A 230,686-nucleotide genomic window follows, 5' to 3' on the forward strand; every position below is an offset into this window, starting at 1 on the left:
GCGGAGGGACGGCGCGGGGAATGGCGGGGCACGGCCGAGGGTTGGGCCTGCCGTGACCGCAGACCCAGCCACCCCGTCCGCGACCGTCAAGGTCGACATCTGGTCCGACATCGCCTGCCCGTGGTGCTTCATCGGCAAGCGCAAGTTCGAGGAGGCCGTGCGACGTTTCGACGGCCCCGTCGAGGTCGAGTACCACTCGTTCGAGCTCTCGCCCGACACCCCGGTCGACTTCGAGGGCGACGAGGTCGACTTCCTCTCGAAGCACAAGGGCATGCCCGCCGACCAGGTCCGCGGCATGCTCGACACCGTCGCCGGCATCGCGTCCGAGGTCGGCCTCGCCTACGACTTCGAGCACCTGCAGCACACCAACACGGTCAAGGCGCACGAGCTGCTCCACTTCGCCAAGGCGAACGGGCGTCAGGCCGAGATGAAGGAACGCCTCCTCCACGCCTACTTCGAGGAGGGCCGCCACGTGGGCCGCGTCGACGATCTCGTCACGTTGGCCGCCGAGGTCGGCCTCGACGAGCAGGAGGCGCGCGAAGCTCTCGAGACCGGGCGTCACCTCGACGACGTGCGGTCCGACCAGGCCCAGGCGCAGGCCTTCGGCATCACCGGCGTCCCGTTCTTCGTCCTCGACGGCAAGTACGGCATCTCGGGCGCCCAGGCTCCCGAGACGTTCGTCCAGGCCCTCGAGCAGGTCGCCTCCGAGGTGGCCCGATGAGCGATTCCCGCGAGGCCGGGGCCGGGTCGGGGGCCGGGCTCGCGACGCCGTCCGCGCCGTTGACCATGCTCGGTGCACCGGACGCCGTCGCCTGTGAGGGGGACTCCTGTCTGGTCGTCCCCCCGGTCGCCGAGGGCACGTCCGCGGTCGGGTCCCCGGCCGCCGAGCCCGGGAGGCGCGGCGTCAGTCGCTGACGTCGGCCACGGTCGCGTCGTACGCGGCGACGAGGTCGTCGGCCTCGACGAAGGCGCTGAAGCCGTGGGCTCCGGCACCCAGGGCGACGCGCCTCCCCACGATTCGGGAGTCCGCGACCACGGGCCACGCGGTCGAGCTGCCCAGGGGGGTGATGGTGCCCCGCTCGTATCCGGTGACCTCGAGGGCGACGTCGGCGCTCGGCATCGACAGCTTGTTGACGCCCACGACGGCTCGGAGCTTCGCCCACGAGATCTGTCGGTCGCCCGGCACGAGCGCGAACAGGAACGAGCCGTCGTGTCGCTTGACCACCAGGCTCTTCAGGATGTCGGACGGTTGCAGCCCGAGCAGAGCGGCAGCGGCCTCGAGCGAGTCGGCCGCGGGGCGCGCGACGATCTCGACCGCGAGACCGCGCGCAGCGGCGTCCGCCCGCACCCGGTCCGCGCCGTCGAGTCGACCCTGGTCGCCCCCGACGTCCGCGTCGTCCACACCACTCGTCAGCCCGCCGTCGCTCATGGGAGAATCGTAACGATGTCCACCACCACCCTGCCCTCGCGCGGCCTCTCGATCGGACCGATCGACGTGGCCTCGCCCGTCGTGCTCGCCCCCATGGCCGGAATCACCAACACGGCGTACCGCCGCCTCTGTCGCGAGTACGGCGCCGGCCTCTACGTGAGCGAGATGATCACGAGTCGGGCGCTGGTCGAGCGCACGCCCGAGTCGATGCGCCTCATCCAGCACCACGAGTCCGAGACGCCGCGCAGCATCCAGCTCTACGGCGTCGAGCCGAACACGGTGGCCGAGGCGGTCACCATGCTCGTCGCCGAGGACCGCGCCGACCACATCGACCTCAACTTCGGCTGCCCGGTGCCCAAGGTCACGCGCAAGGGCGGTGGCTCGGCCCTCCCCTGGAAGATCGGCCTCTTCCGCGAGATCGTCGAGGGTGCCGTCAAGGCCGCCGGCGACATCCCGTTGACCGTCAAGATGCGCAAGGGCATCGACGACGACCACCTCACCTATCTCGAGGCCGGTCGAGCCGCCCAGGGGGCCGGGGTCGCGAGCATCGCGCTGCACGCCCGCACGGCCGCCGACTTCTACTCGGGCACCGCCGACTGGTCCGCCATCGCCACCCTGAAGCAGACCGTGACCGACGTGCCGGTCCTCGGCAACGGCGACATCTGGTCGGCGGCCGACGCCCTGCGCATGGTCGACGAGACCGGGTGTGACGGCGTCGTCGTGGGTCGCGGCTGCCTCGGTCGGCCGTGGCTGTTCGGCGACCTCGCCGCGGCCTTCCGCGGCGAAGACCTGAAGGCCGAGCCGACGCTCGGCGAGGTGGGACGGGCCTTCCGGCGCCACGCCGAACTCATGGTCGAGTTCTGGTCGGGCGACGAGGGCCGCGCCTGCCGCGACATGCGCAAGCACGTCGCGTGGTACTTCAAGGGCTACCCCGTGGGCGGTGAGGTCCGGGCGGCTCTCGCCCTGGCCGACTCGTTGCAGCAGATCGACGACCTGCTCGCCACGATGGACCCCCACGAGCAGTACCCCGGCGAGGCGGCCGAGGGGCCGCGTGGCCGTGCGGGCAGCCCGAAGCGGCCCGCCCTGCCCGATCGGTGGCTCGAGAGCCGCGAGCTCGACGAGGCCTTCAAGGCCGAGCTCGCCGCGGCCGAGCTGCACCACAGCGGCGGCTAGGCACCCCCTCCCGAGATCCCTTCCCGTCCCGACCGAGAGGCCCCGGTGTCCACCGAAGCCCTGCCGAGCGCCACCCCCGGGTACGACCCCGCCGACTCCGAGCGCTGGGCGCCCGAGCAGCACTCCAACCGGCGAAGCGACTTCGCCCGCGACCGGGCCCGGTTGCTGCACTCCAGCGCGCTCCGGCGCCTGGCGGCCAAGACGCAGGTGCTGAGCCCCACGGCCGGCCTCGACTTCGCGCGTAACCGGCTGACGCACTCGCTCGAGGTGGCGCAGGTCGGTCGCGAGCTCGCCACGAGCCTCGGCCTCGATCCCGACGTCGTCGACACGGCCTGCCTCGCGCACGACCTCGGCCACCCGCCGTTCGGGCACAACGGCGAGCGGGCGCTGAACGACTGGTCGACCGACATCGGCGGCTTCGAGGGCAACGCGCAGACCCTGCGTCTGCTGACCCGCATCGAGCCGAAGGTCATCGACGCGACGGGACGCAGCTTCGGGCTGAACCTCACCCGTGCCAGCCTCGACGCCAGCTGCAAGTACCCGTGGCCCGCGGCCCAGGGCATCCCCGACCCGGGCGGTCGCATGAAGTTCGGTTTCTACGACGACGACACGGCCGCCTTCGAGTGGCTGCGTCGGGGTGCCCCGCGTCGCCGGCGGTGCGTCGAGGCCCAGGTCATGGACCTCAGCGACGACATCGCGTACTCGGTCCACGACTTCGAGGACGCCGTGGTCAACGGCTACGTCGACGTGGCCGCCCTCGGGGCGCGGGTCGACCACGACTCGCTCGTGACGGCCATGCACGAGTGGGTCGGCGGAGAGCTCAGTCGCGACGAGTTGACCGAGGCCTTCGACCGGTTGCAGGCGCTGCCGTTCTGGCTCGAGTCGTACGACGGCAGCCGGTTCGCGCAGGCCCGTCTCAAGAACCTCACGAGCCAGCTGATCGGGCGCTTCGCCGGTTCGGCCACCCAGGCGACGCGTGAGTCCTATCCCGGTGACGCCCTGATGCGCTTCGGCGCGTCGGTGGTCGTCGCCCCGGACGTGATCGGCGAGATCGCCGTGCTCAAGGGCATCGTCGCGGCCTTCGTCATGACGCGGGACAACCGGCAGCCCATCTACCTGCGCCAGCGCGAGGTCCTGACGAGCCTCGCCGACGCCCTGTGGCAGGCGGGCCCGTCAGAACTCGACCGTGGCTTCGCCGCCGACTGGGCCTCGGCGGACGACGACGCCGCGAGGCGCCGGGTCGTCGTCGACCAGGTCGCCTCGCTGACCGACCAGAGCGCCATGGCGTGGCACGACCGGCTCACCGCCGGCCGCTGACGGCGAGTCGCCGAGGAGGCGCGGGTCCCGACCGGCCGCACCGCGCCTCCTCGTCCTCCCGCGGCCGACCTCCCGGGTCGGCGTGGTCGGTGGCTCGACCTACAATCGACACGTGCCCGGCCTGATCAAACGCAACGACATCGACGAGGTCCGGTCGCGCACCAACATCGCCGACATCGTCGGCGACCACGTCACGCTCAAGGGGGCGGGCGTGGGGTCGCTCAAGGGGCTCTGCCCGTTCCACGACGAGCGCAGTCCGAGCTTCCACGTGCGGCCCCAGGTGGGGCGGTACCACTGCTTCGGCTGCGGTGAGGACGGCGACGTCTTCAGCTTCGTCATGAAGACCGACCACACGACCTTCCAAGAAGCGGTCGAACGCATGGCGGCGCGCATCGGTTTCGAGCTGCACTACGAGGACGGCGGGCAGGCCAGCGACCACGGCAACAGGGCGCGTCTGATCTCGGCGAACGAGGCCGCGCGCGAGTTCTTCGTGGACCACCTCACGGCCGCCGACGCCGAGCCCGCCCGGCGCTTCCTCGGCGAGCGGGGGTTCGACCCGGCCGCGGCCGAGCGGTTCGGCGTGGGGTTCGCCCCCAAGTCGTTCGACGCCCTGCGGTCGCACCTCAAGGGGCTCGGTTACCGCGACGACGAGCTCGTCACCGCGGGGTTGCTGAGCCAGGGCGACCGCAGCCCCTACGACCGCTTCCGCGGGCGGCTGGTGTGGCCGATCCGCGACGTCACGGGGTCGACCATCGGGTTCGGCGCGCGTCGGTTGCTCGAGGACGACAAGGGCCCGAAGTACCTCAACACCCCCGAGACGCCGATCTACCACAAGTCCCAGGTGCTCTACGGGCTCGACCTGGCCCGTCGGGACATCTCGAAGGGCAAGCAGGTCGTCATCGTCGAGGGCTACACCGACGTGATGGCGTGCCACCTGGCCGGGGTCACGACGGCCGTCGCGACCTGCGGCACGTCGTTCGGCGTGGACCACATCAAGGTGCTGCGACCCATGCTCGGCGACGTCAGCGGGGCCGACACCTCGACCGGCGGCGAGGTCGTCTTCACCTTCGACCCCGACGAGGCGGGCCAGAAGGCGGCGTCGCGCGCGTTCGCCGAAGAGCAGCGGTTCGCCGCACAGACCTTCGTCGCCGTGGCCCCCGACGGGCTCGACCCGTGCGACCTCAGGCTGAACCGCGGCGACGACGCCGTGCGCCGCCTCATCTCGACCAAGCGTCCGATGTTCGAGTTCATGATCCGCCGGCTCATCGACGGGCACGACCTCGAGACGGTCGAGGGTCGCGTGTCGGCGCTCCGGGCGGCCTCGCCGGTGGTGGCGGGCATCCGGGACCGCTCGATGACCCAGGGCTACGTGCGGTCGCTGGCCGGGTGGCTGGGGCTCGACCCGGCCGACGTCGCTCGGTCCGTCGACGACGCGGGTCGCGCCTCCTCGGCGCAGAACGCGCTCGAGCGGTCGCAGCCCAAGAGCGCCACCGACGGCCGACAGTCGATCACGAGCCTGCCGCCGGTGCCCGACGAGCCGGCCGGGCCGAGCCTGCTGACGCTCCCGGGCGACCTGACCACCCGCACCGAGCGCGACGCGCTCATGGCGATGCTGCAGCACCCGGCGACGGTCGGCTTCGAACTCATGCAGCGGGCGGCACGGGCACGCATCGAGAACGGTGCGCTGGCCGTCGTCCGCGACGCGATCGGCGCGAGCCTCGACCGGTTCGACTCGGCCGACTGGCTCGACGTCGTCCTCGGCCAGACCCCGTCGCCGTTCGACGCCCTGGCGAAGGAGCTCGCCGTCGCCCCCATCCCCGAACGCGAGGGACGCGAGATCACGACCTACTGTCGCGGCATCGTCGTCTCGATCGTCGAGCGCGACCTGATCCGCGAGAAGTCCGAACTGCTCGGGCAGTCGTTCCGCACCGACATGAAGACCGAACCCGAACGCTGGCGTGAGATCCAGGTGCGGATCGCCGCCGTCGAGGCCGAGCGTCGGTCCATCCGCCAAGAGTGAGGTCGGGGGCCGCCATGTGGCACTCGGGCCTGAACGCGCATACATCGCGAGGACGCTCCGCCGGCCTCGAGGCGACCAGTTGGCAAGGGTTCGTTGCGGGCCTGTAAACAGTTGCGCGATGAGCCCGTCTCGCGCTCACGTGTGTGTTACCAATGGACGTTCCCTGAAACGGCCGCGTCCACAGCACGGCCCGGGGCCCCTTGCACACAGAGAAAGAGGTAACCGGATATGACATCCGACTCCACGCTCGCCCGACGCGCCCTCGCCGTCGTCGGTGGCGCCGCTGCCACCGCACTCGTCCTCTCGGGCTGCGCCTCCGGTGGTGACGCGACCGACGCCCTCGACGGTCTCAGCATCGGCACGACCGACGTCATCACGTCGCTCGACCCGGCCGGTTCGTACGACAACGGCTCGTTCGCCGTCCAGAACCAGGTGTTCGGCTTCCTGACGAACGCCCCGTACGGCAGCCCCGACGTCGAGCCCGACCTGGCCGAGTCCGCCGACTTCACCAGCCCGACCGAGTACACGGTCAAGCTCAAGGACGGACTGACCTTCGCGAACGGCAACGCGCTCACCTCGAGCGACGTCAAGTTCAGCTTCGACCGCCAGCTGGCCATCGCCGACCCCAACGGCCCGTCGTCGTTGCTCGGCAACCTGGCCAGCACCGACGCGCCCGACGACACGACCGTCGTCTTCACGCTCAAGTCGGCCGACCAGACCTGGCCCCAGGTGCTCTCGAGCCCCGCCGGCCCGATCGTCGACGAGGACGTCTTCTCGGCGACCGGGCTCACCGACGCCGACGACATCGTCAAGGGCAACGCCTTCTCGGGTCAGTACACGATCACCGACTACTCGCAGAACGAGACGATCGCCTACGAGGCGAACGACGCCTACGACGGCGTGCTCGGTGCCCCGAAGACCGACTCGGTCACGGCGACCTACTACACCGAAGAGACCGACCTCAAGCTCGCCGTCCAGAACGGCGACGTCGACGTCGCGAACCGCAGCCTGAGCCCGACCGACCTGGCCGACCTGGCCAAGGACGACGCGCTCACCGTGCACAACGGCCCCGGCGGCGAGATCCGCTACCTGGTGTTCAACTTCAACACCATGCCCTACGGTGCCACGCAGCCCGACGCCGACCCGGCCAAGGCCCTGGCCGTGCGTCAGTCCGTGGCCGACACGGTCGACCGTGCCGCCCTGGCCAAGGACGTCTACAACGACACCTACACGCCGCTCTACTCGGTCGTCCCCGACGGCCTGACCGGTGCGACGACGCCCCTCGAGGGCCTCTACGGCGACGGCCAGGGGGGCCCCGACGTCGACAAGGCCGCCGCGGCCCTGTCGGCCGCCGGCGTGAGCACCCCGGTGTCGATCGACCTGCAGTACAGCCCCGACCACTACGGTGCGTCGAGCGACGAGGAGTACGCGCTGATCAAGTCGCAGCTCGAGGCGAGCGGCCTGTTCACCGTCAACCTCCAGTCGACCCTGTGGGACACCTACAGCACCGAGCGCCGCGAGGACGCCTACCCCGTCTACCAGCTGGGTTGGTTCCCCGACTTCTCGGACGCCGACAACTACCTGACGCCGTTCTTCAGCGCGGACAACTTCGTCGGCAACCACTACGACAGCCCGACCGTCCAGGGTCTGCTGACGAAGGAGATCGGCGAGCAGGACGCCTCGGCTCGTGAGGCGACCATCGGGGACATCCAGGACGCCGTCGCGGCCGACCTGCCGACCCTGCCGCTGCTGCAGGGCACGCAGGTCGTCGTCTCGCAGTCCGACGTGAAGGGCGTGGACGACACGCTCGACGCGTCGTTCAAGTTCCGTTACGGTGCGCTGAGCCGCTGACGCGCCTCCCCGTCCCCTGAGTCCCGCCGGTCCGCCGGTCGGCCTCGGGGGACGGGGGACTCCGCACCACGGCCGTACGCCGAGGGGGCGACCCGCGACACCGCGGGGCGCCCCCTCCGGTCTGCGACCGGCACCACACCATCGAAAGGCCCAACGACGTGACCCTGATCACCGACGGTTCCCTCACGGCACCGCCCACCTCCAGTCCCGGGAAGTCCCGGAGTTCCGGCGGCGGCGGCCTCGGACGCTACATCGTGATCCGCGCGATCCTCATCGTGCCCACCGTGTTCATCCTCGTCACGCTCGTGTTCTTCCTGATGCGCGTGGTCGGCAACCCGATCACCGCCTCCGTCGGCGGGCGACTCACCGAGGCCCAGCTGCAGGAGCGTCTCGCCGCCGCCGGCTACGACCGCCCAGTGATCGTGCAGTACCTCGAGTACCTCGGCCAGATCGTCCGAGGCGACTTCGGCACCACCGCGACCGACAACCGCGAGATCAGCGGCATCCTGCTGCAGTACGGCAGCGCCACGATCGAGCTGGTCTTCTACGCGCTGATCGTCGCGCTCGTGCTGGGCATCCCGCTCGGCATGCTCGCCGCGTACGTGCGCGACCGTTGGCCCGACGCGATCCTGCGCGTGTTGGCGATCCTCGCCTATGCGACCCCGGTCTTCTTCGCGGGCCTGTTGCTCAAGCTCACCTTCTCGGTCTGGCTCGGCTGGCTCCCGCTCGGCGGTCGTGCCAGCACGCGGGTCGCCATCGCCCTGGGGCGCATCGACAACCCCACGGGCATCTACATCGTCGACGCCCTGCGGACCGGCAACTCGACGATCATCGTCGACGTCCTCTCGCACGCCGTGCTGCCCGCCCTCGCGCTCGGCGTGCTGACCGCCGGCATCTTCCTGCGCCTGGTGCGCACGAACGTCATCGGCACGCTCGGTTCCGAGTACGTCGACGCGGCGCGGTCGCGGGGCGTCAGCGAGTTCCGGCTCGTCCGGGCCCATGCGCTCAAGCCCGCCCTGATCCCGATCATCACCGTCATGGGGCTGCAGATCGCGATGCTGCTCGGCGGCTCGGTGCTGACCGAGACCACCTTCGGCTGGCGGGGGCTGGGCTTCCAGCTGCAGCAGTACCTGTCGGCCCGCGACTTCATCGCCGTGCAGGGCATCGTCGCCGTGCTCGCCGTCATCGTCGCCGTGACCAACTTCGTGGTCGACGTGATCGCCGCCCTGATCGACCCCCGCGTGAGGTACTGACCATGACCGATTCGACCGTCGCGGCCGACCGCCGCGAACCCCTCTACAAGCGCCTCCCCGTCGTCGCCCAGATCCGCCGTTCGGTGGGGCTGCAGCGCGGCATGCTGCTGACCGGCGTCGTCATCGTCGCCGTGTTCGTGCTGCTGGCGATCTTCGCCCCCCTCATCGCGCCCTACGGCTTCGGCCAGCTGCGCGGTGCCACCGAGGCCTTCCCGCGCCAGGCGCCACCGTCGGCCGAGCACCTCTGGGGGACGACTGTCGGCGGCTACGACGTGTTCAGCCGCGTCATGTGGGGCACCCGGACCGCCGTGGCCGTCGTCATCGTGGCCGTGGTGCTGTCGATCACGATCGGCGTGACGCTCGGCCTGATCTCGGGCTACCTCGGCGGGTGGCTCGACCGCGTGCTCGTCGTCGTCGCCGACGCGGTCTACGCGTTCCCCTCGCTGCTGCTCGCCATCGTCGTCTCGATCGTCATCAGCGGGGGCCAGTCGAGCCTCTGGGGCGGCATCGTCTCGGCGGGCATCTCGATCACCGTGGTGTACGTCCCGCAGTACTTCCGCGTCGTCCGCGCCGAGGCAACGAGGCTCAAGGCCGAGGCGTTCGTCGAGTCGGCCAAGGTGAACGGCAGCAGCACGGGCCGCATCATGTTCAAGCACGTCCTCCGCAACGCCACGCGGAGCCTGCCCCTGATCCTCACGCTCAACGCGTCCGAGGCGATCCTGACCCTGGCGGCCCTCGGCTTCCTGGGGTTCGGCATCGGCCCGACCGCGGCGGCCGAGTGGGGTTACGACCTGAACCGCGCGCTCTCCGACACCGCCAGCGGCATCTGGTGGACCGGCGTCTTCCCCGGTGCGGCGATCGTGCTGATGGTGCTCGGCATCACGCTGATGGGCGAGAGCCTGAACGACCTGGCCGACCCGCGCCTCCGGACCCGCCGTCGCGCGAAGCGCAAGACCAAGGGCACCCGCCGCACCGAGCAGGCCCCGACCACGACCCACGACGAGGTGACCGCATGACCGCCGACACGACCACGACCGGCCGACCCGCGACGCCGCGCGACGAGCGCCCCGTCGCCGTCGGCATCACCGACCTCGAGGTGACCTTCGCGACCGACGGCGGCGACGTCGCGGCCGTCCAGGGCGTGACGCTCGACGTCCGCGCCGGCGAGGTGCTGGCGATCGTCGGCGAGTCGGGGAGCGGCAAGACCGTCACGGCGAAGACGATCCTCGGCCTCTTGCCCGAGACCGCGGTCGCCACCGGTGCCGTGCTGCTCTCGGGGCAGAACGTCCTCGAGGTCGGCCCGAAGAAGGTGCGCGAGCTCCGCGGCACCGACGTCGCCATGGTCTTCCAAGAGCCGTCGACCGCGCTCAACCCCGTCTACACGGTGGGCTGGCAGATCGCCGAGGGCCTGCGGGCCCACGGCAAGGTCGGACGCAAGGAGGCGCGGGTCAAGGCGATCGACATCCTGCGTCGCGTGGGCATCCCCGACCCCGAGACCCGCGTCGACTACTACCCGCACCAGTTCTCGGGCGGGCAGAAGCAGCGCGTGGTCATCGCGATGGCGCTCGTGCTCGACCCGTCGGTGATCGTCGCGGACGAGCCGACCACGGCCCTCGACGTGACCGTGCAGGCCGAGATCCTCGACCTGTTGCGCCGCTGCCGGGACGAGTTCGGCACGGCAATCGTGCTGATCACCCACAACATGGGCGTCGTCGCCGACCTCGCCGACCGCGTCGCCGTCATGTACCTCGGCAAGGTCGTCGAGCAGGCCCCGGCCGTCGAGCTGTTCGCGAACCCGCAGGACGACTACACGAAGCGCCTGCTCGGCTCGGTGCCGAAGCTCGAGGCCCGCGGCCACACGCAGCAGGAGCAGCCCGCCGACAGCGAGGTCGTCGTACGTGCCCGGGGTCTCGAGATCGAGTACCCCGGTCGCCTCGGCCGCGGCGGCTTCCGGGCCGTCAAGGGCGTCGACTTCACCATCGCCCGCGGCGAGGTCCTCGGCCTCGTCGGCGAGAGCGGTTCCGGCAAGACGACGATCGGACGGGCCATCGCCGGGCTGACGAAGGTCACCGGGGGGTCGCTCGAGGTGCTGGGCATCGAGATGAACGGGGTGCACGAGCGTGACTTCAAGCCGAAGCGCGCCGACATCGGCTTCGTCTTCCAGGACCCCGCGTCGAGCTTCAACCCGTTGCTGACGATCGCCGAGTGCGTGGCCGAGCCGCTCATCGTGCACGGTCGTGCGAAGGACGCCCGGGCCGCCCGTCCGCGCGTCGACGAACTCCTCGAGGCGGTCCAGCTGCCCAAGTCGTTCGCCGACCGGTACCCCCACGAGCTCAGCGGCGGGCAGCGTCAGCGGGCGAGCCTCGCCCGGTCGCTCGCCCTCGACCCGACGCTGTTGATCGCGGACGAGCCCACCAGCGCGTTGGACGTCTCCGTGCAGGCCCGGGTGCTCGAGCTGTTCACCGAGTTGCAGTCGCAGCTGGGCTTCGCCGCCCTGTTCATCAGCCACGACCTCGCGGTCGTCAACATGCTGGCCGACCGGATCGGCGTGCTGTTCCACGGCGACCTGATCGAGAGCGGACCGAACGACCAGGTCCTCGGCGCGCCCGAGCATCCCTACACGCAGCGCCTGCTGGCGTCGCTGCCGGTGCCCGATCCGATCGAGCAGGCGTCCCGCCGCGAGCGGTTGGCCGAACTCGACCGCCGGGCGGCGGGCGACCCGGAGCGCGGAACCGACACCGTCGGGGCGGCCTGACGGTGCCGGGTCGCGAGCTCGACCTCGACCAGCCGGTCGTCACCGACGACCTGTCGCTGCTCTACCCCGCCCGGGCGGGCCATCCGGCCGTGCGCGCCGTCGACGGGGTCACCCTGCGGGTCGAGCCGGGCGAGATCGTCGCCGTGCTCGGCGAGAGCGGTTCGGGCAAGTCGACGCTCGCGATGGCCCTCGCCGGACTGACCGGCACGGGCCGCGTCGACGAGGGGCGCCCGCGTCTGGTCGGTGGGACCGCACGGGTCTTCGGCCAGGACGTCGGCAAGCTCTCGGGCCGGCGCCGGGACCGGCTCTCGGCCATGGTCGGCTACCTGGCGCAGGACGACGGCGAGCGGCTGAGTCCCGACCTGACCGTCGGCGAGGCCATCGCCGAGCCGATCTACCAGCGCGACCGCAAGTTCGACCGCACCGAGGCCGGGCGCATCGTCGCGACGCTCGTCGACGGCGTGCACCTGCCGCTCGGCACCATGCTCAAGCAGACCTGGGAGCTCAGTTCCGGTCAGCGACAACGCGTCGCCCTGGCCCGCAGCCTCGTCCTCGAGCCCCCGCTGCTGATCGCCGACGAGCCCGCCCGGGGGGTGGACGTGCTCGTCCGCCAGGCCGTCCTCGACGTCATCGGGAACCTGCACGAGGGGCGTCAGTTCTCGGCGCTCGTCGTCACCTCCTCGGTGGCCGAGGCCCGAGCGATCACCGACCGCGTCGCCGTCATGCGCGGTGGCCGTCTGGTCGGACTGGGCGACATCGACGAGGTCCTGCGGACCGGCATCGACCCCTACGTCAAGGTGCTCTCGCAGACGACCCCGATCGACATCATCCGCCCGGAGGAGCGCGAGGCCGGGCGACCGCTCGACCCCGACGCCGGCCTCCGCGGAGACCGGCCCTCGTGACCGCCGAGCCGGCCACGGGCCCGACCACCTCGGACGCCGCAAGGGCGACGAGCCCGGGAGGCGCGCGCGGCCACCGCGCGGTCGTCACCGCGGGCCCCGTCCTCGCCCCGGGGCGACGCCCGACCCCGGGTGCCGTCTCGGTGGCCACGTCCGCTCCCCCGCCCCACCCCGGTCTTCGTCGACGCCGTGAGGGCCGGGGGAGCGGACGTCGTCCCCCTGGGCCCGGAGACCCGTGGCCTGGTCTGGCTCTCGTACCGCGACCCCGACGGCCTGGCCCGCGCGCTGGACGAGAACCCGGGCATCGAGTGGATCCAGCTGCCCTACGCCGGGGTCGACGCCTTCTCCGAGGTCATCACGGCCCGTGCCGACCGCGCGCTGCCGCTCTGGACGAGCGCCAAGGGGGCGTTCGCCGAACCCGTCGCCGAGCACGCCCTCATGCTCGTGCTGTCGCTGCTGAGGGTCGTTCCCCAGCGCGTGCGCGCCACCTCCTGGGCCACCGAACAACAGGGCCGGTCGCTCTACGGACGGCACGTCGTCATCGTCGGGGCGGGGGGCATCGCGATCGAGCTGATGCGCCTCCTGGCCCCGTTCGACGTCCGGGTGACCATCGTGCGCCGGTCGAGCGAACCCGTGCCCGGGGCCGACCGGACCGTCCCCGTCGAGCGACTCGACGAGGTGTTGCCCGAGGCCGACGTCCTCGTCCTCGCCGCCGCCGCGACGCCCGGCACGGCAGGCCTCCTCGACGCGCGTCGGCTCGCCCTGCTGCCGGCGACGGCCGTGCTCGTCAACGTCGCGCGGGGCAGCCTGGTCGACACGGACGCCCTCGTCGAGGCGGTCAGGGCGGAGCGACTCTGGGGCGCGGGGGTCGACGTCACCACGCCCGAGCCGCTCCCCGACGGGCACCCGCTCTTCGGCGAGCCGCGTGTCGTCGTCACGCCGCACCAGGCGGACACCCCCGAGATGACGGCCCCGCTGCTGGCCGAGCGCATCCGGCTCAACGTGCGGGCCTTCCTCGGCGACGGGGAGTTCGTCGGCGTGGTCGACCCGCACGACGGGTACTGACGCGGCGCTCGGAGCCGTGCGACGCGCCGCGTCGTCGGCGTGGTCCCTCGGGGGCTCAGATCTTTGCTAGTGTTGTCTCCGCTGTCACGGACGAAAGTCCGGGGCGGTTGCCATTCCTCGATAGCTCAATTGGCAGAGCAGCCGGCTGTTAACCGGCAGGTTGTTGGTTCGAGTCCAACTCGGGGAGCGAAGGCCCAGAGGCTCCACCCTCTGGGCCTTTTCTCTTGCCCGGTCCGTCCTCGGCCTCTCTCGCCGTTCCGTTACGTTCCGTTCCGTGCCCGAACGAGAAGGAGGCGCGTCCTGCGGTTCGCAGGACGCGCCTCCTCGGTCGCGGGGTCGGCCGGGGCCGGCCGTCAGTCCTCGAGGTGGTCGACGCCCGGCAGCCAGGTGCTGCCCGGTTGTCCCCAGCCCTTCTTGCGGACCGCCTTCGCGGCCGCCTTGTGGAAGGGATGCTCGAGCCGGTCCGCGTACAGGATGCCGTCGAGGTGGTCGTACTCGTGCTGGAAGACGCGGGCGAGCCAGCCCCAGGCCTCGATCTCGACCGCGTCGCCGTCGAGGTCGGTGGCCCGCAGCACGACGCCGTCGGCACGCCGCAACGGGAACCTCTCGCCGGGCACCGAGAGGCAGCCCTCGGACTCGGAGTCGTCGTCGAGCGGCTCGATCGAGAGCGGACTCTGCCAGAGCGTCGGGTTGATGGCCACGCCGCGCCACAGCTCGCCGTCGTCGTCGGTCCACGAGTAGACGAACAGGCGCTTGCCCACGCCCACCTGCGGGCCCGCCAGACCGACGCCCGGGGCGGCGTCCATCGTCTCGAACATGTCGGCGACGAGGGTGCGCAGGTCGTCGTCGACGACGGTCACCTCGGAGGCGGGGGAGTGGAGCACGGGGTCACCCGTGATGGAAATGGGTCGAACGGCCATTCGTCCAGACTATCCAGCGCCACGGCGCTAGCGTGGACGCCGTGACGACGGACATCGGGGAGCTCACCCAGCAGGTATCCCTGACCCCCTATCAGGCGCTCGGCATCCCGATCGCGCTGATCGGAGCGGTGTTCCTCTCGATCGGCGCCCAGCTCCAGCACCAGGGCGTCGCCAAGGTCGAGCGACGGATCGGTGCGGCGAAGAGCGGCATGAACGTCCGCCAGGTGCTCGCCCTCGTGGGCCGCCCCTCGTGGGTGCTGGGCACGCTGATGCTCGGCCTCGCGATCCTCTTCCAGCTGACCAGTCTGCGCATCGCCCCGCTCCTCGTGGTGCAGCCGCTCGGGGCGGTCGCCCTCGTCATCACGGCGGTCCTCAACTCCCGTTCGACGGGTCGACGACTCGACCGGCGCGCCAAGCGGGCCATCCTCTTCTGCGTCGGCGGCGTCGGGCTCTTCGTCACCGTGGCGGCCTTCACGGCCATCGAGCCCGAGATCACCACGCGGCAGCTCGTCACGGTCCTCGTGATCCTCGCCGTCGTCGGCTCCGTGCTGGGTGTCGCCTTCGCCCTGTTGCGCCGCCGTCGCAGCGCGCTGTTCTACATCATCGCGGCGGGCGTGCTCTACGGCTTCGTCGCGACCCTCGCCAAGGTCGTCCTCAACCGGGTCTTCGCCGGCAACTTCGACTGGTTGACGATCGTGTGCATCGTGTTCCTGCTCGCGGCAGGCCTGCTCGGCGGGTACTTCGTGCAGAACGCCTACTCGTCCGGCCCACCCGACCTCGTCATCGCCGGTCTCACGGTCGTCGATCCGCTCATCGCGGTCGGCATCGGCATCGTCGTCCTGGGCGAGGCGCAGAACGCCCCCGCGATCGCCGGCGTCTTCTTCGTCGTCGCGGCCGCCATCGCGGTCTACGGCGTGTTCCAACTCGCCAAATACCATCCCCAGACCCGAGCCTGAGCTAGCGTGGGGTCGTCTCGCCCGCCGGTCGACGATCGTCCGGGCACGATGCGCCGCACACCCCACCGAGCACGAGAAGGACGCCACGACCCGTGACACCTGCCCCGACGCCCTCGGAACCCGGCCGACCCGACGACGCGACGTCGGCTGACGTCGCGACCCGCGCCTCCTCGGGGTCGTCCGACCGCCTGACCGTCCTGATCGCGGGCGACACCTTCCCGCCCGACGTCAACGGCGCCGCCAACTTCACGGAGCGGCTCGCCGTGGGGCTCGCCCAGCGCGGCCACGACGTGCACCTCATGGTGCCCGCGGCCAGCCGGCACCACGGCACCTTCCTCGAGCAGCACGGCGGCGTGACGTTGACCGTCCACCGGCTGTACTCGACGCGGTGGCCGCTGCACGACTGGCTGCGCTTCGCCACCCCGTGGCGCGTGCAGGAGCACGCCGAGGCGATCTTCGACGAGATCCACCCCGACGTCGTCCACATCCAGTCGCACATCGTGATGGGCCGGGGCGTCGCGCAGGTCGCCGAACGCCGGGGCGTGCGGATCGTCGCCACGAACCACTTCATGCCCGAGAACCTGCTCGAGCACACCGGTCTGCCCAAGGGGCTGCGCGCCAAGGCGACCCAGATGGCCTGGAACGACGCGAGCAAGACGTTCCACAAGGCCGCGGCGATCACGACCCCCACGCAGAAGGCGGCCACGTTCCTCGAGAAGTCGGTCGCGGTCACGGGCGTGCTCGCCGTCTCCTGCGGGATCGAGGCCGGGCACTACACCGCCCTCGACACCCGTCCGGCCGAGAACCGCATCGTGTTCGTCGGCCGGGTCACGGCCGAGAAGCAGATCGACGTGCTGCTCAAGGCGATGACCCTGCTCGACCCGACCCTCGGCGCGACGCTCACGATCGTGGGCGGCGGAGACCTCTTCAAGCAGCTCCAGACGACCAGCCGCGACCTCGGCCTCGCCGACGTCGTCACCTTCGCCGGGTACCTGTCCGACGACGAGTTGCGACGCACGCTGACCGAGTCGACGGTCTTCGCCATGCCGTCGATCGCCGAACTCCAGAGCATCGCCAGCCTCGAGGCGATGGCGTCGGGGCTGCCCATCGTCGTGGCCGACGCCATGGCCCTGCCGCACCTGGTCGACGAGGGCCAGAACGGCTACCTCTTCCGCCCGGGCGACAGCCGCGACCTCGCCGACAAGCTCACGACCGTGTTGACCGCCCCCGACGACGAGTACCTCGCGATGCGCCGGGCCAGCCTGAAGATGATCGAGGGGCACGACATCGAGCGAACGCTCAGCGTGTTCGAGAGCCTGTATCGTGGTCAGCCGGTGGTCCCCTCCACCGACGCGGCGTCCGACCGCGCGCACTGACGGTCGACCGCGGCACCGCCCCGGCCGGCCACGGCTCGCACCGGTGGGCCGACGCGAGGGGCGGTAGCTCAGCCGGTTAGAGCAGTCGACTCATAATCGATCGGTCACGGGTTCAAGTCCCGTCCGCCCTACTCGTGGTGTCCGGTGGCGCCTGCCCCGGTTCCGGTCGGTTCGCGGCCTCCGGGCCTGCTGTGAGCGCGGCCGCGTCGTCGCCCGGCGTCCGTCGTGCGTGGCACGATGTCGTCCATGTTCACCAAGCGGCCCCGACAGCCGGAGCCCGACCCCGACGCCTGGGGCGGCGCCTCCTCCGACGACGCCGGGCGATCCGGCCCGGCGCGCATGGGCGTGGGGGCCCAGGTGTACGTCCTCGACTCGGACGAGGACCCTTCTACGCCGTTCCCGTACGGCCCGACGGGCATCGTGGTCCGGGCCGGGGGCAGCGCCTGGCAGGGGGTGTCGGCCATCGGCGGCTCGGCCCGCACCTGGTGGGTCGAGTTCGACTCGCCCCAGATCGACCGTGACGGCGACGGGCCCGTCTCGCAGGCGCAGGTCGCGGAGCGCTGGCTGCGCCTCGCCCCCCTCGCCTGACCGCCGCCGCAACCGCCCGCGCGCCACCGTCCGGCCCGACCCCAGTCCGTACCGCCTCGACCCCATCGCGTGGTCGGCAACTCCTGACTCCCGTCGTACCGGCCGGCGTCCGTCCCGTGACTCCGGGCCCGGGTCTCGGAGCTGCGACACCGGTCCTGAGTTGCCGACGCGTGCCGGCAACTCCTGCCCCCTGCGGCGCCGATCGGCGAGGGTCGCGTGCTTCCGGGCCCGGGCTTCCTCGACGCGGCACCGATCCGGAATTGCCGACACGTCCCACGTCGCGCACGGGGGTCGAGGTCGAGGCCAGGTCGTCCGCTGCGCGTTCCCGACGGCCGTCGCACGCCCCGGGAATGCCACGCCCCACCCCGAGGTTCACCGAAGTGCATGCAAACGCATGCAGATGTTCTAAGGTGGAGCAATGCAGTTCGGAATCTTCAGCGTCGGCGACATCACGACCGACCCCACCACCGGTGCCACCCCGACCGAGGGCGAGCGCCTCCAGGCGATGGTCACCATCGCGAAGAAGGCCGAGGAGGTCGGTCTCGACGTCTACGCCGCAGGCGAGCACCACAACCCGCCCTTCGTGAACTCGAGCCCGACGACCCTCCTCGCCTACATCGCCGCGCAGACCGAGCGCATCGTGCTCAGCACGGCGACGACGCTCATCACGACGAACGACCCGGTCAAGATCGCCGAGGACTTCGCGATGCTCCAGCACCTCGCCGGTGGCCGGGTCGACCTGACGCTCGGTCGCGGCAACACGGGCCCGGTCTACCCCTGGTTCGGCAAGGACATCCGTCAGGGCATCAACCTGGCGATCGAGAACTACGCCCTGTTGCACCGTCTCTGGCGCGAGGACGTCGTCGACTGGAAGGGCCACTTCCGCACCCCGCTGCAGGGCTTCACGGCGACCCCGCGTCCCCTCGACGGCGTCGCGCCCTTCGTCTGGCACGGGTCGATCCGCAGTCCCGAGATCGCCGAGCAGGCCGCTTACTACGGCGACGGCTTCTTCGCCAACCACATCTTCTGGCCCGCCTCGCACACGAAGCAGATGGTCGAGCTCTACCGCAGCCGCTTCGAGCACCACGGGCACGGGCGTGCCGACCAGGCGATCGTCGGTCTCGGCGGTCAGGTCTTCCTGGCGAAGAACTCGCAGGACGCCAAGCGCACCTTCCGTCCCTACTTCGACAACGCCCCGGTCTATGGCCACGGCCCCTCGATGGAGGACTTCACGAGCCAGACCCCGCTCACCGTCGGCAGCCCCCAGGAGGTCATCGACCGCACCCTCGGCTTCCGCGACTACGTCGGCGACTACCAGCGCCAGCTCTTCCTCATGGACCACGCCGGCCTGCCCCTGAAGACGGTCCTCGAGCAGCTCGACATCCTCGGCAGCGAGGTCGTGCCGGTCCTCCGTCGCGAGTTCGCCGCGAACCGTCCGGCCGACGTGCCCGACGCCCCCACGCACGCTTCGCTCGTCGAGGCCGCGGCCCGGGCGTCGCGGTCCACGGCCACACCCACCGCGCACGACGCGCTCACCGCGTCGTCCGCCCGCTGAGACACGGAGGAGGCGCGCCATGAGCACCAAGAGGATCATCGCCCTGTCCGCGGGGCTGGGCCAGCCGTCCTCCACCCGTCTGTTGGCCGACCGGCTGGTGGAGGCCACCACGCGTGACCTCGTCGGCCGCGGCTCGTTCGTCGAGGTCGAGGTCGTCGAGCTGCGCGACCTCGCGCACGAGGTGACGGACGCGATGCTGACCGGCTTCGCGCCTCCCGCCCTCGCCGAGGCGCTCGAGAAGGTGACGAGCGCCGACGGCGTGATCGCGGTCACGCCCGTCTTCTCGTCCTCGTACAGCGGCCTGTTCAAGTCGTTCGTCGACGTGATGGACCACAAGGCGCTGACCGGCACGCCCGTGCTGATCGGGGCGACCGGCGGCACGGCCCGCCACTCGTTGGCCCTCGAGTACGCGGTGCGACCCCTGTTCGCCTACCTCCAGGCCGTCGTCGTGCCCACCTCCGTGTTCGCGGCGTCCGAGGACTGGGGCGAGGGCGACGGCACCTCCACGACGCTGCCCGAGCGGGTCACGCGCGCCGCGGGGGAGTTCGCCGAGCTCGTGGCGCGGCACGAGGGCGCGCTCGACGACCCGTTCGCCGCGGTCGTCCCGTTCGACGAGCAGCTCCGGCGCCTCGCCGTGGGCGGCGACGACCTGCACGACTGAGACGACGGACGAGGAGGCGCGGTGCCGGTCCCGACCACGTCCCGTCCGTCGGGGCATGAACCGCGCCTCCCCGGCGTTGCCCCTCGTCAGACCCCAGGAGGACCGATGACCGACAGCACCGCCGACACCACCCGCCCGTCCGAGCACGCGGCCGCGCAGGCCGAGCTCGACCGCTTCCACGTCCTGCGCCGCACCCGCGCGGTGTCGCCGCAGGGTCCGCTCGCCCTGACCGGCACGCAGTGGGTCGACCACGAGCAGACCGTCTGGGGCGTGCCGGGCCGCTGGGCGCCGACCCCGCAGGGCGTGTCGGGACTGGCGCTGACGGCCGCCGCGGCGGACGGCATCCACGTGGACGGCGACCTGGTCGACGGCACCGTCGTCGTGGCGGGTGACGACGCGATGGTCCCGAGCAGCCTCCGGTTCTCGGAGACCACGACCGGCACGGTGATCGCGAACGACGACCACACCGGGTACGCCCTGCGCGTCTGGGACTCCGCGTCGGACGCCGTGACGGGCTTCGGGTCGATCGACGCCTTCCCGTTCGACCCGGACTGGGTCGTCACGGCCGACTTCGTGCCGACCGCGCCCGACACCCAGGTCGACATCCGTCACCAGGCGGACCTCGAGCTCAGTCGGCCCAAGCCGTTGCCCGGGCTCATCCGCTTCACCCGCGACGGGGTCGACCACGAGCTCGCGGCGTTCCCGTCGGGTGACGGCGACCGGTTGCAGCTCGTCTTCGGCGACGCGACCAACGGCGACAGCACGTACTCGGTCGGGCGGTTCCTCTTCCCGACCCCGAACGGCGACGGCACCATCACGCTCGACTTCAACCGGGCCGTCCTGCCGCCCTGCGCCTTCTCGTACGCCTTCAACTGCCCGATCCCGCCGGCCCAGAACCGCTTCGTGTCGCCGATCGAGGCGGGCGAGAAGAACGTCCTCGACGCCGCCGGTCAGCCGCTGCACTGAGAACGGGCCGTCGGTGTCGGCGCCGGGTGGGATGATCAGGCGGTGTTCTTCCTGCTGCGTCGACTGCCCGACGGCGACGTCGAGCTGACGCGGTACGAGCGCGGCGCGTCGGGGTTGCTCGAGGCGGTCGGCGTGGAGACCATCCCCGCGGCCGACCTGCCGGCGCGCGTGGCCGGCCTCGAGCGCGAGGCCTCGCCCCGCTGGGTCTGGGACGACACCCCGCGGTGGTACCCGCGCCTCCTCGACGCGGGGGTCACGCTGGCGCGCTGCGTCGACCTCCGGCTCGTGCACGCGATCCTGCGACGGTCGACGGCGGCGCCGGCCTTCCCCCTCGGAGGTGCGGCTCCCGGGCCGTGGGACGTCGCCCAGGCGTCGCCGGGCGAGTCCGACGGACTCTTCGAGGTCCTCCCCGAGTCGCTGCCCGACCCGGCGGCCGAGTTCCTCGCCCAGCGCGGGGCGGTCGAGGCGTCGCCCGCCCGGGGTCGGCTCGAGCTGCTCGTCGCCGCCGAGTCCACCGGTGCGTTGATCGCGGCCGAGATGCGCCACCGGGGCATCCCGTGGTCGCGCCGGGTGCACGACGAACTGCTGACCGCCGCCCTCGGGCCGAGGCCCGCCCCGGGGGAGCGACCGGCCCGCATGCGCGACGCCCTCGACGAGGTGCGGCAGGCGCTCGACGCGCCCGACCTCAACCCCGATTCGCCCGCCGAGCTGATCAGGGCCCTCAACCGTGCGGGCGTGCTCGTGCAGTCGACGCGGCAGTGGGAACTGCAACGGCACGAGCACCCCGCGATCGAGCCGTTGCTCCGCTACAAGAAGATGCAGCGGCTGCTCGTCGCCAACGGCTGGGCCTGGCTGGACGCCTGGGTGCACGGTGGGCGCTTCCGCCCCGACTACGTGCCGGGCGGCGTCGTGACCGGCCGGTGGGCCACGAGCGGAGGAGGCGCGCTGCAGCTTCCCCGGGCGGTCCGCGGGGCCGTCGTGGCCGACCCGGGCTGGAAGCTCGTGGTCGCCGACGCCTCGCAACTCGAGCCGCGCATCCTGACCGGCCTGTCCGGCGACCGCTCGATGGCCCGGGCCGGGTCGGGCGACCTCTACGAGGGCATCGTCGCCAGCGGAGCCGTCGCCACGCGGGCCGAGGCCAAGGTCGCGATGCTCGGCGCGATGTACGGCGCGACCCAGGGCGAGAGCGGCCGTCTCGTGCCCCGCCTGGCGCGGCGGTTCCCCGACGCCATGGCGCTCGTCGAGACGGCGGCGCGCACGGGCGAGGCCGGGGGAGTCGTCGACACCCTGCTCGGCCGCAGTTCACCGCGGCCGTCCGACGACCCGGACGCCTCCGGGGGCGCCGGGGCGGGCGCGCTGCCTCCCGAGATGGGCGTGCGGCCGGCCGATCGCGACGCACGCTCGTGGGGTCGGTTCACGCGCAACTTCGTCGTGCAGGGCACCGCCGCGGAGTGGGCCCTCTGCTGGATGGGTGCCCTGCGCCGTCGTCTGCACGCGCGCTGGGGGACCGGCGTCCCGGCACCCCACTTCGTGTTCTTCCTGCACGACGAGGTGGTGGTGCACGCCCCCGCGGCCGCCGCCGACGAGGTCGCGGCGATGGTCGCCGACAGCGCGGTCGAGGCCGGCCGGCTGCTCTTCGGCGACGCCCCGGTGGCCTTCCCGGTCACGGTCGCGGTCGTGGACGACTACTCGCAGGCCAAGTGAGCCGGCCGGCCGTGCGAGACGCCGCACCATTCGCAGGTGTTACACAGTTGTGATTTCTCAGGCGGGTCGGTCATAATTCACAGAACGGGGCACCGTCCCGCGCATCACCGGGTCCCGGCCCGCACAATCGAAGAACGCACACGAATCACGTCTGACAGGTCGATGGGGAAGTCGCACCTGAACCAGATGGAGGAATCGTGGCTGCTGCAACCGCTCGGGGAGTGCTCTACGTGCACTCGTCCCCTCGTGCACTGTGCCCACACGTCGAGTGGGCCGTCGGTCGTGCCCTCGGGCACGGCGTGAACTTCGCCTGGGTCGACCAACCCGTGCTGCCCGGCGCCCAGCGCACCGAGTTCTCGTGGCAGGGCGACGAAGGCTCCGGCGCGCGCATCGCCTCTGCTCTGCGGGGCTGGGAGCACCTCCGCTACGAGGTGACCGAAGACCCCGGCGAGACCCACGACGGGGGTCGCTGGATGCACTCTCCCGACCTGGGCGTGTTCTTCGCCCAGACCGACACCGCCGGCAACACGGTCATCCCCGAGGACCGCATCCGCTACGCGATGGAGATCGCCGGGTCGAACACCCTCGAGTTGCACCGCGAGCTGCGTCTCGCCCTCGGCCAGGCCTGGGACGACGAACTCGAACCGTTCCGCTACAGCGGCGAAGGCAACCCCGTCGTCTGGCTGCACAAGGTCAGCTGACCCGGCCCTGCCCGGGGAGGGGCGTCCCGGGCGCACCGGGTGACGACGCAGGAGGCGCGGGTGGCGTGATCACGCCACCCGCGCCTCCTGCGTCGGTCGCCTCGGTCAGACCGAGCGGAACCCGACGACGGCGTTGTGGCCGCCGAAGCCGAACGAGTTGCTGATGGCCACGATCTCGCCCTCGGGCAGGGGGCGCGGTTCTCCGACGACGACGTCCATGTCGATCTCGTCGTCCATCTGCGTGACGTTGATCGTCTGCGGTGCCACGCGCTCGTGCAGCGCCTTGACCGTGAACAGCGCCTCGATGCCGCCCGCGCCGCCGAGCAGGTGGCCCGTGGCCGCCTTGGTCGCCGAGACGATCAGCTTCGAGGTGTGGTCGCCGAAGACGCGCTTGATGGCGTGGTACTCGGCGATGTCGCCGACCGGGGTGCTCGTCGCGTGGGCGTTGACGTGGACGACCTGGTCGCGGTCGACCCCCGCGTTCTCGAGCGTCGCGATGACGGCCCGGGCGGCGCCGGTGCCCTCGGGGTCGGGAGCGGTGATGTGGTACGAGTCGCTGGTGACCGCACCACCGATGAGCTCGGCGTAGATGCGGGCCCCGCGGGCCAGGGCGTGCTCCTCGGTCTCGAGGACGAGCGCCGCGCCTCCTTCGGCGAGGACGAAGCCGTCGCGCGTGACGTCGTAGGGACGCGAGGCGGTGGCGGGGTCGTCGTTGCGCTTCGAGAGGGCCTGCATGGCCGCGAAGGAGGCCAGGGGCATCGGGTGGATGGCCGCCTCGGAACCGCCGGCGACGGCGATGTCGGCGAGGCCGGACTGCAGGTGCTCGTAGGCCATGGCGATCGACTCGGTGCTGGAGGCGCAGGCCGACACGACCGTGCGGGCTCCGGCGCGCGCACCCAGGCTCATCGAGATGGCGGCGGCGGGACCGTTCGGCATGAGCATGGGGACGGTCATCGGCAGGACGCGTCGCGGGCCCTTCTCGCGCAGGGTGTCCCACCCGTCGAGCAGCGTCCAGACACCGCCGATCCCGGTGGCCCAGTCGACGATGAAGCGTTCGGGGACGACCTCGGGCGAGCCGGCGTCGGCCCAGGCCTCGCGGGCCGCGGTGAGCGCGAACTGGCTCGACGGGTCGAGGCGCTTGATCTCGCGGCGGTCGAGCACGTCGGCCGAGGGGGTGCGTGCCTGGCCGGCGAAGGTGACGGGCAGCTCGTACTTGGCGACCCAGTCCTGTTCGAGCGTGGTGATGCCCGACTGGCCGGCGAGCAGGTTCTGCCAGCTCTCGGTGGCGGTGCCACCGAGCGGGCTCGTGGCGCCGAGGCCGGTGACGACGATCTTCTTGGTCATTGACGTTCCTTCTGGGAGGGCCGGTCGGTGGGCTGTGCCGATGTACGACGACGCCGTGACCCGGGCTGCAGCCGAGGCTGGTGGCGTGGGGTCGACGGCGTCGAGGGCACAGCGGCGGGGCCCGGTCGCCGTGAAGGCGACCGGGCAGCCGACGTCTTAGTTCTGCGCCTTGTGGATGTACGTGACGGCGTCGCCGACGGTCTTGAGGTTCTTGACCTCTTCGTCGGGGATCTTGACGTCGAACTTCTCTTCGGCGTTGACGACGATGGTCATCATGGAGATCGAGTCGATGTCGAGGTCGTCGGTGAACGACTTGTCCATCTCGACGGTGTCGGTGGCGATCCCGGTCTCGTCGTTGACGAGCTCGGCGAGGCCGGCGAGGACTTCTTCGGTGGACAGTGCCATGGTGTTGTCTCCTTGAGGGGGTGTCGTTGTGACCGGGGTAAAGCCTATACAGCGCCCCGCGGTCGGGTGGGCAGCGGCGCGCTAGGGCAGCACGACCACCTGGGCGCCGAACACGAGTCCGGCACCGAAACCGATCTGCAGCGCGAGACCGCCACTGAGTTCGGGGTGTTCGTCGAGCAGTCGGTGGGTCGCGAGCGGGATGCTGGCGGCCGAGGTGTTGCCGGTGGTCGCGATGTCGCGACCGATCACGACGGACTCGGGCAGGCCGAGCTGCTTCGCGAACTCGTCGATGATGCGCATGTTGGCCTGGTGGGGCACGAAGGCCGACAGCTGGTCGGCGGTCACGCCGGCGCGTTCGAGGGCCTCCTTGGCGACCTTGGCCATCTCCCAGACGGCCCAGCGGAAGACCGTCTGACCTTCTTGGCGGAGGGTCGGCCAGGGGATCTCGCCGGCACCCTCGCGGTACTCGGTCATGGTGTTGGTCATGCCGATGGCGTCCCACTTCGAGCCGTCCGAGCCCCAGACCGTCGGGCCGATGCCCGCGGTGTCGGACGGGCCGACGATGGCCGCACCCGCTCCGTCGGCGAGCAGGAACGAGATCGTGCGGTCGGTCGGGTCGATGACGTCGCTGAGCTTCTCGGCACCCACGACGAGGACGTACTCGGCGAGGCCCGACTTGACGAACGAGTCGGCCTGCGCGATGCCGTACGTGAAGCCGGCGCAGGCGGCCGAGATGTCGTAGGCGGCGGCCGGGTTCGCACCGACGCGCTCGGCGAGCAGCGAGGCGACCGACGGGGTCACGACGCCGGCACCGATGGTCGACACGAGGACGGCGCCGATCTGGTCGGGGCGGATGCCCGACTTGGCGATGGCCTCATTGGCGGCGGTCTCGGCGAGGTCGACGACCTTGACGTCCTTGCCTGCCCGTCGGCGGGTGATCACACCGGTGCGCTGCTGGATCCACTCGTCGCTGGAGTTGATCGGTTCGATGATGTCGGCGTTCGGGACCACGTTCTCACCGCGGGCGGCGCCGAGTGCGTAGATCCGGGTGAACTGCGCACCGGTGGTCTGGTTGAGCTGGGGGGTGGTCATGCTGCTCCCTCGATGAGGTCGACGGCGGCCTGCAGGTCGTCGGGTGTCTTGACGGCGACCGAGGGGACACCCCTCAGCGCGCGCTTGGCCAGGCCGGTCAGGGCTCCGGCCGGGGCGAGTTCGACGATGCCCGTCACACCGGCGTCGGCGAACGACCGCATCGTCGCATCCCATCGGACGGGAGACGAGACCTGCCCGACGAGCAGCTCGACGAAGCGCGCGCCCGAGTCGACGGTGCTGCCGTCGTGGTTGGTCCAGAGCGTCGTCGAGGGGTCGGCGGCCGTGACCGAGGCGGCGGCGGAGCGGAGGCGCTCGACGGCGGGCTGCATGTATCGCGTGTGGAAGGCGCCGGCGACCTGGAGGGGCACGACGCGGCTCTTGGCCGGCGGGTCGGCCGCCAGCTCGGCGAGTGCGGCGGTCTCGCCGGCGACGACGATCTGGCCGCCACCGTTGTAGTTGGCGGGGAAGAGCCCGAGGGCGTCGAGACGGGCGAGCAGTTCGTCTTCGTCACCGCCGAGCACGGCGCTCATGCCGGTCTCGACGAGTGCGGCGGCGTCGGCCATGGCCCGGCCCCGTTCGGCGACGAGCGTGACGGCGTCGAGGTCGCTCAGCACGCCGCTGACGGCCGCGGCGGTGAACTCGCCGACCGAGTGGCCCGCGACGCCGGCGACGGCGGAGCGCTCGACACGGCCGAAGAGGGCACGGGCGGTCAGGATGCCGGCCGCGACGATGAGGGGCTGGGCCACGGCGGTGTCGCGGATCGTGTCGGCGTCGGACGTGGTGCCGTGGGCGACGAGATCGAGGCCGGCCGCGTCGGAGAGCGACGTCAGCAGCTCACGCTGGTCGGGGTCTGCCAGCCAGGGGTCGAGGAAACCGGGAGTTTGGGAGCCCTGACCGGGCGCTACGACAACGATCACTGGTCCATCATGCCAACGAGTCGGGGGTCTGCGGTGTAGCAACTCGACCAAAGATGAGCGAGAACGTTGTCGAAGCGCACAGACGTCCTCGCGGGCAGCCCGACGGTCACTTGCGTCGGACCCCTGACCCCTCGGGGTCGGCGATCGATCCGAGCACGAGCGCCGACTGGAGGATCAGCGCCTCACGGGCGCCGGTGGCATCCCAGCCGATCACGTCCGTGACGCGCTTCAGGCGATACCGCACGGTGTTCGGGTGCACGAAGAGTTCGCGTGCCGTGGCCTCGAGCGAGCGCCCGTTGTCGAGGTAGCACCACAAGGTCGTCAGCAACTCGGTCGAGTGCGTCTTGAGGGGCTTGTAGATGCGGTTGACGAGGGTCGACCGTGCGACCGGGTCTCCGGCGAGGGCGCGCTCGGGCAGGAGGTCGTCGGCGAGGACGGGGCGGGGCGCGTTGCGCCAGGCCCGTGCGACCGCGAAACCGGCGAGGGCGGCCTTGGCGCTCTTCGAGGCGTCGACGAGGCTCGGCACCTCGTGGCCGAGCACGAGGTGCCCGTCGCCGAAGCCGGGTTCGAGCGCGCGCGCGATCTCGGTGAAGCTGGGGTGGGTCGAGGAGGCGCTGCCCTCGTCGAGCGGATCGGCCCGCCCGATGACGAGCACCAGTCGGCTACCCTGCACGCCGATGAGCACGTCGGCCTCCCGGTGCCGGGCCGTGCGTCGGAGCATGTCGACGTCGAGCATCCGCGGAGCCGTGCCGACGAGGACGGCGACCTCACCGTGCCCGTGCCATCCGAGCGCGGCGATGCGGCTGGGCAACTCGTCGTCGTACTCGCCGCTCAGGATCGAGTCGACGACCAGGGCCTCGAGTCGGGCGTCCCAGAGGCCTCGGGCTTCGGCGGCCCGGGCGTAGACGTCCGCCGAGGCGAACGCGATCTCGCGCGAGTACAGGAGGATCGCTTCGCGCAGCGAGTCGTCGCCGTCCTTGACGCGTTCTTCCACGACCTCGACGGTGATGCGGATGAGCTGCAGGGTCTGCGTGAGGCTGACCGAGCGGAGAAGTTCGCGGGGGGCCGAACCGAAGACGTCGGCTGCGATCCACGGGGTGGATCGCGGGTCGGCGAACCAGCTGATGAACGAGGTGATGCCGGCCTGGGCGACGAGCCCGACCGCCGAGCGGCGCCCGGGGGGCATGTCCCCGTACCAGGGCAGCGTCTCTTCGAGGCGCTTGATGGTCGCGGTGGACAGCTCACCCGAGACCGTCCGCAGCCACGCGAGCGTGCGCTCTTTCGTGGCCGCGGACGGCTGCAGGGGCGATCCGGGCACCCGCTCGGCGCTCACGGGGTCGTCAGGCCTCCCCGCCGGCGGTGCCGCTGGTGCCGGCCGTGACGTCGTGCAGCTGGTAACGATCGATCGCCTGCTGGACCACAGCGGGGTCGACCTCGCCGCGACGGGCCAGGGCCTGCAGGGTGCGGACGACGACCGACGGTCCGTCGATCTTGAAGAACCGGCGGGCGGCGGCCCGGGTGTCGCTGAAACCGAAGCCGTCGGCCCCGAGGGTCAGGTAGTCGCCGGGCACGTACTCGCGGATCTGGTCGGGCACGGCGGCCATGAAGTCGCTCGTGGCGATGACGGGGCCCTCGGAGTCCTTCAGCTTCTCGGTGACGTAGGGCGTCTTCGGCTCGTCGTTCGGGTGCAGGAAGTTGTGCTCATCGGCGGCCAGGCCGTCGCGGCGCAGTTCGTTCCAGCTCGTGACGCTCCAGACGTCGGCCGCGACGTTCCAGTCGTCGGCGAGCAGCTGCTGCGCCTCGAGAGCCCACGGCACACCGACGCCGGACGCCAGGAGCTGGGCGCGGGGACCCAGGTTCTCGGCGTCCTTGAGCTTGTAGATGCCGCGCACCACGCCGTCCACGTCGAGGCCCTCGGGTTCGACGGGCTGGGCCATCGGCTCGTTGTACACGGTGATGTAGTACATGACGTTCGGGTCGGAGTGCGACGCGTTGCCGTGCTCGTCCGTGCCGTACATGCGGTCCATGCCCGACTTGACGATGTGCCCGAGCTCGTAGCCGAACGCCGGGTCGTACGAGACGACCGCGGGGTTCGTCGACGCCAGCAGCAGGGAGTGGCCGTCGGCGTGCTGGAGGCCCTCGCCGGTCAGCGTCGTGCGACCCGCGGTGGCACCGATGATGAAGCCGCGCGCCATCTGGTCGCCGGCGGCCCACATGGCGTCGCCGGTGCGCTGGAACCCGAACATCGAGTAGAAGACGTAGACCGGGATGAGCGGTTCGCCCTGCGTCGAGTACGAGGTGCCGACGGCGGTGAAGGCCGCGAACGCGCCGGCCTCGTTGATGCCGACGTGGATGATCTGGCCCTGCGGGCTCTCCTTGTAGGCGAGCAGAAGTTCGCGGTCGACCGAGGTGTAGTGCTGACCGTTCGGGTTGTAGATCTTGGACGTCGGGAAGTACGCGTCCATGCCGAAGGTGCGGGCCTCGTCGGGGATGATCGGCACGATGCGGTGGCCGAAGTCGGGCGAGCGCAGCAGGTCCTTCAGGAGGCGCGCGAAGGCCATCGTGGTGGCGACCTCCTGCTTGCCCGACCCCTTCTTGACGACGTCGTAGGTCTTCGCCTCGGGGACCGCGATCTGGGTGTACTTGGTCCGGCGCTCGGGCACGTAGCCGCCGAGCGCACGACGACGCTCCTGCATGTACTGGATCGCGTCGTCGTCCTGACCGGGGTGGTAGTACGGCGGCAGGTACGGGTTCTCGTCGAGCTGGGCGTCGCTGATCGGGATGCGGAGCTCGTCACGGAACTGCTTGAGGTTGTCGAGCGTGAGCTTCTTCATCTGGTGGGTCGCGTTGCGCCCCTCGAAGGACGGCCCCAGGCCGTAGCCCTTGACCGTCTTGGCGAGGATGACCGTGGGCTGGCCCTTGTGCTCGGTCGCGGCCTTGAAGGCGGCGTAGACCTTGCGGTAGTCGTGGCCACCGCGCTTGAGGTTCCAGATGTCGTCGTCCGAGTAGTCCGAGACGAGTTCGAGGGCGCGTGGGTCGCGACCGAAGAAGTTGTCGCGGACGTAGCCGCCGCTCTCGGCCTTGTAGGTCTGGAAGTCGCCGTCGGGCGTGGTGTTCATGAGGTTGAGCAGTGCGCCGCTCGAGTCGTTCGCGAGCAGGGTGTCCCACTCGCGACCCCAGACGACCTTGATGACGTTCCAGCCGGCGCCGCGGAAGAACGACTCGAGTTCTTGGATGATCTTGCCGTTGCCGCGGACCGGACCGTCGAGGCGCTGCAGGTTGCAGTTGATGACGAAGTTCAGGTTGTCGAGGCCCTCGTTGGCCGCCACCTGCAGCTGACCGCGGCTCTCGACCTCGTCCATCTCGCCGTCGCCGAGGAACGCCCAGACCTGCTGGTCGCTGGCGTCCTTGATGCCACGGTTGGTGAGGTACTTGGCGACCTGCGCCTGGTAGATCGCGTTGATCGGACCGAGGCCCATCGACACGGTCGGGAACTGCCAGAAGTCGGGCATGAGGCGCGGGTGCGGATACGAGCTGAGTCCGCCCGAGGCGTGCGACTTCTCTTGGCGGAAGCCGTCGAGCTGGTCCGTGCCCAGCCGGCCCTCGAGGTAGGCGCGGGCGTACATGCCGGGGGAGGCGTGGCCCTGGAAGAACACCTGGTCGCCGCCACCGGAGTGGTCCTGACCGCGGAAGAAGTGGTTGTTGCCGACCTCGTACAGGGCGGCCGACGAGGCGTACGTCGAGATGTGGCCACCCACCGAGACGCCGGGGCGCTGGGCGCGGTGCACCGTGATGGCGGCGTTCCAGCGGACCCACTTGCGGTAGCGGCGCTCGAGGTCTTCGTCGCCGGGGAACTCGGGCTCGTCCTCGGGGGCGATGGTGTTGACGTAGTCCGTCTTCGGCACCATCGGCACGCCCAGGTGCAGCTCGCTCGACCGGGTGAGCAGGCTCTTCATGATCTCGCGGGCACGTTCGTGACCCTGCGCCTTCACGAGAGCGTCGAGCGACTCACGCCACTCGGCGGTCTCTTCGGGATCGCGATCGGCCTTGTCGACCGTGTACGGGTCCTGATCGTTAACCGTCACCCTTGACCTCAATCATCTGTGTGGAGCAGCCGTCTCTTGGAGGGCCACCGCGTGGAGTGGACAAACAGATGTCAGGCCCGTCGTGCCCGGGTTCCGAGACGCACTCCGCCTGACCAGCCCACTCTAGTTGCCCGGACCGGGACAGGCTCGGCACGCGCTGGGAACGTCCGGCCACGCCACCGTGTGGAAACCGACGAGTGAGGCGTAGGATCGGCGATCGTGTCAGTCGCCGACCGCCCGGGTCGACGCGAAAGGAACGCACCCATGGCTTTGGAGAACGCCATCCAGGCTCCCGACTTCGACCTGCCGAACCAGTTCGGCGAGCGAGTCCGGTTGAGCGACTTCCGGGGCGTCAAGCCCGTCGCGCTGGTGTTCTTCCCCCTGGCGTTCAGCAGCACCTGCACGAAAGAGCTCTGCACCCTCCGCGACAACCTCGCGATGTTCCAGGACCACCGCGTCGAGTTGCTCGTCGTCTCCGTCGACTCCAAGGCCACGCTGCGCGCCTTCGCCGAGGAGAAGGGCTACGAATTCACCCTGCTGGCGGACTTCTGGCCGCACGGCGAGGTCTCGAAGGAGTACGGCGTCTTCCTCGAGAACAAGGGTTTCGCGACCCGCACCACCTTCCTGATCGACGTCGACGGGGTGATCCGCGAACACTTCGGCACGGAGCCCGGCCAGGAGCGCTCGCTCGCCGACTACCGCGCCGCGCTCGACCTCCTCGTCCCCGTCTCGGCCTGACGACCGCGATCACGACCGCAGGAGGCGCGGGTCCGTTCGTCCACCCGCTAACCTGTAGTCGCTCGCCCGGCTCGTCCCGGTGCGAGGGCCTTTAGCTCAGTTGGTAGAGCGCCACGTTTACACCGTGGATGTCATCGGTTCGAGCCCGGTAGGGCCCACCTCACGAACGGTGGTCGGACGACCGCGGTTCTCCTCGGTCGCACGGCCCGTCGGGGCACGGACGCCCTGTCGGGCCGCGCCTGCGGGCGTCGTCGTCGGCGCGTGGCTGGCGACGGTCCGACGGCAGCACCCGGAGGAGAAAGCAAGCCCCTTGTCGCCGCGCAGTCGGTGACGTAGGACTGCCTCGTGGCGATTCCCGTCGAGGAGGGTGACCAGGTGAGCGATCAGCAGGACGACGACGCCGGATCGACGCGGGGTATGCGCGCCGTCTTCTGGCTGTGGATGAGCGTGATCGTCGCAGGACTCGTCGTGATGATCGCCGTCCCGTTGACGGCTCGGTGACGAGGATGCGTCGAGCCATCCGAGACCAGGGGCTCAGCACGGCCTTCCTCGTGATCTTCGTCGCCGCCCTCGTGGGCCAGTCGTTCGCCGGGCTCGCCGCCACCAACGAGGAACTCGCGGTGCACGGTCTTCCGCCCCTCGCCTACTGGGACTTCGTGTCGTCCTCGAGTTTCCTGGTGGACGTGGCCGAGAACTGGCAGTCCGAGTTCTTGCAGTTCTTCTTGTTCATCGCCGCGACGATCTGGCTGGTGCAACGCGGGTCGCCCGAGTCGAAGCGACCGGGGGACGAGGGCGTCGGCAGCGACGAGGCACAATCGGTCGGAGACCACGCGCGGCCGGGGTCGCCCGCGTGGGCGCGCCGGGGCGGATGGGCATCCATCGTGTACTCGAACTCGCTCCTGTTGGTGATGGGCGCCCTCTTCGTGTCGTCCTGGCTCGCACAGTCCCTCGGCGGGACCGTGGTCGCGAACGAGGAGAACGCGGAACACGGCGCACCACCCGAGACCTGGCTCCAGTACGTCACGTCCCCGGATTTCTGGAACAGGACCCTGCAGAACTGGCAGTCGGAGTTCCTGGCGGTCGGAGCGATGATCGTGTTCTCGATCTTCCTCCGCCAGCGTGGCTCGAGTGAGTCCAAGCCCGTCGGGGCACCGCACACCACGAGCGCGGAGGAGTCCGCCTGAGCACGAGGTCGTCGTTCCGTCCTGCGGGCAGTGGATGCCGCCGGCAGGACGATGCCCTCGGGGCGGCCGTCCGCGGCCGCCCCGACCGGGACCGGGTTCAGCGGCGAGCGGCGCCGCGGCGACCCGAGACGGCGACCCAGACGACCAGCACGACGATCGCGCCGATGATCGAGCCGATGATGCCGGCGGGCTGGAAGAACCCGTCCGTGGGGTCGTGCTGGAACAGCAGGAAGCCGAGGAACCCTCCGACGAACGAACCGATGATGCCCAGCAGGATCGTCATGGCGATCGAGAGGCTCTGGCGACCCGGGACGACCGCGCGGGCGATGAACCCTGCGATGAGGCCGACGACGAGCAAGCTGATGATGAGACCGATCATGGTGTTCTCCTTCCGGGAGAGATGGGCGACCGGCACCGTCGGTGCCGTGGTGTCGCAGGACCCAGCAGACCACCCCTGGAGGTGTGGCGGCACACCCCTCGGGGTGGGATGGTGTCCTCATGCCCCTCGCTCCGACCCGGTCGATCACCGTCGCACTCGTCGACGACTACGACGTCGTGCTCGCCGGTCTCGCCCACATGTTCGACCGCTACCGCGACCGGGTCGTCGTCGCCGAGATCGACGCCACGACGTCCCTGTCCGACCGGGTCGACGTCGTTCTCTACGACTCGTTCGCCCAGCCGGAGTCCGACCATCACGAGCTCGCCGAGCTGGTCGCCAACCCGGCGGCCGGCAAGGTCGTCGTCTACACCTGGAACTTCCACCCCGAGCTCGTCGAGTCGGCTCTGGCGCAGGGCGTGCACGGGTACCTGTCGAAGACCCTCGGTGCCCGCGAGCTGGTCGAGGCGCTCGAGGCGGTCCACCGGGGCGAGCGCGTCGTCAGCGAGGTGCGGGGGCGGGCGCCGAGTGCACCGGGCCTCGACTGGCCCGGCCGCCGCGAGGGCATCACCGACCGCGAGTCCGAGATCCTGGCCCTCATCACCCAGGGGAAGAGCAACGCCGAGGTCGCGGCACTGACCTACCTGAGTCCGAACACGGTCAAGTCGTACATCCGGTCGGTCTACCGGCGGATCGGCGCGACCAGTCGGACGCAGGCGGTGCTGTGGGGCGTCCAGAACGGCTTCCGGCCGGACCACCATCGGATCGACCACTGGCTCGGCGGCCCCTAGGAGGCGCTGCTGCGCCGTCGACGGACGCGCGCGTCAGTGCGCCAGGGGTTCGCCGTCCCACGAGAGGGCGACCCAGCCGGCCTCGGTCGAGCCCTCGAGGACGACCGACCCCGTGTTGCGGAGTCCGTGGGTGCGACTGAACGCGGCGTCGAGGTTGCGGGCGGTGTCGGCCGCCCAGACGCAGATGGCGGCTTCGTGCGAGACGAGCACCGCGGTCGAGTCGCCCGGTGTCGACGCCACGACCCGATCGACCGCTCCGCGGAACCGGGCCGTGAACTCGGTGCCGCTCTCGCCACCGGGGATGCGCGCCTCCGGGTCGGTCCACCACTGCTGCATGGTGCCGGCGTACCGGGGCAGGGCCTCGGCGTAGGGCAGACCCTCCAGGTCGCCGGCGTCGATCTCGTGGGCACCATCGACCTCGTGGTGGGGGAGGCCGAGACCCTCGGCGACGATCGCGGCGGTCTCACCGGCCCGGCGCAGGCGCGAGGAGTGCACGGCGACGATCGCTTCGCCCGCCAGAGCCGTCCCGAGGTCGGCGGCCTGTTCGCGGCCGAGCGGGGACAGCGGCGGGCCCGGGGGGCGCGAGCCGATGGTGCGGGCGACGTTGTCGGCGGTCTCGCCGTGGCGGATCAGGAGGAGGCGCATCGTGGCTTTCGGTCGGGGTAGAGCGTCCATCGTGTCACGGCGCCCGCCGACTCCTAGCGCGCGGTGCGATCCGCCAGCACGGCCCGGGCCGCCATCCCGATCACCGCGCTGTAGGTGGGGTAGGCGAAGCGCACCTCCGCCAGGGTGGCGACGTCGACACCGCCGGCCATGGCGGTGGTGACCGCCTGGACCACCTCGACGGCGTTCTCACCGACGGCATGGGCACCGAGCACGAGCTCACGACGGCGGTCGGCGATCAGCTTGAGGAACCCCGTCTCGCGGTCGTCGATCACGGCCCGGTCCACGGTCGAGTACGGGATCGTGACGACCACGCACGACTCGTCCGCTTCGCGGGCCTCGTCCTCGGTGAGGCCGACGCCGGCGTAGTCCGGGTCGGTGAACCCACCGGCGGGCAGGAGGTGGTGCGGCGTGCGGCGGTTGGCGCCGAGGACGGCGTTCTCGGCGGCGGCCTCCCCCTCGAACTGGGCGGCCTGGACGAGCATGTCGCGGCCGTTGGCGTCGCCCACGGCTAAGACGTGCGGGACGACGGTCCGGAAGTACCGGTCGACGGGGACGGACGAGCGCTCCACCTCGATCCCGGCGTTCTCCAGGCCGAGGTCCGCGACGTCCGCCGGCCACCCCGTGGCCATGACGACCACGTCGAAGTCGGCCCGGACGCTCGCGTTTTTCTGCCGCCAGGTCAGGGTGATCGAGCCGTCGTCGGCTCGGGCGAGGCTCTCGACGCCGTCGATCCCGGTGCGCACGTCGATGCCCTGCTCGGTGAACGCGACGGAGACCGCCTCCGAGATCGACGCGTCCGACGTCATCAGCACCCGCGGGGCGACGTCGAGGAGCGTCACGTCGCTGCCGAACGCGTCGAACACCGTCACGAGTTGCGCGCCCGTGTTGCCCGCGCCGATCACGGCCACCCGGTGGGGGAGGGACGGCAGGTCGAGGACGTGCTCGGGCACCGTCGCCAACTCGCCGCCCGGGATCGGCAGTCGGCGCGAGTGGCCGCCGACGCAGATCAGGATCGACGCCGCCGAGATCGTGCGCCCGCTGTCGAGGACGAGGGTCGAGTCGTCGACGAACCGGGCCCTGCCCTCGTGGACCAGCTCGACGCCCGCGGCCTCGAACCGCTCGGGCTCCCGCTTGATCGACCGCACCGCGTCGACGCGCTCCCGGACGCGCGCGACGGTCGTCGCCCAGTCGATGGTCGGCGGAGCGACGCCGACGCCGTAGACGTCCGCGTGCCGGGTCTCGCGGATCAGCCGGGCCGTCTTCGCCAGCACCCTGGTGGGCACGCATCCGGTGTTCACGCAGGTGCCTCCCTCGCGCCCTGCCTCCAGGACGACGACGCGGGCCCCGAGTTCGGCTGCACGCAGGGCCGCCGCGGTGCCCGCCGGACCGGCGCCGATGACGGCGACGTCGTAGTCCTTCTCCGAGATGCCCATGTGCTGCCTGCCCCTTCGTCGAGTCGGTCGTCAGGTCGAACTCAACCAGCTGCGGATGGGCGGACGCCCGTGCAGGCAAGTCGAGGCGGACGAGCAGACAGGTCCGTCCCGACTCGCTAGCATCACCACGTGACCATCGACCTGAAGACGACCCGGCCCGACGGCACGCCCCGTACGTTGCCGCTCACGGACGACGACGTCGCTCGGGGGCGGGTGCTCGTCCGGTGGATGCGCGTGGCCCTCGTCGTCGGCATCGTCGTCTCGCTCGGCCTGGTCGTCTTCGTCTGGACCCAGGTCCCGGTGTGGACGACCACGCCGTATCGGCGACACGGCGTCGAACACTCCTTGCCGACGTTCGCGCTGTTGCTCTTCCCCGGCCTCGGGGTCGGGATGCTCGCGTCGACCCTGCGGAAGTCGAGTGCCTACGTCCCGCCCCGCGAGAGGACGTTCCTGCTGGTCGCGATGCCGATCTTCGTCGTCTTCATCGTGGGCGCGACGGCCTACCTCGCGTCCACGTACCTGGCAGCGGGGGCGTCGTCCTGATCGGTCGATCGATCGCTCACCGGCCCGCGACGATCTCGTCGGCGTTGTCGAGGATCCAGTCCATGAGCGGCACGAGGCGGGCGGCCAGGTCGGTGCCGCGCTCGGTCAGCGAGTAGTCGACCCGCGGCGGGATCGTCGGCTGGGCGGCGCGATGGACGATGCCGTCGGCCTCGAGGGTCTTCAGGGTCGAGGCGAGCATCTTCTCGCTGACGCCCTCGATCTCGCGTCGCAACTCGCCCCACCGCATCGGCCCGCGTTCGAGCGCCAGCAGGATCAGCACTCCCCACCGACTCGTCACGTGGGTCAGCACCACGCGGCTCGGGCACTCCGCCGGGAAACGACCCGAGGGTGCAGGGCGGGCAGGGTTCACTATTCCGACGTCCACGTCAGTAGCTTACGAAAAGGTGCGTACCTGCAGATGGGAAGTCCCGGTGGATCGTCGTCGTTGTCCCGGGCACGCAACCGAAAGGAACACCATGTCCACGATCGTCACCGCCGCCTCCGGCCAGCTCGGCCGCCTCGTCGTCGAGGCCCTCCTCGCCCGCGGCGCCGCCCCCGAGAGCGTCGTCGCCACGTCGCGCGACGTCTCGAAGCTGGCCGACCTCGCCGAGCGCGGCGTCCGCACCGCCGAGCTCGACTACACCCGACCCGACACGATCGCGGCCGTCATCGGCGCGGGCGACGTCGTCGTCCTCATCTCGAGCGACGCGGTGGGCCAGCGGGTCCCGCAGCACGCCGCCGTGATCGACGCCGCGAAGGCCGCCGGTGCCGCCCGCATCGTCTACACGAGCGTCCTCGCGGCCTCGACCTCGCCCCTGATCCTCGCGCCCGAGCACAAGGCGACCGAGGAGCACCTCGCCGCCTCCGGGGTGCCCACGACGCTGCTGCGCAACGGCTGGTACACCGAGAACTACGTCGGCGAGATCGCCACCGCCCGCGACTCCGGCGTGGTCGCCGCGAGCGTGGGGGCCGGCCGTCTCGCCAGCGCCAGCCGTCGGGACTACGCCGAGGCCGCCGCGGTCGCGGCCCTCGACGAGTCGACCGCCGGTCGCACCTTCGAGCTGTCCGGCGACCACGCCTGGGACTTCGACGAGTTCGCCGAGGCGCTCACGACCGTCACGGGCCGACCCGTCCGCTACGAGTCGCTCACGCCCGAGCAGCACGCCGAGCGCCTGCGCGGCTTCGGCCTGGACGAGGGCACGGTCGGCTTCGTCGTCGCGCTCGACGGGAACATCCGCGACGGGCTGCTCGCCGACACGAGCGGCGACCTCGCCCGCCTGATCGGTCGTCCGACGACCCCGCTCGTCGAGGCCCTCACCGCCGCCACCGCGTAGTTCCGCCGAGACGCCGGGGCGGCAGCCCGCAGGAGGCGCGGTTCCGGTCGTCCGGGCACCGCGCCTCCTCGTCGGCCCCTCCCCGGCGCCGAGCGGCCGGCGTCCGGCGTCGACGGCGGGTCCCGGTGTCTAGGCTCGACGCATGGCCACCCTCGTCCTCGTCCGACACGGACGCACCACCGCCAACGCGAGCGGCGTGCTCGCCGGACGGACGGCCGGCGTCCGGCTCGACGACGTCGGACGCGAGCAGGCGCGGCGGACCGCCGACCGGCTCGCCGTCGTGCCGCTCGTCGGCGTCGTGTCGAGTCCTCTCGAACGCTGCCGTCAGACGTCCCGGGCGATCCTCGACCGTCAGACCGGGACGCCGGCGACGCCCGTCGAGCGGGGCATCACCGAATGCGACTACGGCGACTGGCAGGGTCGGCCGCTCAAGGACCTGGCCGGCGAGGCCCTCTGGTCCGTCGTGCAGAACCAACCGTCCGCCGCGGTCTTCCCGGGCGGCGAGTCGCTGCAGACCATGCAGTCCCGGGCGGTCGCCGCGGTCCGCCGGCACGACGCCGCGTTCGAGGCCGAACACGGTCCGGGCGCCGTGTGGGTCGCCGTCAGTCACGGTGACATCATCAAGTCGATCCTCGCCGACGCCTACGGCATGCACCTCGACCTGTTCCAGCGCATCAGCGTCGGCCCGGCCTCGGTGTCGATCGTGCGCTACGGGCCGAACCGGCCCGACGTCGTCGCGACGAACACGGACTCGGGCGACCTCTCGTGGCTGCGGCAGGCGGCTCCCGCCGCCGACGCCGCCGTCGGGGGAGGCGCGGGTCCGGCGGGCGGCGACGCCGCCGGCGACGAGCCTCCCGCGACCTGAGCGTCGGCGGCGGGGCGCTCGTAGACTCGCGGCATGCCCTCCATCGTCCACACCTTCGACTGGCCGGATCGGGTCGTCGTCGGGACCATCGGCCGTCCCGGCTCCCGCGCGTTCTACCTCCAGGCCCGTGACGGGTCGCGGGTCACGAGCGTCGGCCTCGAGAAGATGCAGTCGGCCGCACTCGCCGAGAAGATCGACGAGATCCTCGACCAGGTGATGGCCGCCGACGGCAACCCGGTCAGCGTGCCCACCGGCATCCCGGTCGAGCTCGTCGACAACGAGCCGCTCGACCAACCCGTCGAACCCGAGTTCCGGGCCGGAGCGCTCAGCCTCGGCTGGGACCCGTCCACCGCCCAGGTCGTCATCGAGGCGTTCCCGCTTGTCGAGGTGGCGGACGGCGCCGACGTCGACGAGGCCGAGCTCGAGCCCGACGAGGTCCTGGTCGTCCGCATCCCCGTCGGCACGGCGAGGGCGTTCGCGGCTCGGACCCTCGAGATCGTCGGGGCCGGTCGGCCCCTCTGCCCCTTCTGTGGCCAACCGATCGACCCCGAGGGCCACGTCTGCATCCTGTCCGGCGAGGCCTGATGTCCTCGGCGTCGACCGAGGACGCGCCGGCCGACGTGCCCGACGCGGTTCCGTCCGACGACGTCGAGCTCGAGCTCACCGGTCGCATCCGCACGGCGTCCAATGCGTCCTTCCTGGCCCGCCTCGGTGACGTGTCGGTCATCTACAAGCCCGTCGCCGGTGAACGGCCGCTCTGGGACTTCCCGGACGGGAGGCTCGCCGATCGTGAGGTCGCGGCCTACCTCGTCTCCGAGGCCATGGGCTGGGACGTCGTGCCGCGCACCTGGCTCCGTGACGGTCCGCTCGGCGAAGGCATGGTCCAGCTCTGGCAGGACGTCGACCCGGAGCAGGACGCGGTGGACCTCGTGCCGGCCCACGACCTGCCCGACGACGGATGGCGTCTCGTCCTCGAGGGGGACGGCGACGACGGACCGGTCGCCCTGATCCACGAGGACACCGATGCCCTCCGCCGCATGGCCGTGTTCGACGTCGTGGTCAACAACGCCGACCGCAAGGGTGCCCACGTGCTCGCCCTGCCCGACGGACGACGGCACGGCGTGGACCACGGACTCACCTTCCACGCCGAGCACAAACTGCGCACCGTGCTCTGGGGCTGGATCGGCGATCCGCTCACCACCGACGAACTCGCCGGGGTCGAGCGCGTCCGGGCCGGTCTGTCCGGTGGCCTGGGGACGGCCCTCGCGCCGCTCGTGACGTCGGACGAACTCGAGGCGCTCGACGACCGCTGCGCCCGCCTGCTCGCGTCCTCCGTCTTCCCCGAGCCGCACGGCCCTATGCCGGCGGTTCCGTGGCCCGTGTTCTGACGTACGACCCGACGACGGCCGCTCCGAGGTCGTCCAGGTCGGGGGCGGTCACCGTGCCGTCGACCCGCCGCGCCATCCCGTCGACGAAGCGGGCGAGCCCCGGGTCGTCGCCGAGCCGGAAGAACGTCGTGCGCGCGCCCAGGCGGCGGGCCACGTCGAGTTGCTCCACGGCGCGCAGGATCGTCACGGGGTGCGGCGGGTAGTCGAAGAAAACCTCGCCGCCGGGCTCGAGGTGGGAGGTCGGCTCACCGTCGGTGACGATCAGCAGCACGGGCTGCGCGGTCGGGTGCTTGCGGAAGTGCCGGTTCGCCAGCAGAAGGGCGTGGTGGAGGTTCGTCCCCTTGTCCCACTTCGCGTCGAGGGCGACGAGCTGCTCGATCGGCATGACCTCGGCGTGCCGGCCGAACCCGATGAGCTGCAGGTCGTCGCCGCGGAAGCGCGACGTGATCAGGGTGTGCAGGGCGAGGGCCGTGCGCTTCATCGGCACCCAGCGGTCCTCCATCGCCATCGAGAACGACGTGTCGACGAGCAGGGCGACGCAGGCCTGCGTCCGGGCGTCGGTCTCGTGCACCTCGACGTCGCCGATCTCGATCCGCACCCCGCCGTCGGTCCGGCCGCCCCCGGCGGCGGTCCGCGTGATCGCGTTCGTGATCGTCCGGGTGACGTCCCACGGCTCGGTGTCGCCGAACGCCCATTCGCGACTCGCGCCGGAGCGGTCGCCGAGGCCTCCCGCGGACCGCAACTCGCGCCTCCCCGCTCGTCCCGACATCTTCGCCGCGACGTCGCGCAGCAGGTCCTTGCCGAGCTGCCTCATGGCCCGGGGCGTCAGGGCCAGCGTGCCGTCGGCCCGACGGCGGAGGGCACCCGAGTCGCGGAGGGCCTTCTCGAGCCGCCGCAGGGCCGCGGCGTCGACGGCGGCCTGCTCGCCCAGTTGCCGGCGCAGGGCGTCGAGGTCGACGTCGTCGAGCGACGATCCGTGCGACTGCTGGGCGAGCTGTTCCGCGAGCGAGTCGAGGTCCGCGAGGTCCTGGAAGACCCCCGTGCCGTCCCCGAGCCCGAGGCCCTGTTCGCCGTCCATGCCCTCGGAGCCGCTCCAGTCCTGCCCCGGTCTCAGGGCACGCAGGGTGCCGTCGAGCCGTTCGAGGGACTGCATCAGGTCGGGGGAGCCGAAGGCCTGCTGGGCCAGGGCGTCCAGCTCGGCCCGTTGCTCGGCCGTCATCGAGTTGCGGAGACGCTGGGCGGCGGCCGCACGAGCGGCCAGGGCGTCGATCAACGCGTCGACGTCGCCCGGTTGCTCGGGGAACGACGCCCCGTGCTTCGCCATGAAGTCGTCGAACTGCTCCGGGGTGTCGTCACCACGGGCGTGGGCGGCGAGCAGGTCGTCGAGGTCGCGCAGCATCTCGGCCACGGCCTCGCGGTCGGCGTCCGAGGCGTTCTCGAGGGCGGTCTTCATCCCCGCGAAGCGCTGGTCGAGCATCTCGCGACCGAGCAGGTCCTTGATCTCGTCGTAGGCGTCCTGGGCCTCCCGGCTCTGCCACCGGTACTCCGTCAGCTCGGCGACGGCGCCGGCCGGGGACGGCGGAAGGCTGTCGAGCTGGAGCTCGGCGAGCGCGCGGTCGCCGTCGTCGAGGTCGACGTCCCGGGCGAGCTGGGCGCGCTCGGCCCGCAGGGCCCGGTCGAGGAGTTCACGGACCTCGTGGAGCGTGCCGTCGAGGTGGTGGTCGCGGGTCAGGGCCCGCCGACGTTCCGCGACCCGGCGGGCGAGGTCGTCGAGACCGGTCTGGTCGCGACCACCGCGCCGGAGGAACTCGCGGAGCGCCGCCTCGGCGCTCGTGCCCGCCATGACGTCCCGTCCGACGGCGTCGAGTGCTTCGGAGAGATCGGCAGGAGGCGCGAGCGGGTCGGGCCCGTCGGCGTACCTTTGGTAGCGGGCGGCCCGGTGCAGGCGACGGTTCGCCCTAGCCACGTCGCACCTCAGAACCCGTAGGCCGCTTCACCGTCGCCGCTCTCCTTGCTCACGCGTCGGGCCAGGAAGAGGCCCTCGAGCGCCAACTCGACGGCGCCGGCCCGACCGCCGTCGGTCGTCGCGCCGAGCCGTTCGGCGACGCGGTCGTAGAGGTCGTCCTCGCCGAGCGAGGGCAGACCGGCCAGGAACTCCCGGGCGGTGACCTGCTCACCGGTGGTCACCATGACGCCCGACTCGAGGGCGTCGACGAGCCCGTCGAAGTCGAGCCCGCGGAAGTGGGCACGGACGGTCTCGGCGGTGGACGTCCGCAGCAGGTGCTCGAGGACCTCCTCGGCACGGTCCTCTTCTCCGGACTCGAACTCGATCTTGCCGCCGAGCACGTCGACGGCCGTCTCGAGGTCGATCGGTCGTGCCACGGCCTCGTCCTCGCCCTGTCGGGTCGCGCGGTGCAGGGCGGCGGCCGCGATGGTCTCGGCTCCGGCGATCGCGAAGCGGGCGCTGACGCCGCTGCGCTGGTCCACCGAGGGGGACTCGCGGAGCGCGCGCGTGAAGCGCGCCAGGATCTCGACGAGGTGGTCCGGCACCTCGGCGACGAGGTCGGCCTCCTGACGGACGACCGCGACCTCGTCGGCGAGCTCGGCCGGGTAGTGCGTCCGGATCTCGGCACCGAAGCGGTCCTTGAGGGGCGTGATGATCCTCCCGCGGTTGGTGTAGTCCTCGGGGTTGGCGCTGGCCACGACGAGCACGTCGAGCGGGAGGCGGAGGACGTAACCGCGGATCTGGATGTCGCGCTCCTCCATCACGTTGAGCATCGCCACCTGGATGCGCTCGGCGAGGTCGGGCAACTCGTTGACCGCGACGATGCCGCGGTGGCCCCGGGGGATGAGCCCGAAGTGGATCGTCTCGGGATCGCCGAGGCTGCGTCCCTCGGCCACCCGCATCGGATCGACGTCGCCGATCAGGTCGGCGACGCTCGTGTCGGGCGTCGCCAGCTTCTCGACGTAGCGCTCGTCGCGTCCCCGCCAGGCGACGGGCAGGTCGTCGCCGAGCTCGGCGGCGCGACGGCGGCTCTCGCTCGTGATCGGCTCGAATGGGTGCTCGCCCAGCTCGGACCCCTCGATCACGGGGGACCACTCGTCGAGCAGACCGGCGAGCGTCCTGAGCAGGCGGGTCTTGCCCTGACCCCGCTCTCCCAGCAAGACGATGTCGTGGCCCGCGATCAAGGCCCGTTCCAGCTGCGGGATGACCGTGGACCGGAAGCCGTGGAGTCCTGGCCAGGGATCACGTCCCTCGCGCAGGGCGTCGAGCAGGTTGTCTCGGATCTCGGTGCGGAGGGGCTTGGGGACGTGCCCCGAGCGCCTGAGTTCGCCGACGGTTCTCGCGGAGGGAGGCATCACCCCGGTGACGCTACGCTCCCGGCCCGGACCTGGCGAGGGGCGCCTCCTGCGAGCTTGCCGAGACGTCACGATTCGACGACATCCGTCGCGCGACGGTGGTCGCCTCTCGTCGGAGCCGGTTGACTGGCCGACATGGCTGCCGACGACGACGTCCTCCGGACACCCGACCTCACGACCCCCGTCTCGACGAAGAGATGGCGCGTCATCGGCCCCGGGCTGGTGGTCGCGGCCACCGGCATCGGGGCGGGAGACCTCGTCGCCACCCTCGTCGCGGGCTCCCGCTTCGGCTACGCCCTCGCCTGGACCGTGGTCGTGGGCGTCGTCGTCAAGATCGCCCTCGTCGAGGGTGCCGGGCGCTGGTCGCTGGCCACGGGGCGGTCGATCTTCGAGGGGTGGCGATCGCTCGGGCGCTGGACGAGCGTGTACTTCGGCGTCTACGTCGTCGTCTGGGGCTTCGTCTACGGGGCCGCCGCGATGAGCTCGACCGCGCTGCCGTTGCAGGCGCTCTTCCCGGGGGTCGACCTCAAGGTGTTCGCGATCGGCGCCGGCGTGCTCGGCGGCGTCATGGTGTGGTTCGGCAAGTACTCGTTCTTCGAGAAGGTCATCGCCTTCTTCGTCGGCCTCATGTTCGTCACGGTGGTCGGCTCGGCGATCGTCACCCTGCCGAACCTCGGCGAACTCGCGGCCGGTCTCGTGCCGACCATCCCCGAGAACGGGCTGGTCGTCGCGCTCAGCGTCACCGGCGGGGTCGGTGGCACCATCACGCTCGCCGCCTATGGCTACTGGTTGCGCGAGAAGGGCTGGCACAGTCCGGGCTGGATGAAGGTCATGCGACTCGACAACGGCGTCGCCTACGTCGTGAGCGGCGTCTTCGTCCTCGCGATGCTCGTGGTCGGGGCCGAGCTCCTGTACTCCGGCGGCATCGCGTTGGCCGACGGCGAAGGGGGGCTGGTCCAGCTCGCGGCCGTCCTCGGCGAGCGCTACGGCACCTTCATGACCTGGTTCTTCCTGATCGGGTTCTTCGCGACCTCGTTCTCGTCGATCCTCGGCGTGTGGAACGGCGTGTCCCTCATGTTCGCCGATTTCGTGGGCACCCTTCGCGGTCTCGACGCGGACGACCCCCGACGCCGGATCGGCGGCCTCTACTACCGGGTCTTCGTCGTCTGGCTCACGGTTCCTCCGATGGCGATCCTCTTCCTGGACCGGCCGATCGGCTTGATCGTGCTCTACGGGGTGCTCGGGGCGCTCTTCATGCCGTTCCTCGCGATCACCCTGCTCTGGCTGCTGAACTCGTCACGCACGCCGGCCGAGTGGCGCAGCCGGTGGGTGAGCAACTCGCTCATGGGGATCTGCGCCGTGCTCTTCGTCGTGCTGGGTGCGCAGCAGCTCGCGACCGAGGTCGGCAAGCTGTTCGCCTGACCCGCGCGTCGGCAACTCCTGGTCCCTGCGGCGGTACGTGCCGCCCGCGGGGCGGTCAGGCCGGTCTCGCGCCGGGAGGCAGGAATTGCCGACGTCACGGGTCAGGCGCGCGCGGGCCCGTGGCGGACGGTGGCGCGGGGCGCTCAGTGACCTGCGGCGCGGGCGGCGGCCTCGACGCGGTCGTGGTGTCGTCGCCATCCGTCGGCATCGCGGTCCGGCACGTTCGGGTCGGCGGGGCCGTTGCCGAGGCCGCCGTCGATCAACTCGCGGACGACGTCGGCGTGGCCGGCGTGCCGGGCGGTCTCGACGGTCAGGTGCACGAGGATCTGGTGCAGCGTGACGGCACGGCGGTCGGGTCCCCACCAAGAGACGTCACCGGGCGCGTCGAGCGGCAACGCCCGGACGGTCTCGTCGGCGTGGGCGTTCGACCGCTGCAGGAGGTCGACGACGAAGCCGCGGCTCTCGTCCGGAGTCGCCCACAGGTCGGCCTCGGGTTCGCTCTCGTCGGTCAACCACGGCGTCTCGATGCCGCTCGGTCGCCCGAAGACGTCGCCGAGGTAGCCGAGCTGCACGGTGGCGACGTGCTTGACCAGCCCGAGCAGGTTGGTGCCGCTCGGCACCAGCGGGCGACGGACGTCGTACTCCGACAGTCCGTCGAGCTTGCGCACCAGGTCGTCGCGCGAACGGGTCAGGTACCGGCTGAGGTGTTCCTTCTGGTCCATGCCGACACTCTGCCCCTCAGGGCGTCGACCGTCCACCGGCCGACCACCCCTGGCCGGGCCGCCCGGAGACGGCGGACCTATTGCACCGCCGCCGTGAGGCGCGCGACGTTGTCGAGCACCTGCAGGGGAGCGGGCCTCGTCAGCCAGCTCGCCAGGGTGATCTCGTGCGACTTCGCGCGGTAGTCCGCCTCGACCTCGCGGACCTGGTCGACGAAGCCCGCTCCGCGCACCATGAGCGACACCTCGAAGTTGAGGCTGAACGACCGCATGTCCATGTTGCTCGAGCCGATCACCGCCACGTCGTCGTCCACCGTGAAGTGCTTCGAGTGCAGGACGATCGGCTTCTCGTAGAGGAAGATCCGCACCCCCGCCCGCAGCAGCGTCTCGTAGTACGAGCGCTGCGCGTGGTAGACGAGGAACTGGTCGGCGACCTCGCAGGCGAAGAGTTGCACGTCCACCCCGCGCTCCGCCGCGGTGGTGATGGCGTAGAGCATCGACTCGTCGGGCACGAAGTAGGGGCTCGCGATGATGAGGCGTTCCTGCGCGCCGTAGACCAGGGCGTTGAACAACCGGAGGTTGTTCTCGCCGTCGAACCCGGGTCCGCTCGGCACGACCTGGCACTCGTAGGCGTCGTCGCCCCCGCGTCGTTCGACGGGCGGCTCGGCCCCGGCGTCCGTGGGCAACTCGTCCGTCTCGCTGTACCAGTCGGTGATGAAGAGTGCGTTGAGGCCGATGGCGGCGGGACCGTCGAGACGCACCATGAGGTCCTTCCACTGCAGGCCGCGTCGGATGTTGCCGCGCTTGTTGTAGCTGGGGTCGGTCATGTTCTGCGAGCCGGTGAACGCCACGTCGCCGTCGACGACGACGATCTTGCGGTGGTTGCGCAGGTCAGGTCGGCGCCACATGCCCTTCGTGGGGTGGAACGGCAGCATCTCTTCGAAACGGATGCCGGAATCGCGGAGCCAGGTGCGCGTCACCCGGCCCTGGGGGTTGCGGATCGTGGCCCAGTGGTCGTAGAGCACCCGCACCTTGACGCCACGGTCGTGGGCACGCTTCAGCGCGTCGAAGAAGAGGAAGGTCGACTCGTCGCGCGTGAAGATGTAGAACTCGACGTGCACGTATCGTTCGGCCGCGTCGACGGCCTCGGTCATGGCCGCGATCGATCCGGCGTAGTCCGGCAGCAGCCGCGTCGTGTTGCCCGGGATGAGGGGCATGGCACCGAGCGTGCGGTTCAGCTGGACCACCGTCCCGAACCACGGCGGCTGGGTGTCGGTCGGCACGCGGTTGTCGAGACCCTGCGTGTTCTCGAGAATGAGCGAGTTGATCTCGCGCTGTTTGTCCCGCCGGTCCTTCGGCAGCTTGGTGCTGCCGAGGAGACCGTAGAGGACGCTGCCCGGGATGGGGGCGACGAAGATCGCCAGCAGCCACGCCATGGCCGAACTCGGTCGCCGGTTGCGCGGCACGACCGCCACCGACACGATCCTGATGAGGATGTCGACCACCAGGATCACGGTGGGGAACGCCTTGAGGAGCTTGCGCCAGGTCATCCGCCGATCATCGCAGGTCGACGGGGGACGGGGCCGCCCCGTTCGTTTCGCCGGTTCGACCCCGCCCCGCAGGTCAGCGCCCGCTGCCCGCCCCGCAGGTCAGCGCCCGCTGCCCGCCAGGCTGGCCGACTCGCCCTCGGGTGCGGTCGCGAGGTAGCAGGTGACCTCGCGGTCGCCGGTGGCCCAGGTGTCCTCGGTCGGCGTGAACCAGCCGTAGTCGAGGGCCGAGTCCTCCCAGGCGGACCCGACGTAGTCGTCGAAGACCTCGAAGCACGCGTCGTCGCCGAGCTGCCCGACCTCGTCGTCGCCGGGGAACGCCTCGTCGTCCAGGACCGGTTCGGCGAACACCTCGAAGTGGTGCACCTCGCCGCAGGCGGTCACGTCGACGAACGTCTGGTACTCGTCGTCGATCCCCTCCGTCATGTCGAAGCAGTCCCCGGTGGTGAGCTCGCTCACGAGCTCGGAACCGGTCTCGATCACGCCTCCCTCGCCCCCGTTCGCCTGGTAGAGGGCGAAGCAGATCCCGCCGAAGGCGAGGACGCCCACCGCACCCAGCACGCCGAGGAGCACGCCCCGCCGTCGCCTCGGTGCCGGGGCACCCGCGACGGCACCGGACGCGAACGCCTGCGGTGCGGGCCAGGCCGTGCCCAGACGGGACGCGGGCGGGACCAGGGCGGCCCACCGTCGCACCATGGACGAGGCCGCGTCGAGCACCACGGACGTCTCCTCGCCCACCCCGACGCCGAGGGGGTCCCGGCGCCGCTGCTCGAGGGGCGTGGGCCCCGAGGCGTCGATGCGCAGGGGCACCGCGAACCAGTGCGATCCGTCGTGCCCCAGGTCGACGAACTCGGTGGCGCCGAGCCGGACGCGCAGCATCTCGGGGTGGCCGGCTCCCGGGACCCCGACGGCGCCGGCGGGGTAGTCGCTCGGCAGGACGCGCATCTCGAGCGGTCCGAACCGCTGCACGAGTCCTTCGGCCACGACGGACACGGGGGTCGCGTCCGAGGCCCCCTCGGTCGTCGTCCGGTCGTCTGGTCGGTCCACGAGTTCCCCCTGCTGCTGCGCGAGCCGCGCCCCGTGGCGGCCGTCGAGGGATGTTACCGGCACGCGGCCCGGCCACAGCAGCCCCCGTCGGCGGGCCAGGGGACGGGCGTGCCACGGGGCGTGAGCCGGGGGCGCGGCCGCACCGCGCCTCCTATGCTCGGGGGATGTCGTCCGGTCAGCCGAGTCCGTCCCGCGTCGACGTCGACCTGGTCGTGGTCGGCGGCGGCGCCATGGGCCTCGCGACGGCCTGGCAGGCCGCGTCGCGCGGACACGAGGTCGTGCTCGTCGAGCGCTTCGAGCAGGGGCACCACCGGGGTGCCTCCCACGGCGCGACCCGGAACCTCAACGTCGCCTACGACGACGCCGACTACGTCGCCCTCGTGCAGGAGGCGCGGCGGCGGTGGGACGCGCTGGCCGACGAGACCGGCACCCCGCTGCTCGACCTCGTCGGGGTGGTCAACCACGGTCGCCCGGCGATGCTCCGTCGGATGCGGGCCCTGCACGTCGACGCAGGCGTCCCCAGCGAGCTGGTCGACGCCGCCGAGGCGGGGGAGCGGTGGCGGGGCATCCGCTTCGAGACCGAGGTGCTGCACGTGCCGGGCAGCGGACGCATCCGGGCCGCCGAGGCCCTGACGGTCCTCGCCCGGGCGGCCGAGGCCCACGGGGCGCGACTGCGCTGGTCGACGCCGGTCACGGGCCTGCACGTCGAGGGGCCGGAGCGCGTCCGGGTCGTCACGGCCGACGACGAGATCGTCGCCCGGCGGGTCGTGGTGACGGCGGGCGCCTGGACCGAGGACGTCGTCGGGGGCCTCGTCCGCCTCCCTCGCCTCACCGTGACCCAGGAGCAACCGGCGCACTTCGCCGTGACCGACGCCGAGGCCGTGTGGCCGAGCGTCAACCACCGTCCCGACCCCGACCGGCCCGCCGAGTCGTGGTGGCCGGGCGTCGTCTACGGCATGCTGACCCCGGGCGAGGGCGTGAAGGCGGGCTGGCACGGAGCCGGACCCGTCGTGCACCCCGACCGCCGGTCCTTCGAACCCGATCCCGTGCAGCTCGAGCAACTGCGGCGGTACGCCCGTGAGTGGTTGCCCGGCGTCGACGCCGAGACCGCCGACCCGATCAGCTGCACGTACACGACCACCGACGACGAGGACTTCGTGCTCGACCGGGTCGGCCCCGTCGTGGTGGGGGCGGGGTTCTCCGGGCACGGCTTCAAGTTCACGCCTCTCGTGGGGTCGATCCTCGTCGACCTCGTCGAGGGCGGCGACGCCCCCGCGCGGTTCCGGCGGCTGGGCCGGCCGTGAGCCCCCGGAGCGCGACGACCAGGGGCACCGTGGCGGGCCTGCCCTTCGTGCGCCGGGGGAGCGGCGTCCCGACGATCCTGCTGCCCGGGGTCGGCCCGGGTCGCCACCACCCCTCGACCTGGGACCGGACCCTGCTGCGGCTCGAGACGGCGCCGCTCGTCCGGCGGCTCGACCTGTGGACGCTCGGTCGACGCCGCGGGTTGCCCGAGGGCACGACGGTGGAGGACCTCGCCGACGACGTGGCCCGGGCCGCGGCCGAGATCGCGGACGGCCCGATCGACGTGGTCGGCACCTCGACGGGCGGCAGCATCGCGCTCCGACTGGCCGTCGACCACCCCGAGCTCGTCCGTCGACTGGTCCTCGTGTCCTCCGCCCACCGGCTGGGGGAGGCCGGGCGCGAGGCCCAGCGGCGCACGGCCGAGCGCCTCCGGGCCGGTGACGCGAGAGGTGCCTCGGCCGCGATGCTCGGTCAGACGACCACCGGCGTCCCGTCCTCGAACGCCCTGCGGCGCCTCGGACGGGTGGCACACCACTTCGTCGTCGGCGACCGACACGACGACCTGGTCGTGACGCTGGACGCCGAGGACTCGTTCGACGTGGGCGACCGCCTGGGCGAGGTCACGGCCCCGACGCTCGTCGTGGCCGGTGGCGCCGACGGTTTCTACCCCCTCGACCTGGTGGCGCGGACCGTCGCCGGCCTGCCGGACGCGACGCTCGCCGTGCACCCCCGGTCGGGCCACCTCGGCCTGGGCTCGCGAGGAGTGTCCCGCGAGGTGCTCGCCCACCTGACCCGCGCCTCCTGACGCCCGGGGCGTCGCGGACGCCCCGGGGTCGCCCGGGGGTCGGCCAGGGGACCCCGGACGACGAATGTGCCGGTCGGACCGGCGAGTCCGCCCGTCGCGGGGCCGTTCGTCACCTACCATCCGAGCATGGCCGACAACGTGCAGACCGCGAGCGTCGGGGGCATCGCACCCCTCGACGACGACGTCACGTTCCACCGGCGCCGTGTGACGTTCGTCGCACCCCTCGACGACACCGTCCCCGAGCCCTCCGCTCGCCCGGACCAGCAGGAGCACCACCCCGTGAACCAGACCCTCGCCCCCGAGACCTCCGAGGCCGCCGAGGCCCCCGTCGACCGGCTCGACGACACGACCGAGGACCGTCAGGCCGAGACGCGTCAGGCCGAGACGCGCCACACCGAGGCCCGCCCCGTCGATGCCGCCACTCCCGTGGCGCCCCGTCCCGTCTCGATCCCCTCGCACCGCGCCGACGTCGTCCTCGACGACGTCGTGCCCACGGACGCCTTCGAGGCCCGTCCGGCGAGCGTGGCCCGCCACTCGGTCGACACCTCGGCGATCACCCTGCCGGTGCTCGCCGTGTCGGTGCCCGACGACCTGCCCCAGCCCCCGGAGCGCATGACGCTCGACGACGAGGTGCTCGCGCGCCTGGTCGAGAAGCGCCTCGAGGACACCGCGACCATCGACCTGATGGCCGTCGTCCAGGCCCAGCTGGCCCTGCGCGAGGTCGAGGCCGCGCGCTTCGCGTCCTGGGAGGACGAGATCACCCGCGTCGGCACGGACGAGGCGGCTCGCGCCCTCGAGGCCACGCGCCTCCGGTTCACCGGGGTCCTGCCCGTCGTGACGCCCGGGGCGATCCGTCAGGCCAGGCCTGTCGTCGAGGCGGGCCACGCGCCGGACGCCGACCGCGACGCGCGCCCGGCCGCCGCCACCCCGACCTCGGCTCCCGTCGTCGTCCCGTCGACCGGCCCCCGTCCCCTCGCGCTCGACGCCGCCGACTCCGCCGACGCCCCGGACGCCCGGGCGGCAGCCGATCAGGAGGCGCTGGTCGCGCCGACCCGGTCGGCCTCCGACGTGCAGACGGTCGCCTCCGCCCCCGTCCCGCCCCTGCTGCGTCGTCCCCTCGCGCTCGTGGTCGCCGCCACGGCCGCGCTGATCGTCGTCGCGGCCGTCGTGCTGGCCTTCGTCCCCGCCCTGGCCGTGGCCTCGGCCGTCCTCGCCACCGTCGCCGTCCCCGTCGCGACCGGCCTCGTCGGCCTGACCGCGCTCGCCTCGGTCTCGACCCGCCCCGACGACGCCACCCGCGTCGCCCGCCGCGGTCCGGTGGGCGTCGTCGCCGGCGTCGTGGTCGGCACCGTCGTCGGCTTCGGTCTGCTCCTGAGCGACCTCGGTTCGTTCGCCTGGCAGGGATTCGTCGTCCGGGCCGTGGGCCTCACCGGCCTGTCGACGTCCGTCTCGGTGGTCGTCGCCCTGCTCGGCGCCTCGGTCGTCGCGTTCATCGTCGCGGTCATGATCACGGGGTTCCGCTCGACGGCTCGCGACTAGGCTGTCGGGGTGTCCACACTCGCCTCGGTCAACTCCGTCATCGAACGTCTCTGGCCTCTCGCGGGCGCGTCGTCGTGGGATTCTCCGGGTCTCGTCGTCGGTGACCCCGACCGGCCCGTGACCCACGTGCACCTGGCCGTCGACGCCGTGCTCGACACCGTCGACGAAGCCGTCGGCATGGGGGCCGACCTGTTGCTGGTCCACCATCCGCTGCTGTTCCACGGCGTCTCGACGGTGTCGGAGGACACCACCAAGGGTGCGGTCGTCGCACGGCTCGTCCGTGCCGGGTGCGGCCTCGTCGCCGCCCACACCAACGCCGACGTCGTCGAGACCGGCACGTCCCGCGTGCTCGCGCACCAGCTCGGCATCGTCGACCAGCGCCCGATCACCCCGGGCGCCACCGACGACACGGGACTCGGCATCGTCGGGCGCCTGCCGCACGCCATGACGCTCGTGGCCCTCGCCCGCCAGCTCGGCGACGTGCTGCCCCCGACCGCGTCCGGCATCCGTGTGGCAGGTGACGCCGACCGCGTCGTCGAGACCGTCGCCCTCTGCGCCGGTGCCGGCGACTCGCTGCTGGCCGACCCGGCGGTGCTCGCCGCCGACGTGTACGTCACCAGCGACCTGCGCCACCACCCCGCCTCCGACGCGCGCGAACTCATGAGGCTCGGCCGCGGCCCCGCCCTGGTCGACGTGTCGCACTGGGCGGCCGAGTGGCTCTGGCTCGACACGGCGGCCGCGCAGCTCCGCCGCGAGCTGCACGACGTCGAGGTCACCCTCAGCGACCTGCGCACGGACCCGTGGGACTTCGCCGTCGTGCAGTGAGCACGCCGAGCCGCCCGTCGCGACGTCGCCGGGTCGTGAGCCGCGAGACCTCGCGGCCCGCGCCTCCTCGTCGCCCCGTCCCTGCCTCCCCCCGACCCCGAGAAGCGCCCCCCGACCCCGAGAAGAGTCCCCATGCCCCTGATGAAAGCCAGCTACGAGCACCAGGCCCTGCTGCTCGACCTGCAGCAACTCGACACCGCACTCCGCCAGATCGCGCACAAGGGGGCGAACCTCCCCGAGATCGCCGTCCTCGCGTCGCTCGAGGGCGACGGCTCTCGCCTCCGCAGCCGCCTCGCGACCGAGCAGGGCGCCTGGGAGGACGCGCAGAGCGAGCTCAAGCGCATCGAGTCCGACGTCGCCGTCGTCGAGGCGCGCGTCGTCCGTGACGAACAGCGCATCGCGTCGTCGTCGTCCTCGAAGGACGTGGCCGCCCTCGAGGGTGAGCTCGCCGCCCTCGCCAAGCGTCGCTCCGACCTGGAGGACCTCCAGCTCGAGGTGATGGAACGCGTCGAGAGCCTGGGTGCCGTCGCGGCGGTGACGCGGGGCGAGCTCGACCAGCTCGACACCCGCCGCGTCGACGCCGAGACCGGGCGCGACGCGAAGCTCGCCGAGCTCGAGGCCGAGCGGGCCGAGGTCGTCGCCAACCGCGAGACCATCGCCGCCACGGTGCCCGCCGATCTGCTGGCCCTCTACGAGCGTCAGCGGGACCGCTACGGCGTGGGTGCCTCGTTGTTGCGTGGTGGCGTGTCGAGCGCGAGTGGCGTGGCCCTGACGGGCAGCGACCTCGCGGCCGTGCGTGCCGCCGCCGAGGACGACGTCGTGCTCTGCCCCGACAGCAACGCGGTCCTCGTCCGCACCTACGAATCAGGCCTCTGACCAGGGGCGGGGCCCCCGCACGAGCCGTGGCACACGGAGGGGCGTCGCACCGCTAGGCTCGGGGTCGCGAATGGGTCGACAAGACGGTCGCGTCGGCGGGCGAGAGCCCGTCGCCGAGGAACGTCCGGGCTCCACAGAGCAGGGCGGTGGGTAACACCCACCCGGGGCAACCCGCGAGAAAGTGCAACAGAGAGCAGACCGCCACGTGTCGCACCTCCGGGTGCGACACGGGGTAAGGGTGAAACGGCGGTGTAAGAGACCACCAGCGGCTCGGGTGACCGGCCGGCTATGTAAACCTCGCCCGGAGCAAGGTCAAAGAGGGGACGACGAGGCTGCTCGCCGAGTCCCCGGGTAGACCGCTAGAGAGCTGCGGCAACGTAGTTCCGAGAGAGATGGCCGTCCATGGTGCCTCGGCACCGGGACAGAACCCGGCGTAGCAGTCGGCCCATTCGCCTCACGCGAGACGACCCCGGCCCAGGAGGCGCGCCTCCTCGGCCGGGGTCGTCTCGCGTCGGTCGCGCCTCGCCTCAGAACGCCGGGTTCGAGTCGGCGGCCAGGGCGGCGGCACCCATGATGCCGGCGTTGTTGCGGAGTTTCGCCGGGACGATCTCGGCCCGCAGGTCGAGCAGCGGCAAGAACTCGTCGTGGTGCTTCGAGACGCCGCCGCCGACGATGATCAGGCGCGGGTAGAGCAGGGCCTCGAGGTGCGAGTAGTACTTCTGCAGGCGCTTCGCCCAGTGCTTCCAACTGAGGTCGTCGCGCTCCTTCGCCGCGAACGAGGCCTTGGTCTCGTAGTCCTTGCCACCGATCTCGAGGTGCCCGAGCTCGGCGTTGACGATGAGCACGCCGTCGTTGATCAGGGCGGTGCCGATGCCCGTGCCGAGCGTCGTCATGACGACGAGGCCCTTCACGTCCTTCGCGGCCCCGAAACGGGTCTCGGCGTAGCCTGCGGCGTCGGCGTCGTTGACGAAGTGGATGTCGCGGCCGAGTGTGGTCTCGAAGAGCTTCTCGGCCTCGAAGCCGATCCACTTCTTCGACACGTTGGCGGCCGAGAGGGTCTTGCCGTCCATGATGGCGGCCGGGAAACAGACGCCGACCGGCACCGAGGCGTCGTCGAGGCCGAGTTCGTCGACGATCTGCCGGACGACCGCGACGATGGCGTCGGGTTCGCCGCCCTCGGGAGTGCTCTTCTTGATGCGGTCCGAGAGGAGCTCGCCGCTGTCGAGGTCGACGATCGCCCCCTTGATGCCTGTGCCGCCGATGTCGATTCCCACTGCGGTGCGTGCCATGGGTGGTCCTTTCTCAGGAGAGCGTGAGGATGTCGGCACCGCGTTCGGTGACGACCAGGGTGTGCTCAAACTGGGCCGTGAGGCTCTTGTCGCGGGTGGTGACGGTCCAGTCGTCGTCCCAGACGTCGGCCTCGATGCCACCGAGGGTCAACATGGGCTCGATGGTGAACACCATCCCGACCTCGATGACGTCGTCGTACTGCGGCGCGTCGTAGTGGGGGATGATCAGGCCGGAGTGGAAGGCGCGTCCGACGCCGTGGCCGGTGTAGTCGCGCACGACGCCCAGGCCGAAGCGCTTGGCGTACGACTCGATCGCCCGACCGATCACGTTCACCTGACGCCCCGGAGCGACGGCCTTGATGCCGCGCCTCAGCGCCTCACGGGTGCGGTCGACCAGGTCGACGGTCTCGGGGGCGGCCTCGCCGACGACGAAGGTGCGGTTCAGGTCGCCGTGGACGCCGTTCTTGAACGCCGTGATGTCGACGTTGATCAGGTCGCCGTCGACCAGGACGGTGTCGTCGGGGATGCCGTGGCAGATGACCTCGTTCACCGAGGTGCAGACCGACTTGGGGTACCCGCGGTACCCCAGGGTCGACGGGTAGGCGTCGTGGGCGACGACGAACTCGTGGGCGATGCGGTCGAGTTCTTCGGTCGTCACGCCGGGGCGGAGGGCGGCCTCGACGGCGTCGATGGCCTGCGAGGCGATGCGGCCGCTCTCGCGGATCAGCTCGACGGTCTCGGCGTCGTAGACGTCGCCGTCGGTGTACTCGGCCGGAGCGGCCTTGCCGACGTACTCGGGTCGGGCGATCGACGGGGGGACCGGACGCTGCGCTGAGATCCGGCCCGGGGTCAAGAATCCGTGGGAGTCCCGGGGCATACGATCAAGCTTAGGGGGAGCGCGACGGGCTCGCGTTCTCGACAGCCGCACCGAGAGGACGACACCATGGCCGAGTTCTGGTTCAACACGAAGACGCACGAGGTCGAGGAGGGCAAGGTCTCTCCGGCCGTCGACCGCGCCGGGCCCTACGCCACCCGCGACGAGGCGGCCCGGGCGATCGAGACGATCAAGGCCCGCAACGCCGCCCTCGACGCCGAAGAGGCCGCGAACGACTGACCGGTCCGGTCGTCCGGTCGGCGCGTCGCCGTCGGGACGACCGGTCGCCGACGGGCCGATCGGGCGTCAGACCGTCGTCGGCCGGTAGGTGATCGGCAGACGGCGGTCCCGGCCGAAGGCCATGCCCGAGATCTTCGGGCCGATCGCCCCCTGGCGGCGCTTCCACTCGGAGCGGTCGACCAGCTTCGTGATCTCGGCCACCGTGTCCGCGTCGTAGCCGAGCGCCACGACGTCGGCCGCCCCGAGCGCGTTCGTGATGTACCCCTCGAGGATGCCGTCGAGCACCTCGTAGGGCGGCAACGAGTCCTCGTCCTTCTGGTCCGGCCGCAGCTCGGCCGACGGCGGCTTCGTGATCGAGTTCTCGGGGATGGGCGCGGTCTCGCCGATCGACTCGGCGTGGGCGTTGCGCCACCGGGCGAGCTCCCAGACCATCGTCTTGGGGACGTCCTTGATCGGGGCGAACCCACCGACCGAGTCGCCGTAGATCGTCGAGTAGCCGACGGCGAGCTCGGTCTTGTTGCCCGTGGTCAGCACGAGGTGGCCGTGCAGGTTTGACAACCCCATCAGCACGAGCGCCCGGGCGCGGGCCTGGACGTTCTCGGCGGCGAGGCCGGTGAGGTGCAACTGGTCCTCGAACGGTGCGACGAGGCCGGCGATCGGTTCGGTCGAGTACCGCACGCCGATCCGCTCGGCGACGTCGTCGGCGTCGCTGCGGCTGTGCTCGCTCGACCACTGGCTGGGCATCGAGACGCCGTACACGGCGTCGGCCCCGATGGCGTCGGCGGCGATCGCCGCGCACACGGCCGAGTCGATGCCGCCCGAGAGTCCGAGGATCACGCTGCGGAACCCGTTCTTCCGCACGTAGTCGCGAGTGCCCAGCACCAGGGCGTTCCAGAGCTGCTGGCGGTCGTCGGGCAGGTCGGCGACGTCGCGCTCGACCGGGGACGAGGAGGCGCGCCCGGCGTGCGGCCCGGAGCCACCGGCACCGACGACGGTCGCGTCGGAAGCCGGGTCGAGCTCGACGCGGCGGATGCCCTCGGGCAGCTCGGTGTCCGTGGCCGGCTCGGGGTCGAGGTCGACGACGAGCAGGTGCTCGTCGAACTGCGGGGCCCGGGCCAGGATCGTGCCGCTGCCGTCGACGACCACGCTGTCGCCGTCGAAGACGAGGTCGTCCTGACCGCCGACGATGTTGACGTAGGCCACCAGGGTGTCGTTCTCGACGGCCCGGCGGGTGACGAGGGGGAGGCGCACCTCGTCCTTGTCGCGGACGAACGGGCTCGCGTTGATCACGACGAGCAGGCCCGCGTCGGCGTGCAGCACGCGCTCGACGGGGCCGCCGTCGCGCCAGAGGTCCTCGCAGATCACGAGGGCGACGTCGACGCCCGCCACGCGGACGACGAGCAACTCGTCGCCGGGGATGAACACGCGGTACTCGTCGAAGACCGAGTAGTTCGGCAGGTGGTACTTGGCGGTGGTCGTCACGACGCGACCGCCCTGCAGGACGCTGGCGCAGTTCTTCGCGATGGCGGTCGGGGCGTTGCTCGTGCCCAGGAGGCGCGGCTCGAAGGGCCCGTCGGCGTGGCCGACCACCACGGGGAGGTCGCCCAGGCCCTCGGCCTCGAGGGTCTCGGCCAGCACCTCGACGGCGTGCCGACTGGCCTGGAGGAAGCTCGGCCGGCTGGCCAGGTCCTCGATCGGGTACCCCGTGACGCTCATCTCGCCCGCGGCGAGGAGGTCGGCGCCGGCGGCGTGCGCCCGGCGGGCCGCCTCGACGATCTGGGCGGAGTTGCCGGCGAGGTCGCCGACGACGGGGTTGGTCTGCGCGAGCGCCAAGCGGAGTCGGGGCATGTCCACTACCGTAGTGGCGGAGCAGAAAGGCCGTGGCATGGACAAACAGAGGGACTTCGTCCTCCGCACGATCGAAGAGCGCGGCATCAAGTTCATCCGCCTCTGGTTCACCGACGTGATCGGCACCCTCAAGTCCGTCGCCATCGCCCCGGCCGAGGTCGAGGGGGCGTTCGCCGAGGGCATCGGCTTCGACGGTTCGGCCATCGAGGGCCTGACGCGCTCGTACGAGGCCGACGTCCTCGCGCAGCCCGACCCGACGACCTTCCAGATCCTGCCCTGGCGGGGCGAGATCGATCCGACCGCCCGCATGTTCTGCGACATCACGACGCCCGACGGCCAGCCCGCCGTGGCGGATCCGCGCAACGTCCTGAAGCGCACCCTGGCTCGGGCCGGCGAGCGCGGCTTCACCTTCTACACGCACCCCGAGGTCGAGTTCTACCTGCTCAAGAGCGCGCAGCTCGGCGCCGACGGCCCCCAGCCGGTCGACTCGGCCGGCTACTTCGACAACGTCCCCGGCGGGACCGCCCACGACTTCCGTCGCCGCTCCGTCCGCATGCTCGAAGACCTCGGCATCTCGGTCGAGTTCAGCCACCACGAGGCGGGGCCCGGTCAGAACGAGATCGACCTGCGCTACGCCGACGCGCTGACGACGGCCGACAACATCATGACCTTCCGGACGGTCATCAAAGAGGTCGCCATCGAACAGGGCGTCTTCGCCTCGTTCATGCCGAAGCCGTTCAGCCAGCACCCCGGTTCGGGCATGCACACGCACATGTCGCTCTTCGAGGGCGACTCCAACGCCTTCTACGAGGCGGGCGCCGAGTACCAGCTGTCGACCATCGGTCGTCAGTTCATCGCGGGCCTGCTCAAGCACGCCCCCGAGATCACGGCCGTGACGAACCAGTTCGTCAACAGCTACAAGCGCCTCTGGGGCGGCGACGAGGCGCCGAGCTTCGTGACCTGGGGCCACAACAACCGCTCGGCGCTCGTGCGCGTCCCGCTCTACAAGCCGAACAAGGGCAACTCGAGCCGGGTCGAGTACCGTGCCATCGACTCCGCGGCGAACCCGTACCTGGCCTTCTCGCTGATGCTGGCGGCGGGGCTCAAGGGCATCGAAGAGGGCTACGAGCTGCCCGCCGAGGCCGAGGACAACGTCTGGGGCCTGAGCGACGCCGAGCGTCGTGCCCTGGGTTACCGTCAGCTGCCCGCCAGCCTCGACCACGCCCTGTCGATCATGGAGAACAGCGAGCTCGTCGCCGAGACGTTGGGCGAGCAGGTCTTCAACTACGTGCTCCTCAACAAGCGACAAGAGTGGAAAGAGTACCGGGCACAGGTCACGCCGTTCGAGCTGCGCTCGAACCTCGAGATCCTCTAGTCGACCGGCCACCCCGCCCTCATGCCCCGATCCGCGACCGGTCTCTCCGAGCTGGCGCGGCTCGGGTTCTCCGACCTCGGTGCCGGGCGTGACCGGCTCGACCGCCTCGTCGCCGAGGTGCCCCAGGTGCGCGACCTGGTCCCGTGGTTCGCCACGGTGGCCGACCCGGACGCGGCCCTGGCGCACCTCGAGCGATCGGTCGAGCGGGATCGTGCCGGCGTGGTCGAGTTGCTCGACGGCGAGGCCGGCCCGCGCCTCCTGAGGGTCCTCGGTGCCTCCGAGGGCCTTGCCGAGTTCGTCGCGCGTCGCCCGGCCGAGGCGGGCGTCCTGCTCGAACCGCTGGACGAACCACCGCCGGCCGCGACGTACCGTGACGACGTCCGTCGGGCGGCGACCGGGCTGACCGGCGACGAGGCGCGCGTCGCGCTCCGGGTCCGGTACCGGCGTCACCTGCTCCAGCTGGCGTCCTTCGACCTCGAGGCCGACGACCCCGTCGAGGTCCTGCCCCGCGTGGCCGCCGCCCTCGCCGACCTCGCGGGCGCCGCCCTCGACGCCGCCGTCGACGTGGCCCGACGCGAGGTCCCGTTCCCCGCCGCCGACGTCGAGCGCACCCGGCTCGCCGTCATCGGCATGGGCAAGGCCGGGGCCCGCGAGCTGAACTACCTCAGCGACGTCGACGTGGTCTACGTCGCCGAGGGCGTCGACGGGCTCGAGAACGGTCGGGCCGTCGAGATCGGCAGCCGTCTGGCGATGCACGCGGCTCGGGCGATCTCGGACCTCGCCGTCGAACCCGACCTCTGGGAGGTCGACGCGAACCTGCGGCCGGAGGGCAAGGACGGCGCCCTCGTCCGCACGCTCGAGTCGCACGTCGCTTACTACGAGCGCTGGGCCAAGGGGTGGGAGTTCCAGGCCCTGTTGAAGGCGCGGCCCCTCGCGGGCGACGTCGACCTCGGCGAGCGCTACGTCGCGGCCGTCGCGCCGTTCGTCTGGTCGGCCGCCTCACGCGAGAACTTCGTCGAGTCGGTCCAGGCCATGCGCGAACGGGTCACGGCCCTGATCCCGGCGGGCGAGGTCGACCAGCAGCTCAAACTCGGTCCCGGCGGACTGCGCGACATCGAGTTCACCATCCAGCTGCTGCAGCTCGTCCACGGGCAGGCCGACGAACGCGTGCACCAGCGCTCGACGCTCGACGCGTTGGGCGCCCTGGCCGCGCGGGGCTACGTCGGACGAGCCGAGGCCGCGGAGTTCGACCGCGACTACCGCGTGCTGCGCCTGCTGGAGCACCGCATCCAGCTGACGCGACTGCGGCGCACGCACCTCATGCCGACGGACGAGAACGCCCTCCGGGTCCTCGCCCGCGGCACCGGTCTCGCGCCGGGTGCCGCCCAACTCGTCGACCTGTGGCAAGGGGTGAAGCGTCGGGTCCGTACGTTGCACGTGCGGCTGTTCTACCGCCCGCTCCTGTCGGCCGTCGCGGCGCGACCCGAAGAAGACCTGGCGCTCAGCTCCGACCAGGCGTCGGCGCGGCTCGCGGCCATCGGATTCGCCGACCCGAAGGGCGCGCTCGGTCACATCGCCGCCCTGACGGCCGGCGTCTCCCGCCGGGCGAGCATCCAGCGCCACCTGCTGCCGGCCATGCTGCAGTGGTTCGCCGACGGCACCGACCCCGACCTCGGTCTGCTCGCGTTCCGGCGATTGAGCGACGGCCTCGGCGAGTCGTACTGGTTCCTCCGCATGCTGCGGGACTCGTCGGGGGCCGCCCACCGACTGACGACCGTCCTGTCGTCGTCGACCTTCGCCGCCGACCTGCTGGAGCGCATCCCCGAGGCCGCGGCGTGGCTCGAGAACGACGCGGAGCTCAAGGCCCGCTCCCTCTCGAGCCTCCTCGACGAGACGGCCGCCACCCTGGCGCGGCACCGTTCGCCCGACGCGGCGGCGACGGTCCTGCGGCAGGCGCGGCGCCGCGAGATCCTGCGGCTCGCCGTGGGCGGCATCCTGGGCATCCTCGACATCGGCACCCTGGCCCGGGGCCTGACCGCGGTGACGACGGCCTCGGTGACCGGGGCGTTGGCCCTCGCCCGCCGGGACGCCGGCGACCTCGAGTTCGCCGTGATCGCCATGGGCCGGTACGGGGGAGAAGAACTCGGGTTCGGCTCCGACGCCGACGTGCTCTACGTCTACCGCGCTCCCGAGGGCGACGAGACGGCCCATCGGCGTGCCCTCACGGTGGCCGCCGAGATGAGCCGACTCACGTCCGACGCCCTCGTGCCGTTCGACCTCGACACCGGCCTGCGCCCCGAGGGGAAGAACGGGCCGGTGGTCCGATCGCTGTCCTCGTACCGGGCCTACTACGCTCGCTGGTCGCTCACCTGGGAGGCCCAGTCGTTGTTGCGCGCCCGGCCCGTGGCCGGTGACGAGACGCTCCTCGACGACTTCATGGCCGTCGCCGACGCGGTGCGGTACCCCGCCGAGCTGACCGAGCAGCAGATCCGCGAGGTCAAGCGCATCAAGGCCAGGGTCGAGTCCGAGCGTCTGCCCAAGGGCGCCGAGCCCTCGCGTCACCTCAAGCTCGGTCGGGGCTCGCTGAGCGACGTCGAGTGGTTCGTCCAACTGCTCCAGCTGCAGCACGGGGTGGACGTGCCCGGCCTCCGGACCCCGTCGACGCTCGACGCCCTCGCCGCGGCGGTGGACGCCGGCCTGGTGGCCGACGAGGACGCCCGGCGGCTGCACGACGCCTGGATCATGGCCTCCCGGGCGCGCTCGGCGGTCACCCTCTGGACCTCCCGGACGCAGGACGTCCTGCCACGGGACCGTCGGCAGCTGGAAGGCGTGGCGCGCCTGATGGAGTACCCGCCGGGCTCCGCCACGACCCTCGAAGAGGACTACCTCGCGGCCACCCGTCGGTCACGCGCCGTCTTCGAGCGCGAGTTCTACGGCATCGACGAGGCACCCGAGCCGCTCGGCTGACCCGTCCGGGACGTGCGACACGCCCGGGCTGCGCCGGAGGCGGTCGATCCGCTCGGGTCGACGTCGGGCCATTTCGCTGTACCCCGTTTGGCGGTGTTGTACCCCTGTGCACGTGTCCATCGGATTTCGGGCAGATGACCCACGGGTGGGGGGTGGTCGTCGACGGCGGCGTCGAGGCCCATCGCTGCCCATTGGGCAACGCCCGTGCCGGGCGCTGATTCCGGGCTCGTGACCAGGCTTTTCGTTCGGCGTCGGATCACGGCTGCCCGTCCCACCTGCGGACCGATCGAACGGTTCCGTTCGGACGTCGAGCCCTCACTGACGTGTCAGCACTTCTGTCGACAGCACCTTGCCCGACCCGACGTACCCCGACCGGCGCGCCCGGCCACCCGCGGTCGGGGGGTGGTTGTGAGCCGCCCGTGAGTGACTGAGAATTCCCTCAACCCGATAGACCAATTCCCCAGCGTTGCGGAAGCCGATCCCTTCTCACACCTCAGGTGGCCATCGTGTTGACCTTCATCCTGCAGATCCGATCCATGGCGGGCGGATACCCCGAGATCTACCTCTTCGCCGCCTACAGCGCCCTCATCTGGGTGCTCTGGATCATCAAGGTCCTGCTCTCCCGCCGCTACCGCCCCTTCACGGGCGAGTTCCGCGGCACGACCAGCGTCGTCGTCCCCGTCGTGGACGAACCGCTCGACCTCTTCCGGGACGTCATCGGCCGCATGGTCGAACAGGGTCCCGGCGAGATCATCGTCGTCATCAACGGCAAGCCCAACCCCGAGCTCGCCGCCGTCTGCGAGGAGTTCGGGCCGCTCGTCCGGTGGGTGCACACGCCGATCCCGGGCAAGCGCAACGCCGTCATGATCGGCACCGAGCTCAGCCGGGGAGACATCACCGTCCTGGTCGACTCCGACACGGTCTGGACGCCGGGCACCCTCTCCGAGCTGCTCCGTCCGTTCGCCCAGGAGAACGTCGGGGGAGTCACCACCCGCCAGCGCATCCTCGAGCCCGAGCGCAGCTGGATCACGCGGTGGGCCGACTGGCTCGAGAACTCCCGTGCCCTCTACTCGATGCCGGCGCAGAGCGTGCTGGGGCAGATCGGCTGCCTGCCGGGCCGCACCATCGCCTTCCGCCGCGAGATCCTCGTCCGGGTCATGGACAGGTTCATGACGGAGAAGTTCATGGGCGTGTTCCTCGAGGTCAGTGACGACCGCACCCTGACGAACCTCACGCTCAAGGAGGGCTACCGCACCGTCTACCAGCACACCAGCCTCGTCTACACGGACGCCCCGCTCCAGGTCAAGAAGCTCTACAAGCAGCAGCTGCGCTGGGCTCGCGGGAGCCAGTACAACACCCTCCGCATGATGCCGTGGATGGTCGGGCACGCCCCGCTCCTCGCGTTCTTCTTCGCCATGGACATCGTGCTGCCCTTCATGCTCATGGGCGTCATCGGCGGCTGGATCTACCGGGGGATCACCGGCCAGGGCGTGAACCTGTACCGCGGCATCCTCGAGGAGTACGGCGTGCAGACCGGTCTCATCAGCATCGTCGTCCTCATGGTGGTCTCGTCCGTGCTCAGCATGTCGATCCGTCAGATGCGCCACCTGGCCGAGAAGCCCTCGGACTTCTTCCGCCTCCCGGTGTTCATCATCGTGTCGACGTTCTTCCTCATGCCCATCCGGGTCATCGGGTTCTTCCGCATGGGTCACGCCAGCGGTTGGGGCACCCGGGCCGGGGCCTACGCAGGAGGCGCGGCCAACGACGAGATGCAGGGTGCGCTCGACGAGGTGGCCGAGGAGGCCCCCATCGACGCCCTCGAACGGCAGTTCCGCGACGGCGTCGACCCGGGGGTCGACACGCTCTTCGACTTCGGCTCGACTGCCGACGAGACGGACGAACAGGGTGCGGTCCTCGTCCGGAGCCGCAAGGCGGCCCTGGCCGCCGAGGCCGACGGCGCGACCACGCCGGCACCGGTGGCCGCCGTGGCCACCGCCACCGCGCCTCCTCGTCGTCGCCTCAACCCCAAAGCCGGGTTCCCGTACCTGATCGGCGCCGCCATCATCGCCCTGGAGGTCTTCTTCATTGTCTGACTCGACGCAGGACTTCGTCACCCCCGTCCACATGCATTCCGGCGCCTGGTGGGCCACCTCGCACGGCAACGCCCGGCGCACGGCGCTCGGCGCCACCGCCGTGGTGGTGTTGCTCGCGATGATCTCGTGGCTCATCTGGGTCTCGCCGTCCGACAACATCGTCCGCAGTGCCGTCACCGAGGTCACGGGCGTCGACCCGTCCATCAACGTCTCGTCGCTCAAGGCGGACCGGTCCGCTTTGCTCGACCAGTTGGTCTCCGCGAAGAAGCAGCTCGCCGAGAGCAAGGCCGCCCTGGCCGACGTGCAGCAGCAGGCCTGGACGTCCGAGGGACAGCTGACCGCGGCGCAGGCGAAGCTCGCCTCCGCCGAGTCGGCACTGGCCCAGGCACAGTCCGCCGCGGACTCGGGGGGCACCGGTACCGGGTCGGGCGCCGCAGGCACCGCCGGCGGGCGGGGGACCGGCGCGTCGACCGGCTCCGGGTCGGGTGGCACGGGGTCGAACGGATCGACCGGAGGCGGTGCCACGGGCCCCGTCACGGTCGAGACGCCGTCCCTCGCCTCGATCATCGACCCCGACTCGCGGTACTTCGGGCTCTTCACGGACCAGGCACCGTTCAACTGGGCGACCTACGACGCGCAGGAGGCGGCGGTCGGTTCCGAGGCCAACATGGTCGGCTACTTCCAGGGCTTCGACCAGGAGTTCCGTGCCGACGCCGTCCGCTCGTCCTGGTCGCGGGGCAAGCTGCCCGTCCTGACGTGGGAGTCGCAGCCGATCAAGGCCGGCAACAACGAGCCCGAACAGCCCGACTACAGCCTGACGAAGATCATCGACGGCAGCTTCGACTCGTACCTGACCACCTACGCCGACGACATCGTGGCCAACGGCATGCCGCTGGCCCTGCGGTTCGACCACGAGATGAACGGCACCTGGTATCCCTGGAGCACCGACTACGGCAACAGCAAGGGCGCCGTCAACGGCAACGGACCCGGGGACTACGTCAAGGCCTGGCAGCACGTCCACGACCTCTTCGAGCGGCAGGGTGCGAACGACCTGGTCGCCTGGATCTGGGCGCCCACGCGGGTCGACCGTCTGGCCACGGGCAAGACGGGCGGGAGCAACCACACCACGGAGGACTTCCTGGCGACCCTCTACCCGGGCCCCGAGTACGTCGACATCGTGGGCATGTCGGGCTACTACCGCCCGCCGTACGACGACAAGTCCCAGCCGACCTTCGACAGCACCTTCGGCGCCACCCTGAAGCAGCTCCGGGCCATCGCACCGGGCAAGAACATCCTGCTCGCCGAGATCGGCGCCAGCGAGACGGGCGGCTCGTCGGATCCGACGGCCACGAGCGAGAAGGCGCAGTGGTTCAACTCGCTGTTCGCCGCGCTGGCCGATCCGGCGAACGCGGACATCATCGGCTTCTCGTACTTCGACCTCGTCGCCACCACGGTCGTGGACGGGGTGCGGTCGACCAACGACTGGCGCCTCACGTCCCGGTCCGACAGCCTCGCCGCCTTCACCGCGGGGATCACCCGACGCGACGTCGGTTACGACCTGCAGCCGTCGCCGTGACGACAGCCACCACCTTCCCCTTCTCCCGCCTCTTCCCCATCCCCAGGAGCGCATCATGAAGAAAGACGCCACCACCCCCGAGTCCGCCGTCGCCGCGACGGGGGCCGACGCCACCTCGGTGAAGCCCCGAATCAGCGTCATCGGCACCGGCTACCTCGGCGCCACGCACGCGGCGGCCATGGCCGAGATGGGCTTCGACGTCATCGGGGTCGACACCGACCCCGCCAAGGTCGCCGCCCTGGCCGAGGGGCGCGTGCCGTTCTTCGAGCCCGGCCTGCCCGAACTCATCCTCGAGCACGTGGGTACCGGTCGACTCTCCTTCACCACCGACCTCGCCGAGGCCGTGGCCCTGTCGGACGTGCACTTCATCTGCGTCGGCACGCCGCAGCGCCGGGGGAGTCACGCCGCGAACCTCTCGTACGTCGAGGAGGCGACCCGCAACGTCGCCGCCGCCCTGAGCCACGACGGCCTCATCGTCGGCAAGTCGACCGTCCCGGTCGGTACGGCGGCACACCTGCGCGAGATCGTGGCGGGCGTCGTCCCCGCCGGTGTCTCGGCCGACCTCGTCTGGAACCCCGAGTTCCTCCGCGAGGGCCATGCCGTCGAGGACACGCTGCGTCCCGACCGCATCGTCTTCGGCGGCACCGACGTCCGCACCGAGGCCCTGATGCGTGAGGTCTACGCCCTGCCGATCGCCACGGGCACGCCCGTCATCTCGTGCGACCTGCCGACCGCCGAACTCGTCAAGGTCAGCGCCAACGCGTTCCTCGCGACGAAGATCTCGTTCATCAACGCCATCAGCGAGTTGTGCGAGGCGGCCGGTGCCAACGTCTCGACTCTCGCCGACGCGCTGGGCTTCGACGACCGCATCGGACGCAAGTTCCTGAACGCGGGGCTCGGCTTCGGCGGCGGGTGCCTGCCGAAGGACATCCGTGCCCTGATGTTCCGGGCCAACGAGCTGTCCGCCCACCGCGTCGTCGGGCTCATGCAACAGGTCGACGAGATCAACATGGCCCAGCGCCAGCGGGTCATCGACCAGGCGATCGACGCCTGCGGCGGCTCCGTGCTCAACCGGCGCATCGCGGTGCTCGGGGCGGCCTTCAAGCCGCACACCGACGACGTGCGCGACTCGCCGGCCCTCAACGTCGCGGCGGCCCTGCACCTCCGGGGCGCCCAGGTGCTCGTCGTCGACCCCGAGGCCACGCAGACGGCCCAGCGGAGCTTCCCGACGCTGTCGTTCGCGGACTCGGCCGCCGAGGCCGTGACGGACGCCGACGCGGTGCTGCTTCTCACCGAGTGGCCCGAGTTCGTCGGGGCGGACGCGGCCGGGCTCGCCGAGCTCGCCGCCAACCCCGTGGTGATCGACGCGCGCAACGTGCTCGACGCCGAGGTCTGGTCGGCCGCCGGCTGGGAGGTCCGTCCGCTGGGCGGCCGTCGCACGCCGGCCCAGCGTCGCGTGCTGACGCCGACCGCCGTACCCGCCTGACCGGATCGTCGGGCACGGGCTGACGGGCCGCCTCCCTCGGGAGGCGGCCCGTCCTGCGTGCGCCCCCGCGCCTCCTGGTCCGGGGTGACCCAGAGGAGGCGCGGGTCGTCACCCCGAGGCCCGCTGGGGCAGCGACGCGAGAGGCCCGCACCCCCTCGGGGATGCGGGCCTCTCGTGGTGCGACGGCGTCAGACGCCGAAGTACAGCTCGAACTCGAAGGGGTGAGGACGCTGCGCCATGGGCAGGATCTCCTTCTCGCGCTTGTAGGCGATCCAGGTCTCGATGAGGTCCTCGGTGAACACGTTGCCCTTGGTCAGGAACTCGTGGTCGGCCTCGAGCGCGTCGAGCGCACCCTCGAGCGACGCGGGCACCTGCGGGATGTTCTTCGCCTCCTCGGGCGGCAGCTCGTAGAGGTCCTTGTCGACCGGCTCGTGCGGCTCGATGCGGTTCTGGATGCCGTCGAGGCCGGCCATCAGCTGCGCGGCGAACGCCAGGTACGGGTTCGAGGCGGCGTCGGGGACGCGGAACTCGATGCGCTTGGCCTTCGGGTTCGTGCCGGTGATCGGGATGCGGATGGCCGCCGAACGGTTGCCGGCCGAGTACACCAGGTTCACGGGGGCCTCGAAGCCCGGGATCAGACGGTGGTACGAGTTGATCGACGGGTTCGTGAAGGCGAGGACGGCGGGAGCGTGCTTGAGCAGGCCACCGATGTACCAGCGGGCGAGGTCGGACAGGCCGCCGTAGCCGTTCTCGTCGTAGAACAGCGGCTTGCCGTCGTTCCAGAGCGACTGGTGGGTGTGCATGCCCGAGCCGTTGTCGCCGAAGAGGGGCTTCGGCATGAAGGTCGCGACCTTGCCCCACTGCTCGGCGGTGTTCTTGACGATGTACTTGAACTTGAGGATGTCGTCCGCGGCGTGGACCATCGTGTCGAACTTGTAGTTGATCTCCTGCTGGCCGCCGGTGCCCACCTCGTGGTGCGCACGCTCGAGCTCCAGACCCGAGTCGATCAGCTTGAGGCTGATGTCGTCGCGCAGGTCGGCCGTCTTGTCGACGGGGCTGACGGGGAAGTAGCCGCCCTTGTACGCCGTCTTGTTGGCGAGGTTGCCGCCCTCTTCGACGCGGCCGGTGTTCCAGGCGCCCTCTTCGGAGTCGACGCTGTAGAAGCTGGCGTTCTGCTTCACTTCGTAGCGGACGTCGTCGAAGATGTAGAACTCCGCCTCGGGGGCGAAGAACGCGGTGTCGGCGATGCCGGTCGACGCGAGGTACTTCTCGGCCTTCTTGGCGACCTGGCGCGGGTCACGGCTGTACAGCTCGCCGTTGCGCGGGTTGAAGATGTCGAAGACGAGGACGAGCGTGCGCTCGGCGCGGAACGGGTCGACGTACCCGGTCGTGACGTCGGGGATGAGCTGCATGTCCGACTCGTGGATCGAGGCGAAGCCCCGGATGGAGGACCCGTCGAAGAGCTGTCCGACGGAGAAGAACTCCTCGTCGACCGTGGAGGCGGGGATGTTGAAGTGCTGCTGGACACCGGGAAGATCGGTGAAGCGGATGTCAAGGAACTTGACGTCGGTGTCCTTAATGAACTTCAGCACCTCGGAAGAATCAGTGAACATCTAGATGTCTCTCCAATGGGCTTGGAACGGATCGGATGCGGGACGCAGCCTCCGTCGAGGCTACGGAGGGGCCGTTTCGCTGCGGTGTCCCTGATGTTTCGGGCATGTTACGGCTCGGCCCCTCGGTAGGCTCGATGCATGCCCGATCGCACCGCGCCTCCTTCTCGTCCCGCCTCCGTGGGCGGCCCCGACGACGGCGCGCAACGCTGGCCGGGCGAGCGTCTCGGGCTGCCCGAGAAGGGGCCGCGCTCCGTGGCCCGACTCGGACGGCGCGTGGCGGGGCTCGCCGTCGACTGGGCGATCGCCTACGCCGTCGCCGCACTCTTCTTCGGCGGTGAGGGCCTGGCCATCACCGGGGTCTTCCTGCTGATGCAGATCCTGTTCCTGGTGCTCTTCGGCGGCACCCTGGGGCACCTCGCCCTGGGCATGCGCCTCGTGCCGATGGCGGGCGGTCGCATCGGCGTCGGCCGGCCGGTCCTGCGGTCGGTGCTGCTCGTGCTCGTCATCCCGGCCGTCGTCTGGGACCTCGACCAGCGCGGGCTGCACGATCGCGTCGCCGGGACGCTGCTCGTCCGCGTCTGAGGCACCCGTCCCGCACGCACGACGGCGCCCCTCCTGGTCGGAGGGGCGCCGTCGTCACGTCACGTCGAGGCGGGGGTCGCCGGGTCAGCGCGGACGGCCCGACCGCACCTTGAAGGGGTCGACACCCTTGGGGATGGGCAGACCGTTCTGGCCGAGGGACTGGAGGCGGTTGCTGACGGCCAGCACCTCGTTGCGGTTGATGGACGACTTGAGCTTGTTCATGCGTCCGGCGAGCTTGTGGAGGGGCACGGAGTCGGCATCGGGGCCGACGTTCAGCACGTGGACCGGCACGTTCGGCAGGATGCGCGTGACCTTGCGACGCTCTTCGTCGACGAGTCGGCGGGTCTGGCCGGCGCCGCCCTCGGCGATGAGCACCACGCCCGGCCGGCCGACCGCGCGGTACACCGCGGCCTGACTGCGCCCCTGGACGGCGACGGGCATCTCGGCGGCACGCCACGCACGACGCAGGCCGCTCTTCATGACGGCACCGACGGCACCCGGCTGCCCCTCGATCTGCGAGTAGGCCGCGCGCTCGGCCTTACGACCCAGCACGATCAGCAGCAGCAGGAACCCGAGCATGACGCCGACGACGATGTAGAGCACCAGCGCGAGCACGTTGCCACCCGTGAGCAGCAGCGCCGCGGCCACGCCGAGCAGCACGGGCACGAAGAACGCCAGCAGCATCATCGGCAGCGCCGTCTTGTCGACGCGGCGGGTCATCTGGAAGACCTGCCACATCTGCTTGAAACGGCCGGGTTCCTTCGGCGGTTTCGGGGACGTGTTCTCGGGAGACGTGCGTCGAGCCATGTGCACCAGGATACGGGGTCGGCGGTCCCGACGAATCCTCCCCAGGGACTCCGGTCCGTCGCCGGTCGACAGGGCTCCCCGGCGCGAGGGCGCCGACGACCACCGGACGACACCATCGCCTCATGACGAACGAGTCGATCGGCCCCTACCGCGTGCTCTCTCGGCGCCTCGACGGCGGGGTGGAGCGCATCCTCGCCGAGGCACCCGACGGCTCACGCGTCGTGCTCAGGAGGCGGGGGTCGCGTCCGACCGGGCGCTCTCCCGTCGCCGAGGCGGTCGCCTTCTCCCGGGCGGACCACGCCCACGTCGCCACCCTCGTCGACGTGGTGACGGACCCGTCCGGCGAGGTCGTGCTCGTCTTCGCGGACGTCGGCGGCGACCCACTCGCCTCGTGGCTGGCCGCCCGCGGTCGACCCGAGACCGGGGAGGTCATCACCCTCGTCGTCCCCGTGCTCGGTGCAGTCCAGCACTTGGCCCGTCGGGGCACGGCCGTCCGTGCCCTGGACGTCGACGACGTCGAGATCGACGCCCGCGGGGCACCCGTCCTGGTCGGCGTCCGTCCTGTGGACGCGGGGTCGGATGCGGGGCCGGACGCCGAGCGCACGTCGCTGCCCGTGGCGGCCGAGTTCGCCCGGGCCCTGGTCGAGCGGGCGGTGCGACCGGCCTCGCGATCCTCGGCGCCGGTCCTGGATTCGACGAGCTTCGAGTCCTTGGTCGAATCGGTCTTCGACCTCGGCGAAGCGGTCCCGCTCTCGAGTGTCGACGCCGTGGTCGAGGGTGACGAGGTCCCCCGGGGCGATCGCGTCGAGTCGGTCGCCGAGGACGAACCCGTCATGCCGGGCTGGCTCGCACTCCTGCCCGAGTCGGAGGCGATCGACCGGGTGATCGCGGGCGTGGCCGACCTCCGCCCACGGCGGCTGGTCGACGCCCTGCGAGCCGTCCGTCGGCGATACCGACTGCTCGCGGCCGCAGGCGTCGTCGTCGCCGGGGTGGCTCTCGTCCTCGGAGCGGCCGCCTCGACACGTGATGACGGTCCACGTCAGGACCGACCGGCCGACGGGGTGGGTCCGGTCGCGCCCGGGTCCGAGTCGTCGGCGCCGGTGAGCCCGTCCGGCGACTCCGCCGACACCCGCACGCCTGCACCCGCTCGGACGGGCGGGGCGGTGACGCCCGGTCAGGTCGAAGCCCTGGTGGGGGGTGACGATGCCGGTGCAGCCGCCGAGGTGCTCCTGCAGGCACGGCTGACGTGCCTGCGCGACGTCACGCCGAGTTGTCTCGACGCCGTCGATCAACCCGGTTCGCCGATCGCCCTCCGGGACGCCGACGTGCTCGACGACCCCTCGCTCGCCGCGGCGGCGATGGTCCCTCTCGAGCTCACGGGACGAGTGTCCCGAACCGGGGGGACGGCGTTGCTCGAGGCGACGGGCCCGCACGGCGAAACGGCCTCGGTCCTCGTGATGAGGACCGAGGCCGGTTGGCGGCTTCGCGACGTGATCGTCGATCGGTGAGGCCGCTCGGGCCTCACGCGGGGGACATCAGATGCCGAGCTTGGACGTGAAGTCCCCGCCCTCGAGGCGCTCCTTGACGGCGACCAGGAAGCGCGCCGCGTCGGCGCCGTCGACGATGCGGTGGTCGTACGACAGGGCCAGGTAGACCATCGACCGGATGGCGATGGACTCCGAACCGTCTGCCTTGATGACCACGGGGCGCTTGACGACGATGCCGGTGCCGAGGATGGCCACCTGCGGAAGGAAGACCACGGGGGTGTCGAACAGGGCGCCGCGCGATCCCGTGTTGGTGACGGTGAAGGTACCACCGGCCAGCTCGTCGGGCTTCAGCTTGTTGTCACGCGTGCGCTGCGCGAGGTCGGCGATCTGGCCGGCGATGCCCGCGAGGTCGAGGTCCGAGGCGTCCTTGATGACCGGCGTCAGCAGGCCGCGCTCCGTGTCGACCGCCATGGCAACGTGCTCGTGGTCGGGGTAGACGATCGAGTCACCGTCGACGGTGGCGTTCAGCTTCGGGTGCGCCTTGAGCGCCTCGGCGGCCGCCAGGGTGAAGAACGGCAGGAAGGACAGCTTGTTGCCGGTCTTCTCGAGGAAGGCACCCTTGTTGGCGTCGCGGAAGGCCGCGACCTTGGTGACGTCGACCTCGACCACGCTGGTGAGTTGGGCCATGGCCTGCATCGACTGGACCGCACGCTCGGCGACGACCTTGCGGAGGCGCGACATCGGAACGGTCGTGCCGCGCAACGGCGACACCTCGATCGGGGCGGGACCGGAGGAGGCCGGCGCCGAGGTCGTCGAGGTCGCGGCCGCTTCGGCGGCGGCGAGGACGTCCTCCTTGCGGATGCGACCGCCGACGCCACTGCCGGACAGGGTCGAGATGTCGACACCCTTCTCGTTCGCCAGCTTGCGGACGAGCGGGGTGACGTAACCGACCGGCGCACCGCTGCTCGGGGCCGGCGTGGCGGGTACCGACGTCTCGGACGAGCCCGTGGCGGGCGACGGCGTCGGTGCCGACGGGGCCGGCTGCTCGCTGCTGGGCCGGGCGGCCTGGGGCTGTGCGGCGGCCGGCTGCTGACCGGCGGCGTCCTGCTGTGCGTCGTCCTGCTGTGCGGCGGGCGCGGGGTCCACCGCGGGGGCGGGCTCGGGCGCGCTGGCGGCTGAGTCCTCACCCGGGGCAGGGGCCGCGGACGACGGGAGCTCGGGCGCCTCGGCCTCCGGCTCGGCGGGTGCCGAGGGTGCCTGCTCCGGCTCTGCGGCGGCTTCCGGTTCGTCCGCCGGCGACTCCGAGGCGCTGCCGTCTCCGATGCGGACGAGGGCCGTGCCCACCTCGACGGTCTCGTCCTCGGCGACGAGGATCTCCTCGATCACGCCGGCGACGGGCGAAGGGATCTCGGTGTCGACCTTGTCGGTCGAGACCTCGAGCAGCGGCTCGTCGACCTCGACGCGGTCACCGACGTTCTTCAACCAGCGGGTGACCGTACCCTCGGTGACACTCTCTCCGAGTGCCGGGAGGTTGACGGATTCGCTCATCTGTGGGGCTCCTTTGACGACATGTGTGTCTGTGGTTGCTGTGGTGGTGGTGCGGGCCCCTGCTGAGCAGGAGCGATGGTGCCAGGGATCTACATCGCGTGCAGCGGTTTGCCCGCGAGGGCCAGCATGGCTTCGCCGAGGGCTTCGTTCTGCGTGGGGTGCGCGTGGATCAGGGGAGCGACGTCCTCCGGGTAGGCCTCCCAGTTGACGGCGAGCTGTGCCTCACCGATCAGTTCGCCGACACGGGCGCCGATCATGTGCACGCCCACGACGGGACCGTCGACGACGCGGACCACCTTGACCGAGCCGCTGGTCCCGATGATGTGGCTCTTGCCGTTGCCCGCGAGGTTGTAGTCGTAGCTGGTGACCTTGTCGGCGCCGTACTGGTCGGCGGCCTTGACCTCGGTCAGGCCGACCGAAGCGACTTCGGGGTCGGAGTAGGTGACCTTGGGGATGTTCACGTCGGAGATCACCTGCGGCTTGAGGCCGGCGATCTCTTCCGCGACGAAGATGCCGTGCTGGAAGCTGCGGTGCGCGAGCTGCAGGCCGGGCACGATGTCGCCCAGGGCGTAGACGCCGGGCACATTCGTCGCGAGACGTTCGTTCGTCAGGACGAAACCGCGGTCCATCGTGATGCCGACCTCTTCGTAGCCGAGACCGGCGGTCGACGGGCCACGGCCGACGGCGACGAGCATGAGGTCGGCGTCGAACGTCTTGCCGTCCTCGAGGGTGACGACGACGCCGTCGTCGTTCTGCTCGACTCCCTGGAACCGGACGCCCAGCGAGAAGGCGATGCCGCGCTTGCGGAACGCGCGCTCGAACTGCTTCGAGATCGACTCCTCCTCGTTGGGGACGAGGTGCGGCAGTGCCTCGACGATGGTCACGTCGACGCCGAAGCTCTTCCAGACGCTGGCGAACTCGACGCCGATGACGCCACCGCCGAGGATGACGACCTTGTTCGGCACGTGGTCGAGCGCGAGGGCGTGCTCGCTGGTGATGACCTTGCCGCCGATCTCGAGACCGGGGAGGCTCCGCGAGTACGAACCCGTCGCGAGCACGACGTTCTTGGCCTTGAGCGTGGTCTCGCCGACCTGGACGGTCGAGGGCGACGTGAGCTTGCCCTCACCCTCGACGGTCGTGATGCCGCGGGCCTTGACGAGCCCCTGGAGACCCTTGTACTTGCTGGCGACGATGCCCTCGCGGTACGAGGTCACGGCGGCGATGTCGATGCCGTGGAAATCGGTGTTGACGCCGTACTTGGCGGATTCGCGCGACACGTCGGCCACCTCGGCCGAGTGCAACAGCGCCTTGGTGGGGATGCAGCCTCGGTGGAGGCACGTGCCCCCGACCTTGTCCTTCTCGACGAGTGCGACGCTCAGGCCCAACTCGCTCGCTCGCAGCGCTGCGGCGTATCCGCCGCTCCCGCCACCGAGCACCACCAGGTCAAAATTCTGTTCCGACACCCAGCAACTCCCTCGTGCGTCCGCGGTGCCCCGACGCCGAGGCGGGGCCGTCGCGGTGGCGACGACGCCCGTCCCCGAACCGACCGCACCGTTCGGCGGCGTCGTCGTGACGCTCGTCGGAGGATGCTCTCGGGGGACCGATCTCAGCGGGTTTCTCCCGCCCCCTCGACCCTACTACGCAGCAGAAAACTTGTCGGCCAGCTCGATCAGGGTACGGACGGTCACGCCCGTCGAGCCCTTGGCCGTGTAGCCGTATCCGCCGCCCTTGTTGTTGGACGGACCGGCGATGTCGAGGTGGGCCCAGGGGATCGGCGTCGTCGTGCCCTCCCGCGAGCCGACGAACTCGTTGAGGAAGACGCCGGCGAGCAGCATGCCTGCGGCCGTGTTGCCCGGGGTCGCGTTCACGAGGTCGGCCACGTCGGAGTTCAGGCGCGCGCGGAGCTCGGAGGCCAGCGGCATGCGCCAGAAGGTCTCTCCGGCCGCGTCGGCGAGCGACACGATCTCGGACGCGAGGTCGTCGTTGCCCATGACGCCGACGTAGCGCATGCCCAGGGCGACGACCTGGGCACCCGTGAGGGTGGCCACGTCGACGATGGCGTCGGGCTGCTCGTCGCTCGCCGCGACCAACCCGTCCGCCATGACCAGGCGGCCCTCGGCGTCGGTGTTCGTCACCTCGACGGTCGTGCCGCCCTTGATGGTGAGGACGTCGTCGGGTCGGATCGCCGTGCCGCTCGGCATGTTCTCGGCGATGCAGAGCCAGGCGGTCAGCCGCACGGGGAGCCGCAGCTTGGCCACGGCCACCGTCACGGCGAGCACCGTGGCGGCCCCGGTCATGTCGTCCTTCATGCCGAGCATGCTCGCGGCGGGCTTGAGGGACAACCCACCCGTGTCGTACGTGATGCCCTTGCCGACCAGGGCGAGGTGCTTGGCGGCTCCGGCGGGGGAGTACTCGACCTTGACGAGTCGGGGACCACGGCTCGAGCCCTGACCGACGCCGAGGATGCCGCCGTACCCGCCGTCACGGAGGCCCTCCTCGTCGAGCACGGTCACCGAGAGGGCGTCGTCCGACGCGTGCGCGACGGCGAAGTCGGCGAGTGCCTGGGGGTACATCTGCTGCGGGGGAGTCGTGGCGAGGTCACGGACGGTGTGCACCGCCTCGGCCACCACGGCGGCACGGTCGAGGACGGATTCCTGGACCTCCGTGGCCGTCGCGAGGGCGATGTCGCGAGCGTGTCGACGGGTGTCGGACGCCGAGGAGTGCCGGAACGCGTCGAACTCGTACGAGGCGATCGCGGCGCCCTCGAGGACGGCCAGTGCGTCGGCGGCGTCGCCCACGGGCAGGGCCAGGACGACCCGGTCGACGGCCGTGAGCTGACGGACGGCCGAGCCGGCGGCGTAGCGGAGGCTCTCGGTCGTGACGGTGTCGCCCAAGCCGACCAGCGCCACGAGGGTGGCGGTGACGCCGGACGCGGGGACCTTGACGAGTTCGTCCCGGGCGCCCGTGACACCGAGGGCGGCGAAGGACTCGGCGAGCCCCGGGACCTCGAGGGTCGGCTCGGGACCGTCGGCCCCCTTCACCACTCCGACGACGAGGACGTCGGCCTCGGCGGTGATCGGATCGGACGGCAGGACGGAGAGGGTGGCGACGGTCATCCATCCATCGTATCCACCGTGGTGTTCGCTCTCGGCACGTGGTCGCGCGCCCTCCTGGCGACGACCGGTGCCTAGCATGGAGACCATGCACGACCCCGCAGCTCTCTACGACTTCACCCCCGACGCCGACGGCGTGCCCGAGGGCCTCCCGCTCGTCGCCGGACTCACCGGGTTCGCCGACGCGGGTTCGGCGGTGAGCCAGCTCGCGGAGTACGTCCTCGACACCCTCGACCACACCCTCGTGGCGACGTTCGACGCCGACGAGCTCCTCGACTACCGGGCCCGTCGCCCGACCTTCACGTTCGACCAGGACCACATCTCCGAGATCGAGCCGTCGACCCTCTCCCTCTACCTCGTCCACGACGACCTGGGTCAGCGGTTCCTCCTCCTGGCGGGCTTCGAACCCGACTTCCAGTGGCAGCGCTTCACCGCGGCCGTCGTGCAGCTCGTCGAGCGCTACCGCGTCTCGACCACGACCTGGGTGCACTCGATCCCGATGCCCGTGCCCCACACCCGTCCCATCGGCGTGACGGTCAGCGGCAACCGGTCCGACCTGGTCGAGGCGATGTCCGTCTGGAAGCCCGTGACCCAGGCCCCCGCCAACGCTCTGCACCTCGTCGAACACCGGCTCGGCGAGACGGGTCACCCCACGGCGGGCTTCGTCCTGCTCGTCCCGCACTACCTGGCCGACACCGAGTTCCCCGACGCCGCCGTGGCGGCACTGTCGAGCATCAGTGCCGCGACGGGTCTGATCTTCCCGACCGACCGCCTCCGCGAAGAGGGTCGTGACTTCATGGTCAAGGTCGACGAGCAGGTCGCCGGCAACCACGAGCTCTCGCGCCTGGTCGCCACGCTCGAGGAACGTCACGACACCTACATGCAGGGAAACCCGCTGCCGTCGCCGTTGACCGACCAGGACGGCCAGGTGCCCACGGCCGACGCACTGGCGGCCGAACTCGAGAAGTTCCTCGCCACCCGGCGGGTCGACGGCGAGGGCGACGACCGCGCCTGACCGGCACCGCACCTCCCGGGTCCGTTCCGATCCGCGGACGCAGGAGGCGCGGGCCGGCGTCCGGCGCCCGGTCGGCTAGGGTCACGGGGTGAACTCCGCACGCGCCTGGCTCGTCTGGGGCGCCGCCGTCTTCGCCTACGTCGTCGCCGTCCTGCAGCGGTCGTCACTTGGCGTCTCGGGCGTCGAGGCCCAGCAGCTCTTCGGCGTCTCCGCCTCCACCCTGTCGACCCTGGCCGTCGTCCAACTCGTCGTCTACGCCGGGCTGCAGATCCCGGTCGGCGTCCTGCTCGACCGGGTGGGGCCCAAGAGGCTCATCGTCGCAGGGGCCGTCATGCTGGCAGCGGGCCAGCTGGTCGTGGCGCTCTCGCCCCCGACGATCGGCGTGGCCGTCGTGGGCCGCGTGCTCGTCGGCGCCGGCGACGCGATGACCTTCATCTCGGTGATCCGTCTGCTGCCCTCGTGGTTCCGTGGTCCGATCCTGCCGCAGGTGTCGCAGTGGACCGGCAACGTCGGACAACTGGGTCAGGTGCTGTCGGCCGTGCCGCTGTCGATCGTCCTGCACGGGGCGGGGTGGGGCCCCGCCTTCCTCAGCGCGGGGGCGTTGTCGGTCGTGGCCGCCGTGGTGGTGCTCATGGTCGTCAAGGAGTCGCCGACCGGTCGCGTCCGCTCCGAGACGGTCGTCAGTTGGGCCGACGCGGGGCGACAGCTCGGACAGAGCGTCCGGCGTCCCGGGACCCGGCTGGGGTTCTGGTCGCACTTCGTGACGCAGTCGTCGGGCACGGTCTTCAGCCTGCTGTGGGGCGTCCCCCTGTTGGTGGGCGGTCTGGGCTTCACGACCGCCGAGGCCTCGGGCATGCTCTCCCTCCTCGTGCTGTCCGGTGTCGTGGCGGGGCCGGTCCTCGGGGTGCTGGTCGCCCGGTACCCGATGCGACGCTCCAACCTGGTCCTCGGCATCGTCACGGTGCTGGCCGTGGTCTGGACGACGCTGCTCGCGTGGCCGGGGATACCCCCGCACTGGCTCGCCTACGTGCTCGTGGTCGTGCTCGGAGTGGGCGGGCCCGGTTCCCTGATCGGCTTCGACTTCGCGCGGACCTTCAACCCGCTTCGCAGCCTCGGCGTGGCCAACGGGGTGGTCAACGTCGGTGGCTTCCTGGCGAGCTTCGTGATGATGTTCCTCATCGGCGTCGTGCTCGATCGACTCGATGCCGCCCGCATCGCCTCGGGCCAGCCGAGCGACCTCTTCGCGTTCGAGTCGTTCCGCATCGCGCTGCTCGTGCAGTACGTGGTGATCGGCGGTGGCGTGGTGGCTCTGCTCGTCGAGCGTCGGCGCACCCGCCGGGGCCTGCGGCTGGAGGAAGGAATAGAGGTGGCGCCGCTCTGGGTTGCCCTCAACAAGAGATGGCATGCCGCACGCACCCGGGCCCGGAGGGGACCGACCGCCTGAGGTCGCCCTTGTCGCTCGGCACCGGTCGGACGTGCAATAATGGGATACGGACCCGTTCATGTCCATCGATCGAGTTACCGCGTCGACGTCGTCGACGCGCATTCGATCGAGGACTTGACATGGGTCCTAGTACTGCCCGAATTCGGCCGACGCCCAGTGCCGGTCGACGTCCCCACCGGCGCACGTGAACGCGACGATCGCGTCCGGTCCGGAACGTACCGAGAACTGAAAGGTGTTCGCATGGCTACACGAAGCAAGGCGACCACGGCCCCCGACGAGGCCGTGACCGACGACACGGCCGTCGAGGCCGAGACCATGGCTCCTCCCGCCAAGAAGGCGCCGGCCAAGAGGGCTCCCGCCAAGAAGGCGGCGACGAAGGCTCCGGCCAAGACCGCCGCGGCCAAGAAGGCCGCCGCAGCCGAACCCGCCGACGACGAGGTCGACGCCGAGGCCGCGGTCGACCCGGCTGCCGCCGACGACGCGGACGGCGAGGGCGCCAAGCCCGTCCCCGAGATCCTCCCCACCGGCGCGCTCGTCATCTCGCAGGACGACGACGACGAGATGCCCGTCTACTCGACGACGATCACGGGTGCGACGGCCGACCCCGTCAAGGACTACCTGAAGCAGATCGGCAAGGTCGCCCTGTTGAACGCGGCCGAAGAGGTCGAGCTCGCCATGCGGATCGAGGCGGGTCTCTTCGCCGACGACAAGCTCGCGAACAGCACCGGCCTGAGCCGCGAGCTCGAGCGTGAGCTGCGCTGGGTGTCGCGCGACGGTCAGCGGGCCAAGAGCCACCTGCTCGGTGCCAACCTCCGACTCGTGGTCAGCCTCGCCAAGCGTTACACGGGCCGTGGCATGCAGTTCCTCGACCTGATCCAAGAGGGAAACCTCGGCCTGATCCGCGCCGTCGAAAAGTTCGACTACACCAAGGGCTTCAAGTTCTCCACCTACGCCACCTGGTGGATCCGTCAGGCCATCACGCGGGCCATGGCGGACCAGGCTCGCACCATCCGCATCCCGGTGCACATGGTCGAGGTCATCAACAAGCTCGCCCGTGTCCAGCGTCAGATGCTGCAAGACCTGGGACGCGAGCCCACGCCCGAAGAGCTCTCGCGTGAACTCGACATGACGCCCGAGAAGGTCGTCGAGGTCCAGAAGTACGGCCGCGAGCCCATCTCGCTCCACACGCCCCTGGGTGAGGACGGCGACAGCGAGTTCGGCGACCTCATCGAGGACACCGAGGCCGTCGTGCCAGCCGACGCCGTCGGGTTCACGATGCTGCAGAAACAGCTCGAATCGCTGCTCGACAGCCTGTCCGAGCGCGAGGCCGGTGTCATCCGCATGCGCTTCGGGCTCGGTGACGGCATGCCGAAGACCCTCGACCAGATCGGTGACACGTTCGGCGTGACGCGCGAGCGCATCCGCCAGATCGAGTCCAAGACGATGGCGAAGCTCCGCCACCCGTCGCGTTCACAGTCGCTCCGCGACTACCTCGAGTAGGCCCGTGCGTTACCTGGTCCCCGTGCTGGCCGGCCGTCTCGTCCGGGCGGTCGCCCGGTTGCGTGGTGGCGGGTCGGCGTACCCGGGGCAGACGGTCCTGAAGCTCGCGCCCGACTTCCTCACCCATGTGTCGTCCCAGTTCGATCGCGGCGTCGTGTTCGTGCTCGGGTCGAACGGCAAGTCGACGACCACGATGATGCTCACCGAGACGCTTCGTGCCCACGGATTGAAGGTGTTCACGAACCCCACGGGTGCCAACCTCCCGCAGGGCATCGCGTCGGCCTTTCTCCGTGAGGTGACGCCCTTCGGTCGCGTCCGTGACGACATCGGGGTGATCGAGGTCGACGAGGCCTTCGCGGTCGAGTTGACGAAGTCCCTGCACCCCTCCACGGTGCTCATGCTCAACGTGCAGGTCGACCAGTTGTACCGGTTCTTCGAGACCGAGCGGGTCGGCACGATGATGACCGACACCGCCGCCGAGGCGACGGTCGCGGTCGTCACGAACCGCGACGACCAGCACCTCGGCCCCTACCAGCCGGTCGGTCGCCAGACGGTGACCCGGTTCGGCGCTTCCTCCGAGGTCGTCTCCGCGTCACCCAACGGCCTGCAGAACGCGCACGACTTCAGCCGTGAGGCCGACTCCTCGTTGACCGCGGAGACCGAGGTGACCGCGCTCACGGGCACAGGTGCCACCATCACGGTCTCGGGCACTCCGATCGACGTCCGGCTGCCGGCCCGTGGTCTCCACTACGCGGTCGACGCGGCAGCGGCGCTCCAGACGGCCTCGGTCGTCCTGGGGCACCCGGTCGACCCGGCCGCCGTCCGGCGGGCGTTCGCGAGCATGAAGCCGGCCTACGGTCGTGGTGAGCGCATGTCCCTCGGCGCCGACGAAGCCGAGTTCATCATGTTCAAGAACGCGGCGAGCCTCCAGATGAACCTCGACGCACTCCCGCAGGGCGTCGAGCAGGTCATGTTGGCCATCGACGAGGGCACGCCCGACATCTCGTGGATCTACGACATCGACTTCTCGCACCTCGACCACGTCGACGTCCTCGCCGGCGCGAAGGCGTGGCAGTTGGCCTTGAGGCTCGAGCACGAGGGCATCCCGGTCCACGTGATCGAAGAAGACATCTCGAAGGCCATCCGTCTGATGCGAGCGCTTCCGTCCCCGAGCGACAAGACCAAGCACTTCGTGACGAACTACGAGCAGATGATGCTGGCCCGTCGCATCCTCGGCCACCCCGACCTGGAGAAGACCGCGTGAGCGACGACGTCCTCCGAATCGTCCACCTCTACCCGGAAGAGCTCGGCGTGAGCGGCGATCGGGGCAACGTGACGTCGCTCTCGGTGCGCGCGCGGCGAGCCGGGGTCGACAGCCGCGTGTTCGAGTACCGCGTGGGCGACGACGTGCCGACCGTGGCCGACGTGGTCGTCGTGGGGCACGGCCCCCTGTCCGGCGTGCGAGCCGTCGCCGCCGATGCTCGCCGCCTCGCGCCGGCGCTCGAGTCGTTCGCGGCGTCCGGTGTGCCGGTCGTGGCGGTGGGGGGCGGTCTCGAGCTCCTCAGCCGCGGCGTCGAGGACGTCGACGGGGCGACGGTCGAGGGTGTCGGCTTCTTCGACGCAGTGGTCCGCCGCGGGGCTCCGCGACGGACGAACTACCTGCAGGTGAGCACTGACTACCAGGGCGACGAGGTCACCCTCTTCGGTTTCGAGGACCACGCCGCTCATCTCGAACTCGGGGCGGAGGCGGAGCCCTTCGGGACCGTCGTCCACGGAGGCGGCAACGGAGACGGTCGCGAGGGCGTCCGACGCGGGGTCTCCTTCGGCACGCAGCTGAAGGGCCCGGTCCTGCCGCTCAACCCCGTCCTCACCGACCGGGTGCTCCGCGTCGCCCTGAGCCGCCGGATGATCTCCTACTCGGCAGGCCCCGGGCACGCGAAGCTCGACGAGTACGCCGCCGCGTCGCAGAAGGTCATCGCCGACAACCTCGAGCGTTCGTTCAAGGCCATGTGACGACGTCGGTCCGCAGACACGACGAAGGCCCCGCATCGATCGGATGCGGGGCCTTCGTCGTACCGCCGGCCCGGGCTGTGGTCCGGGGAGGCGCGGCGTCTCAGTGGGCGAGGAGCTTCGAACTCTCGTCGAGCCACTCGATGGCGGTGGGCTGCAGCTTCTCCTTGAACTTCGCGCCGTGGTGGGCGCAGAAGAGCAGTTCGCCGGTGGCCATGGTCGCGCGGATGTAGGCCTGGGCTCCGCAGCTGTCGCAGCGGTCCGCGGCGCTCAACTGGTAACGGGAGCCGAGCTCGTCGACGGCGGTCTGGTCGGTGGCCATCTGAGTCATGTGATGCTCCTCCTGACGGTGGTGCGGTGGGTGAGACACTCATCAAAACACGCCGACGTCGGTATCGCGTGCCATCGGCACCGGATTTCGCTCATCGCGTAGCGGCGAGGGGCCGGTCGAGTGTCGGGACTGCCGTGTCGGCGGCCCTCGGTAGGCTGTAACGCGGTCACCGCCTCCCCGCATTCCCGTCGTCGAGAGATGGCGGCGGGCCCCTCAGGAGAACAATGCCCCCCACCTCGTCCGCCCCCGCCTCCGACTACTCGGCCCGGCACCTCTCGGTGCTCGAAGGCCTCGAGGCCGTGCGCAAACGCCCCGGCATGTACATCGGGTCGACCGACTCCCGGGGCCTGATGCACTGTCTGTGGGAGATCATCGACAACTCGGTCGACGAGGCGCTGGGCGGGCACGGCGACACCATCGACGTCGTTCTGCACCCCGACGACAGCGTCGAGGTCCGCGACAGCGGACGCGGGGTGCCCGTCGACATCGAACCCAAGACGGGTCTGAGCGGTGTCGAGGTCGTGTTCACGAAGCTCCACGCCGGCGGGAAGTTCGGCGGCGGGTCCTACACGTCGTCCGGCGGCCTCCACGGCGTCGGTGCCTCCGTCGTCAACGCACTGTCCGAGAGGCTCGACGTCGAGGTCGACCGGGGCGGCAAGACGTACGCCATGTCGTTCCGACGCGGTGAACCCGGCACCTTCGAGGACGTCGACGAACCCACCCCCGATTCACCGTTCACCCCCTTCGTGTCCGGCAGCGTGCTCCGAGAAGTGGGCAAGACCAAGCGTGGCGTCACCGGCACCCGGGTGCGTTACTGGGCCGATCGCCAGATCTTCACCCGAGGGGCCTCGTTCCAGACGGATGAGCTGTCGGCCAGGGCCCGGCAGACGGCCTTCCTCATCCCGGGGCTGACGTTGACCCTGCGCGACGAACGCGTGGGTTCCCTCACGGACGGCGGCTTCCCGCTCGAGAGCACCTTCCGCTTCGACGGGGGCATCAGCGAATACGTCGAGTTCCTCGCCCCCGACACCGCCGTGACCGACACGTGGCGTCTGACCGGGTCGGGCACCTACACCGAGACGGTGCCCGTGCTCACCGACGGTGGTGCCATGATCGCCACCGAACTCGAACGCCAGTGCGACGTCGACATCGCCCTGCGCTGGGGCGGGGGGTACGAGACGGTCTTCCGCAGCTACGTCAACATCATCGCGACGCCGAAGGGCGGATCGCACCAGACCGGTTTCGAGGCCGGGCTGCTGAAGTTCGTGCGGCAGCAGGTCGAAGCCAACGCCCGTCGCCTCAAGGTGGGCACCGACAAGATCGAGAAGGACGACGTCCTGGCCGGTCTGACGGCGGTCCTCACGGTGCGCCTGCCCGAGCCACAATTCGAGGGCCAGACGAAAGAGATCCTGGGCACGCCGGCCGTCCGCGCGATCGTCGCGAACGTCGTGGCGAACGAGCTGGGCGCGTTGTTCACGTCGACCCGGCGAGAAGACAAGGCGCAGACCGCCCTCGTGCTCGACAAGGTCGTCGCCGAGATGAAGACCCGCATCGCCGCACGGGCGCACAAAGAGACCCAGCGTCGCAAGAACGCCCTGGAGAACTCGACCCTGCCGGCCAAACTGGTCGACTGCCGGTCGAACGACGTGGCGAACAGCGAGCTGTTCATCGTCGAAGGGGACTCCGCGCTGGGGACGGCCAAGGTCGCCCGGAACAGCGAGTTCCAGGCACTCCTGCCCATTCGCGGCAAGATCCTCAACGTGCAGAAGGCCTCGGTCAGCGACATGCTCTCGAACCTCGAGTGCGCCTCCATCATCCAGGTGCTGGGAGCCGGGTCAGGACGGTCCTTCGATCTCGAGGCGGCCCGCTACGGCAAGGTCATCATCATGAGCGACGCCGACGTGGACGGTGCTCACATCCGGACGCTGCTGCTGACGCTGTTCTTCCGGTACATGAGACCGATGATCGAAGCCGGTCGCGTCTTCGCGGCCGTCCCCCCTCTGCACCGAGTGGTCGTGATGCACCCCGGCAGCAAGCCGAACGAGACGATCTACACGTACTCCGAGAAAGAGCTGCACGGTGTCCTCGCAGGGCTCAAACGCACGAACAAGAAGTTCCAGGACCCCATCCAGCGGTACAAGGGACTCGGCGAGATGGACGCCGAACAGCTCCGCACCACGACGATGGAACGCCAGAACCGCATGCTGCGGCGCGTCAAGGTCGACGACGCCGAGAACGCCGCCCGCGTCTTCGAACTGCTGATGGGCAACGACGTGGCTCCTCGCAAGGAGTTCATCATCGACGGCGCCGGTCTCAGCCGGGACCGCATCGACGTCTGAGTCCTGAGCAGGCCGTCACCGAGAACGAGGACGCCCTGTCTCGACGTCGAGGACGCCGCCTCGGTCGCTCCGTCGAGGAGTCACTCGTCCGGTTCGGCACCTGCCTCGAGGCCGGTGGCCGAATCGGCGATGTGCGCCACCGAGGCGCCGACCGAGCCCACGGGCGCGTCCAGGGGCGTGCCCGATCCGTCACGGCGTGAGAGCTCGGCGGGCAGAGTGCGGACCGAACCGTCCGGCCCGACCGCCTGAGCGGGAGCCGGGCCGACCCAGGCCAGCGACAGGGCGTCCTCGCCCTTCAGCAACGAGTGGGACCGGACGCCGCCCGTGGCACGCCCCTTGCCCGGGTACTCGTCGAACGCGCTGAGCTTGGCACGTCCGGGGTCGGTGCCGGCGATCGTCGAGTTGCTCGACGAGACCGTCGCGACGACGGCCTCGCGACCCGCGGGCACGGCACCGAAGAAGATCACGGTCGCGTCGTCCGGAAGGTTGATGCCGGCCACCCCGCCACCCGCGGGCCCCTGCGGCCGGACGGCGGAGGCGGTGAACCGGAGCAACTGCGTGGCGGACGTGACGAAGACGAGTTCGTCCTCGTCGACCCCTTGGGCGACGCCGACGACCTGGTCGCCCTTCTTCAGCGTGATGACCGGGAAGTCGGGTCGGGCGGGGTACTGGCCGGTCGCGACCCGTTTGACGACCCCGCGGGCCGTGCCGAGCGCGATGCTCCGGTCGGCGGTGAGCGAGACGAGCCCGAGCACGCGCTCCTTCTTGTCGACCACGCCGATGTAGTCCCGGATGGGCACCCCCGCACCCAGCTGGACGGACGTGGGCGGCACGGACGGGAGGTCGACGGGGGTGAACCGGACGAGGCGGCCGAGGTTCGTCACGGCGCCGATCTCGGTCCGCGTCGTCGTGTCGATCGACGAGAGGACGGCATCGTGCTTCGTGCGTCGGGTCGGGGGAGTGGGGGCAGCGGAGTCGGGGTCGAGGTGGTCCACCCGCAGGACGCGGCCCGTCGTCGAAAGGAACACCCGGGTCGGGGTGTCGGCGATCTCGAGCACCGGGGCCGACCTGCTGCCGCGACCGGTCGTCGCGACGCTCGCCTTGGCCTCCGTGAGCAGGGTCCGACGCGGCGTGCCGAACTGCTCGGCGATCTCGCCGAGCTCGCTGGACACGAGGGCCCTGAGGCGGGCGGGGTCGGCCAGCAGGTCCTTGAGGTCGGCGATGGCCGCGAGCAGCTCGTCGCGTTCGGCTTCGAGTTCGATGCGGCTGAACTTGGTGAGACGGCGCAGCTGCAGGTCGAGGATGTACTCGGCCTGGATCTCGCTGAGGTCGAAGACCTCGCGCAGGCGTGCCCGGGCGGCAGGCGTGTCGTCGCTCGTCCGGATCACCTGGATGACCTCGTCGATGTCGAGGATGGCGACGAGGAGGCCCTCGACGAGATGGAGGCGGTCTTCTTTCTTGGCCAGCCGGTAGCGGCTGCGACGCGTGACGACCGAGAGGCGGTGCGCGACGTAGACCTCGAGCATCTCCTTCAGGCCGAGGGTCCGCGGCTGCCCCTCGACCAGGGCGACGTTGTTGATGCTGAAGCCGTCTTCGAGCGGGGTGTAGCGATAGAGCTGCTCGAGGACCGCCTCGGGGCTGAAACCCGTCTTGATGCCGATCACGAGACGGAGACCGTGCTTGTGGTCGGTCAGGTCGGTGACGTCCGTGATGCCGGTGAGCTTCTTCGCCTGCACCCCGTCCTTGATCTTCTCGATCACCTTCTCGGGCCCCACGAGGTACGGCAGCTCGGTGACCACGAGGCCGTTCTTCCGTGCGGTGATGCTCTCGACGCCGACCCGCGCCCGGGTCTTGAAGCTGCCCCGACCCGTGGCGTAGGCGTCGCGGACCCCGGCCAGCCCGGCGATCGTGCCGCCGGTCGGCAGGTCGGGACCCGGCACGAAAGCCATCAGGTCGTCCAGGCTGGCGTCGGGGTGGTCGATCAGGTGCCGGGCGGCACCGACGACCTCGACGAGGTTGTGGGGCGCCATGTTGGTCGCCATGCCCACCGCGATGCCGCTCGCACCGTTCACGAGCAGGTTCGGGAAGGCCGCCGGAAGCACCTCGGGCTGCATCAACTGGTTGTCGTAGTTGGGGACGAAGTCGACGACGTCCTCGCCGAGTCCCTGGGTCATGGCCAACGACGCCTCGGCGAGACGAGCCTCGGTGTACCGCGGTGCGGCGGGCCCGTCGTCGAGCGAGCCGAAGTTGCCGTGCCCGTCGATGAGCGGCACCCGCATGGTGAAGGGTTGCGCCTGACGGACCATGGCGTCGTAGATCGCGGTGTCGCCGTGCGGGTGGAGTTTGCCCATGACCTCACCGACGACGCGCGCGCTCTTGACGTGGCCCCTGTCGGGCCGGAGGCCCATCTCCGACATCTGGTAGAGGATGCGACGCTGGACGGGCTTGAGGCCGTCCCGGGCGTCGGGCAGCGCTCGGGAGTAGATGACCGAGTACGCGTACTCGAGGAACGACCCCTGCATCTCGAGCGAGACGTCGATGTCCTCGATGCGTTCGCCGTGGTCGGAGCTGCTCGTGTTCTCGGTGGTGGTCATGCACTTCTCACGGATCGGGGTGGACGGGGCACCCGATCGTCGCTGTGCCAGACTGGGGCCGGTGTCCTCCATCGTACCGGCGCGCCCCCGTGGGGCCGTGAGCCTGGCCGACGTGGTGCCCTCGACTCTCGCGTCCCTGCGGGGCGAACCGAACGCGCTCCGCCTGCCCGCCGCGCGGGCCGCGGTGGTCGTCCTGGTGGACGGTCTCGGCCAGGCGGCCCTCGGCGCCCGTCGGGGCCACGCCCGGACGTTGTCGGGGGTGAAGGGCAGCCTGTGGTCCGGGTGGCCCACGACCACCGCCGCGGCGCTCACGACGCTGACGACCGGGGCACTCCCCGGCGAGCACGGCCTCGTCGGCTACTCGGCTCTCGACCCCGAGAACGATCGAGTGGTGAAGCAGCTCTCGGGGTGGGACGATCGCATGCGGCCCGACGAGTGGCAGCGGCGTCCCACGCTGTTCGAGACGGCCACCGACGTGGAGTCCCACGCCGTCGGCCCCAAGCGCTACCGCTCGTCCGGCCTGACCGAGGCCATCCTCCGGGGCGCCACCTACGACGTGGCGGAGAGCGTGGCCGACCGCTTCGAGACCGCGGCGATGCTCGTCGACTCGACCCGCGCCTCCTTGGTGTACCTCTACGTCCCCGAGCTCGACATGATCGCTCACCGTGCCGGCTGGGAATCGGACGAATGGATCGATGCCCTCGAAGGCGTCGACGGCGAGGTCCGGAGGCTGGAGGCCTCGGTCGCGCCCGACGTCGGGGTGATCGTCACGGCCGACCACGGCATCGTCGACGTGGCCGAACGGAGGCGCATCGTCTTCGGGGGCATGCCCGCCCTGGTCGACGGGGTGAGGCACGTGGCGGGGGAGCCCCGCTGCCTGCAACTGCACCTCGAGCCCGATGCCGACGAGGGCCGCCGGGATGCGGTGCTCGACGCGTGGCGAGCAGCCGAAGGCGACCGAGCCTGGGTGTTGTCCCGGTCGGAGGCCGTCGACGCCGGTTGGTTCGGGGCCGTGGACCCGGCGGTCCTGCCCCGCATCGGCGACGTGATCGTCGCCGCCCGGCGGGGCGTCGCCTACTACGACGGACGAGATCGCGGTGGTGCTCCGGGAACCATGGTCGGTCACCACGGATCGTGGTCCGACGACGAGACGCTCGTGCCCCTGAGGACGTTCGGCGCCTACCGGCGGTGATCGTGGCCGCCGGGGCGGGCCGGGAAGGTCAGGCGGGGTCGTCGTCCGTGCGCGCTCCGAAGACGATCTCGTCCCAGCTCGGCATCGAGGTGCGCCCCCGCGCCTTCTTCGTCGACTGGGCCGCGCTGGGCATCTCGCGTCGGCCAGCACGTCCCCGGCTGCCCCGGATGCCCGTGGGTTGGACCGGTGCGTCACCCGCCGGGGCGTCACCTCGGGTCGACCGGTCGGGCAGCACGGGTGTGGGTTTGGTGGCCCCTTCGGGCAGGCCGAAGTCGTCCAGGGGGACGTCGATCACGCGGATCGCCCCGGTGGCCTGGTGGTCCGGGCGCCCGTCGTCGTCGGAGAACCGGGCGGCCTCGCGTTCTCCGCGTCGGCGTCTCAGCGCCTCGAGGAGGTCCGCGGTCTGGTCGTGCCCGCTCTCGTCGTCGGGTGACCGGTTGGCGGCGGCGAAGGAGGCGGTGCTACGGACGCCGGGACGCAACCGGTCGGTCGCGGTCTCGGCCGGCAGTTCGACCGCGTCGGCCTGCTCGACCAGGAAGGCGCCGCTGTCGAAACGGCCCGAGGTGTCGTCGTGGCGCGGCTCACGGGAGACGGCGCGGAGACGAGGGACGAGTGGACCGACGTCCTCGCCGTGCTGCGAGAGGCGGTGGGCGTCGCCGCCGAGGGGGGCGAGGACCGACTTCTTCGGATCGAAGCGCCACGTCGCGTCGCGCTCGACCTCGTGCGTGACGAAGGCCAGGTGGACCACCCAGCCGTGCTCGGCGTCCTTGTAGGCGCTCCAGTCGCGCTGGGAGGTCTCGGCACCGTCCAGTCGCTCGTCGATGACGGCTCCGAATGTGGTCGCCTGCACACCGGACGCCGCGTCGTCGTCGACGGACACCGGGACGGCCCTGGCGCTCTCGAGCACGAAGGCGCGCTCGGCGAGGACCGGCCCTTCGAACCGGTGCACGTAGTCGAGGTCGGCGCCGGTCAGGTCGGACACCTGCTGAGGGGTCTTGCCCGCCCGGACCAGGGCCTGGATCTCACGGGGCGGTGCCTTGCGTTCGACCGGGGCGTCACCGGGGCTGGCCGCCCTCAGCTGGGAGTGGAGGGTGTGGGTGACGGGAAGGCGGTACTCGCCACCGGCGTCGGTGGCGACGAGCAGAGCTCCGCTCTGGACGCCTATGACCCTGAGATCCTGCATTTTCCACGCCTTTCACCGTCGTGATCCGGTGCCAAGAGTCGCACGTCGGCGGCCGTTCTCACGGGAATACGACGGGCGTGCCGTCAGTTCTTCCGAGGCGGCTGAAAGGCCGTGGGAACTGGTTTGCTATTCGACAACGAGTGATGCAAACTGCACCCGCCGAATCGGGCACACGAATCACCGAAGAACTGGATGGGCATGGCCACCGACTACGACGCACCTCGCAAGAACGACGACGACGGCTCGGAGTCGATCGAGGGGCTCAAAGAAAGGGTCCCCGACAAGATGACCGGCGTCGTCGACGACGACGCCGACAACCCGGGCTCGTTCGAGCTCGCCGGGCAGGACCTCTCGGACCTCGACCTCGACGTCGTCGTCCTCCCCCCGCAGGTCGACGAGTTCACCTGTGTCGAGTGCTTCCTGGTCAAGCACCGTTCGCAGCTCGACCACGAGACCAAGCTGGGCGCTATCTGCCGGGAGTGCGCCGCCTGATCGCCTCCAACCGTCGCACGACCTCGTCGGGTCGACGGGTCGACACCAACCAATAGGGCGCCGGGTCGTCGAGGTCCGTCAACGAGATCTTGACCACCGGTCGCACCCACCCCCGGAAGAGGGTCCAGGCTCGCGCGTCGAGCCGGGGCCCTCTTTCTCGTGTCGCGTCGGCGCCGGTGAAGCCCTCGGCGTCACCGATCTCGTGGGCGAACAGACGGGCCCGCCCCGCGGTGAAGCCATCGTCGTCGATCGTCAGCACGGGCGAGGTCAGGACGAGCAGGACGACGGCGGCCGCGTAGAACACGACGGCCATCACCACGCCGACCGTCGAGTTGATCGGCAGGAAGACCAGGAGGGTGGCGGGGACGAGGAGCGCGCAGGCCACGAAGACGGAGAGCGGCGGGAGCAGGCGCTCACGGTAGGGGTTCATGACGTCCATTCGACCAGACTTCTGCACTACCCTCGACACGTGATCCAGACCCTCGACGTCCTCATCGCCGCCGAGGCGATGTCGGTGCCCGTGTATTCCCACCCGGGCGACGCCGGCGCCGACCTGGTCTCGACCGAGGACCTCGTGCTGAGGCCCGGCCACCGCGCCCTGGTCGGCACGGGCGTCTCCATCGCCCTTCCCGAGGGTTTCGCCGCGTTCGTCATGCCCCGCAGCGGCCTCGCCGCCAAGCACGGCATCACCGTCGTGAACGCCCCGGGCACCGTCGACGCGGGGTACCGCGGAGAGATCAAGGTCTCGCTGCTCAACACCGACCTCGAGGCCGAGCACCACGTCGCCGTCGGTGACAAGATCGCCCAGCTCGTCATCATGCCGGTCGTCCGCGCGACCTTCGTCCCCGTCGCGACGCTCCCCGAGAGCGTCCGAGGGGTCGACGGTCACGGATCCACCGGATACGCACACAACCCAGGAGGCACCGCGTGAGGAAGTCCAAACGCCGCGAGCAAGAACTGGCCGCAGTCGAGATCGACGTCGAGTCGGCCGACGTCGCCGACGTCGAGATCGACATCGAGTCCCTCGACGACGCCGAGGTCGAGGTGTTCGACGACTCCAAGTCGGCACCCGCGGACCGCTCCGAGGTGGGCCCGCTGGACGAGACCGAGGCCAACCCCGTCCGCCCGTACGTCGATCTCGGTGGCGTCAAGATCCTGCCCCGCGAAGGGCTCCACCTCCGACTCGAAGTCGAAGAGGGAAGCAAGAGGGTCGTCGCCGTCGGCCTCGACTTCGCCAAGTCGACGCTGCAGGTGCAGCCGTTCGCGGCGCCCCGCACGACGGGACTCTGGAACGAGATCCGAGGTCAGATCAGCGAGCAGATCGAGAAGCAGGGCGGCACGACGGCCGAGGTCGAGGGGCCCTTCGGTCCCGAGGTCCGCGCCGAGATCCCGGTGATGGGCGGTGACCCCGGCACGACCCGGCGAGCACGCTTCATCGGCGTCGACGGGCCCCGCTGGTTCCTCCGCGGCGTGATCGCGGGCGACGCGGCTCACGAAGGCGACGCTGCCGAGAAGATCGAAGAACTCTTCCGCAGCATCGTCGTGGTCCGCGGGACGACCCCGATGCCTCCGCGCGAGCTGATCCCGCTGTCGATGCCGAAGGCCGGCCCGACCGACGCCCCGGGCACCACGCCCTCGGTCGTCTGACCCGACGTGTCCGCGTCCGACGACCGGCCCGATCCGGCTGATCCGTCGCCGCTCGACGACCCCCGGGTGTCGCTCGCGGCCCAGTTGCAAGCCGCCGCCCGACGGGCCGGCATCGGCCAGGTCGCCCCCGGCGAGGTCCCGACGGCGTCGGCGCTGCTCACCGCCATCGGCGGGGTGCGGGGGCTCGTCGAGTCCATCGTCCCCGGGCTCGGCTTCGTGGTCGTCTACACGATCACGCAGGACGTCGTCCCGTCGGTCCTCATCCCGCTGGTCCTGGCCGTGGCGTTCGTCGTCGCACGCGCGGTCCAGCGCGGTCCGGTCGCCCAGGCCCTCGCGGGTGTCTTCGGCATCGCCCTCTCCGCGGGGATCGCCTTGCTCTCCGGCCGTGCCGAGAACAACTTCGTGCCCGGCCTCCTGATCAACGCCGCGTCGCTCGCCGCGATGCTCGTCAGCATCGCCGTGCGCTGGCCGCTCATCGGCATCGTGGTCGGACTCCTCACGAACGACGGCACGGGCTGGCGGGGGGACCGGGCGAAACGACGCGTCCTCGTCCTGGCCACCTGGTTGTGGGCCGGACTGTTCGCCGCCCGCCTCGCCGTCCAGGTGCCGCTGTGGCTGGCCGGGGACGTCGCTCTCCTCGGGACGCTCAAGCTCGTCATGGGCGTGCCCCTCTACGCGGGGTTGCTCTGGGTGACCTGGCTCCTCGTGCGGACGGTCTACCGCGGACGCGAGGCGGCGGACGACGCGCGGGGCCCCTCGGCCTGACCCGCGCCTCCTGGTGCTATGTTTTGTCTCGACATCGAGACAAATCGCTGGGATCGGCCCCGGGGACACCCCGCGGACTTAGGCTGACCTCGCTGGTGGGCGTCGCGCGCACCGGCCAAGATGAGGGCGTAGTCAGCAAGGGAGACGGCACGTGTCTGCAATCAACAGTTTCGGCTCGAAGAACACCCTCACGGTCGGGTCCACCGACTACGAGGTCTACCGCATCGACGCGGTCGAGGGTTCTTCGACGCTTCCGTTCAGCCTCAAGGTCCTGCTCGAGAACCTGCTCCGCACCGAGGACGGTGCGAACGTCACGGGTGACCAGATCCGGGCCCTCGGCTCGTGGCAGCCCACCGCCGAGCCCGACACCGAGATCCAGTTCACGCCGGCGCGCGTGGTCATGCAGGACTTCACGGGGGTGCCCTGCATCGTCGACCTCGCCACCATGCGAGAGGCCGTCGCCGAGCTCGGCGGAGACCCGACCAAGATCAACCCGCTGGCACCGGCCGAGCTCGTCATCGACCACTCGGTCATCGCGGACCTCTTCGGCTCCGAGAACGCGCTCGAACGCAACGTCGAGATCGAGTACGAGCGCAACGGCGAGCGGTACCAGTTCCTCCGCTGGGGACAGACGGCCTTCGACGACTTCAAGGTCGTCCCGCCGGGCACCGGCATCGTCCACCAGGTCAACATCGAGTACCTGGCGCGCGTCACCTACAGCCGCGAGGTCGGCGGAGTGCTGCAGGCGTACCCCGACACCCTCGTCGGCACCGACTCGCACACGACGATGGTCAACGGCCTGGGCGTGCTCGGCTGGGGCGTCGGGGGCATCGAGGCCGAGGCCGCGATGCTCGGTCAGCCCGTGTCGATGTTGATCCCCAAGGTCGTCGGCTTCAAGCTCTCCGGCTCGATTCCGACCGGCGTGACGGCGACCGACGTGGTGCTCACCATCACGCAGCAGCTGCGCCGGCACGGCGTCGTCGGCAAGTTCGTCGAGTTCTACGGCGAAGGCGTCGCCGAGGTGCCCCTGGCCAACCGGGCGACCATCGGCAACATGAGCCCCGAGTTCGGTTCGACGGCGGCGATCTTCCCGATCGACGACGTGACCCTCGACTACCTGCGTCTGACCGGGCGCTCCGAGGAGCAGATCGACCTCGTCGAGCAGTACTCCAAGCTGCAGGGACTGTGGCACGACCCCTCGACCGAACCCGTGTTCAGCGAGTACCTCGAGCTCGACCTCGGGACGGTCGTCCCGTCCATCGCCGGGCCGAAGCGTCCGCAGGACCGCATCGAACTCACCGAGGCCAAGTCGCAGTTCGAGGTCGACCTCGAGAACTACGCCACGACGGACCACTCGCACGTCGACGCCGCGGTCGAGGGCACGTTCCCGGCCTCCGACCCGATCGGCTTCACGGCCGAGGACGACGACGACGCCCAGCCGCACTCGATCTCGCACACGTCGCACGCACCGGCCAAGGTCTCCAAGCCCACCTCCGTGGCACTCGGCGACGGCTCGACGTTCACGCTCGACCACGGCGCCGTGGCCATCGCTGCCATCACGTCGTGCACGAACACGTCGAACCCCTCCGTCATGCTCGCCGCGGGCCTGCTCGCCCGCAACGCCAGCAAGAAGGGGCTCAAGGCCAAGCCGTGGGTCAAGACGACCCTCGCGCCCGGGTCGAAGGTCGTCACGGACTACTACGAGAAGGCCGGCCTGACCACCTATCTCGAGGACCTCGGTTTCTACACCGTCGGCTACGGCTGCACGACCTGCATCGGCAACTCGGGCCCGCTGCTCGACGAGATCTCGACGGCGGTGCAGGACAACGACCTCGCCGTCACGGCCGTCCTGTCGGGCAACCGCAACTTCGAGGGTCGCATCAACCCCGACGTCAAGATGAACTACCTCGCCAGCCCGCCGCTCGTCATCGCGTACGCCCTCGCCGGGTCGATGAACTTCGACTTCGAGAACGACGCCCTGGGCACCGCCGACGACGGCTCCGACGTCTACCTCCGCGACATCTGGCCCGACGCGGCCGAGGTGCAGCAGACGATCGACTCGTCCATCGACACGGGGATGTTCACCCACGAGTACGCCGGGGTGTTCGACGGCGACGAGCGCTGGCGCTCCCTGCCGACCCCGACGGGCGCCACCTTCGAGTGGGACTCCGAGTCGACCTACGTGCGCAAACCTCCGTACTTCGAGGGCATGACGATCGAGACCACGCCGGTGACCGACATCCAGGGCGCCCGCGTGCTGGCCAAGCTCGGCGACTCGGTCACGACCGACCACATCAGCCCCGCCGGGTCGATCAAGGTCGACAGCCCGGCCGGCCACTACCTCGACGAGCACGGCGTGGACCGCAAGGACTTCAACTCGTACGGGTCCCGTCGAGGCAACCACGAGGTCATGATCCGGGGCACGTTCGCGAACATCCGCCTCAAGAACCAGTTGCTGGACGGGGTCGAGGGTGGCTACACCCGCGACTTCACCCAGGCCGAGGGGCCGCAGTCGTTCATCTACGACGCCAGTGCCCGCTACCAGGAGCAGGGCACGCCCTTGGTCATCCTGGGCGGCAAGGAGTACGGCTCGGGCTCGTCCCGGGACTGGGCCGCGAAGGGCACGAGCCTGCTCGGGGTCAAGGCGGTCATCACCGAGAGCTTCGAACGCATTCACCGATCGAACCTGATCGGCATGGGAGTGGTTCCCCTGCAGTTCCCGCAGGGCGAGAGCTGGGAGTCGCTCGGTCTCGACGGCACGGAGCAGATCGACATCGTCGGCATCGAGCAGCTCAACGAGGGCACGACGCCGAAGACGGTCCACGTCACGGCGACCCCCACCACCCATTCGCCCGCGGGCAAGCAGCCGGTCGAGTTCGACGCCGTCGTACGCATCGACACCCCCGGCGAGGCCGACTACTACCGCAACGGTGGCATCCTGCAGTACGTCCTGCGCAGCCTGGTCTGAGCGACGGACCCCGCAGTGACCAGGCCCCCGGACGATCGCCCGCGTCGTCCGGGGGTCGCACGGCGTTCTCGCCGGTCGCGTGCCTAGACTGGCGGGATGCCCGAGAGGGCCGAGAGGGAAGGCCAGCATGAGCCTGCTGCAGACGATCACGGGGCCTCGTGACCTCGACCGCCTGACGAACGAACAGATGGTCGAACTGGCCGCCGACATCCGCCGGTTCCTCGTGACCGAAGTGTCGAAGACCGGGGGCCACCTCGGGCCGAACCTCGGCGTCGTCGAGTTGACGTTGGCCATGCACCGGGTGTTCCACTCGCCGCACGACGCCTTCGTCTTCGACACCGGCCACCAGTCGTACGTCCACAAGCTCCTCACCGGTCGCCAGGACTTCTCGGGGCTCCGGCTCCGGGGCGGTCTCGCCGGATACCCGCAGCGGTCCGAGTCCGAGCACGACATCGTCGAGAGCTCACACGCCTCGAGTTCGCTCTCGTGGGCCGACGGCATCTCCCGGGCCTTCCAACTGACGGGCCGGGACGATCGGCACGTGGTCGCCGTCGTGGGCGACGGCGCGTTGACCGGGGGCATGACGTGGGAAGCCCTGAACAACATCAGCGACGACAACGACCGTCGCCTCACCATCGTGGTCAACGACAACGGCCGGTCCTACGCCCCGACCATCGGAGGAATGGCCCGTTTCCTCAACACGGTCCGCACCCGCCAGGCCTACCGCGAGCTCCACGTCGGCAGCAGGGCCGTCTTCGACCGACTCGGACATCCGGGTCGTGCGGTCTACCGCGGCGTCCGGGGTGGCCTGCACGGCTTCCTGAGCCGGTTCACGAACAACGAGGCCCTCTACTCGAACCTGGACATCAAGTACATCGGGCCGGTCGACGGTCACGACCAGGTCGCCATGGAAGAAGCGCTGCTCCAGGCGAAGAACTACGGGGCGCCCGTGATCGTGCACGCCATCACCGAGAAGGGCCGGGGATTCGATCCGGCGCGCGCCGACGTCGCCGACCAGTTCCACGCGGTCGGGCAGATCGACCCCGAGACGGGCGAACCCCTCGAGGCGGCCACCTCGCCGTCGTGGACGTCGGTCTTCGCCGACGAGATCGTCGACATCGCCGAGCACGACGAGAAGGTCGTCGGCATCACGGCGGCGATGCTGCGTCCCGTGGGCCTGCACAAGCTCGCCGAACGGTTCCCGAAGCGGGTCTTCGACGTCGGCATCGCCGAACAGCACGCGGTCACGAGTGCCGCGGGTCTCGCGTTCGGTGGACTGCACCCCGTCGTCGCGCTGTACGCCACCTTCGTGAACCGAGCCTTCGACCAGGTGCTGATGGACGTCGCCCTCCACCGGGCCGGTGTCACCTTCGTCCTGGACCGCGCCGGTGTGACCGGACCGGACGGCCCGAGCCACCACGGAATGTGGGACCTCGCCCTCCTGCAGATCGTGCCGCACATCCGTCTGGCCGCCCCTCGTGACGCGACGCGACTCCGCGAAGAGCTCCGGGAGGCCGTGGCGGTCGACGACGCTCCCACCGTCATCCGGTTCTCGAAAGGCGCCGTCGGCGTCGAGCACGACGCCGTCGAACGACTCGAGGACGGTGTCGAGGTGCTGCGACGCACCGGCCGTGACGACGTCCTCATCGTCTGCGTCGGCCCGATGGCCGGCATCGGACTCGAGGTCGCCGAACGACTGGAGGCCCAGGGCATCGGTGCCACGGTCGTCGATCCTCGATGGGTCGTCCCCGTCCCGGCCAGCATCATCGAGCTGGCCGCGGCCCACCGGCTCGTCATCACGATCGAGGACGGCGTGCGGGTGGGCGGGATCGGCACCCGTGTGCGACAGGACCTCCGTGGCGCAGGCATCGACACGGCCGTGACCGAGTTGGGACTGCCCGACGAGTTCCTCGAACACGGGTCCCGGGCCGAGATCCTCGACGAGGCCGGCCTCACGCCGCAGCACATCGCTCGCGACGTCGTCGCCCAGGTGCTCGGCAGCCGGATCCCGGTGGCGAGGCCACTGGACGAGACCGCTGCCGCATCCCGGCACGAGGACGCCCGGCACGACTGAGCCCCGGTGCGGTGTCACGCCGCACGACAGACGTCGAACGCCCCGTCCCTCTCGAGACGGGGCGTTTGGCGTGGGTGGTCTACTCGACGCCGCGGACCGCCGGATCGTGGAAGTCGCGACCCCGCACCCGGCGTGAGGCACCGACCCGGTCGAGGTACGGCGTGACCCCGCCCATCTGGAACGGGTACCCGGCGCCGAGGATCAGGCAGAGGTCGATGTCCTCGGCCGCGGCCACGACGTGGTCGTCGAGCATGCGCCCGACCTCGTCGGCGAGACCGTCCTCGATGCGGATGCGCAACTCGTCGTCGGTCAGGGCCGTTCCCGGTCCGGCGGCGAGGGCGACGGCCTTCTTGTCGAATCCCTTGCGACGGCCCTTCGAGTCGCGTTCGAAGATCGTGCCGTGCTCGGCCAGGCGGTGCAGTCCGTCACTGGCGAAGAACCGGTCGGGGAAGGCGGCATGGTGGGTGTCGAGGACGTGCGCCCCGACGGTCAGTCCCACCAGCTCGAGCAACTCGAACGGCGTCATCGGGAGGCCGAACGGCGCCGTCGCCCGATCGACGACCTCGAACGGCGTCCCCGTCTCGACGGCGTGCATGGCCTCGCCCAGCAGCTTGGCCAGGATCCGGTTGACCACGAACCCCGGGGTGTCGGCCGTGATGACGGCGTTCTTCCGCAGGGCCTTCGCCGTCACCATCGCCGTGCTCAGCGTCTCGTCGTCGGTCGCCGGGGTCTTGACGACCTCGACGAGGGGCATCACCGCGACCGGGTTGAAGAAGTGGAATCCGACCAGTCGCTCGGGATGAGCGAGGCGCGCCCCGATCTGCTCGACACTGAGCGACGACGTGTTGGTCGCCAGCACCGTGGTGTCCGAGACGACGGCCTCGACGTTCGCGAACACCTCCTGCTTGACCGACAACTCTTCGAACACGGCCTCGATGACCCAGTCGGCGTCGGCGAAGTCGGCGAGATCGGTCGTGCCCGTGATGAGCGCCTTGAGGCGGTTGGACTCGTCCCGCGAGATCCTCCCCCCGCCCTGCAACTCGTCGATCTCGCCTCTGATGCGGGCGAGTGCCGCGTCGACCCGAGCCTGGTCGAGGTCGGTGATGACGACCGGGACGCGCAGACGGCGCACGAAGAGCAGCGCGAACTGGCTCGCCATGAGTCCGGCCCCGACGATGCCCACCTTGCCGATCTTCCGGGCGAGGTCGGGGGAGGGCGCACCGGCGGGCTTCTTGGCCCGCTTCTGGACGAGATCGAAGGCGTACATGCTGGCGTGGAACTGGTCGCCTGCCACGAGGTCGGCCAGCGCTTCGTCCTCGGCCGCGAAGCCGGTCGTCCGGTCGGTGTTCTTCGCGGCCTTCAGCAGGTCAAGGGCGGCGTAGGGCGACTTCGCGACGGTGCCGATCTTCGACTCGAGCGACTTGCGCGCCACCGAGATCGCGACGTCCCACTTGACGGCACGCTCGAGCCTGCCCGGCACGTTCGGCCGCTTGACGCTGACGCGGCCGGTCAGCACCCCGTCGGCCCACCGGATGCTGTCCTCGAGGAACGACGCGGGGCCGAACATCGCGTCGACGATGCCGATTTCGAGCGCCTGGGCGGGCTTCAGGGTGCGGTTGTTCTTCAAGGGGTTCTCGATGACGACCTTGATGGCGTTCTCGATGCCGATCAGGTTCGGCAACAACCAGGCGCCACCCCACCCGGGGATGATGCCGAGGAAGACCTCCGGCAGGGCGATGGCGGCGGCCGACGAGTCGACCGTCCGGTAGTCGGCGTGCAGCCCGATCTCGACGCCACCGCCCAGGGCGAGCCCGTTGACGAAGACGAACGTCGGTACCGGGGCGTCGTGCAGCTTGCCGAGCACGGCGTGGCCGAGTCGGGCGAGCTCGCGGGCGACGTCACGGCTGGGGATGGCGCTCACCTTGCTGAGGTCGGCACCCGCCGCCAGGAAGTACGGCTTGCCCGTGACGGCGATCGCCGCGATCTCACCCGAGGAGGCGCGGCTGCGGACGGCGTCGAGGGTCGCGCCGAACTCGTGCAGCGTCGCGGGCCCCAGCGTGCTCGGCCGGGTGTGGTCGCGGCCGTTGTCGAGGGTGATGAGTGCCAGGACGCCGCCGGAGGGCAACGGCACGTCGCGGACGTAGGAATGCGTGACAACCTCGTCGGCCGACAGCTCGGTCAGTTGTTCGGTCGCCGTGCTCATGCGCGTGCCGCCTTCTTCGAGTAGTGGGGGTTCTCCCAGATGACGCTGCCGCCCTGGCCGAGGCCGATGCACATGGCCGTGAGGCCGTACCGCACCTCGGGGTGCTGCTCGAACTGGCGGGCGAGCTGGATCATCAGCCTCACGCCCGAGGACGCGAGGGGGTGACCGACGGCGATGGCCCCGCCCCAGGGGTTCACGCGCGGGTCGTCGTCGTCGATGCCGAAGTGGTCGAGCAGGGAGAGGACCTGCACCGCGAACGCCTCGTTCAGTTCGAAGAGGCCGATGTCGTCGATCGACAGCCCGGCCTTGCGGAGGGCCTTCTCGGTGGACGGCACGGGACCGATGCCCATGATCTCGGGCTCGACGCCGGCGAAGGCGAAGCTGACGAGGCGCATCTTGGGGGTGAGCCCGAGTTCCTTCGCCGCGGCACCCGACGCCATCAGGCTGACCGTCGCCCCGTCGTTGAGACCCGACGAGTTGCCCGCCGTGACGCGGCCGTGCGGCCGGAAGGGCGTGCGCAGCCCGGCGAGACCCTCCAACGTGGTCTCGGGTCGAGGCGCCTCGTCACGGGTGGCGAGCCCCCAGCCCTGGTCCGTCTTGATGGCCACCGGGACGAGGTCGGGTTGGATCTGGCCGGCGTCGTAGGCCGCTGCGAGTTTTTGTTGCGATCGCAGGGCGTACCGGTCGGAGCGCTCCTTCGTGAGCTGGGGGAACCGGTCGTGGATGCGCTCCGCGGTGTTGCCCATGTTCAGGGCCTCGCCGCTGACGAGCTTCTCGGCGGCGAAGCGCGGATTGGGGTCGGCGGCGAACCCCATGGGGTGACGCCCCATGTGCTCGACCCCGCCGGCGAGGGCGACGTCGTACGCGCCGAAGGCGATGCCGCCGGCGACGCTCGTCACGCTCGTCATGGCGCCGGCGCACATCCGGTCGATGGCGTACCCGGGCACGGACTGGGGGAGACCAGCGAGGAGCGCCGTCGTGCGTCCGAGGGTGAGGCCTTGATCGCCCTGTTGCGTGGTCGCCGCGATGGCGACGTCGTCGATGCGTTCGGGCGGTAGGGACGGGTTTCGCTCGAGCAGACCCTTCATCGCCTTGACGACCAGGTCGTCGGCGCGGGTCTGCCAGTACATGCCTTTGTCGCCGGCCCGACCGAACGGGGTGCGTACCCCGTCGACGAACACGACATCGTTGCTCTCGGCCACAGTGCCTCCAGTGTCAGGATCTGGTCCTGATCTTAGGGACGACGCCGGGGGCCCGAGAATCGTTCGAGCAATCCTACGAAGCGCCGTCGCCCGTCGCCTCGGGCTCTTGGTGGGCGTCGACAAAGGCCTCGGCGACCGCCTCGGCCACGGCCTCGACCTGCCAGGTCCGCGCACCGAGCTCGACCAGGGCGGCCGCGATGGTCGGTGCGTCGAAGGGGATGGGCGGGTCCCAGGCCAGCCGGCGCAGGGTCTCGGGTGTGAGCAGGTTCTCGACCGGCAGGTCGAGCCCCTCGGCGATCTCGGTCACCTTGGGGCGGACGGCCTTGTAGCGCGCGTCGGCCAGCGGGTTCTTGTCCGCCCACGATCGGGGCGGGGGGAGGGTGTCGCTCGCGGGCCCCCGGTGCGAGGGCAGGTCCGTCGTCTCACGGCCGCGTTCGATCGCCGCGAACCAACGGTCCAGCTCACTGCGACTGGCGCGGCCGACGAACTCCTTGATGCCGGCGAGGGACCGTTTGTCGGTGGGCATCGCCTTCGTGGCGGCCAGGAGCGAGGAGTCCGGGACGAGACGGCCCGGGGCCGTGTCGATCTCGCGCGCGTAGTCGTCCCGCGCCTGCCAGAGTTCACGAGCCACGGCGAGGGACCGGGACCCGCGCAGGCTGTGCAGCCCGGTCAGTCGACGCCACGGGTCGACCTTCGCGGGCTTGGCCTCCCGCCTCAGGGTCGCGTCGAACTCCTGGCGCGCGATCTCGAGCTTGCCCGCGTCCGCGAGGACCGCCTCCATGGCGTCCCGGAGGTCGACGAGCAGCTCGACGTCGAGAGCCGCGTAGACGAGCCAGCTCTGCGGCAACGGTCGCGTCGACCAGTCGGCGGCACTGTGTTCTTTCGCGAGGTGGACGCCCAGGAGCTGCTCGACGACGGCACCGAGCCCGACCTTGGGGAGCCCGGCGAGGCGCGCACCCAGTTCGGTGTCGAAGATGCGGCTCGGATCGAGGCCGACCTCGCGCAGGCACGCGAGGTCCTGGCTGGCGGCGTGGAGCACCCACTCCTCGTCGCCGATGACGGCTTGCAGTTCGGCGAACGAGCCGATGGCGGGTGGGTCGAGGAGGAACACCCCCGAGCCGCGTCGGAACACCTGGATGAGGTAGGCCCGCTGCGAGTAGCGATAGCCGGAGGCGCGCTCGGCGTCGATCGAGACCGGCCCGGTCCCGGCGCGGATCGCCTCGACGGCGGCGAGGTACCCCTCGCGGTCGTCGATGACGGTCACCTCGCCGTGCTGCGAGTCGGCGGTCTCGACGACGGGTCGGACGGAGACCCGGGGACGGGTGTCGCGCGGCTCGGAGCCGTGGGGTGCTGCCGCGTCGGCCGCCGCCGCGTCTGGTGCGGCCTCGTCTGGTGTCGCTGTGGTCATGTCTCCGCTGTTCTCTCCGGGGGCGCTGTTCTGTTCCGGTGGTTCAGTCTCGTCCGACCCGCCTCGAGGCGAGGAGGGTGACGCCCTCGACCGTCGGGGGCAGGCCGGCGAGCGTGCAGATCAGCTCGCTCCAGGCCTCGATGTGCGGGGCCAGGTCGGTGGTGGCGGGGCTCCAGGACGCCCGGAGTTCGAGCTGGGCCCCGTCACCGTGGCTGGCCAGCTCACCGTATCCGGTCGAGAGGATCTTGGTGGCGGTGCCCGATGCCTGGTCGTAGACGGCACCGCGGGCGTCGAGGCTGTCGACGAGCCAGGACCACGCGACGTCGGCCACGAACGGATCGAGGGCGATCTCGGTCTCGAGGGGCGCCTGCGCGAAGCTGACGACCCGGAAGGGTCCGCCCCACGCCTCGGGTTCGTCGTCGTCGTAGAGCAGCACGAAGCGTCCGGTGCCGAGGTCGGGGTCCGGGCGACCCGACGCGCCGATGACGTCCCCGGCGAGGGCCAGGGCGTGGGGCGCGAGGCCGTTCGGAGCGGGGATCTCGGTCACGGTGAGGGCGTCCCGCGCGGCGGCACGGTGGACGGACTCGACGGCCGCGGCGAACGCGGGCGGGCGGGTCGACGTCGGGGGGATCTCGGACACCCTGGAAGACTAGGGTCGATCCCGAGGGCGACCCCCGCGGCACGCCGCGCCCGGCTCAGCAGATCCACAGGTCTCCCCGCTCCATCTCACGCCGTCCGAGGAGCCGCCCGTGAACCGCCCCGCATCCACCGGTCGACGGGGCGTCGGCCCGCTCGCCGTCGTCTTGATCGCGGTCGGGGGCACCGTGGTGGTGTCGTCCACAGCCATCGTCTCGGGGATCGTCGCCATGGCCCGGAAGATCGTCACCCCTGCCCGGAGGCGACGCGACGACGTGCGCATCGAGGCCCACGACGCCGTGGCCGGGACGATCACCCTGCGTTCGACGCCCGACACGCGCCTCCCCGGTCGCTACAGCTTCTGGTACGACCGGGGCCGAGGGCACGCCCGCATCGGCGAGGTGGTGCACGACGACGGCCGGTACGTCGAACGTCGGGTCGAACACGAGGACGGCGTCGGGGGCGTCGAAGGAGTCGAGGCATCCGGCCTGCGGCGCGCCCACCGGGGTCGCATCGGCGGCTGGCTGTACCCGACGCCGCACGACGCGGGCCTCACGGCCGACGAGGTCGTGGTCGACACCGAGGTCGGTCCGGCGCCCGCCTGGCTGGTCCCCGCCGAGGGCGGGCTCGACGGCCCGTGGATGATCGGGGTTCACGGTCGCGGGGTGACGCGCGCCGAGACGATCCGTGCGGCACCGGTCTTCCGGCGAGAGGGCTTCACCTCGCTCCTCGTGTCGTACCGCAACGACGGCGAGGCGCCCCGTTCGCCCGACGGCCGTTACGCGCTGGGCGACTCCGAGTGGCGCGACGTCGAGGCGGCGATCCGGTTCGCCCTCGACCACGGGGCGAGGTCCGTCGTGCTGATGGGCTGGTCCATGGGTGGAGCGCTGGTGCTGCAGGCCGCCACCCGCTCCACCCTGCGCGGCGCCGTCTCGGGTCTCGTGCTCGAGTCGCCCGTCGTCGACTGGCGGACGACGCTCGCCTACCAGGGCGCGGCCATGCGGGTGCCGGGGGTCGTCCAGGGTCTGGTGCTGCGCCTCCTGGGGTCGCCCCTGCTCTGCCGGCTGGCCGGCAGCGCCGAGCCCATCGACTTCGACCGGCTCGACCTCGTCTCGCGCGCGGGCGAGCTCGACCTCCCGGTGCTGGTGCTGCACAGCGACGACGACGGCTTCGTGCCGTCCACCGCGTCACACGCGCTGGCCGAGGCGCGGCCCGACATCGTGACCTTCGAGGTGTTCGACGTCGCCCGGCACACCAAGCTCTGGAACCTCGACCCCGAGCGGTTCGAGGGGGCGATCGGTCGATGGCTCGACCGTCAGCGACTCGCGGGTCCACCGTCCACCGACCACCGCGCGTAGAGCGTGCTCTGCTCGTCGACCAGCAATTGGCCGAGGACGAGCGACGCCGGGTCGAAACGTTCGCGACCGAAGACGGGCAGGCCGCTGCCGATCACGACCGGCGAAGTCGACAGGCACAGCTCGTCGACGAGGCCGTCCCGGAGGAACTGCCCGGCGAGCGAGGGGCCGCCCTCGCAGACGAGCGAACGGAGGCGCTGCTCGCGCAGGCACCGGAGGATCGCGGCGGGCTCCAACCGGCCGCCGTCGTCGGTTGCCGTCAACACGCGGGCGGTCGCCCAGATCGCCTCACCGAGGGTCTCGCGGACCCGTGCCCGCGCGGATTCGGGGCAGACCACGACGACCCGCTCGGCTTCGGCCGGGTCCATCCGGTGGCCGGAGAGGTCGCCCGACGCCGTGACGACGACGAGTCGCGAGGACTTCGGCACCCGGTAGCCCTCGGCGCGCACGCTCGCCGCACCGACGAGGACACCGTCGGCGAGCGAGCGGATGGCGGCCAGGATCGTGCGGTCGGTGGCGTTGCTCAGCGTCTCGGAGGTGCCGTCGGACCCCGCGGCGTCACCGCTGACCGCCGCGATCAGGTTGAGTCGCAGCCACGTCTCGCTCGGCGGGGCGTACAGCTCGCGGATCCGGGCGGGGGTCGAGTCCTCGTCGATCTCGAGCTCGAGCCCGACGTCGCCGGGACGTCCGAGGGCGTGCAGCACCCGGAGCGTCACGCGACGGCGGTCCGTTCGCGGATCTGACGCTTGGCGCGGCCGAGCAGCGCGGTCATGCCGCGGATGCGCAGCGGGCTCACGGCCTCGGTCAGGCCGATCGTCTGCGGGTAGTCGTCGGGGACGTCGTCGAGCACCTGCTCGACGGTCAGTCCGTCGAGCCCCTGGGCGAGGATCGAGGCGAAGCCCCGGGTCGTCGGCGCCTCGCGCGGTGCCGTCGCGTGCAGGTGCACCCGACCGTCGGTGACCTCGACGAACAGGAACACGGGGGACTGGCACTCGACCACCCGTTCGAGCAGGTCGGGATGGTCGGCGTACCGGGCGGGCAGCTCGGGCAGCTCGTTCGAGAACTCGAGCAACAACTGAAGACGGTTCCGCACGTCGAGGGCGAGGAACTCCTCGCGGATCTCGACGAGCGCCTCGGGCAGGGCCGCGTCGGTCACCGGGCCGGCACCTCGCCCGGCTCGGTGCCCTGCACGATGGGGACCCGCACGGCGCTGCCCCACTCGGTCCAGGAGCCGTCGTAGTTGCGCACGTCCTCGAAGCCCATCAGGTGCGTCAGGACGAACCAGGTGTGGCTCGACCGCTCACCGATGCGGCAGTAGGCGACGACCTCGTCGCCGTCGGAGAGGCCCGCCCCGTCGCGGTAGATGGCGTCGAGTTCGGCGAGCGGCCGGAAGGTGCCGTCGTCGGCCGCGGCCTTGCCCCACGGCACGTTCTGGGCGCTCGGGATGTGACCGGCCCGCAGAGCGCCCTCGTCGGGGTAGGCCGGGGCCGTGGTGCGCTGGCCGGAGAACTCCTCGGGCGAGCGCACGTCGATCAGGGGCTTGCCGAGGTGCGCCAGCACGTCGTCCTTGTAGGCGCGGATGACGCTGTCGTCCCGCTCGACGACGGGGTAGTCGGTGGCCTCGACCTCGGGCGCCTCGGTCGTGTAGTCGCGTCCCTCGGCCTCCCACTTCGCGCGGCCGCCGTCGAGCAGACGGACGTCCTCGTGCCCGAAGAGCGAGAAGACCCACAGCGCGTACGCGGCCCACCAGTTGTTCTTATCGCCGTAGATGACGACCGTGCTGTCGCGCGTGATGCCGCTGCGGCTCATCAGCGCGGCGAAGCCCTCGCCGTCGACGTAGTCGCGCTGCACCGGGTCGTTGAGGTCGAGGTGCCAGTCGATCTTGACGGCGCCGACGATGTGGCCGGTCTCGTACAGGAGGACGTCCTCGTCGGACTCGACGACGACGAGCCCGGGGGTGCCGAGGTGCTGCTGCAGCCACTCGGTGCCGACGAGACGCTCGGGATGGGCGTACTCGCCGAAGCGGGCGGACGTGTCGTGCTCGACGGCCATGGTGTCTCCTTGTGCGGGGGTCGGGGTGGAGCCGACGCCGGGCGACGCGTGGTGCCCGGCGGCGTAGGATCGCCTCTGGTCGGCCCCGTCGAGGTTACGCATGCCGCGTGACCGTCGCCCGGGAACCGTACGACTCTGACACAGATCCCCGCCCACCCCACCGCGAGGCCGCGCCCATGCCCCCCGAATCCGTCAGCACCCTCGTCTCGCTGAGCGACCGCACCCCGACGATCACGGGGGCCGAGATCGTGACGCAACTCGTGCCTCCTCGTCAGTTCGCGGAGGCCTCGCTCGAGAACTACCGTCCCGACCCGGCCTTCGCCTCCCAGGCCGAGGCGGTGGCCGCCGTGACGGCGTTCGGAGGCGCGGGTCCCGACGCGCCGCGGAGGGGCCTGTTCCGCAAGAAGCCGGCTGCCCCGGCCGTGCGTCCCGGCCTGTACCTCGACGGCGGCTTCGGCGTGGGCAAGACCCACCTGCTCGCCGCCCTCTGGAACCGCACGCCCGGCCGGCGGTACTTCGGCACGTTCATCGAGTACACCGCGTTGGTCGGCGCCGTCGGCTACGCCGGGGCCGCGTCGCAGCTGAAGGGCGCCGCCCTCGTCTGCATCGACGAGTTCGAGCTCGACGACCCGGGCGACACGATGATGATGACCCGACTGCTCGGCGACCTGGCCGACGACGGCACGCGCATCGCCGCCACCTCGAACACGCCGCCCAACGCCCTCGGTGAGGGCCGGTTCGCCGCCGCCGACTTCCTCCGCGAGATCCAGGGGCTGAGCGACAAGTTCCTCACCCTGCGCATCGACGGGGACGACTACCGACGTCGCGAGGTCGAGGCCCGGGCGCACGTGGTCGACGACGTCGACGCGGCGGCGGCCGGCCTCGGCGGGACCGTGTCGCTCGACGACTTCGACGGGGTGGTCGCCCACCTCGCGACGGTCCACCCCAGCAAGTACGTGAAGCTCGTCGACGACCTCGACGCGGTGGGGCTGCGTGACGTCCACGTCCTCACGAGCCAGGTGGACGCCCTGCGCCTCGTGGCCTTCGTGGACCGCCTGTACGACGCGCAGATCCGGGTGGTCGCCTCGGGCACGCCCCTCGACCACGTCTTCTCGGACGAGATGCTCGCCGGCGGCTACCGCAAGAAGTACCTGCGCGCCGTGTCGCGCCTGGTGGCCCTGACCTCGCTCTGACGAGATCCCCACCCCGCACCGGGCATCCGGTAACACGTTGTTTACCTGCGCCCGAATCGTGTTACATCGGGGAAACAATCCCGCACACGGCCCGAAACCTCTCCCCGCGACACTGGGGGCCGCACCGGACGAGAGCGTTCGTCACCACAGCCCGTGAACCCACACGGTCGACCTCGACGTCGGTGCCTCCCCGGCTCCGAAACTCGAGAGGTGACCCACCCATGGACCAAGGCAACACCGCCTTCATGTTGATCTGCGCGGCACTCGTGCTGCTCATGACCCCCGGCCTGGCCTTCTTCTACGGCGGCCTCGTCAAGGCCAAGAGCGTCATCAGCATGATGATGCTCAGCTTCGGCGCGATGGGCCTCATCGGCGTCCTGTGGGTGCTCTTCGGCTACGCGATCGCCTTCGGCAACCCGACCTCGATCCCCGGTGGGAGCGAGAGCTTCGTGGGCATCCAGGGCCTGATCGGCCTCGACGTCGCGAACCTCGGCCTCGGCGCCGCCTTCGAGGACAGCCTGGACCCGACCGGCGCCTACCCCACGATCGCCTTCGCCGCCTTCCAGGCCACCTTCGCGATCATCACGGTGGCCCTCATCTCGGGCGCCATCGCCGACCGGGCCAAGTTCGGGGCGTGGATGATCTTCGCCGGCGTCTGGGCCACGGTCGTCTACTTCCCGGTCGCCAGCTGGGTCTTCAACTTCACGAAGGACGCCGACGGCAACACCGTCGGTGGCTGGATCGCCGCCATGGGCGTCATCGACTTCGCCGGCGGCACGGCCGTCCACATCAACGCCGGTGCCGCGGCCCTCGCCCTGGCACTCGTCCTCGGCAAGCGCGTCGGCTTCGCCAAGGGTGCCGACAAGCCGCACAACCCGCCCTTCGTCCTGCTGGGTGCCGGGCTGCTCTGGTTCGGCTGGTTCGGCTTCAACGCCGGCTCCGAGCTCGCGGCCGACGGCGTGGCCGCCCTGGCGTTCCTGAACACCATCGCCGCACCGGCCGCCGCCGTGCTCGGCTGGCTGGTCGTCGAGAAGCTCAAGGACGGCAAGGCCACCTCGGTCGGCGCCGCCTCGGGTGCCGTCGCCGGCCTCGTCGCCATCACCCCGGCCTGCGCCGCCCTCACCCCGGGGTGGGCCGTCGTCCTCGGCGTCGTCGCGGGTGCCGTCTGCGCCCTCGCCATCGACCTCAAGTTCAAGCTCGGGTTCGACGACTCCCTCGACGTCGTGGGCATCCACCTCGTCGGTGGCCTCATCGGGACGCTGTACCTCGGCATCTTCGCGAACGACACCGGCCTCATCTTCTCGGGCACCTTCACGCAGCTCGGCATCCAGGCCCTCTCGGCCCTGGCCGTCATGCTCTACTCGTTCGTCCTGGCCTTCGTCATCGGCTTCGTCATCGAGAAGACCATCGGCTTCCGCGTGAAGAACGAGGACGAGGTGGCCGGCATCGACCTCGCCCTGCACGGTGAAGAGGGCTACGTCCTCGAGAACTCGCGCGCCTGACCCACGTCGCACGACGAACGGCCCCGGTCCTCGGACTGGGGCCGTTCCGCGTCCAGGCCGCGGCAGAAGGCAGGAGGCGCGGTGCGCGACCGCGTCGCACCGCGCCTCCTGCGGGTGGTCGCCCGGTCGGACCGGGCCCGGGTCTCAGGTCAGCGAGAACCAGACCGTGGTCTCGCCCGGCACCTCGGTGACGCCGGCGAGCGTGTCGTGCAACGGTTCGCTGGAGGCCAGGACGCGTGCTCCGGTCGGCAGGTCGACCGGGCCGCCACCGAAGTTCGTCAGCGAGTGCCACCCCTCGTGGCGGGAGAAGTGCACGACGTCCTCTGAGGTGCCGTCTGCCCAGAGGAACGCCTCACCCCTCTGCAGCTCGCGGCGGAGGGCGAGGGCGCGCCGGTAGATCGACAACGTGGACTCGTCCTCGTCGTCCTGCACCGAGACGGCGAGGTCCTCGAACCACTCGGGTTGCGGCAGGTGCGGGGCGTGGTCCCCGAAGCCCAGGGCGGGCTCGCTCGTGTCCCAGGGCAGCGGCACCCGGCTGCCGTCCCGACCCTTGCGCCGGTGGCCCGTGCGGACCCAGACCGGGTCCTGCAGGTCGTCGGGACGCAGGTCGGCCACCTCGAAGAGGCCCAGTTCTTCTCCTTGGTAGACGTAGGCCGAACCCGGGAGGGCGAGCATGAGCAGCGTCGCCGCACGGGCCCGACGGAGGCCCGCATCGGGGTCGAGAGTGGGTCGGCGACCGTCGCTCAGCACGAAGGCGTCCAGGTCCTGCCCCTTCGGCAGGCCGTAGCGCGTGGCGTGACGGACGACGTCGTGGTTCGAGAGCACCCACGTGCTCGTCGCCCCGCTGACGGCCGCCTGCTCGAGGGTCGACGCGATGATGGTCCGGTACTGGTCGGCGTCGAAGTCGGCGCGCGTCAGGGCGAAGCTGAAGGCCTGGCCGAGCTCGGTGGGGCGGGCGTAGAGCGGCACCCGCTCGGGCTGCACCCAGGCCTCGGCCACGGCGCTCCGGGGCGGGTCGTACTCGTCGAGGACCCGGCGCCACCCCTCGAAGATCGTGTGCACCTCGTCACGGTCGTAGAGCGGATCGCTGCCGTCGACCGGCAGGACCTGACGTTCGGCCGCGTCGCGGAGGGGCTCGGTGAGGTCCTTCGCGAGCCCGTGGGCGACGTCGACCCGGAATCCGTCGACGCCACGGTCCGACCAGAACCGCAGCGTGCGTTCGAAGTCGGTGCGGACCTCGGGGTTGCTCCAGTCGAGGTCGGGTTGCTCGGGGGCGAACAGGTGCAGGTACCACTGTTCGGGCGTGCCGTCGGGGCGCTGCAGGCGGGTCCAGGCGCCACCGCCGAAGTTCGAGACCCAGGTCGACGGGGGAGTGTCTCCTCCCTCGCCGAGGCCGTCCCGGAACACGTACCGGCCACGGGCGGCGCTGCCGGGCTCGGACGCCACCGCCTCACGGAACCACTCGTGGTCGCTCGAGGTGTGGTTCGGGACGATGTCGACGACGACCCTCAGCCCGGCCGAGTGGAGGGCGGCGACCATCTCGTCGAAGTCGTCGAGGGTGCCGAGGCGGGGGTCGACGTCGCGGTAGTCGGCGACGTCGTACCCGCCGTCGGCGAGCGGGGACGGATAGAAGGGGCTCAGCCAGACGGCGTCGACCCCGAGCCGCTGCAGGTACGGCACGCGCGAGGTCACGCCGGCCAGGTCACCGATGCCGTCGTCGTTCGCGTCGGCGAAGCTGCGCGGATACACCTGGTACACCACAGCCTGCCGCCACCAGTCGGCGTCGGGGACGGGCGTCGGGCGGGTCGCGGCGGCGCGGGAGGTGGGGGAGTCGGTCATGGGGCGAGGATGCCACGTCTCGGCAGCGGGCGGCGTCGATGCCCCGACCGCGGCACCGGGCCGGGGATCGCGGGCCAGGAACGACGAAAGGCCCTGCAGGAGCAGGGCCTCTCGATGATGATCGTGGGCGATACCGGGCTCGAACCGATGACCTCTTCCGTGTGAAGGAAGCGCGCTACCAACTGCGCCAATCGCCCGTGTGGGACTCGACGATGCTAGTGCATCGCGGTGCTCGAACGCCATTCGGCCGGTCGTCGAGGGCACCGTCGTGAGCTGCCCCGTGATCGATCAAGACACGAACTTCCCTCGATTTGGTTTCTGCCCCGGGGTGTGGGTATTGTTCTTTTGCACGCAGAAATGCAAAGCGAAATGCGGATGTGGCGCAGCGGTAGCGCATCACCTTGCCAAGGTGAGGGTCGCGAGTTCGAATCTCGTCATCCGCTCGAGTGTAATGCTCACCAGAGGGTGGTCCACCGACTGGTGGCCTCCCTCTGGGGGGCTACTCGTATGGTGGAGTGGCCGAGAGGCGAGGCACCGGCCTGCAAAGCCGTTCACGCGGGTTCAAATCCCGTCTCCACCTCCATTCGATCTAGACCTAGGTCTAGACTCGATGTTGCAATTGAATAGTGCGGTTCGAGGGAAGATTCTCGGATCGTTGAGACATGAGCGATTGGCGCAGCGGTAGCGCGCTTCCCTGACACGGAAGAGGTCGCTGGTTCGATCCCAGTATCGCTCACACACAGAAAGCCCCGGCCTCGGCCGGGGCTTTCGTCATGTCCGGGCTTCTTCTCTCACGGGTGGCCCGCCTCTCCTGCCGAGAGGCCACGACCTGTCGCCCACCTCACGATGCGAGCGACGGGTCGTGACGTCCCGCGGCATCCGCCTAGGGGGTGTCGGTCCCCGTCCCGAGACCGACCCCGTTGCCCCGGCCGTTCCCGTTCCCGTTGGTACCCGGGCCGCCGTTGCCGCTGTTGCCGGGCCCGCTGTTCCCTCCGGGGACGTCGACGCCAGGGACGTCGACCGTCGGGGGCGTCACGGGGTCGACGGTCGGCTGCGTCGTCGGCTCGACCGGCGCCTCCTGGGTGGGGCTCACCTCGTCAGAGGGAGCCGGGTCCGCCGGTGAGTCGTCGGTGGAGTCGTCGGACGGTGACGGCGAGTCGACGTCCGACGACTCGGACGGCGTCGTCGAGGGATCCGTCTCGACGCTCGGACTCGTGCTCTCCGTCGGGTCGACCGTCCCACCGTCGCGGGTGGCGGCCCAACCGATGCCCGCCGCCAGCAGCCCGGCGACGACGATCGCCGCCAGCACGAGGGGCCAACGCCGACGCTTCCGGGTCCCGTCGTCCGCCGTGACGTCGGCGACCAGGTCCGTGGCGTCGGCGCGGGAGGCCGCCCCGGCCCCGAACACCGGCGTGCGGGCATCGTCCCGGGGCAGGACGCGAGTGGGGGAGTCGCCGCCGGGCAGGGCAGCCGTCGGCACGTCGGGAGCGGCCATGACGCGCGTGACGGCATCGGTCGACCCGGCGCCCTCGACGGCCAGCGTGCGGGCCGCTCGGGCGACCTCGGCGGCGGCCGGACGGTCGTCGGGTGCTCGCGCGGTCATGCGCGTCAACAGTTCCGCCCACCCCGAGCCGATCGAGGCCGGGATCTCGGGGTCGCGGGTGAGACGGGCCATGACCGACTCGACGACCGACCCCGTGAAGACGCGCCGCCCGGTCAGCGCCTCGACCAGCACCAACCCGAGCGAATAGACGTCGGACGCGGGGGCCGGCGGACGCCCCTCGGCCTGCTCCGGGCTGACGAAGGCGGCGGTGCCCATCAGGGTTCCCGTGGCCGTCACCCGCGTCGAGTCGATCAGGTAGGCGATGCCGAAGTCGGCGAGCTTGGCCCGTCGGGGGTCGCCCTCGTGGTGCGGCGCGGCGAGCAGGATGTTCGCGGGCTTGACGTCCCGGTGGACGACGCCGGCGCGGTGCACCGCCGCCAGGCCGTCCGCGACGTCGCCGAGCAACGCCGCGGCCTCGGCGTGCGACAACGGACCGTCGGCGAGCACGGTCTGCAGGGTGGGGCCGTCGACGTACTCCATCACGAGGTAGGCGTCGTCGTCGTGGCCGTCGCCCTCGACCCGGGCGTCGTAGAGCGTGACGAGCCCCGGGTGGTTGAGGGAGGCGAGGAGGCGCACCTCGCTGACCTGGCGGCTGAGGTCGTGGACGTCGTGCCCGTCCGAGGAGAAGAGCTTGACGGCGACGACCCGGCCGAGCTCGAGGTCGCTCGCCCGGTAGACGGCCCCCATGCCTCCGCGCCCGACGATCGCGTCGAGGCGGTAGCGACCGCCGACGGTCGTGCCGAGGCGGGGATCGGCCTGCTCGCGGGGGCTCATGCGCCCGCTCCCGTCGACGCGCCGGGGAGCACGGGAGGAGTGCCGCCACCCGACCCCCGACTCGCGACCCGACGGGACACCACGGCGTCGAGCACCGTCTCGGCCACGGCGGTCTTCGACCCCTCGGCCTCGGACACCACGTCACCGTCGGCGTCGATCACGACGACGGCCGTGTCGTCGCTGCCGAAGCCGGTCGTCCAGCCCACCGTGTTGAGGACGAGCAGGTCCGCTCCCTTCCGCCGCTGCTTGGCGCGCCCGAGCGAGAGCAGTTCGTCCCGGTCGGCGGCCGTCTCGGCCGCGAAGCCGACGACCACCTGCCCCACGGCCCGACGAGCGACGAGCCCGGCCAGGACGTCCGGGGTCCGGACGAGACGGACGGTCAGCTCGTCGCCCGAGTCGTCCTTCCGGATCTTCCCGTCGGCCACCGACGACGGCCGGTAGTCCGCCACCGCGGCCGCCATGATCACGACGTCCGCCGCCGGGGCGTGCTCGCCCATCGCGGCGTCGAGCTCGAGGGCGGTGCCGACCTCGACGACGTCGATCGTCCCCTCCGTCTCGAGCGTCTGCCGCACGGCTCCGTCGAGTGCGGCCGCGACGACGGTGACGTGGGCACCGCGGCGGGCCGCCCCGAGGGCGAGCGCCGCCCCCTGCGTACCGCTCGACCGGTTGCCGACGAACCGCACGGGGTCCAGGGGCTCACGGGTGCCGCCGGCCGAGACGACCAACCGGAGGCCGTCCAGGTCACCGACCCGCGCCTCCTGGTCCCCAGCCCCCGGGACGGCGGCGGGTGGGGCGTCGAGGGAGCCCGGGCCGGTCACGAGGGCGAGTGCCGCCGCGACGATCTCGTCGGGTTCGCTCAGCCGGCCGGGCCCCACGTCGCCCCCGGTCAGCGGCCCGTCGTCCGGCCCGACGACGGTCACCCCGCGCGACCTCAGCAGGTCGACGTTCGCGACCGTCGCCGGGTTCCGCCACATCTCGGTGTGCATGGCGGGCGCGACGACGAGCGGCGCGGTGCTCGCGAGGATCGTCGTGCCGAGCAGGTCGTCGGACAGCCCGTGGGCGATCTTCGCCAGGGTGTGCGCGGTCGCGGGGGCCACGACGATGAGGTCGGCGCGCTGCCCCAGGGCCACGTGCCGCACCTCCGCGACGTCGTCGAAGACGGACGTGTGCACGGGGTTGCGGCTCGTGGCCTCCCAGGTGGGCGCCCCGACGAAGCGCAGGGCGGCCTCGGTCGGCACGACGTGGACGTCGTGCCCCCGCAGCACGAGGCCGCGGACGACCCCCACGGCCTTGTACGCCGCGATGCCGCCCGACACGCCGACGACGACGGACAGGCGACGCGGGGCGCCGGCGGGGGAGGAGCGGGGGTGGTCGTGCGTCACGGTGGGCCTCGTCGATCGATGCGTCGGTCGGCCGACCCGGTGCCGGGTCGGTAGCGTTGCCCCCCACGATGCCGCATCCCGCGGTCGAGCGTCGGCACCCGCCCCGACGAGCCCCCACCCTGAGGACCCCATGTGCACCGTCGTCGTCGCCGTCCAGCCGGGCACGCCCTGGCCCGTCGTCTTCCTCGGGCTCCGGGACGAGTCGCCCGACCGCCCCTGGGACGAGCCGGGCGCCTGGTGGCCCGACCTCGGTGAGCGGGTGACCGGGGTGCACGACCGCGAGGCGGGCGGGGCCTGGTTGGCGACCGCCCGGGGCCCGAGCCGGGCGAGCGTCGTGCTCAACCGTCACGAGGCGCCCGCGTCGCCGCCCGGGGGATGGACCACCCGCGGTGCCCTGCCCCTCCGGGCGGCCGCCGACGGCGTCCTTCCCGACGGGCCGCAGACGACCCGCACCTTCAACCTGCTCACCGCCGACGCAGGAGGCGCGGTGCACTCCGTCTGGGACGGCACCGCCACCGAGACGGCCCGCCTCGCCCCCGGGGTGCACCTGCTCACGCACGCCGCCCCCGACGACCGGTCCGTGCCGCGCGTCGACCGCTGGCTGCCTCGGTTCCGTGACGTCGCGCCTCCGACCGGTCCGCTGCCGACGGCGGAAGAAGGCGAGGGCAGCTGGACACCGTGGCTCGACCTGCTGCGCGAGAGCAGCGCACTGCCGACCGACGACGACGACGCGCTCGTGCGGGCCGACCTGGTCGACGGACGCCTCTTCCACTCGCTGTCGCTGAGCACCGTCGCCGTCTCGGCCGACGACGTGGCCCACCGGCACGTGCGGCTCGACGGCGCCCCCTCGGTGGCGGAGGCGATCGCGCGACGCTGACGGGCGCGTGGCGACGCCGACGGGTGCGCGACGACGCCCGGCCTCCGTGGCCGCCAGGTCATGCGGAGTCATCGGGAATCACGCCCGCCCCCGCGGCGTTAGTGTCGGGAGGCTCGTCCGACCCCCGAGCCGCAGCAAAGGAACCCTCGTGAAGATCACCGCCGTCCGCACCGTCCGTCGCCTCGCCTCCGTCGGCGTCGTCGCCGCCGCCGCCATCGCGCTGGCCGCCTGCGCGCCCGCCTCCACCGACGGGGTCGTCCAGTCCACCGGCAGCGCGACCGCCGACACGAGCGCGGCGAAGAGCCTGTCCGACATCCAGGCCGCCGGCGAGCTCGTCATCGGCACCGAGGGCACCTACCAGCCGTTCACTTACCACGAGGGCGGGGCCGGCGCACTGACCGGCTACGACGTCGACGTCGCCACGGCCGTCGCCGAGAAGCTCGGCGTCACGCCGACCTTCGAGGAGACGCAGTTCGACGCCCTGCTCGCCGGACTCACCGCCGGCCGCTTCGACCTCGTGGCCAACCAGATCTCGATCACCGACGAGCGTGAGGCCACGTACGACTTCTCGACGCCCTACACGGTCAGCCGCGGTGTCGTGATCACGGCCGCCGACAACACCGACATCACCTCGCTCTCCGACCTCGAGGGCAAGACGACGGCCCAGTCGCAGTCGAGCAACTTCTACACGACCGCCAAGGACGCGGGCGCCGACGTGCAGGTCGTCGACGGCTGGGCCCAGTCGGTCGCGCTCCTCGAGCAGGGTCGCATCGACGCGACCGTCAACGACGAACTGACCTTCCTCGACTACGTGAAGACCAACCCCGACCAGGCCGCCGGCATCAAGATCGCGGCGACCACGGACGACGTCTCGCGCTCGGCCCTGGTCACCACGAAGGGCAGCGACGACCTCGTGTCCACGATCGACGACGCCCTCGCCGAGCTCGGGGCCGACGGGACGCTGTCGTCGATCAGCGAGAAGTACTTCGGCCAGGACGTCAGCGAGTAGGCGTGCAGTCCTCCCTCGACCTCTTCTGGCGGTCGCTCTGGCCGATCGTGTCGGGGGCGCTCGTCGCGTCGATCCCGCTCGCCTTCGCGTCGATGGCGATCGGGCTGGTCATCGCCGTCGTCATCGCGCTGATGCGCCTGTCGGGCCAGACGGTCCTCGCGGGCATCGCCCGGGTCTACATCTCGATCATCCGGGGCACGCCGCTGCTCGTGCAGCTCTTCGTCGTGTTCTACGGCCTCCCGTCGATCGGCGTCAAGCTCGATCCCTGGCCCAGCGCCATCATCGCGTTCTCCTTGAACGTCGGTGGGTACGCGGCCGAGGTCATCCGCGCGGCCATCCTCTCGGTGCCCAAGGGCCAGTGGGAGGCCGCCCACACCATCGGCATGTCGCGGGGGCTCGCCCTCCGGCGGATCATCCTGCCGCAGGCGGCGCGCGTCTCGGTGCCCCCGCTGTCGAACACCTTCATCAGCCTGGTCAAGGACACCTCGTTGGCGAGCGTCATCCTCGTCGTCGAGCTGTTCCGTCAGGCCGAGCAGATCGCCACCGTCTCGAACCAGTTCCTGCTGATCTACCTCGAGGCCGCCCTGGTCTACTGGGTGATCTGCCTGATCCTGTCGTTCGGGCAGGACGCCCTCGAGAAGAGATTGGACCGCCACGTTGCCCGCTGACGTCACCCCGCCCCGGCCGGCCGACGAGACCGGTGCCCCCGTGCTGACCGTCCGGGGGCTGCACAAGGCGTTCGGCACGAACGAGGTGCTGCGCGGCATCGACCTCGAGGTGCGCCGCGGACGCGTCGTCGCCATCATCGGGCCCTCGGGCTCGGGCAAGACGACCGTGCTGCGGTCGCTCAACAGCCTCGAGGTGCCCGACGGGGGAGTCGTCACGCTCTCCGACGGCCGCTCGATCGACTTCGGCACCACGGTCGGCAAGCGCGACCTGCTGGCCCTCCGCGACCGCTCGTCGATGGTGTTCCAGCACTTCAACCTGTTCCCGCACCTCACGGTGCTGCAGAACGTCGTCGAGGGACCGGTGCGCGTCCAGGGACGCGATCCGAAGGAGGCGCGGGCCGAGGCCGAGGCACTCCTCGCGCGCGTGGGCCTCGCCGAGAAGGCCGACGCCTACCCGGCCGAGCTCTCGGGCGGCCAGCAGCAGCGCGTGGGCATCGTGCGCGCGCTCGCCCTGCGGCCCGAACTCCTGCTCTTCGACGAGCCGACCTCGGCCCTCGACCCCGAACTGGTCGGTGACGTGCTCACCGTCGTGAAGGAACTCGCCGACGAGGGCTGGACGATGATCGTCGTCACCCACGAGCTCGAGTTCGCCCGACGCGTGGCCGACGAGCTGCTCTTCATGGACGCCGGCGTCGTCGTCGAGCGGGGCCGTCCCGCCGACGTGCTGTCCCGCCCCCGCGAGGCCCGCACGCAGCAGTTCCTGCAACGGGTGCTCAAGCCGCTCGACGACTGACGGGACGTCCGCGCGACGAGCGACCCGCGCCTCCTCGATCGGGGACCAGGAGGCGCGGGTCGACGCGGTCCGGGACGCTCAGCCGAACAGGCGGTGCGAGGCGATGCGCGCGCCCTCGCCGAGCGAGGCCAGCTTGGCCACCGCGATCTGCGGGTGGATGCGACCGCCCAGGCCGCAGTCGGTCGAGGCGACGACGTTCTCGGGGCCGACCAGCGAGGCGAACCGTTCGATGCGGTCGGCCACGAGTTCGGGGTGTTCGACCACGTTCGTGGCGTGGCTGACGACACCGGGCACGATCGTCTTGCCGGTCGGCAGCTCGACGTCGCGCCAGAGCTTCCACTCGTGCTCGTGACGGACGTTGGCCGCCTCGAACGAGTACGAGCCGGCGTCGATCTCGAGCATGAGGTCGACGATGTGACGGAACTCGACGTCGGTCGTGTGGGGACCGTGCCACGAGCCCCAACAGAGGTGGAAGCGCACCTGCTCCGGCGGCAGGCCGCTGAGGGCGTGGTTGAGCGCCTCGACGCGGATTCGGGTGAACGCCCGGTAGTCCTCGACGCTCGGCTCCGGGTTGATCTGGTCCCAGTTCTCGGCGATCGAGGGGTCGTCGATCTGGACGGTCAGGCCGGCCTCGACGATCGCCGTGTACTCCTCGCGCAGCACCTCGGCCCAGGCCCAGATGTGCTCCTCCTCGGTGGCGTAGAAGTCGTTGGCGATGCGGGCACCGCTGCCCGGGGACAACGACGTGAGGAAGCCCGAGGTCGAACCGCTCGCCTCGAGCCCGGCCTTCAGGTTGGCGATGTCCGAGGCGATGGCGGCGTGTCCGACGTAGGCCAGGGGTCCCGTCGTGCTCGGGAACGGCGTGGCACCCGAGCCCGTGCCGATGCCCGAGGTCGGGTCGGTGTAGGCGTCGTGGAAGGCCCGCCAGTCCCGGCGGTCGGGGAACGACGTCAGTCGTACGTCGCCGGGCGAGGACCGCACGGCCGGCTGGCTGAAGATGTCCGACCCGGTCAGCGACAGCCCGCCGACCCTCTGGAACGAGTACGACCACCAGGCGCCGTAGTCGACCGCGCTCGTCATGGCCTTCCCGTACTCGCCGTCGCCGACGATGGTGATGCCGAGATCGCTCTGGCGCCGGACGAGATCGACGACGGCGTCGGTCAGCAGGGCGTCGAACTCGGGGGTGCGCTCGAGGGTGAAGCCGTCCTCGCCGAGGGCGCGTGCGTCGTTCGCGGCGATCAGCTCGGGCGTGCGCGGCAGGCTTCCCGCGTGGGTGGTCTCGATGCGGCCGGGGGTGGTCGTCATGGGGTGCTCCGTTCGTCGCCACCACTCTGGCCCCGACCCCGGACGAGTGCGATGGGCACGACACGGGACGTCACAGCCGTGCGCTCGGGAACATCGGGCGGCCGTCGGCCGTTGCGACCCGTGTCGGCCGGAGCCGGGCCCCTCGGGGGGCCTCGGTACGATCGACGGGAAGGGACACCGTGACCACCACCTCCTCCGCACCATCCACCCACCGTCCGGGGCTGTCCGACGACGACGCCCGCCGTCTGCGCGCCGACTTCCCGCTCCTCGGGCAGGACGTCAACGGCGAGCCGCTCGCTTACCTCGACTCGGGGACGACCGCCCAACGGCCGGCGTCCGTGCTCGACGCCGAGCGGCGCTTCCTCGAGACGACGAACTCGGCCGTGCACCGGGGCGCCCACACGCTCGCCGCCCTGTCGACCGAGGCCTACGAAGAGGCGCGCGAGACGGTCGCCCGCTTCGTCGGTGCCGACGTCGACGAGATCGTCTGGACCTCCAACGCCACCGACGCCCTCAACCTCGTCGCGTACGGCGTCGCGAACGCGACGCACGGGCGGGGTGGTGAGGCCGCGCGACGCTTCGCCCTCGCGCCCGGCGACGAGATCGTCGTCACCGAGGCCGAACACCACGCGAACCTCGTCCCGTGGCAAGAACTCGCCGCGACGACCGGTGCCAGCCTGCGATTCGTGCCGGTCCGCGACGACGGCACCTGGACCACCGCCGACGCGGCCGCCGTGATCGGACCCCGCACGCGCCTCCTCGCCTTCGCCCACGTCTCGAACGTCACCGGCCTCGTCGCGCCCGTCGCCGAGCTGGTGGCGCTGGCGCACGACGTCGGCGCCCTCGTCGTCCTCGACGCCTGCCAGTCGGTCCCGCACCGCCCCGTCGACCTCCACGACCTCGACGTCGACTTCGCCGCATTCTCGGGCCATAAGATGCTGGGGCCCACGGGCATCGGCGTCCTCTACGGCCGGGCCGAGCTGCTGAACGCCCTGCCGCCGTTCCGGACCGGCGGCTCGATGATCACGACGGTGACGATGGAGGGCTCCGAGTACCTCCCCGCTCCGCAGCGCTTCGAGGCCGGCACGCAGCCCGTGTCCCAGGCCGTCGCCCTGGCCGAGGCCGTGCGCTACCTCGACGCCGTCGGCATGGACCGGGTGCGCGCCCACGAGGAGGCCCTCGCCGACCTGCTCGTCCGCGGCCTCGAGGCCGTCGACGGCGTCACGGTCGTGGGTCCGCCGGCCGGTGTGCCGCGATCGGGACTCGCCAGCTTCGTCGTCGACGGGGTGCACGCCCACGACGTCGGCCAGTTCCTCGACGCGCGCGGCGTCGCCGTGCGGGTCGGCCACCACTGCGCCCAGCCACTGCACCGTCGTCTCGGGGTGACGGCCACGACGCGGGCCAGCACCTACCTGTACTCGTCGAGCGACGAGGTCGACCGGCTGGTCGCCGGGGTCGCCGAGGTCCGCGGCTACTTCGGCGTCGTCGGCCCGGAGCCCGTCGACGAGAAGGCCGAGGAGGCGCGGTGAGCGCCGCCCTCGACGGCCTGTACCAGCAGGTCATCCTCGACCACGCCAAGGCGCGCCACGGCGACGGCGAGCTGCCCGGGGCCGACGCGCAGCACCACGAACGCAACCCGACCTGCGGTGACGAGATCACCGTCCGCGTCGCCCTCGAGCCCGGGACCGACCGCATCGCCGACCTCCGCTGGCAGGGCGCCGGCTGCAGCATCTCGATGGCCTCCGCCTCGGTGCTGGCGCAGCTGGCTCCGGGTCGCACGCTGACCGAGCTCGACGCACTCGTCGGAGAGTTCCGCGAGATGATGCGGTCCCGGGGCGCCGGGGAGCCCGACGACGAGGTCCTCGGCGACGCGGTCGTGTTCCACGGTGTCTCGAAGTTCGTCATGAGGGTGAAGTGCGGCATGCTCGCGTGGGTCGCGGCGGAGGCCTGTTCGACCGAACTGCGCGCCGTCTGAGCCGACCCGGGCCTCGTCGCCCGTCGAGGCCCTGGTCGGCCTGTCGGCGGTCGGTCGGCGACTAAAGTGGTCCCCGCCCCTCGACGATAGGAACCACCGCCGTGTCCGACCAGACCGACATCGACCCGACCGCCTCCTCAGCCGCGCCCGGCCTCTCGGCCGTCGAGGCCACCGCGACGACGACCGGCTCCGAGCTGTTCACCGACAAGTCGGTCGTGGCCGTCCGCGTGTCCGGCGAACTCCGCGACCTCGCGACCGAACTGCACGCGGGCGACGTGGCCGAGCCGATCACGATCGACTCGCCCGACGGCCTGGCCATCCTCCGGCACTCGGCTGCGCACGTGATGGCCCAGGCGGTGCAGCAGATCAACCCCGAGGCCAGGCTCGGCATCGGACCGCCCGTCACCGACGGCTTCTACTACGACTTCGACGTCGCGGAGCCCTTCACCCCCGACGACCTCAAGGCCATCGAGAAGGGCATGGAGCGCATCATCCGTCAGGGCCAGCGCTTCCGTCGTCGCGTCGTGACCGACGACGAGGCCCGCGAGCTGCTCGCCCACGAACCGTTCAAGCTCGAGCTCATCGGGCTCAAGGGCGGGTCGGCCGACGAGCTCGGCGCCGACGGCGAGTCGGTCGAGGTGGGCGGGGCCGAGCTCACGGTCTACGACAACCTCGACCCGAAGACCGGCGAGGTCGTCTGGTTCGACCTCTGCCGCGGTCCCCACGTGCCCAGCACGCGCCTCCTCGGCAACGCCACGAAGCTGATGCGCGTGGCGGCCGCCTACTGGCGCGGGTCCGAGAAGAACCCCCAGCTGCAACGCATCTACGGCACGGCGTGGCCCACCAAGGACGACCTGCGCGCCTACCAGGCCCGACTCGAGGAGGCCGCCAAGCGCGACCACCGCAAGCTCGGCGCCGAGCTCGACCTCTTCTCGTTCCCCGACGAGATCGGCTCGGGTCTCGCGATCTTCCACCCGAAGGGCGGCATCATCCGTCGCCAGATGGAGGACTACTCGCGCGAACGCCACGAGAAGGCCGGGTACGAGTTCGTCTACACGCCGCACATCACCAAGGCGGCCCTGTTCGAGACCTCGGGCCACCTGGGGTGGTACAAGGACGGCATGTTCCCGGCGATGCACCTCGACGAGGCACGCAACGACGAGGGCGAGATCACCCGTCAGGGTGCGGACTACTACCTCAAGCCGATGAACTGCCCGATGCACATCCTGGCGTACCGTTCGTCGGCCAAGTCCTACCGTGACCTGCCACAGCGCCTGTTCGAGTTCGGCACCGTGTACCGCAACGAGAAGTCCGGCGTCATCCACGGGCTCACCCGCGTGCGCGGCATGACCCAGGACGACGCGCACATCTTCACCACCCGTGACGACATGGCGGCCGAGCTCAAGGGCACGCTCGACTTCGTCCTCAGCCTGCTGCGCGACTACGGCCTCGACGACTTCTACCTCGAGCTGTCCACCAAGGACCCCGAGAAGTACGTGGGCGACGACGCCACCTGGGACGAGGCGACGGCGACGCTGAGGCAGGTCGCAGAAGAGACCGGCCTCGAACTCGTACCCGACCCGGCCGGCGCGGCGTTCTACGGGCCGAAGATCTCGGTCCAGGCACGCGACGCGATCGGACGCACCTGGCAGATGTCGACGGTGCAGCTCGACTTCAACCTGCCCGAGCGCTTCGACCTCGAGTACACGGCGGCCGACGGCTCGCGTCAGCGTCCGGTCATGATCCACCGGGCGTTGTTCGGTTCGATCGAGCGCTTCTTCGGCGTGCTCACCGAGCACTACGCCGGGGCCTTCCCGGTCTGGCTGGCGCCCGTCCAGGTCGTGGCGATCCCCGTCGCCGACGAGTACGGCGACTACCTCGACGGCGTCGTGGCACGTCTGCGCGAGGTCGGCGTCCGGGCGCAGGTCGACCACAGCGACGACCGCATGCCGAAGAAGATCCGCACGCACACCAAGGCCAAGGTGCCGTTCCAGTTGATCGCCGGCGAGGACGACCGCGCGGCCGGGGCCGTCAGCTTCCGCTACCGGGACGGCTCACAGGAGAACGGCGTGCCGCTCGACGAGGCGATCGCCAAGATCGTCGCCGCCATCGAGACCAAGGCCCAGGTCTGAGCGTGGTCGCCGACGGGTCCGCGGCCGAGTCCTCCGCCGACTTCGCCGCGGTCCCCGACGCGTTCCAGCGACTCTGGACGCCGCACCGCGCCGTCTACGTCGAGGCGGGCCAGGGCGCCCACGACGACTCCTGCCCGTTCTGCAGCGCCCCCTCGAGGTCGGACGACGACGCGCTCATCGTGGCCCGGGGCGAACACGCCTACGTGTTGCTCAACCTCTACCCCTACAACCCGGGGCACCTGCTGGTCTGCCCGTACCGGCACGTCTCCACCTACGACCTCGCCACCTCCGACGAGGTGGCCGAGATCGCGTCCCTGACCCAGACCGCCATGCGGGTCCTCACACAGGTGTCCCACGCGCAGGGCTTCAACATCGGCATGAACCAGGGGCAGGTCGGCGGAGCCGGCATCGCGGCCCACCTGCACCAACACGTGGTGCCGCGCTACGGCGGCGACTCGAACTTCTTCCCGATCATCGCTCAGACGAAGGCCGTCACGCAGCTGCTCGGCGACGTCCGCGTCGCGGTCTCCGAGGCCTGGCCGAGGGACGGCGACGGCACGACGCCGACGGCGGCGTCGGCGGTCTGATCGGGCCTAAGATAGGGGCCATCATGAGCGACACGACCCCTGCCTCCCACCAGTCCTCCACCACCGGTTCGAGCCGCGTCAAGCGCGGTCTCGCCGAGATGCTCAAGGGCGGCGTCATCATGGACGTCGTCAACGTCGAGCAGGCGAAGATCGCCGAAGACGCCGGGGCCGTGGCCGTCATGGCCCTCGAGCGCGTTCCCGCCGACATCCGGTCCCAGGGCGGTGTCGCCCGCATGAGCGACCCCGACATGATCGACGAGATCGTGGCGGCGGTCTCGATCCCCGTCATGGCGAAGGCCCGCATCGGCCACTTCGTCGAGGCCCAGATCCTCCAGACCCTCGGCGTGGACTACATCGACGAGTCCGAGGTGCTGAGCCCGGCCGACTACGTCAACCACATCGACAAGTGGAACTTCACCGTCCCCTTCGTCTGCGGGGCCACCAACCTGGGCGAGGCGCTGCGTCGCATCACCGAGGGCGCGGCCATGATCCGCTCCAAGGGCGAGGCCGGCACCGGTGACGTGTCCGAGGCCACCAAGCACATCCGCACGATCTCGAAAGAGATCGCCCAGCTCCGTGGGCTCAAGTCCGACGAGCTCTACGTCGCCGCGAAAGAACTGCAGGCTCCCTTCGAGCTCGTGAAAGAGATCGCCGAGACCGGCAAGCTCCCCGTCGTCCTCTTCACTGCGGGCGGCGTCGCGACACCCGCCGACGCGGCGCTCATGATGCAGCTCGGTGCCGACGGCGTCTTCGTCGGTTCGGGCATCTTCAAGTCGGGCAACCCGGCCGACCGTGCCAAGGCGATCGTCAAGGCCACCACCTTCTTCGACGACCCCCAGGTCGTGGCCGACGCGTCGCGCGGTCTCGGCGAGGCGATGGTCGGCATCAACGTGCCCGACCTCCCCGCACCGCACCGCCTCGCCGAGCGCGGCTGGTGACCTCGGCGGTCGATCGTCGGTGATGCCCGACCGAACGCCCCGGGTCGGCGTCCTGGCCCTGCAAGGCGATTTCCGTGAACACCTGGCCGTCCTGACCTCGCTGGGGGCCGAGGCCGTCCCCGTACGCCGAGCCTCCGAGCTCGACGAGATCGACGGTCTCGTGATCCCGGGCGGCGAGTCCAGCGTCATGGACAAGCTGTCGCGGATGTTCGACCTGGACGGGCCGCTCCGACGGGCGATCGGCTCGGGGATGCCCGTCTACGGGACCTGCGCCGGCCTCATCATGCTCGCGGACCGCATCGTCGACGGCATCCCCGGCCAGCAGAGCATCGGGGGCCTCGACGTCTCGGTCCGGCGCAACGCGTTCGGCTCGCAGACCGACTCGTTCGAGACCGACGTCCACGTCCCCGTGCTCGACGGTCCACCCGTGCACGCGGTCTTCATCCGTGCCCCGGTGGTCGACGCGGTCGGGCCGGCCGCGACGGCGATCGGCGTCCTCGAGGACGGCCGGGTCGTCGCCGTCGAGCAGGGTCCTCTGATGGGCACCTCGTTCCACCCGGAGGTCACCGACGACCTGCGGTTCCACTCGCGGTTCCTCGACAAGGCCCGCGCGCGGGCGTCGCGGTAGACTCGTCGCGATCCACGTCAGCAGTCTGAAGGAGCACCGTGTCCGGGCATTCCAAGTGGGCAACGACCAAGCACAAGAAGGCCGTCATCGACAGTCGACGTGCCAAGTCGTTCGCCAAGCTCATCAAGAACATCGAGGTCGCGGCCAAGCAGGGCGGGGCCGACATGTCCGGCAACCCCACGCTGGTCGACGCCGTCCAGAAGGCCAAGAAGACCTCGGTCCCCAACGACAACATCGACCGGGCCGTCAAGCGCGGTGCCGGTCTCAGCGGCGAGAGCGTCGACTACCAGACGATCATGTACGAGGGGTACGGCCCCAACGGCGTCGCGTTGTTGATCGAGTGCCTCACCGACAACAAGAACCGCGCGGCCGCCAACGTCCGCACGGTGATGTCGCGCAACGGCGGCACCATGGCCGACCCCGGCAGCGTGGCCTACAACTTCAGCCGCAAGGGCGTCATCGCCGTCATGAAGACGGACGACCTCACCGAAGACGACGTCCTCGCCGCCGTCCTCGACGCCGGAGCCGAAGAGGTCACCGATCGTGGTGAAGGCTTCGAGATCGTCACCGAGGCCTCCGACCTGGTCCCGGCCCGTTCGGCCCTCCAGGACGCCGGCATCGACTACGACTCGGCCGACATCGAGTTCGTGCCCGGGCTCAAGATCGAGGTCGACCTCGAGACGGCACGCAAGGTCTTCCGACTCATCGACGCCCTCGACGACGACGACGACGTGCAGAACGTCTACGCGAACCACGACGTCCCCGCCGACGTGCAGGCCGCGCTCGACGACGAAGAATAGGCCGCCGCGGTGACGCTCCGGGTGCTCGGCATCGACCCCGGGCTCACCCGATGCGGGGTCGGCGTGGTCGAGGTCGACGCCCAGCGGCGTGCGACCCTGGTCGACGTGCAGGTCATCCGCACCGCCCCCGACCTCGCCCTCGAGTTGCGTCTCCTCGCCCTGGGTCGCGGTCTCGAGGCGCTCATCGACAAGCACCGGCCGGACGCCATGGCGATCGAGCGGGTCTTCGCCCAACAGAACGTCCGCAGCGTCATGGGGGTGGCACAGGTCAGCGGCCTCGCCCTGCGTGCCGCTGCCGAACGCGAGATCCCCGTCACGCTGCACACGCCGTCCGAGGTGAAGGCGGCCGTGACCGGCTACGGGTCGGCCGACAAGAAGCAGGTCGGGACGATGGTCGCCCGGTTGCTCGGGCTCGCCGAGGCGCCCCGGCCGGCGGACGCCGCCGACGCCCTGGCCCTGGCCATCTGCCATGCCTGGCGGGGTGCGCCCGTCGCCGCCCGCGCCTCCTCGGGTTCCCTCACGCCGGCCCAGCGAGCGTGGCGCGACGCCGAGAAGTCGGTGCGCACTCCTAGGCTGGGGGCATGATCTCGAGTGTCCGCGGTACCGTCCTGTCCGCGTCCGGCACATCGGTCGTGGTCGAGGTCGGCGGCGTGGGCCTCCGTGTCTCGGTCACCCCACAACTCGCACTGACGGTCCGCGTCGGCGAGCAGGCGCTCGTCCACACGGCGTTGATCGTCCGAGAAGACGACCTCTCGCTCTTCGGCTTCGCCGACCGCGAAGAACTCGAGGTCTTCGACCTGCTCCGCAGCGTCACCGGCGTCGGTCCGAAGTCGGCCCAGGGCGTCCTGTCGACGCTCACGCCCCATCAGGTCGCCACCGCCGTCGCCGCCGACGATGACGCCGCGTTCCGACGCGTCTCGGGCATCGGGCCGAAGACGGCCAAGCTCATCGTCCTCTCGCTGACCGGCAAGCTCGACGTGGCACCGACCGCGCCGACCGTCACGGCGGCGTCGACGACGGCTGCCGACGTGCTCGTCGCGTTGGTCGGGCTCGGGTGGTCCGACCGTGAGGCGCAGGCCGCCATCGACGCCGTCGTGGCGGACCGGGGCGACGCCGTCGCGGTGGCCGTGCCGCAGTTGCTGCGTGCCGCACTCGGTCACCTCGGTCCGCAGAAGTCCGCCGGGGCCCGAGCGTGAGCGACGACGACCTGACCCGCCCCACGCTCGAGTCCGAGGCCGAGCTGGCCTTCGAAGGGGCGCTGCGGCCCACCTCGCTCGGCGAGTTCGTCGGGCAGTCCAAGGTGCGGGGCCAGCTCGAGCTGCTGCTCAAGGCCGCGACGATGCAGGGCCGCACCCCCGACCACATCCTGCTCGCCGGACCGCCCGGGCTCGGCAAGACGACCCTGGCCATGATCGTGGCCCACGAAGGGGCTCGGCCGTTGCGCATGTCGTCGGGTCCCGCGATCCAGCACGCGGGCGACCTGGCCGCCGTCCTCTCCGCTCTCGTGCCGGGGGAGGTGCTCTTCATCGACGAGATCCATCGCATGGCGCGGCCGGCCGAAGAGATGCTGTACCTCGCGATGGAGGACTACCGGATCGACATCATGGTGGGCAAGGGGGCAGGAGCGACCAGCATCCCCCTCGAGTTGTCGCCCTTCACGCTCGTCGGTGCGACCACCCGCAGCGGACTGCTGCCCAACCCCCTACGCGACCGGTTCGGCTTCACGGCGCACCTCGAGTTCTACGACGAGGCCGAGCTGACCGAGGTCCTCCGCCGGGCGGCGTCCCTCCTCGGCATCGTCATCGACGGTGCCGCCCTGGCCGAGATCGCCGGACGGTGCCGGGGCACGCCTCGCATCGCGAACCGCCTGCTCCGACGCGTCCGCGACTACGCGCTCGTCCACGGGCGGGATGCCGACCTGACGACCGTGCGCGAAGCGCTCGATCTCTACGACGTCGATTCGCTGGGGCTCGACCGGCTCGACCGTGAGGTCGTCCGCACGGTGCTGACCCGGTTCGGCGGCGGACCCGTCGGCCTCAACACCCTCGCGGTCTCGGTGGGAGAAGAGGCCGACACGATCGAGTCGGTCGTCGAGCCGTTCCTCGTCCGGGTGGGCCTGCTCACCCGCACGCCGCGGGGACGCATCGCCACTCCCGAGGCCTGGCGGCACTTCGGTCTGGCGCACGCCTCAGGGGCGCTCTTCGGCGATGACCTATAATTCCTGCAGGTCCGAGGCCTTCGCTCGCTGAAGCGAGTCCCGCTCGGCCCACACCCCCAACAGCGAAAGGGAGTTCCGCATGGATCCCGCAACCCTCATCATGGTCCTCCTCCTGGTGGTCCTCGTCGTCTTCATGTTCCGCAACAAGAAGAAGCGCGACCGTCAGCAGGCCGAACTGCAGAACAAGCTCGTCCCCGGCGTCGAGGTCATGCTCTCGTTCGGCGTCTACGGCACCGTCGTCTCCATCGACGACGAGAACAACGTCGCCGAGGTCGAGGTCTCGCCCGGCACCGTCCTCAAGGTCCACCGTCAGACCCTGGGTCGCGTCGTCGAACCGGTCATCGACGAGCCCGTCGCCGACGACGCCGACTCGCTGGCCGACGGCTCCACCGAGCACGACCGCGTCATCGACGACGCTCCCGAGTTCGGTGAACGCGCCACGTCCGCACCGGTCGATTCGACGGTCGCCAAGGACTCCGACACCAAGGCCTGACCCGACGACCGCCTCGGCCGCCTGGCGCGGCCGGGTCCGATCCACGGCGCGCGCTCCACGTGAGCGCGCGCTCCCATGAGAAAGCAGAGTTCCTCCGTGGCACGCTCGACGCCGGTGAAGAAAGCAATACGATCCCTGACCTGGTTGTTGGTCATCATCGCCGGCCTCACGGCCCTGAACGGCACGGCCACGTTCCTGAACGACTCCGGTCGTGACGGGTGGTGGAACGGAGCGAGTTGGGTGCCCGAACTGGCCCTCGACCTGCAGGGCGGCACGCAGATCACCCTGGCGGCCCAGCTCCAGAGCGGCGAGACGGTGTCGTCGGAGCAGCTGGACCAGGCGGTCACGATCATCCGGCAGCGCATCGACTCGGCCGGCGTCTCGGAATCCGAGATCACCAAGCAGGGCACGCAGAACATCGTCGTGTCCATCCCCGGACGACCCGACAACGCGACCCTCGAACGCATCGAGGCGTCGGCCAAGCTGACCTTCCGCCCCGTGCTCTACACCGAGGCGGTCTCGAACGCCGCGGTCGGCGGAGAAGGCGACGGCGCCACTGCCAGCCCGAGCGCCACGCCCTACACCCCCAACCCCGAGCTCGAGAGCACGCCGACCGCGTCCCCGACGAACGCGTCCGACCTGGCGTGGATCACCCCCCAACTCGCCGACCTCTACCAGAACTACGACTGCGCGGCCGAGAACGACCTGGCCACGGCCCGTGACGACGAGCCACTGGTCACCTGCTCCACCGACGGCACGGCCAAGTACATCCTCGGCCCGGTCGAGGTGCAGGGTTCCGACATCAGCGACGCCACGAACGGCCTCGCCGCCGACTCGCAGGGCAACTCGACGAACACCTGGGCCGTGAACCTCGAGTTCAACGGCCAGGGCACCGACCGGTTCTCCCAGGTCACCTCGCGCCTCGTCTCGTTGCAGGCGCCGCAGAACCAGTTCGCCGTGACCCTCGACAACCAGGTCATCACGGCGCCGTCCGCGAACGCCGCCATCACCGACGGCCGGGCCCAGATCACGGGCCAGTTCACGCAGGACTCCTCGAAAACCCTCGCCGACCAGCTGAAGTTCGGTGCCCTCCCGCTCAGCTTCTCGGTCCAGAGCAACGAGACGATCACCGCGACCCTCGGACAGACCCAGCTGATCAGCGGCCTGATCGCCGGCCTCATCGGCCTGATCCTGGTGGTCATCTACTCGCTGATCCAGTACCGGGCCCTCGCCTTCGTGACCGTCCTGTCGCTGGTCATCGCCGCCGTGCTCACCTACCTCGTGATCGCCATCCTGTCCTGGCGAGAGGGCTACCGCCTCTCGCTGGCGGGGGTGACCGGTCTGATCGTGGCCATCGGCATCACGGCCGACTCATTCATCGTCTACTTCGAACGCATCCGGGACGAACTCCGCGACGGTCGCATCCTCGAGAGCGCCGTCGAATCGGGCTGGAAGCGCGCCATCCGCACGATCATCGCGTCCGACACGGTGAACTTCCTGGCGGCCATCACGCTCTTCATCCTCGCGGTCGGCAACGTCAAGGGCTTCGCGCTCACCTTGGGCATCACCACGGTGATCGACCTGATCGTGGTCTCGCTGTTCACCCACCCCATGCTCCAGCTCATCGCCCGGACGCGGTTCTTCGGCGAAGGCCACTCGTTCAGCGGGCTCAACCCACGCGCCCTCGGCGCGGTCTACCGGGGGCGGGCGCAGTTCCGAACCCCGGCCGTCGTCGGCCGCAAGCAAGCGGGCGGTCGCGAGGCCGTCAAGCGTCAGACCATCGCCGAGCGCAAAGCCGCCGAGAAGAACACCGAGCGCGTCGACTCGTCGACCGCCGGTGAAGGGAAGAAGGACTCCTGATGGCCAGTTTCTCGAAATTCGGCAACGACCTCTACACGGGTGCCCGGTCGTACGACATCGTCGGCCACCGCCGCCGCTGGTACTGGATCGCCGCCCTGGTCATCCTCATCTCGGTCACCGTCCCGTTCCTCCGCGGCGGCTTCCACTTCGGCATCGAGTTCACGGGTGGGTCGGAGTTCCAGGTCGCCCAGCCGGCCGAACTCGACCAGGACGTCGCCACGACGACCGTCGACGAGGTCGTACCCGGTTCGAACCCGCGGGTCACCCAGGTCGGCACCGACACGATCCGCGTGCAGACCTCGCAGCTGGAAGCCGCTCAGACGAACGACGTGGCGGCGGCGTTGGCCACCGCGTACGACGTCCCCGACGATCGAGTGACCTCGTCCTTCATCGGTGCCTCATGGGGTGCCGACATCACGAGCCAGGCCATCAAGGGTCTCGTGATCTTCCTGATCCTCGCCGCGATCGGCATGACGCTGTACTTCCGAACCTGGAAGATGTCGTTGGCCGCCATGGCAGCCCTGCTGCACGACCTCGTGCTGACCGCGGGCATCTACGGCATCGTCGGCTTCGAGGTCACCCCGGCGGCGGTCATCGGCTTCCTGACGATCCTCGGCTACTCGCTCTACGACACCGTGGTGGTGTTCGACAAGATCCGCGAGAACACCGCCGACGACGGCGAGGGCTCACGACGCACGTTCGGACAGTCCGTGAACCTGGCCGTCAACCAGACGTTGGTCCGGTCGATCAACACGTCGGTCGTGGCGCTCCTCCCCGTCGCGGCGATCCTCTTCATCGGGGCATTCGTCCTGGGAGCGGGCACCCTCCGCGACATCTCCCTGGCGCTCTTCATCGGCATCCTGGTCGGTACCTACTCGACGATCTTCATCGCCTCACCGCTCTACGCCACGCTCCGCCTCCGTGAGCCGGACATCGCGAAACGCGATGCCCGCAAGCTCGAGGCACAGAAGACCGAGCCCCTCACCGTCGACGAGACGGTGGGCGCATGATCGGCGACCACCGTCGACCCGAGATCGGGGCCGACGCCGCCATCGACGCCCTGTCCGACGGCACCTACGTGCTCGACGTCCGAGAACCGCACGAATGGGATGAAGGTCATGCGCCCGGCGCGACGTCCATCCCACTGTCCGAGCTGAACGAACGGGTCGGGGAGGTCCCCACCGACCGCCCCGTCCTCGTCGTCTGCCACTCCGGCATGCGGTCGGCCCGCGCAACGGACGCCCTCCGAGGCGTCGGCGTGGACGCCCGCAACGTCGTCGGTGGGATGCTCGCCTGGCGGGACGCGGGGGGCACGGTCGTGGCAGACGACGGCCACCCCGGGGCGTCGGTCGACTGACGGCCGACGGGTACCCTTGACCCCACGGAGTCCACGTCCGACCACGACGGCCGGCGGTGGCGCTCCGACCCGAGAGAACGAGGTGCAGCCGTGACCGAGATCACCACACGGAACAACTCCGCACCGCCCGAGACGCCCGGCGGTCAGAACACGGCCTCGTTGCGGACGCTCCTGCCTCGACTCTTCTCGCGCAGCCAACCGGCGGGCGCCGTCGACCGCTTGATCAAGACCGTGCGCATGCACCATCCCAAGGCCGACATCGTCATCATCGAGCGGGCCTACTCGGTGGCCGAGAAGGCGCACACGGGGCAACTGCGCAAGAGCGGCGAACCGTACATCACCCATCCCGTCGCGGTGGCGCAGATCCTCGCCGACCTGGGCATCGGCGCCAAGACCGTCGCGGCTGCACTGCTGCACGACACCGTCGAGGACACCGACTACACGCTGGCGATGCTGCAGCGCGACTTCGGGGACGAGATCGCGATGCTCGTCGACGGGGTCACCAAGCTCGACAAGCTGAAGTACGGCGACAGCGCTCAGGCCGAGACCGTCCGGAAGATGGTCGTGGCCATGTCGAAAGACATCCGGGTCCTCGTCATCAAGCTCGCCGACCGGCTGCACAACGCTCGGACCTGGGGTTTCGTCGAGTCGGCGTCAGCGACCCGCAAGGCCACCGAGACCCTCGAGATCTACGCCCCCCTGGCGCACCGGCTCGGCATCCAGACCATCAAATGGGAGCTCGAGGACCTCTCGTTCGCGGTGCTCCACCCCAAGCTCTACGTCGAGATCGACAACCTGGTCAAACAGCGCACGCCGCAACGCGAGCAGTTCGTGCAGAACGTCATCAACGCCGTCAAGTCCGACCTCAAGTCGACGAAGATCCGCGGCGACGTCATGGGTCGGCCCAAGCAGTACTACTCGATCTACCAGAAGATGATCGTCCGGGGTCGGGAGTTCGACGAGATCTACGACCTCGTCGGCATCCGCATCCTCGTCAACTCGCTCCGCGACTGCTACGCGGTGTTGGGCTCGATCCACGCCCGGTGGAACCCGATCCCCGGCCGCTTCAAGGACTACATCGCCACGCCGAAGTTCAACCTGTACCAGTCGCTGCACACGACCGTGATCGGTCCCAAGGGGCGACCCGTCGAGATCCAGATCCGCACGCACGAGATGCACCAGCGGGCCGAGTTCGGCGTGGCCGCCCACTGGAAGTACAAGCAGCGCATGAACGGCGGGCGCGACGACCAGGGCGGAGCGAAGACCGAGACCGACATGGCCTGGCTCGCCCACATCTCGGACTGGCAGGCCGAGACGGCGGACCCCAGTGAGTTCCTGGACAGCCTCCGTTTCGAGATCGGCGCGAAGGAGGTCTACGTCTTCACGCCCCAGGGCAAGGTCATCGGCTTGCCGTCGGGAGCGACCCCGGTCGACTTCGCCTACGCCGTGCACACCGAGGTCGGACACCGCACGATGGGCGCCAAGGTCAACGGTCGCCTCGTGCCCCTCGAGAGCGTCCTGTCGAGTGGCGACGTCGTCGAGGTCTTCACCTCGAAGAACCCCGACTCGGGGCCGAGCCAGGACTGGCTCGCCTTCGTCAAGAGCCCCCGCGCCCGGAACAAGATCAGGCAGTGGTTCACGAAAGAACGCCGCGACGAGGCCATGGAGCAGGGCAAGGACGCCATCGCCCGTGCCATGCGGAAGCAGAACCTGCCGCTCCAGAAGCTGATGACACAGGACAGCATCGCCGAAGTCGCCGCCACCATGCGGTACGACGACGTGTCGAGTCTCTACGCGGCCGTCGGCGAGGGCCACATCTCGACCCAGTCCGTCATCGAGAAGATCCTCGCCGCGGTCCACACGCAGACCGAGGTCGACGAAGGCGAGTTCGAGTTCCCCAGCCAAGGTCGAGCACGGCCGTTGCGCAACAGCGACTCGGGCGTGCTGGTCCGAGGGGCCCCGGACATCCTGGTGAAACTCGCCAAGTGCTGCACTCCCGTGCCGGGCGACCAGATCGTCGGATTCGTGACCCGAGGCCAGGGCGTCAGCGTCCACCAGGCGAACTGCCACAACGTCCAGGGCCTGTTGAAAGAGCCCGAGCGGATGATCGAGGTCGAATGGGCTCCCTCGTCCAAGAGCGTGTTCATGGTGCAGATCCAGATCGAGGCCCTCGATCGCAGCGGATTGCTGTCGGACGTCACCCGGGTCCTGAGCGAGCACCACGTCAACATCCTGTCGGCGAGCGTCTCGACCTCTGACGAACGCCTGGCCCTCAGCCGCTTCGTGTTCGAGATGGGGGACACCACCCACCTCGATCGCGTCCTGAACGCGGTCCGACGCATCGACGCCGTGTACGACGTCTACCGGGTCAGCGCCGGCTGAGACGCTGCCTCCGCCGACCGACCGGGTGGGCCTGCGTCTCGTCGCACCTCGTCATCGGCGCGGGCCGCGTCGGCGACGACTGGACAGACTCGATCGAGTCGCTCCACGGTCCGCGTTCGGTGGGGGAGCCGTCCACGTCGATCGAGGACGGCGATCGCGTCGGCGTACGTCACGCCCTGCTGAGACGCGACGTCCCGCGCGGCCGTCTCGTCCTCAGACGCCCAGCCCTCACAGCGAGCGAGGTCGACGACGGTCCGGGCCGGTGTGGTGACGGCCACACCATGGACGGTGACGATCTCGCCCTCGTCGATGACGACCTGTCGGACGATCGAACCCCGACCACGATGCTTCACCCGCGCCGGCGACACCACCAGACCCGAGTGGGGGAGTGGTGCCGGGCCTCGGGCACCCCAGACCCAGGCGGCACTCCGTTCGGCCGCGACGACTCCGGCGCCGAGGGCGATCCCGATCGCGATCGCCCGGCCCCCGGCGTCGTCGATCTCGGCGACGCTGCGCCACGAGCCACCGACCGCGTAGACCTGCCCGTCCAGTGCAGCCGCACGCAGTTCGGGTTCGGGCAGGTCGTCGTGGGTCAGGACCAGGGGGAGACGAGCAGGCATGCACCCAGCCTGGCCGACCCTGCCGACGACGACGAACCGCCCGGCCCTCCCTGTGGAGAATCGGACGGTTCGCGACGTCGGTGGGCGGTCGGCCCCTGACGGTCAGCCCAGGGCGTCGAGCCAGACCTTCCGGGCGTCCAGAGCTTCACGAGCCTCTCTGACACGACGAGCGTCGCCGCTGGCCTCGGCCGTCGCGAGTTCGTCCTCGAGCTTGCTGATGGCGTCGTGCAGTTGGCTCGCGAGCCCCTGGGACCGTGCCTGGCGTTCGGGGTTGTTCTTCTCCCAGAACTGCTCGTCGAGCTGACGCACGTGGGACTCGACCTTGCGGAGGCGATCCTCGACCACCCGGACCTGCTCGCGAGGAACGCGACCGATCTCGTCCCATCGCAGCTGGATCGAGGTGAGGGCCTCGCGCGCCGGGACCCGGTCCGTGACCGTCAGGATCTTCTCGGCCTCGGTGAGCAGCTCGAGTTTCTGTTCGAGGTTGCCCTCGTACTCGGCGGTGTCCTGCGCGACGACCTCGGACTTGGCTGCGTAGAGGACGTCGCCTGCACGCTTGAACTTCGCCCAGAGGGCGTCGTCGTGCTTCTTCCCGGCACGGCCGGCGCGCTTCCAGTCGTCGAGCAGCCCCCGGTAGGCCGAGATGCCGTCGACACCCTTCGGCGCCAGGGCCTCGGCCGATTCGACGAGGGCTTGCTTGCGCTGACGAGCGTCACGGTGGGTCGCGTCGAGTTCGGCGTAGAAGGCCTTGCGGTGCTGGTCGATGGTGGTGCGCGCAGCACGGAATCGTTTCCAGAGGTCGTTGCCCTCGCCCTTCGGGATGCGAGGACCGTCCTGTTGATGCTTCTGCCACCGGGCGAAGATGTCGTCGAGGGTGGCCGTGACCTGCTTCCACTGGACGCGGGCGGGGTCCTGGGCCGCCAGGGCCTCGGCCTCCGTGACGAGAGCGGTGCGGTAGGCGACCGCTTCGGTGAGGGCCTTCTGTGCCTCGGCGCTCTGCTGTTGCGTCAGCTCGTCGACCGTGGAGTCGAGTGCCGACACCCGAAGGCGCAGGGCCTCGAGATCCCCGACCGCGCTCGGTTCGACGAGCTGCTCGCGCAGGTGGGTGACCGTCTTGACGACGTCGCCCGCCGATGCGCCGCGCTTGATGCGCTGCTCGAGCAACGTCACCTGCCCGGCGAGTTCGATGAACTTGCGTTCGTAGTACGCGAGAGCCTCGGCGGGCGTCGCGTCGGGGTACTGCCCCACGGCGCGTTCGCCGTCGCCCTCGCGGACGTAGACCGTGCCGTCGTCGGCGACGCGGCCCCAGGGTGCCTGATCGTCAGTAGCCACTTTTATCCCTTGCTGAACGTGCTCGTCGCGGGACCAGGACAGGCCACCACGATGGGTGCTCAGCCTATTGCACAGCGGACCGCGGCGGACTACTCGATGGTCGCGCCCGTGATCGTCGTCGGCACGACGGGAGCGCCGTCGGTCTCGCTCGTACCGGGAGTCAGGCCCGCGTCCGTGATCTGCGCCTCGAGCTGGTCGAGTCCGCTCGTGACGCGTCCGACCACGGTGTAACCACCCGTCGAGCCGTCGAGGGTGGTGTCGCCGTAGGTGATGAAGAACTGCGTCGACTGCGAGTACGGGTCGGTGCTCCGAGCCATGGCGATCGTCCCCGTCGGGTACACGCCGTCCGACGGGACGTTCTCGAGTGGGCCGAAGGTGAAACCGGCGTCGCCCGTCCCGTCGCCGTTGGCGGACCCGCACTGGATGAACTTCGCCGTCGCGGCGTCGCTCATGCGATGGCAGGTCGTCCCCGTGTAGAAGCCCATCTGGATGAGGTCGATGACGACGCTCGACGCCTGCGGGGCCTTCGCCCCGTCCAGTTCGATCCCGAGCTCGACGCCGTCGTTGAGCGTGAGGCCGCCCGTCCAGGAGCGGCCGTCGGCGATCGCCTCGCTGGGCACGTCCCCGACGTTCTCGCCGGCGGCGGGCGTCGAGGAGGCGCTGGGCGCGTCAGACGGAGCCGCCGCGGGGGCACCGGGACCGCTGGTCGACCAGAACACCTGGGACACGGCCGCGACTCCGACCACGACCACGACGGCGGTCACGGCGAGGACGTTGTCCCGACGGCGTCGGGCGACCTGCGTCGCGTGCACCTGCTGACGAGCGGTGTACCTGCGGAGCCGGTCCCGGCTCTCACGGTCCGGGTTCTTGCTCGGTGCCACGGGTCCTCCAGCTCGGTGATGTCCAGCCTGCACTGTATCGGAGGGCCGGTCTAGCATGGGTCACCATGAGCCCGCTCCCGCAGAGCTCGACCCCTCTCGCGGTCCGCATGCGTCCCACCACCCTCGACGAGGTCGCCGGTCAACGGCACCTCTTGCGGCCCGGCTCGCCTCTGGTCACCCTGGCGTCCGACACGGGTGCCGACCAGGGGGCCGTCTCCGTCATCCTCTGGGGTCCGCCGGGTACGGGGAAGACCACCCTCGCCCAGGCCATCGCCCGCAGCTCCGGCCGACAGTTCATCGAGCTGTCAGCCGTGACCGCGGGAGTCAAGGACGTCCGACAGGTGATGGAGAAGGCCCTGTCGAACCGTGACCTCTACGGCACGACGACCGTGCTCTTCCTCGACGAGATCCATCGCTTCACCAAGGCGCAGCAGGACGCCCTGCTGCCCGGCGTCGAGAACGGCTGGGTCATCCTCATCGCCGCCACCACCGAGAACCCGTCCTTCTCGGTCATCACGCCCCTGCTGTCCCGTTCGCTCCTGCTGACGCTCGAACAGCTCAGCGACGACGACCTGGCCCAGTTGGTCCAGCGGGCGGTCGGCGACCCCCGCGGTCTCGACGGATCCGTGCGCCTCGACGACGAAGCCCTGGCCACCATCGTCCGACTGGCCTCCGGTGACGCCCGACGTGCGCTCACGGCCCTCGAGGCGTCCGCCCAGTCGGCGTGGGCCACGAAGCTCGAGGCCGACGCGGTGCCGACGGCCTCGGCCGACGACGCGTCCGACGCCGACTTCGACCCCGACGCCGAGTACGACGAGAACGATCCCGACGACGACCGTCCGACGATCACGTCCGAGATCGTCGCCCAGTCGGTCGACCGGGCGTTGCTGCGGTACGACCGCAACGGCGACGAGCACTACGACGTCATCAGCGCCTTCATCAAGTCCATCCGGGGGTCCGACGTCGACGCGTCGCTCCATTACCTCGCCCGCATGATCGAGGCGGGTGAGGACCCCCGCTTCATCTGCCGTCGGATCATCGTGTCGGCCGGTGAGGACATCGGCATGGCCGATCCGAACGCACTCACCGTCGCGGTCTCGGCCGCGACCGCCGTGCAGATGATCGGCATGCCCGAGGGACGCATCCCGATGGCCGAGGCCGTCGTCTACCTGGCGACCGCACCCAAGTCGAACCGGTCCTACTCCGCCCTCGACGCCGCGATCGCGGACGTCCGGGCCGGCAAGGCGGGCCGCGTGCCCAAGCACCTGCGCGACGCCCATTACCCCGGGGCACGACGCCTCGGCCACGGGAAGGGCTACCGCTACGCCCACGACTCCGAGTTCGGGGTGGTCGAGCAGCAGTACCTCCCCGACGAACTCGTCGGCCACGAGTACTACGATCCCACCGCCAACGGCAACGAACGCGACGTGGCGGCCCGTCTCGAGAAGCTGCGCCGGATCACCCGGGGGCACTGACGCCACGACCGCCGGCTGCTCGCATCGGCGCCCGGGCTCCTGTATGCTCGGGGGGTTGCCTGTTCTCGGGCGTCGACGCGCGGCTGCTGACGACGACCCGATCAAGGTGCGACGACCTGTAGCCGGTCGCCACCGCGGCACTCACCCCTCTTGTTACGCCGCCCGGCGCTCGCGCGCTGGGGCGGTCCCTGACGAACCACCGACAAGAAAAAGGAACAAGTGTCCACCAAGTCACGTACCCGCAGCAAGACCCGTCTCTCGCGTGCCCTCGGCATCGCCCTGACCCCGAAGGCTGCTCGTTACCTCGAGAAGCGCCCCTACGCTCCCGGCGAGCACGGCCGCACCAAGCGCAAGACCGACAGCGACTACGCCGTCCGTCTGCGTGAGAAGCAGCGCCTGCGCGCCCAGTACGGCATCCGCGAGGCCCAGCTCAAGATCGTCTTCAACGAGGCCCGCAAGGCTTCGGGCCTGACCGGTGAGAACCTGGTCGAGCTCCTCGAGACCCGTCTCGACGCCCTCGTCCTCCGTGCCGGCTTCGCCCGCACGACGGCCCAGGCCCGTCAGATGGTCGTCCACCGCCACATCCTGGTGGACGGCAAGCTCGTCGACCGCCCCTCGTTCCGCGTCAAGCCGGGTCAGATGATCCACGTCAAGGAGCGCAGCGAGAAGACCGAGCCCTTCCAGGTCGCCGCGGCCGGCGGTCACGTCGACCTGCTGCCCAAGGTGCCCGGTTACCTCGAGGTCGAGATCGACAAGCTGCAGGCCCGCCTCGTGCGTCGCCCGAAGCGCGTCGAGGTCCCGGTGACCTGCGAGGTCCAGCTCGTCGTCGAGTACTACGCCGCGCGCTAGAACTCGTCACCCCGTCAGGAGCGGGCCACGGTCGTGGCCCGCTCCTTTCGCGTTCCCGGGGCCGGGTAAGCTGTCGAGTCGTCGCGCTCGCACGTCGCGGCACCAGCCCCAAGAGGAGTCCCCGTGAAGAGCCTGTTCCTGCTCGCCGTCGGTGTCGTCGGCGGCTTCGCCGTCGCCCACCAGTTCAACAAGACATCTCGGGGTCAGCAGTTCTTCGGCGACCTCGACGGCAACGTGAAGTCGTTCCGTGCCGCCGTGGTAGACGGTTACAAGGCCCGCGAAGCCGAACTGCGTTCCGACCGCGACGAGTCCTGAGTGCGCCGCCGCGCCTCCTCGTCCTGACACACGACCAACCCACCCTCGGGAGAACCATGCAGACCGCCGAAATCCGCCGCCGTTGGCTCGACTACTTCGGCGATCGGGGCCACACCGTCGTCCCGTCCGCGTCCCTGGTCAGTGACGACCCCAGCCTGCTCTTCACGGTCGCGGGCATGGTCCCGTTCATCCCGTACCTCACGGGGCTCGTCCCGACGCCGTACCCGCGTGCCACCAGCGTCCAGAAGTGCATCCGCACCAACGACATCGAAGAGGTCGGCAAGACGCCGCGGCACGGCACGTTCTTCCAGATGAACGGCAACTTCTCGTTCGGCGACTACTTCAAGGAAGAGGCGATCGGCTACGCCTGGGAGCTCCTGACCTCGAGCGAGGCCGACGGAGGACTCGCGTTCTCGCCCGACGACCTCTGGGTGACGGTGTACGAAGAGGACGACGAGGCCATCGCCCTCTGGAAGAAGGTCGCCGGTCTGCCCGACGAGCGCATCCAGCGACTCGGCAAGGACTCCAACTACTGGCACACCGGCCAGCCGGGGCCCGCAGGTCCGTGCTCGGAGATCTTCTTCGACCGTGGTCCCGCCTACGGTGCCGACGGTGGCCCGGCGACGGACGACGACCGTTACGTCGAGATCTGGAACCTCGTGTTCATGCAGTACCAGATCGAGAACGTGCGCTCGAAGGTCGACTTCGACATCGTCCGCGAGCTGCCGAACAAGAACATCGACACCGGCATGGGTCTCGAGCGCGTGGCGTTCCTCAAGCAGGGCGTCGACAACATGTACGAGATCGACCAGGTGCGCCCCGTCCTCGACAAGGCCGCCGAGCTGTCGGGACGGCGCTACGGAGCCGTCCACGACGACGACGTGCGGATGCGGGTCATCGCCGACCACGTCCGCAGCTCGCTCATGTTGATGTCCGACGGGGTCCGCCCGTCCAACGAGGGTCGGGGCTACATCCTCCGCCGCCTCCTGCGCCGCACGGTCCGGTCGATGCGCTTGCTCGGCGTCGACGGCCCCACGTTCCCCTCGCTCTTCCCCGAGTCCCGCGACGCGATGAAGGCCGCCTACCCCGAGGTCGAGACCGACTACGAACGCATCTCGCGCCTGGCCTACGCCGAGGAGGAGACCTTCCTCCGCACCCTGGCCGCCGGGACGAACATCCTCGACATCGCCGTCGACGACACGAAGCAGCGTGCCTCGGCGGGCACGACCCCGCAGCTGCAGGGCGACACGGCGTTCCTCCTGCACGACACCTTCGGGTTCCCCATCGACCTGACGCTCGAGATCGCGGAGGAGAGCGGTCTGACGGTCGATCGCGAGGCATTCGACCGACTCATGTCCGAGCAGCGTGCCCGGGCGAAGGCCGATGCCAAGTCCCGGAAGGTGGCCCTGGCCGACCTGAGCGTCTACAGCGCGTTCCGGGCCCAGGGCGAGACGGTCTTCACCGGCTACGACGAGCTCGACACCGAGACGCGCGTGCTGGGCCTGATCGTCGACGGGGCCGACGTCGACCGGGCCGTGGCGGGTGACATCGCCGAGGTGATCCTCGCCGAGACCTCCCTGTACGCCGAGTCCGGCGGTCAGGAAGCCGACTCGGGCCGCATCGTCGGCGTGGGCTTCGACCTCGAGGTCCTCGACGTGCAGAAGCCCGTCAAGGGGCTGATCAGCCACCGCGTCCAGGTGACGTCCGGCGAGGTGGGGGTCGGCGACACGGCGACCAGCGTGGTCGACCCGGCCTACCGCCGCGGCGCGACGCAGGCGCATTCGGCGACGCACCTGATCCACGCCGCCCTCCGGGAGGTGCTCGGCCCGGAGGCGCACCAGGCGGGGTCGTACAACAAGGCCGGATACATGCGGCTCGACTTCAACTGGAACCAGGCGCTGAGCCCGCAGACACGCTCCGAGATCGAGGAGATCGCGAACAACGCCATCCGCGACGACCTGCAGGTCGTCACCCGCGAGATGCCCCTCGACGACGCCCGCGCGCTGGGCGCCATGGCGCTGTTCGGTGAGAAGTACGGCGAGACGGTCCGCATGGTCGACATCGGTGGTCCCTGGTCGCGCGAGCTCTGCGCGGGCACCCATGTCTCGACCAGCTCGCAGGTCGGCCTCATCAACCTCGTCAGCGAGAGCTCGGTGGGGTCGACCAACCGCCGCGTCGAGTCCCTCGTCGGCATGGACGCATTCCGTGACTTCGCCGCCGAGCGGGCTCTCGTGTCCCAACTGACCTCGTCGCTCAAGACTCCCCGTGATCAGCTGGCCGACCGCATCGGCGACCTGGTCACGAGCCTCCGGACGGCAGAGAAGAAGATCGCCGAGTTCGAGTCCGCCCGCCTCGCCACCCGCGTCCCGGCGCTGGCCGAGACGGCGAGTCGGATCGGCGACCTCACGGTCGTCGCCGAATCGGTCGGGTCGCTCGCTTCGACCGACGACCTGCGGTCGCTCGCCCTGTCGGTCCGCGAACGCCTGGGCGCGTCCAGCGCCTCCGTCGTCGCCCTGGCAGCCGACGTCGCGGGCAAGCCCGCCGTGATCGTGGCCACCACGGACGGCGCGCGCCAGGCCGGCGTCAAGGCCGGCCGTCTCGCCAAGGGCGCCGCCGCAGCTCTCGGTGGCGGGGGCGGCGGCAAGGACGACCTCGCCCAGGGCGGCGGATCCGACGTCTCGGCCATCCCCACCGCGCTGGCCGGCATCGTCGCCGAGCTCGGGTCCTGAGGACGCTCGTGCGGCGCGGAGTCCGGATCGGCATCGACGTGGGCAAGGCCCGGGTCGGTGTCGCCCGCACCGATCCCGACGGTCTGCTCGCCACCCCGGTCGAGACGCTGGCGCGTTCGGCCGACGGCGTGGCCGACATCGGTGCCGTCCGGGACCTCGTCGTCGGACTCGACGCGCTCGAGGTGATCGTCGGGCTGCCCATCGCCCTCTCGGGTCGCGACACGGCCTCCACCCAGGACGCCCGGGACTTCGCCGCGGCCGTCGCCCGGGCCGTGGCCGTGCCCGTGCGCCTCGTCGACGAGCGCTTGTCGACCGTGAGCGCCCAGGGCGCCCTCCGGGCCTCGGGCCGGAAGGGCAGGAGCCAGCGGTCCGTCATCGACCAAGTGGCCGCTGTTATCATCGTCCAGCACGCGCTCGACCTCGAGCGCTCGAGCGGTCGACCGCCCGGGCGGATGGTCGACGTGACCCGAGAGGCGAGCGGCGACGGTGCCGCACCCGCCACCGACGAGAGACAGTGATTCGTGGCCGACGAACCCGACTGGGACGACATCTTCGCGTCCCAACCCCAGAACGACCGCCCTGCCGACACCTCCGGACGACGACGGGGTGATCCGGGTGATGGTCGACCGGGCGACGCCGACGGTGCACCCCTCCGCCGCAGCACCCACGTCGACGCCCCCGCCATGTCCCGCCGCGAACAGCGTGAGCGCGAGCGACAGGCCGAACCCGCCGTCGTTCCCCCCTCCGACGGTGGGGGGGACCGCCCCCGCGGACGCACGACGCGCGAACCGCGCGAACGGCGTTCCAAGAAGGGCCCGATCGTCCTCGCGTCCATCCTCGTGCTCGTCCTGGCCGGCGGAACCGCCGGCGTCGCCGCCGCCTGGGGGCAGGTGCAGCCCCTGATCGCCAAGTTCACGGGTGACGACGAACCGGCCGACTACGCCGGCAGCGGGAACGGCACGCCCGTCGAGTTCGCCATCGTCTCAGGTCAGGTCGGCTCCGACATCGCGCAGAACCTCGCGGACGCGGGCGTCACGCAGAGCTACGAGTCGGCCTACTCGCTCCTCCTGTCCAACCCGTCGATGACTTTCCAACCGGGCACCTACACCCTGCAGCAGCAGATGAGCGCCCAGTCGGCCCTCGATGCACTGCAGGACAGCGCCAACCGCATCACCAACAAGGTCGTCATCCCCGAGGGGACCGTGGCGGCGGACGTCTACGAACTCCTGGCCACCGCGACGTCGATCCCCATCGCCGACGTCCAGGCCGCCGCTGCGGACTACACGACGTTCGGGCTGCCCGCCGAGGCCACGAGCCTCGAGGGATGGCTCTTCCCGGCGACCTACGAACTCGACCCGGGCAAGACCGCCCACGACTACCTGCAGGACATGGTGACGACCATGACCCAGCACCTGCAGTCCGCCGGCGCACAGCCCGCCGACTACCAGAAGACCATCGTCTTCGCGTCGCTCGTCCAGAAAGAGGCCGGTCTGGCCGACGACTACCCGAAGGTCGCGCGGGTCTTCCAGAACCGTCTCGACCAGGGCATGCTCCTCCAGTCCGACGCGACGGTGGCCTACGGCACCGGCAACACCCACCGGGTCACGACGACCGACGAAGAGCGCGGTGACGCAAACAACGCCTACAACACCTACGTCCACGAGGGTCTGCCGGTCGGGCCGATCTCGAACCCCGGTGATCTCGCCCTGAACGCCGCCCTCAAGCCGGCCGACGGGACCTGGCTCTACTTCGTCACGGTCGATCTCGACTCGGGCGAGACGGCGTTCTCGACCACGTTCGCGGAGCACCAGGCCGCGGTCAAGCAGTGGCAGGCCTGGATGCGGGAGCACCCCGAGTACCAGTGACCGACCCACGGGACCCCTGGGCAGACCCACCGGTCCCGAGGGGCCGATCGACCGTCACACGGTCGGTCGGCCCCTCTCTCTGTGGGAAGATCGACACCATGCTTCGTTGGTTGACCGCTGGAGAATCTCACGGGCCCGAGCTCGTCGCCGTCCTCGAAGGGCTGCCGGCCGGCGTGCCGGTGTCGCTCGACGCGATCCGTGCCGACCTCGCCCGACGCAAACTGGGCTACGGCCGCGGTTCCCGCATGAAGTTCGAGCAGGACGAACTCAACATCTCGGGCGGCGTCCGTCACGGTTTGACCATGGGCAGCCCCGTGGCCCTGCGGATCGGCAACACCGAATGGCCGAAGTGGGTCGAGGTGATGAACCCCGAGCCCGTCGAGGTGAGTGAGGCCTCCCGGGGGCGGAGCGCACCCCTCACCCGACCCCGTCCCGGCCACGCCGACCTCGTCGGCATGCAGAAGTACGACTTCGACGAGGCCCGTCCCATCCTCGAGCGGGCGAGCGCACGCGAGACGGCAGCGCGCGTCGCGCTCGGAGCCGTCGCCCGGTCGTTCCTCGCCGAGCTCGGCATCGAGCTCGTCAGCCACACCCTGTCGATCGGGCCCGTGCGCGTGCCCGACGGCAGCCCGGTGCCCGTCCCGACGGACGTGGACCGTCTCGACGACGACCCGTTGCGCTGCTTCGACCAGGCGACCAGCGCCCTCATGGTCGACGAGGTCGAGGCCGCCAAGAAAGACGGCGACACCCTGGGCGGCGTCGTCGAGGTGCTCGCCTACGGGGTGCCGCCCGGGCTCGGTTCGCACGTCCAGTGGGACCGCCGTCTCGACTCGCAGCTGGCCGCCGCGTTGATGGGCATCCAGGCGATCAAGGGAGTCGAGGTCGGCGACGGCTTCGAGACCACCCGGAGGCGCGGTTCCGTCGCCCACGACGAGCTCCACCGCACGGGAGGGGTCATCTCGCGTGACACCGACAGAGCCGGCGGCACCGAGGGGGGCATGAGCACCGGCACGGTCCTCCGCGTGCGTGCCGGCATGAAGCCCATCGCGACCGTGCCCCGGGCGCTGGCCACCGTCGACGTCACGAGCGGCGAAGAGAGCAAGGCGCACCACCAGCGCTCGGACGTCTGCGCGGTCCCGGCCGCCGGCGTCGTCGCCGAGTCGATGGTCGCCCTCGTCCTCGCGAACTCGATCTTGGAGAAGTTCGGCGGCGACTCGCTGGGCGAGACGGCGCGCAACCTGCGGGGCTACCTCGACGCCATCCCCGAGAACCTGCGGACTCAGCCGGCGTCCGCCGCCGAGTGACGGTCGCGCGGCCGGTCGTCCTGATCGGGCCCATGGGGGCGGGCAAGACGAGCATCGGCAAGAAGCTCTCCCGTCGTCTCGGCGTCCCGTTCGTCGACAGCGACCGTCTCGTCGTCCGGCGGCACGGGCCCATCGCCGACCTGTTCGACCGTCACGGCGAGGCCCACTTCCGGGCACTCGAACACGAGGCCGTGCTCGAGGCCCTGACCGGCGACGGGGTGGTGTCGCTGGGCGGGGGAGCCGTCCTCGACGAACGCACTCGCGCCTCCTTGTCCGGGTTGCCCGTCGTCCTGCTGACCGTGACGGCGGAGGCCGTCGAGTCGAGGCTGGCCGGGAGCACCCGGCCGCTGCTGCAGAGGGGCGGGATCGAGGCCTGGCGAGCCATCGCCGCCGAGCGCGATCCGGTCTACCGGGCACTGGCGTCCGCCGTGTTCGACACGTCCCACCGACCCGTCTCGACCGTCGTCGACGACATCGAGACCTGGCTCGACTCCGAGAGAGGCACCGCATGACCGACGCGACCGACACCACCACCATCCACGTCGGGGGAGACGCCCCGTACGACGTCCTGATCGGTCGGGGCCTCACCGGCCACCTGCCGGCGGTCCTGCACCCGCAGACCAAGAAGGTGCTGATCGTCCACGCCCCCACCTTGGGCCGCAAGGCCGGAGAGGTCCGCGACGCGCTCGTGGCGGCCGGCTACGAGGCCCTCATCGCCGAGGTGCCCGACGCCGAGGACGCCAAGCGCGTCGAGGTCGCCGCCTTCTGCTGGCAGGTGCTGGGCCAGGCCGACTTCACCCGCACCGACGCCGTCATCGGTCTCGGCGGCGGGGCGATCACCGACCTGGCCGGCTTCGTCGCCGGCACCTGGCTCCGAGGCGTCCCGCTGGTCCAGATGCCGACCAGCGTGCTGGGGCTCGTCGACGCGAGCGTCGGCGGCAAGACCGGAGTGAACACGGCCGAGGGCAAGAACCTCGTCGGTGTCTTCCACCCGCCGGTGGCGGTGCTCGCCGACCTCGACCACCTCGACACGCTCTCGAAGAACGAGATCCTCGCCGGCTTCGCCGAGGTCGTGAAGGTCGGGTTCATCGCCGAACCTGAGATCCTCGACATCGTCGAGGCGGACGTCGACCGGGCGACCGACCCGACCACGCCGGAGTTCCGGCGGGTGGTCGAACTGGCGATCGGGCTGAAGGCCCGCGTCGTGGGCGAAGACCTCACCGAGCAGGGCCTGCGCGAGATCCTGAACTACGGCCACACCCTCGGCCACGCCGTCGAACACGCCGAGCGTTACCAGTGGCGCCACGGGGCTGCGGTGTCGGTGGGCATGGTGTTCGCCGCAGAACTCGCCCGCCTGACCGGCCGGCTGTCCGACGAGGCGGTCGACCGTCATCGCCGCATCCTCGAGTCGCTGACCCTTCCCGTGTCGTATCCGCTCGGGCGCTGGAACACCCTGCTCGCCACCATGCAACGGGACAAGAAGGCCCGCGCGGGCCTGTTGCGCTTCATCGTCCTGGACGAGATCGGTCGGCCCACCGTGCTGCAGGGGCCCGACCAGAGCCTGCTCTTCGCGGCGTACCAAGAGATCGGTTCGTAGCCCTTCGGCCCTTCGGGGCGTCCGCTACACTCGACGATGGCCGATTCCGGCCGACCTCCCACCACCCCGAACGGATCATCCGCGCATGGCGACTACCAACGACATCAAGAACGGTGCCGTCCTCAACCTCGACGGTCAACTCTGGAACGTCATCGAGTTCCAGCACGTCAAGCCGGGCAAGGGTGGCGCGTTCGTCCGCACCAAGATGAAGAACGTGATGTCGGGCAAGGTCGTCGACAAGACGTTCAACGCGGGCACCAAGATCGATTTCGCCAACGTGGACCGTCGTGAGTACACGTACCTCTACGCCGAGGCCGACGGCTACGTGTTCATGGACACGAGCGACTACGACCAGATCAACGTGCCCGCCACGATCGTCGGCGACGCGAAGAACTTCATGCTCGAGAACCAGAACGTGCAGATGGCCCTGCACGACGGCGACCCGCTGTACATCGAGTTGCCCGCCTCGGTCATCCTCGAGGTCACGTACACCGAGCCCGGCCTCCAGGGCGACCGCTCGACCGGCGGGACGAAGCCCGCCACCGTCGAGACCGGCTACGAGATCCAGGTACCGCTGTTCCTCGAGACCGGCACCAAGGTCAAGGTCGACACCCGCGACGGCGGCTACCTCGGCCGCGTCAACGACTAGTCGGTGAGCGCACGCACCAAGGCGCGCAAGCGCGCCCTCGACGTCCTGTACGTCGCCGACATCCGACAGATCAGCATGACCGACGCGCTCGTCGCCGAGACCCAGCGGGCCCTCGACCAGCCCGAGCGGGGTTCGAGCTGGGGCTATGCGCGCGACATCGTGCAGGGCGTCATCGACCACCGCGACGAGATCGACGAACTGATCGAGACGTACTCGCAGGGCTGGACCCTCGCGCGCATGCCCACCCTCGACCGCGGCATCATCAGGATCGGCATCTGGGAGCTGCGTCACAACGACGAGATCCCCGACGCCGTGGCGATCAGCGAGGCCGTCGAACTGGCCCAGACCCTCAGCACCGACGACTCCGCCTCGTTCGTCAACGGACTGCTCGGTCGGATCGCGACCGCGGACTGACCGCCGACCGGCCGCCGTCGTCGCCGGCCGGCTCGTCGGGCGTCCGACGAACCGCTAGGGTTGAGCGACCCACACCGACATCCTTTAAATTCCGTCCCGAGAGGCGGGGAAGGAGGTCCGATTGAGCACCCGTACCGTGCTGAGTCAGGCTGACATCGCGCGTGCCCTCACGCGCATCTCGCACGAGATCCTCGAGTCGAACAAAGGTGCCGACGACCTGGTCGTCCTGGGCATCCCGACGCGGGGGGTCGTGCTCGCCGATCGGCTCGCCGCGACCCTCTCGTCCATCTCGGGGAGCACCGTTCCCGTGGGGTCCGTCGACGTGACGATGTACCGGGACGACCTCCGGCGCCAGCCCACCCGGTCGCCCCGCCCCACCTCGGTGCCCTCCGGCGGCATCGACGGCAAGACCGTCGTCCTCGTCGACGACGTCCTCTACTCGGGCCGTACCATCCGTGCCGCGTTGGACGCCCTGAGCTCGATCGGTCGGCCCCGGGCCGTCCGCCTCGCGGTCCTCGTCGACCGCGGCCACCGAGAACTGCCCATCCGTGCCGACTTCGTGGGCAAGAACCTGCCGACCTCGACCGTCGAGCGCATCTTCGTGCGGCTGCACGGCGTCGACGACGACGAACTCGTCGCCATCGACGACGCCACGACCGCAGGAGGCGCGGGGGCCGCCTCCGCGCCCGTCACCACCCCGGGGGCGAACCGATGAGGCACCTGCTCAGCACCGCCGACCTCTCGCGCGACGAGTCGATCCGCGTCCTCGACGTCGCGGAGGACATGGCGGACGTCGCCACCCGCGAGGTGCGCAAGCTGCCGACGCTCCGCGGCATCACGGTCGTCAACCTGTTCTACGAGGACAGCACCCGCACGCGCATCTCGTTCGAGGCCGCCGCCAAGCGGCTCAGTGCGGACGTCATCAACTTCGCCGCCAAGGGGTCGAGCGTCTCCAAGGGCGAGTCCCTGAAGGACACGGCCCAGACCCTCGCCGCCATGGGGGCCGACGGCATCGTGATCCGCCACCCGTCGAGCGGCGCACCTCGTGTGCTGGCCGACAGCGGCTGGGTGGACGCCGGCATCGTCAACGCCGGCGACGGCACCCACGAACACCCCACGCAGGCCCTGCTCGACGCGTTCACGATCCGCCGGCGCGTCCACGGCGCGGCGAGCCGGGGGCGCGACCTCGACGGCGTCGAGGTGATGATCGTCGGTGACATCCTGCACTCGCGGGTGGCCCGTTCCAACGCGTGGTTGTTGCGGACGCTCGGGGCGCACGTCACGGTGGTCGCGCCTCCCACGCTGATCCCGGTGGACGTCAGCCGCTTCGGCGTCTCCGTCCGCTACGACCTCGACGAGGCCCTGGCCGAGGTGCGACCGGACGTCGTCATGATGCTGCGCATCCAGCAAGAGCGCATGAACGACGCGTTCTTCCCGAATCCTCGCGAGTACGCGCGGTCCTGGGGGCTGGGTGCGATCCGGTTCCGGGCTCTGCCCGAGTCCACGCTCGTCATGCACCCCGGCCCGATGAACCGCGGCCTCGAGATCAGCGACGAGGCCGCCGACTCACCGCGCTCCACCGTCCGCGAGCAGGTCACGAACGGCGTGGCCGTCCGCATGGCCGTGCTCTACCTCACCCTCGCCGGCGACCGGGAGGACGCATCGTGACCACCACCCACCTCATCCGGGGCGCCGAGACCGTCGACGGCACCCGCACCGACGTCGTCGTCCGTGACGGCGTCGTCGCCGAACTCGGCACCGGCCTGACCGCCGCCGGTGCGACGGTCACCGACGCCGACGGCCTGCTCCTGCTCCCCGGCCTCGTCGACCTCCACACCCACCTGCGCGAGCCGGGGGGCGAGGGCAGCGAGACCGTCCTGACCGGATCGCGCGCAGCGGCCGCCGGCGGGTACACCGCGGTCAACGCCATGGCGAACTCGTCGCCGGTGGCCGACACCGCGGGGGTCGTCGAACAGGTGCAGGCGCTGGGGGAGCGGGCCGGCTTCGTGACCGTCCGCCCGATCGGTGCCGTGAGCCAGGGGCTGAAGGGGACCCACCTCTCCGAGATCGGTGCCATGGCCCGCTCGCGGGCCGCCGTCCGGGTCTTCTCCGATGACGGTTCCTGCGTCGCCGACCCGTTGCTGATGCGTCGGGCCCTCGAGTACATCAAGGGGTTCGGGGGAGTCCTCGCCCAGCACGCCCAGGAGCCGAGGCTCACGGAGGGCGCCCAGATGAACGAGGGCGCACTGTCGGCCGAACTGGGCCTGGGAGGCTGGCCCGCGGTCGCCGAAGAGGCGATCATCGCCCGCGACGTCCTGCTCGCCGACCACGTCGGCGCCCGACTGCACGTCTGCCACGTGTCGACGGCGGGCAGCGTCGAGGTCATCCGCTGGGCCAAGTCGCGCGGTATCGAGGTCACGGCCGAGGTGACGCCGCACCACCTCCTGCTGACGGAGGACCTCGTGTCGGGTTACGACTCACGGTTCAAGGTCAATCCGCCGCTGCGTCGCTCCGAAGACGTCGAGGCGTTGCGTGCCGCCCTGGCCGACGGCACGATCGACATCGTGGCCACCGACCACGCCCCGCACACGTCCGAGGCCAAGTGCTGCGAGTGGGATGCGGCCGCGAACGGCATGGTCGGCCTCGAGTCGGCCCTGTCGGTCGTCCACCACACGATGGTCGACACCGGGCTCGTCGGCTGGGCCGACGTCGCCCGCGTCATGTCGATCGCCCCGGCCGAGATCGGGCAGGTCGCCGGCCACGGCCGTCCCCTCGCCGTGGGCGAGCCCGCCGAGCTCACGCTCTACGATCGTGGGGTGACCCGCACGTTCTCGACCGAGCACCTCGCGGGCAAGAGCCGCAACTCGCCCTACCTCGGTCGCGTCCTGCCCGGACAGGTGCGGGCGACCTTCCACCAGGGCTACGCGACGGTGGTCGACGGGAACGTTGTCGAGAGCGAGGTCGTCGCCCACGCGGCTCGACTCGTCGACAGCGCCGCCGCCCTCGCCGCCTCCGAGGGGACGCCCGCCCGATGAGCCAGTGGATCATCGCCGCGCTCATCCTCGTCGGCGTCGGACTGCTGATCGGTCTGATGGCCCGCTCCTGGCGCGCCAGGGGGCGGCGTCAGTCCGACATCCCCGCGCCCGACCGGGCGCCCGACGACCTCTCGGCCCCCGTCCTCGCCGTCGACGCCCTCTACGTCGCCACGTCACGGGGCGGTGACCCGCTCGACCGCGTCGTCGTGCACGGCCTCGGGTTCCGCGGTCGGGCGATCGTGTCCGTCCACGCCGAGGGCGTGCGCCTCGAGATCGCGGGCGAACCGGCCGTGCTGATCCGCGCCTCCTCGTTGCGGGGGGTCGACCGTGCGACCTGGACAATCGACCGCGTCGTCGAGCGGGACGGCCTCGTCCTCGTCGGCTGGCGCCTCGGCGACGTCGACCTCGACACCTACCTGCGCATCACCGACGACCCGGCACCCGTCGTCGCCGCGATCCGCCCCCTCGTCCCCACGGCCCCCGGGGCCGGCACCACCAAGGAGAAGACCATTGACTGACGCCTCCACCACCGAGAGGGCCGTGCTGGTCCTCGCCGACGGCACCCGCTACACGGGTCGTGCCTACGGCGCCGTCGGACGCACCCTCGGCGAGGTCGTCTTCGCGACCGGCATGACCGGCTACCAGGAGACCCTCACCGACCCGTCGTACGCCGGGCAGATCGTCGTCATGACGGCACCGCACATCGGCAACACGGGGGTTAACGACACGGACCCCGAGTCACGCCGCATCTGGGTCGCCGGGTACGTCGTGCGGGACGCGAGCCGGGTGGTCTCGAACCACCGGGCGCAGGGCAGCCTCGACGACCAGCTCGTCGCCGACGGCATCGTCGGCATCCGCGGCATCGACACCCGCGCCGTCACGCGCCGGCTGCGCGAAGTCGGCTCGATGAAGGGCGGGGTCTTCAGCGGGCCCGACGCGGAGCTCGACCCCGACGAGCAGCTGTCCCTCGTCACCGCCGGGGCGGACATGCGCGGCCTCAACCTCTCGAGCCAGGTGTCGACGGTCGAGCCGTACGTCCTGCACGCCGAGGGCGACCGCATCGGCTCCGTCGCGGTGCTCGACCTGGGCGTGAAGACCTCGACGCTCCGCTACCTCGCGCAGCGCGGCTTCGAGGTGCACGTGCTGCCGCAGTCCACGACCCTGGACGAGCTCCGTGCCCTCGCCCCCGACGCCCTCTTCTACTCGAACGGCCCGGGCGACCCCGCGGCGAGCGACTCCCAGGTCGAACTGCTGCAGGGTGCCCTGCGGGACGGGCTGCCCTACTTCGGCATCTGCTTCGGCAACCAGCTCTTCGGCCGGGCCCTGGGATTCGGCACGTACAAGCTGCCCTTCGGCCACCGCGGCATCAACCAACCCGTGCTCGACAAGACGACGAACAAGGTCGAGATCACCAGCCAGAACCACGGCTTCGCGGTCGACGCACCCATCGACGGCGTCCTCGACTCCCCGGCCGGCTTCGGCCGGGTCGAGGTCAGCCACTACAGCCTGAACGACCAGGTCGTCGAGGGCCTCCGTGCCCTCGACATCCCCGCGTTCTCGGTGCAGTACCACCCCGAGGCCGCCGCGGGCCCCCACGACAGCAACCACCTCTTCGACCGCTTCCGCGAGGCGGTCGTCGCCCGCACGAACGGCCAGGCCGTCGACTTCGGCTCCGACATCGAAAGCAGCAACTGATGCCCAAGCGTGACGACATCAACTCCGTCCTCGTGATCGGCTCCGGGCCGATCGTCATCGGCCAGGCGGCCGAGTTCGACTACTCGGGCACCCAGGCGTGCCGCGTGCTGCGTGAAGAAGGGGTCCGGGTCATCCTCGTCAACCCGAACCCGGCCACGATCATGACCGACCCCGACTTCGCCGACGCGACGTACATCGAGCCCATCACGTCCGAGGTGCTCGAGGCGATCATCGTGAAGGAGCGCCCCGACGCGATCCTGCCCACCCTCGGCGGGCAGACGGCCCTGAACGCCGCCATCGCCCTCGACGAAGAAGGCATCCTCGCCAAGCACGGCGTCGAGTTGATCGGCGCCAAGGTCGAGGCCATCCAGAAGGGCGAGGACCGCCAGCTCTTCAAGAAGCTCGTGCTGGAGTCCGGTGCCGACGTCGCCAAGTCGTACATCGCCACGACGGTCGACCAGGCCGTCGAGTACGCCGAAGACCTCGGGTACCCGCTGGTCATCCGGCCCTCGTTCACCATGGGCGGGCTCGGATCGGGCTTCGCCTACACCCGTGACGAGCTCGTCCGCATGGTCACGGACGGCCTGCACCAGAGCCCGACCACCGAGGTGCTCCTCGAGGAGAGCATCCTCGGCTGGAAGGAGTACGAGCTCGAGATGATGCGGGACACGGCCGACAACACGGTCGTGGTCTGCTCGATCGAGAACGTCGACCCCGTCGGCGTCCACACCGGCGACTCGATCACCGTCGCCCCGGCGCTCACCCTCACCGACCGCGAGTACCAGAACCTGCGCGACATCAGCATCGACATCATCCGTCGCGTGGGCGTCGACACGGGCGGCTGCAACATCCAGTTCGCGGTGGACCCCGCGGACGGCCGCGTCATCGTCATCGAGATGAACCCCCGCGTGTCGCGCTCGAGCGCCCTGGCGTCGAAGGCGACCGGCTTCCCGATCGCCAAGATCGCGGCGAAGCTCGCCCTCGGGTACCGTCTCGACGAGATCCCGAACGACATCACGAAGGTGACCCCCGCCTCCTTCGAGCCGACGCTCGACTACGTCGTCGTCAAGGTGCCCCGGTTCGCCTTCGAGAAGTTCCCGGCGGCCGACACGACGCTGACCACGACGATGAAGAGCGTGGGCGAGGCCATGGCCCTCGGCCGCAACTTCACGCAGGCGCTGCAGAAGGCGCTCCGGTCGCTCGAGAAGCGTGGCTCGAGCTTCCACTGGCAGGGCGAGCCCGGAGACGAGGAGGCGCTGCTCGCGTTGTCGTCGACGCCCACGGACGGCCGCATCGTCACCGTCCAGCAGGCCCTGCGGGCCGGCGCCACCGCCGAGCAGGTCTTCGACGCCACGAAGATCGACCCCTGGTTCATCGACCAGGTCGTGTTGATCAACGAGGTCGCCGAGCAGGTCGCCGCGGCGGCCGAGCTCGACGCGGACGTGCTCGTGCTCGCGAAGGACCACGGCTTCAGCGACGACCAGATCGGCCAGTTGCGCGGTCTCTCCGAGCAGCAGGTCCGCGATCACCGGCACGCCCTCGACGTGCGTCCCGTCTTCAAGACCGTCGACACCTGCGCGGGGGAGTTCCCCGCGCTGACGCCGTACCACTACTCGAGCTACGACGCCGAGACCGAGGTCGTGGCCAGCGATCGCCGCAAGGTGATCATCCTCGGCTCCGGGCCGAACCGCATCGGGCAGGGCGTCGAGTTCGACTACTCGTGCGTCCACGCGAGCTTCGCCCTGAGCGACGCCGGGTTCGAGACGATCATGATCAACTGCAACCCCGAGACGGTGTCGACCGACTACGACACGAGCGACCGGTTGTACTTCGAGCCGCTCACCCTCGAGGACGTCCTCGAGGTGGTCCACGCCGAGAGCGCCAGCGGCGAGCTCGTCGGCGTCGTCGTGCAGCTCGGCGGCCAGACGGCCCTCGGCCTGTCGAAGGGCCTGGAGGCCGCGGGCGTGCCCATCCTCGGCACGACGCCCGACGCGATCGACTCGGCCGAAGAACGAGGCCTCTTCCAGGGCATCCTCGACGCCGCCGGCCTGCTCGCACCGCGCAACGGCACGGCGACCGACTACGACAGCGCCGTCGCCGTCGCCGAAGAGATCGGCTACCCGGTGCTGGTGCGCCCGTCGTACGTGCTCGGTGGCCGCGGCATGGAGATCGTCTACGACAGCCCCTCGCTCGCCGACTACTTCGAGCGGGTCGCCGACCAGGCCATCATCGGACCGGAGGCACCCCTGCTGGTCGACCGGTTCCTGGACGACGCCGTCGAGATCGACGTCGACGCGCTCTACGACGGCACCGAGCTCTACGTCGGCGGCATCATGGAGCACATCGAGGAGGCCGGCATCCACTCCGGTGACTCGAGCTGCACCCTTCCGCCCGTCACGCTCGGGAAGGGCGAGATCGACCGCGTCCGCGACGCGACCCTCGCCATCGCGAAGGGCATCGGCGTGTCCGGTCTGCTGAACGTGCAGTTCGCGATCGCGGCCGGCGTGCTCTACGTCATCGAGGCCAACCCCCGGGCGAGCCGCACGGTGCCCTTCGTCTCGAAGGCCCTCGGCATCCCGTTGGCCAAGGCGGCCTCGCTCATCATGGTCGGCCACAGCGTGCGCGACCTCGTGGAGACCGGCCTGCTGCCGGAGCAGGACGGCTCGGACGTCCCCCTCGACTCGCCGATCTCGGTGAAGGAAGCCGTGCTCCCCTTCAAGCGGTTCCGCACGAAGGAGGGCCAGGTCGTCGACAGCGTCCTCAGCCCCGAGATGCGTTCCACGGGCGAGGTCATGGGCATCGACCGCGACTTCCCCCGGGCGTTCGCGAAGAGCCAGACGGCGGCGTACGGCGGCCTCCCCACCTCGGGCACCGTCTTCGTCAGCGTCGCCGATCGTGACAAGCGGGCCATCGTGTTGCCGGTGCTGCGCCTCCAGCAGCTCGGCTTCCGCATCCTGGCGACCGAGGGGACGGCCACCGTCCTCGTCCGCAACGGCATCCACGCCGACACCGTCGACAAGTTCAGCGCCGGAGGCCACTCGGTCGTCGACCTGATCAACGCCGACGAGGTCGACATCGTGATCAACACCCCGAGCGGCTCGAGCGCCCGGGCCGACGGCTACGAGATCCGTGCGGCGACGGTCGCAGCGGACAAGGCGCTCTTCACGACCATCGCCCAGCTCGGTGCGGCCGTCGCCTCCATCGAGGCCGTCCAGAGCGACCTCGAGGTGACGAGCCTGCAGGACTACGGCCTCGCCCGGGCGGCCCGACGGTGAGCTCGTCGTTCGGCGACCGGCTCGCGGCGGCCTTCGCCGCGACCGGTCCGCTCTGCGTCGGCATCGATCCGCATCCCTACCTCCTCGACCAGTGGAGCCTGCCGTCCGACGCCTCGGGTGTCCGTGAGTTCGGCCTGCGCGTCCTCGACGGTCTGGTCGGCTCGGCGACGATCGTGAAACCGCAGGTCGCGTTCTTCGAACGGTGGGGCTCCGCGGGGTTCGCAGCCCTCGAAGACGTCCTCGAGGCCGGTCGCGAGCGGGGCCTGGTGCAGATCGGCGACGCGAAGCGGGGCGACATCGGCTCGACGATGGACGCCTACGGCGAGGCCTGGTTCGACGCGTCGTCACCGCTGCGGGTCGACGCGCTGACGGTCTCGCCCTATCTCGGCTTCGACTCCATGACCGGACTGGTCACCCGGGCACGGGCCGTCGGCGCCGGCGTCTTCGTGCTGGCCGCGACGTCCAACGTCGAGGCCCTCGCCACCCAGACGGCCGTCCGGACGGACGACCACGGCGCGGAGGGCACCGTCGCGAGCGGTATCGTCGACGACGTGCTCCATGACAACCAGACGGCGGGCGACGCTCCGTTCGGCAGCGTCGGCCTCGTGCTCGGCGCGACCGTCGACCTCGACGACTACGGCATCGACGCCGCCCGACTGACGACGACGCCGGTGCTCGCCCCGGGGTTCGGCCACCAGGGCGCGACCTATGCCGACCTGCCGCGGCTCTTCGGCCCCGCGGCCGGTGCCGTGCTCGTCTCCGCCTCCCGAGCCCTCCTCTCGGCGGGTCCGGAAGGGTTCGCCGACGCGGTCCGTCGTGATGCCGACGAGGTGCGTTCGTGCCTCGTCTGACCCCGCCTCCCGTCGACCGTGCCGCGGCGGCCCGAGCCGCCGTGGCCGCGCGTCGCGGTCGTGCCGCCGTCAAGAACGCCGTCGCCTCCCGGACCCGCAGCGCCCTCGACGTCGCCGAGTCCGCCTGGGCCGGTGAACCCACGAGCCCCGAGGGGTCGCTCAGGGTCCGCGAACTGCTCACCAGCATCCCGGGCATCGGTCCGACCCGCGTCGCCCGCATCATGACCGAGCTCGGCATCGCCGAGTCGAAGCGCGTCGGCGGCCTCGGGGTGAGGCAACGCCGCATCCTCGGCGACTGGTTGGCCGTCCGCGAGTCGAAGGGGCGCCTCCGGTCCCGGCTGGTCGTCCTGGCGGGCCCCACGGCCGTGGGCAAGGGCACGGTCTCGACCTACATCCGCGAGAACTACCCCGACGTGCACCTCAGCGTGTCGGCGACGACCCGTGCCCCGCGACCCGGCGAGGTCGACGGGGTCCACTACTACTTCGTGGACGACGCGGAGTTCGACCGCATGATCCGCGACCGCGAACTGCTCGAGTACGCCACGGTGCACAACTCGTACCGCTACGGCACGCCCCGCCCTCCGTTGGACGCCGCGTTGAACGAGGGGCGCAGCGTGCTGCTCGAGATCGACCTGCAGGGGGCTCGACTCGTCCGGGCCGCCATGCCCGAGGCCGTGCTCGTGTTCCTGCTGCCCCCGACCTGGGACGAACTCGTCCGTCGACTCATCGGTCGGGGTACCGAGGACGCCGCCGAACAGCAACGCCGACTCGAGACCGCAAAGGTCGAACTGGCCGCCCAGGACGAGTTCGACGCGCGGGTCGTCAACCACGACGTGGCCGAAGCGGCCCGGGAGGTCGTAGAATTGATGACTGCGCCCGAACCGGGCCACACCCGCGCGTGACCCGCGCCCCCATCTTGGTGCCCACGCTCGTCCCGAGCGGAGCCGGCACCGTCCCCCATCGACACGAGGAGCAACCAATGGCCGACAAGAACCAGGGCATCATCGATCCCCCCATCGACGAGCTGCTGTCGAAGGTCGAGTCGAAGTACGCACTCGTCATCTTCGCCTCCAAGCGCGCGCGTCAGATCAACGACTACTACGCCGACCTGCACGAGGGCAGCCTGTTCGACAACGTCGGCCCCCTGGTCGACAGCTCCATCGACGACAAGCCCCTGTCGGTCGCGATGCACGAGATCAACGAGGACAAGCTCGAGGTGAAGCCGCTCGCCGTCCCCTCCGAGTAGCGGGGCGACACGACCAGCCCCTCTGACGGTGGTCGGTCCTATCATCTGACGAGGCCCCCGGGAGTCCATCCCGCGGGGCCTCATCGCGTCCCCACCCAGAACGACACCCAGAGGAACACCGTGACCCCGACCGACACGACGACCGCCCCCGCCCCGACGGCATCGACCTCCCTTCGACTCTTCACCTCCGAGTCGGTCACCGAGGGCCACCCCGACAAGATCTGCGACCAGATCTCGGACGGCATCCTCGACGCGCTGCTGGCTGTCGACCCCGCCAGCCGGGTCGCGGTCGAGACCATGGTCACCACGGGACTCGTGCACGTGGCCGGCGAGGTCACCACCAAGGGCTACGTCGACATCCCCACGATCGTGCGCGACCTCATCGTGGGCATCGGCTACGACTCGTCGGCCGTGAGCTTCGACGGCCGTACCTGCGGCGTCGAGGTGTCGATCGGGTCCCAGTCGCCCGACATCGCCCAGGGCGTCGACACCGCCCTCGAGGCGCGTGGCGGCGACGACGACCTGCTCAACCGCCAGGGTGCCGGCGACCAGGGCATCATGTTCGGCTACGCCACCAACGAGACCCCCCAGTTCATGCCGCTCCCCGTGTGGCTGGCCCACCGGCTCGCCGAGCGACTGGCGGCCGTGCGCAAGTCGGGCACCCTCGACTACCTCCGGCCCGACGGCAAGACGCAGGTGACGGTCGGCTACGACGGGGTCGTGCCCACGACCGTCGACACCGTCGTCCTGTCGACCCAGCACTCGCCTGCGGTCTCGAGCGCTCAGCTCGAGTCCGACGTCATCGAGCACGTCATCCGCCCCGTCCTCGACGAGGCAGGGTTCTCGTCCACGGACACCCGGTTCATCATCAACCCGACCGGCAGGTTCGAGATCGGCGGCCCGCAGGGCGACGCCGGACTCACCGGCCGCAAGATCATCGTCGACACCTACGGCGGGGCGAGCCGTCACGGTGGGGGCGCGTTCTCGGGCAAGGACCCCTCGAAGGTCGACCGGTCCGCCGCGTACGCCATGCGGTGGGTGGCCAAGAACGCCGTCGCCGCGGGCCTCGCAGACCGGCTCGAACTCCAGGTGGCCTACGCGATCGGGCGGGCCGCACCCGTCGGCCTCTACGTCGAGACCTTCGGCACCGGGCACGTCGGCGACGACGTCATCACGGCCGCCATCGAAAGCGTGTTCGACCTCCGCCCGGCGGCGATCATCCGCGACCTCGACCTGCTGAGGCCGATCTACGCGGCGACGTCGACCTACGGCCACTTCGGTCGCGACCTGCCCGACTTCACCTGGGAGGCGCTCGACCGCGTCGACGCCCTCCGGGCCGCCGCCGGGCTCTGACCGTGGCGGCGGTCGCCGACGTCCCCGTCGACAGCGTGCCGCGCGTCGTCCGGGTGATGGTCGAATCGCCGCTGCCGCAACTCGACCGGTTGTTCGACTACGCCGTGCCCGAGCGGCTGCGCGACCAGATCGCCCCGGGCATCCGCGTCAAGGTTCCGCTCCGCTCCGCCGGGCGCATCGCCGACGGCTTCGTCGTCGAGGTCGCGTCGTCGTCCGAGCACGGCGGCGACCTGTCCGAGATCGAAGACGTCGTGTCAACCGTGTCGGTCCTGGCACCCGAGGTGTGGCGCCTCGCGCGCGCCGTGGCCGACCGGGCCGGCGGATCGGCCAGCGACGTCGTGCGGCTCGCGATCCCACCGCGTCAGGTCCGGGTCGAGAAGGCCCACCTGGCCGCCGCCGACAACTCGTCCTCACCGGCCTCCGGCCCCACCGGCCCCACTGCCCCGACCGTGGCTCCCGTGGCGCCCTCGACTCCCGACCACGACGCCGACGCCCACCCCGAACCCGTCCCGGTCGTCGTCGGCTATCGGTCGACCGACCTCGCCGGGCTCGTTGCGGCCCGCGGTCGCGCGGCGGTCGACGCCGTTCCGCTGCTGGTCGAACTGCCCGACGGGGCATGGGTGGGTCATTGGGCCCTCACGGCCGCCCAGCTCGCCGCGGTCGCCGTCGGCGCGGGCGACAACGCCGTGGTCGCCGTCCCCGACTACCGCGACGAAGAGCACGTCCTCCAGGCCCTCGCCGCCGTCCTCCCGCCCGACCGCGTCGTCCGGCTCGACTCCCGACAGTCGAACGCCGACCGCTACCGAGCGCTCCTCCGTGCCCGAGGCGACGAGCCCGTGGTCGTCGTCGGCAACCGGTCCGTCCTGCTCGCCCCCTCGGCCAGGCTCGGGGTCGTCGTGGTGTTCGACGACGGTGACCCGTCCTTCGGCGAGCCGCTCGCCCCGTACGTGCACGCCCGCGACACCGCGCTGCTCCGGCAGGCCCAACAAGACAGCGCCCTGGTGTTCCTCGGCCACTCCCGCAGCACCGACGTGCAGCGCCTGGTCGAGATCGGCTTCCTGGCCGAGGTGCGTCCCGATCCGCGCTACCAGCCCCGGGTCGTGCCGACCGTCCGTCAGGCCGCCACGGACGGATTCGCCGCGCAGGCCCGCATCCCCTCCTCGGCCTACGCCGAGGCGCGGGCCGCGGTCGAGCACGGACCGGTCCTGATCCAGGTGGCCTCGCCCGGCTACTCGCCACGCCTGGCCTGCGTCGACTGTGGCGACACGGCACGCTGCCTGCGCTGCAACGGCCCCCTCCAGCAACGCGAGCGAGGGGTGACCCCGGCCTGCGCCTGGTGTGGCGCCCTGGCCGTCTCGTGGCACTGCCGCACCTGCGAGGGAACGCGCATGCGGGCCGTCGGCACCGGCGCGTCGCGGACGGCCGACGAACTCGGCAAGGCGTTCCCCGGGGTGCGCGTCATCGTCTCGGACGGCGCGAGGGCCCTGACCCACGTCGACGCCGACCCGGCGATCGTCGTCGCGACCCGCGGGGCCGAGCCGATCGCCCCCGGCGGTTACCGAGCCGTGCTGCTGCTCGACGGTGAGCGCATGCTCGCCCGAGAGAGCCTCCGCGTGGCGGAGGACTGCCTCCGCTGGTGGGCCAACGCCACGGCCCTGGCCGCACGTCGCGCCCCGGTCGTGCTGGTCGGGGTGGGTGGCGCCATCGCCTCCGCCCTCGCGACGTGGGAGCTCGCCCGCTTCGTCTCCTCGGAGCTCGCCGACCGTCGCGTCCTGCGCTTCCCCCCGGCCGTCCGAGTGGCGACCGTGACCGGCACGGTCGACACCGTCGCGCGTGCGCTCGACGACCTTCCCGACGAAGTCCGTGCCGAGACCCTCGGCCCGGTGGACGTCGAGTCCGCCGGCGTCCGCGCCATCGTCCGCTTCGACTACTCGCGCGGTCACGACGTGGCGCTGGCCCTCCGCTCCCAGGTCATCCGGGCGGCCACGGACCGACGCAAGGCGCTCGGTCAGAAGCGTGCGCGGGCCGTCCCTACACTCAGAGTGCGGTTCGACGACGTCGAGCCGTTCGCCGACTGACCCGCCAGGAACCCCATGCGCCTCGTCTTCGCCGGCAGCCCCGCCGCTGCCGTGCCCTCGCTCACCGCCCTCGCCGACGGTCCTCACGAGATCGTCGCCGTGCTGACCCGCGACGACACCCCGCAGGGACGCAGACGCGTCCTGACCCCCACCCCCGTCGCCGTCGAGGCCGACCGCCTCGGTCTCCGCGTCGTCAAGGCCCGCCGCATCACGCCTGAGGTCACGGCCGAGCTCACGGGACTCGATCCCGACCTCGGCGTCGTCGTGGCCTACGGAGCCCTGCTCCGCGAGCCCCTCCTCGGCGCCCCCCGGCTCGGCTGGGTCAACCTGCACTTCTCCCTCCTTCCCGCCTGGCGCGGCGCCGCCCCCGTCCAGCGGTCGCTCATGGCGGGCGACGCCGTGTCGGGCGCCGCGGTGTTCCAGCTCGTCCCCGAGCTCGACGCGGGGGACGTCTACGGCACCCTCGAGCGCCTCCTCGACGGCACCGAGACCGCAGGCCAGCTCCTCGCCGAGCTCGCGCGTTCCGGTGCCGGCTTGCTGGTCGACGTCGTCGACCGCCTCGCCGACGGCACGGCCACGGCGACGCCCCAGACCGGCGCGGTCACGCTCGCCCCCAAGCTGACCCTCGCCGACGGCGTCCTCGACGCCTCGCGACCGGCGACCGAGGTGATCGCCCGTTTCCGAGGCGTCACGCCGGAGCCCGGCGCCCGCGTCGACCTCGACGGCTCGGGCCTCAAGATCACGGAGGCGCGGACGACGTCGAACGATGAGGCACCTCTCGAGGCCGGTCGCCTCGAGTCCCGGGGCCGCCGTGTGCTGTTGGGCACCGCCTCCTCGCCCGTCGAGCTGGTCCGGGTGCAACCGGCGGGCAAGAAAGAGATGTCGGCGGCCGACTGGTGGCGGGGGCTGCCCCGCGGGGTCGACCGTCGCGTGACCCCGCCCACCCCGCCCGTCCCGGCCGACACCGACACCGACCCGAAGAGCACCTCATGAGCCGAGTCCAGCCCGCCCGCCAGGTCGCCCTCGACGTCCTCCGGGCCGTCGAGCAGGACGACGCCTACGCCAACCTCCTGCTGCCGCAGCGCATCGTCCGGGCCCGTCTCGGGGCCCAGGACGCAGGGCTCGCGACCGAACTGACCTACGGCACCCTGCGCCTCCGGGGCTACTACGACCGCGTCATCGCGCTGGCCGCCCGTCGGGGCACCGACGCGATCGACCCGGCACTCCTCGACGTCCTCCGCCTCGGCACGCACCAGCTCCTCTCGACGCGCGTGGCCGTCCACGCGGCCGTCGACGAGAGCGTCGAGCTCGCGCGTCAGGTGGGCAGCCGATCGGGGACCGGATTCGTCAACGGCGTGCTGCGCACCATCTCGCGGTCGACGCCCGACGAGTGGCGCGAGCGGGTCCTGGCCGGCGCGACCGGGGACGACGACCGTCTGGCCGCGGAGTGGTCGCACCCCGCCTGGGTGGTGCGGGCGTTCCGTCGTTCGCTGGCCGCCGAGGGGCGGGAGGGCGAGCTCGTCGATCTGCTGTCGGCCGACAACGACGCCCCGAAGGTCAGCCTCGTTGCCCTGCCGGGCCTCGCCGAGGTGTCCGAGCTCGGCGCCCCGAGCGGGCGCCTGTCGCCGCTGGCGGCGACGAGCGGGGGTGGCGATCCGGCCCAGCAGACGGCCGTCCGCGAGGGGCGTGCGCGCGTGCAGGACGAAGGGTCCCAGCTCGCCGCGCTCCTCCTCAGCCGCCACCGCCCCGCCACACCCGGAGAACGGTGGCTCGACATGTGCGCCGGGCCCGGCGGCAAGGCCGCCCTGCTCGGCGCCGAGGCCGCTCGGGCGGGCGCCCACCTCGTCGCCAACGAGCTCGTCCCGGCACGGGCGGGGCTCGTCCGACAGGCGCTCGAGGCCGTCCCGGGCGACGTCGAGGTCCTCGAGGGTGACGCCACCCGCTTCGGGGCGGAACGGCCCGGAGGTTTCGACCGCATCCTGCTCGACGCCCCCTGCACCGGTCTCGGGGCCCTGCGGCGGCGACCCGAGGCCCGGTGGCGCAAGCAGCCGGCCGACGTCGGCCAGCTCACGGCCCTCCAGTCGCGCCTGTTCGCCAGCGCCCTCGACGCGCTGGCGCCCGGGGGAGTCCTGGCCTATGTGACCTGCTCCCCGCACACGGCCGAGACGCGCGGAGTCGTCGAGGCGGGCCTCCGAGGCCGTGACGACGATCTCGTCCTGCTCGACGCGACGGCCGGCGTCGAGCGCATCGCCGGCCGCTCCGTCGACCTGGCGTCGGCACCGTTCGTGCAGCTCTGGCCGCACCGTCACGGCACCGACGCCATGTTCGTCGCCCTGATCGAGAGACGTGCCGGACGGTAGGCTCGTCCCGTGTCGATCCGCATCAGCCCCAGCATCCTCTCGGCCGACTTCGCGAACCTCGAGCGCGACCTCGAGCGCATCTCGACCGCCGACCTCGTGCACGTCGACGTGATGGACGGCCACTTCGTGCCCAACCTCACCCTCGGCCTTCCCGTCGTGCAGCGTCTCGGCGAGGTCAGCCCCGTACCGCTCGACCTGCACCTGATGATCGACGACGCCGACCGCTGGGCACCCCGCTACGCCGAGACGGGCGCCTTCTCGGTGACCTTCTCCGCCGAGGCGGCGTCCGATCCCGTCTCGACGGCGCAGGCCATCCGCAGCAACGGCTCCCGCGCCTCCGTCGCCGTGAAGCCGGGCACCGACCTCGAGCCCTACCTCCAGACCCTCGACGCGTACGACATGATCCTCGTCATGACGGTCGAGCCGGGCTTCGGCGGACAGTCCTTCATGCCCGAGACGATGGCCAAGCTGGCCCGTGCCCGTGAGGCCGTGCGCGCCTCCGGGCTCGACGTGTGGCTCGAGGTCGACGGCGGCATCACGACCGAGACCATCGTCACGGCCGTCGAGAACGGTGCCGACACGGTGGTCGCCGGGTCCGCCGTCTACGGCGGGTCGGCCGTCGACAACATCGCTGCACTCCGGGCGGCCGCCGCGACGGTAGCCTTGACGTCGTGAAATCCTTCGACGACCTGTACCTCGAGCTCAGCGACAAGGCCCGCGACCGGCCCGAGGGGTCGGGCACCGTGGCCGAACTCGACGCCGGCGTGCACCAGATCGGCAAGAAGATCGTCGAAGAGGCCGCCGAGGTCTGGATGGCCGCCGAGTACGAGGGCGACGTCGCGACCGCCGAAGAGATCTCCCAGCTGCTCTACCACCTGCAGGTCATGATGATCGCCAAGGGCATCACCCCGGCCGACGTCTACCGACATCTCTGAGTCGGCCTCCGTCACCCCCGTTCGTCACGCCGCTCGCGCGGCGCCCCAGCAGACAGAGAACCCCATGCTCCGCGTCGCAGTGCCCAACAAGGGATCGCTCAGCGAGACCGCTTCCGCCATGCTCGCCGAGGCCGGCTACACCGGTCGCCGAGACCCCAAGACCCTCCACGTCGAGGACCCGCGCAACGGCGTCGAGTTCTTCTACCTCCGCCCGCGCGACATCGCGACCTACGTGGGGTCGGGCGCCCTCGACGTGGGCATCACGGGTCGCGACCTGCTGCTCGACTCGCACTCGCCGGCACACGAGGTCGCACCCCTCGACTTCGGCGGCTCGACCTTCCGTTTCGCGGGCCCTCCCGGCCGTTTCGCCGACCTCCGCCAGCTGCAGGGCACCCGGGTCGCGACGAGCTACGCCGGCCTCGTCGGCTCGTTCCTCGAGAGCCACGGCGTGACCGCGACCCTCGTGCCGCTCGACGGAGCGGTCGAGAGTGCCGTGCAGCTGGGCGTCGCCGACGCCGTGGCCGACGTCGTGTCGACCGGTGCGACCCTGCGTGCGGCCGGGCTCGAGATCTTCGGGCCGGTCATCCTCGAGTCGACGGCCGTCCTCATCTCGTCCGATGCCGAGGTGGACGGTCTGGCGGTCCTCCACCGTCGCCTGCAGGGCGTCCTCGTGGCCCGGCAGTACGTCCTCATGGACTACGACGTCCCGGTCGACAAGCTGGACGCCGCGACCGCCGTCGCCGGCGGCATGGAGTCGCCCACCGTCTCCCCGCTGCACGACCGCGACTGGGCCGCCGTCCGCGTGATGGTCCCGCGGTCCGACACCAACCAGGTCATGGACGCCCTCTACGACCTCGGCGCCCGGGCGATCCTGGTCAGCCCGATCCACGCCGCGAGGCTGTAGCCGTGACCGCCGACGACGCGGTCGTCCCCGGCGCGGTCGCCGCCGACGCCTCCCTCGCCATCCGGGTCATCCCGTGCCTCGACGTGGCCGCCGGCCGCGTGGTGAAGGGCGTCAACTTCCTCGACCTGCGCGACGCGGGCGATCCGGTCGAGCTGGCCCGCACGTACTACGAGCAGGGTGCCGACGAGATCACCTTCCTCGACGTCACCGCCACGGTCGACGAGCGGTCGACGACCTACGACGTCGTCCGGGCGACGGCCGAGCAGGTCTTCATCCCGCTGACGGTCGGGGGCGGCGTGCGCACCACCGACGACGTCGCCCGGCTGCAGGCGGCGGGGGCCGACAAGATCGGCGTGAACAGCGCCGCCATCGCGCGGCCCGACCTGATCGGCGAGATCGCCGACCGGTTCGGAGCCCAGGCGGTCGTCCTCTCGCTCGACGTCAAGCGTTCGAGCGGCACCCCCTCCGGCTTCGTCGTCACGACCCACGGCGGTCGCACCGAGACGACCCTCGACGCGCTCGCCTGGGCGCGTGAGGCCATCGAACGCGGGGCGGGCGAGTTGCTCGTCAACTCGATCGACGCCGACGGCACCAAGCAGGGCTTCGACCTCAAACTCGTCCGCGCCATGCGCGAGCTCAGCCGGGTGCCGGTCGTCGCGTCCGGAGGGGCGGGTCGGCTCGAGCACTTCGCCCCGGCCATCGAGGCGGGTGCCGACGCCGTGCTCGCGGCGTCGGTCTTCCACAACGGCGAACTCACCATCGGCCAGGTCAAGGACGAGCTGGCCCGGTCGGGGGCCGTCGTCCGCTGAGGCGGGCCGTCACCGCACCGGGCCGCAGCCGAGCAGCCGACATCGCATCGCATCGCATCGCATCGCATCGCATCGCATCGAGGAGCACACCATGACCGACCAGCTGACGCGTGAGACGGTCGAGCCCGTCGTCGCCCGTGCCCGGTTCGACGCGTCGGGCCTGCTGCCCGCCATCATCCAACAAGAGGGCACGAAAGACGTGCTCATGATGGGGTGGATGGACGCCGAGGCGCTCCGCCGCACCCTCACCGAGGGGCGCGTCACCTTCTGGTCCCGCTCTCGACAGGAGTACTGGCGCAAGGGCGACACGTCCGGTCACGCGCAGTTCGTCCGCGCCGCCGCCCTCGACTGTGACGACGACGTGCTGCTCGTCACGGTCGAACAGATCGGCGCCGCCTGCCACACGGGCTCGCACTCCTGTTTCGAGGTCGACCCGCTCGAGCCGGCCACCGCCTCCTCGTCCCTGCCGTCCGGCGACACCGACCCCACCGGAGGCCTCCGTGGCTGACGCCCCGATCCGCACCTCGACGACCCGGGCCCAGTTCGACGAGCGGCTGGCCGGGCACCGGGTCGTCCCGGTCGTCCGCGACCTGTTCGCCGACGGCGAGACGCCCGTGGGGGTGTACCGCAAGCTCGCCGACGGCAGGCCCGGCAGCTTCCTCCTCGAGTCGGCGGCCCAGGGCGGGATCTGGTCCCGGTGGTCCTTCGTCGGCGTCTCGTCGTTCGGCGTGCTCACGACCGACGACGGCGAGGCCCGCTGGATCGACTACGGCATCGACCGCGACCGGGCGCTGGGCGATGCCGTCGGCTGTCCCCTCGAGGTGCTCTCCGCCCTGCACCACCGGTGGGCGACCCCGCGCATCGACGGCATGCCGCCCCTCACCGGCGGCCTCGTCGGGTTCATCGGCTGGGAGGCCGTGCGCGAGCTCGAACACCTTCCCGACGCGCCGCCGGCCGAGTTCACGGTGCCCTCCCAGGCGCTCAGCTTCGTGTCCGAGCTCGTGGCCCTCGACCACCGCACGGGTGCCGTCCTGCTCGTCGCCACCGCGTTGAACGACGGAACCGACGAGCCCGACGTCCTGTGGGCCGACGCGCAGTCCCGACTCGACGACCTCCAATCCCGACTCGCGGCCCCGAGCGAGGCTTTCCTGTCCGACGTCGACCTGACGATCGAGGCCACGCCGACCCGCCGTTCGACCGACGACGAGTACGCGCACGCGATCCGGCGGTCGAAGCAGTTCATCCACGACGGCGACGTCTTCCAGGTCGTCGTCTCCCAGCGCTTCGACCACGAGGTCACGGCCGAGCCGCTCGACGTCTACCGGGTGCTGCGGACGCTCAACCCGAGCCCGTACATGTACCTGGTGACCCTCGACGACGTGCAGGGCCGGCCGTACACCATCGTGGGCTCGTCGCCCGAGGCGCTGGTCAAGGTCGACGGCCGGCGGGCCTACACGCATCCCATCGCCGGGTCGAAGCCCCGCGGAGCCTCGCCCGACGAGGACCAGCGCTTCGCCGACGAACTCGCCTCGGACGAGAAAGAACGCGCCGAGCACCTCATGCTCGTCGACCTCGCCCGCAACGACCTGCTCAAGGTGTGCACGCCGGGAACCGTCGAGGTCACCGAGTTCATGCAGGTCGAACGGTTCAGCCACATCATGCACCTCGTCTCGAGCGTCGAGGGCGACCTCGCTCCCGGCAAGGACGCCATCGACGCGTTCCGTGCCACCTTCCCGGCCGGCACGTTGTCGGGTGCTCCCAAGCCCCGGGCCCTCGAGATCATCGACGAACTCGAGCCCGCCCAGCGGGGCGTCTACGGGGGAGTGGTCGGCTACTTCGACTTCGCCGGCTCGGCCGACGTCGCGATCGCGATCCGCACCGTCCTGTTGCAGGACGGCGTGGCCCGCGTGCAGGCGGGTGCCGGTCTCGTCGCCGACAGCGACCCGGTCGCCGAGAACCAGGAGGCGCGCAACAAGGCCGCGGCCCCCTTGCGTGCCGTCGCGGTCGCGAACGCCATGGCACGGCTCCGCTGATGCCCGCTCGTCGCCTGAAGCTCACGACGATCCTCGGGGGCATCCTGCTCGCGGGACTCGCCCTGCTGTCCTGGACGCAGGACTGGTTCCACGTCGTCGTCGCCTCCCCCCAGGGCGGAGACCTCCCGCTCGACGTCGCCGGCGACGTCGCCGGTGCGCCGTTGTCCGCCCTGTCGCTGGCCAGCCTGGCGCTCTTCGGGGCGCTCACGATCGCCGGCCGCGTCTTCCGCGTCGTCCTGGGGGTTCTCCAGGTGGCACTGGGCGTCAGCGTGGTCGTCACGACGTCGACCGCCCTGGCCGACCCCGTGCGCGCCTCGGGGAGCGCCGTGACGACCGCCACGGGCGTCGACGGCACCGACTCGATCCGGGCCATCGTCTCCTCGGTCGAGCCCACGGCCTGGCCCTGGCTCGGGCTCGTGGCCGGCGTCCTCGCCGCGCTCCTCGGAGTCGCCACCGTGCTCCTCGCGGGCGCCTGGCCCCAGGCCACCCGCAAGTACTCCGCCACGCGACTGGTCGCCGCGGATCCCTCGGCCGATCCGGCGGCCGCCTGGGACGCGCTGTCGGGTGGCGACGATCCCACCGACGACCCGGCGCACCTCGACGAGGGCGGGTCGGGCCCCACCGAGCCGGGTCGTACCCGGTAGACTCAGCCCTCGTACCGACCTGATCCAAGGAGCACTGTGAGCACGAACACGACGAGCACCCCGTCCGGTGGCGACGCGCCCCTCGCGAACGCCCCCGCGAAGGTCGACTCCGGCTCGAAGGGCCGCGACACCGAGACGGCCGACGACCTCGGGCACGGCAACTCGCCCGCCGCCTGGACCGCCGTCGTCATCATGCTGGTCGGCTTCGCCATCGGCACGCTGGCCTTCTTCCTCGACGTCCCGTGGATCGTCTGGGCCTCGGCCGGCCTGGTCGTCGTCGGACTGATCGTCGGTCTCGTGCTCAAGAAGGCCGGTTACGGCGTCGGTGGTCACCGCTACGTGCCGAAGGCCCACAACTAGGTGCTCGACGACCTCTACGCGGGTGCCGTGGCCGACGCCGCAGCACGCCGCGAGTCCCTCCCGTTCGCCGCCGTCGAGGCAGCGGCGCTCTCTCGTGAGCCCGCACTCGACGCCCGCACCGCCCTCGCCCCCGGCGACCGTGTCAAGGTCATCGCCGAGGTGAAGCGCGCCAGCCCGTCACGGGGCCACCTCTCGACCATCGCCGACCCGGCGTCTCTGGCCCGCTCCTACGCGGCCGGGGGAGCGAGCGCGATCAGCGTCCTCACCGAGGGCCGGAAGTTCAAGGGCTCCCTCGCCGACCTCGAGGCCGTTCGCACCGCAGTCGACGTGCCCGTCCTCCGCAAGGACTTCATCGCCGACCCGTACCAGGTGTTCGAGGCCCGGGCGGCCGGTGCCGATCTCGTGCTGCTGATCGTCGCCGGGCTCGAACAGCCTCGCCTCCTCGAATTGCACGACCTCGTGAGGCAACTGGGCATGACCGCACTCATCGAGGCGCACTCCGCCGACGAGGTGTCGCGCGGCCTCGACGCCAATGCCACCGTCCTCGGCGTCAACGCCCGCGACCTCACGACCTTCGAACTCGACAGGGACCTCTTCGGTCGCCTGTCGCACTCGATCCCGACGGGCGTCACCCGCGTCGCCGAGTCGGCGGTCTCGTCGCCCGACGACGTCGCCCACTACCGTCGCTCCGGTGCCGACGTCGTGCTCGTGGGCGAAGCCCTCGTGACCCACGGCGACCCCGCCGACGCCATCACCCGCTTCCTGGAGGTCTGACCATGGCACTGCGCGACGAGACAGGTCCGTATTTCGGTTCGTTCGGGGGTCGCTTCGTCCCCGAGTCCCTGGTGGCCGCCCTCGACGAGCTCGACGCGGCCTACAAGGCCGCGGCCGTCGACCCCGAGTTCGCCGCCGAGCTGACGGCTCTCCACGCCACCTACACGGGCCGGCCGTCGATCATCACCGAGGTTCCGAGGTTCGCCCAGCACGCCGGTGGTGCCCGCATCATCCTCAAGCGTGAAGACCTCAACCACACGGGGTCCCACAAGATCAACAACGTGCTCGGACAGGCGCTGCTGGCCCGGAAGCTCGGCAAGACTCGCCTGATCGCCGAGACCGGAGCCGGTCAGCACGGCGTCGCGACGGCCACCGCCGCCGCCCTCTTCGGCATGGAGTGCGTCGTGTACATGGGGCAGGTCGACACCGAGCGCCAGGCGCTCAACGTCGCGCGGATGCGCCTGCTCGGAGCCGAGGTCGTCTCGGTCACGACGGGCTCCCGCACCCTCAAGGACGCCATCAACGACGCCATGCGCGACTGGGTCTCCAGCGTCGACACCACGCACTACGTGCTGGGCACGGTCGCCGGTCCGCACCCGTTCCCGGCCATGGTGCGCGACTTCCACAAGATCATCGGCGAAGAGGCCCGCCAGCAGGTCCTCGACCTGACCGGAGCACTGCCCGACGCCGTGACGGCCTGCGTCGGCGGCGGCTCGAACGCCATGGGCATCTTCCACGCGTTCCTCGACGACCCCTCGGTGCGGTTGTTCGGCTTCGAGGCCGGCGGGGACGGCGTCGAGACGGGCCGTCACGCGGCGTCGATCACCCTCGGCCGCATCGGCAACCTCCAGGGCACCAAGTCGTACCTCATGCAGGACGAAGACGGTCAGACGCTCGAGAGCCACTCCATCTCCGCGGGCCTCGACTACCCGAGCGTCGGCCCGGAGCACGCCTGGTTGTCCGAGTCGGGCCGGGCCGAGTACCAGCCGATCACCGACGACGAGGCGATGCAGGCCTTCCGACTGCTCTCGCAGACCGAGGGCATCATGCCCGCGATCGAGTCGGCACACGCCCTGGCGGGCACGATCAAGCTCGGTCTGGAGCACCCCGACTGGACGATCCTGGTCTCGCTCAGCGGCCGTGGCGACAAGGACGTCTCGACCGCGAGCCGGTACTTCGGCGTCCTCGACGAGAAGGCACAGCAGCTGTGACCGCCGCAGTCCCCGCCGGGACGAGCAAGGTCGGCGACGCGATCCGGGCCCGGCGAGACGCCGGGAGCGGTGCCGTCGTCGGATACCTGCCGGTCGGGTTCCCCGATCTCGACACCAGCATCGAGGCCGCGGTGGCGATGGCCGAGAACGGCATCGACGTCATCGAACTCGGCATCCCGTACTCCGACCCCGTGATGGACGGCCCGGTGATCCAGGCAGCCACACAGCGGTCCCTCGCCGAGGGGTTCCGCGTGCGCGACGTCTTCACGGCGATCCGTGAGATCACCTCCCGGGTCGACGCTCCCGTCATCCCGATGACCTACTGGAACCCGGTCGAGCAGTACGGCGTCCAGCGGTTCGCCGACGACCTCGCGGCCGCGGGCGGTGCCGGGCTCATCACCCCCGACCTCATCCCCGACGAGGCCGACGCGTGGATGTCCGCGGCCGAGGCCGCCGACCTCGACCGGGTGTTCCTGGCCGCTCCGTCGTCCAGCGACTCGCGCCTCCGGCAGGCCGTGGCCAGTAGTCGCGGCTTCGTCTACACCGTCTCGACGATGGGCATCACAGGAGCCCGAACCGACGTCGACGCGGCGGCGAGCACCCTCGTCGCCCGACTCCGCGAGGTGGGCGTCGAGAACGCCTGCGTCGGTCTCGGCATCTCCACGGCCCAGCAGGTCCGCGAGGTGCTCGACTACGCCGACGGTGCCATCATCGGTTCGGCCTTCGTCCGTGCCCTCGCCGACGGCGGGGTCGAACGCCTCGCCGAGGTCTCCGCCGACCTGTCGTCCGGCGCGGCCCCCTCCGCCTCCTGACCCCCTCGGGTCCGACGCCCTCGCGCTAGAGTCGTCACCCGTCGGGTGACCGACGCTCCGCACCCCCTCCGAAAGGCACCACGCCCGTGTTCGTTCCCTTGAGCATCCCGAGCCCGTCGGCCGCCTGGCAGTACTTCGACGTCACCGCCTGGTTGAACTCGACCTTCGGGGCGTCGTTGCCCGGCTCGCTGCGGATACACGCCTACGCGATCTGCATCCTCGTCGGCATCGTCGCAGCGGTGGTCATCACGAACCACCGTCTGAACCGGCAGGGGGCGGAGAAGGGCATCGTCATCGACGTGGCCATCTGGGCCGTGGTGTTCGGCATCGCGGGGGGACGCTTGTTCCACGTCATCACCCACCCGGCGGACTACTTCTCCTCGCCCGACCAGTACATCCACGTCCTCTTCGTGTGGGAGGGCGGCCTCGCCATCTACGGCGCCCTGCTGTTGGGTGCCGTCGGCGTCTGGCTGGGTTGCCGCTTCACCGGTCTCCGGTTCACGGTCTTCGCCGACGCCCTCGCCCCCGGCCTGCTCGTCGCGCAGGCCTTCGGACGCCTCGGCAACTGGTTCAACCACGAGCTCTTCGGCATGCCGACCGACCTGCCCTGGGGCCTCGAGATCGAGTCCACGAACGCCGCCTACCCCACCGGCCTGCCCGAGGGCACGCTCTTCCACCCGACCTTCCTCTACGAGATCGTCTGGATGCTCGCCGGCGTCGCGATCCTCGTGCTCCTCGAGAAGAAGGCCCCCATGCAGTGGGGTCGGTCGTTGGCCTTCTACCTGGTCTGGTACGGCATCGGACGGGCCTGGTTCGAGTCGATCCGCACCGATCCCAGCCTGCTCTTCTTCGGCATCCGCACCAACGTCTGGATGAGCTTCTTCGCCATCGTCCTCGGGATCGTCCTCTTCGTCCTCGCCTCCCGCCGCCACACCGGCACGGTCCCCGGCCCCTACGTGCCCGGCCGTGCGCCGAGCGAGCGGGCGGCTGCTGTAGACTCCGACGGCACGTACACGGAGAACGACGAACCCGAGTTGGTCACCGTCGGCGCATCGGACGACAACACCGATCGCTCACCGCGTCCCTAGGTCGTCCACTCCACGACGACCGCGGGCCCGGCGCCCCACCGTCGTGGCGCCCGATCCCCTCCACCCCATCCCGGTGCGAACGATCCGCCCGCGACACGGTCCCGTGCACGCACCCGCGCCTCGTAAGATCGAGCGCAGTCGGCCCCTCCCGCCGACGTGCACGCCCACGGTCGCCACGAGCCGACCTCTCCCGCCGAGTCGGGGCCGCCCACAGAAGCCGGCCCCGTCAGGCACCTCGGGCCGACGTCGTCCCGCCCCCTGTCGGATCTCTTCGTGAGGACGGATTCCATGGCTCTCACGCCAGCACACCAGCAGTTCAGCACGGTCCCCGAGGCCAGCGGCCTCTACGACCCGCGCAACGAGAAGGACGCCTGTGGCCTCGCCATGGTGGCGACCCTCCGTGGAACACCCGGTCACGACATCGTCGACACCGCCTTGCGGGCCCTCCGGAACCTCGAGCACCGAGGTGCCGTGGGTTCCGACGCCGGTACCGGGGACGGTGCGGGCATCCTCTGCCAGGTGCCCGACGAGTTCCTGCGCAACGAGGTCGACTTCGACCTGCCGCCGGCCGGTCAGTACGCGGTGGGCATCGCCTACCTGCCCCTCGACGAGCAGGAGCGCTCCGAGCTGAAGACGGGCATCGAGCGCATCGCCGACCTCGAGCACCTCGACGTCCTCGGCTGGCGCGAGGTCCCCGTGCGCCCCGAAGAACTCGGCACGTTGGCGCGCAACGCGATGCCCGCCTTCGAGCAGCTCTTCGTCGCCAGCAGGCACCACGACGCCGACGGCGTCCCGCTCGCCGGTGTCGCGCTCGACCGCCAGGCGTTCCGGCTGCGCAAGCGTGCCGAGCGCAAGCTCTCGGCCTACTTCACCTCTCTGGGCAGCCGGACCATGGTCTACAAGGGCATGGTCACGACACTTCAGCTCGAGCCGTTCTACCCCGACCTGAGCGACGAGCGCTTCGCCTCGAAACTCGCGATCGTGCACTCGCGCTACTCCACGAACACGTTCCCGTCGTGGCCGCTGGCACAGCCGTTCCGCATGATCGCCCACAACGGCGAGATCAACACCGTCCGGGGCAACCGCAACTGGATGCGCGCCCGGCAGTCCCAGCTCGAGAACGAGCTCATCGGCGACCTGAAGCCCATCCTCCCCATCGTCAGCCCCGGGGCGAGCGACTCGGCGTCGTTCGACGAGGTCGTCGAGTTGCTCAGCCTGACCGGCCGGTCCCTGCCGCACGCGGTCATGATGATGGTCCCCGAGGCGTGGGAGAACCAGGTCGACATCGACCCCACCCTGCGCGACTTCTACGAGTACCACTCGATGCTCATGGAGGCGTGGGACGGCCCCGCGGCCATCACGTTCACCGACGGCACGCACGTCGGCGCCACCCTCGACCGCAACGGCCTGCGACCGGGCCGCTACCTCGTCACCGACGACGGCCTCGTGGTCCTCGCGAGCGAGATCGGCGTCATCGACGTCGACCCCGCCAAGGTGGTCCGCAAGGGACGGCTCCGCCCCGGCAAGATGTTCCTGGTCGACACCGAGGCCGGCCGCATCATCGAGGACGACGAGATCAAACGCGACCTCGCCACGGCCGCGCCCTACGGCGAGTGGCTCGCCGAGGGGCGCATCCACCTCTCGGAGCTGCCCGAGCGCGAGCACATCGTGCACACCCCGGCGTCGGTCACCCGCCGTCAGCGCACCTTCGGGTACACCGAAGAAGAGGTTCGCATCCTGCTCACGCCCATGGCGAAGACCGGGGCGGAGCCCCTGGGCGCCATGGGAAGCGACACGCCGATCGCCGTCCTGTCCGAGCGCCCGCGCCTCCTGTTCGACTACTTCACGCAGCAGTTCGCCCAGGTGACGAACCCTCCGCTCGACTCCATCCGCGAGTCGGTGGTCACGTCGCTCAAGCTGGGTCTCGGTCCCGAGCGCAACCTGCTCGCCGCGACCCCCGAGCACGCCCGCCAGGTGATCCTGGACTTCCCCGTCATCGACAACGACGAGCTCGCCAAGATCCAGCACATCGACCCGAGCCCCGGCTCCCGCAAGACGTCGACCATCCGCGGGCTGTACCGCGCCGACAAGGGCCCGCGGGCACTCGAGAAGCGCATCGCCGCCATGTGCAACGAGGTGGACGACGCGATCGAGGCCGGTGCGGAGTTCATCGTCCTCTCCGACCGCGACTCGAACGCCGACTTCGCCCCGGTGCCGTCGCTGCTCATGATCGCCGCGGTGCACCACCACCTGATCCGCACCGAGAACCGCATGAAGGTCGGCCTGATCGTCGAGGCCGGTGACGTGCGCGAGGTGCACCACGTGGCCACGCTGATCGGCTACGGCGCGTCCGCGGTCAACCCGTACCTCGCGATGGAGACCTGCGAGAACCTCGTGAGGGCCGGGATGATCACCGGGCTGAGCCCCGAGGACGCCGTGCACAACCTGATCAAGGCTCTCGGCAAGGGCGTGCTCAAGATCATGTCGAAGATGGGCATCTCGACGGTGTCGAGCTACGCCGCGGCGCAGGCGTTCGAGGCCGTGGGCCTCAGCCAGGAGTTCGTCGACACGTACTTCACCGGTACCTCGTCGATGCTCGGAGGCGTGGGGATCGACGTCATCGCGGCCGAGAACAAGCAGCGACACACGAGCGCTTACCCCAGCGACGGCTCCGTCATCGCGCACGAGCGGCTGGCCACGGGCGGCGAGTACCAGTGGCGCCGCGAGGGTCCCCGGCACCTCTTCAACCCCGACACCGTGTTCCGGCTGCAGCACGCCACGCGCACCCGCCGCTACGACATCTTCCGCGAGTACACCAAGCTCGTCGACGACCAGGCCGAGCAGCTGATGACGCTGCGCGGGCTGTTCCGGCTCAAGCACGGCGTCCGCCCGGCCGTCCCGCTCGACGAGGTCGAGCCCATCGAGTCGATCGTGAAGCGGTTCTCGACGGGGGCGATGAGCTACGGCTCGATCTCGCAGGAGGCGCACGAGACCCTCGCCATCGCGATGAACCGCCTCGGCGGCAAATCCAACACCGGCGAGGGCGGAGAGGACGTCGACCGCCTCCTCGACCCCGAGCGCCGCAGCGCCGTGAAACAGGTGGCCTCCGGGCGCTTCGGGGTCACCAGCATGTACCTCACGCACGCCACCGACATCCAGCTCAAGATGGCCCAGGGCGCTAAGCCGGGCGAGGGCGGTCAGCTCCCGCCGACGAAGGTCTACCCCTGGGTGGCACGAACGCGTCACGCGACGGCCGGCGTCGGTCTCATCTCGCCGCCGCCGCACCACGACATCTACTCGATCGAGGACCTCAAGCAGCTGATCTTCGACGTCAAGCGCGCCAACCCCAAGGCCCGCGTCCACGTCAAGCTCGTGAGCCAGTCCGGCATCGGCGCGGTCGCGGCAGGGGTCACGAAGGCCCTGGCCGACGTCGTGCTCGTGTCCGGCCACGACGGGGGCACCGGCGCGAGCCCGTTGAACTCGCTCAAGCACGCGGGCACGCCCTGGGAGATCGGCCTCGCCGAGACCCAGCAGACCCTCATGCTGAACGGGATGCGCGAGCGTGTCGTCGTCCAGGTCGACGGTCAGATGAAGACCGGCCGCGACGTCCTCATCGCCGCCCTGCTCGGCGGCGAGGAGTTCGGCTTCGCCACGGCGCCGTTGATCGTCGAGGGCTGCATCATGATGAGGGTCTGCCACCTCGACACCTGCCCGGTCGGTGTCGCTACCCAGAACCCCGAGCTCCGTGCCCGCTTCTCCGGCAAGCCGGAGTTCGTCGTCAACTTCTTCGAGTTCCTGGCACAGGAGGTGCGCGAGTACCTCGCCGCGCTGGGCTTCCGCAGTCTCGACGAGGCCATCGGCCGGACGGACGTCCTCGACGTCGACCGCGCCGTCGACCACTGGAAGGCCTCGGGTCTCGACCTCGCCCCGGTGCTGGTCGGTCCGACGTTCTCCGACGACGAGCCCCGACGCAACCGCACCTCGCAGGACCACGGCCTCGACGAGCACTTCGACGTCCAGCTGATCGAGCGCAGTGCCGACGTGCTGGAGAACGGTGGGCACGTCGAGATCACGCTCCCGATCCGCAACACCGAGCGGGCGGTCGGCACCATGCTCGGGCACGAGGTCACCCTGCGACACGGTGAGCACGGCCTGCCCGACGGCAGCATCGAGATCAACCTCAGTGGTTCGGCCGGTCAGTCGCTCGGTGCGTTCCTGCCCGCCGGCATCACCCTGCGCCTCGAGGGCGACAGCAACGACTACGTGGGCAAGGGCCTCTCCGGCGGCAACGTCGTGGTGCGTCCGCCCCGCGGCAGCGCCTTCGCCGCCGAGGAGAACGTCATCGCCGGCAACGTCATCGGCTACGGCGCGACCCAGGGCAGCATGTTCCTGCGGGGCATCGTGGGGGAGCGCTTCCTGGTCCGCAACTCGGGGGCCAGCGCGGTCGCGGAGGGCGTGGGCGACCACGCGCTCGAGTACATGACGGGCGGTCTCGCCGTCATCCTCGGCGACACGGGCCGCAACCTCGGAGCAGGCATGTCCGGAGGGACGGCCTACGTGCACCGGCTCAAGCCCGAACGGGTCAACGCCGAGGCGCTCGCTTCGGGTGAACTCGAACTCCACCCCCTCGGCAGCGCCGACGTCGAGATCCTGACCGACCTGTTGCGCCGGCACCTCGCCGAGACCGGGTCACCCGTGGCGGAGCACATGCTCGACGACCTCGACGCCACGGTGGCCGAGTTCGTGAAGGTGCTGCCCCGCGACTACGCCGCCGTCCTCGCCACCCGGCAGACGGCCGTCGACGAGGGTCTCGACCCCGATGGCGACGAAGCATGGAAGAGAATCCTGGAGGTGACCGGTGGCTGACCCCAAAGGCTTCCTGAAGACGCAGACCCGCGAGCTGCCCAAGCGCCGACCCGTGTCGGTCCGGCTCATGGACTGGAAAGAGGTCTACGAGCAGCAGGAGAGCGGCGAGCTCCGACGTCAGGCGGGCCGTTGCATGGACTGCGGCGTCCCGTTCTGCCACCAGGGCTGCCCGCTCGGCAACCTGATCCCCGAGTGGAACGACCTCATGTGGCGTGGAGAGGGCCGTCAGGCCGTCGAGCGCCTGCACGCGACCAACAACTTCCCGGAGTTCACCGGTCGTCTCTGCCCCGCGCCGTGCGAGTCCTCCTGCGTCCTGGGCATCAACCAGCCCCCGGTGACGATCAAGCAGGTCGAGGTCTCGATCATCGACCAGGCGTTCGCCAACGGATGGGTCACCCCGCACCCGCCCGAGCGCCTGACGGGCAAGACGGTCGCCGTCGTCGGTTCCGGCCCCGCCGGGCTGGCCGCCGCCCAGCAGCTCACGCGTGCCGGCCACACGGTCGCCGTCTACGAGCGCGAGGACCGCATCGGTGGCCTGCTGCGTTACGGCATCCCCGACTTCAAGATGGAGAAGAAGCAGATCGAGCAGCGCATCGCCCAGATGCAGGCCGAGGGCACGCGTTTCCGCGCCCGGGTCGAGATCGGTCGGGACATCGCCTGGGACGACCTCCGGGCCCGCTACGACGCCGTGGTCGTCGCGACGGGCGCGACGGTTCCCCGTGATCTGCCGATCCCGGGACGCGACCTGTCCGGCATCCACTTCGCCATGGACTACCTCGTGCAGCAGAACAGGGCCGGAGCGGGCGACACGGTGGCCGACCAGATCACGGCCGAGGGCAAGCACGTCGTCGTGCTGGGCGGCGGCGACACCGGTGCGGACTGCATCGGTACCGCCCACCGGCAGGGTGCCCTCTCGGTGACCAACCTCGCGATCGGCCAGCAGCCCCCGGAAGAACGCCCCGAGGCACAGCCGTGGCCGATGTTCCCCACGCTGTTCGAGGTGTCGAGCGCCCACGAAGAAGGCGGCGAGCGGGTCTACCTCGCGTCGACGGTCGAGTTCCTGACCAACGAGGTCGGCGAGGTGCGGGCCATCCGCGTCGCCGAGACCGAGTACGTCGACGGGCGACGGGTCCCCAAGGCGGGCACCGAGCGCGAGGTCCCCGCCGACCTCGTCCTGCTCGCCCTCGGCTTCACGGGACCCGAGCGCGACACCATCGAGGAGCAGCTGCGGCTCACCTTCGACGGTGGCGGCTCCCTCGAGCGCGGTGCCACCTACGAGACGGGCGAACCCGGCGTCTTCGTGACCGGCGACGCCGGGCGCGGTCAGTCGCTCATCGTCTGGGCGATCGCCGAGGGCCGCGCCACGGCCTCCGCCGTCGACGCCTACCTCGAGGGCCAGACCGTGCTGCCCTTCCCGGTGAAGCCCACCGATCGGTCCATCTCGGTCTGATCCGGCCATCCGACGGGAATAGGGTGGGAGTCGGGCTGTAGTCGTCCCACCCCCTTTCCCCCCACACGAACGGAACACATGAGACGCGCAAAGATCGTCGCCACCCTCGGGCCGGCGACGTCGAGCTACGACGACATCCGGGCGATCATCGACGCCGGCGTCGACGTCGCCCGCATGAACCTCAGCCACGGCAGCTACGACGTCCACGAAGGCGTCTACGCGAACGTCCGCCAGGCGTCGGCCGACTCGGGCCGCGCCGTCGCGGTCCTCGTCGATCTGCAGGGCCCCAAGATCCGCCTCGGCAAGTTCGCCGACGGTCCGCACGACCTCGAGGTCGGCGACGTGTTCAAGATCACCACGGACGACATCCTGGGTTCCAAGGAGATCTGCGGCACGACGTTCAAGGGCCTCCCCGACGACGTCACGGCGGGAGACCCGCTCCTGATCGACGACGGCCGTGTCAAGCTCCGCGTCCTCGAGACCGACGGCACCGTCGTCACGACCGAGGTCGTCGTCGCCGGCACGGTGTCGAACAACAAGGGCATCAACCTCCCCGGCGTGGCGGTCAACGTGCCCGCCCTCTCCGACAAGGACGAGGCCGACCTCCGCTGGGGTCTCCGACTCGGCGCCGACCTGATCGCCCTGTCGTTCGTGCGCGACGCGGACGACGTCGTGCGCGTGCACGAGATCATGGCCGAAGAGGGCCGCAAGGTCCCCGTCTACGCGAAGATCGAGAAGCCCCAGGCCGTCGACAACCTCGAGGCCATCATCGACGCGTTCGACGGCATCATGGTCGCCCGTGGCGACCTGGGCGTCGAGTTGCCCCTCGAGGCCGTGCCCATCGTGCAGAAGCACGCGGTCGAGCTCTCGCGTCGCATGGCGAAGCCGGTCATCGTCGCCACCCAGATGCTCGAGTCCATGATCTCGAGCCCGATCCCGACCCGCGCCGAGACCTCGGACGTCGCCAACGCCGTCCTCGACGGCACCGACGCGGTCATGCTCTCGGGCGAGACGAGCGTCGGCGAGTACCCGGTCATCACGGTGCAGACCATGGCGCGCATCGTGGCCTCCACCGAAGAGCACGGGCTCGAGCGCATCCCTCCGCTCGGCACGCGTCCGCGCACGCAGGGCGGCGCCATCACCCTGGCAGCGGCCGACGTCGCCGACTTCGTCCAGGCGAAGTTCCTCTGCGTCTTCACCGAATCGGGTGACTCGGTGCGTCGCATGTCGCGCCTGCGTCACTCGATCCCCATCCTGGCCTTCACACCCAACGAGGCGATCCGACGCCGCATGGCGATCAGCTGGGGCGTCCAGTCCTACCTGGTCGAGACCGTCACGCACACCGACGCCATGTTCGCGCAGGTGGACGACATCCTGCTCGGCAACGACCTCGCCGAATCGGGCGACAAGGTCATCGTGATCGCCGGGTCCCCTCCCGGGATCGCGGGCTCGACGAACGATCTCCGGGTGCACCGCGTGGGTGACGCCCACGGGGAGGCCGCTCCGGCCTACGCGTCGCAGCCCTGACGCACCGCGACACCCCTGGCGAAGCCGGGGCGATCCCCTCGGATCGCCCCGGCTTCGTCGTGTCGGCGGGGCGTACGCTCACGGCATGTCCGTGGACGCCCGTCATCCCTCGTGCTTCGAGTTCGAGGCCCGCTTGTACGTGGTGCCGTCCTGGAGCGGTCACGGTGTGGTCGAGACTCGTCGCAGCCTCGGCCCCGAGATCCGAGAGACCAGCCGAGGAGGCGCGGGGGTGGGCCGGTGGGCAGCTCTCGGTGCCCTCGTGGGCGGCTCGTTCCTCGGGGGAGTGGCGGCGACCGTGTGGCGGGTCGACGGCCTCTGGGCCCTCTCGCTGATCTTCGTCCTCGGCGCCGCGGTCGGGGCCGTGCTGGCGATCGGCACCCGGACGATCTTCCAGGAGGGGGCGGGTGACCAAGCTCGTGGGACCGCGGCGCCGAGTCCACCGGAAGGACCTCTGCCTGCCGTCGAGGTGCCGTGGGACGTCGCCCGGGCGGCGCCCGAGGACTCCACCGGGGACGAACTGGTCCTCTGGGCGACCTTGACCAGCCGATACCGCGAGGCGCGGGAAGCCCTCGTCGCCGGTGGCGGCGAGGACGACCGGTTCACCGACCCGAGGGAGGCCGGAGCACGGATCGCCGAATGGGAGAGCGCCTACCGGACTGCGAGCCGGGACTACGAGCCGGTGGCGCGCCTCCTCGGCTTTCCCCTGCCGTGAGATGGCCGACCCTCCCACCCGAGACGGGAACGGAGAAAGCCCCGACCCGCCGGAGCGGATCGGGGCTTTCGGTTCAGTGGCGGGCGAGCCCGCCGACTGACGGCGTCACGAGGACGCCACCGAGTCAGATGACGCGGATGTTCTCGGCCTGGAGGCCCTTGTTGCCCTGAGCCGTGTCGAACTCGACCTTCTGGTTCTCTTCCAGGTTGCGGTAGCCGTCGCCGGCGATCGCGGAGAAGTGCGCGAAGACGTCAGTGGTTCCGTCGTCGGGGGTGATGAAGCCGAAGCCCTTTTCGGAGTTGAACCACTTAACGGTGCCTGTTGCCATTTTTCTTGTTCCTTCAATCAGAGTTGTCGATCTCGATTTCGAGATCGCTCGTCGCGGTGCCTTTTTGTCCGCTCCCTCTGAGAACGACGCCACCGTCGGAACCCCTCTCGGTGAGAGGAGGCCTTCGGCACGTCGCGAGATACAAATGCGTAACACAACAACCAGTTCCATCAGCGTAGTGCACGGATGCCCACGAACACACCCTCTGAGCAGAACTCGTGTCGGTGTGTCGGCCCGATGACCGGACGAGGCAAGGAGAGCCACATCTCGTCGGTCGGCTTCGCGCCGGGGCTGGTGCCGGATGTGGGACTCGAACCCACACGCCCTCACGGACAGAGCATTTTGAGTGCTCCGCGTCTGCCATTCCGCCAATCCGGCGCACAACAACCAGGTCGACAATACCGTAGGCTTCACGTCGTGAGTGACCAGGAAGCAACCCCAGCAGCACCCCGTCGCGTCGTCGTGGCCGAAGATGAGTCCCTCATCCGCCTCGACATCGTCGAGATCCTCCGCGACAATGGTTTCGAGGTGGTGGGAGAGGCCGGGGACGGCGAGACCGCCGTCGCCCTCGCCACCGAGTTGCGCCCCGACCTCGTCATCATGGACGTCAAGATGCCCCAACTGGACGGCATCTCCGCCGCCGAGCGGCTCTCGAAGGCGCACATCGCGCCGGTCGTCCTCCTGACCGCGTTCAGCCAGAAAGAGCTCGTCGAGCGGGCGAGCGAGGCAGGCGCCCTCGCCTACGTCGTGAAACCCTTCACCCCCAACGACCTGCTGCCCGCGATCGAGATCGCCCTCTCGCGGTACGCACAGATCATCACCCTCGAGGCCGAGGTCGCCGACCTGGTCGAGCGCTTCGAGACCCGCAAGCTCGTCGACCGGGCGAAGGGGCTCCTCAACGAGAAGATGGGGCTCACCGAACCCGAGGCCTTCCGATGGATCCAGAAGGCGTCCATGGACCGCCGCCTGACGATGCACGACGTGGCCCAGGCGATCATCGAACAGTTGAGCGCCAAGAAGTAGTCGTCCGCGACGAGAGAAGGCCCGCCCCGACGATCGGGGCGGGCCTTCTCTCGTCGGCTCACCGGTCGCGGGCGTCCGTGAGGAAGTTCGTGATGCGGACCGTCGACAACAGCCGACCGCGATCGTCGGTCATGACGACCTGGTGCGTCGTGAGCGTGGAACCGAGATGGATGGCCGTGCAGGTGCCCGTCACCCACCCGGTCGCCGCAGACCGGCTGTGGCTCGCGTTCAGTTCGATGCCCATCGCGACGCGTCCCGCTCCCGCGTGCACGTTCGCCGCCACGGACCCGAGGGTCTCGGCCAGGACGACGTGCGCGCCGCCGTGCAGGATGCCGACGGGTTGGGTGTTGCCGTCGACGGGCATCCGACCCACGGCACGCTCGGCGCTCATCTCGTCGATCACGATGCCCATCTTCTCGGCCAGGGCACCGACACCGCGTCGTCGGAACAACTCGACGGCGGCGTCGCTCAGGGACGCGTCCGACGAGACGGTCCTCTCGGCGTCGTTCGGGACGGCGGACGGAGTGCTCATGGTTCTCCGGTGGATCGGACCGGGGCGCCCGGCGACGGTGTCGGGGGTGCCCGCTAGGCTGACGTGGTGACGGACGACACGAAGCCTACCCTCCTGGTCATCGACGGCCATTCCCTGGCGTTCCGGGCCTTCTACGCCCTCCCGGTCGACAGTTTCGTGAACCGCGAAGGTCAGCACACCAACGCCATCCACGGCTTCATCTCGATGTTGCTCAGCCTGCTCAAGGCCGAGAAACCGACGCACCTGGCCGTCGCCTTCGACATCTCGCGCTTCTCCTTCCGCACCCGCGAGTACCCCGAGTACAAGGGCACGCGGTCCGAGACCCCGCCCGAGTTCGTGGGCCAGATACCGCTTCTCCAAGAGGCGTTGCACGCCATGGGCATCACCACGATCACCAAAGAGGACTTCGAGGCCGACGACATCCTCGCGACCCTGGCGAGCCGCGCTCGTGACGACGGGTACCGGGTACTGGTGGTCTCCGGCGATCGCGACGCCATCCAGATGGTCAACGACGACGTCACCCTCCTCTATCCCTCGGCCCGCGGTGTCAGCGAACTGACCCGCTACGACCGCGACAAGGTCTTCGAGCGATACGGCATCGAACCCCACCAGTACCCCGAGGTCGCCGCCCTCGTCGGCGAGACGAGCGACAACCTCATCGGCATCGACAAGGTGGGGGAGAAGACCGCCGTCAAGTGGATCAACCTCTACGGGGGTCTCGACGAGATCATCGCGCGGGCGGACGAGATCAAGGGCGTCGTCGGGCAGAAGCTCCGCGAGCAGAAAGAGAACGCGATCCGCAACCGCCGGCTCAACCGCCTGGTCACCGACGTCGAGCTCCCGGTGGGGCCGGGCGACCTCGAGCGCCGGGCGATCGACGAGGCCGCCGTCCGAGAACTCTTCGACAAACTGCAGTTCCGCACCCTGCTCGAACGCGTCCTGACCCTGTCGGGATCGACCGAACCCTCCGCCGCGAACGCGGGCGAGACAGCGGTGACGGCGGCCCCCGAAGGCCTGCCCGTCGTCCGGACCCTCATCGACGAAGAACTGGCCTTCTGGCTGAAGAAGCACGCGTCCGACCCCGAGAATCCCGTCGGCCTCACGGTCGAGTACGGCGCGGACGGCATCGTCGGGCTCGGCATCTCGTCCCTCGACGAGTCGGCGTACGTGCCCTGGGCCGCGGGTCGCGGCGACTACGTGGCCCTCGAGGCCTGGCTCGACGACGCCACGCCCAAGGTGGTCCACGACGCGAAGCGCGCCTACAAGGCGCTGTCGCGGGCCGGCCTCACGCTGACGGGCATCGCCGGCGACCCGCGGATCGCCGCCTGGCTGCTGCGCCCGGGCCGCACCTCGTTCGCCCTGTCCGACCTCGTCTACGAGCAGCTCGGAGAGACGCTGCCCGTCGGCGATCCCAACCAGCTCGTGTCGGCGGACGACGACGCCAACGTGGCCTCCGAGGCCTGGTACGTCCTCCGATTGTCCGAGTCGTTGGTTGCCGCCCTCGACGAGGGCTCCCGTCGGGTGCTCACCGAGATCGAGCTGCCCCTGGTGCCGGTGCTCGGAGACATGGAACTCACCGGTGTCGCCGCCGACCGCGACACGCTCAAGGCGCTCTCGCTCCGTCTGGGTGAACAGGCCGGCGAACTGGCCACGGCGGCGTTCGCCGAGATCGGACGCGAGGTCAACCTCGGCTCACCCAAGCAGCTGCAAGAGGTGCTGTTCGAGCAACTCCAGATGCCCAAGACCCGAGCGACCAAGACGGGCTTCTCGACCGACGCCGCCTCCCTGGCCGATCTGCAGGAGAAGCACCCGCACCCCTTCCTCGACCTGCTCCTGAAGCATCGCGACGCGACGAAGCTGCGCCAGATCATCGAGACCCTCGAGAAGTCGATCGCCGACGACGCGCGCATCCACACGACGTACGACCAGACGGGCACGACGACCGGGCGCATCTCGTCCGTCGACCCCAACCTCCAGAACATCCCGGTCAAGGCCGCCGTCGGTCGCGAGATCCGGGCCGCGTTCGTGCACGGGCCCGATTACGAGACGCTCCTCACGGCCGACTACTCGCAGATCGAGATGCGCATCATGGCGCACCTCTCGGGCGACGAGGGGCTGATCCAGGCGTTCAACGAGGGCGAAGACCTGCACCGGTTCGTCGGTGCCCGCATCTTCGGGGTCGAACCCGCCGACGTCAGCCCGGCCATGCGCACGAAGGTCAAGGCCATGTCCTACGGCCTCGCCTACGGGCTCAGCGCCTTCGGCCTGTCGAAGCAGCTGCGCATCGAGACCGCCGAGGCACGCCAGCTCATGACCGACTACTTCGCCCGGTTCGGTGCCGTACGCGAGTACCTCCGCAACGTCGTCGAGCAGGCGCGCGAAGACGGCTACACCGAGACCATCTACGGTCGGCGCCGCCCCTTCGCCGACCTCAAGTCCCCGAACCGCGTCCTGCGCGAGAACGCCGAGCGGGCCGCCCTGAACGCCCCGATCCAGGGCTCGGCCGCCGACATCATGAAGATCGCGATGCTCGGTGTCCGATCCGAACTCGACGAGCGAGAGATGGGGTCGCGCGTGCTGCTGCAGGTGCACGACGAACTCATCGTCGAGGTCGCACCGGGCGAGGTCGACGACGTGCGCGAGATCGTGCGTCGGCGCATGAGCGGGGCGGCCGACCTGCGCGTGCCGCTCGACGTCAGCGTCGGCCTCGGCGAGAGTTGGGACGCCGCGGCCCACTGAGCCCCGGGCGCCGCGGCGCCGAACGGCCACGGGCCCCGAGGTCCGTCTCGGCGACGTCGTACGTCGTACGTCGCACGTCGTACGACGTACGACGTACGTCGCCGAGACGGTCCGTCCTGCCCTTCTGCGCGCGCCTCCTGTCCCCGGGGTCCTACGACCCGGCCCGAGCGGCCCCGCTCGGGCACGTGCTGCCCGTTCATCGGGCATCTATTGCCCATCGGGCAGCCAATCGACGCCCCACTCGGGCACAAACGGACACGACACGCGGTACAGACTTGACCGGGCCACACAAACGGACTTATATAAGCGCAGATCAACAACAGTTGAACTCCTTCCGCACTTCCGCACCACCGGTCAGCCCCCGAGGCGGCCGTGCAGTCCGACGACGAGGTCTCCCATGTACGCACCGGAGCGTCACCAGCAGATCCTCGACACGGCCCTGTCCCGGGGCCGAGTCGAGGTGGCCGGTCTCGCACGAGAGCTCTCGGTCGCGCCCGAGACCGTGCGCCGCGACCTGACCGCCCTCGAGCGTCGGGGCGTCCTCCGCCGCGTTCACGGAGGCGCCATCGCCGTCGAGCGCCTCGGCATCGAGCCTCCCGTGGTCGACCGGGAGGGAACGGCCGCGTCCGAGAAGGAGCGCATCGCCCGGGCCGCCCTCGACGAGCTGCCCGACGGCGGCTCGATCATCGTCGACGCCGGCACCTCGACCATCCGCCTGGCCGAACTCCTGCCCCTCGACCGGGAGCTGACCGTGGTCACCCACTCGCTCGCCGTCGCCACCATCCTGATCAGCCGACCGAACGTCACGCTCCACCAGCTCGGCGGCCTCATCCGCACCCGCACGTACTCCGCGGTGGGGGACTGGACGCGGGCCCAGATCGCCGACGTCTTCGCCGACGTCGCCTTCATCGGGACGAACGGCGTCTCGGTGGAGCGCGGGATCAGCACCCCCGACCTGGCGGAGGCGCGGGTCAAGCGCGCGCTCATCGCCGCGTCACGACGCACCGTCGTCCTCGCCGACCACACCAAGTTCGGTCGCGAGGACTTCGCCAAGGTCGCACCGCTCACCGACGTCGACACCGTCATCACCGACTCCGGCGTGGACGCCGAGCTGGCCGACGACGTCGAACAGGCCGGCCCCCGGGTCGTGATCGCATGACGCGACTCCGACCGGCCCCCCTCGTTCCCTCCCGACGCACCACAGCACCTCGCACCACCTCCATCACCCCACACCCCTCTCGTCGCTGAGAGAAACAAGGAGAAGTCGTCACCATGTCCGAATTCACCCCCACCGTCACCGGTACGGGAGCCCGAGCGCGCGTCCAGCGCTTCGGTGGCTTCCTGGCCGGCATGATCATGCCGAACATCGGCGCCTTCATCGCCTGGGGCCTCATCACGGCCCTGTTCATCCAGACCGGTTGGACGCCGGTGCCCCAGCTCGGCGGCTTCGGCGAGATGTCCGACGGCACCCCGTGGCCCGGCCTCGTCGGTCCCATCATCAAGTACCTGCTGCCGATCCTGATCGCCTACACGGGTGGTCGCATGGTCCACGGTCAGCGCGGTGCCGTCATCGGCGCCGTCGCCGTCATGGGCGTCATCGTCGCGACCGACGTGCCGCAGTTCCTCGGCGCGATGATCGTCGGCCCGCTCGCCGCCTGGGTCCTCAAGCAGTTCGACAAGCTCGTCGACGGCCGCATCAAGTCCGGCTTCGAGATGCTCGTCAACAACTTCTCGCTCGGCATCATCGGTGGCGCCATGGGCGTGCTCGCCTTCTTCGGCCTGGCCCCGGTCACCACCGCGATCACGAACGTCTTCGGCGGCGCCGTCGGCTTCCTGGTCGACCGTGGCCTGCTGCCCCTGGCGTCGATCATCATCGAGCCGGCCAAGGTCCTGTTCCTCAACAACGCCATCAACCAGGGCATCCTCACCCCCCTCGGTGGCACGCAGGTGCAGGAGGCCGGCAAGTCGATCCTCTTCATGCTCGAGTCGAACCCCGGCCCGGGTCTCGGCATCCTCCTCGCGTACCTCTTCTTCGGTCCGCGCGCCATCCGCCCCTCGGCCCCGGCCGCGATCATCGTGCACTTCTTCGGTGGCATCCACGAGATCTACTTCCCGTACGTGCTGATGAAGCCGATCCTGCTCGTCGCCGCCGTCCTCGGTGGAGCGACCGGCATCGCGACGTTCGCCCTGTTCAACGTCGGCCTCGTCGGCCCTGCCTCGCCCGGCAGCATCATCGCCTACACGCTCGTCGCCGCCCGCGGGGACCTTCTCCCGATCTACCTGGGTATCCTGCTCTCGGCGGCCGTCTCGTTCGTCGTCTCGTCCCTCCTCATGGGCTTCGGTCGCAAGGAGAACCGCGAGGCCCGTGCCGAGGACTCCGCCGCACAGGAGCAGGCTCTCGCCGACGCCCAGGCCGCCACCGCGGCCAACAAGGCCACCAGCAAGGGCACCGCGGCACCCACCGCCTAGCCCGCCCGCACCACCAGTCAGCACCACCACCACACAAGGAGAAGGTCATGGCAACCCTCGACGGTTCCAGCATCAAGAAACTCATCGTCGCGTGCGACGCGGGCATGGGCAGCAGCGTCATGCTGGCGTCCACGCTCAAGAAGCAGCTGAAGAAGAGCGGTGTCACCGTCGAGCACTCGCCCGTCGCGTCGATCCCGTCGGACGCCGACGTCGTCGTCACCCAGAACAACCTCGCCGAGCGTGCCCGCGGCGTCGTGCCGAACGTGCCCGTCGTGCCGTTCCAGCTGTTCATGGGAGACCCCAACGTCGCCAAGGTCGTCAAGGCGATCCAGGACGGCTCGACGGTCGAGGTCTGACGATGACCGACCAGCAGGCACCCGAGCTCTCGGCGCTCCTCGCGGAGTCGTCCATCCGACTCGACGAGGTCGCCGCCTCGCGTGACGAGGCCATCCGCAAGACGGGTCGGGCCCTGATCGACGCGGGTGCGATCGACGAGTCGTACGTCGACGCCATGTTCGAGCGCGAGAACTCGGTGTCCACCTACGTCGGCGAGGGTGTGGCGATCCCGCACGGCACCCTCGCCGGCAAGGACTCGGTCAAAGAGGACGCCCTCGTCGTGCTGCGGTTCCCGACCCCGGTCGACTGGGACGGCAACGAGGTCTCGGTCACGGTCGGCATCGCCGCCAAGGGCAACGGCCACATCGCCATCCTCAGCCAGCTCGCCAGCATCCTGATGGACCCCGACAAGGCCGCCGCCCTGCGCGGGTCGACCACGACCGCCGAGGTCTACGAGTTGCTCGCGTCGACCGACGACGACGACTGATCCCCACCCCCTCCAGAGGAGAAGACATGCCAGAACGTTCCGTCACCATCGCCTCGAGCGTCGGGCTGCACGCCCGCCCCGCCTCGTTGTTCAGCCAGGCCGCCGGCAAGACCGGCGCCAAGGTCACGCTGACCTCCGCGGCCGGCAAGAGCGTCAACGCCGCCAGCATCCTCGGCGTGCTCTCGCTGGGCATCGGCCACGGTGAAGAGGTCGTCGTCGCGACCGAGGGCGACAACGCCGAGGCCGCCCTCGACGAACTCGTCGCGCTCCTGGCGACCGACCTCGACAAAGAGTAGGTACCGACACCAGAACGGGACGCCCGCCGACGAGAGTCGGCGGGCGTCCCGTTCGTCGTGGGAGCCGAGGAGGCGCGGTGCGGCCCCCCCCCTGCACCGCGCCTCCTGCGTCACTAGGCTCGTCGGCATGACCGATGCCGCGACGACGCCGACCCCTCGCACGCCCACCCCCGTCGACGGGGTCGCCGAACGCTGGGTGGACACCCTCTGCGAGCTCGACCCCACGACCGCGACCTGGATCGGCCGTGAGGGCCGGACGGGCGAGTACGGCGACTACTCGCCCGACGGCCATGCCCGACGCGTCGAGGCCGTCCGGGCCACGCTGGCCGAACTGCGGGCCACCACCCCCATCGACGACGTCGACCGGGTCACCCGGGACGACCTGACGATCGAGCTCGAGCTCGAGCTGCTCTACGCCGAACAGCGCCTCGAGTTGCGCGACCTCAGCGTGATCGCGTCGCCGGCCCAGGGCATCCGCGATGTGTTCGACCTCATGCCCACCGCATCCGAGGGCGACTGGGTCGACGTCGCGACCCGCCTCGGCCGGGTACGGACCGCCGTCGACCAGTACGTCGAGACGTTGCGCGAGGGCATCGCCGGGGGAGTCACCCCCGCCCGGCGCCAGGTCGAGAAGGTGGCCGAGCAGTGTGCCCGCATCGGTGCCGACGACGGCTTCTTCGCCGAGTTCGTGCGGGGCGCCCGGCTCGGTGACGGCACCGAACCCGGAACGGCGCTCGGCCGGGACCTCACCTCGGGCGCCTCGTCGGCGGCGGAGGCCTACGTCGACCTCCGACGCTTCCTGCTCGACGAGTTGCTCCCCGCGGCGACCGCCGACGACGCCGTCGGGCGCGACGCCTACGCCCTGCACTCGCGACGGTTCCTCGGAGCGACGGTCGACCTCGACGAGACCTACGAGTGGGGGATCGACGAGCTCGCCCGGATGACGGCCGAACAAGAAGAGGTCGCCCGGCAGATCGAACCCGGGGCGTCGGTCTCCCGGGCCATCGAGCTGCTCGATGCCGACCCCGCACGCCAGCTCGACGGCACCGACGCACTCCGCGCCTGGATGCAGGAGCTCAGCGACCGCGCGGTCGCCGAGCTGGGTCGGGACCAGTTCGACATCCCCGAGCCGGTCCGCCGGCTCGAGTGCCGCATCGCACCGACCAAGGACGGTGGCATCTACTACACGAGCCCCAGCGACGACTTCTCGCGTCCCGGCCGCATGTGGTGGTCCGTGCCCGAGGGGGTCACCCGTTTCGGCACGTGGCGTGAGACGACGACGGTCTTCCACGAGGGGGTCCCCGGTCACCACCTCCAACTCGGTCAGGCCGTCCACAACCGGGCCACGCTCAACACGTGGCGTCGCCAGCTGGCCGGCACCTCGGGGCACGCCGAGGGCTGGGCCCTGTACGCGGAACGGCTGATGGACGAGCTCGGTTGGCTCGGCGACCCGGGCGACCGGCTGGGCATGCTCGACGGTCAGCGCATGCGTGCCGCGCGTGTGGTGCTCGACATCGGGGTCCACCTCGGCAAGCCGTTCCCCGGCGGTGGCGGGCGGTGGGACGCGACGAACGCCTTCGCCTTCATGTCGGACAACGTCAACATGGACACCGAGTTCGTGCGCTTCGAGGTCGACCGGTACCTCGGCTGGCCGGGGCAGGCGCCGTCGTACAAGGTCGGTCAGCGCATCTGGGAAGACCTCCGTGCCGAACGCGCCCGTCGAGACGGCGCCACCTTCGACGTCAAGGCCTTCCACCGCGACGCCCTTCAGCTGGGCGGGGTCGGGCTCGACACGCTCAGGCGGGCACTGCTCGCGTGAGTCGGCGCGACCCGCGACACGCCGTTGCCCACACCTGCGGCGCCGCGCTAAGATTACCGAGCGCTATCTGCGTCGACATTTCCGCACGCCGCGTTCGACACACCCTCCCGAACACCGTTCGAGGGACGAGCACGGCCCGATTCATGCCCGTACTGGAGCACTAACTACATGACAACCGTAACGACCAAGGCACCCAAGCAGGTCGCCATCAACGACATCGGATCCGCTGATGACTTCCTGGCCGCGGTCGAGAAGACCCTGAAGTTCTTCAACGACGGCGACCTCATCGAGGGCACCGTCGTGAAGATCGACCGCGACGAGGTCCTCCTCGACGTCGGCTACAAGACCGAGGGCGTCATCCCCTCGCGCGAACTCTCGATCAAGCACGACGTCGACCCCACCGAGGTCGTCGAGGTCGGCGACACGGTCGAGGCCCTCGTCCTCCAGAAGGAAGACAAAGAAGGCCGTCTGATCCTGTCCAAGAAGCGCGCTCAGTACGAGCGTGCCTGGGGCGACGTGGAGAAGATCAAGGACGCCGACGGCGTCGTCACCGGTACGGTCATCGAGGTCGTCAAGGGTGGCCTCATCGTCGACATCGGCCTCCGTGGCTTCCTCCCCGCATCGCTCATCGAGCTGCGCCGCGTCCGCGACCTCACCCCCTACCTGGGCCAGGAGATCGAGGCCAAGATCCTCGAGCTCGACAAGAACCGCAACAACGTGGTCCTGTCGCGCCGTGCCCTGCTCGAGCAGACGCAGTCCGAGAGCCGCACGACCTTCCTCAACAACCTCCACAAGGGCCAGGTCCGCAAGGGCGTCGTCTCGTCGATCGTCAACTTCGGTGCGTTCGTCGACCTGGGCGGCGTGGACGGCCTCGTGCACGTCTCGGAGCTCAGCTGGAAGCACATCGAGCACGCCAGCGAGGTCGTCGAGGTGGGCCAGGAGGTCACCGTCGAGATCCTCGAGGTCGACCTCGACCGTGAGCGCGTGTCGCTCTCGCTCAAGGCCACCCAGGAAGACCCGTGGCAGGTGTTCGCCCGCACGCACGCGATCGGTCAGGTCGCTCCGGGCAAGGTCACCAAGCTCGTCCCCTTCGGTGCGTTCGTCCGCGTGGCCGACGGCATCGAGGGCCTCGTGCACATCTCCGAGCTGTCGGCGAAGCACGTCGAGCTGGCCGAGCAGGTCGTCGCCGTCGGCGACGAGGTGTTCGTCAAGGTCATCGACATCGACCTCGACCGCCGTCGCATCTCGCTGAGCCTCAAGCAGGCCAACGAGGGCGTCGACCCCGAGGGCACCGAGTTCGACCCGGCGCTCTACGGCATGCTCACCGAGTACGACGACCAGGGCAACTACAAGTACCCCGAGGGCTTCGACCCCGAGACGAACGAGTGGCGCGAGGGCTTCGACTCGCAGCGCGAGAAGTGGGAGCAGGACTACGCTGCCGCCCAGGCGCGCTGGGAAGCCCACAAGAAGCAGGTCGCTGCCTCGCTCGTCGAAGAGACGACGTTCGACGCTCCCACGGGTTCGTCCTTCTCGGCCGAGTCCGCTTCGGGCGCCGGCACCCTCGCCGACGACGAGTCGCTCGCCGCTCTGCGCGAGAAGCTGTCGAACAACAACTGAGTCCCTCCGGTCTCGACCAGAAGGCGGTTCCCCCTCGGGGGAGCCGCCTTCCGGCGTTTCCGGCGTAGTCTCGACGTCGTGTTCGTCTGTGGATTGACCGGTGGCATCGCCGCCGGCAAATCGGTCGTGGCCCGTCGACTCGCCGAACGGGGCGCGGGGCACATCGACGCCGACGCCCTCGCCCGCGAGGTGGTCGAGCCCGGATCCGCCGGACTCGAGGCCGTCGTCGCCCGCTTCGGGTCCGACGTCCTGCAGCCCGACGGCTCCCTCGACCGAGCCGCCCTGGGGGCGATCGTCTTCGCCGATGCCGCTGCACGCCGCGACCTCGAGGGCATCACCCACCCGGCCGTGCACGAGCTCTCGGTCCGGCGCATGTCCGACGCCGTCGCGGACGACGCAGGTCGCGTCGTCGTCTACGACGTGCCGTTGCTCGTCGAATCGCGGGGGACCGACGGCTTCGACGTGGTCGTCGTCGTGCACGCCCCGCGCGAGGTCCGCCTGAGGCGACTCGTCGAGCTCCGCGGGATGGACGACGAGGAGGCGCGGCGTCGCGTGGACGCGCAGGCGGACGACCGGACGCGGCTCGCCGTGGCGGACCTCGTCGTCGACTCCTCCGGTTCGCTCGAGAGCACGCTGGAACAGGCGGACGACCTCTACGACCGTCTGCGTTCGCTGTCAGCGGCGAAGCAGGCGGCCTCCCACGACACGAGTGTCGGTGGTCCCTCCTAAGCTGGAATCCATGGAACCGACCCGCAGTGTGCGCCCGTTCGAAGTCATCAGCGAATTCGAACCCAGTGGCGACCAGCCGGCCGCCATCGCCGAACTGGCGGGGCGCATCAACGCCGGCGAGACCGACGTCGTCCTGCTCGGCGCCACCGGAACGGGCAAGTCGGCGACCACCGCCTGGCTCGTCGAGCAGGTGCAACGGCCCACGCTCGTGCTCGCCCACAACAAGACGCTCGCGGCCCAGTTGGCGAACGAGTTCCGATCGCTCTTCCCGAACAACGCCGTCGAGTACTTCGTCTCGTACTACGACTACTACCAGCCCGAGGCCTACGTCCCGCAGACCGACACCTTCATCGAGAAGGACAGCTCGGTGAACGCCGAGGTCGAGCGGTTGCGGCACTCGACGACGAACTCGCTGCTGAGCCGACGCGACGTCATCGTCGTCTCGACGGTCTCCTGCATCTACGGGCTCGGCACCCCCGAGGGCTACATGGAGGCCATGATCGCCCTCCAGGTCGGCATGCGGATCGATCGCGAGACGCTCATCCGGCGGTTCGTCTCGATGCAGTACCAGCGGAACGACATCGACTTCTCCCGTGGCAACTTCCGCGTGAGGGGAGACACGATCGAGATCATCCCGATGTACGAAGAACTGGCCATCCGCATCGAGATGTTCGGCGACGAGGTGGAGGCGCTGTACGCCCTCCATCCGCTGACGGGCGACGTCGTCAAGACGATGGACGCCGTCTCGGTCTTCCCCGGTTCGCACTACGTCGCGGGCACAGATGTCATGCACCGCGCCATCGGCACCATCAAGGACGAACTCGCCACCCGCCTCGACGAGCTCGACAAGCAGGGAAAGCTCCTCGAGTCCCAGCGCCTGCGCATGCGCACGACCTTCGACCTCGAGATGATGGAACAGATCGGCTTCTGCAACGGCATCGAGAACTACTCCGCGCACATCGACGGTCGGTCGCCCGGCGAGGCACCCCACTGCCTGCTCGACTACTTCCCGGACGACCTGCTCGTGGTGATCGACGAGTCGCACGTCACCGTGCCCCAGATCGGCGCCATGTACGAAGGCGACGCCTCGCGCAAGCGCACCCTCGTCGACCACGGCTTCCGGCTTCCCAGCGCCCTCGACAACAGACCCCTCAAGTTCGAGGAGTTCCTCGACCGGGTCGGCCAGAAGGTCTACCTCTCGGCGACGCCCGGCAAGTACGAGCTGGGCATCACCGACAGCGTCGTCGAGCAGATCATCCGACCCACCGGGCTCATCGATCCCGAGATCGTGGTCAAGCCGTCCGCGGGCCAGATCGACGACCTGCTCGAAGAGATCCGCACACGGGTCGAGATCGATGAACGTGTCCTGGTCACCACCCTGACCAAGAAGATGGCCGAAGAACTCACCGACTTCCTCACCGAGGCCGGAGTGCGAGTCCGCTACCTGCACTCCGACGTCGACACGCTCCGGCGGGTCGAACTGCTCACCGAACTGCGGCAGGGCGTCTACGACGTGCTCGTCGGCATCAACTTGCTCCGTGAGGGCCTCGACCTCCCCGAGGTGTCGCTCGTCGCGATCCTCGACGCCGATAAAGAGGGCTTCCTCCGTTCGTCCACGTCACTCATCCAGACAATCGGCCGTGCGGCACGAAACGTCTCGGGTCAGGTCCACATGTACGCCGACGTGATGACCGACTCGATGAAACAGGCGCTCGAAGAGACCGATCGTCGTCGAGAGAAGCAGGTCGCCTACAACCTCGAGCGAGGCATCGACCCCCAACCGCTCCGCAAGAAGATCGCCGACATCACCGAGGTCCTGGCCCGAGAAGGTGCCGACACCGCACGCCTCCTCGCGGATCGCCAGGGTGGCAAGCGCGCCCCCACGCCAAACCTCCGCCGCGAGGGCAAGGCCGCCAGCGCCGCGAACGGCCTCGAAGCGATCATCGCCGACCTCAACGAGCAGATGCTGCAGGCCTCGGCCGAGCTCAAGTTCGAGTTGGCCGGTCGGCTCCGCGACGAGGTCGCCGACCTGAAGAAAGATCTGCGACAGATGGAGGCGGCCGGTCATGCCCGGTGATCGTCGACGCGTCGTCGTCACGGGTGCGACCGCAGGGCTCGGCTATTACTCCGCCGAGCGGCTCGTCGCGGCCGGTCACCAGGTCGTCCTCGCGGCCCGCGACGCCGAGAGGGCCGTGCGGGCCGCCGATCTCCTCCGCAGCCGCGTGCCCGGGGCGGACGTCGACACGGTCGCCCTCGACCTGGCCGACCTCGCGTCGGTCCGCACGGGTGCATCCGCCATCGCCGCCGGCGGACCGGTCGACGGCCTCCTGGCCAACGCCGGCGTCGTCGGCTCCCGTCGGCGTCAGACGACGACCGACGGGTTCGAGCTCCAGTTCGGCACCAATCATCTCGGCCACTTCGCCCTGGTCTCGCACCTCATGCCGGCCCTCGAGTCGGCAGGGCGGGCTCGAGTCGTGCACCTCGGAAGCATCAGCCATCGGTGGGTGCGACTCGACTTGGACGATCCCATGATGGTCTCGAGCTACTCCGGCGCGGTCGCCTACGCACGTTCCAAGCTCGCGGTCATGACCTTCGGCTTCGACCTCGACCGTCGCCTCCGGGCCGCCGGATCCTCGGTCTCCAGCGTCGTCGCCCACCCCGGGTTCTCGTGGGACTCGCTCAGCGACCCGCGCCCGCCCGTCGTCGAGCCCCGCCGCCCTCCCGCCGTCCTCACCTCGATGATGCACGTCTTCTCCCAGGGCAAGGAGGTCGGAGCAGAGCCTCTCGTCCACGCCCTCGTGGGCGAAGACGTCCACGGCGGGGAATACTGGGGTCCGGCCGGATGGTTCCAGTTGACCGGCGCTCCGGCCCGCGTGCCCGCGAAACGTCACAGCCGTGACGAGTCGGTGGCATCGCGTCTGTGGCAGGTGTCCGCCGGCCTGACGGGCGTCCATCCGACCGTCTCGTCCCCGGCCCCCTGACCCCGCGCCGCCGGCTGCACCTCCCGCGGGCCCGCCCGCCACGACGACGAGTGTCGTCCACATCGACAGAATGGTAAGAGTGTCCATCTCACCTGTAGAAGGTTCCTCCACGCTGAGCGTCCGGGGTGCCCGAGTGCACAACCTGAACAACGTCGACCTCGAGATCCCACGTGACTCGTTGGTCGTCTTCACCGGATTGTCCGGCTCGGGCAAATCGTCCCTGGCGTTCGACACGATCTTCGCCGAGGGGCAACGTCGGTACGTCGAGTCCCTGTCGGCCTACGCGCGGCAGTTCCTGGGTCAGGTCGACCGTCCCGACGTCGATTTCATCGAGGGCCTGAGCCCGGCCGTCTCCATCGACCAGAAGTCCACGAACCGCAACCCGCGGTCCACGGTCGGCACGATCACCGAGATCTACGACTACATGCGCCTCCTCTGGGCACGCATCGGCGTTCCGCACTGCGCCGTCTGCGGCGAGAAGATCAGCAAGCAGAGCGTGCAGCAGATCGCCGACCAGCTCATGACCCTCGAGTCGGGCATCCGGTACCAGGTGCTGAGCCCCGTGGTCTCGCAGAAGAAGGGCGAGTTCGTCGACCTGTTCGCCGAGCTCGCGTCCACGGGGTACTCCCGGGCCATCGTCGACGGTGAGCAGATCCAGCTCAGTTCGCCGCCCAAGCTGAAGAAGCAGATCAAGCACGACATCTCGGTCGTGGTCGATCGCCTCGTCGCCTCCGACCAGGCGCTGACCCGTCTGACCGACTCGCTCGAGACCGCCCTGCGCCTGACGGACGGCCTGGTCACGATCGACTTCGTCGACACCGACGAGGGCGCGGCCGGCAAGTACCGGACGTTCTCCGAGAAGCTCTCGTGCCCGAACAACCACCCGGTCCAGCTCACCGAGATCGAACCCCGCACGTTCTCGTTCAACGCCCCCTTCGGCGCTTGTCCCGAGTGCTCCGGACTCGGCACGAAGATGTCGGTCGACTCCGACCTGCTGCTCGGCGACCCCGAGCTCAGCCTCGCCGACGGAGTCATCCTGCCCTGGACCCAATCCGGCAAGGGGCTCTACAACTACTTCCAGAAGCTCCTCGAGGGCTTGGCCGGTGATCTGGGCTTCAGCCTCAAGACGCCCTGGCACGAGCTGCCCGAGAAGGTCCGACAGGCCGTCCTGCAGGGCAACGACTTCGAGGTCACCGTGAAGTGGCGCAACCGCTTCGGCCGAGAGATGACCTACTCGACGGGCTTCGAGGGTGTCATGCCCTACATCGAGCGCAAGTACGCCGAGGCCGAGACCGACACGCAGCGCCAGCGCTACGCGTCCTACCTCCGCGAGATCCCGTGCGTCGTCTGCAAGGGCAAGCGGCTCAAGCCCGAGGTCCTCGCCGTCCTGGTCGACGGGCACGACATCGCGAGCGTGTCCGAACTCAGCCTCGCCGACGCGTTCGGGTTCATGAACAGCCTCACCCTCACGACCCGTGAGGCGCGCATCGCGGCCCAGGTGCTGCGTGAGATCCGCGTCAGACTCGAGTTCCTGCTCGAAGTGGGTCTCACGTACCTCTCCCTGGCCCGCGCCGCGGGGTCCCTCTCCGGTGGAGAAGCCCAGCGCATCCGCCTCGCGACCCAGATCGGGTCGGGTCTCACCGGAGTCCTCTACGTCCTCGACGAGCCGAGCATCGGCCTCCACCAGCGTGACAACCGCCGACTCATCGACACGCTTGTCAAACTCAAGAACCTCGGCAACACGTTGATCGTCGTCGAACACGATGAAGACACCATCAAGACGGCCGACTGGGTCGTCGACATCGGCCCGGGTGCCGGCGTCAACGGCGGCACGGTCGTTCACTCGGGCAGTTACGAGGACCTCGTCGCCAACACCGACTCGTACACCGGCGACTACCTCGCCGGGCGGCGCTCCATCGAGACCCCGACCAGCCGTCGCCCCGTCGACAAGAAGCGCATGATCTCGGTCGTGGGCGCCAAGGCCAACAACCTGCGCGACGTCACCGTCGACTTCCCGTTGGGCACCTTCGTCGCGGTGACGGGCGTCAGCGGCTCGGGCAAATCCTCGCTCGTCAACGACATCCTGTACAAGGTCCTGGCCAACCAGCTCAACGGAGCCCGTCAGATCCCCGGCAAGCACACGAGGGTCACGGGCCTCGACGCCCTCGACAAGGTCGTCCACGTCGACCAGGCGCCGATCGGTCGCACCCCGCGCTCGAACCCGGCGACCTACACGGGTGTCTTCGATCGCATCCGCACCCTCTTCGCCGAGACGACCGACGCGAAGGCCCGCGGCTACCTGCCTGGCCGGTTCAGCTTCAACGTCAAGGGCGGCCGCTGCGAGAACTGCGCAGGTGACGGCACGATCAAGATCGAGATGAACTTCCTTCCCGACGTCTACGTCGCCTGCGAGGTGTGCGGTGGTGCGCGGTACAACCGCGACACCCTGGCGGTGCGGTACAAGGGCAAGAACATCTCCGAGGTCCTCGAGATGCCGATCAGCGAGGCCGCCGAGTTCTTCGCCCCCATCTCGGCGATCTCCCGGTTCATGTCGACGCTGGTCGACGTCGGCCTGGGCTACGTGCGACTCGGCCAGAGTGCCACCACGCTGAGCGGGGGCGAAGCCCAGCGCGTCAAGCTCGCGACCGAGCTGCAGAAGCGCTCCAACGGGCGCAGCGTCTACGTGCTCGACGAACCGACGACCGGCCTGCACTTCGAGGACGTCCGCAAGCTCCTCCTCGTGCTGAACGGTCTGGTCGAGAAGGGCAACACCGTCATCACGATCGAACACAACCTCGACGTCATCAAGTCCGCCGACTGGCTGATCGACATGGGCCCGGAAGGAGGTGCGGGTGGCGGCACCGTCATCGCCACCGGAACCCCCGAGCACCTCGCGACCGTGCCCGAGAGCCACACGGGCGTCTTCCTGAAGGAGATCCTCGAGTCGGGTCACACCGTGCCCCGGGTGCAGAAGAAGAAGGCCACGTCGACGCGACGCCGGGAGGCCGTCGAAGCACGATGAGCAACACCGTCTCCTGGCGTCCGAAAGCGGGCGAGATCCCCACCGACCCCGGCGTCTACCGCTGGCGTGACGAGCGGGGGAGGGTGCTGTACGTCGGCAAGGCCAAGAACCTCCGGGCCCGGCTGAGCAACTACTTCGCACCGCTTCCGTCGCTGCACGAACGCACCCGACGAATGGTCCTCACCGCTCGATCCGTCGAATGGACCGTGGTGGGCAGCGACATCGAGGCCCTCCAGCTCGAGTACACGTGGATCAAAGAGTTCGACCCGCCCTTCAACGTCAAGTTCCGCGACGACAAGACCTATCCGTTCATGGCCGTCACCCTGGCCGACGAGGCACCTCGGGTGATGGTCACGCGCAACCCGCGCATCAAGGGGGCCAAGTACTTCGGGCCGTACCCGAAGATCTGGGCCGTCCACGACACCATCGACCTGATGATCAAGGTCTTCCCGATCAGGACCTGTTCCGACAGCAGCTACAAGAAGGCCATGCAGACGGGCAAGCCCTGCTTCCCGGGGCAGATCGGTCGTTGTGGGGGGCCGTGTTCGCACAAGGTGTCGATCGACGAGCACCGGGCGATCGTCGACGAGTTCGTCAAGTTCATGGGCAGCTACGACAAGAGGGTGATCGCCGACCTGCAGCGCTCCATGAAGACGGCCGCCATGGAGCAGCGCTTCGAGGACGCGGCCACGTACCGCGACCAGGTCCAGGCCCTCGAGGCCGTGCTCGACAAGTCGGCGGTCGTCCTCCGCGACAACGTCGATCTCGACCTCTACGCCCTCGCCGAGGACGAGCTGGCGGCCGCCGTCCAGCTCTTCACGGTGAGGGGCGGTCGCATCCGTGGCTCCCGCGGCTGGGTCGTCGACAAAGAGATCGACATCTCGACCGGCGACCTCGTCGAGCAGGTCCTGCAGGGCATCTACACCGCCGGCGCCGAGCTTCCCCGCGAGATCGTCGTGACCGAGACGCCGGACGACAACGACGCCCTCGAGAGCGTGCTCAGCACCGTCCGCGGTCGGGGACGGGTCCAGATCCACACGGCACAGCGCGGCGAGAAGGCCAACCTGATGCAGACGGCGACCCTCAACGCGCAGCAGTCGCTCATGCTCTACAAGACCCGTCGCAGCGCCGACTTCGCCACCCGGTCGACCGCCCTGGCCGACATCCAGGAGGCCCTCGGCATGAGCGACGCGCCCTTGCGCATGGAGTGCTACGACGTGTCCCACCTCTCGGGCACGAACATCGTCGCCTCGATGGTGGTCTTCGAGGACGGCCTGCCGCGGAAGGACCAGTACCGGCGTTTCAACATCCCCCGGTCGACCGACGACACCGAGTCGATCTACCAGACGCTCAGCCGCCGTCTCTCTCGCCTCGACGACGAACTCGCTCCCGTCGAGGAGGTGGGTGAGCAACGCAAACGGTTCGCCTACCGCCCCAACCTCCTCATCGTCGACGGCGGACAACCCCAGGTGGCGGCGGCCCGACGAGCACTCGACGACGCCGGCGTCACGGACATCGCGCTCTGCGGGATCGCGAAACGGCTCGAGGAGATCTGGTTGCCCGACGACGACTTCCCGGTCATCCTCCCTCGCAACAGCGACGCGCTGTTCCTCATCCAACGCATCCGCGACGAAGCGCACCGGTTCGCGATCACGCACCAGCGACAGCGTCGCAAGCGCGACATCTCGACGCAGCTCGCGGAGATCCCGGGGTTGGGGCCCTCCCGGGTGGCCGTGCTCCTGAAGCACTTCGGCTCGGTCAAGCGGTTGAAGGATGCCGAGGCAGCGGACATCTCGGCCATCCGCGGCATCGGCCCGACGCTCGCCGCCGCAGTCGTCGAGCGGCTGCGCGGGGCCGAGGACGTGGCGGCCGACGACGTGGCGGCCGCCGACGTCGTGCCCCCCACGAGCCCCGCCTAGACTCGATGCACCGCACGCCGACCCGGAGGACACCACCGACATGAGCGACGTCAGCGAACAGCAAGAGGTCCTGATCGTGACGGGGATGTCCGGCGCCGGGCGGTCGACCGTCGGCAACGCCCTGGAGGACCTCGACTGGTACGTGGTCGACAACCTGCCGGCGCAGATGTTGCGACCGCTGCTCGACCTGGCCGAACGTGCGGGGGACTCGCTCCCCAAGATCGCTGCCGTGGTCGACGTCCGCGGGGGACGCCTCTTCAGTGAGGCCCAAGAGGCCGTGCGCACCTTGCGGGCGAGCATGCCCAGCAAGGTGCGGGTGCTGTTCCTCGACGCGACCGACGCGGCGCTGGTCCGGCGTTTCGAGCAGGTCCGGCGACCGCACCCGTTGCAGGGTGACGGCACCTTGCTCGACGGCATCCTCGCCGAGCGTGCGCGCATGGAAGAGCTCCGCGAGACGAGCGACGTGATCATCGACACGTCGGAACTCAACATCCACCAGTTGGCCACGACGATCTCCGAGAAGTTCGCCGAGTCCGACCGCGCCGGGGTCCAGGTGACCGTCCTCAGTTTCGGGTTCAAGTACGGCCTGCCCACCGACGCCGACATGGTGGGCGACGCGAGGTTCCTCCCCAACCCGTTCTGGGTGCCCGCGCTCCGGCAGCAGTCCGGGCTCGACGAGCCGGTCACGTCGTACGTCATGCAGCAGGACGGGGCCCGGGAGTTCGTCGACGCCTTCGCCGCTTCGCTCGTCCCCGTCTTGTCGGGCTATCAGCGTGAGAACAAGAGACACGCTACGATCGCCATTGGCTGCACCGGGGGCAAACATCGATCGGTCACCCTCGTGGGTGAACTGGCGGCGCGTCTGCGTGGACTCCCCGGCGTGGCCGTCAGCGTGAAACACCGCGACCTCGGCCGAGAATGACCCACCGAGGTGCTTCAGCACGCCCGTGTACCGACGACACCTCGACCTGACGAAAAGGAACAACCGGAGTGGCCCAGACTGCCGACGTCAAAGAAGAACTCGCCCGCGTCGAGGTGAGCAGGACGACGATCCGGGCCGCTGAGCTCGCCACCGTCCTCCGTTTCGCCGGGGGACTGCACCTCATCTCCGGTCGGATCGCCGTCGAGGCGGAACTCGATTCCGCGCTCATCGCCCGACGGGTCCGGAAGGACCTGGCCGAGCTGTACGGAGCCAGGAGCGACGTCGCGATGACGGCTCCTTCCGGCTCACGCCGCACCCCCGGGTTCCTCGTCCGGGTCCACGAGGCCGGTGAGACGCTGGCCCGTCAGACCGGGCTCATGGACGCCCGCCGACGACCCGTCCGTGGCCTGCCGAACCGGCTCACGACCGGCTCGCGCGACGATCTCGCCGCCATCTGGCGAGGGGCGTTCCTCGCGCAGGGCTCGTTGACCGATCCCGGTCGGTCCGCCTCGCTCGAGGTCGTGTGCCCCGGCAACGAGACCGCCATGGCGCTCGTCGGGGCCGCTGGCCGACTGGGCGTCGCGGCGAAGGCCCGAGAGGTCCGCGGCGTGCACCGGGTCATCATCCGCGACGGCGAGGCCATCGGCACCATGCTCAAGGTGATGGGCGCCGAGAAGAGCGTCACCGACTGGGAAGAGATGCGCCAGCGCCGCGAGGTGCGCGCGACGGCGAACCGACTCGTCAACTTCGACGACGCCAACCTGCGACGGTCGGCCCAGGCCGCCGTGGCCGCGTGCGCCCGCGTCGACCGGGCGATGGAACTGCTCGGCGACGACATCCCCGAGCACCTCAAGTACGCGGGCGAGCTGCGACTTGCCCATCGCGACGCCAGCCTGGACGAACTCGGCCACCACGCCGACCCCCCGATGACCAAGGACGCCGTCGCGGGTCGGATCCGTCGCCTGCTCGCCATGGCCGACAAGAAGGCCGGCGACCTGGGGTTGCCGGGTACGGACGCCAACCTGCCGCACGACCTCGACCTCGACTGAGGGGCGGCGGAGGGTCTTCACGACGTCACCGGAGGACGAATTCCGGAGGGCTGCTGCTACTGTCGTAAGCGGTGTCCGACCCGAGGTCATCGAGAGTTCGGGCGTCGCCACGGGCCTGGTCGCCCACACCCTCCACGCGTCCCCACGACGCCTGATCATCAGGAGTTTCATTGACCGTCAAGATCGGCATCAACGGCTTCGGTCGCATCGGCCGTAACTACTTCCGCGCGGCGCTCGCCAAGGGAACCGACATCGAGATCGTCGCCGTCAACGACCTGACCGACAACGCCGCCCTCGCGCACCTCCTCAAGTTCGACTCGATCACGGGACGTCTCGACGCGACCGTCGAGCTGGACGGCGACTCGATCGTCGTCGACGGCAAGCCGATCAAGGTCCTGGCCGAGCGCGACCCCGCCAACCTGCCCTGGGGCGAGCTGGGCGTCGACATCGTCGTCGAGTCGACCGGTTTCTTCACGAAGGCCGAGGACGCACGCAAGCACATCACCGCCGGCGCGAAGAAGGTCCTCATCTCGGCTCCGGCCACCGGTGACGACGCCACCATCGTGCTGGGTGTGAACGAGGGCATCTACGACCCCGCCAACCACCACATCATCTCGAACGCGTCCTGCACGACGAACAGCCTGGCCCCCCTGATGAAGGTGTTCCTGGACAACTTCGGCGTCGAACGCGGTCTCATGACGACGGTCCACGCGTACACGGCCGACCAGAACCTGCAGGACGGTCCGCACAAGGACCCCCGCCGTGCCCGTGCCGCCGCGCTCAACATCGTCCCGACGTCGACCGGCGCCGCCAAGGCCATCGGCCTCGTGATCCCCGAGCTCGCCGGCAAGCTCGACGGTTACGCCCTGCGCGTGCCCGTGCCCACCGGCTCGATCACCGACGTGACCCTCGAGACCAGCACGCCGGTGACGGTCGAGCAGATCAACGCCGCCTACAAGGCCGCCGCCGAGGGTGAGCTCAAGGGCATCCTGGCCTACTCCGAAGACCCTCTGGTGTCGACCGACATCACGACCGACCCGCACTCGTCGATCTACGACTCGGGCCTGACCAAGGTCATCGGCAACCTCGTCAAGATCACCTCGTGGTACGACAACGAGTGGGGCTACTCGAACCGTCTCGTCGACCTGACGAAGTACGTGGCCGACCGCCTCTAGTCCGACCTCGGTGCCCCGGCCCTCACGGGCCGGGGCACCGTCCTCCGAACCCGAAACGAACCCATGAGCCTGCGCACCCTCGATTCCCTCGGTCCCCTGTCGGGCAGACGCGTCATCGTCAGATGCGACCTCAACGTCCCTCTGAAGGACGGCGAGATCACCGACGACGGACGCATCCGTGCCTCCCTCGAGACCCTCGACCTGCTGATCAACCAGGGGGCCAGGGTCGTCGTCATCTCGCACCTCGGCCGCCCTGACGGCGAGGCCAAGCCCGAGTACAGCCTCCGACCGGTCGCCCAACGCCTCAGCGAACTCCTCGGGAAGAGCGTCGGCTTCGCCGCGCACACCGTGGGTGACGAGACCGCCGCAGCAGTGGACGACCTCACCGACGGCCAGATCGTCGTCCTCGAGAACCTCCGCTTCAACGCTGCCGAGACGTCGAAGGACGAGTCCGAGCGTCGGGAGTTCGCCGCACGCCTGGCCGAGCTCGGTGATGTCTTCGTCTCCGACGGCTTCGGGGTCGTGCACCGCAAGCAGGCGAGTGTGTACGAATTGCCCGCGCTCCTCCCGAGTGCGGCCGGGACGCTCATCTCGCGCGAACTCGAGGTCCTCGACAAGCTGACCGAGAAGCCCACGCGCCCCTACAGCGTCGTCCTCGGCGGCTCGAAGGTCTCCGACAAGCTCGGCGTCATCGAGCACCTCCTTCCCCGGGTCGACAACCTGCTCATCGGTGGAGGGATGCTCTTCACGTTCCTCGCCGCCCAGGGACTCCCCGTCGGCAAGAGCCTGCTCGAGAAGGACCAGCTCGACCGGGTCCGCGGCTACGTCGACGAGGCCGCGCGCCGGGGCGTCAACCTCGTGCTCCCCGTCGACGTGGTGGTCGCCTCGTCCTTCAGCGCCGACGCCGAGCACACGGTGGTCGCCTCGGACGGCATCGAATCCTCTGCTCTGGGCTCCGAGGCCCTGGGCCTGGACATCGGCCCCGAGACGGCCGCGCGCTTCGCGGAGACCGTCCAGACGTCGTCCACGGTCTTCTGGAACGGTCCGATGGGAGTCTTCGAGTTCCCCGCCTTCGCACACGGCACCCAGAAGGTCGCCGACGCGTTGACCCGGGTCTCCGGTCTCGGGGTCGTGGGCGGCGGCGACTCGGCCGCGGCCGTTCGTGCCCTGGGGTTCTCCGACGACCAGTTCGGCCACATCTCCACCGGCGGTGGAGCCAGCCTCGAGTTCCTCGAGGGCAAACGACTCCCCGGACTGGAGGTCCTCGGATGGTGACCACACGCACGCCCCTCATCGCCGGCAACTGGAAGATGAACCTCGATCACCTGCAGGCGATCGCGTTCGTCCAGAAGCTCGCATGGTCGCTCAAGGACGCCAAGCACGACTTCGACGCGGTCGAGACCGCGGTGTTCCCGCCGTTCACCGACCTCCGAAGCGTGCAGACGCTGCTCGACGCCGACAAGCTCGAGTTGGCTCTCGGTGCCCAAGACCTGTCCGCTCACGACTCGGGTGCCTACACGGGCGAGATCTCGGGGCAGTTCCTCGCCAAGCTCGACGTGCGCTACGTCCTGGTCGGTCACTCGGAGCGTCGGACGCTCCACGCCGAGGACGACGAGGTCGTGGCGACGAAGGTCGCCGCCGCGCACCGCTCGGGCCTCGTCCCCGTCGTCTGCGTCGGTGAGACGGCCGACGATCTCGAGCAGCACGGCCCCAGCGCGGTGCCGGTCGCCCAGCTCCGCGCGGCGCTCGCCCAGGTGCCGACCTCCGCCGAGATCGTCGTGGCTTACGAGCCCGTCTGGGCCATCGGTTCCGGGCAGGCTGCCACGGCCGAGCAGGCCGAGCAGGTCTGCGCGGCCCTGCGGGCGGCCCTGGTCGAGATCGTCGGTTCGGACGCCGCGGCCACCACCCGCGTCCTCTACGGCGGCTCGGTCAAGTCCACGAACATCGCATCGTTCATGCGAGAGCCCAACGTCGACGGAGCCCTCGTCGGTGGGGCGAGCCTCGACGTGTCCGAGTTCGCCAACATCGTCCGCTTCCAGGCGCACGTCGGCGTCTGACGGGCCGGGTGCGTCGCCCGTCGGCGCCCCTCCGACTCGGCCTGCCGGGGCGACGGCCTCTCGCGGTTATACTGTTCAGCGGTCTCACCGCATCGAAAGGTCCTACGTGGAAATTCTCCAGGTCATCCTGCAGGTGTTGCTCGGCATCACGAGCCTCCTGTTGACCCTCCTCATCCTGCTCCACCGCGGCCGTGGTGGCGGTCTCTCCGACATGTTCGGCGGTGGTGTCACGAGCAACCTCGGGGCGTCCGGCGTCGCCGAGCGCAACCTCAACCGCATCACGGTCTTCCTGGGTCTCGTCTGGATCACCTGCATCGTGGTCCTGGGCCTCATCACCAAGTTCGCGGCGGTCAGCTGATGGCCTCTGGCGGTAGCGCAATCCGCGGCTCGCGCGTAGGCGCAGGTCCCATGGGTGAGCAAGATCGCGGCTTCCACGCCGAGCGGATCACCATCTCGTACTGGGATGCCCTCGGCAACGAGGTCGTCCGTCACTTCGCGGCCAACGTGCCCGACGAAGAGATCCCCGAGACCGTCGACTCACCCTCGAGTGGATTGCCGGCAGGGCGCGACAAGGCGAACCCGCCGACGGTCGCGAAGCTCGAGCCGTACAAGACGCACCTCGCGTACGTCAAAGAGCGACGGACCGAAGAAGAAGCCGAGCAGTTGCTCGAAGAGGCTCTGCAGCAGCTGCGAGTCCGACGCGGCAAGGCCTGACCCAGCCGATCGCGCCTCCCGGTGTCTCCACTCCGGACATGACGAAGGGCCCCGCAGCCGTGAGCTGCGGGGCCCTTCGTCATGCCGGCGTCGGGGCGCCCGCGGCGGGACTCAGTAGGTGGAGGCGATCAGGTTCTCGGGGACCTCGGCCGCCGCGTCCTGGTCGACGAAGAAGACCGTCCGCTTGCGTCCCTTGACCCCTGCCACCGGCACCTGGTCCGCGCCGGCACCCGCCAGGGCGAGCCCCAACGACGAAGCCTTCTCGGCTCCGGCGAGGATCATCCAGACGCGCTGAGAGTTGTTGATGACCGGCAGGCTCAACGTGAGGCGTACGGGCGGAGGCTTGGGGGAGTCGTCGATCGTGAGCACGGTCGGCTCGAGCTGACGGATCTGTGCCTTGTCGGGGAACAACGAGGCGACGTGACCGTCGGGACCGACGCCGAGGAGCGTGATGTCGAAGCGGGGGGCCGCGTCGTCGGCCTGTGCGTGCTGCAGCAACTCGTTCCGGTAAGCGTCGGCGGCCGCCTCGACGTCGTCGAAGTCGCCGACCGCACCGAATCGGTGGACGTTCTCGGGCAGCAACCCGATGTGGTCGAGCAGGTCGATGCCGGCCTGGGTGTCGTTTCGGTCTGCGTCCCCTGCGGGGACCCAACGCTCGTCGGCCCACCAGATCGAGACCTTCGACCAGTCGACGCTGTCACGAGCCGGCGACGCGTTGATGGCCGCCAGCACGAGCGTGCTCACCGAGCCGCCGCTGACGACGACCGACGCGTAGTTCTGCTCTTCGAGCACGTCGATGATCTTGGTGATGAAGCGGGCGGCCACGGAGGCACCCAGCGATTCTTTGTCGGGGTGGACCAGCACCCGGCGTTCGTTCGTCACGGTTCTCTATCTGCTCTAGTTGCTCTGGACGGGTTCGCTCAGTTGGCCGACCCCGTGTCTCACGACGTTCCCGAACAGGTCGTCGGGGTCGAGTCTACGGAGTTCCTCGGCCAGGCAGTCGCGCAGCGAGCGGCGTGGCAGCGCGAGGTCGTGCGTGGGTTGACCCGGTTGGGTGAGCGTCGCCACGTCGTCCAGGGAGCGTTCGAGGACGATGGCCCCGGAGGCGCGGACCAGTTGGACACCGTGGATGCCGCTCGATCCCGTCGCCCGGGTCGTCAGCTCACCGTCGACGGGTACCTGGAGCTGCAGACGCAACCAGGCGGCCAGGAGCAACGTCGACGGAGAATCGGGTGCGCCGGAGACAGCGACCTCGGTGACGGATTCGTAAGGCGGCTGGTCGAGCACGGCAGCCAGTTGCGCCCGCCAGAGGGTGAGCCGGGTCCAGGCGAAGTCGGTGTCGCCGGGAGCGTAGCTCCGGGCGAGGTCGATGATCGACTGGCGTGGATTGGACTGGCTCGCCGCGTCCGTGATCCGCCGTTGCGCGATGCGCCCCAGGGGAGACTCGGAGACGACGGCGGGAGCGGTCTTCGGCCACCAGGCGACGACGGGAGCGTCGGGCAGCAGGAGCCCGGTCACGAGCCCCTCCTCGTCGCTCGCGGTCTCTCCGTAGGCCCGGAGCAGGATGACCTCGCTGGCACCGGCGTCGCCGCCGACCCGGATCTGCGCGTCCAGTCGCCCGTCGACCTCGTCGAGATCGAGGTCGGTCGACGTGGAGACGACGATGACCCTCATGGGGTGCTCTCGCGAGGCGTCGTTCGCGGCCTCGATGGCTTCCTCCTCGTCACCGAGACGGGTGGAGATGATCAGGGTGAGGACTCGGCCCAGCGCGACCGCGCCTCCTTCTTCCCTGATCTTGACCAGCGTCTTCTGGACGCGGCTGATGGTGCTGTCGGGCAGGTCGACGATCACGGACGCCTCCAGGTACGGCCGTCACGGGCCATGAGTTCGTCGGCAGAGGCGGGTCCCCACGTGCCGGGTCGGTACTGTTCGGGCTGACCCTGAGTCGCCCAGAACTCCTCGATCGGGTCGAGGATCTTCCAGGAGAGCTCGACCTCCTCGTGCCGGGGGAACAGGGGCGGGTCGCCCAGGAGGACGTCGAGGATGAGGCGCTCGTAGGCCTCCGGGCTCGCCTCGGTGAAGGCGTGCCCGTATCCGAAGTCCATCGTGACGTCACGGACCTGCGTGCCGATCCCGGGCACCTTGGACCCGAAGCGCAGGGTCACTCCCTCGTCGGGCTGGACCCGGATCACGAGGGCGTTCTGCCCCAGCGACGTCTGCGTGCCGAAGATGTTCTCGGGCACCTGCTTGAAGACGACGGCGATCTCGGTCACGCGACGGCCGAGACGCTTTCCGGCCCGGAGGTAGAAGGGGACTCCCGCCCACCGCCGGGTCGCGATCTCGAGCTTGATGGCGGCGAACGTCTCGGTCGTGCTCTCGGGATTCATGCCTTCTTCGTCCAGGAAGCCGAGCACCTTCTCTCCGCCCTGCCACCCCCCGGCGTACTGACCCCGCGCGGTTCCCGCGGCGAGGTCGGCGGGGAGGCGGACGGCCGAGAGGATCTTCTCCTTCTCGGCCCGGAGGTCACGGGCGGCGAAGGTGACCGGCTCTTCCATCGCCGTCAGGGCGAGGAGCTGGAGGAGGTGGTTCTGGATGACGTCACGAGCGGCGCCGATGCCGTCGTAGTAACCGGCGCGGCCGCCGACGCCGATGTCCTCGGCCATGGTGATCTGCACGTGGTCGACGTAGTTGGAGTTCCAGAGGGGTTCGTACATCTGGTTGGCGAACCGCAGCGTGAGGAGGTTCTGCACCGTCTCTTTGCCGAGGTAGTGGTCGATTCGGAACACGCTGTCGGGCTCGAAGACGGTCTCGACGACGGCGTTGAGCTCGCGGGCCGTCGTGAGGTCGCTGCCGAAGGGCTTCTCGATGACGACGCGTCTCCACGCACCGTCCTTCTCCTCGGCGAGGCCCGAGTTGCGCAGCTGCTCGGTGACCATGGGGAACGCCTTGGGCGGGATCGAGAGGTAGAAGGCGTGGTTGCCCATCGTCCCGCGCTCACGGTCGAGCTCTTCGATGGTGTCCTTGAGCCGAGCGAACGCGTCGGCGTCGTCGAAGACCCCCTGGACGAAACGGAAGCCTTCTTTGAGTTGACGCCAGACGTCTTCGTCGAACGGCGTGCGAGCGTGCTCCTTGACGGCCTGGTACACGACCTGTTCGAAGTCCTGGCCCTCGAATTCACGACGGGCGAAGCCGACGAGCGCGAACCCGGGGGGCAACAGACCACGGTTGGCCAGGTCGTACACGGCAGGCATGAGCTTCTTGCGGGAGAGATCACCCGTCACACCGAAGATGATGAGACCGCTGGGCCCCGCGATGCGGTTGAGACGTCGGTCGGAGGGCAACCGGAGCGGGTTGGACTCCGGCGTGATCGGCACCGGTGACATGATGTTCCGTTCTGTGGTTCGAAGGTGTTCCGGTCGGGACGGGCGGAGCCGGCCGGGAACACCGGTGGCAAGGCGAAAGGGCCGGCGCCCCTGGGGACGCCGGCCCTTTCGGCTCAGCGGAGTGCGGCGGTGATGACCGGCAGCGCGGCCGCCACGTCGGTCACCGTCAGCGTGAGCACGGGACGGCCGTGCTCGGCCAGGACCTTGGCGTCACCGGCGGCCTGGGCCTGCACGAGCTGCCCGAACGTGAACGGGCTGTCCGGGATCTCGAGGTCGGTCGCGGGGACCTGCGTGATCTGCAGGAACACACCGTTGGCCGGCCCACCCTTGTGGTACTGACCCGTCGAGTGCAGGAAGCGCGGACCCCATCCGAAGGTGACGGGACGCTGCGTGCGCATCGCGAGGACGTCGCGGACCTCTTCGAGCTGCGGGTTCGCCACGCGGTCGACGTAGGCCTGGATCGAGACGTAGCCGTCGTCGCTCAGGTGCGAGAGGAGCGCGGCCACGGCGGACTCGAGAGAGTCGCCCAGCTCGATTCCTCCGACCTCGCGGACCTCGACACCCTCGGCCGTGAAGGCCGGGGGAGTGGGCTCGGGACGGTCGTCGAGCAATGCCCGCGTCGCGACCTTGGCCGACTCGACGTCGGGCTGGTCGAACGGGTTGATGTCGAGCAGACGCCCGGCCACGGCGACGGCGTACTCCCAGACCATGATCTGGCCACCGAGCGAACCCGAGATCTCGACCTCGCCGGGCGCGACCTCACGGGTCTCGTCGGCGTTCGCCACGAGACGGACGACCTGCACGTCGTGCAGCCCCGCCGTGATCTCGGGGGCGGAGGTGCCGATGACGACGGGGAGCAGGCCGCGACCCTGCTTGCCGGTCGACTCGGCGATGAGCTGTTCGGCCCAGTCCGGGAACCCCACGATGTGGGTGCCGTCGGCGACGATGGCGATCTTGTCGCGCAGGGGCGAGGTGCCTGCCAGGACGGCACCCAACACGAGACCCGGGTTGTCGGCGCGGTCCTGGGCCAGCTCGACCGTGACGGCGTCGGCCTCGGCGAGCAGCTCGCGGATGTCGGCGCCGGCCAGGCCGGACGGCACGAGGCCGAACGCCGACAGGGCCGAGTAGCGCCCGCCGATGTTGGGGTCGGCGTTGAAGACGCGGTAACCGGCCTCACGGGCCTGCCCGTCGAGGGGCGATCCGGGATCGGTGACCACGACGATGCGCTCGACGGGGTCGATGCCGGCGTCGGTGAACGCCTTCTCGAAGGTCTTGCGCTGGCTGGCGGTCTCGACGGTGGAACCCGACTTCGACGAGACCACGAGCACGGTGCGCTCGAGACGGTCGGCGAGGGCCGTGAGGACCTGACCGGGCTCCGTGGCGTCGAGCACGGTGAGCTCGACGCCGTAGGTGCGGGTGATGACCTCGGGCGCGAGCGACGATCCACCCATGCCCGCGAGGACGACGTGGTCGACACCCTTGGCGGCGAGCTCGTCCCGGAGCGAGTCGATCTCGTCGAGCAGCGGAGTCGAGACCACGACGGCCTCGGTCCAGCCGAGACGCTTGGCGGACTCGTCCTCGGCGTCAGGGCCCCACAGGGTGGGGTTCTGAGCCGTGATGCCCGAGGCGACGAGGTCACTCACGAGCTGCGGGACGACCGTCTCGACCGCCTGTGCGGCGTCGCCGCTGGCAGCGATGGTGATGGTCACTTGGACTCCCCGGCGGGCTTGGCGGCCTCGAGGGCAGCGGTGACCGTGTCGAGCAGTTCGTTCCACGAGACGACGAACTTCTCGACGCCCTCTTTCTCGAGGGCCTCGGTCACGTCGTCGTACGAGACGCCCTGCGCCGCGATCGCGTCCATGGTCTCGTTGGCCGAGGCGTAGGAGGCGCTGATCGTGTCGCCACGGACGTCACCGTGGTCGAAGGTCGCCTCGAGCGTCTTCTCGGGCATCGTGTTGACGACGTCCTGGGCGACGAGCTCGACCACGTACGTGGTGTCGAGGACGGCGGGGTCCTTGACACCGGTGGAAGCCCAGAGGGGACGCTGCTTGTTGGCACCGGCGGCCAGGAGGCCCTTGGCCCGCTCGGTGTCGAAGGCCTGCTGGTAGACCTCGTAGGCGAGCTGGGCGTTGGCCACGCCGGCCTTGCCCTTCAGGGCCTTGGCCTCGTCGGTCCCGACCGCGTCGAGACGCTTGTCGATCTCGGTGTCGACGCGCGACACGAAGAACGAGGCGACGGAGTGGATCTCGGTGATGTCGATGCCGGCGGCCTTGGCCTGCTCGAGACCCGTGAGGTACGCGTTGATGACGGCGCGGTAGCGCTCGAGGCTGAAGATCAAGGTCACGTTGACGCTGATGCCCTGGGCGATGACGGCGGTGATGGCCTCGAGGCCCTCGACGGTCGCGGGGATCTTGATCAGGGCGTTGGGGCGACCGACCTTGGCGGCGAGCTTGACCGCCTGGTCGATGGTGCCCTGCGCGTCGTGCGCGAGACCGGGCTCGACCTCGATCGACACGCGGCCGTCGAAGCCGTCCGTCGTGTCGTAGAGCTCGCGGAAGATGTCGCAGGCGCGGGTGACGTCGTCGGTCGTGATCTCGAAGACGGCGTCCGTGACGCTGACACCGGTCTTCGCGAGCAGGGCGACCTGGTCGTCGTAGGCCTCGCCCTTGGCGAGAGCCGACGCGAAGATCGTGGGGTTGGTGGTGACGCCGACGACGTTGCGCTCGGCGATCAGCTTCTGGAGGCCGCCCGCGTTGATGCGCTCACGCGAGAGGTCGTCGAGCCAGATGCTGACGCCTGCGGCGGACAGCTGTGCGGTGTTGGAATCGGTCATGGTGTTCTTCTCTTTCCTTCGTCGTCGCTCAGAGAGCGGCGATCGAGTCCTTGGCGGCGGCGACGGCGGCTTCGGTCGTCATGCCGAACTGCTTGAACAGCGTCTTGTAGTCGGCCGAAGCACCGAAGTGCTCGATCGACACGCTGCGACCGGCGTCACCGACGATGCCGCGCCACGGCATGGCCACACCGGCCTCGATCGAGACGCGGGCCTTGACGGCGGCCGGGAGGACCGCCTCCTTGTACTCGTCGCTCTGCTCGTCGAACCACTCGATGCTCGGTGCCGAGACGACGCGGGCGTTGATGCCCTCGCCGCGCAGGACCTCACGGGCCTCGACGGCGATCTGCACCTCGGAACCCGTGGCGACGAAGATCACGTCGGGCGTTCCGCCCGGTGCCTCGGCCAGGACGTAGGCGCCCTTCGCCACGTTCTTCGCCGACGCGAAGGTGTCACCCTCGGCGTCACCGGTGCCGCGCTCGAAGACGGGCAGGTTCTGACGGCTGAGCGCGATGCCGGCGGGGCCGTGGTGGCGCTCGAGGATCGTCGCCCAGGCCCAGGCCGTCTCGTTGGCGTCGGCGGGACGCACGACGTCGAGGTCGGGGATCGCGCGGAGCGACGCGAGCTGCTCGATCGGCTGGTGCGTCGGACCGTCCTCGCCCAGGGCCACGGAGTCGTGGGTCCAGACGTAGATCGCCGGGGACTTCATCAGTGCCGCGAGGCGGACCGCCGGGCGCATGTAGTCGCTGAAGATCAGGAACGTGCCACCGAACGGGCGCGTGTTGCCGTGCAGCGTGATGCCGTTGAGGATGGCGCCCATCGCGTGCTCGCGGATGCCGAAGTGCAGAACGCGACCGTAGGGGTCTCCGCTCCACTCGTCGGTCGACCACTCGGTGGGGACGAACGACTTCGAGCCCGTGATCGTCGTCAGGTTCGACTCGGCCAGGTCGGCCGACCCGCCCCAGAGCTCGGGGACCACGCCGGCGAGGGCGTTGATGACCTTGCCGGAGGCGGCGCGGGTGGAGACGTCCTTGCCGGCCTCGAAGACGGGGAGCGCTTCTTCGACTCCCTCGGGCAGCTCGTTCGCGAGGATGCGGTCGAGCATGACCTTCTTGTCGGGGTTGGCCGACGCCCAGGCGGCGAGCTTCTCGTCCCACTCGGCGTGCTGGGCCTGACCGCGCTCGACGGCCTTGCGGGTGTGCTCGAGGACGGCGGGGTCGACGTCGAAGGACTTCTCGGGGTCGAACCCGAGGACCGACTTGAGGCCGGCGACCTCGTCGGCGCCGAGGGCCGAACCGTGAATCTTGCCGGAGTTCTGCTTCTTGGGCGAGGGCCAGCCGATGATCGTCTTGAGGATGATCAGGGAGGGCTTGTCGGTGACGGCCTTGGCCTTCTCGATGGCGTCGTGCAGCTCGGCGACGTCCTCGACGTACTCGCCGGTCTTCTTCCAGTCGACGACCTGGACGTCCCAGTCGTAGGACTCGAAGCGCTTGTGGACGTCCTCGGTGAAGGCGATGTTGGTGTCGTCCTCGATCGAGATCTGGTTCGAGTCGTAGATGGCGACGAGGTTGCCGAGCTTCTGGTGCCCGGCCAGCGACGCGGCCTCGCTCGTGACGCCCTCTTGCATGTCGCCGTCACCGGCGATGACGTACACGAAGTGGTCGAAGGGGCTCGTGCCGGGGGCGGCGTCGGGGTCGAACAGGCCGCGCTCGAAACGGGCGGCGTAGGCGAAGCCCACCGAGCTGGCGAAGCCCTGGCCCAGCGGACCGGTGGTGATCTCGATGCCGTCCGTGTGGCCGTACTCGGGGTGGCCGGGGGTCTTCGAGCCCCAGGTGCGCAAGGCCTCGAGGTCGTCGAGCTCGAGACCGTAGCCGCCCAGGTAGAACTGGATGTACTGCGTCAGCGAGCTGTGGCCGACGGACAGGATGAACCGGTCGCGACCGATCCAGGTGCTGTCGCTCGGGTCACGACGCATGACCTTCTGGAAGAGCAGGTACGCGGCGGGCGCCAGGCTCATCGCGGTGCCGGGGTGACCGTTGCCGACCTTCTCGACCGCGTCGGCCGCGAGGACGCGGACCGTGTCTACTGCTTTGTTGTCAATGGATTCCCATTGCAGATCTGCCACTGGAAGTTGACCCTTCTTGATGCGAACTGCGCGGGGTCGATTCGCTCCCGCGCTGACGTGCGCCTGCCGAGACGTCGTCGGCTGGGTCGCACACACGCCGGGGCGGAGATCGGGACGGTTCGTCCGGTGATTCGGGACCGAGAGGGCGTACGACTGGCAAGCACCTGTAAGTATAGGGACGAACCCCCTTCGCCCGTCCGCATCGGCCGAGGGTTCGCCGTCAGCGTCGACGTTCATCGCCTAGACTCCTTGGGCAAACCGTTCGTCTCGTTAGAGGACTCATGACCGCAGCCGTTGACATCCGCCCCGACACGTCACCCCGGGGCTTCCGTCGCAAGGCTCGGGCGTACGTCGCCCTCACGAAGCCCCGCGTGATGGAGCTCCTGCTCGTCACCACGGCGCCGACGATGTTCCTGGCCCAGGGGGGCATCCCCAACCTGTGGCTCGTCGCCGCGACCCTGATCGGTGGGGCGCTGAGCGCCGGCTCGGCCTCGGCCTTCAACTGCTACATCGACCGCGACATCGACCGCATCATGAAGCGGACCCAGGGCCGACCGCTCGTGACCGGCGAGGTCAGCGACCGCGAGGCGCTGATCTTCTCGTACGTGGTCGGCGTCGCGTCGATCGTCTGGCTCGGCCTGACGGTCAACCTGCTCTCGGCGGCGCTGTCGCTCGGGGCGATCCTCTTCTACGTCGTCGTGTACACGCTCTGGCTGAAGCGCCGCACGCCGCAGAACATCGTGTGGGGCGGCATCGCCGGGTGCATGCCGGTGCTCATCGGCTGGGCCGCCGTCACGAACGACCTGTCCTGGTCGGCCGTCATCCTCTTCATGGTCATCTTCCTCTGGACGCCGCCGCACTACTGGCCGCTGTCGATGAAGTACCGCGACGACTACGCCGCGGCCGACGTCCCCATGCTCGCCGTGGTGCGCGGCCGGTCGATCGTCGGCCTGCAGGTGATCCTCTACGCCTGGGCCACCGTGGTCTGCTCGCTGATCCTCGTCCCCGTCGCAGGCATGGGCGTGCTCTACACCGTCGTGGCACTCGCGAGCGGGGCCTGGTTCGTCTGGGAGTCGCACCGGCTCTACAGCCGGGCCATCCAGCACGTCGCCGAGGTCCGTCCGATGCGCGTCTTCCACAGCTCCATCACGTACCTCACGCTCCTGTTCGTCGCCGTCGGGGTCGACCCCCTGCTGCCGTTCTGATCCCGTGAGGCCGTCCGACTGGACCGTCCGTCCGGCGAGCCCGGACGACCTCGAACAGCTGACCGCTCTCAAGCTCGTGGTGCTGCGACCCGAGTTCGAGAGGCTCGGCATCTGGAACCCGGCCCGCCACCGGGCTCGATTCGTCCGCGAGTACGTGGCCGACGAGACACGAGTCGTCGAAGGCGACCAGCGCCTCCTCGGCTGCATCGCGCTCCACCCGGACGGCGACACGACCTGGCTCCGTCACTTCTACCTGGTCGAGGAGGCGCGGGGTCACGGGATCGGGACGACCCTCCTCGCGCAGGCGATCGACTCGGTCACCACGGGGTCGGTCACCCTCGACGTGCTCACGGGAAGCCGAGCCGTGTCGCTCTACGAGCGGACGGGCTTCGTCGTCGTCGAGCAGGACGACGTCGACACCGTCATGCGCCGGGGCTAGACCCCCGGTCGCCCGGGTCAGACGCGGGCGGCGGCCGCCTCGACGATCGGCTCGACCTCGTCGGGAGCCTGGTCGTTGCGCAGCGACAGCACCACGGCGGTCGTCGCGGCCACCAGCAGCGCGGCCAGGACCATGTGACTCCCCACGAGCAGGGGCGGCAGTCCGGAGCGCGCCTGGGTGATGCCGACGGCGATCTGGACGAGTTCGACGCCCAGCAGCGCCACGGGGAACCGACGGGGGAGGCCCGCCTGGACGGACCAGGCGAGGACCGCCAGGGTGAGAGCGAGGGTCGCGTAGGCCGGCCAGCTGTGGACGTGGTCCATGACCGCCGGGTCGAGGCCGTTGCGGGGGGTCGCCGCATCGCCGGCGTGGGGGCCGGAGCCGGTCGTCAGGACGCCGACGATCACGGTCACGCCGACCACGGCGGCCGTCACGTGGACGAGTCGCGCATAACCACGCGGAGTGGCGGCGTGGTGCCCACGGGGCCCGCGGTACACGCGCCAGAGCAGGGTGGTGGTGAGGGCGACGAGGGCGATCGAGACGACGAAGTGTGCCCCGACGATGTACGGGTTCAGACCGGTGAGGACGGTGATCCCCCCGAGCACGGCCTGGAAGGGGATGCTCAGGCCCTGGACGAGGGTGAGCCAGAAGAAGTCGCGGCGGACCTTCCGCATCCGCAGCACGAAGAGGAAGGCGAGGATGACGACGAGCGTGAGCACGAAGGTCAGGAGGCGGTTGCCGAACTCGATGACCCCGTGGATGCCCATCTCGGGCGTGCTGACGAAGGAGTCGGCGGTGCAGCGTGGCCAGGTGGGGCAGCCGAGCCCTGATCCCGTGAGCCGCACGGCACCTCCCGTGCCGATCAGCAGCACCTGGCAGACGAACGACGCCCACGCGACGAAACGGACCCGGCGATCGACGGTCGTGGGGAGCCACGACCAGGCTCGGGTCAGGACTCCGGTGGCGCCCACCTGTGCGTTGCTCACGACTTGCTGCCTTTCGTCACTTTCGGCGGTCGGCCCTGTAGAATCAACGGGTTCAGGAACACGACCCGGCAGGGTGTCGACGGAGACATCCGAAGGACGTGAGATCCGCAGAAGCGGGACACGGCCTTCATCAACAGTCTAAGCAACGCCACCTGACGTCTCGATCATGTCGAACGTCGGCGGACGGAGCGGCGGCAGCCGACGTGTTCGACTCGCAGGGCGAGCAGCTGGGCCGCTCCACCACCCGGGGAATGCCGTTCGGCCGACCCGTGTTCGGTCCGGCAGAGAAAGAGGTAGTCATGTCAGACGTGTTGATCGATCGACCCGAGCTCGAGAGCCTGGGGCAGTACGAGTTCGGCTGGTCCGACTCCGACACCGCGGGCGCCTCGGCGCGCCGAGGGGTGTCACCCGAGGTCGTCACCGACATCTCGAACTTGAAGAGCGAACCCGAGTGGATGCTCAAGAACAGGCTCAAGGGCCTGACGCTGTTCGAACGCAAGCCCATGCCGACGTGGGGTGCCGACCTGTCGGGCATCGACTTCGACAACATCAAGTACTTCGTCCGGTCGACCGAGAAGCAGGCGACGACCTGGGACGAGCTGCCGGACGACATCAAGAACACCTACGAGAAGCTCGGCATCCCCGAGGCCGAGCGCAACCGCCTCGTCGCCGGCGTCGCCGCCCAGTACGAGTCCGAGGTGGTCTACCACCAGATCCGCGAGGACCTCGAGCAGCAGGGTGTCATCTTCATGGACACCGACACCGCGCTGCGCGAGCATCCCGAACTCTTCCAGGAGTACTTCGGCACGGTCATCCCGGCCGGCGACAACAAGTTCGCCGCATTGAACACCGCCGTGTGGTCGGGCGGCTCGTTCGTGTACGTGCCCAAGGGCGTCCACGTCGAGATCCCGCTCCAGGCGTACTTCCGCATCAACACCGAGAACATGGGTCAGTTCGAGCGGACGCTGATCATCGCCGACGAGGGCAGCTACGTCCACTACATCGAGGGATGCACGGCCCCGATCTACAAATCGGACTCCCTGCACTCGGCCGTGGTCGAGATCATCGTGAAGAAGAACGCCCGAGTGCGGTACACGACGATCCAGAACTGGTCGAACAACGTGTACAACCTGGTCACCAAGCGGGCGATCGCGCACGAGGGCGCCACCATGGAGTGGATCGACGGCAACATCGGCTCGAAGGTGACGATGAAGTACCCGTCCATCTACCTGGTCGGTGAGCACGCCAAGGGCGAGACCCTGTCCGTGGCCTTCGCGGGCCCCGGTCAGCACCAGGACGCCGGCGCGAAGATGATCCACATGGCGCCTTACACGACGTCGTCCATCGTGTCGAAGTCGATCGCGCGAGGCGGCGGTCGCGCGGGTTACCGTGGCGAGGTGAGAGTCGACGAGGCCGCCCACCACGCGGCCAACACGGTCCGCTGTGACGCCCTGCTCGTCGACACGATCTCTCGTTCCGACACCTACCCCGCGATCGACATCCGCGTCGACGACGTCCAGCTCGGTCACGAGGCGACGGTGTCGCGGGTCAGCGAAGAGCAGCTCTTCTACCTCATGTCACGCGGCATGGCCGAAGACGAGGCCATGGCGATGATCGTCCGTGGCTTCATCGAGCCCATCGCCCGCGAACTCCCGATGGAGTACGCGCTCGAACTCAACAAGCTCATCGAGATGAGCATGGAAGGATCAGTCGGCTAGATGTCCGCCGCAGCACCCACCACCACACCAGAGTCCACCACCACGCCGGGCGTCCAGCACGGCGCGGGTGCCCACAGTGACGGCGGCTGGGGCCTCGTGCCCGTCCAGACGCGTTCCGAGCGGTTCACCTCGGTCGACCCCACGGCGTTCCCCGACGTGACCGGTCGCGAGGTGGACTGGAAGCTCAGTCCGGTGTCGCGCCTCCGTCCGTTGATCGACGGAGACCTCGACGGCTCGCCTTACGCCTACCTTGCCCGCGAGACACCCGGCGCGACCGTCGAATGGGTCGACCGGTCCGACTCCCGTGTCGGCACGGCGGGCACTCCCGAGGACAAGGCCGCCGCCAACGCGTGGTCGAGCGTCGAGAAGGTGCTCGTCATGACCCTCGACGGCGACGAACCGTCGGCCATCACCATCGGCCGCTCGGGCCTCGACCGTGAACCACGGGCGGGTCATACGCTGATCCACGCCAAGGCCAACAGCCAGTCCATGGTCGTCCTCCGCAACACCGGATCGGCCCAGCTGGTCGAGAACGTCGAGATCGTCGTGGACGAGGGCGCGCACCTCACCGTCGTCACGCTCCAGGAGTGGGACGACGACGCCGTGCACCTCGCGAGCCACCACGCCCGGATCGGGCGCGACGCCCAGCTGAAGCACTTCGTCGTCAGCCTGGGTGGCTCGGTCGTCCGGGTCAACCCGTCGGCCCACCTGGCCGAGCAGGGCGCGGACGCCGAGCTCTACGGCGTGTACTTCGCGGACGCCGGTCAGCACCTCGAACAGCAGGTGTACGTGAACCACGACGCCCCCAAGACGCGGAGCCGGGTGAACTACAAGGGCGCCCTGCAGGGTGCCGGTGCCCGCACGGTGTGGATCGGCGACGTCCTGATCGGTCGGACGGCACCCGGCACCGACAGCTACGAGCAGAACCGCAACCTGGTGCTGAGCGAGGGCACGCGCGCCGACTCGATCCCGAACCTCGAGATCGAGACCGGCGACATCGAAGGCGCCGGTCACGCCAGCGCGACGGGTCGCTTCGACGACGAGCACCTCTTCTACCTCCAGTCGCGCGGCATCTCCGAGCACGAGGCGCGTCGCCTCGTCGTCCTCGGATTCCTCGTCGAGGTCATCCAGAAGATCGGGGACGCCGACCTGCAGGCCCGCCTCGTGGACGCCATCGAGGTCGAACTGGCCGCGGGCGAGGCGACCTCGACCGAGACGATCGCCTGATGGCGACGAAGGTCTGCGGCGTCGACGACGTCAGCCCCTCCCAGGCCCACCGCGTCGTCGTCGACGGCGTCGCGATCGCCGTCGTGAAGGACAGCGCCGGTACGATCCACGCCATCGGCGACACCTGCACCCACGGCGACATCTCGCTCTCCGAGGGCTTCGTCGAGGACGAGACCCTCGAATGCTGGGCCCACGGCTCGAAGTTCGAGCTCACCACCGGCAAGCCGCTCACGCTGCCCGCCTACGAACCCGTACCGGTCTTCTCGGTCTCCGTCATCGACGGCGAGGTGTACGTCGACACCACCTCGACCTCCACCGGCGCCGCACAGTAAAGGAACAGAACGCATGTCCACTCTCGAGATCCGTGACCTCAAGGTCAGCATCGACACCGACGCCGGCCCCAAGCCCATCCTCAAGGGCGTCGACCTCACCATCAACGAGGGCGAGATCCACGCCGTCATGGGCCCCAACGGCTCGGGCAAGTCGACGCTCGCCTACACGATCGCCGGCCACCCCCGCTACAACGTCGACGGCGGATCGATCCTGCTCGACGGTCGCGAGGTGCTCGAGATGAGCGTCGACGAGCGTGCCAAGGCGGGCCTCTTCCTCGCCATGCAGTACCCCGTCGAGATCCCCGGAGTCACGGTCTCGAACTTCCTCCGGACGGCGAAGACGGCCCTGGACGGAGAGGCCCCCGCGATCCGCGGCTGGATCAAGGACCTCCGCGAGTCGATGACCGCCCTCAAGATGGACTCGGCCTTCGCCGAGCGCAACGTCAACGAGGGTTTCTCGGGTGGCGAGAAGAAGCGCCACGAGATCATGCAACTCGAACTGCTTAAGCCGAAGTTCGCCGTCCTCGACGAGACCGACTCCGGTCTGGACGTCGACGCCCTCAAGATCGTGTCCGAGGGTGTCAACCGCGCGAAGGCCAACACCGGCCTCGGTCTGTTGCTCATCACGCACTACACGCGCATCCTCCGTTACATCAAGCCCGACTTCGTCCACGTCTTCGTCGACGGCCACGTCGCCGACGAGGGCGGCCCCGAGCTGGCCGACCGTCTCGAGAACGAGGGCTACGACCGGTACGTGACGGCCGCCGCCGCCGAGGCCGCCGCGACCTCGGCGGTCTGACCATGGCCGTCGCACTCAGCCCCGAGAAGTTCGACCAGACCATCGAGGCCCTGAAAGAGGTCGTCGACCCCGAGCTGGGCGTCAACATCGTCGACCTCGGTCTCATCTACGACCTGGCGATGGACGAAGAGCACGAGAACGCCCTCATCATCAGCATGACGCTCACGAGTGCAGGCTGCCCGTTGACGGACGTCATCGAGGGTGACACGGCCAACGCCCTCGACGGGGTCGTGGACGCGTTCCGCATCAACTGGGTGTGGATGCCGCCGTGGGGCCCCGACCGCATCACGGACGACGGACGCGACATGATGCGAGCCATCGGGTTCTCCATCTGAGAGTCGCCCGACGACGACACGACGAAGCCCCGCCCCTCCGAGAGGGGCGGGGCTTCGTCGTCGCGTCCCTCGCCGAGCACGCCGAGGGAGCGGGAGGCGGCTAGTCGCCGATGCGCTTCAGAGCACGCCAGGCGAGGGGCAGGGCCGCCGCCGCGATCAGCCACTTGGCGATCCCGCCCACGATGAACGGGTACAGACCGGCGGCGAGGACGCTCGGCAGGTCGTTCGGCAGGCCCAGCGATCCGAGCACGACGGCCAGGTAGGGGAGGCCCACGGCGAAGGGGATCAGGCTCGCGAGGAAGAACGCGGCGGCAGAACGCCACCATTTCTTGTCCCACTCGCGCTCGGAGAGCCAGCCGATGACGGCAGCCGCCACGACGAATCCGATGACGAAGCCGAAGCTCGGCTTGAGGACGCTGAGGGGACCGCCCGAGAACTCGGCGAAGATCGGCAGGCCGGCGACTCCCAGCACGAGGTAGGTGGCCAACGACAGCGCCCCTCGACGGGCCCCGAGGGAGGCGCCGACGAGCATGACGCCGAGCGTCTGTCCCGTGACGGGCACCGGCCAGAGCGGCACCTGGACCTGCGCGAGCGCCGAGACGACGGCGACTCCACCGAGGACGAGGGCCACGTCGGCGGCGGCGCCCCGGGCCACCAGACGGTCGGCGAGGACCGGCCGTGAGGTCGATGCGGCAGTGTTCGTCATGGGGACTCCTAGAATGGGTAGGTTGATCGGCCGAGCGGCTGGTCGGCAGCGCAGTGCTGCGACCCTCTCCACACGACGTCCCCATCTTATGGGCGGCCCCCTTCCGGGCCCCGTTGTGGACTCCTCACCAATCGATTGGACATCTGCTGTGCTCTCCGTGCACGATCTCGAGATCCGCGTCGGCGCGCGCCTCCTCATGGCCGACGTCTCGTTCCGGGTCGACCGGGGCGACAAGATCGGCCTCGTCGGCCGCAACGGCGCCGGCAAGACGACCATGACCAAGACGCTGGCCGGCGAGACCCTCCCGACGGGCGGCAAGATCGAACGCTCCGGCGAGATCGGCTACCTGCCGCAGGACCCCCGCAGCGGCAACCCCGAGGACCTCGCCCGGACGCGCATCCTCGACGCCCGAGGTCTCGGCCAGTTGCTGCTCGGCATCCAGGAAGCGACCCTGGCCATGGGCGACCCCGACCCCGCCGTCGCCGCCCGCGCCATGAAGCGCTACGGCGACCTCGACGACCAGTTCAACGCGCTCGGCGGGTACGCGGCCGAGGCCGAGGCGGCCTCCATCGCGAGCAACCTCAGCCTGCCCGACCGCATCCTCGACCAGCCCCTGTCGACGTTGTCGGGTGGCCAGCGCCGGCGCATCGAACTGGCCCGCATCCTCTTCTCGGCCGCCGACACGATGATCCTCGACGAGCCGACGAACCACCTCGACGCCGATTCGGTCGTCTGGCTGCGCGAGTACCTGAAGACCTACCAGGGCGGCGTCATCGTGATCAGCCACGACATCGAACTCGTCGAGGAGGTCGTCAACCGCGTCTTCTACCTGGACGCCAATCGACAGGCGATCGACGTCTACAACATGGGTTGGCGGAACTACCAGCGACAGCGCGCCGCCGACGAGGAGCGCCGCAAGAAAGAGCGCTCGAACGCCGAGAAGCAGGCCTCGGCCCTGCAGAAGCAGGCGGCCCGGTTCGGCGCCAAGGCGTCGAAGGCCGCTGCGGCCCACCAGATGGTGGCTCGGGCCGAGAAGCTCCTCTCCGGCCTGGACGAGGTCCGCGCGGTCGACCGCGTGGCGAAGCTGCGCTTCCCGACGCCGGTCGCGTGTGGCAAGACGCCGCTAATGGCCTCGAACCTCTCGAAGAGCTACGGTTCCCTCGAGATCTTCACGGCCGTGGACCTCGCCATCGACCGCGGCTCGAAGGTCGTCATCCTGGGCCTGAACGGTGCGGGCAAGACGACCCTGCTCCGCATCCTCGCCGGGGTCGACGCTCCCGACACCGGGCAGCTCGAGCCGGGCCACGGGCTGCGGGTCGGCTACTACGCCCAGGAGCACGAGACGATCGACGTCAAGCGCAGCGTCCTCGAGAACATGGTGCACTCCTCTCCGAACATCACCGAGATGGAGGCGCGACGCGTGTTGGGCTCGTTCCTCTTCACGGGCGACGACTCGGCGAAGCCGGCCGGCGTGCTGTCCGGGGGCGAGAAGACCCGCCTGGCGCTGGCCATGATCGTCGTCTCGGGGGCGAACGTCCTGCTGCTCGACGAGCCCACCAACAACCTCGACCCCGCGAGCCGACTCGAGATCCTCGACGCCCTGAGCAACTACGAGGGTGCCGTTGTCCTCGTGAGCCACGACGAGGGCGCCGTCGAGGCCCTGAACCCCGAGCGCGTGCTGATCATGCCCGAAGGCACCGAGGACCACTGGACCCCGGACTACTCCGACCTGATCAACCTGGCCTGACCCGGGCACCGGCCCAAGCCCCAGGCCCCAGGCTCCCGGCCCTGGGTGCCGTGGGGCCCCGGTCCACCCGGGCCCGGCCGGCGGTCCGGTCAGCGGTGAGCGCCGTCCAGGATCTCGTCCTCGACGTCGTTGTCGTGGCGGGGTCGGGCGTCACGACGGCGCTGGCGTTCTGCCTCGCGTTCGACGAGTTCGTCGTCGTCCGCGTTCTGGTTGCGGTACTCCTGGCGGAACACGTAGAACAGGAACCCGAAGGCACCGACCGCGAACATGAGCCACTGGACGAAGTACGACAGGTTCAGACCGGTGTCGATCTCGGGCTTCGTGGACGGCACGGGTGCCGTGGCCGGCGCGGGGCTCTCGCTGACGACCAGACCGTAGGCGCTCGAGTAGACGGGCTGCCCGACTCGCGATTCGACCTCGCTGAGTTGGATGGTCGCGATCTGGTTCGTCCCGGGGACGCCCGTGCGGTCGCCCAGTGCCGGCTCGCCCGGCTTCAGGCGTGCGACCACGGTGACGTCGCCCGAAGGAGGCGCGGGCACGACGTCGGGGGAGTCCTGGGCGTTGCCGGTGGGTACCCAACCGCGGTCCACCACGAAGACGTCGCCCTGGGTGGTGCGGAACGGGACGAGGACCTCGAAGCCGGGTTGGCCGTTGAGCGGACGGTTGCGGACCAGCAACTCGTCGTCGGTGAGGTAGCGCCCCGTCATCTCGACCGGTTGCCACTCCTGGGCCGCGTCGTAGGACGACAGTTCGGGCAGGGCCTGGTGGAGGGGGACCGGGTCGGCGTCGTAGGTTTGCTCGAGCTGGTGCACGACCGCGAGCTTCTCGTCGTGTCGGGACCACTGCCAGTGCGCGAGGAACACGCAGATGATCGCGAACGCGACGGCGACGGCGAGGTAGCCCAGCCATCTGCGTGAGAGGGCGAAGCGGATGTTCGTCACCGCGCCTCCGTTCCGACCTGTTCGACGACCTCTGACACCCCCGTCACGACAACCGGGAAGTCACGTGCCGCGAGGAACTCGCGCAGGAAGTCGACGTGCTCGTCGCATGCCGACCACACCTTGACCCGGTCGATGCCGTGGATCTTGGGGTTGCGCCAGTGGACATTATGCCGTGCCTCGGCTCGACACGAGGCGCGAGAGCACTGGACGCCGACGGGATCGAGACCGAGCATCAGACGGTGCGCCGATCGTGGTCGGGCTCGCCGGGGACGTCGTCGGACGGGTCGGCGGGGCCCGCAGGACCGGCGTCGCCGTCGACCACCGTCGGTCGGAACGGCGCCTGGGGCTCGCGGTACAGCTCGATGCCGCCGGGGCTCTCGACCGCGTCGCCGGACTCGTGACCGACGTTGGCGAACACCACGGCGATGTACGGGATGACGACGGCACCGATGACGGGCAACAACGTCCACCACCCGAGGGGGAAGACGAAGCACAGGGCGATGCAGACCAACCTGATGCCCATCGCCACCAGGTACTTGACCATGCGGGAGTGCCGGTCGTCGGTGGGGGAGGGGGGCAGGGACGTGATCGTGTTCGAGGCCTTCACGGGGCACACCTCGATGTCGGGAGGAGGGTGGACGCACCACGGACGGGTGCCGGATCGATCTCGGGGACCAGACGTCCGGGGGACCGCCTCGATCCTAAGACCCGGGTCCGACAGTAGGCTGGTCGGCGGCCTGCCGATCACAGGTTCGCCGTGAGTCCGCCGCACCGAGCGGTGGCCGTCGAGATCGCCCCCGAGGAGACCACCCATGACCACGCCCCGCACCGTCCTCGTCACCGGCGGCAACCGAGGCATCGGCTTCGCCATCGCGGAGGAGTTCGTCGCCCAGGGACACCGCGTCGCCGTCACCGCCCGGAGCGGTCAGGGCCCCGAGGGCACGCTGACCGTCGTCGCCGACGTCACCGACGCCGCCTCGATCGACGCGGCCTTCAGCACCGTCGAGGCCGAGCTCGGCCCGGTCGAGGTCGTCGTGGCCAACGCCGGCATCACGAAGGACGGTCTGCTCATGCGCATGACCGAGGACGACTTCACCTCGGTCGTCGACACCAACCTCGGCGGGGCCTTCCGCGTCGTGAAGCGGGCGTCCAAGGGCATGCTCAAGGCCCGGTTCGGGCGCATCGTCCTCGTGTCGAGCGTGGTCGGCCTCTACGGCGGACCGGGCCAGGCCAACTACGCGGCCTCGAAGGCGGGCCTCGTCGGCTTCGCCCGCTCCCTGACCCGCGAGCTCGGTGCCCGCGGCATCACCGCCAACGTGGTGGCCCCCGGCTTCGTCGAGACCGACATGACCGCCGTCCTCCCCGAGGCACAGCAGGCCGAGTACAAGAAGAGCATCCCCGCCGGCCGGTACGGCACGACGGCCGAGGTCGCGAAGACGATCACGTGGCTCGCGGGCGACGACGCCGCCTACATCTCGGGTGCCGTGATCCCCGTCGACGGCGGCCTCGGCATGGGCCACTAGGCCCACCGGGCAGGAGGCGCGGGTCCACCACCGACGGGCGCCCGCCTCGTCCGGTGGCTCAGCCCCGGAGCCCGAGCAGGGGCAGCACCTGGGACAGGTCGTTCGTCCCGACGACCACGTCGGCGCGCTCCCGGACCCGCGGCTTGGCGTTGAACGCCACCGAGAGCCCTGCCACGGCCATCATCTCGAGGTCGTTGGCCCCGTCGCCGACCGCGACGGTGTGCGCGAGGTCGACCCGCGCCTCCTCGGCCCATCCGCGAAGAGCGGCGGCCTTGGCGTGCGCGTCGATCACGGGACCGGAGACCCGTCCGGTCAGCCTGCCCCCTCGGAGCTCGAGGCGGTTGGCCCGGCGGAAGTCGAGCCCCAGGTCGTCCGCGAGCGGGTCGAGGGTCTCGTGGAACCCACCGGACACGACGCCCACCAGACCGTCGGCGGCATGGACGCCGTCGACGAGTTCACGGACGCCGCGGGTCGGCGTGAGGTGCGCTCGGACCTCGGCGAGGACCGACTCGGGCAGACCCTCGAGGGTCGCGACGCGCTCGGCGAGACTCGCGGCGAAGTCCAGCTCGCCGGCCATGGCCCGGGAGGTCACGTCCTCGACGTGTGCCCGGGTGCCGGCGGCGTCGGCGAGGAGTTCGATGACCTCGTCCTCGATGAGGGTGGAGTCGACGTCGAGGACGATGAGGAAACGCGGCACGCCGACAGCCTAGGGC

Annotated in this window: 203 protein-coding genes, 8 tRNA genes, 1 other RNA gene and 1 pseudogene; 154 read left to right on the top strand and 59 right to left on the bottom strand. The window is 70.2% G+C overall.

Annotated features, from left to right (window positions below; translation table 11 throughout):
- Window positions 1-52: 52 nt before the first annotated feature.
- On the top strand, window positions 53-721 hold the full coding sequence (locus ARTHRO9V_RS07390; RefSeq protein WP_159826441.1) for a DsbA family protein: 669 nt from the start codon (window positions 53-55) through the stop codon (window positions 719-721).
- On the top strand, window positions 718-915 hold the full coding sequence (locus ARTHRO9V_RS07395; protein ID WP_123570174.1) for a hypothetical protein: 198 nt from the start codon (window positions 718-720) through the stop codon (window positions 913-915). Before ARTHRO9V_RS07390 ends, ARTHRO9V_RS07395 begins: the two co-directional genes overlap by 4 nt.
- On the opposite strand, the gene ARTHRO9V_RS07400 is transcribed toward ARTHRO9V_RS07395, so the two are convergent.
- The gene (locus tag ARTHRO9V_RS07400) at window positions 905-1,429 is read right to left on the bottom strand and encodes an aminoacyl-tRNA deacylase (RefSeq protein ID WP_159826443.1); all 525 of its coding nucleotides are present in this window, start codon (window positions 1,427-1,429) and stop codon (window positions 905-907) included. The two genes, ARTHRO9V_RS07395 and ARTHRO9V_RS07400, sit on opposite strands and share 11 nt — an antisense overlap.
- 15 nt (window positions 1,430-1,444) lie before the next feature.
- Between ARTHRO9V_RS07400 and dusB the strand changes: the two genes are divergently transcribed.
- The 10 genes from dusB to ARTHRO9V_RS07450 all read left to right on the top strand — a co-directional run bounded on the left by dusB (window position 1,445) and on the right by ARTHRO9V_RS07450 (window position 13,949).
- Window positions 1,445-2,602 carry a tRNA dihydrouridine synthase DusB gene (dusB, locus tag ARTHRO9V_RS07405; protein WP_056045623.1) on the top strand — a complete coding sequence of 386 codons (1,158 nt, stop codon included), beginning with the start codon at window positions 1,445-1,447 and terminating at the stop codon, window positions 2,600-2,602.
- A gap of 45 nt (window positions 2,603-2,647) precedes the next feature.
- A complete protein-coding gene (locus tag ARTHRO9V_RS07410; RefSeq protein ID WP_082460243.1) occupies window positions 2,648-3,919 on the top strand; it encodes a deoxyguanosinetriphosphate triphosphohydrolase in 1,272 nt (423 codons plus the stop codon).
- A gap of 112 nt (window positions 3,920-4,031) precedes the next feature.
- On the top strand, window positions 4,032-5,939 hold the full coding sequence (dnaG, locus tag ARTHRO9V_RS07415) for a DNA primase (protein ID WP_159826445.1): 1,908 nt from the start codon (window positions 4,032-4,034) through the stop codon (window positions 5,937-5,939).
- Between the two features lie 228 nt (window positions 5,940-6,167).
- On the top strand, window positions 6,168-7,790 hold the full coding sequence (locus ARTHRO9V_RS07420; RefSeq protein WP_056045617.1) for an ABC transporter substrate-binding protein: 1,623 nt from the start codon (window positions 6,168-6,170) through the stop codon (window positions 7,788-7,790).
- Between the two features lie 158 nt (window positions 7,791-7,948).
- The gene (locus ARTHRO9V_RS07425) at window positions 7,949-9,043 is read left to right on the top strand and encodes an ABC transporter permease (RefSeq protein WP_055972446.1); all 1,095 of its coding nucleotides are present in this window, start codon (window positions 7,949-7,951) and stop codon (window positions 9,041-9,043) included.
- A gap of 2 nt (window positions 9,044-9,045) precedes the next feature.
- Complete coding sequence (locus ARTHRO9V_RS07430; protein WP_056045614.1) at window positions 9,046-10,059, top strand: ABC transporter permease; 1,014 nt, start codon at window positions 9,046-9,048, stop codon at window positions 10,057-10,059.
- Window positions 10,056-11,798 carry an ABC transporter ATP-binding protein gene (locus tag ARTHRO9V_RS07435; protein WP_082460242.1) on the top strand — a complete coding sequence of 581 codons (1,743 nt, stop codon included), beginning with the start codon at window positions 10,056-10,058 and terminating at the stop codon, window positions 11,796-11,798. The genes ARTHRO9V_RS07430 and ARTHRO9V_RS07435 overlap by 4 nt, the downstream gene beginning before the upstream one ends.
- Window positions 11,799-11,800: 2 nt before the next feature.
- Entirely contained in the window at window positions 11,801-12,700 is a 900-nt protein-coding gene (locus ARTHRO9V_RS07440) for an ATP-binding cassette domain-containing protein (RefSeq protein ID WP_157485310.1), read from the top strand.
- Window positions 12,701-12,886: 186 nt separating this feature from the next.
- Window positions 12,887-13,762, top strand: a complete 876-nt coding sequence (locus tag ARTHRO9V_RS07445) for an NAD(P)-dependent oxidoreductase (protein WP_159826447.1) — start codon at window positions 12,887-12,889, stop codon at window positions 13,760-13,762.
- Between the two features lie 114 nt (window positions 13,763-13,876).
- Window positions 13,877-13,949 (top strand) — tRNA-Asn (locus ARTHRO9V_RS07450).
- A 166-nt stretch (window positions 13,950-14,115) separates the two neighbouring features.
- Here the strand turns inward: ARTHRO9V_RS07450 and def are convergent.
- Entirely contained in the window at window positions 14,116-14,682 is a 567-nt protein-coding gene (gene def / locus ARTHRO9V_RS07455) for a peptide deformylase (protein ID WP_056045610.1), read from the bottom strand.
- Between the two features lie 41 nt (window positions 14,683-14,723).
- Between def and ARTHRO9V_RS07460 the strand changes: the two genes are divergently transcribed.
- From ARTHRO9V_RS07460 to ARTHRO9V_RS07500, 9 genes are all read left to right on the top strand, one after another.
- Complete coding sequence (locus ARTHRO9V_RS07460) at window positions 14,724-15,638, top strand: DMT family transporter (protein WP_123570787.1); 915 nt, start codon at window positions 14,724-14,726, stop codon at window positions 15,636-15,638.
- Window positions 15,639-15,730: 92 nt separating this feature from the next.
- Complete coding sequence (locus ARTHRO9V_RS07465) at window positions 15,731-17,014, top strand: glycosyltransferase (protein ID WP_324289741.1); 1,284 nt, start codon at window positions 15,731-15,733, stop codon at window positions 17,012-17,014.
- 57 nt (window positions 17,015-17,071) lie between these two features.
- Window positions 17,072-17,145 (top strand) — tRNA-Ile (locus tag ARTHRO9V_RS07470).
- A gap of 115 nt (window positions 17,146-17,260) precedes the next feature.
- Window positions 17,261-17,602, top strand: a complete 342-nt coding sequence (locus ARTHRO9V_RS07475) for a hypothetical protein (RefSeq protein ID WP_148053615.1) — start codon at window positions 17,261-17,263, stop codon at window positions 17,600-17,602.
- Window positions 17,603-18,020: 418 nt separating this feature from the next.
- On the top strand, window positions 18,021-19,157 hold the full coding sequence (locus tag ARTHRO9V_RS07480) for an LLM class flavin-dependent oxidoreductase (protein WP_159826449.1): 1,137 nt from the start codon (window positions 18,021-18,023) through the stop codon (window positions 19,155-19,157).
- 19 nt (window positions 19,158-19,176) lie between these two features.
- Window positions 19,177-19,818 (top strand): FMN reductase, encoded by a 642-nt coding sequence (locus tag ARTHRO9V_RS07485; protein ID WP_159826451.1) that lies wholly within the window; start codon window positions 19,177-19,179, stop codon window positions 19,816-19,818.
- Window positions 19,819-19,923: 105 nt separating this feature from the next.
- Window positions 19,924-20,784, top strand: coding sequence for a DUF1684 domain-containing protein (locus tag ARTHRO9V_RS07490; RefSeq protein ID WP_159826453.1), 861 nt, complete (start codon window positions 19,924-19,926; stop codon window positions 20,782-20,784).
- Window positions 20,785-20,826: 42 nt separating this feature from the next.
- A complete protein-coding gene (locus ARTHRO9V_RS07495; RefSeq protein ID WP_370516188.1) occupies window positions 20,827-22,488 on the top strand; it encodes a bifunctional 3'-5' exonuclease/DNA polymerase in 1,662 nt (553 codons plus the stop codon).
- 197 nt (window positions 22,489-22,685) lie between these two features.
- The gene (locus ARTHRO9V_RS07500; protein WP_056045587.1) at window positions 22,686-23,189 is read left to right on the top strand and encodes a DUF3145 domain-containing protein; all 504 of its coding nucleotides are present in this window, start codon (window positions 22,686-22,688) and stop codon (window positions 23,187-23,189) included.
- Between the two features lie 105 nt (window positions 23,190-23,294).
- Here ARTHRO9V_RS07500 and ARTHRO9V_RS07505 read toward each other — a convergent pair whose 3' ends face one another.
- The 6 genes from ARTHRO9V_RS07505 to aceE form a co-directional block, all read right to left on the bottom strand.
- Window positions 23,295-24,533, bottom strand: a complete 1,239-nt coding sequence (locus tag ARTHRO9V_RS07505) for a beta-ketoacyl synthase (RefSeq protein WP_055972470.1) — start codon at window positions 24,531-24,533, stop codon at window positions 23,295-23,297.
- A gap of 156 nt (window positions 24,534-24,689) precedes the next feature.
- Window positions 24,690-24,938, bottom strand: coding sequence for an acyl carrier protein (locus ARTHRO9V_RS07510; protein ID WP_043592609.1), 249 nt, complete (start codon window positions 24,936-24,938; stop codon window positions 24,690-24,692).
- Between the two features lie 81 nt (window positions 24,939-25,019).
- Window positions 25,020-26,030 carry a beta-ketoacyl-ACP synthase III gene (locus tag ARTHRO9V_RS07515; protein ID WP_056045584.1) on the bottom strand — a complete coding sequence of 337 codons (1,011 nt, stop codon included), beginning with the start codon at window positions 26,028-26,030 and terminating at the stop codon, window positions 25,020-25,022.
- Window positions 26,027-26,947, bottom strand: coding sequence for an ACP S-malonyltransferase (locus ARTHRO9V_RS07520; RefSeq protein WP_159826455.1), 921 nt, complete (start codon window positions 26,945-26,947; stop codon window positions 26,027-26,029). Before ARTHRO9V_RS07520 ends, ARTHRO9V_RS07515 begins: the two co-directional genes overlap by 4 nt.
- A 106-nt stretch (window positions 26,948-27,053) precedes the next feature.
- Window positions 27,054-28,280, bottom strand: a complete 1,227-nt coding sequence (locus ARTHRO9V_RS07525) for a CdaR family transcriptional regulator (protein ID WP_233568329.1) — start codon at window positions 28,278-28,280, stop codon at window positions 27,054-27,056.
- Window positions 28,281-28,287: 7 nt separating this feature from the next.
- Complete coding sequence (gene aceE, locus ARTHRO9V_RS07530; protein ID WP_159826457.1) at window positions 28,288-31,032, bottom strand: pyruvate dehydrogenase (acetyl-transferring), homodimeric type; 2,745 nt, start codon at window positions 31,030-31,032, stop codon at window positions 28,288-28,290.
- 264 nt (window positions 31,033-31,296) lie between these two features.
- Here aceE and ARTHRO9V_RS07535 point away from each other — a divergent pair, with 264 nt between their 5' ends.
- The 4 genes from ARTHRO9V_RS07535 to ARTHRO9V_RS07545 all read left to right on the top strand — a co-directional run bounded on the left by ARTHRO9V_RS07535 (window position 31,297) and on the right by ARTHRO9V_RS07545 (window position 32,954).
- Window positions 31,297-31,770 carry a peroxiredoxin gene (locus ARTHRO9V_RS07535; protein WP_159826459.1) on the top strand — a complete coding sequence of 158 codons (474 nt, stop codon included), beginning with the start codon at window positions 31,297-31,299 and terminating at the stop codon, window positions 31,768-31,770.
- Window positions 31,771-31,855: 85 nt separating this feature from the next.
- Window positions 31,856-31,928 (top strand) — tRNA-Val (locus ARTHRO9V_RS07540).
- Between the two features lie 217 nt (window positions 31,929-32,145).
- The gene (locus ARTHRO9V_RS15880; protein ID WP_255350786.1) at window positions 32,146-32,271 is read left to right on the top strand and encodes a hypothetical protein; all 126 of its coding nucleotides are present in this window, start codon (window positions 32,146-32,148) and stop codon (window positions 32,269-32,271) included.
- Window positions 32,272-32,276: 5 nt separating this feature from the next.
- Window positions 32,277-32,954, top strand: a complete 678-nt coding sequence (locus ARTHRO9V_RS07545) for a DUF6766 family protein (protein WP_159826461.1) — start codon at window positions 32,277-32,279, stop codon at window positions 32,952-32,954.
- Window positions 32,955-33,051: 97 nt separating this feature from the next.
- Here the strand turns inward: ARTHRO9V_RS07545 and ARTHRO9V_RS07550 are convergent, their stop codons facing one another.
- The gene (locus tag ARTHRO9V_RS07550) at window positions 33,052-33,333 is read right to left on the bottom strand and encodes a GlsB/YeaQ/YmgE family stress response membrane protein (RefSeq protein WP_123570784.1); all 282 of its coding nucleotides are present in this window, start codon (window positions 33,331-33,333) and stop codon (window positions 33,052-33,054) included.
- A 119-nt stretch (window positions 33,334-33,452) separates the two neighbouring features.
- On the opposite strand from ARTHRO9V_RS07550, the gene ARTHRO9V_RS07555 reads away from it, so the two are divergent.
- Entirely contained in the window at window positions 33,453-34,121 is a 669-nt protein-coding gene (locus tag ARTHRO9V_RS07555; RefSeq protein WP_043592622.1) for a DNA-binding response regulator, read from the top strand.
- 33 nt (window positions 34,122-34,154) lie between these two features.
- Here ARTHRO9V_RS07555 and ARTHRO9V_RS07560 read toward each other — a convergent pair whose 3' ends face one another.
- Together ARTHRO9V_RS07560 and ARTHRO9V_RS07565 are read right to left on the bottom strand one after the other, a co-directional pair.
- Window positions 34,155-34,766: a histidine phosphatase family protein gene (locus ARTHRO9V_RS07560; protein ID WP_159826463.1), complete on the bottom strand. Its 612-nt coding sequence runs from the start codon at window positions 34,764-34,766 to the stop codon at window positions 34,155-34,157.
- Window positions 34,767-34,819: 53 nt separating this feature from the next.
- The gene (locus ARTHRO9V_RS07565; protein ID WP_159826465.1) at window positions 34,820-36,220 is read right to left on the bottom strand and encodes an NAD(P)/FAD-dependent oxidoreductase; all 1,401 of its coding nucleotides are present in this window, start codon (window positions 36,218-36,220) and stop codon (window positions 34,820-34,822) included.
- A 129-nt stretch (window positions 36,221-36,349) separates the two neighbouring features.
- Between ARTHRO9V_RS07565 and ARTHRO9V_RS07570 the strand changes: the two genes are divergently transcribed.
- Entirely contained in the window at window positions 36,350-36,763 is a 414-nt protein-coding gene (locus ARTHRO9V_RS07570; RefSeq protein ID WP_123570157.1) for a hypothetical protein, read from the top strand.
- A gap of 16 nt (window positions 36,764-36,779) precedes the next feature.
- Here the strand turns inward: ARTHRO9V_RS07570 and ARTHRO9V_RS07575 are convergent, their stop codons facing one another.
- Complete coding sequence (locus tag ARTHRO9V_RS07575; RefSeq protein WP_159826467.1) at window positions 36,780-37,148, bottom strand: helix-turn-helix domain-containing protein; 369 nt, start codon at window positions 37,146-37,148, stop codon at window positions 36,780-36,782.
- A gap of 91 nt (window positions 37,149-37,239) precedes the next feature.
- Here ARTHRO9V_RS07575 and ARTHRO9V_RS07580 point away from each other — a divergent pair, with 91 nt between their 5' ends.
- From ARTHRO9V_RS07580 to ARTHRO9V_RS07595, 4 genes are all read left to right on the top strand, one after another.
- The gene (locus ARTHRO9V_RS07580) at window positions 37,240-38,097 is read left to right on the top strand and encodes an NAD(P)H-binding protein (RefSeq protein WP_159826469.1); all 858 of its coding nucleotides are present in this window, start codon (window positions 37,240-37,242) and stop codon (window positions 38,095-38,097) included.
- Window positions 38,098-38,239: 142 nt separating this feature from the next.
- The gene (locus tag ARTHRO9V_RS07585) at window positions 38,240-38,962 is read left to right on the top strand and encodes a histidine phosphatase family protein (protein WP_159826471.1); all 723 of its coding nucleotides are present in this window, start codon (window positions 38,240-38,242) and stop codon (window positions 38,960-38,962) included.
- A gap of 33 nt (window positions 38,963-38,995) precedes the next feature.
- Window positions 38,996-39,547: a DUF3090 domain-containing protein gene (locus ARTHRO9V_RS07590; RefSeq protein ID WP_159826473.1), complete on the top strand. Its 552-nt coding sequence runs from the start codon at window positions 38,996-38,998 to the stop codon at window positions 39,545-39,547.
- Entirely contained in the window at window positions 39,547-40,350 is an 804-nt protein-coding gene (locus ARTHRO9V_RS07595) for an SCO1664 family protein (RefSeq protein ID WP_159826475.1), read from the top strand. The genes ARTHRO9V_RS07590 and ARTHRO9V_RS07595 overlap by 1 nt, the downstream gene beginning before the upstream one ends.
- Here the strand turns inward: ARTHRO9V_RS07595 and ARTHRO9V_RS07600 are convergent.
- Together ARTHRO9V_RS07600 and ARTHRO9V_RS07605 are read right to left on the bottom strand one after the other, a co-directional pair.
- On the bottom strand, window positions 40,319-42,316 hold the full coding sequence (locus tag ARTHRO9V_RS07600) for a VWA domain-containing protein (protein WP_159826477.1): 1,998 nt from the start codon (window positions 42,314-42,316) through the stop codon (window positions 40,319-40,321). The two genes, ARTHRO9V_RS07595 and ARTHRO9V_RS07600, sit on opposite strands and share 32 nt — an antisense overlap.
- Before the next feature lie 8 nt (window positions 42,317-42,324).
- Window positions 42,325-43,710 (bottom strand): hypothetical protein, encoded by a 1,386-nt coding sequence (locus tag ARTHRO9V_RS07605; RefSeq protein ID WP_056045542.1) that lies wholly within the window; start codon window positions 43,708-43,710, stop codon window positions 42,325-42,327.
- Window positions 43,711-43,845: 135 nt separating this feature from the next.
- Between ARTHRO9V_RS07605 and ARTHRO9V_RS07610 the strand changes: the two genes are divergently transcribed.
- A complete protein-coding gene (locus ARTHRO9V_RS07610; protein ID WP_123570152.1) occupies window positions 43,846-45,132 on the top strand; it encodes an Nramp family divalent metal transporter in 1,287 nt (428 codons plus the stop codon).
- Between the two features lie 143 nt (window positions 45,133-45,275).
- Here the strand turns inward: ARTHRO9V_RS07610 and ARTHRO9V_RS07615 are convergent, their stop codons facing one another.
- The 3 genes from ARTHRO9V_RS07615 to ARTHRO9V_RS07625 all read right to left on the bottom strand — a co-directional run bounded on the left by ARTHRO9V_RS07615 (window position 45,276) and on the right by ARTHRO9V_RS07625 (window position 48,445).
- Window positions 45,276-45,854 carry a DinB family protein gene (locus tag ARTHRO9V_RS07615; RefSeq protein WP_159826479.1) on the bottom strand — a complete coding sequence of 193 codons (579 nt, stop codon included), beginning with the start codon at window positions 45,852-45,854 and terminating at the stop codon, window positions 45,276-45,278.
- A gap of 77 nt (window positions 45,855-45,931) precedes the next feature.
- Window positions 45,932-47,401 (bottom strand): cardiolipin synthase, encoded by a 1,470-nt coding sequence (gene cls, locus ARTHRO9V_RS07620; protein ID WP_056045533.1) that lies wholly within the window; start codon window positions 47,399-47,401, stop codon window positions 45,932-45,934.
- 99 nt (window positions 47,402-47,500) lie between these two features.
- Window positions 47,501-48,445 carry a septum formation family protein gene (locus ARTHRO9V_RS07625; RefSeq protein ID WP_159826481.1) on the bottom strand — a complete coding sequence of 315 codons (945 nt, stop codon included), beginning with the start codon at window positions 48,443-48,445 and terminating at the stop codon, window positions 47,501-47,503.
- Between the two features lie 164 nt (window positions 48,446-48,609).
- Here ARTHRO9V_RS07625 and ARTHRO9V_RS07630 point away from each other — a divergent pair, with 164 nt between their 5' ends.
- The 6 genes from ARTHRO9V_RS07630 (at window position 48,610) to rnpB (ending at window position 54,244) form a co-directional block, all read left to right on the top strand.
- Window positions 48,610-49,749: an FAD-dependent oxidoreductase gene (locus ARTHRO9V_RS07630; protein WP_159826483.1), complete on the top strand. Its 1,140-nt coding sequence runs from the start codon at window positions 48,610-48,612 to the stop codon at window positions 49,747-49,749.
- Between the two features lie 29 nt (window positions 49,750-49,778).
- Window positions 49,779-50,552 carry an alpha/beta fold hydrolase gene (locus tag ARTHRO9V_RS07635; protein WP_159826485.1) on the top strand — a complete coding sequence of 258 codons (774 nt, stop codon included), beginning with the start codon at window positions 49,779-49,781 and terminating at the stop codon, window positions 50,550-50,552.
- A 126-nt stretch (window positions 50,553-50,678) separates the two neighbouring features.
- A complete protein-coding gene (locus ARTHRO9V_RS07640; protein ID WP_159826487.1) occupies window positions 50,679-52,091 on the top strand; it encodes a hypothetical protein in 1,413 nt (470 codons plus the stop codon).
- Window positions 52,092-52,100: 9 nt separating this feature from the next.
- A complete protein-coding gene (locus ARTHRO9V_RS07645) occupies window positions 52,101-52,916 on the top strand; it encodes a Nif3-like dinuclear metal center hexameric protein (RefSeq protein ID WP_159826497.1) in 816 nt (271 codons plus the stop codon).
- A gap of 132 nt (window positions 52,917-53,048) precedes the next feature.
- A complete protein-coding gene (locus tag ARTHRO9V_RS07650; RefSeq protein ID WP_236556964.1) occupies window positions 53,049-53,792 on the top strand; it encodes a zinc ribbon domain-containing protein in 744 nt (247 codons plus the stop codon).
- Window positions 53,793-53,863: 71 nt separating this feature from the next.
- An RNA gene (gene rnpB / locus ARTHRO9V_RS07655) (RNase P RNA component class A) lies at window positions 53,864-54,244 on the top strand.
- Between the two features lie 75 nt (window positions 54,245-54,319).
- On the opposite strand, the gene ppgK is transcribed toward rnpB, so the two are convergent.
- Window positions 54,320-55,081, bottom strand: a complete 762-nt coding sequence (gene ppgK / locus ARTHRO9V_RS07660) for a polyphosphate--glucose phosphotransferase (RefSeq protein ID WP_056045514.1) — start codon at window positions 55,079-55,081, stop codon at window positions 54,320-54,322.
- Window positions 55,082-55,094: 13 nt separating this feature from the next.
- Window positions 55,095-55,958: a type I methionyl aminopeptidase gene (gene map, locus ARTHRO9V_RS07665; protein WP_056045510.1), complete on the bottom strand. Its 864-nt coding sequence runs from the start codon at window positions 55,956-55,958 to the stop codon at window positions 55,095-55,097.
- A 66-nt stretch (window positions 55,959-56,024) separates the two neighbouring features.
- On the opposite strand from map, the gene ARTHRO9V_RS07670 reads away from it, so the two are divergent.
- The gene (locus ARTHRO9V_RS07670; protein WP_123570143.1) at window positions 56,025-56,195 is read left to right on the top strand and encodes an SPOR domain-containing protein; all 171 of its coding nucleotides are present in this window, start codon (window positions 56,025-56,027) and stop codon (window positions 56,193-56,195) included.
- 66 nt (window positions 56,196-56,261) lie between these two features.
- Here ARTHRO9V_RS07670 and ARTHRO9V_RS07675 read toward each other — a convergent pair whose 3' ends face one another.
- Window positions 56,262-58,043: an NAD+ synthase gene (locus ARTHRO9V_RS07675; protein ID WP_159826499.1), complete on the bottom strand. Its 1,782-nt coding sequence runs from the start codon at window positions 58,041-58,043 to the stop codon at window positions 56,262-56,264.
- A gap of 37 nt (window positions 58,044-58,080) precedes the next feature.
- Between ARTHRO9V_RS07675 and ARTHRO9V_RS07680 the strand changes: the two genes are divergently transcribed.
- The 5 genes from ARTHRO9V_RS07680 to ARTHRO9V_RS07700 all read left to right on the top strand — a co-directional run bounded on the left by ARTHRO9V_RS07680 (window position 58,081) and on the right by ARTHRO9V_RS07700 (window position 67,540).
- Window positions 58,081-59,418: a glutamine synthetase family protein gene (locus tag ARTHRO9V_RS07680; RefSeq protein ID WP_043592660.1), complete on the top strand. Its 1,338-nt coding sequence runs from the start codon at window positions 58,081-58,083 to the stop codon at window positions 59,416-59,418.
- A gap of 21 nt (window positions 59,419-59,439) precedes the next feature.
- The gene (locus tag ARTHRO9V_RS07685; protein ID WP_159826501.1) at window positions 59,440-62,385 is read left to right on the top strand and encodes a bifunctional [glutamine synthetase] adenylyltransferase/[glutamine synthetase]-adenylyl-L-tyrosine phosphorylase; all 2,946 of its coding nucleotides are present in this window, start codon (window positions 59,440-59,442) and stop codon (window positions 62,383-62,385) included.
- Between the two features lie 506 nt (window positions 62,386-62,891).
- Complete coding sequence (locus tag ARTHRO9V_RS07690) at window positions 62,892-64,478, top strand: glycosyltransferase family 2 protein (protein ID WP_159826503.1); 1,587 nt, start codon at window positions 62,892-62,894, stop codon at window positions 64,476-64,478.
- Entirely contained in the window at window positions 64,471-66,054 is a 1,584-nt protein-coding gene (locus ARTHRO9V_RS07695; protein WP_159826505.1) for a glycoside hydrolase family 26 protein, read from the top strand. Before ARTHRO9V_RS07690 ends, ARTHRO9V_RS07695 begins: the two co-directional genes overlap by 8 nt.
- 55 nt (window positions 66,055-66,109) lie before the next feature.
- Entirely contained in the window at window positions 66,110-67,540 is a 1,431-nt protein-coding gene (locus ARTHRO9V_RS07700; RefSeq protein WP_159826509.1) for a UDP-glucose/GDP-mannose dehydrogenase family protein, read from the top strand.
- A gap of 188 nt (window positions 67,541-67,728) precedes the next feature.
- Here ARTHRO9V_RS07700 and glnA read toward each other — a convergent pair whose 3' ends face one another.
- Window positions 67,729-69,153 carry a type I glutamate--ammonia ligase gene (gene glnA, locus ARTHRO9V_RS07705; RefSeq protein WP_043592663.1) on the bottom strand — a complete coding sequence of 475 codons (1,425 nt, stop codon included), beginning with the start codon at window positions 69,151-69,153 and terminating at the stop codon, window positions 67,729-67,731.
- Between the two features lie 138 nt (window positions 69,154-69,291).
- Between glnA and ARTHRO9V_RS07710 the strand changes: the two genes are divergently transcribed.
- The gene (locus ARTHRO9V_RS07710) at window positions 69,292-69,735 is read left to right on the top strand and encodes an RDD family protein (protein WP_123570140.1); all 444 of its coding nucleotides are present in this window, start codon (window positions 69,292-69,294) and stop codon (window positions 69,733-69,735) included.
- 84 nt (window positions 69,736-69,819) lie between these two features.
- On the opposite strand, the gene ARTHRO9V_RS07715 is transcribed toward ARTHRO9V_RS07710, so the two are convergent.
- Window positions 69,820-70,542 carry a DUF4191 domain-containing protein gene (locus ARTHRO9V_RS07715; RefSeq protein WP_056045492.1) on the bottom strand — a complete coding sequence of 241 codons (723 nt, stop codon included), beginning with the start codon at window positions 70,540-70,542 and terminating at the stop codon, window positions 69,820-69,822.
- A 122-nt stretch (window positions 70,543-70,664) separates the two neighbouring features.
- Here ARTHRO9V_RS07715 and ARTHRO9V_RS07720 point away from each other — a divergent pair, with 122 nt between their 5' ends.
- On the top strand, window positions 70,665-72,050 hold the full coding sequence (locus ARTHRO9V_RS07720) for a hypothetical protein (RefSeq protein WP_159826510.1): 1,386 nt from the start codon (window positions 70,665-70,667) through the stop codon (window positions 72,048-72,050).
- A gap of 27 nt (window positions 72,051-72,077) precedes the next feature.
- Here ARTHRO9V_RS07720 and sucB read toward each other — a convergent pair whose 3' ends face one another.
- The 3 genes from sucB to ARTHRO9V_RS07735 form a co-directional block, all read right to left on the bottom strand.
- Window positions 72,078-73,577, bottom strand: coding sequence for a 2-oxoglutarate dehydrogenase, E2 component, dihydrolipoamide succinyltransferase (gene sucB, locus ARTHRO9V_RS07725; RefSeq protein WP_159826511.1), 1,500 nt, complete (start codon window positions 73,575-73,577; stop codon window positions 72,078-72,080).
- 89 nt (window positions 73,578-73,666) lie between these two features.
- Window positions 73,667-75,040, bottom strand: a complete 1,374-nt coding sequence (gene lpdA, locus ARTHRO9V_RS07730; RefSeq protein ID WP_159826512.1) for a dihydrolipoyl dehydrogenase — start codon at window positions 75,038-75,040, stop codon at window positions 73,667-73,669.
- Between the two features lie 174 nt (window positions 75,041-75,214).
- Window positions 75,215-76,693, bottom strand: a complete 1,479-nt coding sequence (locus tag ARTHRO9V_RS07735; protein WP_159826513.1) for a leucyl aminopeptidase — start codon at window positions 76,691-76,693, stop codon at window positions 75,215-75,217.
- Window positions 76,694-76,778: 85 nt separating this feature from the next.
- On the opposite strand from ARTHRO9V_RS07735, the gene ARTHRO9V_RS07740 reads away from it, so the two are divergent.
- The 5 genes from ARTHRO9V_RS07740 (at window position 76,779) to ARTHRO9V_RS07760 (ending at window position 82,662) form a co-directional block, all read left to right on the top strand.
- Window positions 76,779-77,705, top strand: a complete 927-nt coding sequence (locus ARTHRO9V_RS07740; protein ID WP_056047489.1) for a proteasome assembly chaperone family protein — start codon at window positions 76,779-76,781, stop codon at window positions 77,703-77,705.
- 88 nt (window positions 77,706-77,793) lie between these two features.
- Window positions 77,794-79,149: a nitrate/nitrite transporter gene (locus ARTHRO9V_RS07745; RefSeq protein WP_159826515.1), complete on the top strand. Its 1,356-nt coding sequence runs from the start codon at window positions 77,794-77,796 to the stop codon at window positions 79,147-79,149.
- Window positions 79,150-79,389: 240 nt separating this feature from the next.
- The gene (locus ARTHRO9V_RS07750; RefSeq protein WP_123570782.1) at window positions 79,390-80,649 is read left to right on the top strand and encodes an RNA polymerase sigma factor; all 1,260 of its coding nucleotides are present in this window, start codon (window positions 79,390-79,392) and stop codon (window positions 80,647-80,649) included.
- A 4-nt stretch (window positions 80,650-80,653) separates the two neighbouring features.
- On the top strand, window positions 80,654-81,913 hold the full coding sequence (locus ARTHRO9V_RS07755) for a MurT ligase domain-containing protein (RefSeq protein ID WP_123570134.1): 1,260 nt from the start codon (window positions 80,654-80,656) through the stop codon (window positions 81,911-81,913).
- A complete protein-coding gene (locus tag ARTHRO9V_RS07760) occupies window positions 81,910-82,662 on the top strand; it encodes a hypothetical protein (RefSeq protein ID WP_159826516.1) in 753 nt (250 codons plus the stop codon). The genes ARTHRO9V_RS07755 and ARTHRO9V_RS07760 overlap by 4 nt, the downstream gene beginning before the upstream one ends.
- A gap of 100 nt (window positions 82,663-82,762) precedes the next feature.
- On the opposite strand, the gene ARTHRO9V_RS07765 is transcribed toward ARTHRO9V_RS07760, so the two are convergent.
- Window positions 82,763-82,990, bottom strand: a complete 228-nt coding sequence (locus ARTHRO9V_RS07765; RefSeq protein ID WP_043592677.1) for a hypothetical protein — start codon at window positions 82,988-82,990, stop codon at window positions 82,763-82,765.
- 224 nt (window positions 82,991-83,214) lie between these two features.
- Between ARTHRO9V_RS07765 and ARTHRO9V_RS07770 the strand changes: the two genes are divergently transcribed.
- Window positions 83,215-85,329, top strand: a complete 2,115-nt coding sequence (locus ARTHRO9V_RS07770; RefSeq protein WP_056045466.1) for a type IIA DNA topoisomerase subunit B — start codon at window positions 83,215-83,217, stop codon at window positions 85,327-85,329.
- Between the two features lie 80 nt (window positions 85,330-85,409).
- Here the strand turns inward: ARTHRO9V_RS07770 and ARTHRO9V_RS07775 are convergent, their stop codons facing one another.
- On the bottom strand, window positions 85,410-87,923 hold the full coding sequence (locus ARTHRO9V_RS07775; RefSeq protein WP_159826517.1) for a DNA topoisomerase (ATP-hydrolyzing) subunit A: 2,514 nt from the start codon (window positions 87,921-87,923) through the stop codon (window positions 85,410-85,412).
- A gap of 61 nt (window positions 87,924-87,984) precedes the next feature.
- Between ARTHRO9V_RS07775 and ARTHRO9V_RS07780 the strand changes: the two genes are divergently transcribed.
- Complete coding sequence (locus ARTHRO9V_RS07780) at window positions 87,985-89,115, top strand: alkaline phosphatase family protein (RefSeq protein WP_123570130.1); 1,131 nt, start codon at window positions 87,985-87,987, stop codon at window positions 89,113-89,115.
- 28 nt (window positions 89,116-89,143) lie between these two features.
- Here ARTHRO9V_RS07780 and sepH read toward each other — a convergent pair whose 3' ends face one another.
- A complete protein-coding gene (sepH, locus tag ARTHRO9V_RS07785) occupies window positions 89,144-90,298 on the bottom strand; it encodes a septation protein SepH (RefSeq protein WP_159826518.1) in 1,155 nt (384 codons plus the stop codon).
- 198 nt (window positions 90,299-90,496) lie between these two features.
- Between sepH and ARTHRO9V_RS07790 the strand changes: the two genes are divergently transcribed.
- Window positions 90,497-90,790, top strand: a complete 294-nt coding sequence (locus ARTHRO9V_RS07790; RefSeq protein WP_043592858.1) for a DUF4193 domain-containing protein — start codon at window positions 90,497-90,499, stop codon at window positions 90,788-90,790.
- On the opposite strand, the gene ARTHRO9V_RS07795 is transcribed toward ARTHRO9V_RS07790, so the two are convergent.
- On the bottom strand, window positions 90,765-91,229 hold the full coding sequence (locus ARTHRO9V_RS07795; RefSeq protein ID WP_233568327.1) for a DUF3093 domain-containing protein: 465 nt from the start codon (window positions 91,227-91,229) through the stop codon (window positions 90,765-90,767). The two genes, ARTHRO9V_RS07790 and ARTHRO9V_RS07795, sit on opposite strands and share 26 nt — an antisense overlap.
- 30 nt (window positions 91,230-91,259) lie before the next feature.
- Here ARTHRO9V_RS07795 and dut point away from each other — a divergent pair, with 30 nt between their 5' ends.
- The 5 genes from dut (at window position 91,260) to dxs (ending at window position 98,244) form a co-directional block, all read left to right on the top strand.
- The gene (dut, locus tag ARTHRO9V_RS07800; RefSeq protein ID WP_173150895.1) at window positions 91,260-91,721 is read left to right on the top strand and encodes a dUTP diphosphatase; all 462 of its coding nucleotides are present in this window, start codon (window positions 91,260-91,262) and stop codon (window positions 91,719-91,721) included.
- Window positions 91,722-91,798: 77 nt separating this feature from the next.
- Window positions 91,799-92,437, top strand: a complete 639-nt coding sequence (locus ARTHRO9V_RS07805) for a DUF3710 domain-containing protein (protein WP_123570779.1) — start codon at window positions 91,799-91,801, stop codon at window positions 92,435-92,437.
- 6 nt (window positions 92,438-92,443) lie between these two features.
- Window positions 92,444-93,202, top strand: coding sequence for a DUF3159 domain-containing protein (locus ARTHRO9V_RS07810; RefSeq protein WP_056045452.1), 759 nt, complete (start codon window positions 92,444-92,446; stop codon window positions 93,200-93,202).
- Between the two features lie 151 nt (window positions 93,203-93,353).
- Window positions 93,354-96,170, top strand: coding sequence for an aconitate hydratase AcnA (acnA, locus tag ARTHRO9V_RS07815; RefSeq protein ID WP_159826519.1), 2,817 nt, complete (start codon window positions 93,354-93,356; stop codon window positions 96,168-96,170).
- Window positions 96,171-96,297: 127 nt separating this feature from the next.
- Complete coding sequence (gene dxs, locus ARTHRO9V_RS07820) at window positions 96,298-98,244, top strand: 1-deoxy-D-xylulose-5-phosphate synthase (RefSeq protein WP_159826520.1); 1,947 nt, start codon at window positions 96,298-96,300, stop codon at window positions 98,242-98,244.
- A 79-nt stretch (window positions 98,245-98,323) separates the two neighbouring features.
- Here dxs and ARTHRO9V_RS07825 read toward each other — a convergent pair whose 3' ends face one another.
- The 4 genes from ARTHRO9V_RS07825 to ARTHRO9V_RS07840 form a co-directional block, all read right to left on the bottom strand.
- The gene (locus tag ARTHRO9V_RS07825; RefSeq protein WP_159826521.1) at window positions 98,324-100,447 is read right to left on the bottom strand and encodes a 3-hydroxyacyl-CoA dehydrogenase NAD-binding domain-containing protein; all 2,124 of its coding nucleotides are present in this window, start codon (window positions 100,445-100,447) and stop codon (window positions 98,324-98,326) included.
- On the bottom strand, window positions 100,444-101,649 hold the full coding sequence (locus ARTHRO9V_RS07830) for a thiolase family protein (RefSeq protein ID WP_159826522.1): 1,206 nt from the start codon (window positions 101,647-101,649) through the stop codon (window positions 100,444-100,446). Before ARTHRO9V_RS07830 ends, ARTHRO9V_RS07825 begins: the two co-directional genes overlap by 4 nt.
- A gap of 73 nt (window positions 101,650-101,722) precedes the next feature.
- The gene (locus ARTHRO9V_RS07835; RefSeq protein WP_082460233.1) at window positions 101,723-103,057 is read right to left on the bottom strand and encodes an HRDC domain-containing protein; all 1,335 of its coding nucleotides are present in this window, start codon (window positions 103,055-103,057) and stop codon (window positions 101,723-101,725) included.
- Window positions 103,058-103,100: 43 nt separating this feature from the next.
- Complete coding sequence (locus ARTHRO9V_RS07840) at window positions 103,101-103,697, bottom strand: DUF3000 domain-containing protein (RefSeq protein ID WP_159826523.1); 597 nt, start codon at window positions 103,695-103,697, stop codon at window positions 103,101-103,103.
- 109 nt (window positions 103,698-103,806) lie between these two features.
- Here ARTHRO9V_RS07840 and ARTHRO9V_RS07845 point away from each other — a divergent pair, with 109 nt between their 5' ends.
- Window positions 103,807-105,051 carry a S9 family peptidase gene (locus tag ARTHRO9V_RS07845; RefSeq protein ID WP_236556965.1) on the top strand — a complete coding sequence of 415 codons (1,245 nt, stop codon included), beginning with the start codon at window positions 103,807-103,809 and terminating at the stop codon, window positions 105,049-105,051.
- Here the strand turns inward: ARTHRO9V_RS07845 and ARTHRO9V_RS07850 are convergent.
- From ARTHRO9V_RS07850 to ARTHRO9V_RS07860, 3 genes are read right to left on the bottom strand one after another with little or no spacing between them, the layout of a single operon-like run.
- Window positions 105,009-105,764, bottom strand: a complete 756-nt coding sequence (locus tag ARTHRO9V_RS07850) for a dihydrofolate reductase family protein (RefSeq protein ID WP_159826524.1) — start codon at window positions 105,762-105,764, stop codon at window positions 105,009-105,011. The genes ARTHRO9V_RS07845 and ARTHRO9V_RS07850 overlap by 43 nt on opposite strands.
- The gene (locus ARTHRO9V_RS07855; protein ID WP_123570121.1) at window positions 105,761-106,204 is read right to left on the bottom strand and encodes a SufE family protein; all 444 of its coding nucleotides are present in this window, start codon (window positions 106,202-106,204) and stop codon (window positions 105,761-105,763) included. The genes ARTHRO9V_RS07850 and ARTHRO9V_RS07855 overlap by 4 nt, the downstream gene beginning before the upstream one ends.
- Window positions 106,201-107,100, bottom strand: a complete 900-nt coding sequence (locus ARTHRO9V_RS07860; protein ID WP_159828548.1) for a sulfurtransferase — start codon at window positions 107,098-107,100, stop codon at window positions 106,201-106,203. The genes ARTHRO9V_RS07855 and ARTHRO9V_RS07860 overlap by 4 nt, the downstream gene beginning before the upstream one ends.
- Before the next feature lie 176 nt (window positions 107,101-107,276).
- On the opposite strand from ARTHRO9V_RS07860, the gene zapE reads away from it, so the two are divergent.
- Both zapE and ARTHRO9V_RS07870 read left to right on the top strand, forming a co-directional pair.
- Window positions 107,277-108,293: a cell division protein ZapE gene (zapE, locus tag ARTHRO9V_RS07865; RefSeq protein ID WP_159826525.1), complete on the top strand. Its 1,017-nt coding sequence runs from the start codon at window positions 107,277-107,279 to the stop codon at window positions 108,291-108,293.
- Window positions 108,294-108,514: 221 nt separating this feature from the next.
- The gene (locus ARTHRO9V_RS07870) at window positions 108,515-109,795 is read left to right on the top strand and encodes an ammonium transporter (protein ID WP_123570119.1); all 1,281 of its coding nucleotides are present in this window, start codon (window positions 108,515-108,517) and stop codon (window positions 109,793-109,795) included.
- Window positions 109,796-109,939: 144 nt separating this feature from the next.
- Here ARTHRO9V_RS07870 and ARTHRO9V_RS07875 read toward each other — a convergent pair whose 3' ends face one another.
- Window positions 109,940-111,634, bottom strand: a complete 1,695-nt coding sequence (locus tag ARTHRO9V_RS07875) for a glycoside hydrolase family 13 protein (protein WP_123570118.1) — start codon at window positions 111,632-111,634, stop codon at window positions 109,940-109,942.
- Window positions 111,635-111,758: 124 nt separating this feature from the next.
- A tRNA-Val gene (locus tag ARTHRO9V_RS07880) sits at window positions 111,759-111,831 on the bottom strand.
- A 174-nt stretch (window positions 111,832-112,005) separates the two neighbouring features.
- Between ARTHRO9V_RS07880 and ARTHRO9V_RS07885 the strand changes: the two genes are divergently transcribed.
- The 3 genes from ARTHRO9V_RS07885 to ARTHRO9V_RS07895 all read left to right on the top strand — a co-directional run bounded on the left by ARTHRO9V_RS07885 (window position 112,006) and on the right by ARTHRO9V_RS07895 (window position 112,370).
- Window positions 112,006-112,077 (top strand) — tRNA-Gly (locus tag ARTHRO9V_RS07885).
- Between the two features lie 66 nt (window positions 112,078-112,143).
- Window positions 112,144-112,217 (top strand) — tRNA-Cys (locus ARTHRO9V_RS07890).
- A gap of 81 nt (window positions 112,218-112,298) precedes the next feature.
- Window positions 112,299-112,370, top strand: a tRNA-Val gene (locus tag ARTHRO9V_RS07895).
- Window positions 112,371-112,517: 147 nt separating this feature from the next.
- Here ARTHRO9V_RS07895 and ARTHRO9V_RS07900 read toward each other — a convergent pair.
- Both ARTHRO9V_RS07900 and coaBC read right to left on the bottom strand, forming a co-directional pair.
- Window positions 112,518-114,011 (bottom strand): serine/threonine-protein kinase, encoded by a 1,494-nt coding sequence (locus tag ARTHRO9V_RS07900; RefSeq protein ID WP_159826527.1) that lies wholly within the window; start codon window positions 114,009-114,011, stop codon window positions 112,518-112,520.
- On the bottom strand, window positions 114,008-115,345 hold the full coding sequence (coaBC, locus tag ARTHRO9V_RS07905; protein ID WP_159828551.1) for a bifunctional phosphopantothenoylcysteine decarboxylase/phosphopantothenate--cysteine ligase CoaBC: 1,338 nt from the start codon (window positions 115,343-115,345) through the stop codon (window positions 114,008-114,010). The genes ARTHRO9V_RS07900 and coaBC overlap by 4 nt, the downstream gene beginning before the upstream one ends.
- A 178-nt stretch (window positions 115,346-115,523) precedes the next feature.
- Here coaBC and ARTHRO9V_RS07910 point away from each other — a divergent pair, with 178 nt between their 5' ends.
- From ARTHRO9V_RS07910 to ARTHRO9V_RS07925, 4 genes are all read left to right on the top strand, one after another.
- Window positions 115,524-116,270 carry an NRDE family protein gene (locus ARTHRO9V_RS07910; RefSeq protein ID WP_159826528.1) on the top strand — a complete coding sequence of 249 codons (747 nt, stop codon included), beginning with the start codon at window positions 115,524-115,526 and terminating at the stop codon, window positions 116,268-116,270.
- A 154-nt stretch (window positions 116,271-116,424) separates the two neighbouring features.
- The gene (locus ARTHRO9V_RS07915) at window positions 116,425-117,279 is read left to right on the top strand and encodes an amino acid ABC transporter substrate-binding protein (protein ID WP_159828554.1); all 855 of its coding nucleotides are present in this window, start codon (window positions 116,425-116,427) and stop codon (window positions 117,277-117,279) included.
- Between the two features lie 2 nt (window positions 117,280-117,281).
- On the top strand, window positions 117,282-117,947 hold the full coding sequence (locus ARTHRO9V_RS07920; RefSeq protein ID WP_159826530.1) for an amino acid ABC transporter permease: 666 nt from the start codon (window positions 117,282-117,284) through the stop codon (window positions 117,945-117,947).
- Entirely contained in the window at window positions 117,937-118,740 is an 804-nt protein-coding gene (locus ARTHRO9V_RS07925; RefSeq protein ID WP_207113969.1) for an amino acid ABC transporter ATP-binding protein, read from the top strand. The genes ARTHRO9V_RS07920 and ARTHRO9V_RS07925 overlap by 11 nt, the downstream gene beginning before the upstream one ends.
- A 78-nt stretch (window positions 118,741-118,818) precedes the next feature.
- On the opposite strand, the gene ARTHRO9V_RS07930 is transcribed toward ARTHRO9V_RS07925, so the two are convergent.
- Window positions 118,819-120,045 carry a cobalamin-independent methionine synthase II family protein gene (locus tag ARTHRO9V_RS07930; RefSeq protein WP_159826532.1) on the bottom strand — a complete coding sequence of 409 codons (1,227 nt, stop codon included), beginning with the start codon at window positions 120,043-120,045 and terminating at the stop codon, window positions 118,819-118,821.
- Between the two features lie 221 nt (window positions 120,046-120,266).
- Between ARTHRO9V_RS07930 and ARTHRO9V_RS07935 the strand changes: the two genes are divergently transcribed.
- From ARTHRO9V_RS07935 to ARTHRO9V_RS08005, 15 genes are all read left to right on the top strand, one after another.
- The gene (locus tag ARTHRO9V_RS07935) at window positions 120,267-121,574 is read left to right on the top strand and encodes an aminotransferase class V-fold PLP-dependent enzyme (RefSeq protein WP_159828560.1); all 1,308 of its coding nucleotides are present in this window, start codon (window positions 120,267-120,269) and stop codon (window positions 121,572-121,574) included.
- On the top strand, window positions 121,571-122,020 hold the full coding sequence (gene sufU / locus ARTHRO9V_RS07940; RefSeq protein WP_123570113.1) for a Fe-S cluster assembly sulfur transfer protein SufU: 450 nt from the start codon (window positions 121,571-121,573) through the stop codon (window positions 122,018-122,020). Before ARTHRO9V_RS07935 ends, sufU begins: the two co-directional genes overlap by 4 nt.
- A gap of 194 nt (window positions 122,021-122,214) precedes the next feature.
- Complete coding sequence (thrS, locus tag ARTHRO9V_RS07945; RefSeq protein WP_236557085.1) at window positions 122,215-124,152, top strand: threonine--tRNA ligase; 1,938 nt, start codon at window positions 122,215-122,217, stop codon at window positions 124,150-124,152.
- Between the two features lie 2 nt (window positions 124,153-124,154).
- Window positions 124,155-124,739, top strand: a complete 585-nt coding sequence (locus ARTHRO9V_RS07950) for an HIT domain-containing protein (RefSeq protein WP_369794371.1) — start codon at window positions 124,155-124,157, stop codon at window positions 124,737-124,739.
- 23 nt (window positions 124,740-124,762) lie between these two features.
- A complete protein-coding gene (gene pdxS, locus ARTHRO9V_RS07955; RefSeq protein ID WP_159826534.1) occupies window positions 124,763-125,677 on the top strand; it encodes a pyridoxal 5'-phosphate synthase lyase subunit PdxS in 915 nt (304 codons plus the stop codon).
- Between the two features lie 22 nt (window positions 125,678-125,699).
- Window positions 125,700-126,305 carry a pyridoxal 5'-phosphate synthase glutaminase subunit PdxT gene (gene pdxT, locus ARTHRO9V_RS07960; RefSeq protein WP_159826536.1) on the top strand — a complete coding sequence of 202 codons (606 nt, stop codon included), beginning with the start codon at window positions 125,700-125,702 and terminating at the stop codon, window positions 126,303-126,305.
- A gap of 38 nt (window positions 126,306-126,343) precedes the next feature.
- Window positions 126,344-127,105, top strand: coding sequence for a YebC/PmpR family DNA-binding transcriptional regulator (locus tag ARTHRO9V_RS07965; RefSeq protein WP_056045387.1), 762 nt, complete (start codon window positions 126,344-126,346; stop codon window positions 127,103-127,105).
- Window positions 127,106-127,114: 9 nt separating this feature from the next.
- On the top strand, window positions 127,115-127,690 hold the full coding sequence (gene ruvC / locus ARTHRO9V_RS07970; RefSeq protein WP_159826538.1) for a crossover junction endodeoxyribonuclease RuvC: 576 nt from the start codon (window positions 127,115-127,117) through the stop codon (window positions 127,688-127,690).
- Complete coding sequence (ruvA, locus tag ARTHRO9V_RS07975) at window positions 127,687-128,301, top strand: Holliday junction branch migration protein RuvA (RefSeq protein ID WP_159826540.1); 615 nt, start codon at window positions 127,687-127,689, stop codon at window positions 128,299-128,301. Before ruvC ends, ruvA begins: the two co-directional genes overlap by 4 nt.
- Window positions 128,298-129,323: a Holliday junction branch migration DNA helicase RuvB gene (ruvB, locus tag ARTHRO9V_RS07980; RefSeq protein ID WP_056045381.1), complete on the top strand. Its 1,026-nt coding sequence runs from the start codon at window positions 128,298-128,300 to the stop codon at window positions 129,321-129,323. Before ruvA ends, ruvB begins: the two co-directional genes overlap by 4 nt.
- 79 nt (window positions 129,324-129,402) lie before the next feature.
- Complete coding sequence (gene yajC / locus ARTHRO9V_RS07985) at window positions 129,403-129,816, top strand: preprotein translocase subunit YajC (RefSeq protein ID WP_123570108.1); 414 nt, start codon at window positions 129,403-129,405, stop codon at window positions 129,814-129,816.
- A gap of 96 nt (window positions 129,817-129,912) precedes the next feature.
- Window positions 129,913-131,676 carry a protein translocase subunit SecD gene (gene secD / locus ARTHRO9V_RS07990; RefSeq protein WP_056045374.1) on the top strand — a complete coding sequence of 588 codons (1,764 nt, stop codon included), beginning with the start codon at window positions 129,913-129,915 and terminating at the stop codon, window positions 131,674-131,676.
- Window positions 131,676-132,686 carry a protein translocase subunit SecF gene (secF, locus tag ARTHRO9V_RS07995; protein ID WP_123570107.1) on the top strand — a complete coding sequence of 337 codons (1,011 nt, stop codon included), beginning with the start codon at window positions 131,676-131,678 and terminating at the stop codon, window positions 132,684-132,686. Before secD ends, secF begins: the two co-directional genes overlap by 1 nt.
- Window positions 132,683-133,033, top strand: a complete 351-nt coding sequence (locus tag ARTHRO9V_RS08000) for a rhodanese-like domain-containing protein (protein WP_159826542.1) — start codon at window positions 132,683-132,685, stop codon at window positions 133,031-133,033. The genes secF and ARTHRO9V_RS08000 overlap by 4 nt, the downstream gene beginning before the upstream one ends.
- Window positions 133,034-133,270: 237 nt before the next feature.
- Window positions 133,271-135,415 carry a bifunctional (p)ppGpp synthetase/guanosine-3',5'-bis(diphosphate) 3'-pyrophosphohydrolase gene (locus ARTHRO9V_RS08005; RefSeq protein ID WP_235452715.1) on the top strand — a complete coding sequence of 715 codons (2,145 nt, stop codon included), beginning with the start codon at window positions 133,271-133,273 and terminating at the stop codon, window positions 135,413-135,415.
- On the opposite strand, the gene ARTHRO9V_RS08010 is transcribed toward ARTHRO9V_RS08005, so the two are convergent.
- The 3 genes from ARTHRO9V_RS08010 to ARTHRO9V_RS08020 form a co-directional block, all read right to left on the bottom strand.
- A complete protein-coding gene (locus ARTHRO9V_RS08010; RefSeq protein ID WP_159826544.1) occupies window positions 135,394-136,035 on the bottom strand; it encodes a type IV toxin-antitoxin system AbiEi family antitoxin in 642 nt (213 codons plus the stop codon). The genes ARTHRO9V_RS08005 and ARTHRO9V_RS08010 overlap by 22 nt on opposite strands.
- 102 nt (window positions 136,036-136,137) lie before the next feature.
- Entirely contained in the window at window positions 136,138-137,367 is a 1,230-nt protein-coding gene (locus ARTHRO9V_RS08015) for a DUF349 domain-containing protein (protein WP_159826546.1), read from the bottom strand.
- Window positions 137,368-137,456: 89 nt separating this feature from the next.
- Window positions 137,457-138,248: a peptidylprolyl isomerase gene (locus ARTHRO9V_RS08020; protein WP_159826548.1), complete on the bottom strand. Its 792-nt coding sequence runs from the start codon at window positions 138,246-138,248 to the stop codon at window positions 137,457-137,459.
- Window positions 138,249-138,313: 65 nt separating this feature from the next.
- Between ARTHRO9V_RS08020 and ARTHRO9V_RS08025 the strand changes: the two genes are divergently transcribed.
- From ARTHRO9V_RS08025 to ARTHRO9V_RS08220, 40 genes and pseudogenes are all read left to right on the top strand, one after another.
- On the top strand, window positions 138,314-139,723 hold the full coding sequence (locus tag ARTHRO9V_RS08025) for a replication-associated recombination protein A (protein ID WP_123570102.1): 1,410 nt from the start codon (window positions 138,314-138,316) through the stop codon (window positions 139,721-139,723).
- Between the two features lie 219 nt (window positions 139,724-139,942).
- On the top strand, window positions 139,943-140,572 hold the full coding sequence (rpsD, locus tag ARTHRO9V_RS08030) for a 30S ribosomal protein S4 (protein ID WP_043592736.1): 630 nt from the start codon (window positions 139,943-139,945) through the stop codon (window positions 140,570-140,572).
- Between the two features lie 123 nt (window positions 140,573-140,695).
- Window positions 140,696-140,887 (top strand): hypothetical protein, encoded by a 192-nt coding sequence (locus ARTHRO9V_RS08035; RefSeq protein WP_056045353.1) that lies wholly within the window; start codon window positions 140,696-140,698, stop codon window positions 140,885-140,887.
- Window positions 140,888-140,943: 56 nt separating this feature from the next.
- A complete protein-coding gene (gene alaS / locus ARTHRO9V_RS08040; protein ID WP_056045351.1) occupies window positions 140,944-143,616 on the top strand; it encodes an alanine--tRNA ligase in 2,673 nt (890 codons plus the stop codon).
- An 8-nt stretch (window positions 143,617-143,624) separates the two neighbouring features.
- On the top strand, window positions 143,625-144,134 hold the full coding sequence (gene ruvX, locus ARTHRO9V_RS08045) for a Holliday junction resolvase RuvX (RefSeq protein WP_159826550.1): 510 nt from the start codon (window positions 143,625-143,627) through the stop codon (window positions 144,132-144,134).
- A gap of 3 nt (window positions 144,135-144,137) precedes the next feature.
- On the top strand, window positions 144,138-145,481 hold the full coding sequence (mltG, locus tag ARTHRO9V_RS08050) for an endolytic transglycosylase MltG (protein WP_159826552.1): 1,344 nt from the start codon (window positions 144,138-144,140) through the stop codon (window positions 145,479-145,481).
- Window positions 145,482-145,579: 98 nt separating this feature from the next.
- On the top strand, window positions 145,580-146,785 hold the full coding sequence (gene aroC, locus ARTHRO9V_RS08055; protein WP_123570099.1) for a chorismate synthase: 1,206 nt from the start codon (window positions 145,580-145,582) through the stop codon (window positions 146,783-146,785).
- A gap of 32 nt (window positions 146,786-146,817) precedes the next feature.
- Complete coding sequence (locus tag ARTHRO9V_RS08060; protein ID WP_159828566.1) at window positions 146,818-147,297, top strand: shikimate kinase; 480 nt, start codon at window positions 146,818-146,820, stop codon at window positions 147,295-147,297.
- A complete protein-coding gene (gene aroB, locus ARTHRO9V_RS08065) occupies window positions 147,294-148,382 on the top strand; it encodes a 3-dehydroquinate synthase (RefSeq protein ID WP_056045338.1) in 1,089 nt (362 codons plus the stop codon). Before ARTHRO9V_RS08060 ends, aroB begins: the two co-directional genes overlap by 4 nt.
- A gap of 85 nt (window positions 148,383-148,467) precedes the next feature.
- Window positions 148,468-149,031, top strand: coding sequence for an elongation factor P (efp, locus tag ARTHRO9V_RS08070; RefSeq protein WP_043592746.1), 564 nt, complete (start codon window positions 148,468-148,470; stop codon window positions 149,029-149,031).
- Window positions 149,032-149,034: 3 nt separating this feature from the next.
- Complete coding sequence (nusB, locus tag ARTHRO9V_RS08075) at window positions 149,035-149,445, top strand: transcription antitermination factor NusB (protein ID WP_043592748.1); 411 nt, start codon at window positions 149,035-149,037, stop codon at window positions 149,443-149,445.
- 121 nt (window positions 149,446-149,566) lie between these two features.
- A complete protein-coding gene (gene pyrR / locus ARTHRO9V_RS08080; protein WP_056045333.1) occupies window positions 149,567-150,160 on the top strand; it encodes a bifunctional pyr operon transcriptional regulator/uracil phosphoribosyltransferase PyrR in 594 nt (197 codons plus the stop codon).
- Window positions 150,157-151,113, top strand: a complete 957-nt coding sequence (locus ARTHRO9V_RS08085) for an aspartate carbamoyltransferase catalytic subunit (RefSeq protein WP_159826554.1) — start codon at window positions 150,157-150,159, stop codon at window positions 151,111-151,113. The genes pyrR and ARTHRO9V_RS08085 overlap by 4 nt, the downstream gene beginning before the upstream one ends.
- Entirely contained in the window at window positions 151,110-152,480 is a 1,371-nt protein-coding gene (locus ARTHRO9V_RS08090) for a dihydroorotase (protein WP_123570096.1), read from the top strand. Before ARTHRO9V_RS08085 ends, ARTHRO9V_RS08090 begins: the two co-directional genes overlap by 4 nt.
- Entirely contained in the window at window positions 152,477-152,998 is a 522-nt protein-coding gene (locus ARTHRO9V_RS08095) for a hypothetical protein (protein ID WP_056045324.1), read from the top strand. Before ARTHRO9V_RS08090 ends, ARTHRO9V_RS08095 begins: the two co-directional genes overlap by 4 nt.
- A complete protein-coding gene (gene carA, locus ARTHRO9V_RS08100; RefSeq protein WP_123570094.1) occupies window positions 152,991-154,175 on the top strand; it encodes a glutamine-hydrolyzing carbamoyl-phosphate synthase small subunit in 1,185 nt (394 codons plus the stop codon). Before ARTHRO9V_RS08095 ends, carA begins: the two co-directional genes overlap by 8 nt.
- Window positions 154,175-157,450 carry a carbamoyl-phosphate synthase large subunit gene (carB, locus tag ARTHRO9V_RS08105; RefSeq protein ID WP_056045319.1) on the top strand — a complete coding sequence of 1,092 codons (3,276 nt, stop codon included), beginning with the start codon at window positions 154,175-154,177 and terminating at the stop codon, window positions 157,448-157,450. Before carA ends, carB begins: the two co-directional genes overlap by 1 nt.
- Window positions 157,447-158,301 carry an orotidine-5'-phosphate decarboxylase gene (gene pyrF / locus ARTHRO9V_RS08110; RefSeq protein WP_159826556.1) on the top strand — a complete coding sequence of 285 codons (855 nt, stop codon included), beginning with the start codon at window positions 157,447-157,449 and terminating at the stop codon, window positions 158,299-158,301. The genes carB and pyrF overlap by 4 nt, the downstream gene beginning before the upstream one ends.
- A complete protein-coding gene (gene gmk, locus ARTHRO9V_RS08115) occupies window positions 158,289-159,203 on the top strand; it encodes a guanylate kinase (RefSeq protein WP_159826558.1) in 915 nt (304 codons plus the stop codon). Before pyrF ends, gmk begins: the two co-directional genes overlap by 13 nt.
- A gap of 77 nt (window positions 159,204-159,280) precedes the next feature.
- Window positions 159,281-159,547: a DNA-directed RNA polymerase subunit omega gene (rpoZ, locus tag ARTHRO9V_RS08120; RefSeq protein ID WP_056045308.1), complete on the top strand. Its 267-nt coding sequence runs from the start codon at window positions 159,281-159,283 to the stop codon at window positions 159,545-159,547.
- A 120-nt stretch (window positions 159,548-159,667) separates the two neighbouring features.
- On the top strand, window positions 159,668-160,900 hold the full coding sequence (gene metK, locus ARTHRO9V_RS08125) for a methionine adenosyltransferase (protein WP_056045305.1): 1,233 nt from the start codon (window positions 159,668-159,670) through the stop codon (window positions 160,898-160,900).
- 2 nt (window positions 160,901-160,902) lie between these two features.
- Window positions 160,903-162,978 (top strand): primosomal protein N', encoded by a 2,076-nt coding sequence (locus ARTHRO9V_RS08130; RefSeq protein WP_233568324.1) that lies wholly within the window; start codon window positions 160,903-160,905, stop codon window positions 162,976-162,978.
- Window positions 162,979-162,993: 15 nt separating this feature from the next.
- Window positions 162,994-163,971 (top strand): methionyl-tRNA formyltransferase, encoded by a 978-nt coding sequence (fmt, locus tag ARTHRO9V_RS08135; protein WP_159826560.1) that lies wholly within the window; start codon window positions 162,994-162,996, stop codon window positions 163,969-163,971.
- Window positions 163,968-165,338 carry an RsmB/NOP family class I SAM-dependent RNA methyltransferase gene (locus tag ARTHRO9V_RS08140; RefSeq protein WP_159826562.1) on the top strand — a complete coding sequence of 457 codons (1,371 nt, stop codon included), beginning with the start codon at window positions 163,968-163,970 and terminating at the stop codon, window positions 165,336-165,338. Before fmt ends, ARTHRO9V_RS08140 begins: the two co-directional genes overlap by 4 nt.
- A gap of 9 nt (window positions 165,339-165,347) precedes the next feature.
- On the top strand, window positions 165,348-166,013 hold the full coding sequence (rpe, locus tag ARTHRO9V_RS08145; RefSeq protein ID WP_159826564.1) for a ribulose-phosphate 3-epimerase: 666 nt from the start codon (window positions 165,348-165,350) through the stop codon (window positions 166,011-166,013).
- The gene (locus tag ARTHRO9V_RS08150) at window positions 166,010-166,273 is read left to right on the top strand and encodes a phosphoribosyl-ATP diphosphatase (RefSeq protein ID WP_043592769.1); all 264 of its coding nucleotides are present in this window, start codon (window positions 166,010-166,012) and stop codon (window positions 166,271-166,273) included. Before rpe ends, ARTHRO9V_RS08150 begins: the two co-directional genes overlap by 4 nt.
- A gap of 64 nt (window positions 166,274-166,337) precedes the next feature.
- A complete protein-coding gene (gene hisG, locus ARTHRO9V_RS08155; protein WP_123570089.1) occupies window positions 166,338-167,177 on the top strand; it encodes an ATP phosphoribosyltransferase in 840 nt (279 codons plus the stop codon).
- 2 nt (window positions 167,178-167,179) lie between these two features.
- On the top strand, window positions 167,180-167,986 hold the full coding sequence (gene hisF / locus ARTHRO9V_RS08160; RefSeq protein WP_159826566.1) for an imidazole glycerol phosphate synthase subunit HisF: 807 nt from the start codon (window positions 167,180-167,182) through the stop codon (window positions 167,984-167,986).
- Window positions 167,987-168,077: 91 nt separating this feature from the next.
- Window positions 168,078-168,494 (top strand): phosphoribosyl-AMP cyclohydrolase, encoded by a 417-nt coding sequence (gene hisI, locus ARTHRO9V_RS08165; RefSeq protein WP_054146066.1) that lies wholly within the window; start codon window positions 168,078-168,080, stop codon window positions 168,492-168,494.
- A complete protein-coding gene (locus ARTHRO9V_RS08170; protein WP_370516190.1) occupies window positions 168,487-170,019 on the top strand; it encodes an anthranilate synthase component I in 1,533 nt (510 codons plus the stop codon). Before hisI ends, ARTHRO9V_RS08170 begins: the two co-directional genes overlap by 8 nt.
- Entirely contained in the window at window positions 170,019-170,663 is a 645-nt protein-coding gene (locus ARTHRO9V_RS08175) for a Trp biosynthesis-associated membrane protein (RefSeq protein WP_159826568.1), read from the top strand. The genes ARTHRO9V_RS08170 and ARTHRO9V_RS08175 overlap by 1 nt, the downstream gene beginning before the upstream one ends.
- Window positions 170,664-170,807: 144 nt before the next feature.
- Window positions 170,808-171,023 (top strand): annotated as a pseudogene (locus tag ARTHRO9V_RS08180) (DUF6704 family protein); the annotation flags it as partial.
- A complete protein-coding gene (gene trpC, locus ARTHRO9V_RS08185; protein ID WP_159826570.1) occupies window positions 171,024-171,797 on the top strand; it encodes an indole-3-glycerol phosphate synthase TrpC in 774 nt (257 codons plus the stop codon).
- A gap of 2 nt (window positions 171,798-171,799) precedes the next feature.
- Window positions 171,800-173,008: a tryptophan synthase subunit beta gene (trpB, locus tag ARTHRO9V_RS08190; RefSeq protein WP_056045283.1), complete on the top strand. Its 1,209-nt coding sequence runs from the start codon at window positions 171,800-171,802 to the stop codon at window positions 173,006-173,008.
- Complete coding sequence (gene trpA / locus ARTHRO9V_RS08195) at window positions 173,005-173,820, top strand: tryptophan synthase subunit alpha (RefSeq protein WP_056045280.1); 816 nt, start codon at window positions 173,005-173,007, stop codon at window positions 173,818-173,820. The genes trpB and trpA overlap by 4 nt, the downstream gene beginning before the upstream one ends.
- 86 nt (window positions 173,821-173,906) lie before the next feature.
- On the top strand, window positions 173,907-174,908 hold the full coding sequence (lgt, locus tag ARTHRO9V_RS08200; protein WP_233568323.1) for a prolipoprotein diacylglyceryl transferase: 1,002 nt from the start codon (window positions 173,907-173,909) through the stop codon (window positions 174,906-174,908).
- Window positions 174,909-175,196: 288 nt separating this feature from the next.
- On the top strand, window positions 175,197-179,774 hold the full coding sequence (gene gltB / locus ARTHRO9V_RS08205) for a glutamate synthase large subunit (protein ID WP_159826572.1): 4,578 nt from the start codon (window positions 175,197-175,199) through the stop codon (window positions 179,772-179,774).
- Window positions 179,767-181,224: a glutamate synthase subunit beta gene (locus tag ARTHRO9V_RS08210; protein WP_123570084.1), complete on the top strand. Its 1,458-nt coding sequence runs from the start codon at window positions 179,767-179,769 to the stop codon at window positions 181,222-181,224. The genes gltB and ARTHRO9V_RS08210 overlap by 8 nt, the downstream gene beginning before the upstream one ends.
- Before the next feature lie 78 nt (window positions 181,225-181,302).
- Entirely contained in the window at window positions 181,303-182,751 is a 1,449-nt protein-coding gene (gene pyk / locus ARTHRO9V_RS08215) for a pyruvate kinase (protein ID WP_056045267.1), read from the top strand.
- A gap of 85 nt (window positions 182,752-182,836) precedes the next feature.
- Entirely contained in the window at window positions 182,837-183,463 is a 627-nt protein-coding gene (locus ARTHRO9V_RS08220) for a hypothetical protein (protein ID WP_123570083.1), read from the top strand.
- 124 nt (window positions 183,464-183,587) lie between these two features.
- Here ARTHRO9V_RS08220 and ARTHRO9V_RS08225 read toward each other — a convergent pair whose 3' ends face one another.
- Window positions 183,588-183,791, bottom strand: a complete 204-nt coding sequence (locus tag ARTHRO9V_RS08225) for a cold-shock protein (RefSeq protein ID WP_043592793.1) — start codon at window positions 183,789-183,791, stop codon at window positions 183,588-183,590.
- Window positions 183,792-184,083: 292 nt separating this feature from the next.
- Window positions 184,084-184,169, bottom strand: a tRNA-Leu gene (locus tag ARTHRO9V_RS08230).
- Window positions 184,170-184,208: 39 nt separating this feature from the next.
- On the opposite strand from ARTHRO9V_RS08230, the gene ARTHRO9V_RS08235 reads away from it, so the two are divergent.
- On the top strand, window positions 184,209-184,814 hold the full coding sequence (locus tag ARTHRO9V_RS08235; protein ID WP_043592796.1) for an ANTAR domain-containing response regulator: 606 nt from the start codon (window positions 184,209-184,211) through the stop codon (window positions 184,812-184,814).
- A 58-nt stretch (window positions 184,815-184,872) separates the two neighbouring features.
- Here the strand turns inward: ARTHRO9V_RS08235 and ARTHRO9V_RS08240 are convergent, their stop codons facing one another.
- Window positions 184,873-185,346: a PaaI family thioesterase gene (locus tag ARTHRO9V_RS08240; protein ID WP_201298924.1), complete on the bottom strand. Its 474-nt coding sequence runs from the start codon at window positions 185,344-185,346 to the stop codon at window positions 184,873-184,875.
- Between the two features lie 66 nt (window positions 185,347-185,412).
- Between ARTHRO9V_RS08240 and polA the strand changes: the two genes are divergently transcribed.
- The 20 genes from polA to ARTHRO9V_RS08330 all read left to right on the top strand — a co-directional run bounded on the left by polA (window position 185,413) and on the right by ARTHRO9V_RS08330 (window position 209,677).
- Window positions 185,413-188,085: a DNA polymerase I gene (polA, locus tag ARTHRO9V_RS08245; RefSeq protein WP_159826576.1), complete on the top strand. Its 2,673-nt coding sequence runs from the start codon at window positions 185,413-185,415 to the stop codon at window positions 188,083-188,085.
- 397 nt (window positions 188,086-188,482) lie between these two features.
- Entirely contained in the window at window positions 188,483-189,244 is a 762-nt protein-coding gene (locus ARTHRO9V_RS08250; RefSeq protein ID WP_159826578.1) for a DeoR/GlpR family DNA-binding transcription regulator, read from the top strand.
- A 113-nt stretch (window positions 189,245-189,357) separates the two neighbouring features.
- Window positions 189,358-190,554 carry a PTS mannitol transporter subunit IICB gene (locus ARTHRO9V_RS15785; RefSeq protein ID WP_056045261.1) on the top strand — a complete coding sequence of 399 codons (1,197 nt, stop codon included), beginning with the start codon at window positions 189,358-189,360 and terminating at the stop codon, window positions 190,552-190,554.
- A gap of 47 nt (window positions 190,555-190,601) precedes the next feature.
- On the top strand, window positions 190,602-190,910 hold the full coding sequence (locus ARTHRO9V_RS15790; RefSeq protein WP_054146078.1) for a PTS lactose transporter subunit IIB: 309 nt from the start codon (window positions 190,602-190,604) through the stop codon (window positions 190,908-190,910).
- A gap of 2 nt (window positions 190,911-190,912) precedes the next feature.
- Entirely contained in the window at window positions 190,913-191,377 is a 465-nt protein-coding gene (locus ARTHRO9V_RS15795) for a PTS sugar transporter subunit IIA (RefSeq protein WP_056045258.1), read from the top strand.
- A gap of 26 nt (window positions 191,378-191,403) precedes the next feature.
- Entirely contained in the window at window positions 191,404-191,673 is a 270-nt protein-coding gene (locus tag ARTHRO9V_RS08260; protein WP_043592801.1) for an HPr family phosphocarrier protein, read from the top strand.
- Window positions 191,674-191,800: 127 nt separating this feature from the next.
- Window positions 191,801-193,492, top strand: a complete 1,692-nt coding sequence (locus ARTHRO9V_RS08265; RefSeq protein ID WP_159826580.1) for a DUF885 domain-containing protein — start codon at window positions 191,801-191,803, stop codon at window positions 193,490-193,492.
- 168 nt (window positions 193,493-193,660) lie between these two features.
- A complete protein-coding gene (gene rpsA / locus ARTHRO9V_RS08270) occupies window positions 193,661-195,109 on the top strand; it encodes a 30S ribosomal protein S1 (protein WP_043592805.1) in 1,449 nt (482 codons plus the stop codon).
- Window positions 195,110-195,187: 78 nt separating this feature from the next.
- A complete protein-coding gene (gene coaE / locus ARTHRO9V_RS08275; protein WP_159826582.1) occupies window positions 195,188-195,838 on the top strand; it encodes a dephospho-CoA kinase in 651 nt (216 codons plus the stop codon).
- Between the two features lie 10 nt (window positions 195,839-195,848).
- Window positions 195,849-197,915 carry an excinuclease ABC subunit UvrB gene (gene uvrB, locus ARTHRO9V_RS08280; protein WP_043592809.1) on the top strand — a complete coding sequence of 689 codons (2,067 nt, stop codon included), beginning with the start codon at window positions 195,849-195,851 and terminating at the stop codon, window positions 197,913-197,915.
- Window positions 197,905-198,819 carry an SDR family NAD(P)-dependent oxidoreductase gene (locus ARTHRO9V_RS08285; protein ID WP_056045248.1) on the top strand — a complete coding sequence of 305 codons (915 nt, stop codon included), beginning with the start codon at window positions 197,905-197,907 and terminating at the stop codon, window positions 198,817-198,819. The genes uvrB and ARTHRO9V_RS08285 overlap by 11 nt, the downstream gene beginning before the upstream one ends.
- A gap of 70 nt (window positions 198,820-198,889) precedes the next feature.
- A complete protein-coding gene (uvrA, locus tag ARTHRO9V_RS08290; RefSeq protein ID WP_123570081.1) occupies window positions 198,890-201,841 on the top strand; it encodes an excinuclease ABC subunit UvrA in 2,952 nt (983 codons plus the stop codon).
- On the top strand, window positions 201,838-203,760 hold the full coding sequence (gene uvrC / locus ARTHRO9V_RS08295) for an excinuclease ABC subunit UvrC (protein ID WP_159826584.1): 1,923 nt from the start codon (window positions 201,838-201,840) through the stop codon (window positions 203,758-203,760). Before uvrA ends, uvrC begins: the two co-directional genes overlap by 4 nt.
- Window positions 203,761-203,800: 40 nt before the next feature.
- Window positions 203,801-204,682 carry an RNase adapter RapZ gene (gene rapZ / locus ARTHRO9V_RS08300; RefSeq protein WP_056045245.1) on the top strand — a complete coding sequence of 294 codons (882 nt, stop codon included), beginning with the start codon at window positions 203,801-203,803 and terminating at the stop codon, window positions 204,680-204,682.
- Between the two features lie 68 nt (window positions 204,683-204,750).
- The gene (gene whiA / locus ARTHRO9V_RS08305; RefSeq protein WP_159826586.1) at window positions 204,751-205,731 is read left to right on the top strand and encodes a DNA-binding protein WhiA; all 981 of its coding nucleotides are present in this window, start codon (window positions 204,751-204,753) and stop codon (window positions 205,729-205,731) included.
- Between the two features lie 170 nt (window positions 205,732-205,901).
- Complete coding sequence (gene gap, locus ARTHRO9V_RS08310) at window positions 205,902-206,906, top strand: type I glyceraldehyde-3-phosphate dehydrogenase (RefSeq protein ID WP_043595015.1); 1,005 nt, start codon at window positions 205,902-205,904, stop codon at window positions 206,904-206,906.
- A 63-nt stretch (window positions 206,907-206,969) separates the two neighbouring features.
- Entirely contained in the window at window positions 206,970-208,181 is a 1,212-nt protein-coding gene (gene pgk, locus ARTHRO9V_RS08315; protein ID WP_159826588.1) for a phosphoglycerate kinase, read from the top strand.
- Window positions 208,175-208,963, top strand: a complete 789-nt coding sequence (gene tpiA / locus ARTHRO9V_RS08320) for a triose-phosphate isomerase (protein WP_159826590.1) — start codon at window positions 208,175-208,177, stop codon at window positions 208,961-208,963. Before pgk ends, tpiA begins: the two co-directional genes overlap by 7 nt.
- A gap of 106 nt (window positions 208,964-209,069) precedes the next feature.
- Window positions 209,070-209,321 carry a preprotein translocase subunit SecG gene (gene secG / locus ARTHRO9V_RS08325; protein ID WP_043595012.1) on the top strand — a complete coding sequence of 84 codons (252 nt, stop codon included), beginning with the start codon at window positions 209,070-209,072 and terminating at the stop codon, window positions 209,319-209,321.
- Entirely contained in the window at window positions 209,321-209,677 is a 357-nt protein-coding gene (locus ARTHRO9V_RS08330; protein ID WP_043595011.1) for an RNA polymerase-binding protein RbpA, read from the top strand. The genes secG and ARTHRO9V_RS08330 overlap by 1 nt, the downstream gene beginning before the upstream one ends.
- A 111-nt stretch (window positions 209,678-209,788) precedes the next feature.
- On the opposite strand, the gene pgl is transcribed toward ARTHRO9V_RS08330, so the two are convergent.
- The 6 genes from pgl to tkt all read right to left on the bottom strand — a co-directional run bounded on the left by pgl (window position 209,789) and on the right by tkt (window position 218,015).
- Window positions 209,789-210,559 (bottom strand): 6-phosphogluconolactonase, encoded by a 771-nt coding sequence (pgl, locus tag ARTHRO9V_RS08335; RefSeq protein ID WP_056045234.1) that lies wholly within the window; start codon window positions 210,557-210,559, stop codon window positions 209,789-209,791.
- Between the two features lie 15 nt (window positions 210,560-210,574).
- Complete coding sequence (locus ARTHRO9V_RS08340) at window positions 210,575-211,528, bottom strand: glucose-6-phosphate dehydrogenase assembly protein OpcA (protein WP_159826592.1); 954 nt, start codon at window positions 211,526-211,528, stop codon at window positions 210,575-210,577.
- Window positions 211,525-213,060 (bottom strand): glucose-6-phosphate dehydrogenase, encoded by a 1,536-nt coding sequence (zwf, locus tag ARTHRO9V_RS08345; RefSeq protein WP_123570074.1) that lies wholly within the window; start codon window positions 213,058-213,060, stop codon window positions 211,525-211,527. Before zwf ends, ARTHRO9V_RS08340 begins: the two co-directional genes overlap by 4 nt.
- Before the next feature lie 113 nt (window positions 213,061-213,173).
- A complete protein-coding gene (locus ARTHRO9V_RS08350; protein WP_159826594.1) occupies window positions 213,174-214,769 on the bottom strand; it encodes a glucose-6-phosphate isomerase in 1,596 nt (531 codons plus the stop codon).
- A complete protein-coding gene (gene tal / locus ARTHRO9V_RS08355) occupies window positions 214,766-215,893 on the bottom strand; it encodes a transaldolase (protein WP_056045222.1) in 1,128 nt (375 codons plus the stop codon). The genes ARTHRO9V_RS08350 and tal overlap by 4 nt, the downstream gene beginning before the upstream one ends.
- A 28-nt stretch (window positions 215,894-215,921) precedes the next feature.
- Complete coding sequence (gene tkt / locus ARTHRO9V_RS08360) at window positions 215,922-218,015, bottom strand: transketolase (RefSeq protein ID WP_043595005.1); 2,094 nt, start codon at window positions 218,013-218,015, stop codon at window positions 215,922-215,924.
- A 281-nt stretch (window positions 218,016-218,296) separates the two neighbouring features.
- On the opposite strand from tkt, the gene ARTHRO9V_RS08365 reads away from it, so the two are divergent.
- On the top strand, window positions 218,297-219,220 hold the full coding sequence (locus ARTHRO9V_RS08365; RefSeq protein WP_123570072.1) for a heme o synthase: 924 nt from the start codon (window positions 218,297-218,299) through the stop codon (window positions 219,218-219,220).
- A 4-nt stretch (window positions 219,221-219,224) separates the two neighbouring features.
- A complete protein-coding gene (locus tag ARTHRO9V_RS08370; RefSeq protein WP_159826596.1) occupies window positions 219,225-219,659 on the top strand; it encodes a GNAT family N-acetyltransferase in 435 nt (144 codons plus the stop codon).
- Between the two features lie 17 nt (window positions 219,660-219,676).
- On the opposite strand, the gene ARTHRO9V_RS08375 is transcribed toward ARTHRO9V_RS08370, so the two are convergent.
- Entirely contained in the window at window positions 219,677-220,645 is a 969-nt protein-coding gene (locus tag ARTHRO9V_RS08375) for a heme A synthase (protein WP_236556969.1), read from the bottom strand.
- 299 nt (window positions 220,646-220,944) lie between these two features.
- Here ARTHRO9V_RS08375 and sufB point away from each other — a divergent pair, with 299 nt between their 5' ends.
- The 5 genes from sufB to ARTHRO9V_RS08400 are packed head-to-tail and all read left to right on the top strand — an operon-like array spanning window position 220,945 to window position 225,056.
- The gene (sufB, locus tag ARTHRO9V_RS08380) at window positions 220,945-222,363 is read left to right on the top strand and encodes a Fe-S cluster assembly protein SufB (RefSeq protein ID WP_056047429.1); all 1,419 of its coding nucleotides are present in this window, start codon (window positions 220,945-220,947) and stop codon (window positions 222,361-222,363) included.
- Complete coding sequence (gene sufD, locus ARTHRO9V_RS08385; protein ID WP_159826598.1) at window positions 222,364-223,590, top strand: Fe-S cluster assembly protein SufD; 1,227 nt, start codon at window positions 222,364-222,366, stop codon at window positions 223,588-223,590.
- The gene (locus tag ARTHRO9V_RS08390) at window positions 223,590-223,922 is read left to right on the top strand and encodes a non-heme iron oxygenase ferredoxin subunit (RefSeq protein ID WP_159826600.1); all 333 of its coding nucleotides are present in this window, start codon (window positions 223,590-223,592) and stop codon (window positions 223,920-223,922) included. Before sufD ends, ARTHRO9V_RS08390 begins: the two co-directional genes overlap by 1 nt.
- A gap of 13 nt (window positions 223,923-223,935) precedes the next feature.
- A complete protein-coding gene (sufC, locus tag ARTHRO9V_RS08395) occupies window positions 223,936-224,721 on the top strand; it encodes a Fe-S cluster assembly ATPase SufC (protein WP_056045210.1) in 786 nt (261 codons plus the stop codon).
- A gap of 2 nt (window positions 224,722-224,723) precedes the next feature.
- On the top strand, window positions 224,724-225,056 hold the full coding sequence (locus ARTHRO9V_RS08400; protein ID WP_043594998.1) for a metal-sulfur cluster assembly factor: 333 nt from the start codon (window positions 224,724-224,726) through the stop codon (window positions 225,054-225,056).
- Window positions 225,057-225,156: 100 nt separating this feature from the next.
- Here the strand turns inward: ARTHRO9V_RS08400 and ARTHRO9V_RS08405 are convergent, their stop codons facing one another.
- A complete protein-coding gene (locus ARTHRO9V_RS08405; RefSeq protein WP_056045207.1) occupies window positions 225,157-225,762 on the bottom strand; it encodes a biotin transporter BioY in 606 nt (201 codons plus the stop codon).
- Window positions 225,763-225,910: 148 nt separating this feature from the next.
- On the opposite strand from ARTHRO9V_RS08405, the gene ARTHRO9V_RS08410 reads away from it, so the two are divergent.
- On the top strand, window positions 225,911-227,509 hold the full coding sequence (locus ARTHRO9V_RS08410) for an ABC-F family ATP-binding cassette domain-containing protein (protein WP_159826602.1): 1,599 nt from the start codon (window positions 225,911-225,913) through the stop codon (window positions 227,507-227,509).
- Between the two features lie 89 nt (window positions 227,510-227,598).
- Here the strand turns inward: ARTHRO9V_RS08410 and ARTHRO9V_RS08415 are convergent, their stop codons facing one another.
- From ARTHRO9V_RS08415 to ARTHRO9V_RS15800, 3 genes are read right to left on the bottom strand one after another with little or no spacing between them, the layout of a single operon-like run.
- On the bottom strand, window positions 227,599-228,450 hold the full coding sequence (locus tag ARTHRO9V_RS08415; RefSeq protein ID WP_159826604.1) for an SURF1 family protein: 852 nt from the start codon (window positions 228,448-228,450) through the stop codon (window positions 227,599-227,601).
- Window positions 228,447-228,683 carry a hypothetical protein gene (locus tag ARTHRO9V_RS08420; RefSeq protein WP_056045199.1) on the bottom strand — a complete coding sequence of 79 codons (237 nt, stop codon included), beginning with the start codon at window positions 228,681-228,683 and terminating at the stop codon, window positions 228,447-228,449. The genes ARTHRO9V_RS08415 and ARTHRO9V_RS08420 overlap by 4 nt, the downstream gene beginning before the upstream one ends.
- Window positions 228,683-229,057 (bottom strand): DUF3099 domain-containing protein, encoded by a 375-nt coding sequence (locus tag ARTHRO9V_RS15800; protein WP_236556971.1) that lies wholly within the window; start codon window positions 229,055-229,057, stop codon window positions 228,683-228,685. Before ARTHRO9V_RS15800 ends, ARTHRO9V_RS08420 begins: the two co-directional genes overlap by 1 nt.
- A 205-nt stretch (window positions 229,058-229,262) precedes the next feature.
- Here ARTHRO9V_RS15800 and fabG point away from each other — a divergent pair, with 205 nt between their 5' ends.
- Complete coding sequence (gene fabG / locus ARTHRO9V_RS08430; protein WP_056045191.1) at window positions 229,263-229,973, top strand: 3-oxoacyl-ACP reductase FabG; 711 nt, start codon at window positions 229,263-229,265, stop codon at window positions 229,971-229,973.
- Between the two features lie 58 nt (window positions 229,974-230,031).
- Here the strand turns inward: fabG and serB are convergent, their stop codons facing one another.
- Window positions 230,032-230,670 carry a phosphoserine phosphatase SerB gene (gene serB, locus ARTHRO9V_RS08435; RefSeq protein WP_056045188.1) on the bottom strand — a complete coding sequence of 213 codons (639 nt, stop codon included), beginning with the start codon at window positions 230,668-230,670 and terminating at the stop codon, window positions 230,032-230,034.
- Window positions 230,671-230,686 lie beyond the last annotated feature (16 nt).

This window comes from Frigoribacterium sp. 9N (assembly GCF_902506305.1).
In the GTDB taxonomy this organism is placed as follows: Bacteria; Actinomycetota; Actinomycetes; order Actinomycetales; family Microbacteriaceae; genus Frigoribacterium.

Coding starts and splice junctions, on each gene's coding strand:
- ARTHRO9V_RS08010 (WP_159826544.1), bottom strand. CDS start 136,035: ATGCCTGCTCGTCTCCCCCTGGTCCTGACCCACGACGACCTGCCCGAA.
- ARTHRO9V_RS07510 (WP_043592609.1), bottom strand. CDS start 24,938: ATGGCACTGTCCACCGAAGAAGTCCTCGCCGGCCTCGCCGAGCTCGTC.
- ARTHRO9V_RS07790 (WP_043592858.1), top strand. CDS start 90,497: ATGGCCACCGACTACGACGCACCTCGCAAGAACGACGACGACGGCTCG.
- aroC (WP_123570099.1), top strand. CDS start 145,580: ATGCTTCGTTGGTTGACCGCTGGAGAATCTCACGGGCCCGAGCTCGTC.
- ARTHRO9V_RS07590 (WP_159826473.1), top strand. CDS start 38,996: ATGCCCTCCATCGTCCACACCTTCGACTGGCCGGATCGGGTCGTCGTC.
- ARTHRO9V_RS07765 (WP_043592677.1), bottom strand. CDS start 82,990: ATGACTCAGATGGCCACCGACCAGACCGCCGTCGACGAGCTCGGCTCC.
- ARTHRO9V_RS07615 (WP_159826479.1), bottom strand. CDS start 45,854: ATGGACCAGAAGGAACACCTCAGCCGGTACCTGACCCGTTCGCGCGAC.
- ARTHRO9V_RS07505 (WP_055972470.1), bottom strand. CDS start 24,533: ATGACCAAGAAGATCGTCGTCACCGGCCTCGGCGCCACGAGCCCGCTC.
- rpsA (WP_043592805.1), top strand. CDS start 193,661: ATGACAACCGTAACGACCAAGGCACCCAAGCAGGTCGCCATCAACGAC.
- ARTHRO9V_RS07775 (WP_159826517.1), bottom strand. CDS start 87,923: ATGACCACCACCGAGAACACGAGCAGCTCCGACCACGGCGAACGCATC.
- ARTHRO9V_RS07860 (WP_159828548.1), bottom strand. CDS start 107,100: ATGGCCGTCGAGCACGACACGTCCGCCCGCTTCGGCGAGTACGCCCAT.
- ARTHRO9V_RS15785 (WP_056045261.1), top strand. CDS start 189,358: ATGTCCGAATTCACCCCCACCGTCACCGGTACGGGAGCCCGAGCGCGC.
- ARTHRO9V_RS07640 (WP_159826487.1), top strand. CDS start 50,679: ATGGCCGACAACGTGCAGACCGCGAGCGTCGGGGGCATCGCACCCCTC.
- ARTHRO9V_RS08365 (WP_123570072.1), top strand. CDS start 218,297: ATGACCGCAGCCGTTGACATCCGCCCCGACACGTCACCCCGGGGCTTC.
- ARTHRO9V_RS07875 (WP_123570118.1), bottom strand. CDS start 111,634: ATGACCGACTCCCCCACCTCCCGCGCCGCCGCGACCCGCCCGACGCCC.
- ARTHRO9V_RS07795 (WP_233568327.1), bottom strand. CDS start 91,229: ATGGACGTCATGAACCCCTACCGTGAGCGCCTGCTCCCGCCGCTCTCC.
- ARTHRO9V_RS08175 (WP_159826568.1), top strand. CDS start 170,019: ATGCCCGCTCGTCGCCTGAAGCTCACGACGATCCTCGGGGGCATCCTG.
- ARTHRO9V_RS07710 (WP_123570140.1), top strand. CDS start 69,292: ATGCCCGATCGCACCGCGCCTCCTTCTCGTCCCGCCTCCGTGGGCGGC.
- ARTHRO9V_RS07680 (WP_043592660.1), top strand. CDS start 58,081: ATGGACAAACAGAGGGACTTCGTCCTCCGCACGATCGAAGAGCGCGGC.
- ARTHRO9V_RS07825 (WP_159826521.1), bottom strand. CDS start 100,447: ATGAGCACGGCGACCGAACAACTGACCGAGCTGTCGGCCGACGAGGTT.
- sucB (WP_159826511.1), bottom strand. CDS start 73,577: ATGAGCGAATCCGTCAACCTCCCGGCACTCGGAGAGAGTGTCACCGAG.
- gltB (WP_159826572.1), top strand. CDS start 175,197: ATGGCTCTCACGCCAGCACACCAGCAGTTCAGCACGGTCCCCGAGGCC.
- dxs (WP_159826520.1), top strand. CDS start 96,298: ATGAGCCTGCTGCAGACGATCACGGGGCCTCGTGACCTCGACCGCCTG.
- ARTHRO9V_RS07770 (WP_056045466.1), top strand. CDS start 83,215: ATGCCCCCCACCTCGTCCGCCCCCGCCTCCGACTACTCGGCCCGGCAC.
- ARTHRO9V_RS08095 (WP_056045324.1), top strand. CDS start 152,477: ATGAGCCAGTGGATCATCGCCGCGCTCATCCTCGTCGGCGTCGGACTG.
- pyk (WP_056045267.1), top strand. CDS start 181,303: ATGAGACGCGCAAAGATCGTCGCCACCCTCGGGCCGGCGACGTCGAGC.
- ARTHRO9V_RS07545 (WP_159826461.1), top strand. CDS start 32,277: ATGCGTCGAGCCATCCGAGACCAGGGGCTCAGCACGGCCTTCCTCGTG.
- ARTHRO9V_RS07715 (WP_056045492.1), bottom strand. CDS start 70,542: ATGGCTCGACGCACGTCTCCCGAGAACACGTCCCCGAAACCGCCGAAG.
- ARTHRO9V_RS07400 (WP_159826443.1), bottom strand. CDS start 1,429: ATGAGCGACGGCGGGCTGACGAGTGGTGTGGACGACGCGGACGTCGGG.
- ARTHRO9V_RS08000 (WP_159826542.1), top strand. CDS start 132,683: ATGATCGGCGACCACCGTCGACCCGAGATCGGGGCCGACGCCGCCATC.
- ARTHRO9V_RS07910 (WP_159826528.1), top strand. CDS start 115,524: ATGTGCACCGTCGTCGTCGCCGTCCAGCCGGGCACGCCCTGGCCCGTC.
- yajC (WP_123570108.1), top strand. CDS start 129,403: ATGGATCCCGCAACCCTCATCATGGTCCTCCTCCTGGTGGTCCTCGTC.
- ARTHRO9V_RS08260 (WP_043592801.1), top strand. CDS start 191,404: ATGCCAGAACGTTCCGTCACCATCGCCTCGAGCGTCGGGCTGCACGCC.
- sepH (WP_159826518.1), bottom strand. CDS start 90,298: ATGCAGGATCTCAGGGTCATAGGCGTCCAGAGCGGAGCTCTGCTCGTC.
- ruvA (WP_159826540.1), top strand. CDS start 127,687: ATGATCTCGAGTGTCCGCGGTACCGTCCTGTCCGCGTCCGGCACATCG.
- dusB (WP_056045623.1), top strand. CDS start 1,445: ATGTCCACCACCACCCTGCCCTCGCGCGGCCTCTCGATCGGACCGATC.
- map (WP_056045510.1), bottom strand. CDS start 55,958: ATGCCCCGGGACTCCCACGGATTCTTGACCCCGGGCCGGATCTCAGCG.
- alaS (WP_056045351.1), top strand. CDS start 140,944: ATGCAGACCGCCGAAATCCGCCGCCGTTGGCTCGACTACTTCGGCGAT.
- ARTHRO9V_RS08225 (WP_043592793.1), bottom strand. CDS start 183,791: ATGGCAACAGGCACCGTTAAGTGGTTCAACTCCGAAAAGGGCTTCGGC.
- ARTHRO9V_RS07535 (WP_159826459.1), top strand. CDS start 31,297: ATGGCTTTGGAGAACGCCATCCAGGCTCCCGACTTCGACCTGCCGAAC.
- ARTHRO9V_RS07395 (WP_123570174.1), top strand. CDS start 718: ATGAGCGATTCCCGCGAGGCCGGGGCCGGGTCGGGGGCCGGGCTCGCG.
- ARTHRO9V_RS07750 (WP_123570782.1), top strand. CDS start 79,390: ATGGCTACACGAAGCAAGGCGACCACGGCCCCCGACGAGGCCGTGACC.
- zapE (WP_159826525.1), top strand. CDS start 107,277: ATGCCCCCCGAATCCGTCAGCACCCTCGTCTCGCTGAGCGACCGCACC.
- uvrA (WP_123570081.1), top strand. CDS start 198,890: ATGGTAAGAGTGTCCATCTCACCTGTAGAAGGTTCCTCCACGCTGAGC.
- carB (WP_056045319.1), top strand. CDS start 154,175: ATGCCCAAGCGTGACGACATCAACTCCGTCCTCGTGATCGGCTCCGGG.
- ARTHRO9V_RS08220 (WP_123570083.1), top strand. CDS start 182,837: ATGTCCGTGGACGCCCGTCATCCCTCGTGCTTCGAGTTCGAGGCCCGC.
- zwf (WP_123570074.1), bottom strand. CDS start 213,060: ATGTCACCGGTGCCGATCACGCCGGAGTCCAACCCGCTCCGGTTGCCC.
- ARTHRO9V_RS07515 (WP_056045584.1), bottom strand. CDS start 26,030: ATGACCACCCCCCAGCTCAACCAGACCACCGGTGCGCAGTTCACCCGG.
- ARTHRO9V_RS08250 (WP_159826578.1), top strand. CDS start 188,483: ATGTACGCACCGGAGCGTCACCAGCAGATCCTCGACACGGCCCTGTCC.
- ARTHRO9V_RS07870 (WP_123570119.1), top strand. CDS start 108,515: ATGGACCAAGGCAACACCGCCTTCATGTTGATCTGCGCGGCACTCGTG.
- pgk (WP_159826588.1), top strand. CDS start 206,970: ATGAGCCTGCGCACCCTCGATTCCCTCGGTCCCCTGTCGGGCAGACGC.
- ARTHRO9V_RS08005 (WP_235452715.1), top strand. CDS start 133,271: ATGCACCATCCCAAGGCCGACATCGTCATCATCGAGCGGGCCTACTCG.
- glnA (WP_043592663.1), bottom strand. CDS start 69,153: ATGTTCACTGATTCTTCCGAGGTGCTGAAGTTCATTAAGGACACCGAC.
- sufC (WP_056045210.1), top strand. CDS start 223,936: ATGTCCACTCTCGAGATCCGTGACCTCAAGGTCAGCATCGACACCGAC.
- ARTHRO9V_RS07670 (WP_123570143.1), top strand. CDS start 56,025: ATGGCCGAGTTCTGGTTCAACACGAAGACGCACGAGGTCGAGGAGGGC.
- tpiA (WP_159826590.1), top strand. CDS start 208,175: ATGGTGACCACACGCACGCCCCTCATCGCCGGCAACTGGAAGATGAAC.
- ARTHRO9V_RS07675 (WP_159826499.1), bottom strand. CDS start 58,043: ATGCCCCGACTCCGCTTGGCGCTCGCGCAGACCAACCCCGTCGTCGGC.
- ARTHRO9V_RS08420 (WP_056045199.1), bottom strand. CDS start 228,683: ATGCTCGGTCTCGATCCCGTCGGCGTCCAGTGCTCTCGCGCCTCGTGT.
- ARTHRO9V_RS07430 (WP_056045614.1), top strand. CDS start 9,046: ATGACCGATTCGACCGTCGCGGCCGACCGCCGCGAACCCCTCTACAAG.
- rpoZ (WP_056045308.1), top strand. CDS start 159,281: ATGGCCGACAAGAACCAGGGCATCATCGATCCCCCCATCGACGAGCTG.
- ARTHRO9V_RS07475 (WP_148053615.1), top strand. CDS start 17,261: ATGTTCACCAAGCGGCCCCGACAGCCGGAGCCCGACCCCGACGCCTGG.
- pdxT (WP_159826536.1), top strand. CDS start 125,700: ATGCCCGACCGAACGCCCCGGGTCGGCGTCCTGGCCCTGCAAGGCGAT.
- ARTHRO9V_RS07740 (WP_056047489.1), top strand. CDS start 76,779: ATGCACGACCCCGCAGCTCTCTACGACTTCACCCCCGACGCCGACGGC.
- ARTHRO9V_RS07555 (WP_043592622.1), top strand. CDS start 33,453: ATGCCCCTCGCTCCGACCCGGTCGATCACCGTCGCACTCGTCGACGAC.
- ARTHRO9V_RS08060 (WP_159828566.1), top strand. CDS start 146,818: ATGGGGGCGGGCAAGACGAGCATCGGCAAGAAGCTCTCCCGTCGTCTC.
- aroB (WP_056045338.1), top strand. CDS start 147,294: ATGACCGACGCGACCGACACCACCACCATCCACGTCGGGGGAGACGCC.
- ARTHRO9V_RS07700 (WP_159826509.1), top strand. CDS start 66,110: ATGAAGAAAGACGCCACCACCCCCGAGTCCGCCGTCGCCGCGACGGGG.
- ARTHRO9V_RS15795 (WP_056045258.1), top strand. CDS start 190,913: ATGACCGACCAGCAGGCACCCGAGCTCTCGGCGCTCCTCGCGGAGTCG.
- ARTHRO9V_RS07565 (WP_159826465.1), bottom strand. CDS start 36,220: ATGGGCATCTCGGAGAAGGACTACGACGTCGCCGTCATCGGCGCCGGT.
- ARTHRO9V_RS08330 (WP_043595011.1), top strand. CDS start 209,321: ATGGCCTCTGGCGGTAGCGCAATCCGCGGCTCGCGCGTAGGCGCAGGT.
- ARTHRO9V_RS07605 (WP_056045542.1), bottom strand. CDS start 43,710: ATGCCTCCCTCCGCGAGAACCGTCGGCGAACTCAGGCGCTCGGGGCAC.
- ARTHRO9V_RS08285 (WP_056045248.1), top strand. CDS start 197,905: ATGCCCGGTGATCGTCGACGCGTCGTCGTCACGGGTGCGACCGCAGGG.
- cls (WP_056045533.1), bottom strand. CDS start 47,401: ATGACCTGGCGCAAGCTCCTCAAGGCGTTCCCCACCGTGATCCTGGTG.
- ARTHRO9V_RS07650 (WP_236556964.1), top strand. CDS start 53,049: ATGCCCCTGATGAAAGCCAGCTACGAGCACCAGGCCCTGCTGCTCGAC.
- trpB (WP_056045283.1), top strand. CDS start 171,800: ATGGCACTGCGCGACGAGACAGGTCCGTATTTCGGTTCGTTCGGGGGT.
- ARTHRO9V_RS08405 (WP_056045207.1), bottom strand. CDS start 225,762: ATGACGAACACTGCCGCATCGACCTCACGGCCGGTCCTCGCCGACCGT.
- ARTHRO9V_RS15790 (WP_054146078.1), top strand. CDS start 190,602: ATGGCAACCCTCGACGGTTCCAGCATCAAGAAACTCATCGTCGCGTGC.
- def (WP_056045610.1), bottom strand. CDS start 14,682: ATGGCCGTTCGACCCATTTCCATCACGGGTGACCCCGTGCTCCACTCC.
- ARTHRO9V_RS08025 (WP_123570102.1), top strand. CDS start 138,314: ATGAGCCCGCTCCCGCAGAGCTCGACCCCTCTCGCGGTCCGCATGCGT.
- ARTHRO9V_RS08240 (WP_201298924.1), bottom strand. CDS start 185,346: ATGAGCACTCCGTCCGCCGTCCCGAACGACGCCGAGAGGACCGTCTCG.
- ARTHRO9V_RS08400 (WP_043594998.1), top strand. CDS start 224,724: ATGGCCGTCGCACTCAGCCCCGAGAAGTTCGACCAGACCATCGAGGCC.
- ARTHRO9V_RS08140 (WP_159826562.1), top strand. CDS start 163,968: ATGAGCCGAGTCCAGCCCGCCCGCCAGGTCGCCCTCGACGTCCTCCGG.
- pdxS (WP_159826534.1), top strand. CDS start 124,763: ATGAGCGACACGACCCCTGCCTCCCACCAGTCCTCCACCACCGGTTCG.
- ARTHRO9V_RS07420 (WP_056045617.1), top strand. CDS start 6,168: ATGACATCCGACTCCACGCTCGCCCGACGCGCCCTCGCCGTCGTCGGT.
- ARTHRO9V_RS08265 (WP_159826580.1), top strand. CDS start 191,801: ATGACCGATGCCGCGACGACGCCGACCCCTCGCACGCCCACCCCCGTC.
- ARTHRO9V_RS07685 (WP_159826501.1), top strand. CDS start 59,440: ATGCCCCGATCCGCGACCGGTCTCTCCGAGCTGGCGCGGCTCGGGTTC.
- ARTHRO9V_RS07930 (WP_159826532.1), bottom strand. CDS start 120,045: ATGACGACCACCCCCGGCCGCATCGAGACCACCCACGCGGGAAGCCTG.
- ARTHRO9V_RS07560 (WP_159826463.1), bottom strand. CDS start 34,766: ATGCGCCTCCTCCTGATCCGCCACGGCGAGACCGCCGACAACGTCGCC.
- ARTHRO9V_RS07595 (WP_159826475.1), top strand. CDS start 39,547: ATGTCCTCGGCGTCGACCGAGGACGCGCCGGCCGACGTGCCCGACGCG.
- efp (WP_043592746.1), top strand. CDS start 148,468: ATGGCGACTACCAACGACATCAAGAACGGTGCCGTCCTCAACCTCGAC.
- ARTHRO9V_RS07630 (WP_159826483.1), top strand. CDS start 48,610: ATGTCGTCCGGTCAGCCGAGTCCGTCCCGCGTCGACGTCGACCTGGTC.
- ARTHRO9V_RS07900 (WP_159826527.1), bottom strand. CDS start 114,011: ATGAGCCCCCGCGAGCAGGCCGATCCCCGCCTCGGCACGACCGTCGGC.
- ppgK (WP_056045514.1), bottom strand. CDS start 55,081: ATGGCACGCACCGCAGTGGGAATCGACATCGGCGGCACAGGCATCAAG.
- sufB (WP_056047429.1), top strand. CDS start 220,945: ATGTCAGACGTGTTGATCGATCGACCCGAGCTCGAGAGCCTGGGGCAG.
- sufD (WP_159826598.1), top strand. CDS start 222,364: ATGTCCGCCGCAGCACCCACCACCACACCAGAGTCCACCACCACGCCG.
- rapZ (WP_056045245.1), top strand. CDS start 203,801: ATGAGCGACGTCAGCGAACAGCAAGAGGTCCTGATCGTGACGGGGATG.
- hisI (WP_054146066.1), top strand. CDS start 168,078: ATGACCGACCAGCTGACGCGTGAGACGGTCGAGCCCGTCGTCGCCCGT.
- uvrB (WP_043592809.1), top strand. CDS start 195,849: ATGGAACCGACCCGCAGTGTGCGCCCGTTCGAAGTCATCAGCGAATTC.
- ARTHRO9V_RS07580 (WP_159826469.1), top strand. CDS start 37,240: ATGTCCACGATCGTCACCGCCGCCTCCGGCCAGCTCGGCCGCCTCGTC.
- secF (WP_123570107.1), top strand. CDS start 131,676: ATGGCCAGTTTCTCGAAATTCGGCAACGACCTCTACACGGGTGCCCGG.
- ARTHRO9V_RS07490 (WP_159826453.1), top strand. CDS start 19,924: ATGACCGACAGCACCGCCGACACCACCCGCCCGTCCGAGCACGCGGCC.
- ARTHRO9V_RS07585 (WP_159826471.1), top strand. CDS start 38,240: ATGGCCACCCTCGTCCTCGTCCGACACGGACGCACCACCGCCAACGCG.
- tal (WP_056045222.1), bottom strand. CDS start 215,893: ATGACCGATTCCAACACCGCACAGCTGTCCGCCGCAGGCGTCAGCATC.
- ARTHRO9V_RS07435 (WP_082460242.1), top strand. CDS start 10,056: ATGACCGCCGACACGACCACGACCGGCCGACCCGCGACGCCGCGCGAC.
- ARTHRO9V_RS07735 (WP_159826513.1), bottom strand. CDS start 76,693: ATGACCGTCGCCACCCTCTCCGTCCTGCCGTCCGATCCGATCACCGCC.
- ARTHRO9V_RS07835 (WP_082460233.1), bottom strand. CDS start 103,057: ATGACCACAGCGACACCAGACGAGGCCGCACCAGACGCGGCGGCGGCC.
- ARTHRO9V_RS07485 (WP_159826451.1), top strand. CDS start 19,177: ATGAGCACCAAGAGGATCATCGCCCTGTCCGCGGGGCTGGGCCAGCCG.
- fabG (WP_056045191.1), top strand. CDS start 229,263: ATGACCACGCCCCGCACCGTCCTCGTCACCGGCGGCAACCGAGGCATC.
- ARTHRO9V_RS08085 (WP_159826554.1), top strand. CDS start 150,157: ATGAGGCACCTGCTCAGCACCGCCGACCTCTCGCGCGACGAGTCGATC.
- ARTHRO9V_RS07720 (WP_159826510.1), top strand. CDS start 70,665: ATGACGAACGAGTCGATCGGCCCCTACCGCGTGCTCTCTCGGCGCCTC.
- uvrC (WP_159826584.1), top strand. CDS start 201,838: ATGAGCAACACCGTCTCCTGGCGTCCGAAAGCGGGCGAGATCCCCACC.
- fmt (WP_159826560.1), top strand. CDS start 162,994: ATGCGCCTCGTCTTCGCCGGCAGCCCCGCCGCTGCCGTGCCCTCGCTC.
- ARTHRO9V_RS07480 (WP_159826449.1), top strand. CDS start 18,021: ATGCAGTTCGGAATCTTCAGCGTCGGCGACATCACGACCGACCCCACC.
- ARTHRO9V_RS07550 (WP_123570784.1), bottom strand. CDS start 33,333: ATGATCGGTCTCATCATCAGCTTGCTCGTCGTCGGCCTCATCGCAGGG.
- ARTHRO9V_RS07610 (WP_123570152.1), top strand. CDS start 43,846: ATGGCTGCCGACGACGACGTCCTCCGGACACCCGACCTCACGACCCCC.
- ARTHRO9V_RS08390 (WP_159826600.1), top strand. CDS start 223,590: ATGGCGACGAAGGTCTGCGGCGTCGACGACGTCAGCCCCTCCCAGGCC.
- hisG (WP_123570089.1), top strand. CDS start 166,338: ATGCTCCGCGTCGCAGTGCCCAACAAGGGATCGCTCAGCGAGACCGCT.